The following is a 230,686-nucleotide window of genomic DNA, read 5'->3' as shown; positions in this document are numbered from 1 at the left end:
CGAAAGTAAGTAACCTTACGCTCACTACTACTTTCGCGGATACTTCCCTGGACATGATCCTTGGTGTTATCAGCGAAACATATAATCTCAAAAAAGAACAAAACGGAAATATTATCACACTGAAATAACCATGCCTCCAAGACGCTATTACTCATTATTGTTACTATTATTACTGTTACCCATAGCCAGTTTCGCGCAACAAATTCTAAACCGTACCATGGATGTGGATATACGGAACAAAACGCTCGCAATGGCTTTACAGCAGATAGGCCAGAAAGGAAATTTTACTTTTTCGTATATCAGTAACAGTATCCCACAGGATAGTCTAGTCACTATCACAGAAAAAGGAAAAACGGTCCGGCAAATATTAGATAAACTCTTGGATGGGAACTTTCAATATAAGGAATACGGTAATTACCTAATCCTGCAAGTCAAGCCACCAGGGCAGTTCTTCTATGTCTCGGGGTTTGTCTCGGATCGGACAACAGGACAACGCATTCCGAATGCAACTGTCTACGAACGACATCAACTCATTTCTACTTTTACGAATAACGAAGGTTATTACAGGCTGCGGTTAAGGGATAAATATCCCGCCGCAGCCATCAGCGTTTCTAAGGACCTCTACTCAGATACCTCCCTGTTGCTGCTGGCTAGCAACGATCAGACGGTCAATGTATCCATATCTCCCTATACTAAACTACTACCAACAGTAGAGATCACTGGGCATTCGCAAGTAGAAAAAACATGGTTTGGTAAATTTCTGCTCTCTTCCAAACTGCGCGACCAAAGTGAGAATCTCCGCCATTTCTTCGCGGATAAGCCTTACCAGGTGTCGCTGCTGCCCGGATTGGGCACTCATGGCCGTATGGGCGGACAAGTAGAAAATAAATTTTCACTGAATATCCTGGGTGGCTATACTGCGGGCGTAGATGGCGTGGAACTGGCCGGCGCATTTAATATCGTGAAAAATGATGTGCATAATGTGCAGGTAGCCGGACTACTCAATATGACCGGCGGTAAGATGATTGGGTTTCAGTTTGCTGGATTGCACAACAATGTACTGGATTCTATGCGCGGCGTACAGGTGGCCGGTATTTCGAATAATATTATCGGGTCCCAGAAAGGAGTGCAGTTAAGCGGCGCAGTACAACGTGTAGAAAAAAATATGACAGGCGCTCAGGTGGCGGGACTAATCAATAGCACCTACGGAAAAGTAGACGGGGCACAGGTTTCAGGCGCATTTAATTTTGCGATGGATTCTATGCATGGGTTCCAGGTAGCAGGATTGCTCAATACGGCGGAGGATGTGCATGGCGTGCAGGTAGCTAGCGTTGGCAATGTGGATGGTGGCAACATGCGCGGATTACAGTTAGGCGGCATTTTCAACACGGCCCAACATGTGGAAGGAACACAAATCGCTGCCATCTTCAACAAAGCGAAATACCTGGAAGGCGTGCAAATTGGCTTTATCAATATTGCGGATAGCAGTACGGGTTATACGATAGGACTCATCAATATCGTTAAGAAAGGCTACCACAAAGCGTCTGTTTACAGTAATGATTTATTGCCCATCAATGTTTCGTGGAAAAGTGGCAGTGCGAAATTATACAGCATCCTGACAGGAGGATTGGATTTCAATCAACAGGATCGTTCCTTTATCATTGGATATGGTATTGGGCGTGAAATGCTGATGCACCAGCATTATAGCGTTACCGCAGAGTTTTATGGAATAAATTATCATTTTGCCGGCAGTGATGAGCATTTTGTGATATACAGATTCGCAGGCGCATTTCAGTATAAACCGAAGAAAGGAATTACCGTTTTTGCCGGGCCTGTCATCTCAACCGGATTCCGGAGTGTACAGGAAGGGGTAAAAGCAACAGCAGAAAAATTACCCGGACAAAATTATCCTGGATTTGGCGATATAGATTCCCGCGCCTGGCTGGGCTGGCAGTTGGGGATTACCATCTTCTGATTTTTTTTGCAAAGTGGTAGGGGTATGTATTTAGTAGCGTGTCGTATTTACGAACGACTAATAAATACAGTAATGAAAACAATTTTTTTATCCCTGCTGCTTGCAATTGTAATGGTGAAAACGCAGGCCCAGAATAGCTCTTACGCACCGGCACATCTTAGTTTGGTATATCCATTATCTACCAATGGAAAGAACGCTGCCGACTATACGAATCGTTTTTCATTAAACATATTAGGCGATGTATCCCGCTCTGAGACTGGGATTTGCATTGCCGGTTTCTCCAATGTAATTAAGGATCAGGCGCATGGCGTACAGATTGCTGGTTTCTCCAATCATATCGGAAACACCAATAAGGCTGTGACAATCGCTGGTTTTTCGAATATTATTCATCAACGGGCTGATGGAGTGGTGTTATCCGGCTTCGGAAATTTTGTTAAAGAAGACATGATGGGAGTGCAAGTAGCGGGATTCATGAATACTGCAGCCAATTTAGGCGGGACGCAGGTTGCAGGATTTATGAACAAAGCAGACAATGCAGAATTTCAGGTGGCCGGATTCATCAATATCGCGAAGAAGGTGAAAGGGGTACAGGTAGCGGGTTTTATGAATATTGCAGATAGCTGTGAATATCCCATCGGACTGATTAACCTTGTTAAAAACGGAGAAAAGCAAGTATCATTGACCATAGATGAATCTGCTACCGCGATTGCCAGCTTTAAATCCGGCAGCAAGCACCTCTACGGTATACTGGGGGCCGGTTATAATTTAAAGAGTCCACAACACTTATATGCCTTACAAGCCGGGATGGGCTGGCATCTCCCGTTACTCTCACACTTACGCCTAAACGTAGAAGGTACACAAACTGTACTAACAGATTTCAAAAAAGGACTATACAGCAAATGGACCATGGGCGGTTACCTAGCTTATCGCTTCGGTGATCGCATAGAATTGTTTGCCGGCCCCAATATGAACTGGGTAAGCATCCGGGATGGTGTGGGCGCTGATCTCATTAGCCATTACATCTGGACAAAAGACAGGGCAAACAATAAATTTGATGGCATGTTCGCTGGCATGTTGGCGGGTGTGCAGGTCCGTTTATAAAGCAGGAAACCGTAACGCTGTGGGTCCTCACAGCGTTACGGTTTGTTCATTATTGCAAAGGGATACGCAGGATATCTGCATCCAGGAAAGCCGGAACAAAAGCAGTATTGCCTACCAATACAAAATCAGCAGGACCATTGATCAGCGGGGCTTTCACCGTAGTAATATGACCGCTAGCAATATCCAGCAGGAGTAAAACTCCTTTCTTTTCAAACGATACCCAATCAGAAATCACCAACTGCTTTTTGTTGGCAGTCATCTCCAAACCATCATAAAATCCTTTGCGATCGCTTAAAGGAACGAAAGTATCTGGTTGTTTTTTTAGATCGATATAACCAATCAATCCATCCTGTGTTTTTAGACTACCGAAACCGCAGGCGTAGAGTCGGTCGCTGGTTGGGTCATAAGTCAGGCCATTGGCGCCTCTTACCTCCTCTTTCAATTTTAATTCTTCAAAACTTCCACCATTGTCTAGATGAACCGTATAGATTTTATTGATGTCGGAAGAAGAGACGAAAAGCGTATGATCGTCTTTCTTTGTGAGGTCGTTTAGTAGAACGGTACCAGTGGCGGAGAAATCGAGTGTAAAGACTTGTTTGCCTGTGGAGACATCAAACCCTTTGATCTTATCCACGTCCGCAACATAGAGGGTGTGTGCTACGATAGCGGTGCCTTTAGGAGCATCTAGCCCTGTGGCGAATGCAGTACCATTTCCTTTTTTATCCATTTTCCAGATGATGCCATTACCATCTTTAGCAGAGGGATTGCCGCCTTCGCCGAGGTCGGTGATGAAGAAACCTTGCTGAAAGGGAATAATACTTTCAGGGGTTTTCATAAACTGGCTGCTATTCAGCTTTTGAGCGGAAGTTGTTTGGGTGCAAACAGCGCCTGCAAGCAGCAGGAATGCATTGATGATGTAGTGTTTCATTGCCTTACAATTTGTGACAACAAAACTACAGCAGAGGGATACTTTAGGAATAATAGAAACCGATCAAAAAATGGCAATTTCAGTTCATAGCCGCGACGGCAGTTTTAGGCTTCCTGGAAATGCCTGGCGTTTCCCCATAATATGCTTTATAACATTTGATGAAATAGGATGTCTGCTCAAACCCGCATTCATCTGATATTTCATTGATATTCTTATCGGACTGTTGCAGCAAGTAGTGTGCATGTTTCAGTTTCTCATCATTGATCCACTTTTTCGGAGGGGCGTTATAGATACGGGAGAATTCCCTTTTGAAAGTAGAGAGGCTCAGGCCGCAAAGGCTGGCGTATTCCTGTAAACTCAATGGTTTCAGCAGATTGGCCTTAATAGTCAGTATCATATGTTCACTGGACTGGCAGAACATATGTTGAAAATATGCCAATATATGTCGGCGATATTCGCCGGAAAGCAAGAGCAGTAGTACTTCTCGAATCTTCAGTTCCAGCAACTGGGACGTATTTTCGTGCGGGCGTTCTATATATTCCAGGATGGTATTCCGCACTTTAATCACCTGATCATCACAAGGCATCACCATGGGAGCGGGCAATATATTTTTAGGAATATCTATTCCAGCATCATCAGTGAGAAAGGAGCGCAGGAGGTTGTCGTCTATATGCATTACGAGTGACTGATAGGGCTCCTGTTCATCTGGCGTGAGATTGGACAAGTAGTAGGTGCCTCTTTTTAGCAGGATAATATCTCCTGGATGTGCGCTGATATCCTCTGTGGGAAGGTGAATTTCCTTGGAACCTTTGATCTGAAAAACTAAAGTATGGGCGGTGAGAAAACCTTCTGACCTTCTCGATTGTTCTACTTGTTTGTAAGACGCGATGACGGATTTGCCTGAGTAATTGACTTTTATGAGGGAAGAGCTTTTGATCTGCTCTAACGCTTGCGGATACCTTGGTAGCATGTTACGCTGTATTAACTTGCCGGATTTATGGCATTGTATTTGGATATGATCAAGATAAAACAAATAATCATTAATAAATCTACAAATAATCTGCTATATGAAAAAATGGTTATACTCCTTGTTGGCGCTGGTTTTGTTAACTGCAGCAAGCTGCACAAAAACAACCAATGAAATTATTCCTAATACCACTATTATAGTGGATGTGTTGCCTACGGACTGGAAGTTTGACTCCTCTACAGGAACGTATTACATTTCCATCACTACACCGGAAATCAACAGCAGTTCTAATCAATCGCATGGCATTTTAGTAGCGATGTCTAGGAATCAAACATTATTTGAGGCATTGCCAGAGGTATTTAACAATACTTCTTTTACCTACATCTATCAGCCTGGAACAGTACTCATTGAAGCGCAGGGCGTAAATGGAGCAGCTATACAGTTGCCTACCACTAATCTTCGTTTCAAGATTACTATCATTCCGGCCAACACCAGCAATTAAAGTTTAACCTAAACACATATACGAGGCTTGCTGCTTGTGCAGCAGGCCTTTTTTAATGCTTACCGTTCATATAATTAACAGCTACTTAATAGGGACGGTCCCGTTTAATTTCCTATTTTCAGCCACCATTGCAGGAAAGGCTCTGTAGTAGTCTTGCCGCGGTGAACATGAAAACTAAAGGAAAATGGATACCAGAAGAGATTTTATCAGAAAGGCAGCCCTTTTATCCGGAGCTGCCGGCGTATGGGGCGCAATGCCCGGTTCTATACAACGTGCGATGGCGATTGACCCTAAGCCTGGCACCACCTGGCTGGATGCAGAACATGTAGTGATCCTCATGCAGGAAAACCGCTCTTTTGACCACTGCTATGGCTCCCTGCAAGGAGTGCGTGGGTATAATGACCCTAGAGCGATTACCCTCCCCAACAAGAATTTGGTTTGGCTACAGAGCAATCATGCTGGCCAGACTTACGCACCTTTCCGACTGAATATTAAGGATACGAAAGCCACCTGGATGTCTAGTCTACCGCACTCTTGGAGTAATCAGGTAGATGCCCGCAATAACGGTAAATACGATAAATGGCTGTTGGTGAAACAGAGCGGTAACCGCGATTGGGCGCCAATGCCTTTAACCATGGGCTTCTACGATAGAAGAGATATTCCTTTTTACTATTCACTGGCGGATGCCTTTACCGTATGTGATCAGAACTTCTGTTCCTCTTTAACGGGTACTACGCCTAATCGCCTGTATTTATGGACAGGTACGCTTCGCAGTGAGCAGAAAGACGGTTCGCAGGCTAATGTGTGGAATGAAGATGTAGATTATGGCCGCGAAGCCCAGTGGACTACCTTCCCTGAAAGAATGCAGGATGCAGGTGTATCCTGGCGTATCTATCAGAATGAAATCAGTGCCGCAGGACTTGAAGGCGAGAAAGATGGACTGCTGGCCAATTTCACGGACAATCCCATTGAGTGGTTTTCTGCTTATAATGTACGCTTTGCCAAAGGGCATATGGCATATCTGCAATCGCAACTGAAGCAGTTGCCGGAAGAAATTGCTGCAAAGAAAAAAGTGTTGGCCGGACTGAATGCAGATACAGATGCCTATCAGAAACTGGAGAAAGCGATTGCCCGCAGTGAAAAGCATTTGGAACAAGTGAAAAAAGACGCGGAAAAATATACACCAGCAAACTTTGCTAAACTCTCCGCACGGGATCAAGAATTACATCAACGTGCATTTACCACCAATAGTACAGATCGGGATTACCATGAGCTGGAAACCTTGGAGTATAAGGATGGCGATGAGGTAAGGAAAGTATCAGTGCCTAAAGGAGATATTCTCCATCAGTTTAGAGAAGATGTTAACAATGGTAAGTTACCAACAGTATCTTATCTCGTGGCACCGGGTGAATTCTCCGACCATCCTGGATCTCCGTGGTATGGCGCTTGGTATGTATCTGAAGTATTGGATATCCTAACGAAGAAAGAAGAGGTTTGGAAGAAGACCATTTTCGTTTTATGTTATGATGAGAATGATGGTTATTTCGACCACGTTCCTCCATTCACCGCTCCGCATAAACCTGGTACCGGTAAGGTTTCTGAAGGAATCGATACGGCTATCGAATATGCATCACTGGAAGAAGAAGAGAAGAAAGACTACATAGGAAAAGAATATCACAGAGAAAGTCCAATAGGCTTGGGATACCGTGTACCGTTGGTGATTGCATCGCCATGGAGTCGTGGTGGCTTTGTGAACTCCGAAGTTTGTGATCATACCTCCATCATTCAGTTCTTGGAGAATTTCCTGCAACATAAGACTGGCAAGACTATTAAAGAAACCAATATTTCCACTTGGCGGAGAACGGTTTGTGGAGATCTTAGTTCCGTATTCCGTCCGTACAACGGAGAGAAAGTAAACTTGCCATTTGAGGTGCGTAATGAAGTGATGGAAGGCATCTACAATGCGAAGTTTAAGAAGTTGCCAGATAACTTCAAAGCCTTGACAGCGGAAGAAATTGGTGTTATTAATCAAAACCCTGCTGGGTCTAACTGGATGCCACAACAAGAGAAAGGCACTAGACCTTCCTCTGCGCTGCCGTACCAATTGTATACCCATGGTAAACTGAGTGCTGATAAGCGTTCTTTCGAGATCAGTTTTGCAGCAGGGAATGAAGTATTTGGAAAAAAATCCGCAGGCGCACCTTTCAATGTATATGCGCCGGGTAATTATATCCAAGCAGATACCAATACTATGGGGCCTTTACGCGCATGGTCTTATGGTGTGAAGGCAGGAGATCGCATTGCAGATGCTTGGCCTTTGCAGGAGTTTGAAAACAGTAACTATCATCTGCGACTGTATGGCCCGAATGGTTTTTACCGTGAGTTCCAGGGGAATGCCGCCGATCCAGCCATCACATTGGAATGTGAATATGAGCGCAGTAAAATCAATCGCAATAAACTAACAGGTAATATTGCCCTGCAAATCAACAACCATAGTGGTACGCCGGTGACCATTATCGCTAAGGATATGGCTTATGGTAGAAAAGAGATGAAGCTGACAGTTGCAGCGAAAGGGAAATCTATATTACTAATGGATGTATCGCGGAGTGGACAGTGGTATGATTTCAGTGTAGCCGTGGTAGGTAGTAATACTTTCTCGCAACGTTTTGCGGGTAGGGTAGAAACGGGTAAAGATAGTATCAGCGATCCTTTTATGGGAAGAGTGAGCTAAATGCAAAATGCTACTGCTGTCGACCCTGCCCATTGGGCAGGGTCGACGAAAAAACACAAAAATGGATGGACGTTGCAGACGTCCATCCATTTTTTTATTACAACCTCTTTTCTTGTTTATTAAAAAAATTATATATTTATATAATAACCCTTTTCTCCGTTGTAATCGATCATAGCAAAAGTTTCTGATTCTCTTTTATTAACCAAAAACCGAACAATGGGAAAATTATCTACCATTTTGCATTCGATTGCATTTTGTGCTGGTAGCCTAGCATCGCAAGCAGCGATGGCACAATCCGGCACCAAGGTGATTCCGGTATCGGAGGATACCTATGTTAACAGTAGCACCACAGACGACGCCCGTAATGCCAATTACGGATCATCCACACAATTGCGCTTTCGATATTCGCAGGCGAGTGCAGGATCTGTCTACAACCTTATTACCTATCTCAAATTCAATCTAAAAGGATTGGACCTGCCAGCGGGAACCGTGATTGACTCCGCCACGCTGCAAGGAACGATTTACTATTCACAGACGGGTACAGGGCATATGTGGCATGTACTGCCAGTAGCCAACAATACCTGGACGGAAACCACTGTCACCTGGAATAACCAACCAGGGATTGGTCCGGATACATTGAGCGTAGTAGCCAAGCCAGCTACTGCTATCTCAGATTCTACGCCCTATACGGCCCTCTGGCGTGGATTGAGCAACAGGGTACAAACTGCTCTTAAAGGAGATTCGTTGGTATCCTTTGCTATTTATACTCGTTTAAATTCAGGCGCGAATACCACTATGTATTCTAGGGAATGGACAGTGCCCATGCAGCGTCCGCAACTGACCATTTATTATCACCAGGATACCACTGTGGTAACGCCTCCACCGGCACGCCAAGTGGAAACCCGTAAGCATAACCTGAATATCATCTACTTCCTGCCTACGGATGTGGATACGGTAGCTGGCTATCGGCAACGCCTAAACGGTATTATGCTACAGACGCAGGATTTTTACCGTAAGTGGATGAACTATTACGGCTATACGGATGAAACCTTTGGCTTGCGTAAAGACTCCGATGGACTGGTGAAAATCAGTATCCTACGAGGTTTGTATGATAAAACACATTATCCATATGATGGCGGTGGCACCCTCATCATCCCGGAAGTGAATGCTTTCTTTGCCGCAAATCCTGGGGAGAAAAACAGTACGCATACATTGGTGATATTACCACAAGATGGCTACAATCCATTCTATGGCTTAGGCAATGGTTGGTGCTTTGCACTCGATAATCCAAATATCGATACGAGCTATTTCGCTACTGGCGGTACTTCTGCGTATATCGGTGGATTGGTGCATGAGTTGGGCCATGGCCTGAACCTGCCACACGATAAAGAAAAAATATCTGAAAAGAATGATCCATCCAAGGGAACTTCACTAATGGGTAGTGGAAACCAAACTTACGGTCGTGCTCCAACCTTCATGACTGCGGGCGAATGCGCGGTGCTGCATACTTGTGAGGTTTTCAGAACAGAGGATGTTATTACTGATTTGTATGGTGGCGGGAATGCGAACTTTACGAATTTCCATTCCAACTACAGCAATGGAAATATCAATTTGTCGGGCAAATTCACTACTACAAAGGCTGTCAGCTCCATCGTGATATACAATGATCAAGATGATGATGGTGCGAACTACGACCAACTGGCATGGGTGGGTACTAAAATAGGTGCTGATAGTTTCCAGGTATCGATGCCGGTAGCAGAGTTCTGGAAGAAGTACAGTACTTATACCTTGCGCATTAAATTCGTATTTGCGAATGGTTCTTCAAAAGATATCGTATATCCTTATCGTTTTGAAAATAATATTCCAGTGATAGATATCAATTTCGGCCCTGGTAACAGACCGGATGGTATTACGCCTATAGCGGATACGTATATACGAAATGGTAGTTACGCTAATACCAATTTTGGTAACGATTCTTCTTTAAGCGTGAAACCTGACCCTAACACCAGTTATAAAAGGGAAACTTTCCTGAAATTCCGATTGAGTGATTATGCGGGTAATTTAGCTAATGTAGACACGGTTCGGTTGAGTCTGAAAGTGCGTGGCGTAAATACGAATGGCGGTAAAACGAATCTTGTCGTGAAATGGGCCGCTAAGACGAATTGGGATAATACGGATGCTAACAGCCTGACTTGGAATAAATGGGCCGCAGATGGCACTTATATTGATTCCTTGAATGCAGGGTTCTACTACGGCGGCAACTGGATGACCTGGAATATTAGTAAAGATACCTTGCTAAAACGTATCCGTAGCGGTGATTCGCTGTTAGTATTCCATGTGTATGGTGTTTTCACCGGTACAGATGCCAGCACTTCCGATATTACCTTCTTTGCAAATGAATCCGCCAATGCGGGCGATAGGCCATCCTTGTCATTATTGGAAAACAGTGCCTTGCAGCCATTGGCAGCGCCAGCTTCCATGTACAAGCAGGCTACCACTACCAATATGAAACTGGCCGATGGATTACAGGTGTATCCTAACCCTGTCGCCTCTACGCTGAATGTAAACGCGGTAGCTGGCGGTGGTGCTATCATCAGCAACAGCCATGGTGTTTATGTACGTAGAGTGATGCTGACGAAGGGCAATAGTAATAGTATTTCGGTGGCAGACCTGCCTGCGGGCATCTATTATCTGCAATCAGAGAAAGGCAATTATGCGCCAGTGAAATTTGTTATCGCGAGATAGGATTTTTAATGCAAATGAAAAAGGCGTTGCTACAGCAGCAACGCCTTTTTTTGATTGTAGATGGTGTGTGTTGTTTTAGTTAGGTTGCACTGGAATCTCTTGCAATCATTTTTGTGTGCATAGAATAAGTTTTATCCCGACTGTAAAGGAAGAGGCAACTGCCATTGCGGATGCGTTCAATTACTTTGCGGTGAATACTTTCTGGGATGGCAGGACAGCCAAGGCTTCTGCCAATATATCCTTGAGATTTGATGAGTGATTCATTCACATAAGCGGCGCTGTGCATCACAATGCCACGAGACATAGCATTATCATTGATCCCGGCTTCCTCTCCCTGCAAACGCAGGGATAAACCGTGTTCTCCATTATAGGAATCTCCGGTTACATAGAAACCAAGACTGCTCATAAAGCTGTTGGGACGATTGGAGAAAGAACTGGCACTTACTGTACCGGAGTTTCTGCCATGAGACACCAATGTATTGAACAAGAGCATTTTGTTCTGTAAGTCGATGACAAAGAGTCGTTTTTTAGTGGAAGGTAAGCTGAAGTCAATAATAGAAAGTACTTGTTCATTCTTGATTTTTCCTTCATCGCTTAGCTTATTATAACCTTGCATAGCATAGTCGAATGCTTCGCGAGAAAGCCCTAGTGTATCAAGCCCTAATTCATCATATAAGCTAACTTCTTCTACCTGGAGAGAATCCTGCGCTGGTTGACCGGAGGATACATGGTTGGTGGTAATTATATTTTTACCAGTGGTACTAAAAGAAGTAATAAGGAATGCAAAAGCACAAACTGTAACTGCAAAAACCAACGGTTTTATCACTTGCTTCTTATTCAATTTCACGCCGTAGTTGTTTTAGTCTATTTAAAATTTACATTGATCGTTTAACGGATTTTTAAAAATCGAGTAAAACGAATTTACCGATTTTATCACGGAGAAACGATACTGAAATACAGCTTCAGTCTGCTTGTAATGTTATTTTAACAGTTATTTGACATAGTATGATAAATTGTATATATCTTAAATTTAAAGACAAGGATTGTAAATAGGCGGACAATATCAGTAAATCGCATACAGGCCTGGCGTTTATCTTTGTTTAATCGTTTCGTAATTGAGAAAAGCAGCCATAAAAAATATCAGGCCGGTACTGAAAATACCGGCCTGTTTTATTAAATTTTCGTTGATTCAAATCCTTCACTTTATATGAGAACATTTTTTGTTTCCCTTTTGTGCTTATGCCTGCTGCGCACCCTATCGGTGGAAGCGGAGTCCCCGGTAACTGAATTGATACAGCGAGTGGATGCAGACGTTAATGGATTGAATAAGGTGTACATCTTTCGGAACAGCCCTGAATACTTCAACCGCATGGGAATTTACTATAATGATGTGCTGAAGGAGCTGCAGAAGATTGATTTTAAATCATTGTCGGTGGGAGAGCAGGTAGACTACATTCTCTTGCAACGTAATATTCGCCAAGAGCTAGGTACCTTGCAAACTAACGCCCACCTCTACACGCAGATAAAACCACTTATTCCCTTTGCCGATGATATCATGACCTTGCAGATCAAACGCAGGCGTGGAGAGAAACCGGATGCCCAACAAGTAGCCATTGTATTGGGGAAAGTGCAATCCGGGCTAGAAGCGGCTTTAGCAGGAGCAGATAAGCAAACCGGTTACAGTGCGGTCGCGTATCGGAAAGCGGCAGAGGTGGTAAACGAGTTACAGAAAGGATTACAGAACGTATATGATTTTTACTATGGCTATGATCCGCAGTTCACTTGGTGGGTGAAAGATCCCTATCGCAAGACGGATAGTTTGCTCGCTAAGTACAGTGATCAACTAGATAATGTGTTGGCCGACAAAGCCGATAAATCCCTTGATGCTTCCGGCATCAAAGGAACGCCGATTGGTAAAGAGGCGTTGGAAGAACTCCTACAGTTTGAAATGATTCCTTATGCGCCGGAAGACCTGGTGGCAATTGCTAATAAAGAATTTGCCTGGTGCGATACAGAAATGAAGAAAGCCGCCGCAGCAATGGGCTATGGCAGCGATTGGAAGAAAGCCCTGGAAAAAATCAAAGAAAATCATGTGGCCCCTGGCGATCAGCCTGCACTTATCAACAGGCTGGCAAATGAAGCCATTCGTTATGTAGAAGAGCGGAACTTAGTCACCATTCCTGAGTTGGCTAAGGAAAGCTGGCGCATGTACATGCTGACCAAAGAACAGCAACGTTTTGCACCTTTTTTCCTGGGCGGTCCTTCGATACTTATCGCCTATCCGACGATGGATATGGATGAAGCTGCCAAGGAAATGAGTCTGCGTAGCAATAACTACGGATTTGCACATGCTACGGTATTCCATGAATTAATACCGGGTCATAACCTGCAAGGCTATATGAACCAGCGCTACAAGCTCTATCGGCAGGAATTTAATACGCCATTCTCCGTAGAGGGGTGGGCGTTATACTGGGAAATGTTGCTCTGGGATAAAGGTTTTCATGCCACCCCAGAAGAAAAGGTAGGCGCGCTCTTCTGGCGTATGCATCGATGTGCACGGATTATTTTCTCCCTGAATTATCATCTAGGCAAATGGACGCCACAGCAATGTATCGACTTCCTGGTAGACAGGGTAGGGCATGAACGTTTCAGTGCGGAGTCTGAAGTTCGCCGATCTTTCACCGGCGGCTACGGACCACTCTACCAAATTGCTTATATGATGGGCGGCTTACAGTTGCGCGCACTGCACAAAGAAATGGTAGACAGTGGTAAAATGACCGAACTTGCTTTCCATGATACCTTCCTGCATGAAGGTGCTATCCCTATCGAAATGTTTCGGGCGATTATTACGAAACAGGTGCTCAGTCCGGATTACAAATCACAATGGCGATTTGCAGATCATCTGATTAAATAGCTTAATTTTAGAAAAAACGGACCATGCCTGAATTACCGGACCTCGAAGTCTTTCAGCAAAATCTATCTAAAGTATTGCTGAAGAAGAAGCTACAGGAGATTGAAGTTCCTGTGGCGAAGAAGCTTAATGTCACATTGCCGGCGCTTAAAAAAGCATTAGTAGGACAAACTTTGACGGATATACGCCGATCGGGGAAAGAACTACATTTTATCTTTGGAAAAACGCATGTTCTTGGCATGCACATGATGCTGCATGGAAAATTATACTTACTCAAACCCGGAGAAGAGCAAAAATTTACCATTGCCTTATTGCATTTCTCTGGTGGTCATACTTTGGCCCTTACGGATTTTCAACGTGCGGCAGCTATCACCTTGGACCCACCGGAAAAAGAAGCCCCAGATGCCTTTTCTAAGGACTTCAACGCCGAATGGCTAACAGCAGCTTTAGCCAAAAAGAAAACCACCATCAAGAAATTTCTAACAGATCAAAAACAAGTATTGGGAATCGGCAATGCCTATGCGGATGAAATCCTTTACACGGCACGTGTCTCCCCATTTTCCATCTGTAGTAAAATACCGGAGAAAAAGGTAGCGGATGTAGCGAATGCCGTAAAGAAAGTATTAAAAGACGCCATTACAAAGATCAATAAAACCCATCCGGGCATTATTGCTGGCGAAGTAAGGGATTTTATGCAGGTGCATGTGCCGAAGAAGGAAAAGAGCCCAGGAGGGTATCCTATAAAGCATTTGGATAAGGGTGGACGTACGTATTTCACAGATGAGCAGGAATTGTACAAATAACTTTAAATTATCTTGACAGAGTTATTATCTTTACTCCCAATACATGTGAAATATATCCCAAATACTATGAGTATAGAACGTCGTAATTTTTTACGTAATGCCGGACTTGCTACGGGTCTGCTATTTTTTCAAAAGCCCCTTTCCTCTTTCGCCTCCATCACTGAGAATGCCGTTATTGTTGGGGGAGATGCCACCAAACTGCTGGTGCGCCATACCAATGATATGCAGGGCAGTATGCCTGATTTCTTGGCAAAAAGCAATAAGGGTTTATTATTGGATGCTGGTAGTTTCCTGGGCAAAACGGGGAGCCTTAGTACAGATCTGAAAATGATCCAGGAAATGAACAGCAAAGGGTACCAGGCTGTGGGTATCGGGGAGAATGAGTTGGCCGCAGGTCAGGATTATCTGGCCGCATTGTTGGGGGAGATGAAATTCCCACTGGTCAACTGTAATTATGAATTTTCAGATGTTCGTTTGCAAAAAGGCATCCGTAAATATGTTATCGTATATGCGGGACCGTATAAAATCGGTATTACCGGCGTAGGCGCGGAAGTAAAAGGTATCCGCGGCGTACAGGTAAAAGATCCCGTGGCGGCAGCCACTGCGATGGCAGCACAGTTAAAGCATAAAATGGACTGCGACTACGTAATTTGTCTCTCTCATCTTGGTTATGACCGCAATCTAGATGTGTTGAGTAATAAAAGCATGGTTTCCAACACCACTCATATCAATTTTGTCATTGGCGGCGGTATACAGGGAGTTGTTCCCCGTGCCTTTGTGGTCAAGAATAAGGATAAACAGGAAGCAATACTGCACCAGGGCCTGAGCAATAATGATGCTTACGGTCACCTGGAGATTGTCTTTAATGAAAGCAGGCAGCATATCGCAATGGACCCCCGCATGATCTGGGCTTAAATATTAGTAGCAACTGTTGCTTCCTGGCTGTGGGAAGCAACAGTTGTATGTGAACGCGTGTCTCCCGAAACATAAATATCCCCGGCAATCTTCTCCACCAATGTCTTTGGAAAAAATTTAGGTAACCAAGCATTCAGCTTGTTGGTAAACCCTGGAATAATCTCTGCTTTCCCGCTGAATAAGCCACGGACGGCAATTTTGGCCACCGCTTCTGGCGTCATATTGAATCTGTCTGCAATCGCACGCGTACGTGTACCCATGCCTGCACGGTTCACAAAATCAGTATCTGTACTACCCGGACTCAACGCACTCACGGAAATGCCTGTACGACGTAGTTCATATCGCAGGCTCCTCGTAAAAGACAAGGCGAAAGCCTTGGTGGCAGCATATATATTCAGATAGGGAACCGGTTGATAGGCCGTTGTACTCACTACATTCAATAGGTAAGCCTTCGGAAACCTGCGCAAGACGGGAATGTATGCATGTGAAAGACCCACTTGCGCACGTATATTCACATCGATGATATTGAAGGAATCGGATAATGGGATATGCTCGAAAGCCCCGTTCAGTCCATATCCTGCGTTATTGACAACTACAGTCAACTGATCGTGGTATGGCGTTGTAAATTGTACAACCTTTTGCAGGGCGTCCGGTTCAGACAAATCCTGGTGCAGCGCATGCACATGCACCCGATGCGTGGAAGCAATAGTAGTGGCGGTATTTTCCAGCGCCTGTTCGTCCAGGTCCACTAGAAGCAGATGGTAATTTTTTTCAGCGAGTGCTGCTGCAATGGCTTTACCAATGCCTTTTGCGGCACCTGTAACAAGAGCGTATGACATGGTGAAAATTGTTTAGTTGGATGATTTTATCAATTCTTCCTGGGGAGTCTTCACAGCAGCCCATTGCGGCTTTCCGCCATATAAGCTGGCAAGTTTATGATAGAATGGCGTAGGGCTAGCCGTATGTTTGGGCTGATAGGCACCCGTGATGATCGGGATGTACATCACTCTGCGGCGACTAGCTTCTCCATTATTGGGCGATTGTTGCACGCGATGCCATAACCTACCATCATGGATAGTCAGATCTCCTGCCTGAATGTTGAAACCCACTTCCTTTTTATCCGGATGATGATCAATGAAATATTTCTTTCTGAACAAGAGTCGGAATAAACTCTGTTTATGCGTGCCCGGTAGTACGCGCAATCCACCGTTATCAATGGGGCAGTTATCTAGATGGAGACCTACGTTCAACATCGGCATAATGCGGCTACCCAGGAATAGATCACGGGGACTATCCGTATGCCAGCCTAGTTGGCGGAACTGGCTGTGATCCGAATTAACGTAATGATTCACGACAAGACCGTCTTTTTCATTTTCTCCAATGCGGCCATCATAGGGGCCGAGTAGTGAAATCAATGATTGGAGGCGGGGATCGCGGAGAAATTCGCGCAATACATTGCTGTATTGAGAGGCAAATGCAATACGTTGGATCAACGGGCTCCCGTCGATATCCGTACCGAATTTCAAGGGGACGCCATTAATTTTCTGGATGTCATTGCGCAGGAGCAGGCGTTGTACTTGGTTCACCGCTTCCAGCAATTGGTGAAGGGTGTCCTGGTCAATGAAATTTTTGAATTGAATGAAACCATGTTGTTGGAACCATGCAAGGTGTTCGTTTGTGACCGTCTTTTCCAGACGGAACACTGGTTGGTGATTCGTTTTCATGACGAATTAATTTGTTGGGTGAACAAAAAGATTAAGGCAGTGAAGCGGCATTTGGTGGGATTACCGCGGAGTAGTGGGGGAGCATTAACAACAACAATCGCCAGGACGTAATGAGATCGTCTTGTAATTCGCCTGTTGGCGAAGGCCCTGGAATGTGAATGTTGTTAAGTGTTTCATGGTAATTTGTTTTTAATAGTCTACCATTCTTGTAGACAAATGTACAGAATTTTTTAATTGGCAAAAAAATATTTTTGCTGTTACTGAGAAAGGAGTGCATTATAATCGCCAATTGTATCAATATCAATACTTCCTTGGGGGAAATCGATGGTTTTTACTTGGTCTTTATACTGCTGGAGTAATTTGCGTGCGCCCTCCTGGCCTTGTAGGGCTTGTAATGCCGGGAAGAATGCTTCCTGGAAGCATACAGGGGTACCGATAATGTTATTATAAGCACAGGCAACAATAGGGGAAGGGGTAGCCAGCATACGATGGAGTAAGCGGGAGTCGATGAATGGCTGATCGCATACTAAAAGGAAAACGCAACTAACGTTCTTGTATGTACGTAGTACATACTGTAATCCAGTAGCGATGCTACTTCCCAAGCCTTCCGCCCAGTTTTCATTGATCACGGTATTAATATGCAGATGGGCGATATGCGGTTGTATGGTGGCCGCATTGGCACCTAGTACTACTGTCACCGGACCTATATTGCTACTAAGGGCAGTATTGATAACACGTTCTAGCAATGTTTGCTGCTCCAATTGGAGTAGTTGTTTAGGTTGACCTAATCGCTGAGATGCGCCGGCAGCAAGGATAATAATACCTGTCATATCAGAGATGCTGAGTGGTGATAATTTGCGCTCTCCTGCTGTGGATAGCGCCGTTTTTGTCGCGCAGGGATTGCCCGCTGGTAGCTGGTCCTGCCATCACCCGTTTTATTTCACTGGCGATGCTAAGGGCAATTTCTTCTGGAGTGGCCGCGGCAAGATCCAGTCCTGCTGGACCGTATATCCGTTCCCGTTGTATAGCCGTGATGTTATCTGATTCCTCCAGCATCCGCTGTAATTTCTTTGCTGGGCCTAGTACACCGATATAAGGCAACGGAAATTGCACCAGTTGTTGCAGTATTTTCAGGTCATAATTGTAGTTATGCGTCATCAATATAGCGGCCGAATAGGCGTCTGGAACCAGGTAATCCAAGGCATTTTCCGCTTTTGCCACATGGATACGCGTATGGGGAAAACGTGTCGCAGTAGCGTAATTGGGTCTACCATCCAGCAAATGCACATGCCATCCCATCACCTGGGCAATGCGGGCAAGCGGTTGTGCGTCGTTGCCAGCACCTGCAATAATTAATTGCGTAGCAGGAGTGATGTAGGATAATAAAGCAGTATGTTGTTGATCTGGAGAGACGTATGTTTTTATGATGCTAGTGCGCTGATGAAAAGCTTGTTTTATATCCTGTAGGATCGCTTGCTGTAGCATTTCTCCGGGAATATGACCGATAGAATCATTAGCGCGGCAGAGCATGCGCGTGCCTGGTTGTACTGCTTTTCGCTGTTCTTTATTGAATAGCGTAATTAGTATGGATTCCTGACGAGCGTTGATGAGTTGCTGAATTAGTTGCAAAGGATTGTTGATATCCTCAGGTGTAATGGGCTCTAGTAGGATATGTATAATCCCATTGCAGCCTAGTCCTACGCCCAATTGCGCATCGTCTTCATCGGTGGTATCATAGGTGACCAGCATGGGTTGCTGTTGCATGATGACCAACTGGGCTTTGCGTAGCGCGTCTCCTTCGAGGCATCCGCCGCTGATAGCGCCTGTAAGCGTACCGTTTTCCGTTACCAGCATTCTGGCGCCCGGTTGGCGGTAGGCAGAGCCATCCACATGCACTACTGTAGCCAGCGCCGTGCGGAGGCCCTGTTGTTGCGCGATGTCATACGCCTTCACAATATCTTCCAGCTCTTTTATCATAACATTAAATCAGCTTATCCGGAGTGATAGGCAGATCCCGCACCCTTTTGCCAGTGGCATTATAAACCGCATTGGAAACAGCCGCAGCAAAGCCAATCAGCGCAATTTCGCCCATTCCTTTGGAGCCCATCGGGTTGATGTAAGGATCTTTTTTATTGATGAATAGAATATCTGTTGGTGGTGTATCAGCGTGTACAGGTACGTGATAGTCGCCAAAGTTATTATTGGCGAATCTGCCGAAACGATGATCCAGTAAGGCTTCTTCCGTAAGCGCCATACCAATGCCGCCTACTACGCCGCCTATCATCTGACTGGTAGCGGTTTTCGTATTGACGATGGTACCGCTGTCGGCCACAGATACCACATGTTTTATTCTCACAACGCCTGTAGATGCGTGCACCTGTACTTTCGCGAAATGCACAGAAAAGGAATACATCGAGTATTTCTTTCTTTCATCGCCGGCTTTGGAAGTAGTGGTCACCTGTAATACAGGCGTGTTGGACTTTTGCAGGATGTCAGCTAATGAGATCTCCATTTTACCGGCGTCGCCGGCGGTGATGAGGTAACCGTTTTCGAATTTGGAGTTTTCTGGCGTACTATTTTTGAAGGCAGGAATATGTGCCACTGCCAGTTCCAGCAGTTTCGCTTTTAGTTCTTGGCAAACGTCGTGTACTGCGCTTCCAACGGTGGATACAGTAGCGGAGCCTCCTTGTTCAGGTGCATCTGGAAAAGTAGATTCACCTAGTTGAAATTTGATATTGTTGGTGGAGATGCCAGTCGCATCGGCTGCAATTTGTACCATCGCAGTAGCGGTACCGGGGCCAATATCTGTAGTGGCGCTTTGTACCACCAAAGAACCATCTGGCTTAAAGATAGCGCCGGCGCTGGCTTTCCCGCGATGAGCGCCAAATACTCCTGTGCTGACGCCATAACCGACGAACCAATCGCCTTCTTTGAGGGCACGTGGTGTGGCAGGTCTGTTGGTCCAGCCTATTTTTGCTGCTCCCATTTCATAAGCTTCCCGCAGGTAGTTACTAGAGAAAGGAAGATTTTTTTCAGGATCAGTTTCCGCATAGTTTTTTACCCGAAGTGCGAGCGGGTCCATGCCTAGTTTGTAGGAAAGCTCATCTAGGGCCGATTCTAGAGCGAAAGCGCCAGTGGCTTCACCGGGGCCACGCATCCAGATGGGCGTGCATACATTGATAGGCACTATTTTATAGCGTGTATTCACATTCGGACAAGCATACATAAAGCGACTCATACTTGTAATCGCCTCTGTGAAATCTTCGTACGTAGAAGTAGTGGCAATCGCCTCGTGGGTGATGCCTACTAGTTGTCCGTCTGGTGTAGCACCGATACCGATTTTCTGATCCGCCGCTGGGCGATGGCCTACCATGGTGAACATCTGATCTCTACTGATTACCAGTTTCACAGGTTTGCCAACTTTCTTTGCTGCAATGATAGTAGCAATTTCGTGTGGCCATATCCGTAGTGCCATACCGAAACCGCCGCCTACAAAAGGAGAGTGGACCACAATATTCTGATCGGGGATCTGAAATATTTCGCGCAGGGCTACTTGACTGGCTTTTACTCCTTGTGTTTTGGACCAGATGGTCAGGTTGTCTGGGCCATCCCATTTAGCGATGATGCCTGCCAGTTCCATTGGATTATGTACTTCAATGGGAGTGCTGTAGCTGGCTTCCACTTGTACCGGTGCTGTTTTCCAGGCATCGGTTGTACCGCGTACATAATCTTTCATGCGGTCTGTCTGATAAGCGGCTTTATTGTTGGCGCGCATATCTGTTTGATGTACTTCTTGCTCGTATTGTACCTTCACCAGGGAAGCAGCGTATACGGCTCTTTCCATGGTATTGGCCACTACTATAGCCACGGGTTGGCCATTGGCATAAACGCGATCATCAGCGAAGATGCGGAGCTGGCGTCGGGCTTTGCCATCGGGTTGTTTGAAACCTGGAGCGGGTGGGGTATTCAGGTGCGATACCACGTCCAATACGCCTGGAGCGCGGAGGGCTGCTTTCGTATCTATGTCTTTGATGCGGCCATTGGCGATGGTACTACAAACTAAACAAGCATGCTGTAGATCGTCCATATGATTATCCGCGAAGTATTTAGCGCCGCCGGTCACTTTCAGCTTGCCGTCCACGCGGTCCAGCGGTTTGCCTACATTTTTATCCTGTCTCATACCGATGCTGCTTTTAATAGTGCAGTGACAATACTATTAGGCGCCATCTGCAGTTTGAAGGAATTGTGTTCATATGCCTTAGCATTTTCCATTGCTACGTTGGCGGCTGCACGAAAATTTTCTTCCGTTGCAGTTTTGCCGATGAGGGATTTTTCCGCAGCGGTGAGTCGCCATGGTTTATGTGCCACCCCGCCCATGGCGAGCCTGGCAGATTTAATGACATTCCCCTCTAGTTCCAATGCGGCTGCTACGGATACCAGTGCAAACGCATAGGAGGCGCGATCTCTGACCTTCAGGTAGTAAATATTTTTCGTGTAGGGATTATTGGGAACTTCCACAGCGGTGATCAGTTCACCTTTGCCGAGGGTATTATCTTTTTCAGGCGTATCGCCGGGAAGGCGGTGGAAATCTGCGAAAGGAATTTTTCTGTCTCCTTTCGGGCCGGTTACCAATACTACTGCATCGAGAGCTACGAGTGCCACGCACATATCGCTGGGATGTACCGCGATACATTTATCGCTGGCGCCGAAAATAGCATGCATGCGGTTAATGCCACCGATAGCGCCGCATCCGGAGCCAGGTTGGCGTTTATTACATGGCATGGCAGTATCGTAGAAGTAAGAGCAGCGGGTGCGTTGCATCATGTTACCGCCTACCGTAGCCATATTGCGCAATTGCTGGGAGGCCCCTGCTAGCAATGCCTGCGAGAGCAGTGGGAACTGTGCTTTCACTTGACTATCGGCGGCTACGGTACTGTTGAGTGCGAGTGCGCCGATATGCAATTTATCTTTACTGAGCTGAATATCTTTCAGTGGGAGATTATTGATGTCTACCAGTTTTTCTGGTTGCATCACACCGTTTTTCATGAGGTCCAGAAGGTTGGTGCCACCGGCAATGAAGCGGGCATTGTCATCTTTGGAAACGGCGTCTATGGCTGCTTTAGGGCTTCCTGCCCTTACGAATGAAAATGGATTCATACCTGTTGCCCTCCCTGTTTTACTTCCATCACTGCGCTGACGATATTGTCGTAAGCGCCACAGCGACAGATATTACCACTCATGAATTCGCGTATTTCTTCCGGGGAGTTGGCATGTCCTTCCCGGATGCAGGCCACTGCCGACATGATTTGTCCGGGTGTGCAATAACCGCACTGGAAGCCATCATGCTTGATGAAAGCCTGTTGCATAGGATGTAATTCTTCTCCGTTTGCCAGGCCTTCTATGGTAGTGATTTTCTTCCCTTCTTGCATGACTGCGAGGGTCAGGCAGGAATTAACCCGCATCCCGTTGACATGAACGGTGCAAGCGCCGCATTGGCCATGGTCGCAGCCTTTCTTGGTGCCGGTAAGGGCTAGTTGTTCCCGAAGAAGATCCAGTAGGGTAGTCCGTGGTTCTACGGATAGCTGGTGTTTTTTCCCATTGATCTCCATACTCACGGGTACTTTTTCAAAGAGTGCGGCGATGGCTTCATCTTTTTCCGCTGCTTTGAGTACGATAGGAGGAGTCAGTGCAAGCGCCATCATAGCGGAGGACTGCTTGAGGAAACCGCGGCGGGTTTCATGGAGTGGTTTGTGTGTTGGTTGTTTTTCGCTGTGGTCTTGTGACATACACAAGTATTTTGTACCCGCGAAAATTAGCTAAAAAAAACGGTTATTTCCGCATTTTTTGAAGAGCGGAAACAACCGTTAGTAAAAGGTTTTGTGGTTATCAGTAGCCTGCCTCGCGGAGGTGTTGCAGCCACTGCTGCCCGAATTCATTGGAAGGTTCCAGTTGCAGCAGCTTTTCAAAGGAGGCTTTGGACTCCTTGAACTGATCCATATGGTAGAAGAGAATAGCTCTGTTTAGGTGTACATATGGATTGCTTGGTGCGATCAGCATGGCTTCGTCGTAGGCTTCCATTGCTTCCGGATACTTTTCTTGTAGCATGAGAACGGAGCCTTTGTTCATCAGCAAACTAGGATCGTTGGGCGCTTGTTCCAGGCCTTTGTTGGCATATTGGAGGGCTGCTTCCAGTCGCATTTCCACGCTTTTACGGATATCCGCATTTTCGCCATTGTCTTCCATAAACTGGATAGAATGCGTCACTGATTCCATGAGGGTCACTACTTGCTGTCCATACCAGGTCGCGCTTTTCTCTACTTCCTGTGTGAAAGGAATCGCATCGAGGTCTAGTTCCTCTGTCACTTCTGGTGCAGTAGGCATCCACTGACGAGCTGGTTCATACCACCATTCGCAGAATTCGCCCAGTTCTCCGCCGTGAGGGATATCTTCCACGTAAGGGAGGCCTTCTTGTGGAATAGCATTTTTGCTGAGGATAATCTGGAAAATAGTTTGCAGGTCCTGCTTCTGGATTGGAATACCATCTTGTTCTGCCTGCATCACCATATACGGCAATAGCAGGTACCACAGGCTCAACAGATCGATGAAATCCTGTTTGGCAGCATATTCCACGATGGTCAGTGCCAGGTGGAAGAAGCCCATTGGTTCAGGAGCTGCAGCATCTTTGCCCGTAATAGTGCCGTTTGCCGCCATCGAAGACCACAGCAGGGAACCTGCATCGCAATACAACAGGTATTGTTGGGTGGTATGGTCAAAGTTAGCATATCCTGCTACTGGATTGGACGTAGCGTCCCATTCCTTACCAGGATTGGCATAGATGAAGCTGAATTTCTGATCTCCTGCTAGTTGATCAAAGTAGCGCTGGTGCTGGAGGTAAGCAGGATGAGCAGTGATCGGAAAAGTATATACGTAGTGATGTTTAATCAGTGTATCCATTACCCGGAAATGGGTAAAGCCAGTATCAAAGCTATCTTGGAGCTGATACAGGTTGAAGAAGAGGCTTCTGTAGTCAGCCTGGGTATCCTGACTGTTGTCGAGGCAGAGAATGGATAACTCTACCAGTGATTCAATTTCGTGCATCGCCATAGTTACTGCATTATTTTGCAGCAAAACTAGGGTATTTCCACCTTTTCTGTAGTGAGGAGAAGAATAAGCCTACGGCAGACACGTGTCTGCCGTAGGCTAAAAATTTATTTCAACAATGTGTTTCTAACGTACTTATAGCTGTTGGTGATACTTTGGAAAGGTTCCGTAACAATTCTGTCCTGTTCCACATACAAGTGTTTCACGCCTGCTGCTGGCGCTTTGGCCAGAATGCGTTTGAAGTCCACCGCGCCGGTGCCTACATCCGCAAAGGAAGCCATAGACAGCAGTTCCATTGCTTTTTTGTTTGCATTTTCGGGAGACACAAGTACCTCTTGTTTGGCTTTGTCAATATCTTTTACGTGCAGTGCAAAGAATCTACCAGGCGCTTGTGCAAATAATTTCACGGGATCAAAACCGGATTTGATGGCCCAGAAGCAATCGAGCTCAAAGAAAACGGAGGATTTGTCCGTGTTTTTCAACATCACCTCATAGCCTGTACCAGTAGCATCTGTCAGCGGTTTGAACTCCCAGAAGTGGTTGTGGTAGGCCACATGCAGTCCTGATTTCTTACAGTATTCAGCCGCCTTATTCAGTTGATCAGAAACAAATTTGTAGTAATCAGCCGTAGCGGGTGCATCCCATTCGGGGAAAGGCAATGCAGGCACCACGAAATATTTCTGACCTAGTTCTGCTGCGTATTCTACTTGTGCTTTCAGCTCATCGTCTTTTTCATTTCCTTTCGTGAGGAAGTGATTGAGGCCATAATGGCCACTAGGAGAAACGATGTTCAGGCTTTTCAGCAGTGCTTTCAGTTCTTTCACTGGGAGACCCCAGAATTTACCAGGATCGCCAGGCTGATAGCCGTAATAAGTTTCTACTTCCTGGTAGCCGATTTTAGCAATACGGGTGAGTGTTTCCTTTGCATTTTTGTCCAACTGATCGCGCATGGTATACAGTTGGATGCCTATCTTTTTAGGCAGGCCATTCTCTTTAGCGAAAGCGGAAAGTCCGCCGGGTAACATCATTCCAGCCGCGATCATACTCGCCTGCTGAAGAAAAGAACGTCTTGAAGTACTCATATGAAGAACATTAAAACTAACGTGGAGATATGTCGGGATGAAAATAATAAAACGAAATTGATTGCAATGAAAAATTATTGCATGGAGCAATAAATTATGAACATATTGCGTATTTATACAATGTAAAATCACCTACAACAAGCGCATGAAAAATCTGTTTTTATCATCTTGTATCTTGTTACTGCTGTCTGCTTGCAGTAAGTCGTCTTCCAATTCCAGCAATAGCGGGCCTCAATTGGTTTTTAAGTTTCATTTTGATTCCACGCAAGTGCGATTGGGAAATACGGGTCAACCGGTAGCTATTCCTGCGGGCAATGCCGGGCAGCACCCTATATTTCGGAAGATGAGTTCTCATTACTTGGAGTTGGCGCCAACCGCCACTACCATGCTGGGCAAGGGTGCTATCTTGTACCGTGCGCCTGAAACTACTGCTGGCGGTGAATCTGCGATAGATTTTAATAAATCCACCGCAGTGGGAGAAGGGGAAACTTTCTTTAGTATGCCGTTGAACCAGGTTCCTGCTGGTAGTTATGAGTGGTTGCGCTTATCCTTGGCTTTTCAGCAATATGACGTGAGCTTTCATGTGGATACGGTGATTAGTGGATTCCCTATTAAGGGCGATTATACCGGTACTGTAGCCTCTTTTATTGGTTTTAATACGTATCTGCAAGATTACTTGGTGAAAACGAAAACCGTTACTGTAAATGGCAATCGTAAGCAAGGATATTGGGCGTTTGAATCTGCGTTGGCAGGGCAGGCCAATGTGGTATCTGGGCAGGCGCCAGCAGGTGCTACCACCGTGGTGAATCCGTTGTTCGCTACTTCGCCCGTACCGGCTGGGTCTTGTGTGGTGACCGCTGCATTTGCGCCAGGGAAGTTGGTGATCACTGGTCAGGAGCAAAAGGATATAGTCGTAACCGTTAGTTTGTCTGTGAATAAGAGTTTTGAATGGGTAGACGATAACCAGGATGGAAAATGGGAACCTTTGAGTGGAGAGAAAGTGGTGGATATGGGCATTCGCGGCATGATTCCTCGTATAGTCAACTGATAAATGAACACCATTGCCTATTCCCTGCTGCAGCGGAACTGCAGTAGGGAATAGTACATTCATCTTCACTTAAATCAGTGACGGATGAAGTTTTTTTCCCGACGCAAGCCCACCACGAATGCTGAAAAGAAAAAGAAATCACTGCTCAGGGAATGGATAGATGCAATTGTTTTTGCAGTTGTTGTGGCCACCCTTATCAGAACCTTTCTATTTGAAGCATTTGTTATCCCCACTCCCTCCATGGAGCAGACGTTATTAGTGAACGATTATATTTTTGTTAGTAAAGTTAGTTATGGTCCAAGAATTCCCATTACCCCATTGGCCATTCCTTTTACGAATTCAACACTGCCTTTTTTAACTGGTGTAAAGCCATACTCCACTGCGGTACAATGGCCTTATATGCGACTCCCAGGCTTTGGTAAACCCAAGCGATACGATGTCATTGTTTTTAATCTTCCTGCGGGAGATACTGTGGTGACGGATAAACATGGAGAAGAGTTGAATGCATACCAGGTGGGTTCCATTGATGGTTATCCTCCTCCAGATATACGCCCAGTAGATAAAAGAGCTACTTGGATCAAACGTTGTATAGGATTGCCTGGAGATACCGTTACTATTAAGAATGGTGAGGTATCTGTAAATGGACAGTTACAAATCTTGCCGCCTGAATCGGAAATGAAATACATTATCACGGATAATACCTGTAAAACTTTGCCCTCCTCCTTGCGTAAGGAATTGCGGATTGACAGTAATTTTTACCAGTATTATCGGGATTCTACCAAAACTAGATATAACCTAACAGTTGTAGCCCGTGAAAAATTGCGGAAGCTGGGTTATCAAGTGGAATTGGATTCCGCTACAGAAAAGGATAAAAGGATGTATCCTTATGATACGATGTATGCCTGGAACCGGGATAATTTCGGCCCTATTTATGTGCCAAAGAAAGGTGATGTGGTGCAGTTGACCAGGGAAAACATCGGGCTATATATACGGATTATCGGCACTTATGAGGGCAATAAGCTGGATACGACGAATGGTAGGATATTGATAAATGGCGTGCCCGCGTCTTCCTATACCTTTAAAATGAATTATTACTGGATGATGGGAGATAACAGGCATTATTCTGATGACTCCCGTTATTGGGGATTTCTGCCGGAAAATCATATTGTGGGTAAGGCTACCATGGTGTGGCTAAGCGTAGGTTCCGGCAATATAAGATGGCGAAGGATGTTTCATTTTATTAATTAGAAGCTGTATTAGAAGAATGGATTGACGTCTGCGGTGTCAATCCATTCTTCTGATTTTTTTCGTCGTCCCTGCCCAGCGGGCAGGGACGACAGGCAGAAAAGTTTTTCCCTATTTATTGCTTTCGCGCACGTGCTGTAATAGTCCGTCAAGTGCTTGTCTGTTCAAGAGTTTACCTTTTACCACTACTGCATTTATTTTTTGTGTATTGGTGATATCCTCTAGTGGGTTGGCATTCAGTAAAAGAATGTCGGCCTTTTTTCCGGTAGCGATAGCGCCATAATTTGTTTTATGCAGGAATGCAGGAGAATTGATGACAGAAGCCTGTAGGGCCTGTAAAGGCGTGATATGGCCAAATTGTACCATCAGTGCCAGTTCCTGGTGCAAACCAATTCCCGGATAGTCGTACGAGTTAAGATAACCCGCATCTGTACCTGCCATAATTTTCACGCCCGCTTTTTCCAGCAATGGCAGAATAGCAGCAGTTTTAGCAAAAACTTCTTTACGCCATGCGATAGCAGCACTATCATCTTGCATGGTGCGGTTTACACGCCATTCATAAGTACCTTGGATACCTTTACCAATGTATTGTAGGTAAGGATCGTGTTTATGATCATCTTTATCCAGGTAAGCGAGCAGGTGAGGGAGTGTAAGCGTTGGCGTTACTGCGGTACCGCGGGCAGCCATCATCCTGTATGTTTTCATGGCTGCGGCAGTATCGAAGTGCGACATGATATACTTATTGATATCGCGTCCTTTCAATTCGCCTTTTGCAATCATCTGGGATAAGGCGGCTTCATCTTTCACGCCTGCTTTCCACGCATATCCAAGATGTTCCACTGCGCTCAATCCTGCTGCTGTAACCTGGTCCATTGTGAGTGTATATGGAATATGGGCAGACACGGCCCATCCGCGTTTGCGGGCTTCCCGCAACGCTTCGAGATACAGATCGTTTTTGAGAGTATTGTCTGTAACTTTTATGAAATCTACTTTAATGCGTTGAAGTGAGTCCAACGCTTTCTGTAATTCCGCACTGGTACCTATTTCTAGGTCGTTTAACCAGATGGATTTATATCCTTCCAGTTTAGGACCCGAGGTGAAAATAGTGGGTCCTTGTAGGGTACCATTGTTCACTTCTCCTCTCCATTTAATTACCAGGTCGCTGATATCAGCGGAGCAATCACGCACCGTGGTGATACCATGCGCCAGGTAGAGGGGGAGGAAGTTTTTATTTTCATTTGCGAGGGTATCGCCGCCACCGAAGTGCATATGCATGTCCCATAACCCGGGCATCGCGTATTTGCCCGCAGCATCATAAGTTTCGCTGGCTTTGAATTTATTCGCTTTGTTATCGTCTGTGACAGCGATAATACTATCATGGCGCACCACGATAGCTTGACCGGCTTTGATTTTCCCAGTGGCCACATCGATTACCTTCGCATTGCGGATAATCAGGTCGGCTTGTTGGCTGAAAGCGCTGAAGCTGCCCATCATAGCGATAGAGGCCAGCAGAATTTTTTTCATCATTGTAGGCTGCGTTGTTTTATGTTGATGATAAATGCGGTCAGGATGAATGCGCCCCCCAGGAGGCATACGGCTATCCAGCCACCTTCACCCCATGCTATGGCACCTAATAGGGAGCCCATTGAGCCGCCGGCAAAGGAACTGGAAATATATACGGTATTGAGTCGGCTACGCGCTTCCGGGCGCAGGGCAAATACTTTCGATTGGTTAGAGATATGCGTTACCTGCATCCCTACATCCAATAGAATGACACCTGCAATGAGCCCTATCAGCGAAGCCGCAGAGAATCCCATGATAATATACGCTCCTAATGCGGCAATGATCCCTAGTCGGATGGTAAATTGTGGCCCTTTTGTATCTGTAGATTTTCCTGCAATTGGCGCTGCGAGTGCACCACAAGCCCCGATCACACCAAATAAACCTACTACATCACTTTTGAAGAAGAAAGGACTTCCTTCCAGGAGGAATACCAGGGTTGTCCAGAATACGCTGAATGCCCCGAACATACAGAAGCCCGTGAAAGCTGCTTGTCGCAGTGCAGGTAATTCCCTGATTAAAGTAACCAATGATTTCATCAAGCTACCATAGCTCCCCATAAAAGAAGGAGGATTTTTAGGCAATTTTGCCGCTAGGATCAGCATTAATATCACCATGGATACGCCACCTATGATAAACACGGCTCTCCAGCCTAGATGGGCGCCAATAAAGCCGCTGAGGGTGCGGGATAAGAGGATACCGATCAGCAATCCACTCATGACTTTACCTACAATACGGCCTCTTGACTCCTCTGGGGCCAGCGTAGCGGCCATGGGCAGTAATAGTTGTGGTACTGCGGAGAAGAATCCGATGAGGAAACTAGCTGCGATCATCATCGCGAAATTGGCCGCAGCGGCGGCGAGGAACATACATATAGCAGCACCTGCGATCTTTATCAGGATGAGTTTTCGTCTTTCTGTTTTATCGCCTAAAGGAACGATAAATAATAAGCCCAAGGTATATCCTACCTGGGTAATAGTAGCAATGATACTTACTTGGCCAGAAGTTAGACCAAAGGTCTCTGCAATTTGTACCAGCAGGGGTTGGTTATAGTAAATATTGGCCACTACCAATCCACACGTAATGGCCATCAGCATTACAAGTCCCTGGCTGAGCGCCGTGGTAGGGGCTTTTATACGTTTGTCCATTAATACATTTTCCATCATACCTACAAAGGTAACAGGAGCTTAGGGCGGAAAATGGTACTCATTATAACATTGCGGGTACTTTTTATTTTTTGCGGCGGAACTCCAGGGGCGTTTGTTCCGTGTATTTTCGGAAGAAGCGGGAGAAGTAGGAGCTGTCTTTAAAGCCCAGTGAATACGCGATTTCGCGGATGTCCATGGTGGTGAGGGAGAGCATGCGTTTTGCTTCGAGGAGTATGCGTTCGCGGATATATTCCCCTGCGGTACGACCTGTTTCCCGGCTACATACCTGGTTTAGATAACTGGGAGTGATATGGAGTTTGTCGGCATAAAATTGCACCCCTGCTTCTTGGGTATAATGTCTTTCCAGCATCTGCAAAAATTTGTTTATCAGGTGATTGCTGGTGCTGTGGCTAATTTCAGGATGTGCGGCCGTATACCATCGTTGGAGGAGGAATAGTACCACCTGTAAACGATGATGTAAAATACTGCTGTGAAGGAGCTGGTGTTGGGCCATTTCCTCATGCATGAGATGCAGCTCGTGTTGTAATTGTTTTAGTTGTGTAGGGGTGAGTTGTAGTACAGGAATCGTATTGGGTGTGAAGAAGGGCCACAGCGGTCCTTTCTGAGCGAGGAAAGCAGGAGAAAACATCACCTGGTAGCCATGCGTATCTGCGGAGATATCCCATTGATGGGCTTGGCCTGGTGCGAGGAAAAAGATACTGCGATGCTGTACGGTGTAGTCTTCAAAATCGATGGTATGTGTGCCCGATCCTTTTTCTATCAGCAGCAGCATGTAGAAGTCATGCTTATGCGGTTCCGCTATCACTGTGGTGTTGATAGGCGCATGATGAATGATTTTGAAATCTTCCGCTCTATAGGGAAGATCAAATATCTTTTCTATACCAAAAACGGGCAATTTCATACGCTATAAAGGTAGTACAATGATTTGTGCAAATTATAGGTGAAAGTGACTAATTTTGTGCTTGTTATGCCACTCGTGAACCATTCAGATTATGAGGCGCCCATTTTTATGCGCAATCGTCATTTACTGACGATTTATCCCACCTTGTTTAGGAAAATAGCCCCTGCAGCTTATAGAAGAGAACGTATACCCACCGCCGACAACGATTTCCTGGACCTGGATTTCAGTGAAAAAGGAAATGACAAGGTGGTGATCATCTTGCATGGATTGGAAGGGGATGCTTCCCGGAAGTATGTATTGGGAATGGTACACGTATTCAATGCCGCAGGATATGATACCGTTTCCATGAATTTCCGTGGTTGTAGTGGGGAGCCTAATCAGGCATTGCGTTTTTATCATAGTGGCGAGACAGGTGACTTGGACATTGTTGTCCGTTATATCACTTCCTTGAAACGCTATTCCTCCATACATCTGGTAGGATTTTCCCTTGGAGGGAATGTTACACTGAAATATGTGGGAGAGCAGGGAGATCAGATTAATCCGTTGGTTCGTTCTGCGGTGGCTATCTCTGTGCCTTGTGACTTGGCCAGCAGTTCACTGGAATTAGCTAAAGGGCATAACAGCATTTACATGAACCGGTTTATCCGCAGTTTAGGGCAGAAGCTGAAAGATAAGCAGTTGCGGTATCCGGAGGCGATTGATCTCACCGATTATCATAAAATTCGCAATTTCAGACAGTTCGATGATCGCTATACCGCGCCTATGCATGGTTTTAAAGATGCGGTGACCTATTGGAGGGAATGTAGTTCCCTGCATTACTTGAAAAATATAAGTATTCCTGCCTTACTCATCAATGCGCAGGATGATCCCTTTTTAAGTAAGGAGTGTTTCCCGTATGATATCGCCGCTGCACATCCTCATTTGTATTTGGAAACTCCTCGTACAGGCGGACATGTAGGCTTTCTGGGCTTTAAAGATCCCGTATATTGGTCTGAGAAACGCGCATTGGCATTTACCGCTGGTATTTGTTGATGGTGTAAAAAATACATTTAATAGGGATCGTGTCTCCCAAACCTATTCAACTGCAAGCGTTTGTTAAAAACAGCTTGTAGTTTTAACAGTTTTTTATAATTTACGTCCAGCCTTTAGCATCTATTTCTTATTACTATGGAGCGTATGCCATCCGAAGAGGAAGTGTTATACAGGATGCGTGATGGAGATGAATCTGCCTTTTCAAGTATTTATCGGCACTATCACCCTGGTTTGTATGTTTACTTGTTACGATTCTGTAAGGTCCCGTCGTTGGCGGAAGATCTAGTGCATGACGTGTTTCTAAAGGTTTGGGAAATACGTGAAAGAATTAACCCCCAGTTATCATTTAGCAGCTATCTGTACAGGATAGCTAGAAACCATGTATTAAAAACAATTCATAAGCTGGCAGATGACCATGCCCTCCGGACGCAATTGTTTATGCAATTGCAGGAGCGGGAGCACAGCAATGAAACCGATGTACTGTCGAAGGAATATAACCGTTTGTTCCAGGAAGCATTTGCCGGGCTAACGGCACAGCGTCAGAATGTGTTCCGCCTATGCAGGCAGGAAGGCAAGAGCTATGACGAAGCAGCGGCTATATTAGGCATTTCCAGGAATGCCGTCAAAAAGCATATGGTCATGAGTATGCGGTTCATTCAGGACTATATTTATCGTCATGGGGATATATTGATTGCCTCTTTTATGGTGGCGACTCTCATGCGCTAAAAAAATATTTTTAACAGGGGGTACCCTGTTTCTTCATTTCCGGATATTATAAACAGTGGCACTGCTAAAATGTGCCGAACACGTTAAATACGTTATGCATCACCCTGCATCTTATTATCAGCAACTTTTAACCAGATACCTGGATGGGAATTGTACGCCTGCAGAAGTCGAAGAACTGCTAGCATGGCTCAACACCCCCGAGGCGCGGCGTGCTGCGCTGACAACGATGCAGGAGGATTTTGAACGGAGTATGTCCACTCCCGTTAGTGTGCCGGAGGCGATGAGTAATCGCGTGGAAACGAGGTTGCTACAGGAAATAAGTAAAAATAAAGTGGTGCCTATGTATCAGCGGCGCCGCAATAAGTGGTTAGCGGCTGCTGCTGCCATGACTGCGCTGGTGGTATCAGCGGGATACTTCATAAAACATCATCGTGTGCAATCGGCTGCTGTGCAGCCTATCGTGCATGTAACAGATATTAAGCCGGGATCAGATAAGGCTATCCTGACCCTGGCCGATGGAACCCAGGTGACGCTGGATAGTGCAGGCCATCAGGTAATAGCACAGGGAGGTACACAGATTAAACAAAAGAATGGTCAGTTGCAATATGTGGCTGGCACCAATACTACACAGGCTGTAACTTATAATATGCTGCGTGTACCCCGCGGCGGACAATTCAAAGTAGTATTACCTGATGGCACTACCGTTTGGCTGAACGCCGCTTCTAGTTTGCGCTATCCTACCGCCTTTACGGGTAGTAACCGCATCGTGGAAATAGAAGGGCAGGCTTATTTTGAGGTAGCACAAAACAGTAATAAGCCCTTCATTGTACAGGCGGGAAAAACGACCATACAGGTGCTGGGTACCGGTTTTGATATTATGTCTTATCCCGATGAAAAAGAGCAGCGCACAACGTTGGTAGATGGCGCAGTGAAAGTGATCAGTGGAAAGACGGAAAAAATACTGAAGCCGGGGCAGCAGGTTGCTCTGGATAATGAAACCGGAGTTGCTACTGTACAAGATGCGGATGTACAGGGCGTTATCGCCTGGAAAACCGGCTTCTTTGAATTTGATAATGTGAGTCTGGCTACAGTGCTGCGTCAATTAGGACGCTGGTATGATCTGGACATCGACAATAGGTTTTTGCATAATAACAGCAGATTGGGAGGACGTATCAGCAGAAACCTTCCACTGTCAGAAATATTACCCATGCTGAAAAGTGCGGGAGCGGATTTTCATTTGAATGGACGAACGCTAACTGTGACTGCAGCAGAAAAATAGATATTACGAGATATAGAAATTATTAACTAAAACAACCAAAAAAAGGACAGCGTATAACCTAGGCCGTTATTCCACGTCGGCGATACCACGTTCACTATTAGTAACTGAAACAAAGAAAGCAAACACACAATGACAACCGAAACTAGCTAACAGTTTCCTTGTCCAAAAAAAACCGGAAGCGCTCGCAACACTCCCGGCAACATTTGGGCAGGTGAACTGAACAGAATCCCTTATCGAATCATATTCGTCAATTCCCAAACACTACAAAAGTATGCAATTTAACTTTAGTGGTATAGTTTCCTGCACCCGGAAATTTATATCTACAAAAACGTTCTGCGTTATGAAATTGACTGCCTTTTTGCTGCTTGCAGCATGCTTACATATTAGCGCAAAAGGATTGTCGCAGCAGATCACCCTCACGGAAAAAGGCGCCCCCCTGAAGAAAGTGCTCAGAGAGGTTGCCCGCCAAGCAGGAATATCTGTTGTATATGATGAAACTCAACTGGCTGCCACTAATCCAGTTACGATGTCCGTAAGAAATGTGACTGTCCAGGCAGCCTTGGATAAAGCCCTCGAAGGACAGCCATTATCCTATAAAGTGGATGGCTCCCGTATCACCTTGATAAAGTTGCCGCCTCCTGCCAATCTTTCCCAGGATTCCTCCTTTAATGTTAGTGGGAGAATACTGGATGAAAAAGGAGATCCCATTATCGGCGCTACCATCCGTATCCATGGGACCAGCACAGGCACCACTACAGATATCTCCGGGAAATTTTCCATTAAAGTACCTGGGCCCAAATCCCAGTTGGCTTTTTCTTTTATCGGCTATACTCAGCAGGTATTACAGGCGTCGACTAGTCCGATGACTGTAAAACTCGCCCTTGCTGCTACCTCTCTGACGGAAACGGTAGTCGTAGGTTATGGTATCCAGAAGAAAAGTGTTGTTACTGGATCTATCTCTTCTATCAAGTCCGCTGAATTTGAAAATCAGCCTGTAACCCGCGTTGAGCAAGTGTTACAAGGTCGTACCTCCGGTGTAACCGTAGTAGCGGCTTCCGGCCAGCCAGGTTCCGCTTCGGCTGTTCGTATCCGCGGTAATACCAGCTTCAATAACAACGATCCCCTCTGGGTAGTAGACGGCGTGGTAGTAGATAACGGTGGTATCAGTTACCTGAACCAGTCTGATATCGAATCCATTGAAGTACTGAAAGATGCGGCTTCTGCTGCGATCTACGGTACTCGCGCAGCTAATGGCGTTATCCTGGTAACCACCAAAAAAGGAAAAGCAGGCAAACTGTCTGTTAGCTATAATGGTTACCTCGGTACTTCCGCGCCTGCACGTAAGCTGAAAATGCTGAATGCCATGGAATACGCTACCCTCCGCAACGAGGCCCTCGTCGCCGACGGTAAAGCGCCTTTATATGCAGACCCTAAATCACTCGGTCAGGGTACTGATTGGCAGGCGCAGATCTTCAATAACCACGCTGCTCGCCAAAATCATGAAATAAGTTTGAGCGGCGGTAACGATAAATCTACTTTCTATACTTCCTTTGGTTTTATGAAACAGGAGGGTATCGTTGCTTCTGATATTTCTAACTATCAGCGTGCATCTTTCCGTACCAATTCTGCACATAAAATTGCTAAATGGCTGACTTTCGGTGAGAATATTGGCTATTCCTACGAGAAAACACTGAGTCTCGGTAATACGAACAGTGAGTTTGGCGGTCCGCTCAGCTCTGCTATCAACCTGGATCCTACCACTCCTGTGGTAGAAACAGATCCTGCAAAAGCTAACGCTGCTCCCTATACGAATAATGGTGGCGTAGGTATCTGGAGAGATGCCAACGGTAACCCTTATGGTATTTCTGGTGTAGTAGGACAAGAGATCACCAACCCATTGGCTTATATCAAATCAAGACTGGGTAACTACAACTGGGCACATAACCTGGTAGGTAATGCATACCTGGAAATGGAGCCTATCAAAGGTTTGAAAGTGCGCTCTAGTCTGGGTGGTAAGATTGCCTTCTACGGATCAGAAACATTTAGTCCTATTTCCTACCTGAACTCTTCTACTACTAACCCTCGTACTAACTTCGCGAGAGATCAGAATAACAGCCTTGCTTGGAACCTGGAGAATACGATCTCTTATTCCCGATTGATCGATGGTCACGACTTCACCATCCTCATTGGTCAGGGTGCTTACATGGACGGTCATACCGCCAATACCAACGTTGTCTATTACGATATCCCGGCAACTAATTTCAAGGATGCATCCCTCAACTATAACACCGCACAGGCCAATCGCCTGGCAAGTGGTAAAGACGGACAAGAACACCGAGTTTCCTCTCTCTTTGCTCGTTTGAACTATAACTATCGTGAGAAATATCTCTTCACCGCTATCGTGCGTAGAGATGGTTCTAGCAGATTTGGTCCTGAATTCAAATATGGTACTTTCCCTTCCGTATCTGGTGGTTGGGTACCTTCAAAAGAAATCTTCTGGCCTGAAAATAAAGTGGTTGACTTCCTGAAAATCCGTGGTGGATACGGAACAGTAGGTAATGACAACATTACAGACAATGGCTTCCTCTCCACTATTGGCGATGGTAGAAACTATACCCTCGGTTCAGATGGTAAAATCTGGGTGGGTAATAGCCCGAACGCCCCTGCCAATCCTGGTTTACATTGGGAAGAAACCCGTCAATCCAACATCGGTTTTGAAATGGCTTTCCTGCAACATTTCAACTTTGTGTTCGACTGGTTCAACAAGAAAACAGTAGGTATCCTGATGAATCCACGTGTACCTACTTACACCGGCGCATTCGGTAACCCTCCTGCCAACGTAGCAGATAACCAGAACCGAGGTATCGACCTGGAACTGGGCTATCATGGCAACATAGGCGCGGTGAAACTGAATGTAAACGCCAATGCTGCTTATGTGAAAAACACGGTGCTATACCTGGGCCCAGGTGTAAACTATATCACTACCAGCCAGCAAACTTTCCAAAGCAGTACTTATCCAATCACCCGTACAATCCTGGGTGAGGCGTTCAATGCCTTCTATGGCTTCAAAACAAACGGTATCTTCCAAACACAGGCAGATATAGATAACTACAAAGATGCGAAAGGAAATAAAATTCAGCCGAACGCCAAACCTGGTGATTTCCGTTGGGTAGATACCAATGGCGATGGCCAGATCACTGACGCAGACCGCCAGATCCTCGGTAATCCTACACCTACTTGGACCTACGGTATGAATATCTCTGCCACTTATAAAAACTTCGACCTGGCCCTGTTTGCACAAGGTGCTGGTGGAAATAAAATCTTCCAGGGACTCCGTCGTCTGGATATCTTGAACGCCAACTACCAGGTGAAAGCGCTGGGCCGCTGGACGGGTCCTGGTACTACAAACGACTATCCCCGCCTGATTGATTCAGATCCTAATCGCAACTTCTCCAATCCTTCTGATTTCTACCTGGAAGACGGCAGCTATGTACGTCTGAAAGTACTGCAGTTGGGATATACATTGTCTAACCAGATTATCAAACGCATCGGTGCCCAACGTGTACGGATATACGTAACTGGCGAAAACCTGTTTACGTTTACAAAATATACTGGCTTTGATCCGGAAATCGGTGGAACCATTTCCAGCATCGACCGTGGTATTTATCCACAGGCACGTTCTTACATGGTGGGACTGAATGTTACTTTCTGATAATTAAAACACCCGATGAGATGAAAAGAAATTTCTTTAAATATATCATGGCAGCAGCGGGAGGTTTTATCCTTCTTGCCGCATGCAGCAAGAGTTTTATCACCGTTGATCCAAAAGGAACTGCGGTAGAAAGCAATTACTACCGCAATCAGGCCGAAGCCTTTAACGGATTGATCTCGGTATACGATGTAGTAGGATGGCAAGGTAGCATGTACATTACCAAAGTAGGTATGGCCGATGCTGCCAGCGACGACCATTACGCTGGTGGTGGTGGCGCTACAGACGTAGCCGGATTACAGGTAATGTCCAACTACACGGTGGATGCAGCACAAGGACCTTCTGCAGAACTCTGGCAGAAAGGGTTTGCAGGCGTATTCCGCGCCAACCTGCTGCTCACAAAGTTGCCAGGCGCCACGATGGATGATAACCTAAAAAAACGCTATGCAGCAGAATGTAAACTGCTGCGCGCACACTTCTATTTTGATCTGATCAGATTATTTAAAAATGTTCCGCTCATCACGAAGCCACTGGCTAGCAGTGAAACCTATTCCGTGGTGCAGGCAGCGCCTGCGGATGTGTGGGCACAGATTGTAAAAGATCTCCAAGATGCGATTGCAGAGGGGCAACTGCCGGATAAAGTGGCTGGTGCAGAATTAGGTCGTGTTACAAAAGGGACTGCACACGCCTTGCTAGGTAAGGTATATCTCTGGCAACAGAAATATACAGAAGCCGCTGCTGAACTGGCAGAAGTAAATGGTGCTGATCCAGCAAGTGGAAGTGCTAAGTATGGTTATAGCCTGCTGAAAAACTTCGGCGATCTCTGGAAATCTGATAACGCTTCCAAATTCAACAGTGAATCTATTTTCGAGATTTCCTTCACTTCTTTGAGTGGCGGTACTTGGAACTGTGTTTCCTGTACAGAAGGAAACGTATTGAACATCATGGTAGGCCCACGTGGTTATAAACCTACTGCTGGCGCTCCTGATTATTATTCCGGTTGGAGCTTCCTGCCGGTTACACAGGACCTCTATGACCTGATGCATTACGATCCTCGCTTTAAATACACCATTGCAGACCTGGACAGCCTGGAAAAGAATGGTATCGCGAGATACGACAAAGGATATATGAACACTGGCTATTTCCTGGAGAAATTCGCTGCACGTACTTCTAATATCACTAAAGGTGGTGGTAACACAGAGCTGAACTTCGGACAAAATATGTACGAAATCCGCCTGGCAGATACTTACCTGATGGAAGCGGAAGCCCTGATTAAAGCAGGACAAGGGGGAGACGCGGGTTCACGCGCCTACAAACTGCTCAATGCAGTACGTGGCCGTGTAAAACTGCCTGAGATCTCCGCTACTTTCGATAACATCATGAAAGAAAGAAGAATGGAGCTAGCTGGGGAAGGCCAACGTTGGTTCGACCTGGTAAGAACCGGACTGGCGCCAACAGTGCTGGGAGCTAAAGGTTTCAAAGCCAACAGGAATGAAATCCTTCCTATTCCATTACAGGAATTGGAAAATACCAAGCTGGAACAGAATAAAGAATATGGTGGCACTAAATAATGTTGCCTGTTATCTTAAAATCGTATATCCATGAACGTTATAAATAGAAATATTTTTGCTACCGCGATGCTGGGTATGGCTTACCTGTCTGCCTGCACGCCGGAAAAAAGCAATAAAAAGCTGGATGCTATTCCTACTGCTTCCTTTACCGTGGCGCCAGTTGCCAATAACGGTAACCGTTTTGTAGTCACCAATACTACTCCAGGCGCATTCCTGTATACCTGGACAACCCCTGTAGGCGGCGCTTCCAGGCTAGCTTCCGATACTTTTACCTTCGGGCGCAAAGGGGACTATGATATCAAACTAGTAGCTTATAGCCAAGGCGGTTCCTCTACCACTACGAATAAAGTAACCGTAGCCAATAACCTGCCGCCAACCTTGGTACTCCAAGGGGCCGACTTAACCGCTCCAGGTGCAAATGCTTTTTGGAAGGTACTCAAAACGCCTGGTACGGCTACTGCGATCAACTTCTCCAATACAGGTGTGAATTTCGCTAGCACAGATACCAGTAATGGCGCTATCTACCAGAAAATAAAAATCAATTCCATGCGTGATTACTATGTGAATGTTTATGCACATGGTAATGGAATGGTAGGCGATTCTGCTTGGTTGGATGTATATCTTTCCAACAGTGAACCACTGACCAACTGGGATTATACCACTAATCTCTATGTATCATTGAATACACGAAAAGGCTGTGGTAACGCGGCTTTCAGCGGTAACCTCAATACCATTGCTTGCTTTGGCCCTGGTGCTGGTAAAAATGGCTTCATCACTTTCGGTTCTTCCGGTGATTACTACTTGGTGATCAAAGCGGGTTCCCGCGGTGGCGGCCCTAGTGGCAGTAACCTGGGTGCTGGCGGTGTTACAGTGGATAGTGTGAGTCTCTGGGAACAGATCAGATAATTTTATATCTTGAAAGGAGTAGTTACAGCGATGGCTGTAATTACTCCTTAGTACCTAAATAGTTGTTGTTATGAAACTGATTCCCAGCTTGTGCCTCCCACTGCTGCTGGCCGGGCATGCATGCCTGGCAAACAGCGATACCACTGCTCCCAAACCTATTGTAGATAAACACTGGACCTTCGAAAAAACGCCGGTATGGTCGGATGAATTCAACTATAAAGGATTGCCAGATTCCACTAAATGGGGATATGATATTGGCGGCAGAGGATGGGGAAATAATGAGCTGCAATATTATACGAATCAGGGTAATGCCATTGTAGAAAATGGTATGCTACGCATTATTGCAAAGAAGGAAACAAAAGAGAATCGGGAGTATACGTCTGCAAGGCTCGTCAGTAAAGGGAAAGGAGATTTCCTTTATGGCCGTTTTGAAATCAGGGCGAAGCTCCCTGCTGGCCGAGGTACCTGGCCTGCCATCTGGATGTTGCCCACCGACTGGGCCTACGGCGGATGGCCTAATTCCGGCGAAATAGATATCATGGAACATGTGGGATACGATCCTGGAAATGTGCATGTGAGTACCCATACCAAAGCGTATTATTTCAAAATCAATACGCAGAAAACAAGTATTACAAAGGTTGACAGCATCTACACGGCTTTTCATACTTATCGCCTGGATTGGACACCAGCCACTTTACGCGCTTACATTGATGATCAACAAGTATTCGAAATGCGCAATGAAGGAACCGGATTTACCGTGTGGCCGTTCGATAAAAGATTTCATCTACTGCTGAATATAGCGGTGGGCGGCGATTGGGGCGGACAGAAAGGAATAGACGATAGCATATTCCCTACCACCATGCTGGTAGATTATGTGCGTGTATACCGTATGATCGAGCAACCTTAATATCCACGAAATATGAAAACAAACAAGTATCTCCTTATATATTTTTTATCCCTGCTGCTGGTGGGAAACGTGTCGGCCCAAAAAAATAAACCCGCCATGGAGGCCTGGATTACTAATCCGGATCGCTCTGCATTGCTACAGCAGCAGCCATCGGTTGGTTTTGGTACTGCAAACAACGGTAGTCCTGTCATTACAGTAAATACAAAAGAAAAGTACCAAAGTATTGATGGTTTTGGTTTTACACTCACCGGTGGAAGCGCTACGCATATTCACCAAATGCCCGCTGCTGCACAGGATGCGTTGTTAAAGGAGCTTTTCCTGACAAAAGAAGCGGGGATTGGTATCAGTTATTTGCGGGTAAGTATTGGGGCGTCGGATCTGAGTGCGGAAGTCTTTACATATGATGATATTGCGGGAGACACGAGTCTGCAACACTTCTCGCTTTCCAAAGAAGCAGTGGACCTCATTCCTGTGTTGAAACGCATCCTCCAGTTAAATCCTCGTATTAAAATCCTGGGTTCCCCCTGGACAGCGCCCGCTTGGATGAAAACGAACAACTCGTTTATTGGTGGCAGTCTGAAACCAGAATACTACCGCACCTATGCACAATATTTTGTAAAATATATCCATGCCATGAAAGCGGCGGGTATTCCTATCGATGCTATCACTATACAGAATGAGCCTTTACATGGCGGCAATAATCCAAGTATGGTAATGCAGGCTGGCGAACAAGCCGCATTTATCAAAACCGCACTGGGACCAGCTTTTAAAGCAGCGGGTTTAAAAACAAAGATCATTCTCTACGATCATAACTGTGATAAACCGGAATATCCAATGAGTATCCTCGCGGATAAAGCGGCCTATCCTTATGTGGATGGATCTGCGTTTCACCTCTATGGTGGCACTATTGATGCCATGTCTAAAGTGCATGCTGCTTACCCAGCTAAGCATTTGTATTTCACGGAGCAATGGTCAGATGGGAAAGGGGATTTCGGTAAAGAACTAACGGGCAACACTACACGTTTAACGGTATGGGCTATACGCAATTGGAGCAGGAATGTGCTGCAATGGAACCTTGCCTCCAATCCCACACTGACGCCACATACAGACAAAGGTGGTTGTGGCCAATGCCTCGGCGCCGTTACCATTGATGGCAGTAACATTACGCGTAATTCCTCCTACTATGTAATCGGCCACGCTGCTAAGTTTGTAGCACCTGGGTCCGTTCGGGTGGCGTCTACCATTATTGCAAATCTGGATAATGTAGCATTCATCACCCCTTCCGGCAAAAAAGTATTGATCGTAGTAAACAATAACCCACAGGCACAGGAGTTTCAGGTAAACGACAACGGAAAACTGGCAGTAGCTAAGCTGGAGAGTCATGCCGTTGGTACCTATGTCTGGTAAACATATTTCAATAGATGAAAAGAATCATTACAAGTGCAATGCTGCTGGCCTTTAGCTTTAACAGTTACAGCCAACAACAAAAAATTACCGTTTATACAACGGCTGCAAATACAGACCTGCGGCTATCCCAGACAGGAACGTTGGCGTTCAAATCCATGCCGCAACCGCTGGAAACAGAGCCTTGCGTATTTGTAGATCCGAAGGTAAGCTTCCAAACCTTCACTGGTATTGGTGGCGCGCTGACAGATGCTTCCGCGGAAACATTCGCCAAACTGCCAAAAGCAAAGCAGGAAGAATTCCTACAAGCGTATTATAGTATATCTAACGGTATCGGTTATACGTTTGCACGTACCAATATCCAAAGTTGTGATTTCTCTAGCGATACTTATACTTACATCGAGGAACACGACAGTACCCTAAAAACCTTTAACATCAAACATGACTTGCAGTATAAAATACCTTTCATCAAAGCCGCTACACAGGCTGCAGGAGGGAAGCTGCCGTTGTTTATCAGTCCTTGGAGCCCGCCGGCATGGATGAAAGATAACAACGATATGCTGCATGGCGGTCATTTACTCCGCAAATATTACCAGGCATGGGCCAATCATTACATCAAATTTATCCGGGCTTATGAATCATTAGGCGTTCCTGTATGGGGCCTCAGTGTACAGAATGAACCGATGGCCAAACAAAAATGGGAATCTTGCATCTTCACCGCAGAAGAAGAACGCGATTTCATCAAAGGCTACCTGGGACCTACATTAGCAAAAGCAGGTATGTCCACTAAAAAATTACTGGCCTGGGATCATAACCGCGATCTCTTGTATCAGCGCGCCAGCACCTTGTTACAAGACAAAGAAACCGCTAAATACATCTGGGGTATTGGTTACCACTGGTACGAAACCTGGACTGGCAGCGATATGCAATTCCAGAACGAACGACTAGTCCAGCAAGCTTTCCCTCATATCAACCTCGTATTCACCGAAGGTTGCGTGGAGAAATTTGATTTCAATCGCCTGCATGATTGGGCGATCGGCGAACGTTACGGCTATTCCCTGGTGAATGATTTCAACAGTGGCACCGTTGCTTGGACCGACTGGAACGTACTCCTGGACGAGAACGGCGGCCCTAATCACGTGGGTAATTTCTGTTTCGCACCGGTGCATGCAGATACCAGAAGCGGAGAGTTGATTTATACCAATGCCTACTACTACCTGGGCCATTTCTCAAAATTCATTCGTCCGGGTGCTAAGAGGATTGTGAGTTCCAGTAGTCGCTCACCATTACAAACGACCGCCTTCCGCAACGCGGACGGCAAACTGGCGGTGGTGGTGCTGAATATGAGCGATCAAGAAATCCCTTATCACCTGTGGATAGCAGGTAAAGCGGCGGCCACTACTAGTCAGCCACATTCCATCAGTACGTTAATCATAGAATAGGCTAATATATAAGCATTTCATAACGAGTAGATGACTATATAAAGCCCTCCGTTTCGTCCGGAGGGCTTTTTGTATATTTGTAGTTATGGATATATTGAATTCTATAACCGCTTTTCAGTCTTCCCCTGAACTACGGGAGAAGCTCTACGAATACAGTGTGGTAAAGACTTTCAAAGAAGGGGATGTAATCCTAAATGAACAGTCGAATATCCGCGCTATTCCCATTGTTACGAAAGGGAGTATGCGGGTCATGCGCACGGACGATGATGGCAGGGAAATACTCTTGTATTATATCCGGGCAGGAGAAAGCTGCATCATGTCGTTTCTGGGAGGCATGCACCAAGAAGAAAGCAAGGTAAAAGCTGTAGTAGAAGAGGAAGCAGAGATTTATTTCCTTCCGATTGAAAAAGTGGGCCTATTCATCAAAGAATACCCTGAATGGTTGGATTACATTTTCCGTTTATATCATAAGCGCTTTGAAGAGCTGTTGGAAGTGGTGAACGCAGTGGCATTCCGCAAAGCGGATGAGCGCCTTTTGCAGCTATTGCAGAAAAAAGCGGAACTTACTGGCAGCAAGAAGCTCTTAGTAACGCACGAGCAGTTGGCCAATGAGCTGGGAACCGCCAGGGCTGTTGTGTCTAGGTTGTTGAAGCAATTGGAAGAAAATCAGGTCCTGAAACTGGGCAGAAATAAGATTGAGCTTATGTAACAAATGTCACAGTACAAGAAAATTTAATATAGGACCTTTGCTATATCAAAACTGGACATAACTATGCAAGTAGAACAAATTTATACCGGATGTTTAGCCCAAGGCGCTTATTATATTAGCTCTGCCGGAGAGGCAGCCATCATAGACCCATTGAGAGATACTGCTCCTTATTTGCAGCGTGCTGACAAAGATGGAGTTAAGATAAAATATATCTTCGAAACGCATTTTCATGCGGACTTCGTATCCGGTCACCTGGACCTTCAGCAGCAAACTGGTGCTCCTATCGTTTACGGACCAGGTGCCGATCCTGCCTTCGATGCGATTATTGCTACAGACGGTCAGGAATTCAAAATCGGTGATGTTACCATCAAAGTACTACATACACCTGGCCATACGCTGGAAAGCGTGACCTACCTGCTAAAAGATGAAACAGGAAAAGACTACGCTATTTTCAGTGGAGATACCCTGTTCCTTGGGGATGTAGGCCGCCCAGACCTGGCACAGAAAAAGGATGATATTACCAAAGAAGATCTTGCCGGTATGTTGTACGACAGTCTGAACAACAAAATTATGCCCCTCGCAGACGATGTAATCGTATATCCTGCGCACGGTGCTGGTTCTGCCTGCGGTAAGAATATGATGAAAGAAACAGTGGATACATTGGGCAACCAAAAGAAGCTCAATTATGCCCTGAATCAGCCCAATAAAGCGGCGTTCATCACAGCCGTGACGGATGGCCTGCTGCCACCGCCGGATTATTTCCCTGCCAACGTATTGATGAACAAGCAAGGGTATAAAAGTCTGGATGAAGTAATGGAACGCGGACTCATGGCCCTCACACCGGAAGCCTTTGAAATCGCTGCCAACGAAACCCGTGCCTTGATCTTGGATACCCGCGATAATGCGGCATTTACAGCAGGGTTTGTACCTAGGTCAGTGAATATCGGCCTCCGTGGCGATTTCGCACCGTGGGTAGGCGCGCTCGTAGGCGATGTTGCACAGCCATTGCTGTTGGTAAGTGAGCCTGGAACAGAATCAGAAGTGATAGAAAGATTGAGTCGCGTAGGTTTTGATAACGTAATCGGATATCTCGAAGGTGGATTTGAAAGTTGGAGAGACACGGGTAAAACTGTCGATACCATCCATCGCATCAGCGCAGATACATTTGCCACTAATCACAAAGAAGATGCAACGGTCATAGATATACGAAAAGCGTCTGAATATAGCGCAGAACACGTCAAAGATGCCTATAGCAGACCGCTTGCAGATATCAGCACTTGGCTGAAAGAAGTGGGCGATAAAAATGAACATTTCTATATTCACTGTGCTGGCGGTTACAGAAGCAGCATTGCTGCTAGTATCTTGCAAATGCATGGTTACCGGAACTTCTCTGAAATAGCCGGTGGATTTAACGCTATTGCTAAAACAACTGTACCTGTTACAGACTTCGTATGCCAATCAAGAACATTTAAAAATTAATAATGGAACAACTGAGCGCAATGCTCCGTCAGCCCTGGCCATGGTATGTGGCTGGACCGCTGATTGGGTTAAATGTACCTTTACTTTTAATTATCGGTAACAAAACATTTGGTATCTCTTCATCACTGCGACATGTATGCGCGGCATGCATGCCGGCGAGGATACCATTTTTCAACTATAACTGGAAACAGGAGAAATGGAACTTAGTTTTTGCTTTAGGCATATTACTAGGGGGATTTATAGCGATGGAATTCCTGAGAGATAGTACAGCCGTAACTGTACATCCTCACCTGGTAAATGAATTAGCAGGTTATGGCATTCATGATTACTCTTCGTTGATACCCAAAGACCTCTTTACTTGGTCGCAACTATTAACGCCTAGAGGATTGATTATGATGGTGGGTGGCGGATTCCTCGTAGGGTTCGGAACCCGTTATGCTGGCGGATGTACAAGTGGCCATGCGATCATGGGGCTCTCCTCACTGCAATGGCCTTCCCTGGTAGCCACCTGTTGCTTTATGGTAGGCGGTTTCATCATGGCCAATTTAATTTTACCCATTATCTTATCAATTTAATTATTGCTATGCTGAAATATTTAATGGCAGGAATTGCCTTCGGAATAATATTAGTCAAGGCTGAACTGGTGAGCTGGTTCAGGATACAGGAGATGTTCAGACTGCAATCGTTTCACTTGTATGGGATCATTGGAAGTGCTGTACTGACAGGAATGATATCTATTTGGATTATTAAAAAGTTCGGTATCCGAACAATAAGTGGTGAAAAAATTAATATCCCAGATAAGAAATTTAATAAAGGAAATATCTATGGTGGATTAATATTTGGTTTAGGATGGGCACTTACGGGCGCATGCCCCGGGCCGTTATTGGCGCAGGCTGGCGGCGGAGCCACTGTCATAGCGGTTACTTTACTGAGTGCTGTAGCTGGGACATGGGTATATGGCCGGTTTAGAGAGCAACTGCCGCACTAATACAAAGGAACCGTCCTCCACTGGGGACGGTTTTTTTATGGCCTGCGTTTGATCCTGTCGAACTCAGGCCATTCAGTTTTAAAAAACGCTAACCTTTTTTGGGCTTCTACTGTTATTCCCTCGATATGTATTCCCCTATTTTTATCACCCTCAAAAATGGATGTTATGCCTTACTCTCCGATGTTAATCAAACCCTTTAAGGAAGAACTGACAGATATTGGTGTACAGGAACTGCTCACCGCTGCAGATGTAGACAAAGCAATGGGCCAGGATGGTACTACCCTGGTGGTTATCAACAGCGTTTGCGGTTGCGCCGCCGGTATTGCGCGTCCTGCTGTACGTAGACTCATTGAAGATGACTCCGTGAAAAAACCAGACCGTATCGTATCTGTTTTTGCAGGCCAGGACCTGGAAGCAACGGCACGATTCAGGGGCTATATTCCTGATATTCCACCTTCCTCACCTAGCTTCGCTTTTTTTAAAGATAAAGAACTGGTTTATTTCATTCCGAAGTACAGAATTGAAAGCAGAGACGCCCAATCCGTTGCGATGGACCTGCAATCTGTTTGCGAAGAATTCGCGATATAAGCATTTATACAAAAAGGTAATATCAAAAGTTAAATGAAAGCAGAAATCTCCTGCCTGTCGCCCCTGCCCAGCGGACAGGGGCGACAAAAAAAGCAAATGGAGTGATGTCGCAGACATCACTCCATTTGCTTTTTTAATACAGCTTGTTTTATTTCACTGCCAATACAGGCTTGACTTTCTCTACAATAATTTCTTTATTCACCCGAAGCGTAACTGTTTGTCGTACATCCGTAGCGGAGGAAGCGAGTTGTATGGTATATATACCGGGAGACACGATCCATGCGGACTTACTTTCATCAAACCAAGCCAGGTCCTGCGCGGTAATCCCTAGTTGCAAATTTTCCTTTTCCCCTGGTTGTAACAATTTGGTTTTTGCAAAAGCCTTCAATTCTTTTACCGGCCTTCCCGCTTTGATAACCGGCGGCTGTACATATAACTGTACTATCTCCTTACCAGCTTTTTTTCCACTATTCGTTACCGTTATACTCACTTTTACAGGTGCTACATAAGTAGGGCTGCTCAAACGTGCCTGGCTATACGAAAAAATAGTATAGGATAAACCATGACCAAAAGGATATGCTACTGGTATGTTTTTCGTGCTGTAATAACGGTATCCCACGTAGATATCTTCTGTGTAAGTAATCTCCGAAGGCTTGCCCATCAAGGGATTGGCGCCGGTATTATCTGCGCCTGGAATTTCTTTCCCAGGGAAATTATCTGCGGAAGGCACATCTTCGTAGCGAAGCGGGAAAGTGGCCGCCAGTTTCCCGGAAGGATTGACATTACCACTGAGTACATCTGCCATGCAGCTTCCACCTTCTTGTCCGGGTTGCCAGGCGAGGAGTATAGCATCTGCCATATCGCGCCAGTTGGCCGTTTCGATAACGCCGTCTATATTCAGGATAACGATTACTTTCTTCTGCTGTGCATGAAAAGCGCGACTGATACTTTCTATTAGCGTGAGTTCATCTTTTCTTACATTGAAATCCTGGATCTTCCTATCGGCGCCTTCGCCTGCATTGCGCCCCAGTGTGATAACTGCGGCGTCCATGTATTTAGCGAGTCTACTGATCGTTTCTGTATCTAGTTGTAATTCAGGAATCGCAGGAGGGGTACCGAAAAGAGAAAAGGTCTTAGGTTGTTGCGCTAACTGGCTGCTGATATATTTGCTGTATTCTGTTTGTAATCCGGCGTCCAATACAAAGCCGCCTTGCAGCATTGCTTTGTCCAGGTCCGTTACATAAGCTTTGAAAACGCCTCCACTGCCGGTTCCACCAGCAATAATCCGATAAGAGGTAACGCCGAATAAAGCGATTTTTCCAGGAGCTGCTATTGGCAATGCATTTTCATTTTTCAACAATACCATGCTCTCTGCTCCTGCCTTGCGGGCTAAAGCTGCGCTGGCAGCCAGATCTGGCTTATCGGTGTAAGGGTATTTTTTGAAGGTAGGCGATTGTAATACCAACTGTAGTATGCCCGCCACATTTTCATCCAATACCTGCATCGGAACAGTACCTTGTTTAACCGCTGCCAGCAAAGCATCCGACTGAGCGGCATATCCTGGCATCAACAAGTTGTTATAGGCGAGCATTTGTTTGGCAGGGTCTTTACCGCCATACCAATCCGTCATGACAATCCCTTTAAATTTCCATTCATCGCGCAATACGCCTTTCAGTAAACCGGGATATTGCGATACATAATTGCCGTTGATATAATTATAGGAAGACATGATGGTCCACGGTTTGGCAATTTTTACTGCCAACTGAAAACCACGCAGATAGATTTCTCGGAGGGCGCGTTCACTCACATGTGTATTCATCTGCATGCGATTGAACTCCTGATTATTGGCGGCAAAGTGTTTGACAGAAACCCCTACACCAGCGGATTGTACGCCACGAATCATAGCGGCAGAAACAAGTCCGGAGAGAACGGGATCTTCCGAATAATATTCAAAATTACGTCCCCCCAAGGGATTACGTTGTATGTTCATGCCAGGGGCCAGCAGTACATCTATGCCATATTCGAGGGCTTCATGGCCCATCGCTGTACCTACCTGCGTTACTAGCGCAGTATCCCAGGAGGAAGCCATCAAAGTGGCTACAGGAAAGGCGGTAGCATAATAGGTGCGCGTGGTGTCATGATGCCTGACAGGAGATATGCGTACACCGGCAGGGCCATCTGTAAAGGTGAGCGAAGGAATGCCCAATCTCGGAATGGCATGTGTTCTACCTGAAGCGCCAGGCACCTTTTCCGGCACTGCATCATCTGCAGGATAGCCAGGCGGTAAAATCCCCGGTGGCAGACCCTCTATATGGAGGCCCATGCCGGTAACAATACTGACCTTCTCTTCTACGGTCATGGCCGCGATCACCCGTGGAATACTTTGTTTGTCTGTAAGTCTGATATAATTGCGATCCTGTGCCATCGTATTTACTGCAAAAGTTAGCAGCATAGGGATGGACATGCATGGGAGTAACTTGTGTAGCATAGGGAACGTGATCTTCTTCCCTAATATACTTTTTTAAAATCAAATTTTCTAGTTCTTAATCAGATTTGGCAGTGGCAGTCCTTTCATGGCTGCGATCACATTTTCAGCCGCCAAACGAGACATGGCATTGCGTGTACCGATAGTGGCAGAACCGATATGCGGTAAAATAGCGACAGTAGGTAAACTCAACAACGGACTATCAGCACTCATGGGTTCCGGATTAGTTACATCCAAACCCGCTCCCCAAATAAGTCCTTCTTGTATGGCTTCATACAAATCTGTTTCGTTGTGAATGGCGCCCCTGGCGGTATTGATGAATATCGCACTAGGCTTCATTTTACGAAAAGTTTCTTTGGTAAAGGTGCCCCTGGTTTCCGCTGTCAGTGCCGTATGTACGCTGAGCACATCGCTCTGTGCTAGTAATTCATCGAAAGAAACATAACGTGCACCCAGTTCCTTTTCTGCTACCAGGTTACGACGGCGATTATTGTAAATCAACGGCATATCAAAAGCACGGGCACGTTTGGCGAGCACCGAACCAATCTGCCCCAATCCCCAGATGCCTAACGTCTTGCCTTCTAGGTCAATACCCAGATTGGCAGTAGGATCGGAGAATCCCCATTCCCGTTGTAAGATGCGTTGGTGCATAAAGAAAGCCTTTCTTGCCACTGCTTGCATCAGCAGGAAAGCTATATCAGCGGTGGATTTGCTGGGAATACCCGGTACATTTGTAACAGGAATACCTAGTTCTCGGGCTGCCGCCACATCGATGTTGTCATATCCGGCAGACATGAGCGCGATCAGTTTCAAGTGGGTACATTTCTCTAAAAATGGCCTTGACATGGCTTTTCCGCCGGCATAGTACAATACGTCATAATCCTGTAGTAGGGCCGCTAGTTCATCTGGCGATAGATTCCTTTTCTCTTTCCATTCAGTAACGTTGATGCCTGCACGCTCCAGCAGGATACGGCCATCCGTTGGCAATACTCTCGTTGCAAAAACCTTCATAGCAAATATTATTGGTGGCAGTGGAATGTGCAACAAAGATAGTGCCTCCCCAGTTTACTAGGGAGGCAAAGAAAATAAAAGCATTTTATACCTTTGATACCTAACAGTGAATCAATGAGAAAGCATCTTCTAACCGTCATACTGCTGATGGTAACCGCAGTATCCTCGTATGCTGCCGATTTTCCTGGCGTTCGCGCATTGGCCGCCCGTAGGGTACCATGGCTGGAAAAATCCTTAACCCTACAGCAAATCCCTGCTGAAAAAGGGAAAGAGGTATTTGAACTCCGTACTTCTGGAAACAAACTGATTATCAGGGCATCCACCACCAGTGCGGCGGCGGAAGGACTCAACTGGTACCTGAAATATTATTGTAATAGATCGATGTCGCATATGGGAGACAACTTGTCGCCGGTAAGCCCATTGCCCACTATTACTGCGCCCGTGCGGATTTTCACGGAAATGCCGGTGCGCTATGCACTGAATTACTGTACTATCAGCTATACGATGAGCTTTTATAGTTGGGCGGATTGGCAGCATGAGTTAGACTGGATGGCCTTGAACGGCGTGAATGTTATGCTGGCCACTGTTGGTACAGAAGCCATATGGCAGCGTACTTTACAGCAATTGGGCTATACGCCGGAAGAGGCGCGCGCTTTTATTGCGGGGCCTGGATTCACTGCTTGGTGGCTCATGGGCAACCTCGAAGGATGGGGCGGACCTGTTAGCCAGCAAATGATTGACCAACAGGAACAATTGCAACATAAGATCCTTGGGCGAATGAAAGAACTAGGCATAGCGCCGGTTTTACAAGGATTTTATGGTATGATTCCCGTTAATATGAAGGAAAAGCTGCATTTGGAGAAGGTAGTGCCGCAAGGGAAATGGGCCGGTGGATTCCAGCGTCCTGATTTTTTGCTGCCGCAAGACAGCCAGTACACGAAGATTGCCAGTATCTACTATAATGAGATGAAACGCACTTACGGCAAGGATATCCAATACTTAGCCGGCGATCCATTTCATGAAGGAGGGAATGCTAAAGGGGTGGATGTGACTGCAGCCGCCAAGGGGATACAAGATGCGATGCTACAGGCATTTCCTGGCGTAACCTGGGTATTGCAAGGCTGGCAGAATAACCCGAAATCGGCACTCCTAGCCGGACTGGATAAATCCAAGGTACTGGTACAGGAACTGTTTGGTGAAAATACCGCCAATTGGGAATCTCGTAAAGGTTATGAGAACACGCCTTTCATTTGGTGCACCGTGACCAATTTTGGCGAAAAACTGGGATTATATGGCAAATTGCAACGTTTTGCCGATGAGGTATATAGGGCTGCTAACAGTCCTTATAAAGACCTAATGCGCGGAGCGGGTATCATGCCGGAAGGTATCCACAACAATCCGGTTATTTATCAATTAGTGCTGGAACTGCCTTGGCACCAGGAACATGTTTCCGTGAAAGATTGGATTACTGCATATGTGCGTTCCCGTTATGGCACGGAGAATGCGACCGCTGAAGCGGCCTGGCAACAATTCCTAGCCACTTGTTACAGTAGCTTTGATAAATACCAGGAAGGTCCTACGGAGTCCATTATGACCGCCAGACCTACCGCTGATGTAGATCGTCCGGTTTCCACCTGGGGTACCCGACATAGAAATTATGATACCGCCGTATTCCGCCAGGCAGTAACGCAATTCCTCGCAGCCGCGCCTGCACTGAAGAAAAGTGAAACTTATCAGATTGATGCAATTGATTTTCAAAGACAGGTGAATTCCAATAATGGAGAATACCTGTATACGCAAATAATAGCTGCCTGGAAGAACAAGGATAGCGCTACTTTTCGTAGGAGCTCAAACCAATTCATGACGTTAATGAATAAGCAGGATAGCTTGTTGTCTACCAATAAACATTTTCGACTGGATACTTGGCTGAAGGCCGCTATGGCGATGGGTTCCACGCTGGCAGAAAAATCCCTGCTGAAAAAGAATGCTAAAGTACAGCTCACTTATTGGGGCCCGAATAATCCTGATACCGACCTTCATGAATACGCCAATAAAGAATGGGGCGGACTCATACGCGAACTCTATATCCCACGTTGGATAAAATTTATCAACTCCCTTAATCTTCAGAAAGATAAACCACAGCAAGCGATCGACTTCTTCACCATGGAGAAGAAGTGGACGGAAGAGTAGCATGAAGGCATTATGCGCCTTCCTGTCGTCCCTGCCCATCGGGCAGAGACGACGAAAAAGAAAAAACCGGAATATACGTCATGCAGTGACGTATATTCCGGTTTTTTTTGGATCGCAGGTAAGTGGGTATTTAATACCACAAAAATTTCAATGAAAGAGGAATATTTGCAACAATACTTATATTGCTTTGTTGTAATATGGTAGGAGAGGTGAAGGCATGGAATTTGGAAAAATGAAGATAAGGTGTCACGATAAACTGTCTGTATTGTATGAATAAATTTATGACTAACCTGATCGGCTATATTAAAACAGATCGTTGGATACTGGTAAGTATCTGCATCCTTGCAGTACTGCGACTTTCATGCATATGGCTAATGGGCTTAATGCCACAGGATGCCTACTATTATTTTTATGGCCAACATCCTGCTTTATCTTACTTCGATCATCCACCGGCAGTAGCCTGGATGACGAGAATATTCACTACTCTTTTTGGCCGACATGCATTTGCCATCAAGCTAGGAGATACTGTTATTACAATGTTAACCGTTTTGGCTTTTTATGTGCTGTCGAAAAAGTTTCTCAGTTTGCATAAAAGTTGGAATGCATTGTTACTCTTGTATTCCACATTCATGGTGACCATCTTATCGTTGGTGACTACGCCGGATGTACCATTAATGTTATTTTGGACGATCTCATTGATTTGTTTGTATAATGCCGTGTTTGAAGAAAAACCACATTGGTGGATCTGGACAGGCTTAGCTATGGGACTGGCATTCGACAGTAAGTACACCGCAGTGTTTTTGCCTATGGGCACAGTTTTATTTTTACTGCTGTCTAATCGCAATCGGCGTTGGCTAATTTCGCCGTGGTTTTATGGAGCGGTAGTAGTCTTTGTACTGGCTGTCTCCCCGGTAATTATCTGGAATGTTGGGAATAATTTCGCATCTTTTCGTTTTCAATCCTCCGAAAGGGCGCATGATATTGAAGTGAACTGGCTAGATGTGTTGGGTGTAATCGGACATCAATCGGCCGTATTATTACCAGTATTATTTTTCGGGATATGCTATTACCTGTGGAAAGCGTTGCGACGCTACGGACTACGCTGGTGGCGGGTTCCGGACAGGGAATTATGGTTGTTATGTTTCTTTCTTCCTTTGTTTTTGGGATTTTTTTTAATCTCACCTCTATATTGGGTAAAACTAAACTGGATGATGCCTGCGTATATAACAGGGATCATGTGGGTCAGCATATGGTTAGGAAAACGATATCTGCGCTGGCAGTATATCATTTCACTAGTGGTACATCTGGCGTTGGCAGTTGAAATACTGTTTTACCCGGTGCCGGTGAAGTCGGATGATACCTGGGCAGGATGGGAAGGATTAGGTGAACAAATGCAACAAATCGCTTCAAATTATCCAGGTGATTTTATTTTCTCCGCAGATGACTATAAAACAAGCGCCATCCTTAACTTTTACCTGGGTCGCATGGTTTATTCGCAGGAGATTATTGGCAGAAGAGCGCTGGAATTTGATTTTGTTGGCACAAATCTACAAGCATTAAAAGGCAGAAATGCCCTTTTTATAAACTCGCTTACTGATGTGAACGACGACAAAGAGGAATTGGCCGCTGTGAAAGAGCTGAAACCGTTCTTCAGTAGTATAGAGCAAATACCACCCATCGTGGTCAAACGAAACGGCAAAGTTATCAGGAAGTTCCTGGTGTTTAGATGTTTGAATTATCAACCGCCTGAACATTATTATTAAACTTTTATTGATGATGGCCGTCATAGATTATATTGATGAGAATCATCCGTTTAATGTATTAAATCATTTTTTATAGATGTAGCGTACTGTAGTTTTGTTTTACAGTTAACATCTATCTAAAGTTAAACGGATGTCAGTCTTTACTGGTATCTCGTCACCGCTGCTAGCAGCGGTGACATTTTTTAGAGCAGCAATCAAAACGACCCAATATGTACACCGAATCTTCCATCAACTCGATTCAACAAAGATTTTGTGAAGGTTTTCTTTTTTTCCCGTTCAAGCAGTTGAAGAAATCGGGTAATCATATTTATAAGCAATATAAATCGCAGTCAGGCATACGCCAGGTGTTGGAAGAGAATAAGGGAGCGATAGATTTTCACATATTTTTTGCGCAACAGTTGCGGGAGAAAATCTCTAGAGTGGCCATCCCTAACGGTATTTCGTTGATGCGTCAAGTGGAAGATCTGTTCGAAGGAAATGGGAGAAATGAGCAAACCACTGCCGCTGTATTCACTGCCTTCACCGAAATGTTGACTACTTATTACAGCGAATTATCTAACTATCAGTCGGTAGTCTTATTGCGTCAGCAGGAATCTTTGAAGCCAATGACTAAAAGAACCCCTGATTGTGCCAATGCCGCCGATGTTTTCAGTACAGAATGGCCCCGGATGATCAAGCAGTTTATCAATAATGGTAATGCCGTAGTGAAATTCCTGCAGGAAAATCTGGAAACAAATAATACTTATCATCACCTTCCTGCAGATTGTACCCAACAGGAAGTAGAAGATGTCATCGTTAGTATCCAGGCATTCAATGCCATCCAATATCAATTGATTTCCCTGTTAAAACAATGGAACCAACGACAGCAGCAACATAACCGACAGGTCTATCTAAATTAGTATGCAACATTTGGAGAATAGCATTCACGTAAAGGCGGAACAGGACAGGATTTGTCGCTCGTGGCTTACAGTAGTAGAAGAGCTGAGAGAAGAGAATGCCCTGTTAATCCGCTTGCTGGCTGCGGCACTATCCAGGACTGTAACCCAGGAGTTTGTAGAAACCGCCGAAAAATACCAGGCCCGTTTCCTTATCGTAGAAGAAGGACTCCTGCTTTTACGTCATGAAATTGGAGAAGTCCGCGAATGGCTGAAAAAACAGACAGCCGTAAAAGTCCCGTTTTCATTCCACGAACTACAACGGGATGTAGATAAAACAGAACAAGACTTTGTTGCCCTGCGCGCCCACTTCCTGCAATTTGCAGGAATGAATCAGTAATGCTTAACTGATAATAGCAGCCAGCTTTTCCCTGTCTGTGATGATAATATCTCCTTCTTTTAATTGAATCAACGACTCATTACGGAAATCTCCTAATGTTCTAATCAACGATTCTTTCGCTACACCCGCCATAGCGGCCAGGTTATCTCGACTAATATGCAACGTATAGTCGTTACCGGAGTCATTGAATTTTTTGTCGAGCAACAATATTGCTTCCGCTACTTTCTTCCGCAGCGAATTATAAGCAATACCAATCAGTTGTTGTTCTCTTTCAGCCGTATTTTTAGCTAATAGTTGTACAAATTTCCGCATCACTGGCGGATGTTGATTGATGAGCAATTCAAAATCCTGTTGAGGAATCAATAGGAGGGAGGTATCGTCCATCGCTTCTGCATCTTCTTGGTAGGCGCTTTCCTGTAACATGGCTTGGTATCCGAAGAAATCTCCTTCATTATACAATCCGATAATCAGTTCTTTGCCTTCCTCATTACGTTTGGAAGTTTTTACTTTTCCCTGCGTGATGTAGTAGAGAAATTGTGGCTTATTGCCTGCGGAATAAATTTGTTGTTTCTTTTTATAATGTGCAACAGGTTTGTTGTTTTTGAGCGAATCGAGTAATTCTTTTTCCGTGAGATGACGTAATACCTGCGTAGTATTACTTTGCTTATCCTGGCGCAGCTCAGCGGATCTTTTCAGGCGGGAAGCTACTGCATTGAGGAGTTCCGTGCCTTCGAAAGGCTTGGTAATATAGTCATCGGCGCCTTGTTCCATGCCTCTACGCTGTTCATTCCTGTCTGTTCGGGCGGTAATGAAAATGAATGGAGTACGTTGTAGTGTTTCATTCTTATGCAGCAGGTGGAGGACGCCAAAACCATCCAGTACCGGCATCATGATATCACAGATGATGAGATCTGGTTTATGTTCCAACGCCATGGCCACACCTTCTTTCCCATTGGATGCCGTTAACACCTGGTAGTTGGCCAATTCAAGAATCTCGGACATATTGTCGAGGATTTCCCGGTTGTCTTCAATCAATAAAATTTTCTCCATATGCTTATATTTCGACGCAGGGAATAGTTACTATAAACTCCGTACCCTCATCCAGAATGGATTTGCAGGTAATGGAGCCGCCCATGATCTCCGTATACCGCGAAACGATATGCAAGCCCAATCCGGTCCCTTGGATATGGGATGCGTTTCTTCCCCGGAAAAACCGGTCGAACAGGTGCAGTTGATCTTCTTTAGAAATGCCTATTCCTTTGTCTTTCACAGACAGTTGCAGGTATTGATAATTACGCTCGCTTCTTACTGAAATGATGGCGCCATCCGGCGAAAATTTGATCGCATTGGATACCAAGTTCATCACAATATGTTTTAGTAAACCCGCATCCAGACTAACAGTTGGCGTGCCGTGATGCGCATAGTATACATGTTGTGAAGGCTTCCGGAGTCCTTGCATTTCGCTGATGACCGTGCCTATTAATTTGCTCGGTTCAAAGGTACTATTCCGGAGTTGAATTTTTCCTTCCTCAATTTTACCTAAAGAGAGAAAATCATTCAACAAGTCTGTTAATAAATTAACAGCAGAAACAATCCTTTGAATATGTTTATCTCTTTTCGGTTGATCCTCGGTTTGCTGATATTGCGCAATCAGGTAAACGCTGGAAAGAATGGTGCTTAGTGGCGTCCTGAATTCATGGGATGCCAGCGATACGAAGCGGGATTTCAATTCATTCAAATCTTTCTCTTTTATGAGCGCTTTCCGCAAATCCGCCTCGGCTTTTTTTCGCTCAGAGATATCTATCGCGATGCCTACATATCCTGTAATCTGACTGGCATCCCTGATAGCGGAAATCGTGAGCGATACCGGCAGTTTGGAGCCATCGCGGCGTATGTAGTTCCATTCGTATTCATTAGGGAGATTGCGCCTCGCTTTGATGGTCAGTGTTTCCAGGCCTGGTTCTACAGTTTGTTGTAGTTGAAGGGAGAATTCCACTGCACGGTTTTCCAGTTCTTCCGGATCATGAAAGAGCAGGGGAGATTCGATTTCAATTAGGTCCACGGCCCGATAACCGAGGAGACGCTCCGCAGTTGGATTAAACCAGCGGATAAATCCTTCTGGACTAAAAACGATAATAATGGCATCCGCATTATTCCAAATGCTGCTAAGAAAGCTATTCATGCGCTGCAAGGCATTGTCTTTAGCTTCATCCTCGCGGATACGGTTTTTCAATTGTTCGATAGTGTCAGTTAGCTCTCTCGTGCGTGCTGCCAACAGTTGCTCAAATGCGGCAGTATCAGATACATTCACATTAACGCCTTGCTCCTTGTTGCTGATTGTCATTTGAATAGGATGATGCGTTTTATAAATTTAACGATTCGCGATACTTTGTGTATCTTACAGTTAACATATTTCGATGAAACTCAATGTGATCATAACAGGTACTACCGGAATGGTCGGTGAAGGTGTTCTTCACGAATGCCTACAGCACCCGGATATTGCCTCAGTACTGGTCATTAATCGCAAGACTTGCGGCATTTTGCATCCCAAACTAATAGAAATTATCCACCACAATTTCTTTGATATTTCTGCCATCACGCCACAGTTAAGAGGATTTAACGCATGTTACTTTTGTGTAGGTGTATCCTCTATCGGCATGAGAGAAGAAATATATAAACACTTTACCTACGACCTGACAATGTACCTGGCAAGTGTATTGTCCGTAGAAAATCCTGATATGACTTTCTGCTACGTTTCAGGAGCCGGAACAGATAATACTGGTAAGAGCCGTCGGATGTGGGCGCGCGTGAAAGGCCAAACTGAAAACGACCTGATGCAGTTGCCCTTTAAAGCAGTATATAATTTTCGCCCGGCATACATTCAACCGATGAAAGGTTCTTCCAATACCCATAAATTCTACTACGCTTTTGCATGGTTATACCCTCTATGGCAAATGTTATTTCGTAACTATGTTTGTACGCTGGGGGAACTGGGTGAAGCGATGATCCGTGTCTCCCAAAACGGCTACCAGTCGCATATTCTCGAATCAAGGGACATTGTAAAAGTGATTAAAAACAATTTTTCAACTGTTGGCTGAAAAATAAAAATCCCGCTGATTCAGCGGGATTTTTTTGATATGTATGGTGTAAAAACAGGTGCTATTGGAATAAATTGACCCGAAGGTTCAGCTCCATAGAGCCATTGGAATAGGTGCGTAATCCCGCCGTTTGTGTAGTGTACAGGAATTGAATATGCAGGTAAGGAATATAGGCAAAGCCAGCTCCCAGTGTGAAATTACCGGTGGAATGGTAGATGGCAGTGGCATCTGCCCAATTATGCAGCAAACCTGCTCTTGCGCCGATATCAAGAATCCCATCGCCACCATAGATATTACGATAAAACACTTTAGGCTCCACGCTGGTGATTTGCTCCCCAGCGTCAAACCTATATCCAGCGCCTATGATGAACTTCTCGGTTCCGTAAGTCCTGCTTTCTACTTTGTTTCTAGCAAAACTGAATACATTCGGTAAGGCTGCCTGAAATACCCAATGTTTGTCGGTATAGGATACGCCAAAATCCGACTCAAAATAGTTATCCCGGCGGTTGTAAGCACCTATAGACGGATCGTTCGGGTCTGCATTCATATCCTTGGTATTCAGGTGCTTTCCATAGAATACAGCGGAAATACCAAAATTCAGAAATTGCCTGTCTTGCCCTAACGGGAGATGATAGGCATAAGTGGCGGCTACCCGCGTATTTTGCAGCAACCCGGCGGCATCATTGTATACCTGCAAACCAGCGCCTACGCGATATCCCACATAACCGTCTGCGGTTAATAGTTTGGTCTGGGGACTGCCAGGCATATCTGACCATTGCTTGCGATAGGCGAGGTTTACATGCAGGCCGCTATCCAGTCCAGCAAAGGACGGATTAGACATATAGGGATTCAGGAAGTATTGTATTCCTAGTGGATCTACCACAGCATTGGAGTTTCCAAAGCTTTGGGCCTCGGCAAACTGACTACTGGCAGAAAAGAGTGCGACGGTGAAGCATATCCGTGCGAATATTTTGTTGGCATGCATGCGGAACCTCATCATATATAGGTATGGATGGTGTATTCTTAAAACATGCAAATATAATATAATGTATTGCTATTTTATATATGTGGGAAGAAATTTGTTCACAACGGGATAAAAAAAGGGCCGGGAGCGGAGTGAACCTAATACCGCTGCCCGGCCCTACAACTATAGGATTGTGTACGTGTGTCTACTATTGCATTACTTCAGACATGCCCTGCATACCTGCTCCCATGTTCTTGCGTTTGAACAAGCCCACATCCATCTTACCAAAACGGTAAGCTACTGTTAGGCGGAACATCTGCGGGTCACGCAAACGGCTGTACGTTTGTGTGAAATAAGGGCTTTCTGAATACTGTTCGCTGATCCTGCTTCTGAAGATATCGCTTGCTGCCAATGTCACAGAAAGGGCATTGGTTTTCAGGAAACTCTTCTTGATAGCAGCATCTACGCCCCACAGCGCTTTGATATAACCCTGAGAAGCATTCATAGACTGCTGCATAGGAGGGCCGTCCTGGCGCTGCTCTTTGTTGACAGGCAGGTTGGTTTTAGACTGATAAGTACCAGAGAGCTGCAGCTCGAATTTCGCAGGCAGCTTGAAGTTGTTATTCAGTTTACCAAACCAGCTCCATAAGGCATCCTGAGATGCTCCCAGTGTAGTGGTGTTAATCTTGGAATTATAAATATTCACGTTAGCTGAAAGGTTCCACCATTTAGCAAGATTGGTGGTGGCAGTCAGTTCCGCACCAGCAGCATAGCTGGAATTGGCGTTGATATAAGTATTGAGCAGCAGACTATCGCCAGTAGCTGGGTTCAGCTCTTTCTGGAGGTACCTAGTAATCAGATTATTGGTGTACTTGTAATACAGGGTAGCCATGAAAGTACTGTTGTTCTTGAACGTTTTCAGGTAAGAAAACTCGAAGGACTGTGTAAACTCAGGCACCAGGTTCGGATTACCTTTGGTGATATTCAGACGGTCGGTAGAATCAGTATATGGTATCAGTTGCATGAAGTTAGGCCTGTTGATACGGCGGGTATAACTTGCTTGCAATTCCTGGTTGTTTTTCAGCTTCTCTGTCAGGAACACAGAAGGGAACAGACTTGCAGGATAATTATTGCTGAATTTCTGATTCTTTCCGAGGATTTCTCCATCATAATTGCTGCTTTCCAGGCGTAATCCCACCTTATAGCCAAATTTGCCGATCTGGTCGGAAACGCTGGCGTAAGCGGCATATACGTTATCGTTGTTTTTGTAATGGATGCTGGTAGCAGGTACCACTACAAAATCTCCGGTGGTTGGGTCCTGGAAGGAGTTCAGGGTATTGGTATTAATTGTTTTTCTAGAGAAACGCAGACCAGTTTCCAGTTTCATGGTTTTGGTCAGCGGGTCTACGAAGTCGGTTTGAGCAGTGAGGAAGCTGATATCGCCGCCACCATTGATTTTCTGTACTTCTTTACCACCGATCTGGGAGGTATTACCTTTCAGATAATTGGTGGTATACAGCGCGTCATTATCGGAAGAACCTCCGAAGTAATTGACATCCACGGTCCACTCTTCTCCTTCCTTCGGAAACAGTTGTTTCATACCCAATACCAGCCCGTTGGCATTGAATTGAAAACGTGTATCAGAAATACGGTTACTGAAATTGCTCACAGTGCCAGCAGAGAACAGGCTATCGGTACGGGTGTCAATTACTTCTCCAGGTTTCATCTGACCGTGTACTTTGATACCAGCAATGGACAAAGTAGTACGGTTAGTCATGAAGTAGTCTACTCCCAGTTTTCCGAATATGAATCCACCATTGGTTCTATTGCTATTATCCTGGTGAATGTAGGAAGGAGTAGCACCATTACCGAAATTATTTCTGTCGGTGAAACCGGTACTTCTGCTTTTCATTTGATTGCCCATGGCACTGGCACTCACGTTGAATTTACCTTGACGCAGGTTGAAATCGGCGCCACCATTGAGTGCACCACGTTTGTCAACACCTGCACGCAAGTTACCATTGTAACCAGTTTTGCGGTTTTTCTTCAACACGAGGTTCAGGATACCAGCGTTACCACCAGATGCATCGTATTTTGCAGAAGGGTTAGTGATCACTTCTACGCTTTCGATAGCGTCAGCAGGAACTTGGTCCAGGGTCAAGGTAGTAGGGCGACCGTCGATATAGAGCTGAGGACTTGAATTTCTAACGGTAACGTTACCATCGATGTCTACATTCACAGAAGGAACGTTTTTCATTACGTCTACAGCAGTACCGCCGGCGCTAGTCAGATTTTTCTCTACGTTGAACACTTTCTTGTCAACATCGAGTTGCATCAGTGGTTTTGAACCGGCTACAGTTACGCCTTTTAACTGGCTTACATCTACTTCCAGCTTGAGATTTCCCAGATCTTTATCCAATGGAGGGAAAGTTACCGGGCGCTCAATTGTTTTGAAGCCGGTAACACTAATTTTAAGTTTTAAACCGCGGCGCAGAGGAACGTCGTCCAAACTAAATTCACCATTAACTTTGGTTAAAGCTCCTTTTACCAATACATCCTTTGGTTTTTTGGTGAGTGAATCCACCTTAGATTGGAGGATGATAACAGAAGCATAGGGAACTGGTTTACCATCGTTGTCTAGGATCTTACCATACAGATGTCCGGTCATGCCGCCAGGCATGGCTCCACCGCCACGCGCACCAGCAGGGGCTTGGGCCTGGGCACCCACAAGAGTTAACAATAAAAAGGTAATTAACAGATATAACTTTTGCATAATAAAGGGAATTATGAGAATGCAAAAGTATTGCGGGTTTTTATTGTTTTAAAGTAAATGCGACCATCTTTGGAAAAAATGCTACGAAAGTTATGTTTTGTGACGTGAATGCATGCTTTTTAGAATCCCGTCTTTCCGGTAAGTGCTTGCAAGGGTTCCCGATAAGTATCACCCACCGGTAACTCCAATTCATCCAGGAATACACTGTTTTTGCGGATAGCTGTAATGCAGGACACGGCTACAATATAGGATTTATGCACGCGCAGAAATCTGTTGACCGGCAATTGTTCTTCCATGGATTTTATACTCATTCGTGTTACTATGGGCTTGGTGCCATTCTTCAGATGAATACGTACATAGTCTTTCAGTCCTTCTATCCAGATGATATCATCAAATACCACTTTGAACAGACTGTAATCCACATTTACAAAGAAGAATTCCGGTTGTAGTTCTCTACTGGATTTGTTGCCAGATTTTAAGAGGAAAAGTTCGTAGGCTTTATTGCATGCCCTTACAAAACGCTCTAGGGGAACAGGTTTTACAAGATAATCTGTTACATCCAGGTTGAACCCTTCCAAGGCATATTTTTCATAGGCAGTAATCAGTATGACCATAGGTTTACTGGCCATAGATTGCAGGAACTGCAAACCGGTGAGTCCTGGCATCTGAATATCCAGGAAAATGAGATCTACGGGTTGTTTTTGCAGTACTTCTATCGCTTCGAAGGCATTGTTACATTTGGCTACCAACTGGAGGTAAGGGACTTTGGAAATATTATCTTCCAGTAAATCAAGTGCCAGTGGTTCATCGTCTACGGCAATACATTTCAGCATCAGTGCAGATTTAGTTGCAATAATACAGAAAACCATCCATCCTGTTTATGGATGTCCAGTTTGTGCTGCTGGTCGTACAATAGATTGAGTCGGCGACTCACATTGGCCAATCCGATGCCGCTCGTTTTATCTTTGACTTCCATCGGAATATTATTGTATTTATTCTTTACCGTGAAGTACAGCACCTTTTCTTTCACTTCCAACTGGATATCTATCATGGCATCCATAATCATACCTGTACCATGTTTGAAGGCATTTTCCACGAAGGGGATGAGCAGCATGGGTTCTATTTCATATCCTGTTTCCGGCGCATCCAACTGCGAAACGATGGTAACATTTTTACCAAAACGCTGCTGTTGCAGGTCTATATAGCTTTGGAGGTATTCTGATTCCTTGACCAGCGGCACTTTCTGTTCATCGGTTTCGTAGAGCATATAGCGCATCAGGCTAGAAAGCTTTATGAGGGAAGGTTCCAGGGCATCGGATTTCTTGCGTGCCAGGGCCACCATGTTGTTCAGTACATTGAACATGAAATGCGGACTTACCTGCGACCGTAATAGTGACAATTCCGTTTGGAGGTTTTCTTTTACTTTTTCAGACGCCAGTCGCTCGTTGAGGAGACGGTCCTTGATCATCTGGTAGGCTGTACTCGAGGATAATACGAAGAAGGAGGTGAAAAATGTAAAGAGGATAGCTGGCTTGATATCTATTTTATGGGCTTTCAGAAAGACCATCTCAAATGCGTAGCGCATACTGTACAGTGCCAGTAGCACCGTAAGCAAAGAGGCTGCATACTCCAGGTATCTTTTCTTATAAACAAAAGTGGGTATATAAATGAGGGCATTCAAATAGAAAAATCCTACTAGTGCCGTATAATATACATAGCTAAAAACCGACCAGGCATCGTGATCGGGAGAGTGTTTCCGTTCGGGGTCCTGGTAGGAAGGTTTCAGCAAGTACGGCAACGAGTACAGCAGCACCCATGCAAATACATGTAGCGCTACTACTGCCCATTTATTTTTATACCACCCTTGTTTCATCCCCTGAAAGTAGTATTATTCTTCTTGTCGAGGGTATGATTGCGACCAACTCCGAAAAATATACGACGAATACCTATTCGGGTTGTTCTCCCGCAACTAGTCGCTGTATTCTGTGCTGGCTAGTAATAATATTTGCTTTCAGATCGCTGAGAATGGAATATAAACCGAAATATGTACGATTGATATATAAAGAATGGCTGGAGCCCCGGGCTACTTTGGATTCCCGGACTTCTTTCATATTGTATAGTTCATCCATGTAAGCATATATCTCATTAAAATAAGTTTCATTGCCGAAATCAAACGTTTCTAGTGTGAAAGGCAATGTCATGAGATCGATCATATGCTGAAACAGTTCCGAGAAGAAAGCCACTTCTTTAGGGCTGTCTGTAGGATGGATCATTTCTAAGTTGGTATAAATCTGGTGTCGGCGATCCGTGTCTTTCAATACTTCTTTATCTACCAACAGGAAATAGTTGGTATAGAAATCTTCTGGAATCACCTTTACGCAACCGAAATCGAATATCGCCACTGTACCATTCGCTTGCATCAAGAAGTTGCCTGGATGCGGATCTGCATGTACTTGTTTGAGCGCATGTACCTGGAATTGGTAGAAATCCCAAAGTGCCTGCCCGATTTTATTACGAATTTCCTGACTGGGATTGGTTTGCAGGAATTCCTTCAGGTGCATACCATTGAGCCAATCCATGGTAATAATCCGTTCGGAGGAATATTCCGGATAGTAGCCAGGGAAAAGGAGTCCTGGGATATGGGCGCAGGCGGCAGATAAAGCCATCGAGCGCTCTAATTCCAGTTTATAATCGGTTTCTTCCAGCAGTTTGGTTTCTATCTCTTCAAAATATTTATCCATATCTGCTTCCTTCATGCCTACAATCCTGATGGCAAAGGGTTTCACGATACGGAGGTCCGATTTCACGCTGTTGGCAACGCCAGGGTACTGGATTTTAACTGCCAGTTCTTTCCCGTTTTTCACGGCTTTATGTACCTGTCCGATACTCGCTGCATTGGAAGCATGTAAATCAAAGCGGTCAAAAAGTTGGGTAGGCGATTTTCCTAATGTTTTAACGAAAGTATTCACCACCAGTGGCCCAGATAGCGGAGGCGCGCTATATTGGGACATGGCAAATTTTTCTGTGTAGGCTTTCGGGAGCATTCCCTTGTCCATACTGAGCATTTGCGCCACTTTCAACGCACTGCCTTTGAGATTACTGAGGGTATTGTATATATCCGCCGCATTATCTTGGTGGAGTTCTTCTTTTGTAACAGAAGGGTCCATGAGTTTGCGGGTATAGTGTTTAATATAATTCGTACCCACTTTCAGGCCGGTAGTCACGAATTTGCCTGCGCGTTCTACCTTCCCGGTGGGAATGTTGTTTTGTTCTTTCATCACTATCTTTTCATGAACAGAAATTTCCCGAAATCGAGAATACTATCGAGTGTATTGGTGCCTATGAGTTGGAAGCTAAGATGGACGGCCTTTTCAATGGCGGCATCGGTCAGTTCGAAGTTAACGCTAGTATCTTCCAGCCAGTATTTCAGTACAAATAAGGCCTGTACCCAGAAGCCGTGTACATACTGGTCAGAAACATATTTTCTTTCTTTTATTTCGGAAGACACGTAGCCCTCCTTGATGAGCGCTGCCGCAAATTCATAGAATGCGGTCTTAAAAGTGTGTAGCTTCTTCCTGTAAACTAATGGAATGTGAAAAATATCTTTCTGTAAGAGGAAATAACTACGGTCGTCCCGCAATTTGGATACCCACAGAAAATAGAAGGAGAGCAACTTTTCCTGGGCGTTGTACTGGTGATAGGTTTCATCTGCCCGTAACTGGCTGACCGTTTCCTCAAATACCGACAGCCAAATATCCTGTTCTACTGCTTCCAATGAGCTATAGAACTCATAAAAAGAACTCTCCGGCATATCCAGTTTCTTGCACAACATATATACAGACACTGGTTCTTTGCCGTTTTCCAGCAGATACAATTTATATGCGTTACGTATACTATTCTTGTCCATAGATTGGCAATTTTGGGTTACATAACAAATTTACGTCACTTTGTAATACAAAGTGAATTTTTTTACGGCTGGATATGTTAAATCTGGAAAGAATTATTTTTCTTGAATTTTGCTCACCATCCAAATGATAACGAGGCCGCAAATGGCCATGATACTGAAGGAGATACGTAAGCTGGAGGCTTGCGCTACAAAGCCCACCAGGGGTGGCACTACTAGGAATCCTAAATATCCGATAGTAGAGATAGACGCGATGGTTTGACCGCTGTTGGTATTTTTGGATTTTCCAGCGAGACTAAATACCAACGGCACCACACAGGCTACACCCAGGCCGGCGCAGATGAACCCTAGTATGGCGGTTACAGGATGCGGGAAAATGATCGCGGTGGCCAAGCCTACTAATATTAAAATGCCGCTATATCGCAGGATGGTTTTAATACCGGTACGTTGTACGAGCTTGTCTCCGAATAATCGTCCTAAAGTCATGGCAGTCATATAAATCCAGAATGCGGTAGCTGCTTCCGCTTTGGTGCCGCCCACTACTTTCTCATAATAGATGCTGCTCCAGTCGTACATTGTATTTTCGGTGGCCATACAAGCGAAGCAGATAAAGGAAAATTTCAGGAGGGATTTATCAGGTAAGGAAAATGCAGGCTTCTTTTCCATGCTGGGAACAGGCGTATCCGGATAGCTATTCGGATAGTAAATCAATGTAAACACCAACAGGAGCAGACTGATACCAAACAGGTGCCAACTGGGCGCCACATTGTATTTGATCATCAGGAATCCTATTCCAGCGCCGGTTACGCCGGCAATACTCCAAATACCATGAAACGTAGTGATGATGGATTGTGGAAAGAGGCGCTGTACCAGCACGGACTGCGCATTCATACTCAGATTGAGTAGGTTTCTGGCAGATCCGAAACAAAGCAATACCAGGGCCAATTGCCAGATACTAGACGTGAATCCAGGCATACTGAGGATAAGGTTAAAGAACAGCGCACCAAACACCATGATTTTTCTACTGCTGAACTTCCCTAGTAATTGCTGCGTGATAGGCATGGTACACATCAACCCGATGGGAAGGGCCAGCAGCACTAATCCTAACTGTGCCTCATTGAGTCCCAGTTGATGCTGTATGGAAGGAATCCTGGAAGCCCAGGAGGAGTAACCTAGTCCTGATATAAAAAAGAATACGGAAGTGGCAATCCGGTATTGTTTGGCATTGGTTTCTTTCTGCAGATCGATAAACATCCTACGCGTGCGGGCCTTTTATGGCCAGGCCGCAAAATTAGCCAGAAAAAAATCCTTTTTTCGGGAAATCCTGTGGCCTGGAATAGCTAATATTAACTGTTTCAGTTAGAATAAGTTAGACACGAGTTCCACTGATTTCTTGGTGGCTTCAAAATCATCAAAGAAAGTAGAGATAATGATTTCATCAGTGCCGTAATCTGCTGCCAGGGCCTCGATGCGGGCTTTCATCTGTGCAGGTGTGCCATAGATCATGCGCTGGCGATTATAATTGATACGCGCCTGTTGCGCAGCGGAATATTCAAATTGAATAATATCCTCATAATCAGGATAGGAGCCTCTTGCGCCGGATTCGATATGAAGCATCCTAAAATCCATCTCTGTGAGCCAACGTTGAATTGTGGTTTCATCTTCGGAGCAAAAGCCGAAAATGCCCACATTTACGCGTGGTTCGGGCAATAATTCAGATGGTTTGAAATGGCGTCGGTATTCTTTCACGGCTTCAGGGCCTCCATTGGGATTGATGAAGTGGGCGAAGGAAAGGGCCATTCCCAAATGTGCCGCAAAATAGCCGCTGCCGCCACTAGAGCTCAATATCCAGAGTTCCGGAACTGTTTCTGCCTGCGGAATAGCGATAATATTTTCATGCGGGGATTCGCCCGTTTGATGATCTGTGAGGAACGCGCGCAGGTCTTTCAGTTGTTGCATGAATTCCTGTTCGCTGAAGGTATTAGAAGGATTGAGCAAGGTGGCAGTGGGCCTGTCGCCGCCAGGGGCGCGGCCAATCCCCAAGTCGATGCGGCCAGGGTAAATCGTTTCCAGCATGCGGAAATTCTCCGCTACTTTCAGTGCGCTGTGATTAGGCAGCATAATACCACCTGAGCCTACCCGGATGTTGTTGGCTTCACCTGCCAGGTATGCTAGCAATACTTCCGGTGTTGAGCCTGCTATTTTAGGAAAATTATGGTGTTCGGATACCCAGAAACGAGAGTATCCCAGTTCGTCGGCGAGTTTTACCAACTCGGCAGTCCGGCGGATGGCCTCTCTCGGCGTGCTGTTACGTGCAATAATAGATTGATCGAGTATACCCAGTCTGATTTTCTTCATTTTTTCTGTCGATTTGTGTGGATACAAATTTACCCAGTAATCGCAGATAAGGGGAAGGAGAAGATATTGGTAATGCTTATAGTGGTATAGATTGCGTATATGGGATAGGATCGCCTAAAAACGTAAAGTAACAACAGCAACTGCCCGAAGCTGCTGTTGCTACAAATTCCGGTTCATCAGTGCTGATTATCGGCAAACTGGAACTTTACGTCTGTTAACAGATTTACGAGCAGTTCGAATTTCTTTTGATATTCCTCCGTAATGCTGTAATCGGGAGTAAATAGATGTCCGCGTACTGCCGGAACAGAGTAAGGTAATACCCATGCTCTCAGTGCTTTGGCAACTGCGTCCATCGTATTGATGCCCTGCATGGCATGCCCACCTTCCGCCCAACATACCATACCTACTACTTTATTGGTCAGATAAGGTACTTTTTCTTTGGAACTGATTTCAATCCAGTCCAGGCAGTTTTTCATGGCGCCTGTCATGCTACCATGATATAAGGGAGTAAGCCATATATGCAGATCCGCATCGCGGAAGATATTCGTCATTTCTCTGGCCGCTTCCGGTACTTGCTGGAGGCCGGCGGTATCAAAAAATGGAACAGCCGCTTCCGCCAGGTTGAAAACAGTAGTTTCCATTCCTTTCCCTTCCAAGAGATGACGCAAACAAGCGATGATGGCATAGGACGTGCTCGTTGGTTTCTTTTCCAGCGATCCATTGAATAATAATACTTTCATGATGGCAGTATTAAATTTTTAATGCGCGACAAAGTTAGTAGTTTTGTGAATAAACCAAATAAATACTTTGTTTATTATGAGAAATAATTTGCCGGATAATGAACAGGCGGTGTGGATATTGAAGACCAGGGGCCCATTGCCGCTGCACGCACTAGCGGAAGCATTACAGGTAACCACGGAGGGTGCGCGGTTCCAGTTACAGAAACTGGCTGCCGACGGGCTCGTACAGGCTACAACAGCCGTAAAAGGACGTGGCAGACCCCAGCAAATTTGGTCACTCACCGAAAAAAGTGAATCAAGATTTCCTGATACACACGCTGAACTCACCGTCCGACTCATCAGCTCCATTCGTGAAACACTAGGAGAGGATGCATTAAACGCGGTCATCTTGTCTCAACAAAAAAACAGCATACGTAAATATAACACGGAATTAAAACAATTCCCTGAACTGCCAGAGAAACTCCAAGAACTAGCAGCCCTGCGTGATAAAGAAGGATACATGGCTAGCTGTACAAAGGAGGGCGACAGCTTCCTGTTGATAGAAAACCATTGTCCTATTTGTGCTGCGGCAAAATTGTGTCAGGGTTTCTGTAAAGCAGAATTGGAAACATTCCGCGCTGTACTGGGAAAAGACGTGAAAGTACAACGGGAAGATCACATCGTAGCAGGCGCTCGTCGCTGTGCCTATCGCATTACCCCGCGAACAATATAGTCAGCTTGCTGGTTGATTAGTATGGTCAAAATCTTTACTAATGCAATCACGTATCGCCTCACTTGCAGACCTGGAAAAAAAAGGGAAGAATATCTCCCGTCTGCCATTTTCCATCCGCATTCTGCTGGAAAATGTGCTTCGTAACCACGACAAGTTTGCCATCACAGATGAACATGTAGACACCCTTGTCAACTGGACTCCTGAACCTATTGACAAAGAAATTCCTTTCAAACCGGCCCGCGTATTAATGCAGGATTTCACCGGTGTGCCGGCGGTGGTAGACATTGCCTCCATCCGTGCGGAAGTAATCCGCCGTGGAAAAGATGGTAAACGCATTAATCCGCTCATTCCTGTAGACCTGGTAGTAGATCACTCTGTACAGGTCGATTTCTTTGGTACCGGCTACTCCTATACGAAAAACGTTGCCTACGAATATGAACGCAATACGGAACGTTATCAACTGCTGAAATGGGCGCAACAAGCCTTCGGCAATTTTACCGTAGTGCCTCCAGGCATGGGTATATGTCACCAAGTAAACCTGGAATACCTAGCCCATGGCGTAGTGGAACGAGATGGCTGGATATTTCCGGATACCCTTGTAGGTACAGATTCCCATACCCCTATGGTCAATGGTATCGGCGTATTGGGTTGGGGCGTGGGTGGTATTGAAGCGGAAGCCGCTTTATTAGGACAACCGCTTTACTTTACTTGTCCGGAAGTGATAGGGCTTCGCCTTATCGGCCGCCTCTCAGAAGGCGTTACGGCAACAGATATGGTGCTTGCCATTACTGAAATGCTCCGTAAATATGGCGTGGTAAATAAATTCGTGGAAGTATTTGGGGATGGGCTGGATCATTTGTCGGTGCCCGACAGAGCCACTATTTCTAATATGTCGCCGGAATTTGGATGTACCGCGACTTATTTCCCGATAGATGACCAAACCATTCGCTACATGCGCCGTACTAATCGCCCAGAAGAGGTGATCAATCGTGTGGAATCCTATTGTAAGGAAAATATGCTTTGGCGCACCGGTAAGGAAGATATTACTTATTCGGATATCTTGGAACTGGATCTATCCAAGGTAGAATCTGCGGTGGCAGGGCCTAAACGGCCGCAGGACCGCATTCCTGTAAAAAATGTACATGCCCGCTTCCAAGAGCTAATGGATAAGGAGTTCAAACGCATGTATACGCCTGAAGGCAAACGCCGGGATACCGCTTGGCTATCGGAAGGAGGCTCTGGTACTACTTTTACTTACGAAATACAGAAACCTACAGAAGACGTGGAAGTAGAGCAAGATAGTATGCAATCCGTGCGTATCAAGTTAAAGAACCAAGAATATGTGTTGAGCGATGGGGCAGTGGTAATAGCAGCGATCACCAGTTGTACCAATACCTCTAATCCCAGTGTAATGATAGGCGCAGGATTAGTAGCAGCAAAGGCTGTAGCGCGGGGTCTCACCGTGAAGCCCTGGGTGAAAACGAGTCTCGCCCCTGGTTCCAGAGTGGTGACAGAATACCTCCAACGTTCCGGTTTACTCACTGATCTGGAGGCGTTGCGTTTTCACGTAGTGGGATATGGTTGCACTTCGTGTATTGGTAACAGTGGTCCGTTGCCGCCGCCCATTGCAGAAGCAGTGGATAAAGGCAATCTGATTGTAGCGTCTGCGCTTTCCGGCAATCGTAATTTCGAAGCGAGGGTACATCCACAAGTAAAAATGAATTTCCTTGCATCTCCGATGTTAGTAGTTGCGTATGCCCTGGCAGGCCGTATAGATACCGATCTACTAACAGAACCACTGAGCTACGACCCTAACGGAGAACCCGTATTTCTGCGTGAAATTTGGCCTACACAAGAGGAAATCAATGCAGCCATGGAAAAGGCCGTATTGCAGTCAGATTTTGAGGAAACGTATAAAGTTATTTTCGATGGCGATGAACAGTGGAGAGGTTTACTGGCCCCTTCCGGCGAAAACTACCACTGGAGCCAGAACTCCACCTATATACGAGAAGCACCTTTCTTTGAAAATCTACCGGATGTACCGGAAGCTGTTCAAGATATTGAAGGCGCGCGGATCTTGCTAAAATTAGGTGATTCCGTCACGACGGATCATATATCTCCCGCAGGTTCATTTAAAGCTGATAGTCCCGCTGGTAAATACCTGATTGATCATGGAATAGATCCTCGCTTGTTCAACTCCTATGGCTCTCGCAGAGGGAATCATGAAGTGATGATACGGGGTACGTTTGCCAATGTGCGCATCAAGAATGAATTATCGCCGAAAGAAGGCGGCTTTACCACCGTAATTCCTTCCGGCATGGTGATGTCTATTTTTGATGCAAGTGTGCAATATGCCAGTCATAAAGTGCCCTTGTTGATACTGGCTGGGAAGGAGTATGGTAGCGGCTCTTCGCGCGATTGGGCTGCGAAGGGGACTAATCTGTTGGGCGTGAAAGCAGTACTGGCAGAAAGTTTTGAGCGTATACACCGGAGTAACCTGGTAGGTATGGGTGTGTTGCCACTGGAATACATCAATGGGCAGACGGCCTCTTTGTTGGGCCTTACTGGTACTGAATTATATTCCATTCACGGCATTAAAGACGGGCTAGAACCTGGTAAGCTGCTGACCGTAACAGCAGTGCCGGCAGAGGGAAATAACATTGTATTTAATGTAAAATGCCGCCTTGACTCAGCTATCGAAATAGCTTATTACAGCAATGGCGGCATTTTACAATATGTATTAAGGGATTTCCTCAAGAAGGCTTAATTAGCCTTTGAAATCCTGAATGCGCTTGCGGTCGCCCACAAGCCATACCACGTCTTCCCATTCAAAAGTAGTGTCGGAGGAGGGGTTGAGCATTTTTTCTCCTCCTCTGGCAATGCCTACTACCAGGGCTTGTGTTTTTTCACGAATGCCTGATGTACGGAGGGTTTTGCCGGTAAGTCCGTTATTTTCATCTACCACAATGCTTATCAGGGAGATGCTATCTTCACCATCTGCTTCTCTCTTCTCAGTGTTGATACTGGAGCTAGCCACTTTGGAAAATTCCTCCAGTTGACTATCTGTACCAATCACTGTGATCTTATCATAAGGAAAGAGTTTTTCTGATCTGGCAGGTGTATAAATCGTGAAATCGCCTCGACGGATGGCTCCGATATTGATGCCATATTTCTCTCTCAGTTGCAATGCTTCTAATGGAATATCGATCAGCGTACTCCATGGATCGATCTCAATTTCACTCACTTGTGCATCCCAAGGGAGACTCACCAGCTTCTTGGAGTTCTCTGCTTCTGCGGCTTCTCTCGCATGCAGGTTGGTGAGGAATCGGCTTTCAATACGGTTATAGAATTTCTGTAACTGACTTCTTACCACTACTAGTACTACCAGCATACCCAGGATAGTGCCCAACAGCGCGGGCAGCAGTGGGAAGAACTGATTGATAAAGAAACCTACCACTAATACCGCTACCACACTGCGTGTTAACTCAGCTACTACTAGTGGTCCGCGGTTGTATTTGGAATCAAGCCACAGCGATTTATAAGCGATACTCTGAATTTTTTGTACCACCATGGCCCAGATGAATGGCGCCATAGCCATCATACCGATGATAACTGTCGTCATTCTAGCCCAGAAAGGACTGGCGAATTGCTTCATCAAGAATGGGCCGAGGTAGATTTTACAGATCATCGTAATAGCGATCATCAGTACCGCGTTAAGAATGATGACGCGAACGTATGAACGGAGTACTTTTTTCCAGTCGCTTTCCCCTTGGAGTGTCTGAGAGCTAGCGCTGTATCGGTTAAGGGCGGTGATCCATTTTGCAGGAAGTACTTTCTCCAGCCAGTTATAAAAAGGCATAGAGAATTTAATCATGTATGGCGTAGTAAAGGTGGTAATGGCAGACGTGCCTACGGCTACCGGGAAAAGGAAATCGCTGGTAACGCCGAGGGTCATACCCAGCGTAGCGATAATAAATGCAAACTCGCCTACTTGCGCCATGCTCATACCTACTTGCACCGCCTGTTTCAGTGGCTGACCGGAGAGTAGCGCTCCCAGTGTGGTGCTGATACATTTACCGAAGATGGTTAGCAATGTTATCCAGAGTACGGGCCATTTATAAGCGATGATCATTTCCGGATTAATCAGCATACCTACTGATACAAAGAAGATAGCGCCGAAAAGATCTTTCACAGGTTGGATGAGATGTTCTACTTTTTCCGCTTTAGTAGTTTCAGCAATAATGGAGCCCATGATAAATGCACCTAGCTCAGCGGAGAAGCCTACTTTGGTAGCGAGGATCACCATACCGAAGCATAGTGCGATACTGATCACCAGTAATGTTTCCTCATTGATATACCTTTCCATTTTTTTTAGGAAAGTAGGCAGAAGGAAGATGCCTGCGAGGAACCAGAGGGCGAGGAAGAAGAGGAGTTTCAGTACGGTAAAAATCATGTCTACCCCTTCAAACTGTTTACTCACCGCCATGGTGGAGAGTAACACCATCATGAGGATCACAACAATATCCTCGATGACTAGTACGCCGAAAACGATTTTTGTAAATGATTTCTTTTTGATACCCAGTTCTTCAAAGGCCCGGATAATAATGGTAGTAGAAGAACTGGCCAACAGGCCGCCGAGAAACATACTATCCATGAAAGACCAGCCCATCCACTGCCCGACAAAAAAGCCTGCAACAGTGATACAAGCTATTTCTGTGAAGGCCGTGATGGCAGCGGTGCCTCCTACCCGCATCAATTTTTTGAAACTAAATTCGAGGCCAAGGGAAAACAGGAGGAAGATAACACCTATCTCGGACCATGTTTTAATACCATGGGTATCTCCGATCGAGGGGAATAATTTGAAGTTAGGACTCACTATGAATCCCGCAATTATATAACCCAGCACCATAGGTTGTTTAAGCCGCCGGAATAACAGCGTGATAATTCCAGCGGCGCCTAATATCAAGGCCAGGTCAATAATTAACTGAGGTACATGCATACAGAAAAGGTGGTTTAATTACGCGTGAACATTCATTGTGCCAGCACGAAACGTGCTATGGTATTGATCAAAGGCCGGTTTAACGATTCTTTGTCTGCTCGCTAATATATCGCTTTTTTTCGAGTATGCTTCCTCCTGTCTTGGATTTAACTACCTTTTGTAGCGTAATTCCAGTACCCCGTTTTTGTATTTCTTTAAATGAGCCAACTCAAAATGATGGAGGTGTTGCTCACCGCCGAATAAAGGAATTCCTGTACCCAGTGTCAGTGGAAATTGTGCAATATGCATTTCATCAATGAGGTCTGCTTCCAACATAGCAGCATTGATCTGACTACCGCCAATTAGCCAGATATCCTTACCTGGTTTGGCTTTCAAGTCTTTTACAAATTTTACAATGTCGCCATCCACGAAATGAACATACGGGGCAATAGTAATGTTTGCATTCCTGGTGAAAATGTAATTGGTTAAATCTACATAGGGGAATGGATCTGCCAATTGTAGTACATGTTTGTACGTTTGGTTTCCCATGAGCGTAACGTCCACACCTTCCAAGAATTCAGCATAACCATAATCGGTATCTTCTTCGTTTGGAAAGTTGAGTAACCAATCGATATTGCCATCTTTAGTAGCAATATATCCATCAAGCGTGACGGCAATGTAGAGCTTTAATTTGCGCATCTTATTTGGATTTTAGGCCGACAAGAGTACAGCTAATTTTAGTTTAAAACAAAAGATAATCTCCTTATCATTCTGCTATAAAGATTTCCCTAATTTTGCATATGCTTTTGAAAAAATTAGTCACCGCATTCAGGGATGCCATTCGAACATTCATAGCAAATGACCCACTGCGTTTAGCGGGATCCACCGCGTTTTTCACCACATTTGCCCTGCCTGCGATACTGGTAATATTGATACAATTGCTCAGATTGATTTTTCGGTTACCGCATTCCGGTAGGCGCTTATTTGATCAGCTCAGTGGTGTGATAGGTATCGAAACTACCAACATGGTGCGGGATACTTTGCAGGCTATTCGAGGTATTGCGCAGAATGAAATCATCACCGCACTTGGGTTTTTATTTCTATTATTTGTAGCTACTACATTGTTTAAAGTAATCAGTAGTTCTTTGAATCAGTTGTGGAATGTGCGCGTAGTACACAAAGAAAATTTCTGGCACATTTTACTCGCCCGATTAAAGGGCTTGATGGTGATTTGTTTTATTGGCGTTATTTTCCTGATAGACCTGGTAGCCAGTGCTGCACAGCGTTTCATCGGTGATATCATTGGAAGTTTTCTGCCTGTACTCAGTGGATATTTCAACAGTGCATTGAACTATGGTATCTCTGTGGTAACAGTAACCTTATGGTTTTCGATGGTATTTTATTTTTTACCGGCAGGTCGTCCTACCAAAAAAATACTGTTTACTGGTGCATTTGTAACCAGCATTCTCTTTAATATTGGTAAGCTGGTATTGCGGTGGGCATTGAATTACAGCAGTATTAACAATATCTATGGCGCATCTGCATCTACTGTTTTGTTGCTGCTGTTTGTATTTTATACCGCCATGATATTTTATTTCGGCGCTGCTTTTACACAAGCATGGGCGCATGTAAATGGCGAAAGCATTATCCCTCGCAGGTATGCTGCCAATTACACATTGACGGTGATCGACAAATAATAATTATTCAATAACGGTCTGGAAATCCTTATTCAGCACTATTTTGCCTTCGGTTTGTGCCCCATCAGCTTGTACTAAGCCTTTGATTTTACCAGTTTTTCCTTTAGTAATGAGGTCTGTGATTTGTTTGTCGGATAATTTTTTGCCGAAAAGTTCGAATGGTACTTTAAAGCCGCAAATGTTGAAATTGCTGCAACCGTAGGCAGTATTCCCTTTCTTCAGCGGATGGGATTTACATTTCGGGCATTGCAGTTCCTGTACTTCTGGTGCGGGCTTTTTAGGTGCGCGGGGTTTCTTTGTTTTTTCTTCTTCCGGCGGCGCATCTGGGGCTACTGTAATCACCTTGTAAGAGTTGGTTTTAACCTCTTTAGTGAGGTCTACTACCATTTGGATCAGTTCCTGTTTAAACGTTTCCATGGCGTATTCTCCCTTCTCTATCAGGCGAAGTTTGCGTTCCCATTGGCCGGTAAGTTCTGGACTTTTGAGAATCTCCGTTTGTATCGTATCGATGAGGTCCATGCCAGTTTGTGTGGCATAGATATTTTTTTTCTTTTTGTCGATGTACTTCCTTTTGAACAGTGTTTCGATAATCGCAGCGCGGGTAGAAGGGCGCCCGATGCCGTTGTCTTTTAGGAGGTCCCTCATTTCCTCATCTTCCACTTGTTTGCCGGCTGTTTCCATCGCGCGGAGCAGGGTCGCTTCCGTATAGGCTTTAGGAGGAGTGGTTTTCCCTTTGTGCACGCGTGGTTCATGTGGACCTGATTCTCCCACTGTAAATTCAGGGATAATTTTCTCTCCTTCTTCCTCTTCGTCTTTCTGGATATCGTTGGCGTAGACTTCCTTCCAGCCTGGTTCCAGGATTTGTTTACCGGTGGCTTTGAATTCCACCTGTCCTACTTTTCCCAGTACGGTAGTATTGGAAATTTTACATTCCGGGTAGAAGGCAGCGATAAAGCGGCGTGCAACGAGATCGTATATACGTTTTTCCTCCAGCGGTAAACCTTGTGGGTATACGCCTGTAGGAATAATCGCATGGTGATCCGTTACCTTCTTATCATCGAAGACTGTTTTCAGTTTAGGAATAGGATTGGCCAAGATGGGCGCTGTAAGGGCCGCATAAGGCGTCATATCCTGGAGAATGCCTGGAATTTTAGGATGCAGATCCTCAGAGAGGTAGGTGGTATCTACTCTTGGGTAGGTCACCAATTTTTTCTCATAGAGACTCTGGATATATTTCAGTGTATCATCTGCAGAGAAAGCAAATTTTTTGTTGGCATCTACCTGTAGGGCTGTGAGGTCGTATAGGCGAGGATTTCCTTCCTTCCCATCTTTTCGTTCGAAGCTGGTTACTTCGAAGAGATGTTCTTTCAGATAGGCGAGCCCTTTATTGGCTTTCTCAATATTTTTCAGTCGTTCAATGGTGGCTGTGAATTCCGTTTCTCTATAGATCGTTTTGAGTTCCCAGTATTCTTCAGAAACGAAGGCATTGATCTCTTTTTGCCGGGCCACGATCATGGCGAGGGTAGGTGTTTGTACTCGTCCGATGGAGAGTACTACTTTTCCTACTGCAAATTTCTTGGTAAACAGGCGGGTGGCGTTCATACCCAGCAGCCAATCGCCGATGGCGCGTGCGCTGCCGGCGGCATAGAGATTATTGTATTGCTCACTGTCTTTCAGGTGCTGAAAGCCGTTGCGTATAGCCTCTTCCGTTAGGGATGAAATCCATAATCGTTTTATGGGGGCGGTACAGCGGGCTTTCAGCAATACCCATCGTTGGATCAATTCACCTTCCTGGCCAGCATCACCACAGTTAATCACTTCTTCACATTGTTGCACCAGTTGTTCGATGACTTTAAACTGTTTCTCTACGCCACTATTTTCGATGAGTTTAATACCGAAGCTAGGAGGGATCATGGGTAGATCTTCCAGTCGCCAATATTTCCACTGTTCATAGTAATCATGTGGTTCTTTGAGCGTACAGAAATGCCCGAATGTCCAAGTTACCTGGAATCCGTTTCCTTCATAATATCCATCTTTTCTTTGCTTCGCGCCTATGACGGTGGCGATGTCGCGGGCTACGCTGGGCTTTTCTGCAATACAAACCTTCATACCTGAATTAAAGTTCGAAGATAAGGAAAGCCTGAAAATTATTGTGCGAGGTATCCAGTTTGAGATGCATTCAGCATTGTAGCTTTTACAGGAGCATTAGAGAGCTGGTCGGCGCCGGCATCGAGGGGAGCCTTGCGGGGCTGGCCATCCATATCCGTGGAAACGCCTGGTATAGCTTGTTTGCAGGCTCCTATAGCAGGACTACCCGTTTGCAGGTGCCAAATACCGTTATTATTTTTAGCTAGTTTAGGATCTGCCATACGAGCGCCAGCAGCGGGCATGTCGCCATTGTCGCGTACTTGGTAGAGGAGGTTGCCAGACCATACCGCGCCGGGAAATGTACCCCGGATATCGGCTGCTTTGTCGCCGCCTTGGATGATATTATAGGCAATGGTAACAGCGGTAGCGCCAAGACCATCCTTGCGTTCTGACATGAGGATATTCGCGCGATTATTAACCAGTGTATTGAAAGCAATCAGTACAGAATCGGGCCTATCGTGGCAGGTGAGGAGGGAACCGGTGGCCACTTCGCCGTCGCCGTTTCCAATATTGATACCAATTTCACAGTTTTCGAAATAATTGCTGTGAATATTGTGATGGTCGCCGAATATGCGAAGGCCGGGAGTTTGTGTAAAATAGTTGCCATATACTTGGCAGTAGTTACCATGGCGGAGTGTGAATTGTGCTTTACAGTTGCGGATGGTATTATAGCGAAGTGTTACCGCGGAGGATTTTACGGAGATCAGTTCATTTTCTCCCGCGCAGGCCTCAAAAACATTGTATTCCACGATACTGTTGCTACTGCTCATACTGAAGCCACTGAGTCCGAATTGTAATGCTTCCGCACCGTTTCCTTTCTGCGGTTGGAAGTCGTTGAAGTAGTTATGATGGATCCACAGTCTTTCTGCGATTTGGCTACCTTGGCCACGAACGGCAATGAATCTCCCCATACTATTCTTATGCTGGAAGGTATTATAATCCACTTGATGATCGCTACCAGCGAGAACGAGGTATTCGCCATCTCCGGTTGTTTTGAAGAGGTTGTGGGTGAATCTACAGAAACTAGTACCTGGATTTGTTTTAGTATGATTGGATTTATGGGTGAATTTAAACCATTTGATATCCACGTATTTAGCTGGAGCTACCAGCATAAAGCCGCCGTTGCCGGTGATTTCAGCGCCGGCGGGGGAAGCAGACCGAATAACGATATGAGCAGCATCTGTACCGCTGCAGTTGATGGTGAGGTCTGTGTTCGTGGTATAAACGCCATCTGCCAGGATAATTTCATCGCCGGGATGTGCTTTAGTGACGGCAGATTGTAAGGCATCGATGGAATTTACGCGGATGGTTTCTGCCAATGTAGGTATAGTAGTGCAGGTGGCAAAGGCGAATGCGATAGCAGCAATTTTTCTCATGTGGAAAGAATTAAATACAGTGAATGCTGCTAAAATAAACATTATTGCAAACGATTGCAAAAATGACTCAAAAAAATATATTTCTGGCTGAAATTAATTTCTCAGCATATGTTTCCATTTGTTTTCGAGGATGTTGCGAAGGTTATCGCATAAATCTGTGAAGGAATTGGGTTTGGTCATGAAGAATTGAGCGCCGAGGTCCATGGCATCATTAAAATCCTCTCTTAAGGTGGAAGTAGAGAGCATGATGATTTGGGTTAGTTTGAGGTGAGCGATTTTTTTGAGTGCGGTGAGGCATTCTTTTCCGTTCATGACTGGCATATTGATATCCAGGAAAATAAAATCGGGAGTGGAGATGCTATTGTTTTGTAATTGGGTGATCGCTTCTACACCGCTTTCGAAAGTAAGCGCGAGGCTCTCAGGAGCCACTTCCTGAAGGGCGTCACAGAACAGTTGTCTGTCGTCTGCATCATCATCTATCATCAGAATCGTGCGCTTAATCATATTTGTGTTTTTGAATGAGGACCGGTTTTCTTTATCGTATGGTTTTTTCAAAGGTACCTTAATCAAGGTATCGGTCTGATAAAGATAATCATTTGATCCGTTAAAATCCATATTATTTCTGTAGCGATATAGCAGTGAAAAGATTCGCTGTACATCATGCAGAGATGTGAGTGCAAGATACCTCGCTGATATTTTATAAGCGATGATACAGATGTTTTTAACATTTTTTTATTCATTCAAACTAATTATGAATTACCTTTGCGCGCAACTGACTGTAGCTCCATCTCATGCGAAGAAAACTCATCACGATATTGTTGTTGCTCACCTGGTTTTGCCAGTTGTCGGGTCGCTATTTCGTGATGTTAGAATTTTATGTCAGTCAGCAGTACATTGCTGCCAACCTTTGTGAAAACCGTGATAAGCCTAAGTTGCATTGTAATGGTAAATGTCATCTGCGTAAGCAATTAAGTGCAGAAGAAAAGCGTAGCGAAGAAAATCCGGAGCGTAGAGCGGAGCATAAAAGTGAAGTATTTCATGCTGGTAATCATCTTGATATTACCTTCCAGGCAGCTACTTTTCATGAACAGCAACATTTTAAAATACCTATCACTATTGGATCTCCTGTAGATCAGCCTACTGCTGTATTTCACCCACCTGCCATGGCATAAGTGTATCTCATTTTTTGATCGTTTTATTTTTTTTGATGACAACTATTGTTGTGACATCCATTTTATGTCCATACAGTAGCTTGTTTGAATGCTTATTCCTTTTTTCTGCCGGCCTTGCATCGGCGGGAGGGAAGGCTATTGCTTACACTTAACCTTATCATGCCATGAAAGTTAAATTCGTTTTCATTTATATACTTGTTATTTCCGCTATTGTGTTCCAGGCTTGTTCTCGTAAAGATGATGTAGTGCCTACCGGTGGAGGAGAGATGTCGACCTTATCTATACAATTTGATAATATCGTTGGCGCCAAGAAACTACAATTGAATACAGGAGCCTATGTAAATGCTAGTGGAGAAACCTTTAATATATCGTTGTTGCAGTATTATATCAGCAATATTAAACTGCAAGATGCATCTGGGAAAACGTTTGTGGTACCGCAGGACAGCAGTTATTTTCTTGTGAAGGAAGGGGATGGCGCATCACAGTTTGCCAAAGTACGTGTGCCAACAGGCGATTATTACACCCTCAGTTTTGTGCTGGGCGTAGATAGTTTGCGTAATACCATGGATATTAGCAAACGTACCGGTGTGCTGGATCCGGCCACAGGTATGGATAATGGCATGTATTGGAGTTGGAACAGCGGGTATATTTTCTTTAAGCTAGAAGGAACTTCCGATGCTGTGCCTGCGGATCCTTCTGGTCAGCATAAATTCCGTTATCACATTGGTGGTTTTGGTGGCTACAGTGCGCCTACCATCAATAATATAAAAACCGTCACCATTGATTTGCGCAATGGTGGTATTCCCCGTGTGCGCGCAGGGCGGCAAGCCAATGTACACCTGATGGTGGATGTGCTGAAAGTATTTGATGGAAATACGCGTGTGAGTCTGGCGAAAAATTCTACCGTCATGTTTAGTGATTTTTCCACGCTTGTTGCGAATAATTATGTAAACATGTTTTTCCATGACCATACAGAAAACTAATGGCTATGTATCGTAAACACTTAATAATACTGCTTTGTGTGAATGTTATCTTGTTCGCTTGCAGTAGAAAAAATGATACGCCATCGTTATTTGCCGGCTTTAAAGCGCCGGCAAATTTTCCGACCACTGCGTATGATATAGTGAAGAATCCTGTTACAAAAGAGGGTTTTGAATTGGGTAGGAAATTATTTTATGAACCACGGATGTCGCGGAATAATACTATTTCTTGTGGCGATTGCCATTTGCAGACATCTGCGTTTACCCATCACGGGCATGATGTGAGTCATGGTATTGATGATCGTTTGGGTAGCAGGAATGCGCCTCCTATCATGAATTTGGCCTGGCATCCGGCATTCATGCTGGATGGTGGCATCTTCGATCTGGACTTGCAGCCAATAGCGCCGATTATTAATCCGGTGGAAATGGATGAGACCATGGATAATGTCTTGCGGAAGCTGAGAGGGATTCCTGCCTATCCGGAGTTGTTTCGTAAGGCGTTCGGCACGCCGGAAATAACGACGGCCCGTCTCACGAAGGCGCTGTCACAGTTTATGGTGATGGTGGTCAGCAGTAATTCGAAGTACGACCGGGTGATGCGGGGAGAGGGTATGCAATTCACGACTGCAGAAAGTGCCGGCTACAAGATATTTCAACAGCAATGTAATAGTTGTCATAAGGAGCCACTGTTCAGTGATTTCACGTATCGCAACAATGGTATCGGAGCAGGTCCTAATAATGATTTAGGGAGATATGATATCACATTGAATGCAGCAGATAAATACAAATTCAAGGTGCCTAGTTTGCGCAATCTTGGTTTTACGGCTCCTTATATGCATGATGGCCGGTTTTATACATTAGGAGGCGTGTTGGATCATTATACCAATGAAATACAGGACATGCCAACGCTGGATCCATTGCTGAAAGGGGGGCTACGATTGTCAGCTACGGATAAAGAATATCTGTTGGCATTCCTACAGACGCTAAATGATACCACTTTCATCACTGACAGAAGATTTTCGGAGCAACCTTAAGGGGCATGCTAACGGTGTGGTGTTGCATCCGTTTCATCACCGATCGAAGATTCTCATTGCACCTTAAGGGACACGCTAAAGGCGCGATGTAGTATCACTTTTTTACTGACTGAAGATTTTGGAAGTAATTATTAAAGGTCAGTTTATAGACGTAATGTATCATCCCGTTTATAAATAACCGAAGATTTTTCGAAACAACTTTTAAAGTATCATGAAGAAGATAACAATAACATTTCTGCTATTTGTACTAACGATAGCGGGCACACGTGCCTGTGATATCTGTGGCTGTGGTGTGGGTAGTTATTACCTCGGTATTCTGCCTGATTTCAGCAAACGCTTTGTAGGGCTGCGCTATCAGTACAAAACGCTACAATCTCATCTCGGGCCCAATGGCACTACTTCTTACCTGACTACTGCTGAAACTTATCAGACGGCGGAATTATGGGGAGGTTGGAATATAGGTAAACGTTTCCGGGTATTGGGGTTTGTACCGATGAATTTTAATAGTAAAAGTAATCAGGGAATAGTACAGCGACAATCTGGCCTCGGTGATATCGCAGTGATCGGATTTTATAATCTCCTGGATAAGCAGCAAACAGTACTGAACAGTAAATTATTGGTACAATCGCTCTGGGTGGGGGCAGGTATCAAGGGGCCAACAGGGCGTTATGAACAGGCTGCCAAGCAAGCAGGGGGCGAATCTCCCAATAATTACCAACTGGGTACAGGTAGTACAGATTTTACTTTTAATGTGATGTATGATGTACGATTGATGGATGCTGGTATCAATGCGAATCTCAGTTATAAGTTGAATACGGCCAATAGTTATGATTATCAATATGGCAACAAGTTCACGGCGAATGTATTGGCCTATTATAAATTCAGATTGGCCAATAAACTTGTATTGGCGCCTGATGCAGGTGTCATGTATGAAACGGCGGCTAAGGATTTGGATGCTGGTATGCGGATGGATATTTCTGGAGGGCATACGCTTATGGGCACTGTTGGAGCGGAGGTGACATTAGGTAAAATCAGTATCGGAGGAAATTTTCAGCCTGTAATGAATCAATCGCTGGCTGAAATGAGGGTGAAAGCAGGCAATAGGATGATGGTGCACGCTACGGTGTTGTTTTAAATTTACTTTATTCAGTATATTTAATCCATGAATAAAGCCCGTATTGAAGCCTTTAGCGATGGTGTGTTTGCCATCATCATCACCATCATGGTATTGGAAATTAAAGTTCCGCATGGAGCGGCATGGTCAGATTTGTGTCAGCAATACCCGATATTTCTCAGCTATATCCTGAGCTTTATGTATGTTGGAATATACTGGGGTAATCATCATCACTTGTTGCATACCGTGAAACGCGTGACCTCCACTATTATGTGGGCCAATATGCACCTGTTGTTTTGGTTATCATTGGTGCCTTTCGTGACTGGCTGGATGGGAGAAAATCATTTTGCACCGCATACTGTCGCCACATATGCCATAGTAATGATCTTGTGTGGAACTGCCTTTTCTATTTTGCAAATCGCTATCAAAAAAGCCAATCCCGATGAAGGAAGGTTGGGATTGGCTTTGGCCAAATTGCGTACGAAAGCCTATTTGTCTGTAGTAGGTTATTTGATTGCAATTGCGCTGGCGTTTGTAAACACAGTATTCTCCGGTATTATACTTTTACTAGTGGCAGTGATGTGGTTTCTCCCGTCTAAGGCGGTGGAAGAAGCCCTGCTGGAAGAACAGAACGATTAGGATTATAACGCAGTGTGATTATATCCGCGTATCATCCACTTTTCTTTATGGAGGTATTGACAAATGCGAGTTATGGCAGGAATACATGCTATGACATGGGCTCGTATTGTCAGGCAGGATCATAGTAACGATAACGGTAATACGAAGTATGGCATAGTTGCAGACTATGGCATCAATTTCATGTTGTAATGTTATCGTAGTGATTACAGTGGTAATATGATAACGCTGGCATAGTTGCAGACTATGGCATCAATTTCATGTTGTAATGTTATCGTAGTGATTACAGTCGTAACATGATAACGCTGGCATAGTTGCAGACTATGACATCAATTTTATACTGTAATGTGATAATAGTAACAAAAGCGGTAATGTGAACAAGGGCATGGTTAGATGCGTCGACATAGGCTTTGTAAAGTTACATTTTATCATAGTAGCTATAATGGCAATACCAGTAAAGGAACGGTGGTATTCCATGCCAATCGTTGTGTAATACTTTTTTGGAAGAAAGATAAGATGCTATTGTTTTTACGATGAATGGTGATAATCAAATCTGCCTGATGTTGGTGTGCGAATGTATTAATTGCGGTAGCCACATTCTTGTCTGAATCGTAGTGATATTCTACGTTATACTTATCCAGCAAATCATGCATGAGTTGAATTTCCTCCCTCAACTCTGTAGAATATTTCTCGTTGCGAGCTAGATTTATGACTAGTATTTGTCCTTGGAGGAGGTCCAAGACGCGGATCAGATGGTTCTTTCCTGCCTCCTTAAAGGTGGATAGATCAATGGCTAGTACAATTTTTTTAGGAATGGTGATCGGAGCATCCACGGGGATCAGCATCAGTGGTAGATTGATTTGCCCCATTGTGCGGATGGCCGTACTACCTACCAATACTTTTTCCAGATTGGATTTACCTTTCATACCCATTACCGTCAAACGTACCTCTTCGCTTTTACTGATCTCATCTAGCACTTCGTTGATAGGAAGATTGGTGCTGATACTACGTATGGTAGTGGTATCATTAGTAATTACACTGAGCTTGGTTTGCCAGTCTTGCAATAATTTTTCACTTTCTGCCTGAAGATCCGGAACGCTCATCGCTACTACGGGCTGGTTGGCAAGTGCAGTTGGATGAATAAAATAACTGTTGAGTAAGATCAGTTGTTGGGTATTGTAATATTTGGCCAAGAAGCAGGCATACTCGGCTGCATGAAAGGCTGTGTCAGAGAAGTCGGTTAGAACCAGAATAGTTTGCATAAGATTAGATATTAACTATATTGAAAGAACAATCGAACATCATTATGGTTTTTATAAAGCGGGAAGAGAAATGCTGCGTCAAGTGAAATACTACCGCTGTAGTGTGTTTTTAAAAGACAGTCATTGTAGTGACTGCTATAAAACGTATATTAAGATATAAAAAATAATCTCATGCGCGCAATAATAATTTATCAACCAGGAGGGCCCTCTGTATTGCAGTTGAAAGAAAGAGACCAACCTACAGCAGGTGCTGGTGAAGTATTGATAAAAGTGCATGCTGCCGGTGTGAACCGTCCGGATATAGCGCAACGTAAGGGAAATTATGCGGCCCCTCCGGGAGCGCCGATTGAAATACCCGGACTAGAAGTGGCAGGGGAGATAGTAGCTATTGGTGAAGGTGCAACCCGATGGAAAGAAGGTGATAAAGTATGTGCATTGGTGGCTGGAGGCGGTTATGCAGAATATGTAGTAGCGCCTGCTGGGCAGTGTTTGCCTGTACCCGCAGGGTGGGATTTCATACAGGCATGTACGTTACCGGAAACCGTATTCACTGTTTGGCATAATGTATTCCAGCGAGGGCACTTGCAGCCAGGAGAACATTTATTGGTGCATGGCGGCAGCAGTGGAATTGGGATTACTGCTATTCAACTGGCAGTGGCAACAGGCGCCAAAGCCTATGCCACTGCGGGAACAGATGTTAAATGTGCGGCTGTTATGGCGCTAGGAGCTACTGTTTGCGTGAACTACAGAACCACTGATTTCGTAGAGCGATTGAGGGGAGAGGGAATTGATGTGATATTAGATATGGTCGGAGGGGATTATATTCCTAAGAATATCAATTTGTTGAGAGAAGAGGGAAGACTAGTGTTTATTAATGTTATGCGAGGACATAAAGAAATGCTGGATGCCCTAGCAGTCATGCAGAAAAGACTGACTATCACAGGAAGTACATTACGTGGTCGCGATCTGAAATTCAAAGCGGCACTGGCTGCAGAAGTAGAAAAGCAGGTATGGCCCTTTATTGAGCAAGGAAAGTTCAAATCAGTGATATACAAGGTGTTTCCGCTAGCAGATGCGGCTGCGGCCCATCAACTGATGGAAAGCAGTGAACATGTGGGGAAAATTGTACTACAAGTAATATAATTAGCTGTCGTAGTTGGAGATATCTATCAATTTACGTATATCCAGGATTTCAATTTTACGTCCTTGGGTATTGATGATCGCCGCTTCTTTGAACTCTTTCAGGAATCTTACCACGTTTTCCTTGGCAGTGCCAACAATGCTGGCCAGATCAGTACGGGAAATATTGATATTCACTGCCTCACCCGGTACATTATCATCCTTGTATTTTTCTCTTAATACGATGAGGGCAATAGCAAGCCTCTCTTTTACAGATCGTTGCGCAAATACAGAAATAGTATTACTAAGAACGGCAAATTCATGGCTGAGCGCCTTCAGGAGACGTTGGGTAAGAATCGGTGATTGTGCCAATGCCGCCAGAAAATCTTCTTTTGGAACGAAATCCAGGACGCAATCTTCTAGCGCAGCGGCAGAATCTGGGTACCTGCCGTCTCCCAAAATGGCATGATAGCCAATTATTTCTCCCGTATTAGCAACATATATAATCTGTTCTTTACCATCTTTATCGGCCTTATATTTCTTTATTTTACCATGTTTAATGAAATATATTCCGGCGGGAATTCCGCCCTCTTTAAAGATGATTTCACCCTTCTCAAACGCTTGCTCCTGCTGGTTTTGGCATAGGAGATCATACTCTTCATCTGGAAGATGCTGAAAGATGGATTGCGACTTAAAATTCCATTTATCTATCGGAAAAATACCCATTAAACTCATACACACTATTTACCTAACCCTGAAAAAATTGATATTTATCAACGCAACAGGTTGAATGCAAAGTTAACTTTGCAGGATGGAATTATCAACAGAGGCAGGAATTAGTGAAAGATTGGTGAAACCGAATTGTTTTTTAAATGATGGAGCATTCGATTGGCTCTATCCTGAACGGATGCAACGATTGTCCAGACGTCACTGGACGCCCGTGGGCGTAGCTAAAGCAGCCGCCAGATTCCTGGCAAATGCGCCAGGGAAAAGAATCTTGGACATTGGCAGCGGTGTGGGAAAATTCTGCTTGGTAGGCGGACATTTCTACCCGGATGCCTTTTTTTATGGGGTAGAACAAAGAGAAGAATTACATCAGATCGCCCTGGAAGCCAGAGATATGACGGGAAAATTTAATGTGGACTTCATCCATGGAAATTTTACCCATCTTGATATGGACGATTTTGATAATTTCTATTTTTACAACTCCTTCTTTGAAAATCTGGATCATAACGACAGAATTGATCACGAAATAGCCTATTCTCCGAGCTTATACGTCTATTATTGCAAGTATCTGTATAGATTGCTCGATGCAAGACCTTCAGGCACCCGCCTGGTTACGTTCCACAGCCTGGGAGATGAAATTCCTCCCGCTTACCACCTCGTGGAATCCTCTATAGATACCCTGTTGAAAATGTACATAAAAAAGTAATTGATAAGCGATAAATATAAGCATGATGAAAGCAGAAGGAAATATTGTCCCGATGGTAATGAATCAGATTAAGAAAGGTGAAAGCTACGCAGAAGTAGAATCAATCATTCAGAATGCTGTAAGTACTCTGTCTGAACCAAACAAACTGGCATCCCTGGAAAAATTGCATGCCGAATTGGATGCACTGAATCCGCTGGACTTTAACAGCATGGAATGGAATGCCTGCCGTTACGCGAGAATGTATCTCCGCACACAGATGGCAGAAGCTATCTAAGTTTAGAAAAGAGTATTTTTATTGAAAATCTTATGCCTGACCAGGCAGTAATTAAGGCCTTCCCATTCGGAAGGCTTTAATTTTTCCGGAAATCCGTAGGCCGGGAATGCGTAAATTCCTGAAACGCATCGCTGAAAGAACTAATGGATGTATAACCCACCGCATAAGCAATATCACTCACCGGCCGCGATGTTTTCAAAATCATCTCTATCGCCTTCACCATGCGCAGTGTTTTCAAAAACTGTAAAAAGGATATATGTAAGGAAGACTGAAACAAGCGAGACATAGACCGCTGGCTGAGATTAAAGTGCTTACTCACACTTTCTAGGGTCAATCGTTCACCTATATTTTTCTCCAGAAACTTAATTATGTATTGCATCTGTTCATCATCTGTGGTAGGCAAGATGATCGGCAATGCCTTATTATTCAACTGTGGCAGCAGTTTCTTCAAGGATACCAGGAATTCGAAATTATAATCTTTCCGCGTTACATGATACCCATCCCAGCGCTCGGTATAATTAATCATCTGTATCAACAGTTCACTAGCAGGATAAATACCAAGCTGACTGTAAAAAGGATCTGCATCATCGTCATGGGAATAAAAATAGAGGGAACGTAATACCGTAGCGGAATAACCAATCCGCAATATATGTGGCATGCCCTGCGGCACCCAGAAGAAATGCCGGGCTGGTATCACATATGTCTTATAATCTATCGTAATATAGGCTATTCCACCTTCTACATAACTCAACTGGCCTTTATTGTGCGTATGCAGTGGAATCAGCTTTTCCGACTTCTCATGCATAATAAATACAGCATTTCGCTGCTTGTTAATCTCTGGTAAGGAGGCAATTAGTCCCATTATTCAACATTTTAACCTGCAACAAAGGTAAAAATATTAATTGGCCGGAATGATGAAAAGATTGACTATTTATCTGAACTGACATATAGTATCCTGTTCTAATTTTGCGGCAGGATATTGATGAGAGATATCTAGTTTTTATGAATTACAGACATCGGATTATTGCCACAGGTATGATTTTGGCAATGCATTCATTACGCATTTACGCGCAAGACAACGCAACGGCGGTAAATGATACCCTGAACATAACGTTGCCAGAAGCCTGGCAAAAAGCGGAAGCCTACAGCCGTACAATTGCCATCAAAAAGAAATCTACGGACATCGCCGGAGAAGAAATCAAAGATGCGAAGATGGAAAGATTCCCAGAAGTGGGCGTCATGGGAAGCGCGGAAAAAGCCACCAATATCCCCATCTACGGAAATGGTATCTTTTCAAAACCTACAGATCAGCATGAAGTGATTCATAATCTCTACAAAGTTGCTGCTGATTTCTATCTCAACATTTACAACGGGAATAAATTAAACCTGAAAATTGAGGAGGATAAAGTATTACATCAGTTGACTTCTATTCGCCAGGAAGAAGCGGTTTCACAGATTAGGTACCAAACTGCTGCTTTATTCTTAGAATTAGAACAGGCACAGATCTTCCGGGATTTGATATTGAAAGATATTGCAGACCAAGAGAAACAATTGCAGGAAATAAAAACGTTTCATCGCAATGGTACCGTGCTGAAAAGCGATGTATTGCGCGTGGAATTGGATCTCTCCAAACGTAAACTGACACTGGTGAAAATCGAGAATGATATTCTCATCGCCAATCAAAAATTGAATATCATATTAGGAGAGCCAGACGACAGGCCCGTACATCCGAATTACGCTGTGATGGCAGAGAACAGCGTGTCTTACAATGATTACCTGGCAGCAGCCCTCCATCATTCTTACCAATATCATATATCAGAACAACAGACTGAGATTAGTCGCCTACACCTGGAACAGGTACGTGCCAATGTACGTCCGAAGGTAGGATTGTATGGAGACTTCTGGTATTCCAATCCGCAGATATTCCTTTATCCATACAATCCCAGTTGGTATTCCGTGGGTATTGGCGGGGTAAAAGTATCGTTTCCTATTTCTTCTCTGTATCATAATGTTCATAAGGTAAGTGCTGCAAAACTGGAGTACGAGAAGGAAGAAGAAGCACACAAGGATACAGAAGATAAAGTGCGTCAGCAGGTAAAAGAAGCATTTCTGCGGTATAAGGAATCGCTGGTACAGATTGATGTAGCCACCACCAATGTAACACGTGCAGAAGAAAATGCCCGTATCATAAAGAGTGCATATTTTCATCAGGCATCCCTGGTTACAGATCTCCTGGATGCAGATGTACAACTGTTGCAAACCCGCTTTGAGCTGGCCGCAGCGAAGATTCTCTCCCAAAATAAATACTACTTACTCCAGCATATCACAGGTACGCTATAATTAAAATGAAAAAGAAAAATTTAGTCACAGACAGGCTGATCACCAGGATCACAGGCTGGATGGCCGGTATTATTGTAGTTGCACTGGCCATATGGGGACTGCAAACTATCCGTTCCTGGTATCTGTACGAACAAACGAACGATGCCCAGGTACAGGAATATGTAAACCCTGTTATAGCAAGGGCTGGCGGGTTTATTGTTGCCGTAAAATTTGAAGAAAACCAATCCGTGAAGAAAGGGGATACCCTCCTGGTGATAGACAACCGGGAATATACCCTGCAATCAGATCAAACGGAGGCGTCTATACGAAAAGCAGAGGCACAACTGCACGTGCTGGAAAGTAATATCCATACATTGGAGAAAACAGCCAGTGCGTCTCACTCTCAGATTGATGGCGCGAAAGCTCGCGTATGGAAGCAGGAGTTGGAATACAAGCGTTACAAGGAAATGTATGACGATGAAGCTGCTACCAAACAACAATTGGAAAATGTGCAGGCTACATTGGATGTGAATAACAGTGATTATGAATCAGCTAAAGATAACTTCGAGGCCGCTACTTCTCGTATTGAAGATGCTCGTGCAGAGAAAGCGGTCGTAGAAGCGGAGATTACTAGACTCCGATCTTTATTAGACCGTCATAACCTGGATGTAGAATACACGGTAGTGAGAGCGGCTTACGACGGTCGTATGGGGCGTAGGACAGTGGAACCCGGACAAATGATTGACGCCGGAGAAACCCTAGCCTATATCGTAAATAATGAAACAGATAAGTGGATAGTAGCCAATTATAAGGAAACACAAGTAGCGAGTATGCGTATAGGCGATACGGTTAATATCGTTGCAGATGCATATCCCGATGAACATTTCAAAGGGACTGTTATCTCCCTATCGCCAGCTACTGGTTCCAGTTTCTCCCTGCTGCCTCCGGACAACTCTACCGGTAACTATGTGAAAATTGTACAACGTATACCGGTGCGTATACGGGTGGATGGTGAAAGAAAAGATATTGATCGTCTCAAAGTAGGGATGAATGTGAATGTCTATCTGCCTAAAAAACAACATCATGGATAATTCCATTCCCATATTCCGCAAGTGGACGCCGGAATGGCTGATCAAAATCATGCTGTTTCTGCTGATACTGCCATCAATCGTCATATTCTTTCTACCCATGGCCAATATCAATGCGGCAGCAGGATATTATGGCGGAGAGCCGGCGGATATACAGTTTGCAGTGGCATTATTCTATGCAGGATATGTTGGTTTTTATAGCCTTGAACGCAGGTTTTTCGTGTATATGGCCGCAAAGGAGTACTTCGTTGTATTTACATTTTTGCAGATACTAACCTGTTATATCTGTTATCGCACCAACGACCTGAATATTTTTCTGCCGATACGTTTTATCCAGGGGATGCTGTTCGCGTGTACCGTGAATCTCTCTTTATCATTGATGTTTACCCGATTGAGAAGTGAACGTGCTAGGGAGATTAGTTTTTCCGTATTCTTCGGATTCCTGTTGTGTGCGGTGCCTTTCAATAACCTGGTGACAGCGGATCTGATTGATGCGGTTGATTTCAATGCGGTATATAAGGCGGCTATATTTGCGTACATGCCGTGTTTGTGTTTGCTGTTGCTGACGATGAATGGGGTGAGACTCAATGTACGTTTTCCGCTGTATAACCTCGACTGGCAGAGTTTTTCGCTTTATAGTATCATGCTCTGTTTATTCGGTTATATCATGATTTATGGGCAGGAATATTACTGGTTGGAGGATCAACGTATACGCAATAGCGTTATAGCGATAGGGGTTGTTTTATTGATTTATATAGTGAGACAAAAACATATGCGGCGGCCATATGTACACTTGAAAATATTTCGGTATCGGAATTTCAAGGTAGGCCTGTTGGTGCTTTTTATCATGTATATCTGTCGTTTTGCCTCTGGGATTACGAACACCTTTTATGCGGTGGTATTGAAGTTTGACCCCATGCATGTATCTTATATGAATGTGTTCAACATCATTGGGCTTGTAGTGGGTGTGATTATCGCATGCTGCATAATTTTGCAGAAGAAACATATCCGGTATATATGGGTGCCAGGATTCCTGTTGTTACTAGGGTTTCATGTACGTATGTATTTCCTGTTTGATGTGCAGGCAAACGAGTTCAACTATTATTTGCCATTATTGGCGCAAGGTATTGGTGTGGGCCTGATAATGGTACCTACCATAGTATATGCTATTTCTTCTGTTCCAACTGCTGTGGGGGCTTCGGCGTCGGCGGTGTGTCTGGCAGTGCGTTATTTAGGCTTTTGTGTAAGTATTGGATTAATTAATTTCTTTGAGTTATTCGGAAAGAGCAGGCATTACAACGCATTCCAGGATCATCTTACCAAATTAGACCCGGTAGTCAGGCAGACGCTGCGTATGCAAGCGCATAAATTGGAAGCAAAGGGAATGGTAGCTGGAAAAGCAATGCGGGCCTCGGACAAACTGCTGGTGAATGCTGTGAATACACAGGGCCAGATACGTTTTGCCATGGATTATTATGAATTGATGTCGTGTTTAATTGTTTTAACGCTGGTACTGATACTATTGTTTCCGTACCTGAACCGAACAGCAGTTTATCTGAGATCCCGCAGGCTTTCTCCTGCTTAATTATTGTTTAATCATACATGTGTTAATAATCGTCCACGTAACCGGTCGTCCCATTTTTGGGACGACCGCTTTATTTTTTATAAACTTAATCCTCCATCTATTCGTATAACCGTTCCTGTTACAAAGTTATTTCCTGCTAAGAACAAGATACCGTTGGCAACTTCATCGGGCTGGCCTACTCTTCCTGCCGGTGTTTGCGCGGCATACTCATTGAAGGCGGCCTGTTTATCTGCTTGGGGAAGGAAATCCCACCAAGGGGTATCAATAACGCCTGGAGAAACTGCGTTGATGCGTACAGGTTTGATCTCCTTAGCGATAGCTGGTATCATCAGTTCCAGGCTACCATTGATAGCTGCCAGTCCGGAAGTGCCTGGGAGTCCAAGGATACTTGAAACAGCGGTTACGATGGTGATACTACCATTCTTACTGATATGTGGCAATGCTGCCTGAACGGTGTGGAGTTGTGGCCAGAATTTACCTTCAAATCCTTCCAATAAATCCGTTAATGGTAAGGTAGAGAACTGACCGGCACCTTTACCGCCGCTGAGGGTAACCACCAGATGATCGATAGGGCCTTGTTCCTGGAAGAATTGGTCTAATGCTGCACGGTCACTGCTATCTACCGCTACGGTTTTAATACCAGGTACGGAGTCCGCAGCTTGCGCTAATTTCTCTTTAGAACGACCGGTAATGGTAACTTGAGCTTTAGCGTGGTGGAGTTGTCTAGCGGCAGCAAGGCCAACACCGGTAGATCCGCCTGCTACGATTACTTTTTTTCCTTCGAAATTTCCTGACATAATTGTTGTTTTTTGTGATACAAAGTTGGGGCAGAATGATCGATTGATTATTATCCTGATTATGCAAAGAATTAACTGAATTATGCATTTTTCAATAATCATTTGCGAGTGAAAATTTTCTTCAAAAAAAGTGGTAGAAAATTGTTGGCTTTTAATATTTTCCTATCTTTGGAATCCTCTCCCTTTTACATATTAGATCATGCCAGAGATCTAAAATTTTAATCCAAGCTTTTAATGATAAAACGTAATGTTTTATTATATCTATTAACGTGTATAATCTGTTAATCCCATGTTACAGGACTTTTTTAAAAAGTACGAATCGATACTTATATGGTATATTATGACATTAGTAGGAAGTATGTTACCTATTATACTTCGTTTTGTGACCAGCCTTGACTTGGATATTGGTCGATATGATATAAAAGATTTTCTTTTTGCAGGTTTGGCGATCAATTTGAACAACTTTAATCTAATTACTAGCGAGAAAGTGGAAGCAAAGATTATTTTTTCAACTATTTCGGCTTTTGCTATTGTAGTATTGGCCTTTTTGTTGGGTGTTTTCATCGGTACTGAAGTTGTAAAACCCGCCCCTGCTTTTATATGGTTAAGTTTTATTGCTGTAATCTGTTTCCTTGGTAGTGCTTATTTGAGTTATGAAGCAAACAAAATTATTTATAAATCATAAAAAATATAATGTTATATGAATGGCTTAATAGTTTTTGCAAACATTCTGGGTGTATTAGGTTGTATTGTGACCTTCGGGGGCGGCATATATATGAGAATGGATGACAACAAAAGAAAGAAGAAAAAGGCGCTGGAGCAAATGTCTGTTCATGGAAGGCTGCCTGATTCAGATGAAAACATCATTCAAAGGAATGAGTGAGAGCCCTGAAGGAGGCAGAAGAAGAATTTGAAAATTATAAAATCAAAGCTGAATTTATTTCTATTGTTAAATAACCTAAAAACATACTAAAATGGAGAGACGAAATTATCAGGTATCTCTTGAAGCAATAAGGAATGCTAATAGGGAACTTATATTAAATGGTTTAGATCCAGCTATCAAAGAGAATGAAGATTATAATAAAAATGGCTTCATTACTATTAAAACTATTGTTGACGGAATTGTAACAACAAAAGAACTTAGTAAAGAGGAGATAAAGAATGCTTATGCTAAAGCCCTGAAGGAATATGAAGAGGAATTATAACCCTATCTATGCGAAAATTGTAGAAGATGATAACGATGTAGTGGGGCATATTGCATATTCACTCTACAAGAGAAGTAAAATTGAATATATCGAGAATCAGCACCAGAGCGGTAGAACCCTTACTGACGCGGATTTAATCCCATTCAACGATGTTTCTTCTTCTAGCAGATCTATTGATCATTATAAAACCAAAGGAGAGCAAGTATTTCGAAATTTTATTGACACTGTTCTTGGCGAAGAGCTTGCGATTCAAAAAGATCAGGTGATACAAGAACAAACCGATTTACTAAAAAGTATAGTAAAACCCCTTAGAACTTCATTTTTGATGAATGTTTTAGCTGGTGTAGTTGCATCGTTTGTCTTTGGGCTTATTCTTGCCATTGTGTTTTTTATCAAGAATTTTGGTGATTTTAGTTTCAATATAAGCTTTGGGCATAAAAACTCACAGGAAAATATAAGTCAACAGAAGTGAACTTTCATGTACAACGTCCTGCTTAACCTAAAGGTCAAACCTGGTACAGGAGTGATCTTTAGGTTGTATTAAGAGACATTCTTCCTAAACCCCAACGGCGTCTGCCCCGTTTGTTCCCGGAAGAAACGATTAAACCCAGCAGGGTCACTGAAATCAAGGCGATGAGATATCTCTGCAATGGTATTATCCGTAAATCGCAACAGTGCCTTGGCTTCCTGCACTAACATCGTACTGATAGCATATGAAGCCGTATGACCCGTTACTTCCCGAACAGTTCTGTTCAAGTGATTAGGCGTAACGCCTAGCAAAGCCGCATAATCCGCCACTTTGCGTTTGCTCAAATAATGCTGACTGACCAATTTTCTGTACCTGGGCACCAGATAGGCAGCGCGTGTATCCGTTGAGGTAACATGTAACTCCTGGCGGATATACGATCTTTTGATAGCGAGTAGCAACAAATAGAAATATAGCTTGATCGCCATGTTCCTACCAGGTTTCAACTGATGCAGTTCTGTATCAATCTGCTGTACATGTGCCGTCACTTCCGTGATCTCTTCCGCATTTAGCTGAATGAACAACTGCCCCTCTATACTGAAAAAAGGGAATTCTTCCTGGAACTTGTCCGGTGAGATGAGCGTCTCCAGGAAATCCGCTTCAAATAAAGCGTAATAACCGAATGTTCCCGGCTGGATATTACATTTGGCAAACACTTGCCCCGGATACGTGAAACTGATAGTCCCCGGTTGATGCCGGAACTCTTCTACTCCCAGCCGTACATCCACACCACCAGCCAGGGTAATACTCATCCGATAGAAATCCGATTTTAGCGGCCCTACGGCACTAACCAACCCCTCGCTGGAATATATCTCGAAACCCTTGATCTTATTAGCTTCTGGCAGATTGTTATAGCCGAAAGCGGAAAGGTTATCCGTATCCCGGTGCAGGTGCCGGAAATCCTGTAAGTGATAAGTGGGAATCTTTTCTTGGGTTAATAGACGTTTAGCCATGATGAAAAAGGATGATACTGTAAAGATACATTCCAGGAGAATATACTTAACTTTAAGAAAACCCTTATCATGGAAAAAGTCGCCATTATAGGTTCCCGCCGCGTTCCCTTTGTTAAGTCGTTTACACATTACCTCCGAACTTCCAACCAGGATATGCTAACGGCCTGCTTACAGGAGATTGTGAGTCAATACGGCCTCTCTGGAGAACGACTAGGAGATGTGGCACTGGGAGCTATCATGAACCGGTCTACCGACTGGAACTTCGCGCGAGAATGTGTTCTAGGCAGTGGCCTGGATCCACATACGCCTGCGTATAATGTGATAAGGGCCTGTAGCACCAGTTTGGATGCGGCGGTACAACTAGGGCTGCGCATCAAGGCCGGTCAAATCGAGGTAGGGATTGCAGGAGGCAGCGATACGAATAGTGATCTCCCGATATTATTCAGTAAACAATTCAGTTGGAAAATGGTCGCCTTACGAGGGGCCCGCAGCTTGGGCGAAAGATTGAAAATACTGGCCTCTTTTCGTATACGCGACTTATCCCCACTGTATCCTAGTATTGTGGAACCCCGTACCGGCTTGTCTATGGGCCAACATACGGAGTTAATGGTGAAAGAATGGGGGATCAGTCGGGAAGCCCAAGATGAATTGGCCTACCATAGTCATATGAATGCGGAAAAAGCTTACCAAGATGGCTTCTTCAAAGATCTTGTTTTCCCTTTCAAAGGCGTGGTGAAAGACACGATCATTCGCCCAGATACAACGCCCGAAAAACTCGCTAAACTAAAACCCGCTTTTGATACCTCCGGGAAAGGTAGCCTGACCGCAGGGAATAGCACCCTTTATTCAGATGGAGCCGCAGCAGTACTGCTGGCGGCTGAATCATATGCGCAAAGTCGTAACCTGCCGATATTAGCATATCTGGAAGATGCGGAGTCCGCAGCCGTGGATTATGTACATGGAGAAGGATTGTTGATGGCGCCTACCTATGCGGTAGCGCGACTCCTAAAAAGAAATAACCTGCGGCTACAGGACTTTGACCTATATGAAATCCATGAAGCCTTCTGTGGACAAGTATTATGTACTTTAAAAGCTTGGGAAGATCCAGCGTATTGTAAAAAACTAGGGTATGATGCACCACTTGGCAGTATTGATCGCTCGAAACTGAATATCCGGGGTGGTAGCGTGGCCATTGGGCATCCATTTGGGGCCACTGGCGCGAGGATACTGGGACAGACTGCAAAAATGTTGCAGGAAAGAGGCGGCGGAAGAGCGTTGGTATCTATTTGTACCGCCGGCGGCATGGGTATGGTGGCAATTGTACAACGCTAAGATAAATTTGTATCATCTTCTGGGAAGACTGCGACAGCTTTTACACGCAGAAGCTATTAATTTGGAACCCTGTACCTATAAAGTACGACACCGTTATGAAATTCCATTATTTCCTATTGCTATTCATCTTGCTCGTGGGAGGCTCGTTTCCGCTGCATGCCCAATGGTCCGGGAATCTCCCTAAGAATTTTGCCGACATTACCCATGATACCATCATCATTGGATATGGACATACCTATACTTATACCGTAGATACGAAGGAAAAGGAAGGACTGGTATTTACGGGGGTAGATGCTAATGGCTTTATTCGGCAACTAGAGGAGAGAGATAAGTACAGTAAGTTTCAATTGCTCGACTCCAATCATCTGCGTCAATACTGGCGGGGAGGAGCTGTGAGTAATTATTACCTGCAATGGAAGGAAAGAGCCCTTACCGGAAAATTGGAGGTGCCGCGTAACCTCATGAAAGCAAATTCACTGGAAGACCTGCATCTCTCCTTTACTGCTGGCCAACGTACACCAGATGCTACCGTAATATTTGAGATACCCGCATCACTGAAATTCAATGCCGATAGTGTCCAGGTAAATGTGATCGGAAGGGGAAAGATGCTGCTCAGTCAATTGGCGACTACCTCCTCTGGTAGGAGTGGAAAAGGATACCCTTATCCATTCATCGGAGAGGGAAACGTTATTCATCAAAAGAAAACAACCCAGATAGTGTTGCATCACCTTGATTTGCGTGCTAATAATGGTGTGGATGTGGAACTTTATCTAACGGGAGTGCATACACTGGATTCAACAAAAGGGATTGAAATAGGCGCCTGGTATATTACTAAAGAGCCTAAGCGGCTCGAAGGCGGCCTCGCAAAGGAGTTGATAATATTTGAAAATGGGCTCATTGCATTTAAGAGAATACCGCTAAAAATGGAAAGGTATTCAAGCGATATGCACAACTATACCAGTGCTGCATTTGAGTGGGATTGCCCAGACAAGGTGCGTATTCTGCAATCTTTGGATGACGGTAAAACCTGGACGGACGCCAAGGCAGAAATAAATGGAAAGTATGGCGTCGTTAAAAACCTCAAACCACATCGATTTTACAGCTTCCGATTGGTTACTTCAACCATTTCATCATGGAGTGTTCGCATGTATACAGGGATGCTCGATGTAAAGCAATGTGGCGTCAGTGGAAAGGAGCAGGAGGATCAAACGGATTCCATCAATGCAGCTATTCTTAAATTGAATAAAATGGGAGGAGGTACATTACTGTTTTCTCCTGGCACTTATAACGTACGTACCATTCAGTTGCAATCCAATGTATACTTGTATGTCGCCCAAGGTGCTGTGATAAAAGCGTTGAAAGGAGGAGACGCGCCAGAAACCACCTGGTTCTCCGATAGAGCCTATCGCTCTGGACTTTCCCCTACTGATAAAGGACCTTATGAAGATCCTGAAAATTACCTCACCAAGCAGGATGTAGGCCATCATTATTTTCAGAACGCTATGTTTAGAGGAGAGCGATTGGACAATATTAAGATTATCGGCAACGGTACCATTACCGGCAATGGCAATCTGGTAACCAGTGATAAGGTGATGAATAATGCGCCTGATAACAGAAGCGATAAGATGTTCTCCTTGAAACTATGCACCAACGTGGAAATTGGAGGTATTTACAATCCACAAGATTTATGGTATGATGAAAAGAAGGATGAACCTTATTACATCGGGAAACATGGGGACCCCAATTATAGTATAGACAACATGTTGCAGATAGATCGAGGAGGACATTTCGTTTTATTGGCCACTGGCACGGATTCTATCTATGTACACGATACTTATTTTGGAAAAGATCATCAAGGATCTGCAAGAGATATTTACGATTTCATGGGTTGCAATGAGGTAACGGTAACGAATATATTTTCTCGGGTGAGTTCGGATGATATTGTGAAACCGGGATCGGATTGTTCGCTTGGTTTTACGCGTCCGTCAAAGGGTTTCAAGGTGCGGAATATCATTGGTGATACGAATTGTAATCTCTTCCAAATCGGGTCAGAAACCGCAGACGATATTTCAGATATCTGTGTGGATAATATCTACGTGTTGGGGGCCAACAAAGCAGGGTTTTCCATCTCTACCAATGATGGTGCACATATCCATGATATTCATCTCAACTGTGGTCATACGGGGCCATTACATCATCGGTCGAAGATGTTGCGGGCAGCGGCACCTTTCTTTATTTCGATCTCCAATCGTGCGCGCATATTGGGCGCTACGGCAGAGAAATTTCAGTTTACCGAAAACGGTCGGGTGCATGATGAGCTGTTGATTACAAATGTGAATATTGGGAAAGTAGAACGTATCACGATCAATGGTATTGATATTAGTGAGACATATGGTGGTAGTGCCTTCAGCGGTACCCGCTGGAAATCGTATGATGGTAGTCAACGTAGATTTTCCGCTATAGTGGCAGGTTACAGTTTGCCGGAGAAAATAGGTTTCACCTTGCCAGACGGGCGTAGTACAGGTTATATCAACGAAATTTCCTTCAAAGATGTCCATTTCCTGGGGAAAGGGGGCAATCCATTATCAGATACCGCGCAAGTCCCAGTGGAGCTGGGGGTGGGGCAATACAACGCCGCAGATCTGAAGATCCAGCCGGGGTATGGCATCTGGGCGAGGCACGTCCAACAGTTGAAAATAGATAGCTGTAGTTTTCGTTTTGAGCAACCAGATCATCGCTATGCCATATTCCTGGATGATGTACAACAGGCGAAGATCATGGATGTTAAACTGATGAAGGTTCCTGCGCTCTTGGAGGGCATCAAAAGCAGGAATACAACAGGTATCCAGCTTTCAAATATTTCCACATTCTGAAAAAAATGATCTAATTTTCGGGCTGTCACTGTTGGGAAAGAAAAAATGTCAGTATGAATGAATTGCAACCACAGCTAAGGACGGTCAATGTAACCCGCTATATCACACCATTGCGGGAAGGCGGTTCTATGCCGGCTATTGCCGAAGCGGACGACGGATTTATGTATGCCCTGAAATTCAGGGGCGCCGGCCAAGGAGTAAAATCCCTGATAGCAGAATTATTAGGTGGGGAGATCGCCAGAGCCTTGGGCCTCCGTATTCCCGAATTAGTATTTGCGAATTTGGACGAATCTTTTGGTCGAACCGAAGGGGATGAAGAAATACAAGATTTGTTGAAATCGAGCGTAGGACTCAATCTTGCCCTACATTTCCTGTCGGGCGCCATTACCTACGATCCTGCGGTAACAACAATAGCACCCTTGTTAGCCTCTCAAATCGTATGGCTGGATGGACTCCTGACAAATGTGGACCGTACGCCCCGGAATACCAATATGCTCTGGTGGCGAAATGAATTGTGGCTGATCGATAACGGTGCCTCCTTGTATTTTCACCATTCCTGGCAGAACTGGCAGGAGCAGGCGGTACGGCCTTTTGCACAGATTGCTAACCATGTACTGTTGCCACAAGCCACGGAACTGGATACAGTAAATAAAGCATTTCGCGCTATCCTCACACCAGCGCGCATACGTGGAATCGTGAACCTCATCCCAGACGTTTGGGTTACCAACGGGGATTGGGAAGAAACACCAGATCAAGTACGCGAAGTCTACTACGAATTTTTAACGACCAGGATTACATCATCAGATATCTTTGTAAAAGCAGCGCAAGATGCAAGAGAAACACTTGTTTGAATATGAATATGCGGTCATCCGCATTGTGCCCAGGGTGGAACGGGAAGAATTTCTCAATGTAGGAGTGATTCTTTACTGCAGGCAGAAACGTTTCCTGCATGCATTGGTAGAGCTGAATGTAGAAAGACTGCAATGTTTTGCACCTGCCACGGAATTGGAGTTAGTGAAAGAATACCTCAGCGCTTTTACACAGATTTGTACAGGTGCTCCATCAGGTGGACCTATAGCCAAGGGAGACGCCGCTGCACGATTCCGCTGGCTGACCGCTAATCGCAGTACCATTCTCCAAACATCTAGGGTACATCCGGGTATGACAGCCGATCCGGCAGTTACACTGGAACATCTCTTAGACCAACTGGTGAAATAAATGAAACTTTATCGACCTAAATCATAACGAACAGTGAAACGATTAAAATCCTTTGCCGTGCTCTTGTTGGTGGCGTATAACGTCCACGCACAAACGCAATGTCCCATAATTCCCATGCCACAAAAAGCGGTGGTGGCAAAAGGGTCTTACCATCTCCCGGCAACTATCGATGTAATTACGGATCAACCGGAAATAAAAAATACGGCTGATTTCCTCAGTAGAGAACTTGCTGCTTTCAGGCTACCAGTAGAAGTGGCCGGCAAACAGGCTATCCACCTGCAAATTGCTGCACTGAAGGATAAAAATCCAGAAGCGTATGTATTGCAAATCAGCAAAACCGGCATCCTGATTAAAGGGAACACCGCGGAAGGGGTTTTCAATGGCGCTATTTCGCTTTTACAGTTGATTCAAAATGAAGGTGCAGACCTGAAATACTGGACCATCACAGATGCGCCCAAATATGCCTGGAGAGGCTATATGCTGGATGAATCCCGCCACTTCTTCGGAAAGGAAAAGGTGAAATCCCTGCTCAACTGGATGGCTTACTACAAATTGAATCGCTTCCACTGGCACTTGACAGATGAGCCAGGATGGCGTATTCAAATCAATCAATATCCTAAATTGACTACAGTAGGTGGCATCGGCAACTACACCGATCCACAAGCCCCTGCGAAATACTACACTCAAGCAGATATCCGCGAAGTGGTGGAATATGCCCGTCAACGATTCATCGAGGTAATTCCGGAAATCGATATGCCAGGACATGCCACTGCGGCCAATAAGGCCTATCCAGAATTCAGCGGCGGTGGCTCTAAAGGGCATCCTGAGTTTACTTTCAATCCAGGTAAAGAAGGAACGTATACTTATCTCTCCAATATCCTCCATGAAGTGAATCAACTGTTTCCATACGGTATGATTCACCTAGGCGGCGATGAAGTGAGCTATGGCAACGAAAAATGGCATACCGATAGCAGCATTCAAGCACTGATGCAACGGGAACACCTGTCTACGCTGAAAGATGCAGAGCTGTATTTTATGCGCCGGATGTCTGATTCCGTATACAGCATGCATAGCAAGATGCTGGCCTGGGATGAAATGGCGGAAATCTCACTGCCGCGCGATAAAACTATCATCTTCTGGTGGCGCCACGACAAACCAGCTACCCTGGAAATGGCCTTACAGAAAGGTTATACAACGGTTATATGTCCACGATTGCCACTGTACTTCGATTTCGTACAGGATAGTACGCATCGTCATGGTCGCAGATGGAATAAGTTGTTAAACAGTATAGAGAATGTCTATACTTTCTCTCCGGAAAAATACCTCCCCGCAAATGCTGATCCTGCCCTGATTGCGGGTATGCAAGCTAATTTGTGGACAGAAACGGTGCCTAGTGTAGAGCGACTGGATTATCTTACTTTCCCAAGAATATGTGCGCTGGCAGAAATCTGCTGGACACCTACTGCCCAAAAAAATACAGCCGATTTTATGAAGCGCCTGAAGCCGCAGTTGGAGCTGTTTAAAGCAGCAGGATTGTATTACTATGATCCGTTTACACCTAGTTTCCATCCGGAGCCAATTCCGAAGAAAAAGACCGTAAGCGATTATAAGGACTAATGCGAATTTTTTCACGCAAAGGCGCAAAGGAAATAAGTTTTCCTTTGTGCCTTTTGCGTGAGAAATGCTGCATCCTATCCGCTTTTCATTATTTTGTGGGCATGAATCGTTTGAGGCTATTTACTGCCAAAGGTGACGCTTCCTGGCTGCAATGATAAAAAAAATAGGGCATCAGCAAACGCTGATGCCCGGTCATTTGGGGCTAACCGATCATGCATTATTTTTAGGTCTTCGCTTTTTCGTAGCTACCTTTGACATTCCCTTCTCGGTAATCTACCTGTATTACTTGCGGAGACGTGTATAATTTTACAGGGATATGTATAAGGTATTGATTGGCGGCAATCTCCTCTACTGTCAGGCTTACACCTTTATTATCGAGAAATGCTGCTTTTTCCAGTACCATTCCCTTTGGCGTATTAACGCGCAGCAATCCACTCACTGGCACATTAAACACGACCATATTCAGTTGATTGCTACCTTTCTTTTTAGTGTAATATCCCCAGTCTTCTTTTTTCATGCCGGCATAATCACAATCCCAGATCACATTGCCGTATTTGCTCATCCATGCACCAATCGTATTGGCGATGTTCAGTTCCTGCGGACGGAAAGTCCCCTCTCCAGAAGGCCCGAAGTTCAGCAAAAAGTTACCACCCATAGAAGTAGTATGCACCAACATTTCCAGGAGCTCCAGCGGTGATTTCACATGACTGATCGTCCAATCTTTATGATATCCCCATTGGTTTTCTGGAATGGTCATGCAGGCTTCCCAGTCCCATTTGGTAACGGCGAGGTCAGTAACGGGATCGGGTAAACGACGTTCGTAACCGGACTCGTAGTCGCCCATCAATTGCCCATTGGAATCCTTATGACGTTTGCCAAAGTCATCTGCGCGGAGGCGACTATTTACAATCACTCCCGGACGCACTTCTTTCAGCATTTTCTCTACTTCGTAAGTCCATTTACCATTCAGTTTTACGGAATTATCCCAAGTACCATCAAACCAGAAAGCTTTAACGGTAGGGTAATTGGTGGCCAGCTCTTTCAACTGGTTGTAGGCGAATGTCAGGTAACGACTCATCGCTACACTATCTTCTGGTGTTTTGATATCGTATCTCCAGTCCGGATGATGCCAGTCGAGCACGGAGTAGTAGAAATTTACATCTATACCTTCTGCATTGTAGGCTTCCACCAGTTGTTTGATGATATCCTTTTTATAAGGACTATTAGCCACTGTGAAATCCGTATACTGGCTAGGCCAGAGGCAGAAGCCTTCATGGTGCTTGGTGGTGATAGTCATGTATTTCACGCCCATCTTCTTAGCCATTTTGGCCCATGCTTTCGCATCGAATTTCGCAGGATTGAACTGGTACATCAAGGAATCCCATACAGGCGTGGGAATTCTGGCACTAGATTTCAGAAATTCCGCGGCATAGTTATATGTTTTACCATTCCATACCCCGCCAGGGATGGCATAAAGCCCCCAGTGGATGAACTGTCCAAATCGGTTGCTACGCCATTTATTCATGGCCTCATCCGATCTTTTGCCGGTGTATTGCGCGCCATACTTTAAGGGGATGGCGCGTTTGGTAGTGTCTTGTGCGCCTGCCTGGAAAACTGCTCCCAGCAAGGCGGCGGCGATAATTAGTTTTTTCATGGTCCGTATAAAAGTATAATTTACCATCCTGGATTCTGTAATAATGTACTGCTTTTATTTACCTCGTCAAAAGGCAGTGGCGCGAAATACATTTTTGGATACAGGAATACTGCGTTGAGCGCAGTAATCGCCTGGTAAGTAAAGGTATTGTCTTGCTGTTTGGTGACCATCATACCCTGGATAGGTCTGTTTTCGGTCACTTCTGCTGTTTTCCAACGACGGGTATCATAGTACCAGTGGCCTTCGTAGGCAAATTCCACTTCATATTCATTGCGGATAACGCCACGCATCGCCTCTTTAGACATACCTGCATCCAGGCCGTACATATTGTCGGCGCCAGCTTGAACGCCGCCCCGTCTGCGGATACTCTTAACAATGTCATAAACTTCCTGGGTAGGACCGTTCAATTCATTCATGGCTTCTGCATAACCCATTAGTATTTCGGTATAACGGATAACAGGATAGACCCTTTGTGTATTGGTATATCTACCGGTACTGTCATTACACATTTTACGGCTATAATAACCGGTTTTGGTAGAATAGGCTTGCAAACCATCTGCAGAGAGGGTTCCCTGCCAGGTTTTGTAAATATCCACTGGGTCCATTTTTTTGGTGCTGTTATTGAAAACAGTTGCCTGATTGTAGATGATGGTATTATAGAACCTTGGATCTCTGTTGTTGTAAGGGAATTTAGGATCATAACCGGAGCCAGGAGCGCTGGTAGCTTTACCATTGGCCATACCGAAGGCATCTACGAGGTTCTGACTAGGAGTGCTCCATCCGGAACCGCCACGAGAGTTAGGGAACCAGGCGCCTTCCAGGTTAGTATTGTATCCCATCATGTACGGCATGATATACTCTGAGTTCTTACGCAGCAGGAATAATTTCCAGAAGCTGTACCCAGCCCTTGCACCTGGCGTAGACTCTGTTTCGAAGAGGGAATAGATATTAGAATTCATCACTGCCTTACAAGCATCTGCTGCTTTCTGCCAGAGCGTTGCATCGTAGGTAGGGCTATAGCAGATGAGTGGTTGCTGCTGAGGGTCCTTGGTAATAGGATTACCGTTGTAGAGTGGACTGGCTGCAGTTACTAGCATGCGCGCTTTCAGGGCCATACACATACCTTTCGTGATGCGGCCATAGTCGGCTGCAGGTTGGTCCATCGCAGTAGGCAAATCAGCCCCTGCTTTGTCGCATTCCGCTGCGATATAGTCTATACACTCCTTGTAGCTATTACGCTTATAATCGATGGGTGTGGATAGGTCAGCGTAGATCGTGTCTCCCACCATCATCACTCCTCCGAAATACCTTACTAGTTGGGCATAATACCAGGCGCGCAGGTACCGGGCTTCTGCGGAAGTCCTGATCTGCATCGCAGGAGAAAGCGGAGAGCCTTTCACCTTTTTCATGTATTGATTGGCAGCCCTGATTTTTTGATAATAGGTCTTGTAATAGTTGGTGGTGAAATAGTTTCTCGCCGTGGAAGCACCAGTGATAAAGCTGGCTTGTGGATCGCTGTAATAGGAGACAGAGTGAGACGTCATATCCTCCATACAAGCATAGTCATTCCCCAGGGCGGAAGTGATCAGCGTATACCGGTTATGGATCAAGTCCATACCGGTATAAGCATATAAGTCAGTGAGAAAACTCAGTGTTTTGGCACTGTCCGAAAATACCAACTGTTCGGTCAAACTTTCCGTTTGGCGCTTGTCGAGGAAGCTGTCGGACTTTTTACAGGCTACCATCATGGCGGTTACCAGGCTTCCTGCTACGATATATTTTATTAGTTGTTTAATCATTTGTCTGGATTTTACGATACAACAATGCTTATTACAATCCTACCTGTAATCCGATGTTATATATTCTCTGTTGTGGATATTCCCCAATGCTGGATGACATGGCAGATTCCGGGTCAATGGCTACTGGCAGTTTGTTATACACCAGGGCCAAATTGTAACCGTTAAAGTACATGCGGATATTCTTTACCAGCTTGTGTTTCAGCAAGGAGGTAGGAATGGCATATCCGATTTCAACGTTTTTCCATCTCACATAATCCCCTCTTCTGTACCAGTAGGTGGAAGACTGCGGACTACCTTGTCCATCGGCCAGTGCTGGGTAAGTAACATCCGTTGTCCATGGTGTCCATCTACCGAGGTTGAAAGGCACTGATTGTCTTTCCGGACGACTATAAGCCAATGAACCACGTTGGATATTGATCACATAATCAAAGGAACCCTGAAACAAAGTACTGAAGTCAAAACCCTTGTAGGAGAACCCGAAGCTCAGACCAGAAATATATCTCGGCTGATTCACACCCATCGCTAGTTTATCGTTATCATCGATGATACCGTCGCCATTGAGGTCTGCGAATTTCAATGCGCCTGGGAAGATGTTCTGCATAGGTACACTGGTAATCAGTTTAGGACTGTTGAATACATCTTCCACATCCTGGAACATACCAATGTATTTATAGCCGAATGCCTGCCCGATGGATTTACCTGTTTGCGACATCCATGGGTATTTCGCCATAGGCTCATCGCGATAGAGGATTTTGTTTTTAGCAAAGCTGATCTGACCTTTTACGAAGTACTGGATCTTGTGAGAGCGGTTGTTGTATTCTACCTCAATCTCATATCCTTTGTTGCTCACGCGTCCGAGGTTTAATGGTGGAAGACCAACACCAACGGGCTGTGGCACTGTACCACGGGTAGAAAGGATATCATAACGATAGTTATCAAAATAATCCGCTACGATACCGATTTTACCATCAAACATTTTGATATCCACACCGATATCGGCTTTACGTTCTTTTTCCCAGGTTACCTGGTCGTTACCAAGATCGCCTTCTACGGTACCATTATAGCTTACAGGTAATTCACCGAAATTGTATCCTTTGCCGGCAGCGTAAATTTGCTCATACAGGTATTTGTAAGCACCGATTTTATCACTACCTACGAGGCCGTAAGATCCACGGAGTTTAAAGGCGTCAATGAATTTGATATTATCCTTGAAGAAACTTTCTTCACTGATATTCCAACCCAGGCCAATAGCAGGGAAGAGACCATATTTTTTGCTGCTGGCAAAACGATCAGACCCGTTATAACCCGCGTTGATATCCACCAGGTATTTCAGTTTGTAGTTATAACCGATACGACCAGTGATACCGCGGAAATTCGCAGGGATACCGGCCACAACAGCGTCAGAGCCATTCCATGCATTGGTGGTATTGGTATTCTGGTTGAACAGCAGTAATCCGGATACGTTATGACCACCGAAGCTTCTACCGTAGTTCAAAGAACCTTGTAGATTCAGCTTACGGGCACTCCCACGATATCCACCGGAAGAGCTGAGTTTGCCCATTCTGTACAGGTTGTTCACCACTGGTTTATAAGCTTGTGCTACTGCATCATAGTAGTAAAACAGGATTTCATTATTGGCACGAGTGAGACTGCGAACAAAATTATAATCACTCGCCAGCGATACCAGCACGTTTGCAGATAATCCTTTCGTAATGAAATCCAGTTTTTGGGTAGCAGAAGTAACAACGTTGAAGTCGTTTTCATAGCTGCGGTTATAACCGCCGTATTGCAATACCCCTATAGGATTGGGTTTGGTACCGGTACTCAGGGTACCTCCAAGGGAGCCATTCTGATTGTATATCGGATAACCGAAGGAGGAAAGTTCTCCGTTCCAGAGATACTGGAAAGTAGTACCACCGCCGTTAAAAGGTTTGTCGTTTGGTTCGTTGATCGTACCGAATCTTCCGGATAGGTCTACACGAATATGCAGATCTTTTGTAGGATCGATATCGATGTTAGAGCGGAAGTTATAACGGTTGTAAAAATAGTTACTGTTATAGCCTTCGTTAGAACTGAAGTTTTTGAAGATACCTCCCTGTGTGATGTAGCCCAGAGAGATAAAGTATTTGATATAATCCGAACCACCGCTGATATCGAAGTTGGTTCTGTTCTGCATGCTATACTTACGCATCAATTCTCCCCACCAGTCCACGTTTGGATGCATATAGGGGTCGCTGTTGTCCTTGTAGTAATCCAAGTTGTTGCCTGCGAAGAAAGTAGGATATTTCACAGCGGGGTCGCGCATGTTGGTGGTTTCATATTCCCGGAGCAGGCTCAGGGTTGTATAACCATCATTCATTTTCGGCGGACGTGTAGGTTTCAGGAAACCAGTTTCATTACGCACTGTCAACTGTGGCTTACCGGACTTACCACGGCGAGTAGTGATCACCATTACACCGTTTGCTCCGCGGATACCATAAACAGCGGTGGTAGACGCGTCTTTCAAAATAGAAATACTTTCAATCTCATTCGGGTCCAACTGGCTTACTTGGTCGTAAGAGAATTCGATATCATCCACAATGATCAACGGATTGTTCGCAGAGTTGTTATCAGTAGTGTTATAAGAACTGATACCACGAATCTGGAATGCCGCACCGTCTTTACCAGGTTGACCGCCACGTTGTTGTGTGAACAAGCCAGGGAGGCGTCCGGCCAGTGCGTTCTGCAAACTGGCAGAAGGACTTTGACGGATCTGCGCACCAGAGATAGCGCTCACCGCACCGGTAACAGTAGGCTTTTTAGGCGTACCATAACCGATAACCACCACATCTTCCATCCCTTTCACATCCGGTTGCAGTACAATCTTACCATTGGCTTCTGCTGCTGGTAATTCGCGTTTGAGGTATCCTACATAAGAGAATATCAGGATACCGGCTTTACCTTTCAGGGTGAGAGAATAACGTCCTTTTTCATCTGTGGCCACACCGTTTGTAGGGAAGTCTTTCTCAAAAACGGATACGCCTATCAGCGGTTGCGCTCCTTCTGAAACGGTACCGTTTACGGTGGTACCAGTTACTGGTTTCTGGGCAATGGCTGGTAGCGCCATGTACAGCAGAAAGCAGCAGCAAAGGAGATGATATAATAATTTTTTCATTGTTAGCCTTGTTTAATGTTACCAGTTAGGATTTTGACGCATGTTAGGATTGGCCACCAGTTCCTTGTAAGGAATAGGGAAGAGGAACATGCGATCAGCAAGGAATTTGGTAGGTGTTACTTCTACTACTTTATAATTGAGGGTAGCATCTGGATTTTTGGTGATCTGCATACCGTGCAGGGATGTGTTCAACACTTTGTCTGCCATTTTCCAACGGCGGATATCCCAGAATCGTTGTTCTTCGAAAGCCATTTCCACACGGCGTTCATGACGTATACGCGCGCGCATCTGGTCTTGTGTTAATCCTACCGGGAGCGTATAGGGATTGAGTTTAGCACGTTTACGGATTTGCTCTACCGCATCGTATACCTCTTTAGACGGGCCACTGGCTTCATTGAGCGCTTCGGCGTAGTTTAAAAGTATCTCTGCATAACGAAAGATCGGGAAGCAGTGATCAGAGCTGGCGTAGCTGCTGGTGGTACCAGAAGTAGTGAGGAACTTACGCATGTAGTAACCTGTGCGTGTTTCACCGCTATTGGCCTTTCCAAAACCTGCCGGGCGGTCTATCCCACCGTCAAACGTTTCAATATTTCTTCCTAACCATGACATATTATTATGGAAGATGGTATAGTAAAACCTTGGGTCACGGTTGATATAAGGAGTGGCAGCATTGTACCCGGAACCAGCATCACCAATCATTTTTCCATTCGCCATTTCAAATTCATCTGCCAGTTCCTGCGTAGGGTTGGTTTTACCTCTGTCTCCACGTTTGGAACCCACAGGGCCGTTATTCAGCTCTACCAGGTAACCCTGTCCTGTCATATACGCCAGGATGGTTTCGCTATTCTTACGCTTGAGATAAGGATCATCGTAAGCAGTAGTGAGTGCATAAGCTTTGGTATCCATGAGGTCTTTGGCTGCTTGGGCCGCTGCTTGCCATTTTTCTATGTTGTTGTTAGGATTGTTGAGCGGACTAGCAGCATACAGCAATACCCTGGATTTCAATGCCATGGCGGCACCGCTGGTCAGGCGACCGAAATAAGCGGTAGCATAACTTGCTGGCAGGTATTTGCGAGCTGTATCAATTTCGGTTACAATGTATTTTACACATTCGTCATAACTGTTACGGCTATATGATAAATTGGAATTGATATCAAATACTTTGTCGCCCACAATAGGAACGCCGCCCCATCTTTTAATCAGCTCGAAGTAGGCCACCGCACGGAGGAGTCGCGCTTCGTTCTTCCATTGGTCCATTAATCCGGGTGTTTTCAGCGGCACCTGGTCTATTTTTGACAGAAAGAGATTTACTTTCTGAATGAGGCCATAGTTCTGATCCCACTTGTTGTCTGGGAGGTTGAAGGGCGTCCATTGACCATTGGAGAAGTATTGTACTGGATCTGTTGCGTTGCTGGGAACGGCATCATCTGTACCAGCATCCAGGATATTATCACCTATGCGATTGAAGCCGGAAGGAAGATCAGCATAACTATTGTAGAGATATCTTTCTGCGTAAACGCCCAGTGAATCCAGCTTGTCGAAAATCAAGTCTTCATTCACAAATTCCAACGGCTCTTTTTCGATCACATTTTTCTGGCAGGCTGTAATGCCAATACAAGCCAGCACGGGGAGTAATATGGTATATTTTCTCATTGTTATTAGCGTTTTGTATTACAGTCCAAGCGTGATACCGCCATTGATGGCACGTACATTACCAAATGGCGCGTTAATAGATTCCGGATCATACCTGTCAATATTTTTGATCGTGAGCAGGTTGTATGCGTTTACGAACAGGCGTAGCTTGGTGATTTTACTGTTGGGCAGTAACATGCTTTTGAAGTCATAACCCAGTTCCACATTTTTCAGGCGGAGATAATTTGAATTACGCACCCAGAAGCTAGAAACCTGGTTGTTATTGATATTGGCGCCAAGTGTCAGGCGTGGGAATTCCGCATTGGTGTGGGTGGGTGTCCAACGATCTAGGTGTGCTTCTTGTACATTGGCATCGCCGTTATAGAAAGGCATGATGGCGGTTGGATTGATCCAGACAACCCTGTTTGCCGCGCCTTGTATTAGGAGTTTGCAATCGAATCCTTTATAAGAGAAGCCGCCGCCAACGCCGTAGTTAATCAATGGCTTGGTAGTACCGATCGGCGCTCTGTCCAGGTCGTTGATCACACCGTCTCCATTGAGGTCTTTGTATTTGATATCTCCGGCAGATGGCGTATAGCCTTGCAGGTTAGCTGTTTTGTTGAAGTCGTCACCCGCTTGATAGAATCCGTCGGCAATCAATCCGAAGAGCTGACCCACAGGTTGCCCTGTGCGATAGAGCCATGGGTAAGGATAATTCTGATCTCCGGTATGTAATACTTTGCTGGCTGAAACGGATACGTTGCCATCCAGATAGTATTTGAAAGCCTGTTTGGTAGCAGGACTATAATGCACAGTAGCTTCTACACCAGTATAGCGGTTGATGCCGATGTTTTCTAGGGGATAGGTTTGCCCAAAGATACCGGTATTCTGACCTCTGATCTGCAAGAGATCAGATAGTCTATTCCGATATACGTCTACTACAACAGACAGTTGATCATGCAACAGCGCCGCTTCCAGGCCGATATCGAATTTTACACCTTTTTCCCAGGTATAGTTGGGGTTAGCTACTTGTGTTCTCGCTGCGCCACTAACACTGGAAGCGGTTTCTCCAACATTATAACCATTTGCATCAGTCGAGAAGTTGGTCAGGTATGGGTAGTAGTTGTCTGGATCACCCCAGGCAGTTTGTCCGGCAGAAACGCGCAGTTTCAGGCGACTAAACAACTCACTACTGAAGAAATTCTCATTGCTGATCACCCATGCGAGCCCGGCGGAAGGCAGGAAGGCACCGCGTTTACCAGGTTGGTACCTGTTCAATAAACTATATACAAGGCCCAGTTCTGCGAAGTAAGTTTTCTTCCAATCGTAGGTAGCATTCAGGCCAGCATTAGTATAAACGGAATTGAGCTGATAGAAGCTAGCAATGCTGTTATCCTTATTGAAGGTGGCCAGGAGATTGAGACTATGATCATTCCACTGATGATCATATCCGGCCATTACATTGATATAATTCTGTCGGAATTGATCGGGAACGAGCGCTGTACCGGTTCCAACAATGCCATCCGCTCCGTATTGGATATAGCTTCCGGCAGGAGCACCAATAGTGGTATCTGGTGCATACACGGCATATGATTTACCGCGGGGTACAATCTCGTTATAATAGTTGTTCATGGACAGTTGTCCTTTCACCCACAATCCTTTCACATAATCATCCAGTTTGTAGGTAAGGGCCATGTCTGCGCTGATGCGGCGTTGGGTGGTCATCAGGTAACCTGCGCCTACTGCATCTGCCATTGGGTTTTTGCGATACAGGTTGGTACCGCCCCAGGTGCCGTTTGGATTGGTAATCGGAAAGGCTAATGGCGGAGTGGCCAATATATTTGAATACACGTATGCCGAGCCTCCTCCAGGTGCATAGGCGGTAGAAATGGAACCGAATACGTTTAATGCCAATTCAATATCCTTGTTGAAAGAAACGGAAGCATTGGTACGGATGCTGTAACGTTTGTAATCGTTATTGGTATTGTAACTGTTTTGCGGAGAGGTGTTAAATACGCCGCCTTGTGCAAAATGTTCCAGGGAAGCATAGTAATGATAAGCGCGGGCAGTACCTGCCAGGTCAATACTATAGTGTTGTTGACTAGAAGATTTGCGCATCACCTCATTCATCCAATTTACATCTGGTTGTGCGTATGGATCGTTGGTGTGATTTTTCCAAGCATCCAGCATCGCAGGCGTATAGCGAGGAATACTGCCAGGGGAAGTATTCTGCTGTGCTTCGTTATACAAGGTAGCGTAACCATATGCATTCAGAAACTTATCCCGATAAATTGGTTCCAGAGAACCGTATTGGGCAGACGCGTTTACTTCAAATGCTTTACGTCCTCTATCGCGGGTAGTGATGAGCACTACACCATTGTTGGAACGCTGCCCGAACATTGCGGTGGCGAGGGCATCTTTCAATACGGTAACGCTTTCTATGTCGGCAGGATTAAACCCGGTATAGTTTCTAACCACGCCGTCAATCACGATGAGAGGCGTTTTACCGCGCAAGGTGAGGGTAGCGGCATCCACACCACCGATGGCATTATACTGGGTGGTATACAGTCCGGCCAATCTTCCGGTGAGGGCATTGGTAACATCGCCTGTGAGGGTGGTATTGACATCATTGGTATATACAGCACTGGTTGCTGACACCATGTTGCCACGAGTGGACGTTCTGTTCCAGAGATATGTTTTCTGACCAAACCAGGAGCTATCCTTGGCAGGGAGGATATTCTTTACCAGGGAATCCTGTGGTAAAGCCATTGCAGGAACGCCCATTCCAGCAGTGGTAATAACGGCAAGGCACCAACGAACAATTCGTGGAGACGGTGCAGTATGCCTTTTATAGGAATTATGCTTCATTGTAATGTGTTTAGGGAACAGGAATGTGGTTTATCGCAGGGTACCGCGCACCAGGCCATTAGGGAATAGCGTGGAGTGAACATCCACGTATAATGGATCGGAACGCAGTGCGCGCAATGGTTCCCCGGTAATGGACATGCTCTGTTGCACGCCATAGTCGGCCGCCGTGGAGGCCAGCTTCAACAGGGTTACGCCAGTAGGCGTATGAATATGTGCTTCCTTCAATACATCCCCGGTAGGTATGTTTTTGACATCGATTGCATACCAAGCCATGTTATCATCTGTCAGGCGGAGTGAGAATTTTGCGGCAGCGGAATTATTGGCGGCGGGTACTACCTGGCTGCCATCCATATTTACATCCAGGGAGAGAATAACTTTTTTATCTAGCTGTCCACGTACAATGCCTGCTGGATTAGCCTTGGAAACGATCTGCATATAGGCGGATGTTTTAATCAGACTATCTGCGATGGCTTTAGGCATGGGCATATTGCCACTCATTTTTTTGCCGTTAAAGTTGCCGGTGAGGGAGAGCAGGGCAGTAGTGTTGTTTTGAACGGGGCCGCCAATGCGGATGTCTACGCTCTCAGGTGCAATACCTCCAGGAAGGGAGTCGAAATAAATGTCGTAATACAGTTGGTAATCGTCGCGGAGGTAGAGGAGTGCATAAGCGCTAGCTCCATTACCTGGTGTTGCAGGGACCACATTGGTACCTTTCATTTGAATATTCCACATCTTCAACACAAACTGATTCGATTCAGGATCTTTTTTACAGCCTACAAGCATGTAAACTGAAATCATCAGCATGCAGAAAAGGAATACAGGATTCTGACGCATGTTTTAAAGGATTTAAAATAGTAAGGCAATAGCAGGGTAAGCAACTATCAACGGTGGATAGTCGCCTCGCAGCTTTTCATTATTCACTTGGAAAATATTAGTAATGTGTCTACATGATTACTGTTGATGGTTGATAAATAAGCCTACGGAAATACAGTTTTAGTTTGCGATTTTTTGGTTCGTTTCTGTTGCGGTAAAAATAGCTTTCTCCCAGGATCTAATACGGGTCATATCTCTCTATTATACCCGTATTTTGTTTCAAAACTACCGGGTAAATGGTTTCAAGTGAAATGATATGTATAAAAATATAATGTTTAATACATTGGTTATTTTTCCATTGACTGTCCATTGCGCCCGTATTCTGAAGGGAGCTGGTTGAATTCCTTTTTAAACCATTTTCGGAAGTAGTCTACATCCGAAAACCCGACCATGTATGCCACTTCATTGACGTTATATTGCTGACTCGCCAATAATCGGGCGGCCTGTTGTAAGCGGATACTTCGGATAAATTCAATCGTGGTTTGGTTGGTGAGTGCCTTTAATTTTCGGTATAAAGTAATGCGACTCATATTAACAGCGGCCGCCAGTTCCTCTACATTTAAACTAGGCTCGGCGATGTTTTCTTCTATATAAGTGATAACGGTTTTCAGGAATACATCATCCGGACCCGTAACAGGAATACTTTCCGGAGGAAGCGTCGCCACCTGGCTATAGCGTTCTCGCAGTAGTCGGCGGGACTCCAGCAGGTTCTGTACCCTGGCGGTGAGCAGTGCAATACTAAATGGCTTGGTGATATAGTCATCTGCCCCGGTTTCATAACCCTCCCGTATAAACGATACTGTACTTCTGGCAGATAACAGGATAATGGGGATATGACTAGTACGATTGTCATTTTTCAGGGCATGGCATAGCTCTACGCCGTTCATGCCGGGCATCATCACATCGCTGATGATAATATCCGGGAGACACGAAGTCGCCAGGTCAAGACCGGTTTGCCCATCTGCGGCCAGATGCAACTGGTAATGATGATTGAACATCTCCGCCAGGTAATGCAATACATCTTTATTATCTTCCACAATCAGCATCACGGGCTTGTCACTCTCTTCGGTATCCAGTGGCTGTTCGAATTCCTGGTCTACCACACTATTGCCCAGCGCTCCTGCATGGCGGGTAGTGGTCATTTCTTCTGGTTGGAGGTGCTGGTTGCCGGCAGGAATGCGGATACTGAAACAAGTATATCCTGGCGTATCGGCAGTGGCCTGCCTACTCTGTAGCTGGATTGTTCCATGGTGCAAGGTCACTAGGCCACGTACAAAGGCCAACCCAATCCCCGTTCCACCGGTTTGTAGATTATTGAAGTCATAATGATTGAACTGTCCGAATATTTTTTCAAAATGACTTTCCGGTATCCCAATGCCATTGTCAATTACTTGCAATAGCAACTGGTTGCCCTCATAGGACAAAGCTAATGTCACCTCTCCGCCCGACTGTGTAAACTTCAACGCATTGGAAAGGAGGTTGAAAAGAATCTTTTCAAATTTATCCTTGTCGAACCAAACCATCATGATGTCCAGGGAGGAAGTCAGGTGGAGGGCAATATTTCTCTTCGCAGCCAGACTTTCAAAGGCCCCTGTCACTTCCTGGCAAAAACTAACGATATCCGCCAGCTCGGCCTGTAGTGGAATCCCACCCTCCTCCAATCGACGGAAATCCAGCAACTGATCCATGAGTCGCATCAGTCGCTCTCCATTTTGTTGGATGAGGAGTAGTTGTCGGCGCTCGTTATTGCCGAGCAAGGTATTCTGGAGTAATTTTTCCACTGGCGCCATGATGAGTGTCAGCGGTGTTTTGATATCATGGGAGATATTCGTGAAGAAGTTCATTTTGTTTTTCGCCAATTCCCTGTCTTTTTCCCGATATTCTTGCTGTTTCATGATTTCATGTTTCAGCAGGGTAGTACGCAGCGAGTAATAATAGTACCAAAGCAGGATGCCCACAATCAGCAGCACATAGAACAAGTATGCGTACCAAGTTTTCCAGAAAGGAGGTAAAACGCGTATATGCAAGCACGTAGGTTGTTCACTCCAAACGCCGTCATTATTGGCTGCTTTCACTTTAAAGATATAGTTGCCTGGGTCCAAGTTGGTGAAGGTGGCTGCCGTTTGATGGCCTACATAATGCCATTTGTTATCGCTGTGCAGTCCTTCCATCAAATAGGCGAACTGGTTAGAACTCGGGTTGATATAATTCAGCGCGCCAAAATGCAGGGTGAAATAAGCCTGGTCATGCGTCAGCGTAATTTTGTCTGTATAAGTGATGGAGGTGGTCAGCGGGGATTTCTCGTCGGCCACGTTCACAGGGATATTCTTAATCAACATGCCGGTGAGAATGACCTGTGGGCCGGCAGTATTATTAAACATGGTTTTTGGACTGAAACGCACAATACCATTGATGCCGCCAAACATGATATCCCCGTTCGCGGTTTTCACGGCGGGGTTCAGGTATTCTGTAGCGCCCGCCCAATTGCCTGCGCCGTAGTTGGTTACCGTGATTTTGCGCATGCCATCCACAGCGTGAGGGTCTTGCACCACTTTCATGATATTATCTTGCCCGCTGATCCACAGGTTACCGGCATCGTCTTCCACAATACCGCGGATAATGATATCCGCCAAACCTGTTTCTGTATCGAGGGATTGCAGCATACTGGAGATGCCGTCTACATACATCAAACCATTATCATGCGTGCCCACCCAAATCTTTCCATGATGATCCGCTCGTATGCAATGCACGTTTTCAGGAGGATTGTAGGTTTGTACCCAACGGTCATTCAATTGGACAAAGTGGCGACTCCCAAAAGGTAGATAGCATAATCCCGTAGTGGTGCCGATCCATAACGTGGCATGCGTGTCTTCATACAAACAATTTATTTCTCCTGCCATCAAACTGTTGGGATTATCATTATCATGCAGGAATGCCTGACAGCGCAGGTTTTTATCTAAGAAGAACAAACCGCTCTCCGTACCAATCCACCAGCCATTCTGCCCTTTCTCCATCGCGAAGCAGGCATGATTGCTTTTTCCTTCCGGATCGCGCTCACTCCGCAATGGTATGCGTGTAAACGTAGCCGTAGGAATATGAAACAAGTACAGTCCCTCCAGGCTGCCTACTAATAAATGCTCCTCATCCTTTATCAGTAAAGACTTGATAATTTCTTTGTTGGCATTCTCCGTAGGTGCGGGAACGTGATAGTATTTAAAAGTATGCGCCTGACGGTCGTAATAGTTGATGCCGGCAGATGTAGCGATCCATAGATTATGCTTACTATCTTCCGCAATCGCCATCGCGATACGACTATTCATCCCAATCCCGTCTTTCATTAGCCAGGAAATATAATTCATATCGCTGCCAGGATGTACCTGACTGATACCGCCCCAGTAAGTCCCTATCCAAACGGTGCCTGCTTTGTCCTGGAGGATGGAGCATACAGAATTATAACTCAGTGAAGAAGGATCATATTTATCATTCGTATAGTGAGCTACCACTTTCCGATTGCGTAAAATATACAAACCTTTGCGCGTGCCTACCCAGCATTCATTTCCTATGAATTTCACTGCTTTCACCATTTCATTGGCCACATTATTTTCAGGATCGGCCGCATGGTAATGAATGGCAGTACCGGTAACGGTATCCATCATAAAGAGGCCCTGGCCCTGTGTTCCCACCCATACTTCATTGTTGTGAAGGGTGATACAATGAATAGTGGAATTTATCTGTAACGCAGGAGGAACGGGCAATAGTCTTCCGGTTCCCGGTTGATAATGAAAGAGGGCAGCGCCGTAACCAATCCAGAGATTACCGTTTTTATCTTCTGCGAAAGCCCTAGGAATGACACTACTTCTGTTGAAACTGTCCGGGGGCAGTGGAACATGTACTAATTGTTCTTTATCCGACTGATAGGCAAAGCAGCGGCGTAAAGCGCCCACCCATATACGATTGTGACTATCTTTATAAATCGCACTAACATCTTGGATATCTGGTTCACCGCTGGCCATGCGAAAGACTTCCATGCGGGTATCATAAATATTCAAACCGTTGGCAGTACCAACAAGGATATTCCCTTTATCATCTTCTGCTAAAGCATTTACGAAATTGCTACTGATACTTCCTCGCGTGTATTTATTATTGCGAAAGATTTTTATTTCATCGTCGCTGTATCTGCAAAGGCCGTTCTCAGTGCCTATCCAAATGAAACCTTTACTATCCTGTAATATACAGTTGACGGTACTCTGAGGTAAGCCCTGGGCAATACCCAGGCGGGTGAAATGTAAGGGATTTTCCTGTGCAAGCATACTACAACACATCAGCAACAGCAACAGGCAACAGGTAAGGTATTTTACCGGCAGGGATTTTCCTACACACAACATAGCACTTCTAAATATTTGGTTGACACTACAGGTAATGTTGAAGTTAAGGTGGTGCGATGAAAATAGTGAATCCTAGATAAGATAGTATAGGGAAAGGTTAAAATATTGCCGGAAATAGACGCCTGGGGCTGGTTATAAGACATAAATGTAAAAAATACGCATCTAGAGAAAATTAAATTGTTAATTGACATGTTCTTAATACTGTGTCTGATTGTGGACATTATTTATGCTTTATCTTTGTCCTCCCAAAACTATCTGCAATGAAAACGGAGATCAATTACCTGCTTGTTGACGCGAATGAAGATCGTCGTGTACAGTATTACTATGCACTGGATTTATTGGGTAATCGTAAGGCAGTTGTTTGTCTGCCGACGTTGGAAAAAGCACTGGAGTATTTGCAATCCCATCCCGATTTCCGTCCATCATATATCTTCGCCAATACCATCAATTCCCAAACAGAGAAAATATACTTTAACACACAAGTACAGATTCTGCCAGAAATGTCAGATACAACCGTGGTGTTTAGTCAATATGATGAGATGTATTTTACCAGCGACGATTACAAAGTAGTTACGCTCATCAATCAGTTGAAAGCCAAGCTGCAACAGGTGCACCAGGCGGGACAAAAGAGAAGAACGCTGGTAGCTCCTCATCGCGGCTAGTTACAATTTGATAACATACAGGTAACACTAAAAATATTTCTTTGTGCATTCTGTTATCTAATTCTACTTCTCCACCATGATGCTGCGTATAAACGCAGGATAAGCCATAGAATGGGTGAGCGGGAGATGACTATGCTGTAACATATTGCTAAGGAATTCGGCATAGTCTGCAGGGTTCGCATCACCATACCATTCGGCTGCGAAGGTATACCATGTTTGTCCCTCTACTTCCAATTTCGTGTATTCTAGTTGGCAGCCGTATGTAGTGTGCGCCAATAGGTCATAGAGTTCATAAGTGGCATCTTCTTTCCTTACCACCTTCACGACTATACGTTGTTTTAGCATTCTTACCCTGAAATAGCTGCTGCTATTATCGATGCCATTCAGAATTTTGTCTGGTATTTGTTTGCCGATTAGTTTCTCCCAGCTTTCGAGGAGTCCCGCATTGGTACGGGAGATTTGCACCGCTTTAGGACTACTAGCGCGGCGTTTAAGTTCCATATTGCCTTCGCGTAACTTAATGCTGCGATGGTTGTTTTCTGGGAGGTAGAAGTAAATATCCGTGCGAGGGGGAGCATCTTTTAGGTTCCTACCGTGACTGGCAAACCAGTGTTGGATACCGGTGTCAGGGGAGGTGAAGAACCAGCGTAGTTCCTGGCTGCGATAGATGGTCTTAAGCTGAAATACCCGACGCACGCGCCGAGACAACTGTTTCCACCATGGCGGACGATATGTTGCAAGTGATTGCATTACTGATAAGTTAAGGAAAATTTTGCTGTGAAAAAATAGTAAAGTAACTTTACAAAGTTAATAGAACAAATATGATCACCAAAAAGGACCAGGAAGTAGCCCTAGCATTGCGGCAGTTGGTAACAGCGATGAACAAGCGTCTGCGTAAGCAAATCAGTAATCCGGAGCATTTGTCGATTGCCGAGCTGAACGTAGTGGGTATGCTGATGCAGCAAAAGGAGATGTTGCCATCTGAGCTAGGCGCCCACCTGCATATATCTTCTCAGTTTATGTCGCAGGTACTGAAGCGCCTGCTTGACCTGGGATATATTTCCCGGCGTATATCTCCAGAGGATAAACGTAAGAACCTGATCTCGCTGACCAAAGCGGGCGTACAGAAGGTGGAACATACCCGTAAAGAAAGGGAAGAATGGCTGGCAGCGCAAATAGCGGAGATTTTTACAGCGAAAGAAAAAGATACCATTAAATCCACTTTAGCATTGTTAAAGCGCCTCGAAGAGAGAATACCCATTACCCAATCAAAAATATAAAAATGGAAAAGTCAGTGTTACTGCTCATGGATTTACAGGAGCGGATGTTGGAGAATTATGCAGATGCGGCTACGCTGTTGAAGCAGGTTCGTGTAGCGTTGGATGGAGCCAGGAAAGCAGGTGTACCCGTGATTTTTGTACGCCTGGCCTTTGAGGAAGGATATCCAGAAGTGGGGGATAAAAACAAATTTTTCAGCGGCTTAAAGCAAACGGGTTATTTTCTGCCTTCGGATGATAAAAGAGCTATCAGTAAGGAGATAACGCCGTTGCCAGGAGAACCGGTGATTAACAAGAAACGCTATAGCGCATTTGCAGGAAGCCCCCTGGAGGTAATCCTACGTAGTATGCAGGTGGATCGAATTGTGATGTCGGGGATTTCCAGTAGCGGTATTGTACTCAGTACTTTCTTGGCTGCCGCCGATATGGATTTCAATATGACGGTGCTACAGGATTGTTGCCAAGACAGAGATCCGGAAATGCACCAGTTTTTGTTTGATAAAATATATGGTCGTCGGGGAGTGGTACAAAATGCCGAAGACTGGGTGAAATCCCTCTGATGAAATTTTATTTCTCGCAAAGGGCGCAAAGTAGCAAAGGAAGATGTGTTGCTACATTGCGCCATTTTTATTTTATGTTAGGTTTCCTACTTAATGGTTTGTTCCCTTAGTTATTAATATATGTATTTTAAATGATGTGTTAACTGTCCTGAATATGATTATAACGGTCATGGATAGTGGTTTGGTTAATAACTGAACCATATGAATTTTTTATTGTTGTAGTTGCTATCGCTTACCATGAATGTATGTAGAGGTGAGTGCTGTAAGCTAGTTGAATGTTGAGGTACCCTGTTCCTGTTTCCCCTTGCCACCATTGTATTTACCGCGACAACCAGGATCTCTATGATGAAATGCTACTCTGCTATTTACTGCTGTCTTTTTTTGCTTGCCCTTTTATTAACTGCCCAAAAAGGAAATGCGCAGTCCTGTACCGGCTCTCTTGGCGATCCTATCTTTAAGGAAACTTTTGGAGATGCAGGTACTACGGTGAAGCCTACACTCGGTCCTCCATTAGCTCCAGGTATTACTACTTATACCTACTATAGTCCGCAAACGGTGAATCGACCTGTGGGGCCGTATCCTGGCCAGTATACCATCAGTAACACTACCAGAGGGTATAACAATACATATTTTGTGGATCGACCGGATCATACAACCGGTACTGGTACTGGATTTTGTATGGTGGTGGATGCGAATGCCACTCCGGATAAATTCTATGAACGTACCATCACCGGACTTTGTGCCGGTACTACCTTTGAGTTTTCCGCCTGGATCATGAATATCAACCCGCAGGGAGGCGTATCGCAACCTAGTCTGCGTTTCGATATCGTAGACGCCAATAATCCCAATGGCGCTCCTATTATCTCCGTTTCCACAGGTAATGTGCCTTATCAGTCGCCGGGCACCTGGGTGCGGCAAGCAGGCGTATTCCAGATGCCTAGTACTACCAGTTCTGTTATATTACGCATCTTCAGTAATACCCCCAGTAGCAATGGTAATGACCTAGCACTGGATGATATTGCCTTTGCCGCTTGCGGTCCTCCTATCACGTTTACACAAGGAGCAGGTACCATCTGTTACGGTGGTACAGGCACTTTAAATGTGCAGTTGCCTGTTGGTAGTTACTCTAATTATTACTTCCAGTTGCAGAACCGTTTACTTGGAACCACCGATTGGACCAATGTGGGCGGCGTAGTGAATAATGGCGCTAGTAACACCAGAACCTTTACTATCCCCAATGCCCAAGGAGGATATGAATATCGTGTACTCGCTGCCGGTGGTACGGCCGAAATCAATAGTGCTAATTGCCGGGTCACTTCCAGTCCCGTAGAACTGAAAGTAATTGATTTTGTTTCCAGTATTGCTGGTACAACACCTATCTGTTACAATACCTCCACCAATCTCACAGCTAATATCTCCCCGAATGGTACCGGTAACCCCACTACCGGATTCTCTTACTTGTGGGAATCCAGCCCGAATGGAACCAGTAACTGGACCACTGTTACCGGGCAAACCGGCGCCACTATGAATACCGGTGCACTCACGAGCAATATGTATTATCGTGTAACCGCTACCGTATCTGGATGTAGTGGTAGAGGCGTATCACAAGTATTTCCAGTTACGGTATATCCGCAGATTACCGCTTCGGTGCCTGCACAACCTTCTTTATGTGCCGGTACGGCCACTTATCGCCAACCTTATGCTATTACTACCGGAACAGCCAATCGCTATACAGTTACCAGTACAGATATGCCAGGCTTTTCCACCATTACCAATGGGGTGCTGGGCAGTTCTCCGCTGAATGTGGTTATTCCGGGCAATTTGGCCCCAGGCACCTATCACCTGAATTTTACTTTTAGTAATAGTACCACTGGCTGTACTTCTCCTGTATATCCCCAAACGGTAGTAATTGTAGCACCGCCCACGATACCCAATGCAGGCAACGATACGACGATCTGTAACAGCACTACCATGAACCTGGCGGGCAACACGCCTACTTCTGGTACCGGTACTTGGACGCAGGAGTCTGGGCCCACGAATGTCGTTTTCAGTGATGTACATAATCCCGGTACACAGATTTCCGGCTTAGCGCCAGGCACTTACCGTTTCCTGTGGACCATTGGCAATAGTGTTTGTCCTGCTGCTTCCAAAGAGGTGGTGGTGACGGTGCAAGCGCCTCCTACTACAGCCAATGCGGGGCCAGACCAGGTACAATATAATACCGGTGTATTCGTCCTACAGGGGAATACACCTACGGTGGGCACGGGCGTCTGGACGGTGATCAGTGGCAATGCTACTTTGGCGAATCCTGCGAATCCTAGTACCAATGCAACCATCGCACCAAATACTTCCGCTACACTGGTGTGGACGGTGAGTAATGGGGTATGTCCGCCGAGTAGAGATACCGCGGTGATTCAATATATCAGTGCTGCTGATATCCAGATTTTCAAAACCATTCCAGAGAATGGACCTTACATCGCGGGGCAAGACTTTATATACCGCATCGTTGCGATCAATGCAGGCCCGAGTAACGCCACTGCTGTACATATCACAGATCCTCTACCGGCCTCTTTTATTGCATCTAATGTAGCCGTTACCGTTACAGGCGCTACGAATTTGATTAGCAATAACTCCACCCTGACGAATATAGACGTAACAGCAGATATTCCTACCGGCGGTGCTACGGTGACAATAGTTGTTACCGGTAAGCTGTCGTCTGCCTTAAACGGCAATATCACCAATACAGCAACTGCTGTGTCTCCGAATGTACCCGACTCCAATGGGGCCACTAGTACTATAACGGTACCGGTTATACGTAGACCTTATATCAATACGGTGAAACAAGCACCTGCTATGGCTGTTGCCGGCGGCCTAATACAGTTTAGCCTGGTATCAAATAATACCGGTTTGGGTGATGCGGTGAATACAGTGATAACAGATGCTATTTCCTCCAAGGTAACCGCCGTCAATTGGACAGCCGCTGCTACCGGAAAAGCGACGATTGTCAGTGGTGCAACGGGCAGTGGAAATAATTTGAGTATAACTGCCAGTATGCCTGCGGGAGACACGGGCAAAATATATATCAGTATCTCCGGCACCGTAGCGGCGGGGGCTACAGGGAATATACTCAATCAAGCTTCCGCTTTGCCTGCTGAGCCAGCATCTACTCCATTACCTTCCAATACCACTACTACCGTTATCAGTAGTACGCCAGGCTTGGTGATCCTGAAAACCCACCTGGACCAGATTATCCTGACAGCAGGATTGCCAGTGGATTATACCGTTCTGCTGACGAATAATGGCCCTAGTAATGCCCTAGGTACAGTGATCACGGATAATATTCCGGCCGCGGTACTCAATCCCACCTGGACAACAGAAGTGCAGGGCGCAGCGGCGGTTACCAGTGGCGCTACTGGTGCTGGCAATAACCTCAGCGTGACAGCGAATATACCAGCAGGAGCATCCAATGCCGTGATTGTACACATAAAAGGTACTATCAGTCCAGATTTCAGCGGGGTATTAACGAATATGGCTACCGCCACTCCGGCAGAACCTAATGTGCCGCCAGTATCTTCTACTGATCAGGCGACGGTCAATCCTGTAGTGAACTTTACGGCGGTGAAGAATGGCCCGGCTACAGCCGCAGCAGGTAGTACAATTACTTATACCGTAGATGTGACCAATGAAGGGCCTTCCAATTCTAAACATACTATTATCAGCGACCTGGTATCACCCTCATTGTTTAATGTGAGCTGGACAGCTAGTGTAACCAGTGGCACAGGTACCATTAATAGTGGCGCTACTGGCACTGGCAATAGCGTATCCCTGGATGCGAATATAAATGCCGGCGCTACTGTTCGGGTGCTGATAACAGGAACGATACAACCACAGTTACTGGTACCTATTCATAACACCGCCACTGTAACGCCATCAGAGCCTAATAGCACAACGGTGACAAGTAATGAAGTGATTACTACTATAAATGCACAGGCTACGCTGCATATAACTAAAATGTCTGTCGATACGGCGAGTGCTGGTGGAAGTATTGTATATGGCTTGATCGTTACGAATAGTGGCCCGAGCAATGCACGTGGACTCACCATCACAGATATCGTACCTCCGCAGGTTCAAAATGTTACCTGGACTGCCGTTGCCAACGGCAATGCTACGTTGTTATCCGGCGCTTCCGGCTCCGGCAATTCCGTTACTGTAACTGCTGATCTTGGCGCAGGTAGTAGTAATAATATATCCATTGCCGTTAGTGGTACTATTGCTTCTAATTTCGCTGGGAACCTCACCAACAATGCGCAGGTGAAACCATCCGAACCTGGAAGCACCGGCGATACAGCCACCAAAACAACGGTGGTCAACCGTTTACCTAAACTGAGCATTACCAAAAGTTCGGTGGATAGAATCGTCGCAGGGGATAGTCTGACCTATACCATTACTGTCAACAATATCGGGCAGGCAGATGCCTTGGGAACAGTGATTACAGATACCGTTCCTGCTAGTTTGCAGGGCTCCTACTGGACCAGCACCGCTACCGGTAGTGCAGCTATTCTGAGTGGTGGTTCCGGCACAGGAAGAATAGTTAAGATCACAGCCAATATTCCAGCCGGTGCTACCAATGGTGTGGTGGTAACCATTAAAGCCAAGACAGATCCCGGAGTGGATACTACGCTTATCAATAACGCTACCGCCACGCCTGCAGAAGCAGTACCACCGGTATCTGCTTCCAAAACAGTGCGGGTGCGAAAAATTCCAGTAGTAAGTATCTCTAAATCTGGTCCTACACAATTGGATGCAGGAGAACAAATCGTGTATACTTTATTGGTGACCAATACGGGTTTCTCGAATGCCAATAACCTGCTGATCAGTGATGCGATTCCTGTACAGGTGCAGCATGCAACCTGGCAGGCAACCGCCAATGGTAGCGCGCAAGTACTGAATAATGGTACTGGTGCGGGTAATAACCTCGGTATTACGGTGAATATTCCTGCGGGTCAGGGTAATAGTGTCTCTGTGGTTATAACAGGTAAAGTAGATCCTAGTTTCTCCGGCTCCTTCACGAATGGGGCTACAGCCATCCCATCGGAAACCGGAGCATTACCTGCCAATTCCAACCAGGTGACTACCACCATCACTCAACGACCTAATCTTAGCCTACTGAAGGCCGGACCTGTAACTATCAATGCCGGCGAGGTGGTAACCTATACCATTACAGCTACCAATATGGGGCCTTCTGATGCCACCAATACTACTATTACGGATGCGGTATCTAGTGTACTGACCAACGTCAACTGGACGGCTACAACCAATGGCAATGCCACTATCACTTCCGGTGCATCCGGAACAGGCAATAATGTTAATCTGGTAGGTAGTATCAAGGCTGGCTCCGGCAATAGTATTGCCATCACCATCACAGGTACTGTTCCTGCTGCAACGGCGCCCACCAGCTTCCAGAATTGGGCTATTGCTACGCCTTCAGAACCAGGTATACCAGCGATTAATTCAGATACGGTAACGACTACACTGGTGCGCAAACCAGGTCTTATGATTACAAAAGCTGCTCCTGCCAAAGTATATGCTGGTGACAAGATTTTGTATGGCATGCGTATCCTGAACGTGGGCCCATCTGACGCAATAGGGGCCAGCATCCTGGATACGATTCCAGGAACGGCGGTAGTAAGCCAGTGGGGAGCCATCGCAGGAGGTACCGCACAAATTAATTCCGGCGCCATCGGCACAGGAAATATTATTAACATCAATGCAAACATTCCTGCCGGGGAAAGCAATTATATTCTTGTGGTGGCAGAGGCAAAAGTGCAATCTGATTTCACCGGACAGATTGTAAATACCGCCAGGGTAGTTCCTGCCGAACCTGGCGCCACAACAGGCGTGTCTACCATTACTACAACGGTAACGCCTTATGCTGTGCTGGAAATTAGAAAAGCAGGACCAGCCAATATTGTAGCGGGAAGCAATATCACCTATACCGTGGAAGTCTTGAATCACGGCCCAAGTAGTACACGAGGGGTGAGCATTACCGATAATATCCCTACAGGCATCATCAATGCAACATGGACGGCTACGGCCACTGGTGGCGCAACGATTACATCTGGTAATACCGGTACCGGTAACATCGCTTTAGTGGCGGATATACCGGATTCTCTTCCAGCAAAAATTACCATTGTTGTGAATGGGAAAGTAGATCCTGCATTTACAGGAAGTACTATTGTCAATACAGCAAAAGCGCTGAATCCAGCAGGAATCCTGCCAATAGGAGATAGTACATCTGTTACCACTACTGTCAGCAGGCAGGCTGATTTACAAATTGTCAAAACCGGCCCGGCCAATCAGTCGGCAGGCGAACCTGTGCAGTATACGCTCCGCATCACCAATCTGGGCCCTTCTAATGCCACAGGGGTGTATATTACGGATCTCATACCATCTGGGATTTTATCGGCTACTTGGACCGCCACCGCCACTGGCAACGTGGCAAACATGAACCCGACAACCGGCATCGGTAATGTGGATCTCACTGCGGATATCCCAGCCAATGGAAGTGCTGTTACAGTGGTAATAAATGGTATTACTTCTCCTGCGCTCCTCAATGGTATGACGATTAGCAATACTGCTAATGTCTCCTTCCAGCCAGGAGTGCCTATTACAGATCCAGTGTTGTCTAATAATTCCAGCACCGTTTCTGCTAATGTTGATAATGATCCAATTATTAGAATTGCTAAATCCGGCCCGGCTACCGCCAATGTAGGCGATACGATTACCTACCAAGTAGTGGTTATCAATGGCGGCGCTGGAAATATTACCGGTGCGCTTATCACGGATAATGTACCGAGTGATATCGTCGTATATAGTTGGACCGCCACCGCTACGGGTACAGCCGCCATTACCGGCGCTCTTTCAGGGACTACCAATACTGTTACCACCACCGGTAATATTCCTGTGGGAGCAAGCAATTCCCTGGTAGTGACCATTAAAGGGGTAGTGAGTAATACAGTGGCCGCACAGGTAACAAATACTGCAACGGTAGTAGCTGGCGCCAATAAACAAAGTTCTGTTACTACCACGATCAATAATAATGCGGATGTAAGCATCATCAAGAGTGGCCCTGCTAGCGCGATTGCCGGTAATGGTATTACTTATACCCTCACGGTAGCCAACCGTGGTCCACGTGATGCAAATACCATCGAGATCCAGGATGTAATTCCTGCTGCCATTACTGACGTCACCTGGTCGGCGGTAGCCACCGGCAACGCCACTATCATGGGTAGTGCGCGAGTAGACAGCAGTGGCAATACGATTGATATGCCTGCTAGCATTGCTGCGGGTGCATCCAATTATATCACCTTTACGATTACTGGTACTATTGCAGGCGGTACGACAGCCAACGCGATTGTGAATACTGCCAACGTACTGGTAACAGGCGTTACAGATATTAACCCATCTAATAATACCAGTTCCGTCACCACCATGATTGGAAAACGATATGGGGTAACGATTCACAAAGGAGGTCCAGTTGCGGCGGTAGCAGGAAACAGCATCACCTATTCCATCGTGGTAGGTAATGATGGGCCAAGCGATGTAACCGGACTGAATATATCAGATATCATTCCGCCGGTTATTCAAAATCCTTCCTGGTCAGTATTGCTACAAGGCGCTGCTGCTGTTACCGGTCCGTTTAGTGGCAATGGAAATGTAAATACCACCGCCAATATTCCAGCAGGCCGTGATAACCTGGTGGTTATTGGCGTAACAGGAACCATTGATCCGTCAGCATCTGGAAATATTACAAACATAGCAGCGGCAACAGATACCAGCGTATCCGTGAGGGATACAGTAGTTACACAGATCACCCGCAACACGCAGTTGGATGTACGAAAAACTGGACCATCCAAAGTAACTGCTGGTGTAAGTATGACTTACACGATTCGTGTAACCAACAATGGCCCAAGTAACGCAAGAGGAGTCATCATAACAGATACGATAGATAGTCGCCTCACCAATATCAGTTGGCAAGTGACGGGAGGAAATGGGGCTGTTGTAAATAGCGGTGCTACTGGTACTTCTCCGCAGATCTCAGTGAATGCAGACATACCTGCTGGAGGTGGCGCTTATGTCATGATCCTGGTAACGGGAACAGTAGCGCCTTCGGCTACAGGCACAATTATCAACACCGCCACGGCCACTCCGGCAGACAATAATAATGTCCCTGCTGTGAGTCCTCCAGTTACTACGCTCATTGTTAGCAAACCGCTGTTGGATATCCGTAAGAGTGGTCCATCCTATAATGCTGCCGGCGCGCCGGTCAACTACTTGCTCATGATCACCAACAACGGTGCGAGCAATGCCACAGGGGCGCTTATACAGGATGTAATCCCTACAAGCATTACACAGGTTACTTGGAAAGCCAGCAGCAGCAATGGTAGTACGATTGTTACGGATAGTAGTGGCACTAGCAATAATGTTCAGTTGAAAGCAAATATTCCGCCGCAAGGAAATATACTCGTGAATATAATGGGTGTAATAGATCCTGCTTATGTCGGTACTATTACCAATACCGCGATCGTACAACCTGCGGAACTAGGTGTACTTGCTGATACCAGCACCATCCAAACAGTGGTAACGCAAACGCCTGGTGTAGAAATCCTGAAAATGGGCCCATCACAATTACAATCTGGTCAGCCTATCACGTATACGATTACGGCACTGAATGCAGGTCCAAGTAATGCTACCAATGCCGTGATCCGGGATATTGTACCAGCGGCTATTCAGCAAGTGACCTGGTCTGCTACGGCGCAAGGCGCTGCCAGCATTGTTGGGGCTAGCACTGGTACCGGCAATACTGTACAGTTGACAGCGAATATCCCGCCAGGTGCCAGCAATAGTATTACAGTTATTATCAATGGTAACACCAGTTCTTCCTTCAGGGATACGCTCCGTAATATGGCGACCATCACACCATCAGAAACCGGTGTGCCAGATTCCTCTACAGTGGTGCAAACAATTGTAAGAGGCTTACCGGTATTAACTATCAGTAAAACAGGACCGTCTAAGGCATCCGCCGGAGATAGCCTGACTTATAATATCAAAGTGCAGAATACAAGTCTGAGTGATGCTGTTAACTTCCAGGTTTCAGATGCGGTGCCTGCGGCCATTACTAATGTAACATGGACTGCCACAGCCAGCGGTAAAGCGAGTATCACCAGCGCTACTTCTGGAACAGGCAATGCTGTCAGCCTGACTGGCAATCTGCCGACAGGCGCAGGCAATATCATAAATATTGCAGTGAAAGGTATCATAGCACCTACTGTTGATACAGGCAGTAATATTACGAATACGGCCATCGTGACGCCTGCCGAAATCGGTACTACCCCGCAATCTTCCAGTATATCTACCCATGTTTTGGGTAATTCGGGCACTAACCAGGTGCAATTGAATATCACCAAAACTGGCCCTGCTACCCTGGTGAGAGGCAAGCAGGCTACCTATGTGATCAATGTGGTGAATACGGGTGCAAAAACAGCCAGCAATGTCATCATCACAGACGCTGTACCAAGCGTCCTGACCAATGTAACCTGGACTACCACTACGAAACATACTGCGAGTGTATCCCAGGGTACTACAGGTAGTGGTAATGCCGTAAATGTGATAGCTACTATCCCAGGTGTAGATACCAGCAGTATACAAATTGTGGTCACAGGAACGGTAAGACAAGATGCTCCCGCAGGTACTGTTACCAATGTGGCAAATCTAACATTGAATGGCGCGCAGCAACCTTCCAATACGGTACAGAGTATAATTGGCAGCCAGGCGGATCTTTCCATACAGAAAACCGGCAGTGAGCAGGTATATGTGGGTCAGACCATCACCTACGATTTGCTGGTAGTGAATATGGGCCCATCATCTGCTGATGGCGCGAAAGTACAAGATGTACTGCCAACAGGTCTGCTGCAACCGGTGATCAATATCTTGTCCACTTCCAACGGGGCAGCGAATATAGTACCGTCCATCGTAAATGGTACTGCTACTATTGCGATCAATACTTTCCCGGTACAAGGTGCTGTGACATTACGCATTACAGGAACCGCCAGCGCACCAGGTACACTCCGTAACACTGCCACTGTGAATACCCCTGCGGGTTTGACGGATCCAGACAGTTCCAATAATACCAGCAATACAATTGTTACTACTGTGTTGGCGAAAGCGCAATTGGATGTGAATAAATCTGTCAATCCTGGTCCTTACAAACCAGGTCAGCAGATCACTTATTCTCTGTCTGTAACCAACCATGGACAAGCGGGTGTAAACCCAGTTGTAGTAACGGATTCATTGCCACCTGCCAGTGTGCTGGGTACGCCAATATTTGGCAACCCTCCACGTGGTACAGTAAGTCTCAGTAATGGTGTGATCACCTGGAATATAGGATTACTGAATGCGGGTGAAACATTGACCTGGAGCTATACCGCAACGATTACTGGTATGGCAGTCATCAGGAATGTGGCTATTATCACTGGTCCACCGGATGTCACGATTCCGGATACTTCGGTGGTGACGATTACTAGCGCCAGGTTTGCAAACATGAAAGTAACCAAACAGTTGAATACCATTCCGCCGCTGAAAGTAGGACAGGTACTGCAATTCACAGTTACGGCCACCAACCAAGGGCCAGATACAGCTACCAATGTGATCATGACAGATCACTTGGAAAGTGAACTGGGCGTACCGTTGACATTCACGCCAAGTGTAGGCTCCGCTGTATACGATGCGGCTAGTGGAAATATCATCTGGACTATTCCTGCAATGCCGAGCGGACAATCGGCCACCCTGCAGTTTACCTTGAAGTTGGTAAATGGGGGAGACGTGGGCAATACAGCTACCGTCAGCGCTACTGAATTAGATGTGGACCTCTCTGATAATACTAGCACCATCACTAGAGTGCCTATCACCGGTGATGATATTTTCATCCCGAATGTAGTTACTCCAAATGGCGATGGTAAAAATGATTTCTGGGTGATTGAAGGGTTGCAACGCTATCCAGGATCTGCGGTATTTATTTATAACAGGTGGGGTAATCAGGTGTACCAGAACAAGAATTATGATAATAAATGGAATGGAGATGGCCTGAATGAAGGTACCTACTATTACATCCTGAAGCTGAATAGTCCAACGCAGGGAATCCGCGAATACAAAGGCTGGATAGAACTGCTACGATAAAAATTACTTATTGACATAAAAATTTTCCTATGGGATTTAATTTTAAAAAGGAATATGGATTAGTGCTGAGCATGTTGCTGGTGTTACTGTTTCCTCGCCAGGTGGTGGCCCAGCAAAATCTACAGTTTAGTCAATATGTATTTAATATGCTGTCCGTAAATCCGGCATATGCAGGGTATAAAGAAGATCTCTTTGCAAACGCCATTTACCGTAAGCAATGGGTGAGTTTCCCCGGAGGGCCGCAAACAGGCGGTGTTTCCGTAGATGGTGCCCTCACTTCCTCGCGGGATGCAAGGGTGGGCCTTGGGATGCAGATCCTATATGATAAACTAGGGCCACAGGATGCAACCTCTATCTATGGTATGTACTCCTACCGGATTCCTGTCAATGAAGACGGTGATAAAAGGCTTTGTTTGGGTATAGGCGCTGGCGTTACACAATATGCGATTGATGGATCAGCCTTAGTATACAATGACGCTAACGACCCCGCTATTCCCATGGGCCGTGCTTCTACCTGGATTCCAGATGCCCGTTTCGGGGTGTACTATTATACTCCCACCTGGTATGTTGGCGCTTCTGTGATGGACTTGTTTTCCCTTTATACGGATGCTTCCCGCTACTATTGGAAAGGCTATCAATATAAAACCATCCGCAAAACCCAGCACATGTATGTAAATGCAGGGCTTATGCTGAACCTCTCCGACAACCTGAAGTTGAAACCTTCTGTGCTCTGGAAAGAGGATTTCAAAGGCCCCTCCAATTTTGATTTCACCGCCTTACTGCTCATCGCTGATCGTTTATGGGTAGGCGGTTCCTATCGTACTGGCATCAAAATATGGAATAAATCCGCACTGAGCAACGATCTGGAACAACTGGATGCCGCCAGTGCCATGGTGCAGTTTAATGTGACACAACAACTGCGCATAGGTTATGCTTATGATCTTACGATCAATAAAATGGCTTCCTATCAAAGTGGATCTCATGAACTATCGATCGGCTACTTGTTTACAGGCAAACGAACCAGGGTAACAAGTCCCCGCTATTTCTAATGCTGCATGATGCTATAAACATTGACTATGAGAAGGATTTTAATTTTACTCTCCCTGTTTTTTATGAGCCAAATAGCCGGGGCACAGGAACAAAAAACTTTGCTGGCGCAGGCAGACATATTGTATGATAAATTCGAATACGCCCGTGCAGCATCGATGTATAAACGTATCGCAGAGAAGAAAAAAGACAAAACACCAACGGCAGTGCTGGCGAGGCTGGCAGATTGTTACAGTGCAACAGATGATTATAAAGATGCGGTGGAATGGTACGGCAAATTGCTCACCCACAGCGATGCACCGGCAGAGAGCCGATTTTACTACGCCGATGCTTTGAAAAGTTTGGGTCGTTATGAAGAAGCAAAAGCTGCCTATCAACAATATGCACAAGCTAATCCCAATGCTCCTGGCGTACAGGTGCGAATCGCAGGTTGTGATTCCGCAGTGAACTGGATGCAGCATCCACTAGATATAAGTATTCACAATGAAGCGCGGTTGAACAGTAGTCACTCTGATTGGGGGGCTACACGTTTTCCAGGAGGAGTAGTATTTATGTCTGATACCCTACTAAAAGACAGATTGAAACCAGGCAGTAGATTTAATCGTAATGATTACGGACGTACGAGAAGAGCTTTTTACAACCTCTATAGCGCGGATACCAGTAATAACGGAGCGGTGTACCTCGATGATTTTTCGCCTGCGTTGAACCATTCCCGTTACCATGTTGGCCCTATCGCATTTGATAAATCTTTCAACACAGGTTATGTAACGCTCACAGATCCGGATAAAAAGATCCCCGTCGTAAAAATGAAAAAACCATGTAAGATAACTTATGGTTATCGCCGGTTGGAACTTTATACAACCACGAAAGATGCTAATCATCAATGGACAGCGCCGCAGCCGTTCCCATACAATAAACCGGGAGAGTATTCACTGGGGCATGCGGCCTTAAGTCCGGATGATAATATCCTGTATTTCGCATCCGATATGCCAGGCGGACAAGGTGGTACAGATATTTGGTATTGTGAAAGACAAGCGGACGGCAAATGGAGTGCGCCTGTTAATTGTGGCCCATCTATCAATACCGCGGATGATGAGGAATTTCCTACCATTGGCCCTGAAGGTACTTTGTATTTCAGCAGTACTGGCTGGCCAGGCATGGGGGGATTTGATATGTTCCGAAGCACCGGTAGTAAATCGCAATGGAGTGCCCCGCAAAACCTGCGCTATCCCTATAATTCCCCAGGTGATGACTTTTACTTTACTACCTACACAGATGGCGGCGGTTATTTTGCATCCAATAGGCCAGGAGGATTTGGGGGAGACGACATCTACTCCGTCCATGAGATGCCGCTCTTATATAGGCCAGAAACCCCTGGATTAACTATTCCTTTCGTTGGAAAGGTATGCACGCCACTCCGAGGACAGTGTGTCTACCTATACAACAAACAACGCGATATGGGCTGGTGCTTCAGTGGCGATACGGATAGGAATATTCAACTGACGCTGGAAAAAGAAACCGATTATGTTATCCGCATCCATGAAAATGGAAGACGCGTGGATTCTCTCACGTTCACTACACGCGGTATGAAAGATGGGGAAACCGTCTTTAAAGATATTTGCATAGAAAAGCAACTCCATACGGGCGATAAGTTCATCCTGCAAAACCTGAACTACGATTATAACAAATGGAATATACGCCCGGATGCCGCACTGATATTGGATTCCCTGGCGAATACCCTGCGGGCGCATCCCAGTATGCGCGTGCGCTTGGTAGCGTATACGGATAGTAGGGGTAGTGCTGCCTATAACCTACAGTTATCGCGTAAGCGGGCCGCAGCAGCGGTACAATATCTCATTTCGCAAGGCATAGACAAAAGAAGGATCAGCTCAGCAGGGGGAGGAGATATGCATCTGTTGAACCACTGTAAGAAAGGGGTGAAATGCACAGATGCAGAACATGAAGTGAACCGCAGAACAGAAGTCGAGATTTTACACGAATAAACTGACATTAATTAAGCGACATACAGTGAATAACCCCTTCAGACAACTATTAGCAGAACTATGCAGACAGGCCCCTTCCGGGGCTTGTTTTTTTTATGGATGAAATTATCATGATTTTAATGCGGGCAGATATTATCTTTGGTTCTCTGGAAAGCTGAACAAATGAAAAAGAAATTACTTGCGTTGCTATTATTGGCAGCAGGATGCATGGTTGATGCCTCCGCACAGAAAAGACCGAATGTCATCTTCGTATTGACGGATGATATGGGATACAGCGATCTAAGCTGTTATGGGAATCCGCTGATTCGTACGCCATTCTTGGACAAGATAGCTACCAAAGGCGTGAAAGCTACTGGATACATGGTGTCTTCACCTACCTGTACCCCTTCTAGGGTATCCTTGATGACAGGGCGTTATCCAACCCGCTCTGGACTGAACTTTCCAATCCCTCCCGGTTATAAAATCGGGTTGCCAGATGAGGATGTCACCATTGCGGAAATGTTGAAAGGAGTAGGCTATAACACATGCATGATAGGAAAATGGCATATGGGAGACATACATCCCTATAACTTGCCCAATGCCCAAGGATTTGACCATTATTTCGGGATGCTCTATAGCCACGATTATAGACCTCCATATGTAGCTACAGATACCACTATTAAAATCTTCCGCGACCGGACGCCTGAAATCTATCGCCCGCAGGATACTTCCCTGACAGGCTTGTACACCCAGGAAGCGATTAAATACATCCGTACACAGAAGAAGGACAAGCCTTTCTTCCTGTACCTGGCGCATAATATGCCACATTTGCCAGTAGATGCCTCCGGTAAATTTAAAGGAAATTCCAAGGGTGGTCTATACGGAGATGTGATTGAAGAGATTGACGCTAATCTGGCCCTGCTTTGGGATGCCCTGGAAAAGCAAGGTTTGGCGGATAATACCATCTTTATTTTCAGCAGCGACAACGGCCCTTGGATCGATTTTCCAGACCGTATGTCCAAAGACGGGCATACTAAGCCATGGCATGTAGGTAGCCAAGGAATATTCCGTGGTCACAAAGGAGATACTTATGAAGGTGGTCATCGGGTGCCTTTCATCATCTATTGGAAAAATCATACGCCAGTAGGAAAAGAAATTCCAGATGCATTCACCAGTATGGATGTGCTGCCAACCCTCGCCAAATGGACTGGTGCGCCATTGCCAAAAGGTAGAAAAATTGACGGCGAGGCTGTAGATAGTCTGCTGACGGGTAAAATCGCGCATTATAACCATTCTCCGATTTATTATGTCAACTATGGCGTAGCGGAAGCAATTCGGGTGGGTGATTGGAAATTCCGTCGTGGTGGCGCGCAGGGCACACCGAAAGTTTCGGAGTTGTTTAATCTGAAAGAAGATGTAAGAGAAAAAAACAACTTGGCAGAGCAATATCCAGAAAAAGTGAAAGAGCTGGAAGCCTTGCTGGATAAATATGACGGGAATACCCCTAACTAAGAAAAGTTTTAAATAAATTCAACAAAAAGGTCGCATTTGCGACCTTTTTGTTGATGACTAGATAACCTAAACGACTAAACGTATTCCATAGTAAACCCTTGCCAATTAACCGTTTACTATTGCCGCTAGTGGAACACGTGTCTCCCTATAACAAAAAAAATTGCAGATTGAGTCTGTCACAAAACCAACCAGCAAATTATACATGAAACCTATCGTATTATTAGCAACAGCCCTATGTTCGTCTGTATCCCTGTTTGCACAACAAGATTATAACATCCAGGGAAAAGTACCTGCCTCATTGAACGGCGCAAAAATTTTCCTTTATGACGGGGAAGGGACACACCTGAAAGGGGCGCCAATTGACTCTACTATTGCCAGCAAAGGTGGATTTACATTTAAAGGACGTACTATCGATCCCGCTATTTTGACATTATTTTTCCGTAGCCCAGATGTTGCCAAACCTTACATCCTTGGCGCAAAATCATTGTTCGTTGGTCCAGGCGATAAGGTGAAAATAGATATGCAGGCAGACTCGGTTTACTGGAAAACCATACGGCAATCACCAGTTACTGGCAGTGAAGTCAATAAGGATTATGAAAGTCTGCGTGCACTGTTAGAACCCATTGAAACGCCTTTGGATTCTATACGTGTACTAACCACAAAACGAGCAGAAGGAGCGCCACTGGATAGCTCTCTGATAAGTCAGAGAGGTCAGTTGATTCGTAAATATATGGTGCAACAGGATGCCGTGAAAACGAAATTCATGCAAACGCATCCGAACAGCTTTGTTTCCATATACCTGTTGAGCATACAGACAGAACGTCGTATTACAGACCTGGCGCCAGCTCAGCAATTATTTAACTCATTTTCTTCGGCATTGAAAGCCTCCGAGCTAGGGAAAAAGGTAGCCGAGAATATCGCGAAATCAGCCCAATTTTTACCTGGTCAAGTAGCCCCGGATTTCTCCGCAGCTAAACCTGATGGCAGTACGATGAAACTTTCTGATCTGAGAGGTAAATATGTATTGGTCGACTTCTGGGCAAGCTGGTGTGGACCTTGCAGAGCAGAAAATCCGAATGTGGTGAAAGCTTATGAAACCTTCAAAGGAAAAGGATTTGATATCCTGGGCGTATCACTCGACAAACCCGATGCAAAAGCTAAATGGGAAGAAGCTATCGCGAAAGACGGCCTGGTATGGCATCATGTAAGTGAGCTGAAAGGATGGGAAGGAGATATTCCTAAATTGTATTTCGTCAGAAGTATCCCTACCAATTTCCTGTTGGATCCTTCAGGAAAAATTATAGACTCCAACCTGCGAGGAGAGAGACTCCAGCAAGTGTTGAAGACACTGTTAGAAAATAAATAAAGATAGGCCGCCACCGCGGCCTTTTTTTATGTCAGTGCATCGTGAAAGATAATGCCCAGCGAGTGGCGATTCCCGCTATGGACCGGGCTTACGCCATGTTTCATATTCACTTTGTAGAAGCCTTGCATACCTTTAACAGGTCGGTAATTGGTAGCGAATATGAGCATATCCCCCCGACGAGGTTGTAGTACATTGGCTTTGGATTGCGCTCTAGGTATCTGTTCTGTAATAACAAACTCGCCTCCAGTATAATCTTCCCCAGGTTCATCCAGCATGAACACCATTTGCATGGGGAAGAATATGTCTCCATATAAATCTTGATGGAGTGTATTAAATCCTTCTTTGCCATATTTCAAAATAAGCACCGTAGGCAATAGTTGGTTATTGGTAGCGCAACGAGCGCGCATTTCCGCATGCGTATCCGGAAAACGGGTATCCTGTTTCAACTGTTGCATCCAGTTGTTGGCAACCGGTAAAATTTTTTCGTATACTTGTTCCCGTAGTTGCGTGATGATATGAGGCAATGGATAACGGAAATATTTATATTCTCCTAGCCCGAACCGGTATCTAGCCATGGTAATGGTTTTGCGATACAATGCCGGGTGATCGTAATTTTGACGAAGCTCTGCACATTCGGATGCACTGAGCACTTGGGGAACGATTACATATCCCCGTTCCATGAGATTTTTTGTAATATCTTCCCAGGGCAGTTCTGCGATATTTGCTTTCATGATGTAAAGGTAGATCGCGGTGCCAGGGCAGAAAACCCGATTCTTGCGATTTGGGTATGATCCTAAATGACTATATTTGAAAAATATCTAAAATTGAATTAACCCATGCAATATTTGTTGATCCTCGCGCTGCATCTTTTCATGCCTAATGTGAATGTAAATCCTCCTACATGTAGTGATACGCTACAATTTGAACGTGTAAAATTAGATGGCGTTGGTTGTATGATGACTGGTGGCGCAGGAGATCAGTCGCTTACTGTGGCCAGCATTGATTTTGATAAAAAAGATACGATCTTGCTGACGGCTGTTATCTATCGTAATAACGCGGTGTATAAAAAATTGGAAGGCTATAGCTATGCTGATTTTTTGGATGATAATACCCTCATTGCAGTGGACCCTGATGGCCACCCGTGGAGATATCATCTCGCTACACAACAACGAGAGAAATATATCACAGATCTGCCGATTGAGAATATATCGGGGCCTGATTTGAATGTACGCAAATGGAAAGGCGCATTAGGCCTAATGGTGCGTATGGACTCAGCGGTTTTATTCCAGGGAGTGCAAGAGCAGCATGCAAAGAAAATATTACAACTGCAACAGTTGCAAGGGTTGAATAAAGATTTTAACGCCATTGTATCTTTTGATGTTTATGGAGACAAGATCCTGACTGTCCTGAAAAGCAATGATGAGGGAGAAGATAAAACCCACTTTGAAGTATGTTACTGGGATGGTAGCAAGGCTTCCTCTCTGTACCACTTCACCGCCATTGGTGATGGCGATGCGATGCCGGTAGCACGATTTGCGGGGGCAGATCAATATTTCCTCAGTTTTAATGAAATGTGGGGACGTATTCAGTTGAATAGCATCCAGGAGAAAAAAGTAGGTCCTTTGTTTTGCACAGATAGTGCCCTCGTCAAAAATATGGCTTATCAAAATGGACAACTGTACTGTGAGCTGATGACAACAATAATACCACCCACAGAACAAACGATGGCTGCATTAGTGCGAGCCACCTTTTCCAGGGTGAATATCCATAAGGTATTGAACAAATTTGATATCAAACGAAGCAAGTAGCTTCGGCTACCGGGCGCCCGTCAGTTTACTATTGACCAGGTTTTCCAGGTGTACTTTCGTTTCTGGCCATTCCTCATCGATGATACTATAGCAGGCACTGCTACGCTTGCCATCATGGCGAATGGCCACATTCCGGAATATGCCTTCGAATTTAGCGCCTAGTCGCTCAATTGCTTTTCTAGACCGAATATTTTTTTCTCCGGCGATAAATGCCACCCGTATAGTTTTCAAGTCTTCAAAGCAATAGTTTAGTAGCAGCAATTTGCACTCTTCATTGTATCCGGTACCCCAATATATGGGCAGGTACCAAGTCCAGCCTATTTCCAATGTTCTGTTGATCGGGTCTAGTTTCAAAAGCCGGGTAGTACCAATGGTTTGGCCAGTTTGTTTGTCTACAATGCTGAAAGGATATTGCGTTTGCTGCGCGCGCGCTTGAATGGCTTCCTGCAGGGCAGTACGAATATCGGATGCTGTTCCTTGGATGGGCAGGTAGGTCCAGATGCGTTCATCCAGGCTACTGGCCACAATCTGGTCTATTTCCTGTTCTACGAGGGGAACTAGCAGTATTCTTCGACTTTCCAAAATAACGGGGTGTCTTATCCAATTTCTCATAAGTTTCTAACAATAGTATTTTCAAATTATTAATAATTTCGGGCCTCTTAAGACTTATTTTTTATCTTTGTCCTTTGTGAAAAGAGTAATTGCATATATCATATTGGCAGTTTTCCTGGTAAACAATACGAACCTGGATCAGTTGCTGAAGTTGCCAACCCTGGTTATTCACTTCCAGGAGCATCATCGGCTGAATCCAGATCTGAGTATATCAGACTTCCTTTGTATGCATTACATGACCGAAGATGACAAAGATGATGATGCTGACAGGGATATGCAATTGCCCTACAAAACCGTAGATGTGCATGCGCTACAGCATATATATGTACCCCTGGCCAGAACCATAACTGTAAAACTACAGCAGGAAAGTTATGTCATCCCTGTAAAAAATCCTGTGCTGAAGGCCTGTTATCTTCCTGAACCAGCCTTATCTTCCTTATTCCGTCCTCCCCAGGCTTAAAACATTTCATAATACCATTTAGTTATTCATCTGAAACACAGATGAAAGGAATTTGTTTTGCCAATTTGAATTAATGAATTTTAGGATATGCTAAACAAGATTATTAGCTTTTCTGTAAAGAACAAGCTAATTGTAGGGCTATTCGTACTTGCACTCATCAGTTGGGGCGGATATGAAGTTACGCGCCTGCCTATAGATGCAGTACCAGATATTACAGATAACCAGGTACAAGTTATCACCGTGTCTCCAGCATTGGGAGCTCCGGATGTAGAACGACTCATTACCTTCCCCATAGAACAGGCCTGTAGTAATATTCCCGGCCTGAAGCAGATCCGCAGCTTCTCCCGCTTTGGGCTGAGTCTTGTGACCATCGTATTTAACGATGCCACCGATGTCTATTGGGCTCGGCAACAGATTGCAGAGCGATTACAGCAAGTAACCAGGGAAATCCCCGCTGGTGTAGGCGCTCCGGAAATGGCCCCAGTGACCACCGGACTTGGTGAAATTTATCAATATGTATTACGCCCCAAACCTGGCTATGAGGCTAAATATGGCCCGATGGAGCTACGTACCCTGCAAGACTGGATTGTACGTCGTCAGTTGTTGGGAACCCCCGGCGTGGCCGATGTCAGTAGTTTCGGTGGACTATTAAAACAGTATGAAATTGCGGTGAGACCCGGACAGCTCAAAGCCAATAATGTCACTATTGCAGAAGTGTTTGACGCCCTGGAAAAAAATAATGAAAATACCGGCGGCGCTTATATTGAAAAAGGACCAACGGTATTGTATATACGTAGTGAAGGGTTGACCAAAAGTATTGCCGATATCGAAAAGATTGTGGTCAAAACCTTGTCCAATGGCATGCCAGTGCTCATTAGAGATGTGGCCACTGTGCAACTGGGTGCAGCCACCCGCTATGGCGCTATGTGCTATAACGATAAAGGAGAAGTAGCCGGAGCGGTAGTTATGATGCTGAAAGGAGAGAACTCTTCTGCAGTGATCAAGCGCGTAAAAGAGAAAGTAGCACAGATACAGCAATCACTACCGGAAGGCGTCATTATAGATCCATTCCTGGATCGTACCAAAATGGTGAATAATGCCATCAGCACGGTGGAAACGAACCTGATAGAAGGAGCGTTGATTGTGGTGTTTGTACTGGTATTTTTCTTGGGGAATCTGCGGGCCGGTTTGATCGTGTCTTCCGTAATCCCCTTGTCAATGCTGTTTGCCATTACGCTCATGAATATGTTCGGGGTAGGTGGTAACCTAATGAGTTTGGGCGCGATTGATTTCGGATTAATCGTGGATGGTACGGTGATCATTGTAGAAGCCATCCTGCACCGATTTACGCATTCGGAGAAGTTCCGAACACTGATGCAGATTGATCAACCTACCATGGATGAGGAAGTGAATACGAGCGCCGGACAGATGATCAAATCCGCTGTATTCAGCCAGATCATCATCCTCATTGTTTATATCCCTATTTTGTCCTTACAGGGTATTGAAGGGAAGATGTTCAAACCAATGGCGCTCACCGTAGGTTTCGCCATATTGGGTGCATTCCTGCTCTCCATTACTTATGTACCGATGATGAGCGCACTGTTTCTTAGCAAGAAAATCAGTCATAAGCCAAGTATAGCCGACAGGATGATGACCTGGCTGGAAAGTCGTTATCAGCCACTATTGGCGAAGGTGATGTATTATCCTAAAACCATTATTGCCAGTGTATTAGTATTGTTTGCTATCGCGGTATTTATCTTAGGAAAAATGGGCGGTGAATTTATTCCCCAACTGGAAGAAGGCGATTTTGCTGTTGATACGCGATTGCTCACCGGTAGTAACTTACACACCACCATTGCCGCAACACAGAAGGCTTCCTCCATATTGTTGAAGAAGTTTCCGGAAGTACAGCAAGTGGTGACCAAAATCGGTAGCGCGGAAATACCTACAGATCCGATGCCATTAGAGGCTTGTGATATGATGGTGATCCTGAAACCCAAGAAGGAATGGACTTCAGCGGGATCTTTCCCTGAACTGTCGGAGAAAATGACGAAAGAATTGTCGGCCATACCTGGTATTAGTGTAGGTTTTCAGTTCCCGGTACAGATGCGTTTCAATGAGCTAATGACTGGAGCAAGACAGGATGTTGTTTGTAAGATCTATGGGGAAGACCTGGATACGCTGGCCCACTACGCCAACAAGTTGGGAGAAGTGATTAAAACGGTCCCTGGGGCCACCAACCTGTATGTAGAAACCGTAACTGGGATGCCACAGTTGGTGATTACCTACGACCGTGATGCGATGGCGCAATATGGCCTGAATGTTAGTGATATCAACCGGGTAGTGAATACCGCATTCGCCGGACAAACAACCGGATTGGTATATGAAGGAGAGAAGAGATTTGATATGGTGGTACGCCTGGCCAATGATGCCCGTCAGGATATCAGCGATGTACAAAATCTGCTCATACCTACCAAAACCGGTAACCAGATACCCTTGCACCAGGTGGCCAAAGTAGAAGAGATAGAAGGCCCTAACCAAATTCAACGCGAAAACACCCGCAGAAGAATCATTATAGGTTTCAACGTAAACGGAAGAGATGTGCAGTCGATCGTGAAAGAGTTGCAACAAAAAGTAGCGACCAAAATGAAGCTGCCACCGAATTATACCATGGTATACGGTGGTTCTTTTGAGAACCTGACCGCCGCGAAACAGCGACTTTCCATCGTAGTGCCGATAGCGTTATTCATGATATTCATGCTCCTTTATTTTGCCTTTAACTCCATCAAGCAAGGATTGTTGATTTATACGGCTATTCCATTATCAGCGATTGGTGGTATCCTAGCCTTATGGATACGTGGTATGCCTTTCAGTATATCCGCTGGCGTGGGATTCATTGCCTTGTTTGGAGTGGCCGTATTGAATGGTATCCTCCTGGTAACGGAGTTCAATCGCCTGCGAAGTGAAGGCTGGACAGACATGAAGCAGATTGTATTGTATGCCACCAAAAGCAAGCTACGAGCGGTGTTGATGACGGCCTTGGTACCTTCGCTGGGTTTTATCCCGATGGCAATCAGTAAAGGGGCAGGGGCGGAAGTACAGAAGCCGCTGGCCACTGTAGTAATAGGAGGCTTAATGATATCTACCATGCTGACATTATTCGTGCTGCCGGTATTTTATATCCTGTTTGATAAAGGATTTAAATTTTTCCGTAACAAACAGGTAATAACGGTAACGGCTATATTAATTTTATCTTTCCCCTTAGCCTCTCATGCGCAGGAGAAAGTGTCTTTGGATACCGCCCTGCACCGTGCGTTACAGCATAACTTGCACGTGCAGGCTGCAAGAGTGGGAGAGCAGTATTATCAGACTTTGAAGAAAAGTAACCTGGATATTGACAAAACCAATATTGGATTTGAATATGGGAAGATAAACAGTATTGCCAACGACAATCGTTTCACTGTTTCCCAGGGCGTGCAATTTCCGACTGTTTATCAGCGGCAAAGAAATGTCAACCTGGCAAATATTGCCATCAGCAAAGTCAATACACAGTTAAGGGAACAAGATATCAAGGTCGCAGTAAAACAATTATATTATGAATTGCTGGTGATGCAACGTCGGGAGCAATTGCTGGTAGAAGCGGATAGTATGTACAGTGTTTTCCTGCAAAAGGCTTCGTTGCGTTTTAAAGTAGGCGATACCGATATCTTGGAAAAATCAACCGCTGAAAACCAGCGTCAGCAGATCGCTAACCAGTTGGCGGTATTAAGAACAGATTATGGGGTGGCACTCAATCAGTTTCGTATCCTGCTGAATGAACAGCAAACCGTGGTACCGGAGCATGATAGTATCGTATATAGATTACCGTTATTACCTGATACCAGTGCGGTGGATAATACGCCTACAATTGCCATGCAGCATTCCTTGGTTAATAAGAGTAAAGAGGAATATAAGCTGGAAAAGAGTCGCCTGTTGCCTACATTGAACCTGGGTTATTATAACATGAGCATCATTGGTTTGCAGCCGATCGGTAACCAGGAAGTATACTTTGGCGGGGCTGATCGCTTTTCTTCTGTGAGTGTAGGCGTGGGCGTGCCTATTTTTGCCACTGGGCAACGTGCTCGTATTCGGGCGTCCAATGTATATATGTTGCAGCAGCAACGGGAGCTGGAAGCCACTAGGCAAGTGATGGGAACGGCGCTAGAGAATGCCCTGGAGTTGTATAAACGTCATGTATCACTGTTACAGAACTATGAACAAGTGACACTACGTAATGCGCAACTAGTTATCAATGCTGCCAATAAACGCATGGTAAGCGGTGAAATAGGTTACCTGGAATGGGTGATACTGATCAACCAAGCACTAGACATGCGTAGCAGCTATTATAATACCATCGAGCAGTTGAATAATGCTGCCTTTACCGTAGAAAAATTGAGCGGAAATATTTAAAAAACAGCCGTCGGATGAAAAAGACTATCATAATACTATATACATGTAATGCGCTCCTGATGGCCTGCAACAGCAAACCACAGGAAGCAAAAGCGCCGGCAACAGTGGCCGCCGCAACTGATACGGTTACCAATACTGTAGAACTGACGCCTGCGCAATTGAAGAATGGAGATATTCAAACAGGTACCGTTACAGAGAAAACAATGCATTCATTGCTGCGTGTAAACGGTGTGGTGGATGTACCTCCGCAGAATGTGGTATCCGTAAGTATGCCCCTAGGTGGTTATCTCAAAACCATGAAACTGTTGCCAGGTATGCCTATCACGAAGGGGCAGGTGCTGGCTACGTTGGAAGATCCGCAGTACATCCAGTTACAGCAGGATTACTTGATGGCTAAAAGTAAACTGCGCTACCTAGAAGCGGATTACCTGCGCCAGAAGGAGCTGAATGAATCCAAAGCCAACAGCGATAAAGTGTACCAGCAGGCAAAAAGTGAGTATGAAGGACAACGGGTAACCGCCAGCGCCCTGCGGGAGAAGCTCCAACTGATCAACATCAACCCGGATAAACTCAGCGATGCGAACATCACGAAATCTGCCAGCATTTATTCGCCTATTTCCGGGTTTATTACCAAAGTGAATGTGAACACAGGGAGGTATGTAAGTCCTACGGAAGTGCTATTTGAGCTGATCAATCCGGCTGACCTGCATCTCAGCCTGACTGTATTCCAGAAAGACTTGCAATACTTATCTGAAGACCAGCAGATTGTTTGCTATGCGGTGAATAACCCTTCAGAGAAGTACACTGCTAGTATCCATCTGATCACGAGGAATGTGGATGAGAGTCGTAGTAGTGAGGTGCACTGTCATTTCGATAAGTACGATAAGAAATTAGTGCCAGGGATGTTTATGAATGCGGAGATAGAGCTGAATAATGTGCATACGCCAGCGGTGCCAGAAGGAGCGGTGGTGAAATGGCAGAATAAAAATTATGTATTTCTGGTAGATGATAAGCACAAATTTACCATGACACCCGTAGAAATAGGTACTACCTATGACGGCTATACGGAAATCAAAACGGATTTATCTGGTAAAACGTTGGTGACCAAGAATGCATATACGTTGCTGATGCAGTTGAAGAATTCAGGAGAAGAGGAATAAGAAGCCTACGCCCTGTCGTCCTTGCCCAGCGGGCAGGGGTGATGTAAATCAAAAAATGGAGGTAAAACGCTCCTGCCTGTTGTCCCTGCCCAGTGGGCAGGGACAACAAAAAAAATAAAAAAATGCCGGGGCGTCACAGACGTCCCGGCATTTTTTTGGGAGATAACTACTTCACCGCCATGATAGAATACATCATGGGGAGTTTGCCTTCTAGTCCTTTGATCTGCCACTTGCCTCGGAACACCTCCACTGTGTTGGAGAAGCAGTTATACGGAGAATAATCGAACTCGTGGAAGAAGGAGATATGTAGTCCGGCCCTGATGAGGGCGTTCAGTATTTCAGAGATAGGATGATTCCAGCCATATTCTTTACCATAAATGGGCGCGTTTCTATCTGCATAAGAACCTTGTTGATCTGTTTCAATCACGCCGGTATTAAAGTAACCATATTCGATCGATTGAAAGTCGTCTCCATACATCCAAATCATCGGATGAAAATCTGCCATATAGAATCTACCGCCTGGTTTGAGATAATGCGCTACGATGGTAGCCCATTTATCCAGATCGGGGAGCCAGCCGATAGTGCCGTAGGATGTAAAGACGATATCAAAATGGCTGTGTAGATGTGTTTTCAGATCATATACGTTGCTGCAGATGAAATGAGCGGGGATTTCCACTTCTTTAGCCAATTTTTGGGCATGGTGGATCGCATTGTCAGAGAGGTCCACTCCCGTAACGATAGCGCCTTCACGGGCCCAGGAAAGCGTATCCATACCGAAGTGGCATTGGAGGTGCAGGAGAGATTTATCTTTGACAGCGCTGAGTTCTGTCAGTTCTATTTTGTTGAGTGTGGTAGCTCCTGCTTTAAAAGCGGGTACATTATAAAATTCGGAATCCAAATGTAAAGTGGTCCATTGATTCCAGAGCGATTTATTGGCGTCGAAATACTGTTTAATATCTTCCATGGGTTACGATTTTGTTGCTGATACTTTTTTATCAATTCCTGCGCAGTCATTTTCCCTGTATGCCGCTACTAGAAAAGCTTTATTAAATTTAAGTTACGATTGAATAGTGTCGACTGCGTTATGTTTTTATAAATCCTATTTTCAATTTTCAGGTGTACTAAAGTTACGTAATTCCACCATAGTAAAACCTATGGAACAGATATCCTTTTTCTCTAAACCCAAAATTGAATAATGAAAAACAAACATCTCAAAGCGCTTGCACTGCCAGTATTGGCAGCATTCTTTAGTGCAAGTTGTTCCAAAGAATCCAAGCAGGACGCACTGCAGCAAATCACTGGTAATAAGGCACAGATTGCCTCTACCACACCGGGAGTAGATAGCGCTAATATCTCTTTGAACTGGAGTCAGGGATTGCAGCCTATACAAGGATTTGGCGCCTTCGCCGGACGTGTTACCCCTTTCTTTGAATCTGCCAACAGAGACACGATCATGTCTTTACTGTGGGGCAGCGCCGGTCTTCAGTTGAATATTATTCGGGGTGAAATTATGTACACCTATCCGTTCGACAAATCCACTGGCATCGTAACGATCAAGCCTGCAGGAACCGATATTAGCATCGTTCCTGGGTCTGCGGCTTACAATGCCCTTACTGATGACCAAAAAGCACAGATCTCTCAATTATGGGTGTTGAAAACCGTTAAGCAACGTTATCAGACGCCTATTGCGTTTGCCTCTGCCTGGACGCCGCCGCTCTATATGAAAACCAATACCAGCAGTGTAAGTGGACAAAACTTTAATAGTTTGAACTATAGCTGCTGCTCTACCGATTTCGCTAATTACATTGCGGGATTTGTGAAAGGTTATAAGAATGAAGGCGTTGACCTGTGGGGCGTTTCCCCTACCAATGAGCCAGAAAATGTATTCTCTAGCTGGCCGGCTTCCTATTGGACTTCTTCACATCTCGGTCAATTTGTGTCCAATAACCTGCGTCCTGCATTGAATGCGCAGGGATTCAACAATGTAAAAATTATCGCCTCTGAAAATGCTGCATGGGGCACAGCCAACAGCTTCCTGTCTGCTATGGATAGAAGTAATGTGGACATCCTCGCAGGCCATGGCTATGTAGAACAGGGCGATTTAATCCTGGGGAAACATGGATTTAATCAAAATCCAACCACCTGGAACTACGCTACTGGTAATAAACCAACATGGGTAACAGAAGCTTCGGATGATGGTGGTACCTATGATGCCAGCATGACAGAAGGTTTGAAACTCGCCACCAGCATGCACAAATTCTTGGTGAATTGTAGTGTGAATACTTATATCTACTGGCTGGGTATGCTGGCGTTCCAAAATAATGAGGCGCTGATCTGCACTAAGAGCGATGGTACCTTGGAGTTCCCTAAAACATACGATGTATTGGGTAACTATTCCAGATACATTAAACCAGGCTATTTCCGCTTTGGATCTAGTGTTTCCAATAATAGCAATGTGCTCGTGTCTTCCTATAAAAATCCAACGACAGGCGCATTCAGCATCGTAGTGACTAACACTGGATCTGTACCTGTTAACCTTGCAATGGCATTGTCAGGCTTCACTTCCTCTACTATTACTGGTTATGTAACTTCCGCTGCTAGCAACGACCACTGGGCCGCTACGGCGCCAATTGCAGCCAACAGCAATGGTAGCTTCACCGCACAGGTGCCTGCCACCAGCGTGGTGACCTTCACTGGTACTGCTAATTAATCTTCATCCCTTGTGAATAGTAAGCCCGTTGCAACTGCAACGGGCTTTTTTATTGGTAAGGACTACGAATGGCGGAAATATTTCTATATTTGTTTCCAATACTGTAGAGATAGCGGTCATGAGCTAATCATCAAATTATCAACCAGGCCATTAATTAGTATGAAGAACCTGTATCGACCATGTACTGTCATTGTTGCCTATATTATTATGCTATGTTTGTATACTGGCTGTAAGGAGGGAACAAGGCCCCAAAAGAAAGCTGTAAGAAATATTACAAATAGGCAGGATGCTGCATTTATTCCATTAATTCTCTCTCATGATACGAGTTCAAAACCGGTCATGATGGAAAGGGTAGCCGCTGTCCTGGCTGCATTCGAAAAAGAAAATAATAAAGAGGAAGACCCGTACTACAATTATTTCAGAGGTTACCAGTTTGAACAGAAAAGGGAGTTAGATAGTGCATTGTATTATTACAAGCAGATGGCGCTCTCTCCGGCGGATTCGCCATTGGTTAGTCTGAAGGATTTTTCTGTCTTGGATCTTTCCATTGCTGCCAATAATATCACGAAGGCAGACCAGGCTTCACAGATCCTGGAGGCCATTAAAAGGGCAGAACGGAACAATAGTATATTCCGGTATCGGCTATACGATTTGATGGCGAGGTCCTACTATAACAATGATAAAATTGGCAAAGCCATACTTTATACCCGGTTATATTTTAAACATAATCCTTTTAACCAGCATCCAATCATTCGTCAGCGCTATTACGATATCTCCTTTATGCTAGCTGCTAAGCAGTTGGATCAGGAGTCCATGCAACATTACCTGGACAGTGCCCGTCAACTGGCGATCCAGATTGAGGATAGTATGGCATTAGTACGGACATTCGACTATGAGGCCCAGATATATGCCATTAAGGGAGATCTTTCAAAGGCAACAGCCTGTGAGAAGATTTTTTTTAACTATATGAAGGACCATGACCGACTAAATACATTTGTCTTTAATAACCTTGCTACCAGCTTTGTACGAAATAATCAGCCTGACTCAGCGATTTACTATTATAATGCCTGCATCGCCTGGGCAGTTGAGCATAAAAAGTCGACCAATCTTATTAATATTTATGAAGGACTAACGGAGTCCTACCGGAAAAAAGGAGATTATAAGAATGCACTGGTAGCTTTCAAAAACTCCTATGAAACATATGTAAGAAATAACGATTCGATAGAAGCCGCTAAGATCGAAGAGCTGCATACCCGCTACCAGACAGAGAAAAAGGATCAGGCCATAACGACACTCAAAACAGAGAATGCGTTAAATGAAAAAATCATCTCTCAGCAACGCTGGATATTTTTCGTCATATGTACCTTATTAATAGTGGGCGTATTTTTTATATATACCATCTACCGGCAACGCCTACTCCGAGAAAAAAATGAAAAACTTCTGATAGATAACAAACGCCTACTGTTGGAACAAAAAACCCGGCAGCAGCAACTGAACCCGCATTTTATTTACAATGCAGTGGCCAATCTACAAGGACTTATCAGTAGCGATCGCAAACAGGAGGCTAATGCTTACCTCGTTTCTTTTTCGAGGTTGATGCGGCATATTTTGGAACTAAACCGGCAAGATTTTATTTTGTTGGAAGAAGAAATTACTGCGCTTGAAAATTATATTCGACTACAGCAGATGCGCTTTACTGGGATGTTTGACTACCGCATCGATGCGAATGAATTAGAAATTTCGGATATATTAATTCCTCCCATGCTGATACAACCTTTCGTAGAAAACGCCATTGAGCATGGGTTTAAAACCATTGACTATAAAGGGTTCCTGCTGATTACTTTTCAACAGGTGGCCAAACAACTGGTCATTACCATTGATGATAACGGTGTGGGCATTAAAGCAAATATGCACCAGCATAGCGAAAAGAAATCATTATCGCAGATCATCGTACAAGAACGATTGGATTTACTCTTTAATAAAGAACAGCAACTGGCATATTTTTCGTGTAGCCCCAAACAGGATAGCAACGGATTTGTTGTAATCGTCACCATTCCCCTAATAATAGCTTAAAAAATAGATAGATGACTGTTTATATTCTTGAAGACGAAACCAATATTCAGAAACATATTATAGCGTTGGTAGACCAGCTACCTTATTTACAGTTGGTAGGGTATGCGGCGGATATTGTGAAGGCAGAGAAAGAAATCCCCCAACTGAAGCCTGAGCTGATATTGGCAGATATACAACTGAAAGATGATACCTGCTTTACCCTTTTTAACCGTATCGATGTATCCGGCTCTCAGGTTATTTTCATCACAGCCTATAACGAGTATGCTATTCAAGCCCTCAACCTGGGCGCCTGTGGCTATTTGCTGAAGCCACTGGATACAGAACAGTTTAACGACACTGTTGACCGTTGTTTTAAGAAAACGGAGCAACATAAATTTAACCAGTATCAATTAGAAATTGCTGCCACCCATTATAGGGGGAGTGCCCGCCCTAAGCGGATTGCATTAAAGAGTACCGCCTTTACACAGGTCATCAACATAGAAGATATTGTGTATTGCAGCAGTGATAAGGGATATACCACCTTCTGGATAAATGATGGCACTTCCATCCTGGTATCTAAAGTATTGAAAGAATATGAGGCCGTATTACCAACAGATACCTTCCTGCGTTGCCATCAGTCGTACCTGGTCAATGGTCAATTTGTAAGCAAATACTTCAAAGATGGCTACCTAGAAATGACTACGGGCGACAAAATCCCCGTGTCGGAGCGAAAAAAAGAGGCGGTAGCCAGTTTCTTGGAACGCATGTAAACGCGGATATTTCCCCTTTTTCTGCAAATAATGACCGATTCCCCGCAAATATTAATCAGCTTTTATACCAATTCCTGGGTGCTTTAATTTTAGGTCGTAAAGGGATAAGCCCTGTAATTAACCATATACGAGTGACCTAATGAAATGCATGAGGAGACATAATGCACCCCAAGGTCAGCCGAGATATATGTAGCATGTTCTAAAAAAAACATATATGAAAAAGCTGGAAAAATTAAATGAAAAGAAGGTGGAGAGCCTGGAAACCATCAAAGGTGGTTTAATGGCACTGCAACCTGAATTTGACCTGTCCGATGGTCAGGAAAAAACCACTTACAATGAGCCTTGCTGGAATGGAAAGCATTGGGTTACTGATTGCAGACAAGATCCAAAGTAATCACTGATTTGTTAACTAATTAGAATTAAGAAAACCATGAAAAAATTCCAAAAATTAAACGAAAAGAAAATTGCGTCCCTGGAAACCGTTAAAGGTGGATTAATGGCGTTGCAACCTGAGTTCTCAATGGAAGACTCCGGAGAATCAACTGGAACCACTACGCATACTCCTTCACAAGTGGGAGACGTGTATTTTTGTGATCACAAGAAAGACACTAAAAAATAGCGTCAGCAGTCAGTTAACCTGTTAAGTTAACCTTCAACTGGTACTGAACAAATAACTAGAGGCTGTCCTGCGATGAGGACAGTCTCTTTTGTTAACTGCCTTAATAGTTACCATCATCCATTGTTGACCCATCTCTTTCTTGCAGTTGATGGGCAACAAAATAGCATTATTGATGAACCGGAAAATTCTGATTTTAAGCCAGGCATTCCTGGAAAGCAGCACAGATAACGTGTGTCAGTGGCTGGACTATTACCAGGTTCCTTTCCTGCGATTAAACGGAGAGGATTTATTCCAATGGGAAAGCCTGGATGCGATTCCCCAAAATGAAGACATCGCTGCTGTGTGGTACAGGAGAAAATTATCTGAGTTCCCTTCTACATACAGTCTCAAAGAAGAACATGCGCCTACCAGCTATACCTTAAGAAGATTTTTAATAGATGAATTTAATGGGTTGTATGGTTTATTATTCCACACCATTGACCGACAAAAATGGCTGAATGACCCCATCATAGAGGATAACCTGAATAAACTGCATGTGTTGATGTTGGCCAAGGAATACGGTTTACAAATTCCATTTACAGAGGTAGTTACCAGGAAATCTACTGTGGTAGCACTACTGCAGCAATATCCTGCATTGATTGTGAAGCCCCTGGGAGAATGTATTTTGGTGGAAGATGAAAACGGCACAAAGTTCAAAATGTTGACGCAAGTGATAAATGTGTCTAACCTACAACGCATGCCAGATCAGTTTTTTCCATCTATGGTGCAGGAGAAAGTGGAGAAAAAGTATGAAGTACGGGCCTTTTACCTGGATGGCACTTTTTACAGTATGGCGATCTTCTCCCAAAATAATAATAAAACAAAAGACGATTTCCGCAACTACGATGACGAAAGGCCCAACAGAACGGTGCCTTATCAACTTCCTGCAGTTGTAGAAGAAAAGCTCAGGAAGGTCATGCAGGAACTGCGTTTCGGGACAGGGTCCATTGATTTAATGGTGGACAGACATGGTACCTATTATTTTTTAGAAGTAAATCCGGCAGGTCAATTTGGGATGGTGTCTTTCCCCTGCAACTATTACCTGGAAAAGAAAATGGCACAAGTACTCAGTAAGGCATATTTGTATGAAAAAGAAATTCACCAGTAAACTGAAAGAAAAGAAAATATTACCACTGCCCTTGTATTACCTGGAGGAAGCAGATGCTGATAGTGGCCGATATGTGATTAAGATGGAGAAAGCGAGTAAGATCAATGCACCCGCTTATGAACTGCACAATTTTTATAAGGCTATTTCAAAATTTTGAAGATGGAATATTTAAATATGTATGCAAACTGCCAGTTGGTACATGGGGCGAATATGTCGCTGCTCTGTGATTTGCAGGTGCACAAATTTTATCATCTTCCCAATGATACTTTTGAAGTATTGCAATATTTGAAACAACATTCCATACAGGATTGTATCGCCCATTTCGGAGAAGATAACAAGGAAGCTATTGATAGCTATATCAATTTTGTGGTGAAAAAAGAGATGGGTTTTATAGATGATCGTTTGTTGGAACAACTGATCCCTATTGACTTTCAGTGGGATCGTTTTACACCTATTACCAATGTGATCCTGGAGTATAATGAACAGTTGAATTATAACAATAAATTCATGCGTGATTTATTTGATTTGAATGTGCAAGCACTTGAAATCAGATGTTATCATCATCTACCTATCAATCATCTCCTTCCGCTACTGGAAATGTTCAATGATAAAACATTGAGAGTGATTAAGCTGATACTGCCCTATGATGGCAGTATCAGCCTTAATGACCTGGATGTTGTCGTGAAGAAAAATCCCCGCGTGAAAGCAATATGGCTGCATGATGCTCCTGAACAAAAGGTGGAGAAGGTTTTCAATGATACGGTAGCCGTTGTATCTCTTGCCAGGCAGATTAACTCCTGCATGGCTTGTGGGGAAATTAGCAGCAGCTATTTCCAGTCGAATATGGAGTTGTTCTCCGAAAGCCAACATCACAATACCTGTCTTAATCGTAAACTGTCCATTGACATACATGGCTATATCCGGAATTGTCCTTCTATGGAGGCGCATTTCGGACATATGGAAGAAGTGGAATTATCACTTGTACTGCAAGACCCATCATTGAAAAAGCATTGGAATATTCGGAAAGATGACATCCAAACCTGCAAGGATTGTGAATTCCGGCATGTATGTACGGATTGTAGGGCCTATCTGGAAGAACCTGATAATATCTACTCCAAGCCGTTGAAATGTGGATATGACCCCTATAAAAATGAATGGGATGAGTGGTCTAGGAATCCCCTAAAACAGGCGACAATAGACCATTATGAACTGAGATCATTGGTGAAATAGTATGCGTTTAAAGTTATTCCCAAATTATAGACAGCCGGATGGAAAAGATTGCGGCCCAACCTGTATAAAGATTATCAGCAAGCATTATGGTAAACTGGTAGATTTACAGGCTGTCCGCGAGCTCGCTGAAACCACCAGGGAGGGCAGTTCCCTGTTGGGGCTTTCCAATGCGTCGGAAGCGCTGGGGTTCAGATCCCTGGCGGTGAAAATTGATTTTAATACACTCGTAGAGGATGTACCGCTTCCCTGCATTTGTCACTGGGGGAACCAGCATTTTGTGGTAGTGTATGAAATCAAAGGAAAGGGAGAGCATACCACCGTTCATGTTTCTGATCCTGCATTTGGGTTGTTGCAATATAAAAAAAAGGAATTCGTTGCAGGATGGATGGGTGAAGGCAAACTGGAAACGGATGAAGAGGGCATTGCCTTAGTATTGGAACCTACGCCAGCTTTTCATGAAAATGAATTCAATGAAAAAACAGATAGAAAAAGTTTCGCATTTTTATCTAAATATTTATACCGACACAAAACCCTCCTGCTACAGTTGTCCATCGGATTGTTGGCTGGTAGCGTGTTGTCTTTGATACTGCCATTTCTGACCCAGAGCGTGGTTGATGTAGGCATTCAAAATCATGACTTTAACTTTATCTACCTGGTATTATTAGCCCAGGTAATGCTGTTTGCTGGTAAATTGGCGATAGAAGTCATCAGGGGATGGATCTTATTACATCTTTCTACCCGCATCAATATTTCTATTGTATCCGATTTTTTCATCAAGCTGATGAAATTACCTATCAGCTTCTTTGATACCAGGATGACCGGCGATATTATGCAACGCATCGGGGATCATCAGCGAATAGAACAACTACTCACCAATTCTTCTCTGAGTACACTTTTTTCGCTTTTTAACCTAGTCATCTTTAGTGTAATACTGTTGCTGTATGATTATCGTTTGTTCCTCATTTACTTACTGGGTGCGGTATTGGCAGTGACCTGGATTTCTTTTTTCCTGAAGAAACGCAGGGAGCTGGATTACAAACGCTTTTCCCAAGTAACCCAAGAGCAAAGTAAAGTGATTGAGTTAGTGAATGGGATGCAGGAAATCAAAATGCATAATGCAGAGAAGCAAAAGCGCTGGGGATGGGAGTTTATGCAAGTGAAGTTGTTCAAAATTCAGATCCGGTCACTTACCTTGGAACAGTGGCAGTCGGTTGGAGGAAATTTTATCAACCAGATGAAAGATATCGTGGTAAGTTTCCTGGCGGCCAAACTGGTGCTGGATGGTAAACTCACGCTTGGGATGATGCTCTCTGTGCAATATATCATCGGTCAGTTGAACGGCCCCTTAATGCAACTGATTGAGTTTATCAGGCATACGCAAGATGCCAGGATAGCCATGGAACGTTTAGGGGAGATACATGATAAGGCAGATGAAGAGCCCCTCCAAGAAACGTTGGTAAAAGACATTCCAGAACAGGATATCGAAATTAATAATGTGTCTTTTCGCTATACAGGCGCTAGTACGCCTGTTTTTGAACAACTAAGTCTGCGTATTCCCTATCAGAAAACGACCGCTATTGTAGGGGCAAGTGGAAGTGGTAAAACCACTCTGTTGAAACTACTCATGAAATTTTACGAACCAGGGGAGGGGGAAATAAAGATTGGAAATGTACCGTTGAAGCATATTTCGCCCAGGTACTGGCGGGAGCATTGTGGGGTGGTGATGCAGGAAGGCTATGTGTTTAATGATACCATCGCTGGGAATATAGCCATAGGAGAGGATGATATCGATAAACAAAAACTCAGGCGGGCAGTGGAAATTGCCAATATCAAAGAATTTATTGAAAGCCTGCCATTAAGCTATAATACCAAGATCGGCAACGAAGGACTGGGTATCAGCGGTGGTCAAAAACAGCGATTGTTCATTGCCAGGGCGGTGTATAAATCCCCGCAATATATCCTGTTTGATGAGGCTACGAGCGCATTGGATGCGAATAATGAGAAAGTAATCATGCATAATTTGGAACAGTTTTTCAAAGGTAAAACAGCCATTGTTATAGCACACCGACTCTCCACGGTAAAACATGCAGATAAAATTATAGTCTTGGATAAAGGGAAGGTGGTGGAAGAAGGAAGTCATGAAGAACTGGTGGCGCGGAGAAGAGAGTATTATCGGTTAGTAAAAAATCAATTGGAGCTTGGAAACTAAAAAGGATATACTGGATACCCTGGAACTCCGCTCAGAAGCGGTACAGGACATCATGTCGGAGCCTCCTCACTGGATGGTACGTTGGGGCAATACCGTTATATTCCTCCTACTGCTGTTGATACTCCTCATGAGCTACCTCATCAAATATCCAGTGTTTGTTCCGTCAACCGTAGTGATATCTTCCGAAAATCCGCCAGAGAAATTGGAAGTAAGGGTCAATTCAAAAGTAGAAGAGATCTTTGTGCAAGACCAGCAACAAGTTTCAAAGCAGCAGCTATTAATGGTGCTGCAATCTACCGCAGATTACAAAGATGTGCTGCATTTGAGAGCGATCATGGATACAGTTACCACTGGAAGTTTGGAACATTTCCCTCTCCATGAAACAGCAGGATTTAAACTCGGAGAAATCCAGGCCGATTATAACGCCTTTGCCAAAGCCTTGACAGATGCGCAACTGAATGAACGCCTGCAACCTTATTCGCCCGAATATGTAGCCGCAGAACAAAGTTTGGCCACTTCCAGGAGTAGGATACAAACGTTGCAGCAACAAAAGAAACTAGAAATTGCCAAGCTGGAGTTGTCCCAAAAAGAATTTGATCGTTATCAGCAATTGTTTGGAGAAAAAGTAGTGTCGGCGGCTGAAATGGACCAGGCAAGAATGAAACTGTTACAGGCGCAGCAAAATGTGGAAAACGTGAATATTTCCATTTCCCAGTTACAAGAAAGTATCAGCGGTATCATGAAAATGCGCAGTGGGGCCACCATCAATGCGCAGAAAGATAATATCAATTTCAATGCCCAGGCAGGGCAACTATTTGAACAACTCCGCAAATCCCTCAATGCCTGGGAACAAAATTACCTGCTGCTCTCCTCTATTGATGGTTCCGTCAGCTTCCAACAATTCCTTGGGAAGAACCAGTTTGTGAAACAAGGAGAGGTCCTCTTTTCCATCATGCCCAAAGAAAGAGATCTGCTAATGGGGCGTTTGCAGGTCCCCTCTGTAAATTCAGGAAAAGTGAAATGCGGACAGAAAGTACTGGTGAAGCTAGATAATTACCCTTACCAGGAATTTGGTATGGTAGAAGGAACGGTCCGTAATATGGCTAGTGCGCCGGATAAAAATGGCAATTATTACGTGTATATCCTCTTGCCCAAAGGCTTGCAAACATCCTTTCATAAAAAACTGCCATTCGATAGAGAGCTGAGAGGAAATGCAGAAATAGTTACGCAAGACTTAAGACTCATAGAACGCGTGTTTTATCAATTGCGTAAACTACTAGGTTATCAGTATTAAATAAAAAACCCCGGAAAACTGCGGCTTTCCGGGGTAGGTATAAAGAATGGTTATTTACCTATTTCTTCTCTTCAGCAAAACTAATAGCGTAACCTCCCCCAGGAGCGCAGTATTGGGAGAGTTTTGATTTATTCGTTACCGTTACCTTACGGATCGTATATGCTTGTGGGTTAGTTTTATAATGGGCGTCTTTAGCATCGGCATAAATGGTGGCCGCGTACTTTTTGCCAGGTTCCAGGAAATTCAGGGAAATCGTGGAAGTGCGACTATTCTCGCCTTGTACGCTTCCTATAAACCACTGACCAGTACCTTTTGCTTTACGAGCCACCGTGATATATTGACCAGGCTCCGCTTCCAGGTATTTGCTATCGTCCCAATCTACGGCTACATCTTTAATGAACTGGAATGCATCTTTAAAACGCATGTAATTTTCAGGAATATCGGCCGCCATTTGTAATGGGCTGTACATGGTCAGGTACAGGGCCAGTTGATTGGCGAGGGTGCTGTTTACATGAGAATGGTTATCTGGATTCATTTTGCTGATATCCATTTCGAAGATACCAGGCGTATAGTCCATCGGGCCGCCTACCAGTCTGGTGAAAGGCAGGATAGTCACGTGATTAGGCTTATTACCGCCGAAAGCCTGGTATTCCGTGCCTCTGGCGGATTCGTTGCCGATCATGTTAGGGTACGTACGTGCGATACCAGTAGGGCGTACAGCTTCGTGTGCATTTACCATGATATGGTATTGTGCTGCTTTTTCAATGGCGTACTGATAGTGGTTCAATATCCATTGGCTATAGTGATGTTCGCCGCGAGGGAGCATATTGCCCACGTAGCCGCTTTTTACCGCATCATAACCATTGGCGCGCATAAATTTGTAGGCAGTATCCATATGACGCTCGTAATTTCTAACGGAACCAGATGTTTCATGGTGCATGATGATTTTCACACCTTTAGCCGCAGCATAAGCTTGGAGGGCTTTTACATCAAAATCAGGATAAGGTGTTACGAAGTCAAACACATAATCTTTAGAGTTGCCGAACCAGTCTTCCCAGCCTATGTTCCAGCCTTCTACCAGCACTGCACCGAAGCCATTTTCTGCTGCGAAATCGATATACCTTTTCACATTGGCATTGTTGGCGCCGTGTTTGCCGTTAGGTACCGCTTTGCTGTAATCGGTAACGCCGAGTTGTACGGTAGGGAACTGGTCAGTATATGCCCAGGTACTTTTTCCGGTAATCATTTCCCACCATACGCCTATATATTTAACGGGCTTAATCCAGTTGGTATTGGCAATTTTCGTAGGCTCGTTGAGGTTATATGTCATTTTGCTGGCGAGGATATCACGGGCATCGTCACTAACGATGATGGTGCGCCATGGAGAGTTGCAAGGAGCCTGCATATGGCCTTTATCACCAGTAGCATCTGGTGTGAGCCATGATTGGAAGATCATGTTTTTATCGTCCAGGTTCAGGTGCATGCAGGAGTAGTTAATCAATGCTGCTTCGTGCAGATTGATGTAGATGCCCTCTGCTGTTTTCATCATGAGAGACGTTTGTACACCAGTAGGCGAGAAGGTAGTTTGAGATACGTTAGGGGTAACGGCTTTGGCCATTAGTCCGCGTATTTCTGAGAGTTTGGAAGTGGTGTAATCATATTCTTGGGTATCATAATCGCCGGGAATCCAGAAAGCGGTATGGTCGCCGGTCATGGCGAACTGCGTTTTCTCTTCTTTAATGACGAAGTATGTCAGGTTTTTCTGAGCAGGGAATTCGTAACGAAATCCGAGGCCATCGTTGAAGAGACGGAACCGAACAATGATTTGACGATTGGTCGCCTCTTGGTTCAGCGTAATGGCCATCTCATTATAATGATTACGAATCGTTTTTACTTCTCCCCAAACCGGGTTCCAACTCTCATCGAAGGTGCTGCGATGGGTATCGGCCACTACAAAACCATGAAGGAGCGATTGTTTGTCATCTTTTAATTCCAGGCCAAGGGTACTTTCCTTTACCACTGGTTTGCCTTTGTAAGTCAACTGATAGGTGGGAGTCCCATCTTTCAATAGACTGAAAGTCATCATAAATTTTTCATCGGGAGATTTCAATTCCTGCGCATAGGCATAGCAGTAAGTTATCAGCCACGTGGAAATCAGTAAAAGGTACTTCTTCATATTGATACTTTAATATTTGTCGTCGCAAACCTGAAAACTACTATAACCAGGCGTTTTGTTCGTTGTTGTGTGTATAAGGAAAGACGGCGTTTGTATAAGAAATCTGGACTTTGGTATTTACGGTCAAAAAAGCTAGTGAAATCAGCCCTATAAGGGCAAAAATGATAATTTTTGCAAACGATTGCAAGAATTAGAAAAATTTGTTATTTTAGAGTAGAAGTTATGTTCACCTATGAAGACAGTCCTGCGCTACCGGTTGCAGGGAAGGCCTTGTTAATCAGATGATTTACTGTATTTAAAACCGCAAAACCCTCTTCCATATGAGATTTGTTTTTTACCCACTTCGTAATTTTCACAAAAAGTTACTGCTCTTTTCATTAGTTATCCTGTCTGTATTGCACCTACATGCTGCTACTGTTAATGTTTCTTCCTTATCGGCGTTACAAACGGCCATCAACAGTGCTGTAGCGGGGGATGTGATTATTTTGGCCAATGGCGTATATACAGCCAGTGCGGCTATTAATATCAACAAGCAGGGTACTGCTACACAGCCAATTACTATTCAGGCGCAGACCATCGGTGGCGTGGAGATCAACGGCACTGCCGGGATTACCATCACTGGTTCAGCGAAGTACATTGTTATCAAAGGGTTTAAATTCACTTTCAATGCGAATTTGGCTACCATGGCCAGTACTACCAGTTTTTGCCGCTGGACGCGCAATGTTTTTGAAACCCCCGGCGATGGCGAGAACCTGTTGCTCAACGGCAATGATCATGAAGTAGATTATAATACTTTCCAGCATAAGAATGCCATGGGGAGATTTATTGCTGTCAGAGGTAGTGGCAGCCAGATTGCACAGCGGCTGCATATCCACCATAATTACTTCTATGATCAGGCCGTCCAAACCGCTAATGGCGCGGAAACAGTGCAGTTTGGCCTCAGTGGTTATAGCATGTCTTCTTCCAACAGTTTGTTTGAATATAATTTGTTTGAAAATTGTGCGGGGGAGAATGAACTGCTTTCTGTGAAGTCGTCTGCAGTAACGATCCGTTACAATACTATCCGCAATTGCCCTGCACAGTTTACCCTGCGTCATGGAAATTTCTGCGTGGTGTATGGCAACTATTTTATCAATACGCCAGGCATCCGCATTTTCGGCGATGATCACAAAGTATTCAGCAACCATTTTGAAAATTGTAATCCTGCCATCAATATTGGTAATGGCGATGGAGAGGTAGCAAACGGAGATTTGCTGACGGTGCATGACCGGCCGGACCGTTGTCTCATCGCATTTAACACCCTGGTGAATAATACCACCAATTATGTACAGTCGGGCCGCACAAACGGATTAGGCGCTACTTTCACCACTTTTGCCAATAATATTATCCAGGGCGGCGGGCCGGCAGCTTCTATTGCTGGGCCTTATACAGATGCCACCTGGACAGGCAACATCATCTATGGTACCAATGGGGCTGGCGCAATGCCTTCTGCTGGATATATTACTGTAAACCCAATGTTGGCAAGGGATGCAACGGGTAGCTTCCACTTGCAAAGTGGTAGTCCTGCTATTGATGCTGCCGTAGGCACTTATGCCGGCATTGTTGCTGATATGGATGGACAGCCTCGCTCGGGTACCTTGGATGTGGGCGCGGATGAAGTTTCCGCAGCACCGGTGATCGCGCGTCTCCTCCAACCTACTATGGTAGGTGTAAACGGGGCCGATCCGGTTGATTGCGTACCAGTGATAGCCAGTGCAGACGATGGCAACGTGCCTGCGAATGTGCTAGACGGAGATTTCAACACGCGTTGGTCTGCTAGTGGAAACCCACAATGGATACAGTTTTGTTTAGGTGATACGATGAAGGTCACAGGTGTGAAAATCGCTTTCTTTAATGGCAACCTGCGCAAGTCTACCTTTGATATTAAAGTAGGATATGATACCAGCAACCTATCTACCGCGGCTACTGGCCTGGTGAGCTCTGGTACTTCTACCGCCTTTGAAACATTCAATCTAGCCGTACCTGTAACGGGAAGGTATGTACGAATAGTCGGCCATGGTAATAACCTAAATTTATGGAACAGTTATACGGAAGTACAAATCCTTACCGGTACTGCATTAGCGGCTGCTAAAGCCGCACCTACTGCGGAAACGGTGTTGGAGGTTTATCCGAATCCAGCTTCCAGTCAAGCTACTGCTACATTTGAGCTGAAGCAGCCTACGGTGATTTCCCTGGTGCTGTACGATTATTCTGGCAAAGTGATCAAGAATATAGCAGCCGGACGCGTGTCTGCCGGCAGGCATACTTATCCGCTCTCACTCGATAAACTGAGTGGAAGTACTTATGTGTTGCAGCTCAATTGCAATGGACGCATCATCAGTAAAAAGATTAACCGCCTGTAACCTCATTAAAGGAACATAACTTCTAGGGCCGACTATATGGTTGGCCCTATTTTTTTGCTAGCTTTATGGCTATGGTTTTAACGATTAGTGAATTTATTAGTGAGGTACAACGATTGGGCGGAATACCTAATGCGAATACAGATCAATTGCGGGAGCAATTGGAAGAGCTGTTTGATATAGAAGGATATGAAGATTATTGGAAAGACACCATACAAGACTTAGATCTGCCATATGCGGTAGAAGTCTTTACTAGACTGGAACAAACAGGATATTTCAAATATACTTCACCGGAGCTAAAAGACTTGGTCTTGCTTTATCACATCGTCTGGTTCAATGAGGAAGGTTTATATAACGATAGTCTCCATGGCCCTGAGTCCATCCTGTTGATAGATCGCCGATTTATTTTCTTGGATAGTGAGTATCTCTGTGAACCCGGAGGGTTTCAATTTTTCCTGATCAATCTGAAACTCGCTACAGATGAGATGGGCGTGCCATTGGTGTATGAAGAAAGATGTGAGCAGGATGCTGAAGGGAAATATATTTACCGCATGTCTGTAAACGGGAGGCACTACACGTTTCATCTCGATAGCGAAAACTTCGCACATGCAGCCCTTAAAACCATACTCATCTTCAATAGAGAATTGGAATTGCAACAGCTTCCGGAACGACTGTATCCCATATCCGTAGGCACGGATGGCGCTGTGATGTTATTAACCCCGGAGCAGCAACAGTTGGTGGCTGGCCTGATTCCTGATGTGCAAAATAAACCACTGCCTCTTGAAGAGTGGTGTAAGGTATTTAAGGTGCCTTTCTATGGCGATGATCCAGAGTCGTATCACGTATAATTTCTTACCAACTATAATACACACTAAAATTCCCCGTCTCATTATTTGACAGTCCATTCACTATAGGATTCGTGGTTTTCTGACCAAGAGAAAATCCCCAATGCATATAAGTACCTGTGAGCGCTATATCCAGGTGTGGTAACACTTTATTACGGGAGTAAGGACGTAGGTTGTCTGCTTGTTCAGTGGGATAGGGGACGGAAGTAAATAAGCCGCCATTGACGAAGGAATTGTGGAAATTGGCGGCAATACTAGGTCGAATAGTAGTGTACAGTTGCCAGGGCTTGTGATCGTGTCTCCCATTACTATACTGCTGAAAAAAGCCATCATAATAGGGTTTCATCCAACCGATACGGATATTGGAATAGAGGCCCAGGCCATCTAGCATAGTACCAAGGAAACCCTGCGCACCTCCACTGATCTGCATATGTGGCCCCAAATCCAAGATCTCCTTTTCTACGATAAAATTCAAATTGATCAGGACATCCGTTTTCAATTGGTATCCCCAACCAGCGGGTTTACGATATCCCAAAATACTGTGTAAGAATGTCTGCGTTTCCTTTGCCATGGCGGGTGGCCCCATGACTCCCATGACGAGTTCCGTTTGCAGGTTATATTTCTTAACAGGATTAGAAGAATGAAGAGAATGGGTGAGATACAAGCCCCCGGAGTAATAGTAGTCGGCGGGGTCTGGAATGGGCCAGGTAAGGTAGGTTGGTGTAAACATGACCTGCATAAAGCTATAGCCATAAGTATTTACAGCTTCAGTACCAGCCTTTGGCATCCATATATCCAGGATAGATCGGCTAGGCTTATCCTTTAGGTAAAACAAATCGAAGCGAGTACCATTCGTATAGGCCTGATCGTTATTGAAATGAATGACGTTGATGAAGTCGTTGTCTTCATACAATCTAAACATTCGCTTGTATTCCTGCTTCTCCTGGGCCATTGCGGGAAAGGCCAATCCCAGCAAAATACACCATTGAATAATTGTCTTCATGCCAATCGCCGTTACAGCATGTTAAATTAGTAATTAACAGCAAGGTGCAAAAATAAAGGTTGTCTTTATTGGATGCCCAGGCGTTTCTTTACCTCCATAGGATGGAATCCTGATTTGCGGAAAGGATGGGCTTCTGTATTGAAGACATAATTGTCGGGATTAATAGCATCATTGCCGCCAAACAGTAAATAGTAGTACTTCATCGTTTCAGCAAAGAAGAAGGTAGGGAGCTCATTGTTTTGCTTTTTCGTACGTACGTCTGCGATAGAGGAGAAAGCAATATCGGTTTTGCAGTATTTAATCATGTCCTGGTAGTATTGCTGGCCCATGGCTAAGTATTTAGACTGGCCAGTGAAATAATGTAAATACCAGGCCGACTCAATGATTTCTGGATTTAGATCATACACTGGATTAAAAGGCAATCCCTTTCTATAATCATATTCCATAGGCTCCAAGCCGTATTTATGCCATAAGCCGTTCCAGGCATCTTGGAAAACGGCTGCCCTAGCGGTATCGCCGGCAAGACAGAGCAGTCCTGCCCAGAAAGCATCGTAGAGGGTAACGGTGGTGGCTGTACGCTCTCCGGTATCCATATTGACGCGACCATACCAAATGCCGGTGGCAGTATGATCTGGCATATAGCGGTTGATAGCAATGATGCTCCTGTCCCAGATAGGCTTCAGATCCGGATCTTTGAAGAGTAACCAAGTTTTCAGGATGTATTCATAATAGGAATCAACACCAGCCCCGATGAAGCTGTTGCGGTTAATCCATTCTCCTGTTTCGTTATTGATTTCTTCCCCTACCAGATCTATGGTAGAGCGCTTGTTCCAGAGATAGAGATTCGCTTTTTTAGCTGCCTGGTAATACTTGGGATCTTTGGTGTAATAACTGAGGATACCCATTTCGAACAAATAAGAGCCGGCTTCGGCAGTATTCACTTTGGAACCCTTTACCGCGCCGGTTTTCAGGTTTACCCAGTAGTAGGGGATGCCAGTGGGCGACTTAAACGCTTTTAACAGGCGATCGCCGAAATCTTTTGTTTGTCGTAAGACACGGGGATCTCGCGTAAATTGGTACATGCATAGCAACCCGCCTAATACACGTATATTCACCTCAAAGGTTTTGACATAGATATCTTTATCAAAGCTGACGCTATCTCGGATATATTGTTCCACCTCTTTAGCATATTTGTCCAAATGCATTACCCGCATTGTGCTATAGGCATCTATGGGCGAAATGTGGAGCGATTCCTTATACCAATCCGAAGAGGTTTTAGTCAACGGTTGTAGCACATCATGGCCCCAAGCATAGGTGCGATACGCTTCCCATGATCGGACGAATTCATTTTTTACATCTTCCGCAGTGGGCGTGGTAGTTTGTGCTGTACTGGTAATAGCCAGCAGGCAAGGAATTATTGTTGTGAGGATAAATTGTTTCATCATGTTAGGGGAGCGGGAACTATGAAATTGAAGATAGGAAATATCCAAGATTATTACCTGAAAATTACCAGCCATTATTACTTTGTAGTGTATTTTGGGGTTTTGAAGGATGATTTGGGGACATTGGTGAATCGGGTGCAAACGTTTCCCTTGACGGAAGGTAGTTTTGGGTTAAACAAAACATTTAGGATGAACATCACAACGATATTAAAGAAAGATTTGCCCAGAGCGATTATCAGGCGACTTTACTGGGTACCTGTGCCATTTGTCTTTGCTTTCTGGACATGGATTTCCCAGCGTGCTACTCCCTTTTTACAGGGCCGCATCCCGGAATCTTATTGGGTGATTTTGCAGCGAACTTCCTTTGTAAGCGTATTTTATATACTGGTAAGTATGCGTGCGTTTTTCACTACGGAGAAAATTGTATTGGTGCAGAACGGGCGATCCCGGTGGAATGGGAAAAATATTGTTGCGCTTATTTTTCTGATCGCCTATCCGGTACTGCTTTTGATCATCTGGTCCTGGTATTCTACGGAGATTCTATTTATAGAAGTTTACTTGCTGCAGGGGGCTTATATGATGATGGCTGCTTCCGCCATAGTAGGGAGTTTGTCTGCCACCATTAAAAAATGGCATAATGCCAAGCACCGTTTGCTGGAATTGCAGCGCAACAATGCAGTAATGGAGAAGGAGCTGCTGCAAGCCAGAACCAGTCCGCATTTTCTGTTCAATACTATCAATAATATTGATGCGTTAATCGGCAGGGATCCCGAAAAGGCCTCCTTGTATCTCAATAAACTCTCCCATATTTTACGTTTTATGTTATATGAATCCGGTGCGGATAGGGTACCGCTAGGCATAGAACTGAACTATATCGAGGAATACGTCAATTTACAACGTATCCGCTCTGTTAATCAGGATTTCGTTCGCATTCATATCGCGGGAGATTCCAGCCGCTGGCTGATTGCTCCTATGATCTTTATTCCTATCATTGAAAATGCTTTCAAACATGTGTCTACCAAACTGACGAATGACGCCATTACCCTCGATTTTTCCGTGGAAGGGAACCAGATTATCTTTAATTGTAAAAACCTGTTTCAACCTGGGAAACCATCTGCTGATGAAGGTGGTCTGGGACTAGGGCTGGTACAACAACGATTAGAACTGATGTACCCTGGAAAGTATAGCATGAACACGGAGGTGATAGAGAACAATTATCAAGTGTATTTAAAAATTGACCTCGATGCAGCTTGAATGTATCATTATTGAAGATGAACCATTGGCGTTGGAAAAGACGGCCGGGTTTGTTGAGAAAGTTCCCTACCTTAAACTTGTAGGGACTTTCCATAGTAGTATGGATGCTTTGCAATACCTGAAACAACATAAGACGGATCTTATTTTTCTGGATATTGAAATGGAAGGACTCACTGGAATTGAACTGTTATGGTCGCTGCAACAGCCTCCTGCCGTGATTATTACCTCTGCATTTGAAAAATATGCTTTAAAGGGATATGAGCTGAATGTGGTAGACTATCTACTAAAACCCTTTGATTTCCCCCGTTTCCTCCAGGCGGTGGATAAAGTGGTTGCTAGAGATAACGCCAACGCACGTACGGAAAGAAGTTTCTTTATGGTGCAGAATTCTTGGCGCAGCCAGAAAGTCTTTTATCAGGATGTTCTCTACATAGAAGGTGTGCGGGAATATCGCTGTATCTATACCCCTAAAGAAAAAATTCTTACCCTTCATACTTTTATTGAATTAGAGCAGATGCTGGACCCGGCGCGTATCTGCCGTATTCATAAATCGTGGATGGTGAACATCGAAAAGGTGGAGTTCATTGAAAAGGGACAAGTGAAAATTGGCGATAAACTAATCCCTGTGAGTGATACCTTCAAATCCAGGTTTTACAAAATCATGGGACTGAACGACTCCGGAGAGAGCGGGAAAAATTCTTAACCTTGTACCAGGACTGGCGGCCAGATCAATGGTACCTTACTCCGCTATAATGGGAAGTCCGCCGGCATAGTATTTCAGCTCTATAATGCCATTGGGGATATTTTTTGAATTCCATGCGCTATGGATAGCCAGCGCGGCGCCCATGGCAGTGGCTTGCGCCATGGAAGCGGCAAATACTTCTACTCCTGTAAACAGCTTGGCCAGCATATTCATGTATATCTGGTTTTTGCCAAACCCGCCATCTACAAAAATTCTTTTCACGTTTTCATCGTTCATGACCAGTCGCGTAGCCTGATATTGCCGTGTAGCCAGGTCAAATAGCAGTTGATGATAGGCGGTGGTATCCGTGCTGAAGCTGTTCAGGTCTCTTTCTTCGAATTTACCGGCAGGTTTCAGTGGAATGCTGGGGTCATATTCCATATGTCGATATCTTAAAGCTGCCTGTCCGAAATGTGCGGCAATGCGTTTAACCTGTTGTTCGTGTTCATATCCGGCGAATAATCGGGAGGCCTTTACGGGGTTGCCCTGGAAGGTCATATAGCAAAGGCAGTCTTGTTGCAGTTCTTCCGCTGTTAATGGCGTATGATTAAATGGATTGAGACTAATACACCAGGTGCCTGTGCTTAGCAGTATAAATGGCTCATGAAAACATACCAAATAAGGAATCAAGGCCGCGGAGCTATCATGCAGCCCGGTGCCTATCTGGTAAGTGTTTCCTGGGAATAGTGGCGGCAATACCTGTGATGCAGGCATGATAGGCGCCAGTTTTTCGTATATACCTTCCTGATATACCCAATGATGGTATTTGTTTTCCTCAAAGTTCCAAAGATTGGTATGACAGCCAATGCTAGTGATATCAGCGGCTGGAACGCCCGTCAGCAGATAACTCATGTATTGTGGCAAATGCAGGGCATAGCGGGTAGCGCGGAAGATATCTGGTTGTTGATATTTGAGGCGATACAGTTGCATGCCGGAATTAAGACTGCCGAGTACGGGAGATGCGGTCTGCACCGAAAACAGACCTGGCTCACCATATTGGCGGTAGAAGGTCTGTTGTAGTGCAGCAGGATATGGCTTAAGATAGTTGTAAAGGGGTGTTAGTGGGCGACCGTCTTCATCAATATACACGAAGCTAGCGCCGTAGGTAGAAAAGTTAATTGCTTTTACATCTACTGTTTTTTTGCGGAATACTTCCCGCAGCGAGTCGAATACAGAGAGGCGGAGACTTTCCAAATTTTCACAAGGATCGCCGTCTTCATCTGTTGTTTCGTTGAATCGGGCGGTACGTTCAAAAATGAGTTGGTACTGTTCATCGAAGAGGAACAATTTTTTGTTGGTTTTACCAACATCAAAGATTACTATGACCGGTGTCTTTTTCATGCCTGGTAAAAAGTTTGGGGCCAACGCATGAATGGCTGAACTATTTGGGTTTTCTTATAATCCTGTTGCGATAGATACGGCGCCGCGTTCTTTGATAAGGTTTTTCCTTATCTCGCAAGAACGGAATACGCTCAGTGGCATGATTGCGCCGCCATCGCGAAGGCGGGCTTCGGCCACTAGTGGGCGTACATCGGTACGATATGCTTGTTGCAATATTTCCTGCGCGCGTACTACATCATTCAATTTCTGGGCTTCTGCCAGTTGTCTGCGATCCACCAATAATGCCTGGGCATATGCCAGCATGATGGCTTCTACAGACTGCATCAGGTCTTCCAGTGGATCTTTCACATTATGGGAGGCATCTATCATCCAGCCCAGGTCTGTGGCATGTTCCATTCCCTTGTTATCCATACCGTCTATTAGTTCATTGAAGATGAGGAATAGTTGATATGGTTTGATGCTGCCCACGGTGAGGTCATCATCGCCGTATTTGGAGTCATTGAAGTGAAAGCCACCCAATTTACCTTCCATCAGCAAAAGCGAAATGATCTGCTCGATGTTGGCATTGGGGAGATGGTGGCCTAAATCTACCAATGTGTAGGCTTTAGGACCTAGTTTATTGGCGTATAACAGGCTTTGTCCCCAATCACCCACTGTAGTGGAATAGAAATTGGGTTCGAAGGCTTTATATTCTACGAACATTTTCCAGTTCTCCGGGAGGGCATTGTAAATCTCCTGGAGACCGGAAAGTGTGTTCTGGAAGGCTTTGCGGAAATTGAGTTGCCCTGGAAAACAGGAGCCGTCTGCCAACCATACCGTGAGGGAAGTGGAGCCTAATGCTATACCGTGTTGTATGACTTCGATGTTATGGTCGATGGCTTGTTGCCGTGTGGCGCCGTCTACATGTTGCAAAGAACCGAATTTATAACTCAGTGGCTGCCCTGGTTGATCCTGGAAAGTGTTGGAGTTCATCGCATCGAAGCTAAGGCCGTATTGGGCCGCTAAAGCCCTGATATTGGCAGGATTGGATGGGATGTCCCAAGGAATATGTAAGGAAATAGCGCCACTGGAGCGGTTGAGAGCATGCAGCAATCCGATGTCCATGATTTTTTCTTCCAGGTTGCGGGGTTCGCCGCCACCAGCAAACCGGGCGAAGCGGGTACCACCGGTACCTAATGCCCAACTGGGAATGGCTACCTGGAAAGCTCTTAACTTTTCAATGATAGACTCGGTATTGGCCACTGTACTGGCAATGTAGGCGAATGCTTTGTTATGAGCTGCCAGCAGTGGTTCATTGTACGCTGCAATCAGGTATTTTTCTATTTCCATAACCGGGATTTTTCAGGTCATATAAAATACTTCATTTATCGGAGATATCGCAACTGGATTATTCACAAGGCGTTTGTTATCTCACAAAAGCCATCGCTACACCGCCATCCACGTTCAACACGTTACCCGTTGCTTTGTTCAGCAATCCGCTGACAAAAACAAAACAAGCATTGGCGATATCTTCCGGCAGTATAATTTCATTGAGTAATGTTCTGCTGGCATAGAATGCAGGTAGCTCTTCCACTTTGACGCCATATGCTTTGGCACGTCCTGCCGCCCAGGCGCCTTCCCAGATTTTACTATCGGAGATAACGGCATCCGGGTTGACAACGTTGACGCGTATACGATCGGGACCTAGTTCGGCAGCATTGAGGCGACTCAAATGCAACTGTGCAGCTTTAGCAGAGCCATAGGCGGCATTATTAGGACCTGATACCAATGCATTTTTGCTGACAATATTTAGGATGTCTCCACCGATCTGTTGTTTGCGCATCACCGCTACTCCTCCCTGTGTCACCAGGAACTGTCCTTTCACCAGTACATCATACAGCAGATCCCAATCGGCCTCTGTATGTTCATCCAGTGGTTTGGAAATGGAAAGCCCTGCACAATTGACCACGATATCCACCCCGCCGAATGTCAGTGCGGCATGACTGAAAATCGCATCTACATTTTCCTTGCGGGTCACATCCAGCGGGAAAGCAGTATATCCATCTCGTCCGAATTGTATATTGAATGCTGTTGTTGCATTTTCAAGTCGGGTAGCATCATTGTCGCAGATAACAACTGCGGCTCCTTCTGCTGCGAATTTCTGTGCAATCGCCTTGCCGATACCGCCAGCGCTGCCTGTTACTAGGGCAATACGGCCGGAAAGAGGCTTCGGCTTTGGCATACGTTGCAGCTTTGCTTCTTCCAGCAGCCAGTATTCGATGTCGAAGGCTTCTTGTCGCGGTAGCGCAATATAGGAGGAGATTGCCTCTGCTCCTCGCATCACGTTTATCGCATTGATATAAAACTCAGCGGCTACGCGAGCAGTCTGTTTATCCTTTGCAAAAGTGAACATACCTACTCCCGGCCAGAGTATCACTATTGGGTTAGGGTCCCTCATAGCGGGACTGTTCGGGTGTTTGCAGGCATTGTAATATTCTTCATATAGCTTCCGGTAGGCGTCAAACTGTGGTTGTAGTTGCAGTTTGATTTCCGCCGGATGCGTGAGGTCCGCGGTAGCAGCGAGGTCCAGTACTAGCGGACTTATTTTAGTACGCAAAAAATGGTCTGGGCAACTGGTGCCCATAGGGGCTAATCTTGGCAGGTCTTGTGAATTAATGAATTGCAATACCCTTTCATCATCTGTAAAGTGACCAATCATGCGGTGATGGCCAGAGCAGGCGCCACGCAGAATAGGAGCGAGGGCCGCTGCTTGCTTCGTTCTATCAACGGGTGATAGGGCATCTATTTTCTTACCCCCAAAAACAGGGCGCTTCACCCCCTCATGTTCTTGGATATAAGCCGCACAGCGTTCAATCACTTCCAGGGTATTGATATAGCTTTCGTAGGCGGTATCTCCCCAGGTGAATAGGCCATGGGAGCCCAACATAATGCCTCTGATGCCAGGATTTTCCTCCAGGCATTGCTGTAATTGCAGGCCCAGGTCAAACCCCGGACGTTGCCATTCCACCCATCCGATGGTACCGTTAAACAATTCGGTGGTGATGGCTCTTCCATCTTTGGATGCAGCAATTGCAATTGCTGCATCCGGATGGAGATGGTCTATATGTTTGAAGGGTAAAAAGGCATGGAGTGTTGTATCAATGGAAGGCGCTTTGGACTGAAGGTCGTAGATACAGTGGTTCAGCAGTTCCACCATATCGTCTTCCATTTGTTTTCCTTTATAGATATTTTTTAGCTGATGGAGCTTTTCGAGGTATAATGCAGCCAGGCCGCTTTTTTTGAGGGTGCCGAGATCTCCGCCGGAACCTTTCACCCACATCACTTCTGTTGCTCTATTGGTGAGGGGATCGAGGGCAGTGGCCTTGCAAGAGGTATTGCCACCTCCGTAGTTGGTAAGGCGCAAGTCTGCACCAAGCAGGTTGGAACGATAGATGAGTAGGGCTACTTCATCACCCGCCATGGATGCGGCTTTTTCTGCATCCCACAGGTAACTAACATGTTTAAATCGGGTGATCGTGTCGTTATTAATAGACATAATTGCTTTTAATTTTTTCGCTATATCATTTAACCAGGGAATTACCATAACCCACTAGCATAACAGAGATGATAATGGTGGTGATTCCAATCAGGATGGTAGTAAGTGTTTTTTTGCTAACGCCTTTCCATTCTCTCAGTGCGAAGCCCCACATACTGGAGATGAGAATAATAAAAGCCATGTGCAGTATCCAGGAGCTGGGCGCGTTTTCTAGTTTGCTTTCGCCCATGCCATAGAAGAAGAACTGTAAGAACCAAGTAGTACCCGCAATGGCGGCAAACAAATAATTATAGACCAGTGGTGTACTACGGTTGACATAATCTCCAAAACTGCGGTTGCGGGTATTGAGAATCATGCACCAAACCAAGTTGGTGGTGAGTCCTCCTAGCATGATGATGACAAAAATGACATTGTTACGGAATAGCGGATTGGCTTGATTTTGCACAGCGGCGCGGCCCATCGGCTCCCCGGCGGCAATGGCAAAACTCATACAGGCGCTAAGGATACCGGAGATAATGGCAACAGCTAGCCCTTTTTTTAGATCAAATTCTTTAATATGTTCTTGCTTTTTATCTTCTGGAAGGTCTTTCTCTTTGTACATGCCGGCACGCCCGCAGATGGCAATGCCAATCAAGCAAACCACCACACCAAGTAGAATAAAATAACCACTGGTGTGGTGGAGCATTTTTGAAAAATTGTCTGGACTATCAGTAAAAAATTCCCGATAAATGGGTGGTATCAATGCTCCAAAGGCAGAACAAAAACCGAGGGCTACCGCCATACCCAGGCTCATGCCCAGGTAACGCATGCTCAAACCAAAGGTCAAACCACCAATACCCCATAATACGCCGAGAAAATAGGTCCAGAAAAGGGTGATTCCGTCTGTACTTCTTATGATTTCAATAAAGGATGGTACTGTTAGCCATGCAGCTACGAATGGTATGATAAGCCAGGAGAAAATACCACCAGTAATCCAGTAGCTTTCCCAGCTCCAGCCTTTTACTTTTTTATAGGGAATATAAAAACTACCGCTGGCAAACCCGCCAATGAAATGGAAAATAATACCAAGTATTGCTTGCATGGTGGAATTTTAAGGCTAAAGTTGTTTATACTTCTTTTACTAAAATTAAACAATGCCCCTGGGTCAACTGTCATGTACTGTCATGTTCCGACTACGGGATTTCAGTTTATTCGTTATATTGTTGTACAAACAGATAAATTCCACACAACGGTGATAAAACAACACCCGATATTCAAGTATTTATATATTGATGATTTTTCGGTCACGCCCAAATACTTCCAGTTGGCCAACTCCATCATTAAATCCATCGCTGACGGAAAACTGCAGCAGGATGATATTATGCCCTCCATCAACGAAGTAAGTAGCGTATTCGATATCTCCCGGGATACTGCAGAAAAAGCATATAAATACCTGAAAGGAATAGGCATATTGGGCTCGGTGCCAGGGAAGGGGTATTTTATCAAACATACCAACATCGGCAGGCAGATCAAAATATTACTGCTATTCAACAAACTCAGCGAACACAAGAAAATTATTTATGATTCCTTCGCGGCCAAACTAGGGGAACAGGCGAGCATCGATTTTTATATTTATAACAGCGATTTCGCACTATTTCGCAGATTGCTCTCCCAAAATCTGGACGCCTATACGCATGTGGTCATCCTGCCGCATTTCCGCGAAAGCTGGGAGCATGTAGATGAAGTTGTCAACCTGATTCCGAAAGAGAAATTAATCCTCCTGGATAAAAAACTGAAAGGAGTGACAGGTACCTACGGCGCTGTGTTTGAGAACTTTCAAAATGATATTTATTCTGTATTGGAACAGGCCAAAGATCGATTACAAAAATACCAGACCATAAAAATCATCTTCCCAGATCATAGCTATTATCCAGAAGAAATTCACAAAGGATTTCTGCAATTCTGCCAGAACTATGCCTTCCATTATAAGGTAGTTCGGGATATTGAAAAGGAGAATATTGAAAAAGGAGATGTGTATATCAATATCCGCGAAAGTGATTTAGTCACGTTAATAGAAAAAATCATTTCCCTGGACCTGGTGATTGGCAAGGATGTGGGCATCATTTCGTACAATGAAACACCTTTGAAAAAAGTAATACTCAACGGGCTGACTACCATCTCTACCGACTTTAAATTCATGGGAGACACGGCCGCTCAGCTCATCTTGGATAACTCTTCGGCACAAGTGGAAGTACCGTTCTATCTGACCATCCGCCAATCTCTGTGAAAAAATGGAGGCACGATTAATCCGTGTCTCCCTAACATACCTCGATAACGGCTATACGAATATGGAAGTATACCTGCATAGTATTGTTAAATAAGCAATGAGGGGTGTATTGCCATTAGTGTTTTGTAAAGCTGATATACTGTACAAACCGTGGTAATATATCCCTGTTGGCAGTGGCGCAATGTGGTAAAGTATGCTGCCACAGCAATACATCTCCTTTCTTGCCTGGAATCTTCACAGCGCCAGGATGTTGCCTGATAGCCAGTTGTGCTTCGGTGAAATCCGGAAACTGTGCGATGTAATCTTCATACTGATGATGAAAACCCGGCACCACTTTCAATGGGCCGCGGCTTTCAGGGACATCTTCCAGGTAAATCAATCCTTGTATGTAAAGCGATAATGGTTGCAGTGGATCTATATCCCAATGTATATTTTCATGCCTGAATTTCCAGGTATCCGTTTCTGGTGGATTGTAGCTCACTTTGTCTGTGTTGGCAATAAGCTGATGGGTCCCATATAGCTCGGCGAATAGCTGTTTTAATGGGGGATGATTTCTTATAGCGGCAAGCGCCGGATGTTGATATACTTGCAACATTAATCCATGCCAGTTAGGATCATTCGGGTACCAGGTCTCTTGGCGTTGTTTATCAATACGCATGGTATCACAAATAACAGCAACTACATCATCACACAATTGATCCGGTAAAAGTCCGCTGATACGGAGATAGCCATTGGTTTGCCAGAATGCTTTTTGCTCCTCCGAAAGTAAAACAGCAGTGACCTGCGCTTTTTCGGTACCTCCAGTTATCCATGCCTCATATTTTGCAGCAGCTTCCTCTAGAAAATCAGCCCCTTTTAACTCCAATAGCCAATCCCTGAAATGTTGCTCATCTTTGCATGCTGCATAAAGAAAATTGTAAGTCTCAAAAGCACCGAGTGCTGTAATGCTCATCCATCTTGTTTCATAATGGCTGAAATTTTCAAAGGCAGGTGCTGGCTGTTGGAATTTGCGCGCTAGATGCGTGGCAACCATTATCTGGGTAAAGGCGTCGAAATGATTAGGCATATCCGAAGATAGATAAATAACTGGTGTATTTATAACGTTAATGCCTATAGGAATAGCTGCTAAAAATAGCAAACGCCGCAAGAATGCGGCGTTCGGTTTTAGAATTGGCGGATTGAGAGGGGGTTAACTGTTACTTATTTTCACTTGCTTCATTATTGTTCGTTTTATCGTTATTCTTTTTGGCAACGTCTTCGAGGAGTCGGAGGCCCAACAGTCCGGAGATAGGGCCATTTGCGCCTTCTCCACCACTGATGAGTACATCCGGCATGATGCGAATATTTTGTGCACCAATTGCTTCCATTACTTTCAGTTGGGTAAAGTTGTTACCACCCATCGCTTCTACGGCGAGTTTATAAGACTCTGCACTAGCCTGACCAGTAGCGAGGATTTTTTCGGCTTCTGCTCTACCGGTGAGGGAGATTTTCTCCGCTTCGGCTTTCGCGATCCACTCGGTACGTTCTGCTTCTGCTTTCGCCAGCAGTCTTACTTTCTCAGCTTCACCGGCAGCCATTAACTTCATTCTGTCACTCTCTGCATTTGCTTGCAGGCGTACGCTGTTGGCATCACCGGTAGCTTTTTTCACGGAAGCATCGGCTAATCTTTCAGCGATCCATACACCTTGGTCGGCCTTCACGATTTCTTTCTGCATTTCAGCGATGGCAGTTTCTTTTTCCAGTTTCTGACGAGTTTCCTGTGCCAGTCTTTCCGTATCATAGGTCACTTTTTGTTCCTCTGCGATCTTACGGTCGGTCAGTGTTTTCATCAGTGTTTCAGGCGGAACGATATCTCCGATGAGGGTATCTACTCCAAAAACGTTGTATTGATCCAATACATGACCGATGTGCTCTTTGGCAGAGGTCTGTCTTTCTTTACGACTGGTCAGGAAGCTGATCACATCAGCGCCTTGGGCGGAGTTACGGAAGTAGTTACCAATGGTAGGTTCGAGTACCTGTGTTACCAGGTTGCTCATATTACCAAAGCGGGCGATTACTTTAGGTGCTTCGTTGGTAGGAATATGAATGATCTGGGATACATCCAAGTTGAAGGTAAAACCGTCTTTACTGCGTACAGTGATAGTAGACAGGTTTTTATCCAATTGGTGCGCTTCACTTCTGGCAGATGCCCAGTTCAATACCAGGTTGGTAGTTGGTACCAGTTCCACTTTCATGATGTAGGGATTGACAGGATATTTACCTGGGCCCAGTGGTTCTGCCCATACGCCTTTCTGGCCTTTGGCTACGATGTTGCCATGTTTAAACTCTGCGCCGCTAATGTCTACGCCGTCGCTACCTACATAGGAGATCACTACCCCTACGTGTCCGATGGCGATTTCAGTCATTTTTACCAGTTCAATTTTCGCAAACCAAGGGTGGATAAAGTAAGTACCAGCCAGTACTACTTGTTCCTGTAACCCTTTGTAGCCGCCATTTCCCAGGAAGGTGTCCACATCTTGGAAGTTGTTGTGGTTTTCAATGGTACGACCTGCGATAGCACCAGCTTCCAGGGCTTTACCTTCCATGGTGGTAACAATACCTACTGCGTTTTCAGGAACGGTTACGGTATCTGTTATTTCCACTTCAAAGAGGAAGGTATTGATACGATAAGAACCTGGGGTGATGATGCCTGTCTGTCTACCTTTACGGCCTCCATTTTGTAAGAATGCTACTGCATCTTGGAATCCATCACAGGGTACTTTTCGGGCAAGTATTGCGCCTGTTTCCAGCTCGGCGCCATCTTTGGCGAGTACGAGCCCGATTTTTCCCGTGGGTATAATGGTGAAAGGCTGGAAGGTAATACTGTACTGCCATATCCATTTCCAGAAATAGATACCAGGAGCCAGTGTCTGGCCTTGAAAACCGGCTTCTCCGTTGGTGGCTATGATGCGGCCTTCGGGAAGCTCCTGTTTTCCAAGGAGTACGAATTTTTTGGTAACAAGACCAATACGGTCTTCAGGTACGATTACAACGCCAAAGCATATACGAAGTATTACTTTGTAAAGTACAAGGCATAGTACGGGCACGCCGATGAGCAACGCCCACGTCAAAGCGGATGCATTTTCCATTATTAGGGATTTAGAATGTGTGTGTTGAAATATGTGTATACAGATGGTTGTATAGTAGCGTTTTCATTTCAGGGGGCCCTAGAAATTTCGATGGCGCTATATATCCAAAAGGTATGCCAGAACTGTTATTAGCAGAAAGGAGGAGAAGTGTTGAAGTTGGTCAGGATGTAGGCTGTCAAAAATGTAATGCCTGAATTATCGGATTCCATTGAGTGTGTGAATTACGCAGTAAAAGTGGTGATTTTTTTAATATAAACAAAAATATTTTCACCAGCTTATCTAGTGGGTTAACAGGAAGATTGATTATTAATCCCGCTACTGGAGGCAGCAACACTACTTTTAGCAGTGTCGCTGCGTGGTATAAATCTCAGCTACTTTCCTGTATTCGGTGCATTGAGGGCATCAATCGCTTTCACCAGCTCGGCTTCATCTACCGTGCTTCCAGGAATATACTTATTTACAGTGGCAACCGCTGCTGGGTCCTTGTCTAAAACAGATAATATATTCTTCTTTTTTAACTGTATCCTCGTGGCTTTACTGTCTTGTACTAAGTAGTAAGTATATTTCTTTTTGTACTCGTTGTAAGGCTTGCCTGTTTGTACCATACCTTTATCGGTATAGTCTGCACGGGTATAAGTGATCCCAATATCTTTGAGTAGGATATATTTACCTTCGGTAGACAACTGCTCCACAAATTTCATGGCGCCCTCTAAGTAAGCGCGCACAAAGGCGTGCACTTCATTACCTTTTTTGAAATGCATCGCTTGTACATTGTTAGTTTCCGGAATGTATGCTTTACCATCGCCTCCTTTGATAATGACTTCATTCTTTTGTAAATCCATATTGGCCTGATAAATCACTGATTTCTTAACAGGTTCGTTGTCTATGGAGTCTAACCACATATATCCCCAGTCTTCAAATAGATAAGGAGTACCAACAGTTCCTTCTGGAGTGGAGAAGCTATTGGCAGTGAAAATAGAGCGACTACGCATGAAGTTATCTATCGCATTTGACATTTGATTGGTGCGGAAATAGCTGGAGGAGTCCTGTGCTGAAGACTGGATGCGGGCTATTGCTAACAAACAGCAAATTAGGGTCACGATTTTCATAAACATGGTTTTCCCTAATTTAAATATTTTTAAGGGAAATAACTGCGGACATGCCTCAGTTAAAATAATTAGTTATGATTCCTATTTATCAAGGTGTGGTGATTTCTCTTTTATTGTTCATTGCCAAAATGGATGATATGGTGGTATGCGGAAATACATACCACCGTATTACATTTTTGTTAGGCAGTAGTGGCAATAGCTGCTTGTTCTGCTTCTGATATGGCTTTCAGCGTTTTGGTAACAGCGTCTGGTGTGACGGATATACTATCTATACCCTGACTGATCAACATTTTCGTGAACTCTGGAAAATCAGAAGGTCCTTGTCCGCAGATGCCTACTTTCACGTGATTTTCTTTCGCTACACGGATTAACCTGGAAATCATACGTTGTACTGCTGGATTCATTTCATTGTACAACGCCGCCACAATGCTGGAATCCCTGTCCAGTCCCAATGTCAACTGGGTGAGATCATTCGATCCGATGGAGAAGCCGTCTATATGGGCAGCAAATTCTTCTGCCATAATAATGTTGGATGGTAATTCCGCCATGAGATATACTTCCAAGCCATTCTTGCCGCGCTTCAATCCAAATTCTTCCATTACTTCTAGTACTTTAAGCAGCTCTTCTACCGTACGGCAGAATGGAATCATGACTACAACGTTACTTAATCCCATCGTATCGCGCACTTTACTGATAGCAGCGCATTCCAGTTGGAAGGCTGGTTTGTATTCTGCAGAATAATATCTGCTAGCACCTCTCCATCCAATCATCGGATTTTCTTCTTTCGGCTCAAAATATTTTCCACCCAACAGGTTGAAATATTCATTGCTCTTGAAATCAGAGAAACGCACGATTACTTTTTCTGGATAGCAAGAAGCGGCGATTTTACCAACACCATAAGCCAATTGATTAATGAAGTAATCCGCTTCATTTTTATGGCCTTGTATGAGCTGGGTGATTTTTTTAGTGAGATCCGCATCTTTCAGTTCTCTGTGTCTCAATAATGCCAGGGGATGCGCTTTGATATAATTGTTAATGATAAATTCTTCTCTGGCTAACCCTACGCCTCTATTAGGCAGATGCGTGTATTGGAATGCCATACCTGGTGTACCTACATTCAGCATCAGTTGTGTATTCACAGTAGGTAGCTCGTGTAAGTCTAATGCCTCTTCTATGAATGGCAAGATACCTTCGTATACTACGCCTTCTGTTCCTTCTGCACAGCTCACCGTAATAGATTGTCCGGAGGTGAGTTTGTCTGTAGCATCGCCGCAGCCTACAATAGCCGGAATACCCATTTCTCTGGCTACAATTGCAGCATGACAGGTGCGTCCCCCTTTATTGGTGACAATCGCGGAAGCCATTTTCATGATTGGTTCCCAGTCTGGGTCTGTCATGTCTGTTACCAGTACATCGCCGGGTTGGAAGCCAAGACCAGCATTCAGCCTATTATCCAGGGAGAAGAGGATGTTTACATGACCGGCGGCAATTTTATCGCCTACCGCTATCCCTTTCAGCAGTGGTTCTCTCTTGGCGGCTGCTTCTCCGAAGCTATAGGAGATAATTTTGCTGTGGTCCTTGCGAGAGTGAATGGTTTCTGGTCTTGCCTGAACGATATACAATTCATTGGTCAATCCATCTAGCGCCCATTCTATGTCCATTGGGCACCATTGCCCTTTTTTCTCTGTGTAATATTTTTCTATACAGCTCACCCATTCTGCCAACTGCATGATTTGTGCATCGGTGAGGCAGAATTGATGCTGGGCTTGTTTTTCAACGGGAATAATTTTGGTGCGTTCATCGCTGCTTTCACCATAGACCATTTTCTTTTCTTTGTGGCCCAGTTTCTTTTCCACGATAGGCGTGTATCCGGAGCCGATCAGTGGTTTATACACGATGAACTCATCTGGGGAAATAGCACCTTGTACTACCATTTCTCCGAGGCCCCAGGAGCCATTTATCAATACTACGTCCTTGAAGCCGGACTCTGTATCCAGTGAGAAAGCTACGCCAGAAGCGCCGAGATCGGAACGTACCATTTTCTGCACGCATACGGAAAGGCCTATACTAAAATGATCATACCCGAAAGTAGAACGGTAGCTAATAGCACGGTCGGTGAACAAACTGGCGAAACAGTTGCGCACAGCGTCTATTAGGGCTACTGGTCCGCGTACGTTCAGGAAAGTTTCCTGTTGTCCTGCGAAAGAGGCATCTGGCAAATCTTCTGCTGTAGCGGAACTACGCACGGCAACATCCGTTTGTTCTTGGCCGTACTGTCTGGATAAGTCCTGGTAGGCGGCAATGATCTCGCGACTCAACTGATGCGGAAACCGGGTGCTGCTGATTGCCTGACGGATACGCATACCGGCTCTGCGCAGACTGGTAATATCTTCGAAGTCTATATTATCGATCTGTTCTTTGATATAAGATTCCAGCCCGCTATGGTGGAGGAAATCGTAGTATGCGCGGGTCGTGATGGCAAATCCAGTAGGGATTTTCACGCCTGCCTCTGTTAAACTAGAGATCATTTCACCGAGTGAAGCTGATTTACCGCCTACTAAGGCAATGGAATCCAGACTCACTTCTTCCAGGGGTAATATGATATGTTCTTGCATGATAGTACGTTTTGTAGCATGAAGGTATTCCGCTCAGTTGGTAAGATTGATGATGTTCGTTCGACACCGAAAACAAAACGGAATTGAGGCCAGGAATCCGATTTTTTTTCAGCATTTGTACCCGGATACCTATTTTTGAGGAAAATCAGACATGGCTTTTATTCCCGATATGCTGGATATGTGTATAATGGACATACTTCAACAGGATGCGCGGACGACCAATAAAGAGATCGCCGCCAAACTGGGGAAGTCGGTCACTGCCATATTCGAACGGGTGAAGCGCCTGGAAGCGGAAGGTTATATTCTGGGATATATTGCGGTATTGAACCGGAATAAGCTGGGAAGTGCACTGGTAGCCTATACCAGTGTTACCCTGGAAATGCATGGCCATGAAAGACTGATGGCCTTTGAGCAAAGCATGGATGGATTCTCAGAGGTCTTGGAATGCTATAAAATGAGTGGTCAGTTTGATTATTTGTTAAGAATCGTTGTGCCCGATATGGAGGCTTACGACGCGTTTTACTCCAATAAACTCTCCAAGCTGGATAATATCCGGAAAATTCGCAGTCTATTCGTTTTATCAGAGTCCAAGCATGATAAGGGACTCCATCTGAAAACGGATTTCATCAACAAAATAGAACATCGTACGAAGTAATCAGGCCAGTGTAGTTTGGCCGTAGCGGAGGCGCAGTGTATCTAGCATATGGCGGTCTAGGGTGTAGATCAGTGGCACCCCTGTAGCTAGTTCTCGCTGCAATATTTCTTCAGGGCTCAGGTTGTCCAGGAACATCACTAGGGCGCGTAAACTGTTGCCATGGGCTACGATCAGCACGTTTTCGGCTGCTTCCAGGTGTGGGAAAATGGTATGAATGAAATAGGGGATGGTGCGGTCGAAGGTATCTTTGAGACTTTCTCCTCCTGGCGGGCGTACATCAAAAGAGCGGCGCCAGATATGTACTTGCTCATCGCCATATTGGGCAGCGGTGTCTGCTTTATTCAGGCCTTCCAAATCGCCATAGGAACGCTCGTTCAGGGCTTTATCTTCCACCACGGGAATGCCAGCCTCACCACATTCCTGCAATACAATATCGAGGGTATGTTGTGCCCGTATTAGCACAGAGGTAAAGGCAATATCGATGCGTTCTCCTCGCAGTTCAATGCCTGCTGCTTTGGCTTCCTCTTTTCCTTTTTCAGTGATATCGATGTCTTTCCAGCCTGTGAAGCGGTTTTCCAGGTTCCATTGCGATTGTCCGTGTCGGATTAAAAACAGTTTTACACTCATAACTCTATTTTTTAGTAATTACAGATGGAACAAAGTTTTGTTTTACAAACAATATCTGTGGTTACAACCAGTGCCAGGTGCGGAACTTCATCCCCTGCCGTCATCCAATGCTGGCTGAAAAAAGCTCCTTCCGATGACGCCTGAAAAATAACGCCTTCCAATGCTGGCTGAAAAAAGCCTTCCGATGACGCCTGAAAAATAACGCCTTCCAATGCTGGCTGAAAAAAGCTCCTTCCGATGACGTCTGAAAAATAACGCCTTCCAATGCTGGCTGAAAAAAGCTCCTTCCAATGACAGCAGAAAAAAAGCTTCTTCCAATGCTGGCTGAAAAAAAAGCTCCTTCCGATGATGCCTGAAACGAAAGGTTCCCGCCCGCCCGTAGGGCGGGCGGGAACGAAAAAAAACGCTAAGCTTGTAGTGCCTTATTCCTCTTCACTATCAAATAGCAAATAAATAAGAAAAACACCCAGATGGGAATCAACGCTACCGGCATTTTCAGCCCCGTCATCCACATCAAAATCAATATACCCACCAGGAATATCAAGCAGATATAATTCGACAACGGATATAAGAAAGAAGGAAATTTGGTAGAGAGCCCCGCGTCTCTCTTATTCTTCTTAAACTGTAGATGAACAACAGTTATCATCAACCAGTTAATGATCAATGTGGATACCACCAACGACATCAATACTTCCAACGCTTTCTCCGGCATCAGTTTATTCACAATGATACAGATGGCAGCAAAGAGGCCCGATACAATGATAGCCTGCACCGGTACACTGTTCTTATTCAGTTTGGAAAGGAATTTAGGGGCATTGCCTTGCTCCGCCAATCCGTATAACATGCGACTGTTACTATATACGCAACTGTTGTAAACAGAAAGTGCAGCCGTCAGTACGATGAGGTTCAGCGCATTTGCAATCAGACTGGTGAAGTTGATTGTAATGTCGAAGAGTGTGTACTGAAAGCCTTTGAGACTTTCAAACACTGTTACGAACGGACTACTTTTAGTGGTAATATCTTTCCATGGCGACAATGCAAAGAGGATCACCAAAGCGCCTACATAGAATATGAGGATACGGTAAATCACCTGATTGGTTGCTTTAGGGATGGTTTTCTCTGGTTTATCCGCTTCTGCGGCCGTGATACCGATCAATTCCAATCCCCCGAAGGAAAACATGATAAGCGAGATGGCGGCCAAGAGTCCCTGGTATCCGCCTTTTCCGTCTGACTGTAGGAGTCCTTTAGGGAAAAATCCGCCATTATTCCACAGATTGGCCACAGTAGCCTGAGAGCCACCAGTGCCACTGAAAAGGAGATAGGTACCAAAAAGAATCATGGCAATAATAGCCACTACTTTTATGATAGAGAACCAGAATTCAGCTTCTCCGTAAACCTTTACAGAGCTGAGATTAAGGGCATTGATAGCTACAAAGAAGAAACAACTGGATGCCCAGAGGGGAATTTCTGGCCACCAGAATTGCACATACAGCCCGATGGCTGTCAGTTCGGACATACTTACCAGGATATAGAGAATCCAGTAATTCCATCCAGAGGCAAAGCCTGGAAAGGAGCCCCAGTATTTATAGGCGAAGTGGCTGAAGCTTCCGGATACCGGTTCTTCCACTACCATTTCTCCCAGTTGACGCATAATAAAGAAAGCGATAACGCCGGCAAGTGCATAACCGAGGATAACAGAAGGTCCTGCCAGTACGGCCGCAGGGCCTATGCCCAGGAATAAGCCAGTACCAATAGCTCCACCAAGGGCTATTAGCTGGATATGCCTGTTTTGCAGCCCTCTTTTAAGGTGCTGCGAATCGTCTTTTTGTGCCATAGTTGATTTCAAGTTGATTGCTATAGGTAGGTTGCAAGATGTGTAATTTTAACTAATTCCTTCGGAAAAAATTGCTGCCGCTCATGTATCGGGCTATGATAAGTGTATTTCGAACGTTAAATTAGCGAGGCATAAATAGCAGCATACCATGACTTTTATGAAAAGATCAGCCTGTGCGGCCCTGTTGGGAGCAGCACTGATGCACATGGCTGTAACAGTGAACGCACAGCAAAAACAACCCAATATCATCTTCATCCTCGCAGATGATCTGGGATATGGGGATCTCAGTTCCTACGGACAGCAAAAATTCAGCACTCCTAATATTGACCAACTGTCGAAAGAAGGAAAGCGCTTTACCCAGTTCTACGCGGGCACTTCCGTATGTGCGCCTTCCCGCTGTTCTTTCATCTCCGGCAAACATACAGGTCATACTTTCGTAAGGGGAAATAAAGAAATCAAACCCGAAGGGCAGCAACCCATCGCGGATTCTGTTGTCACTTTAGCAGAGGTGCTGAAGAAAGCTGGTTATAAAACGGGCGCCTTCGGCAAGTGGGGACTGGGGCCTGTTGGCTCTGAAGGCGATCCTATAAATCAGGGTATGGACCAGTTTTATGGGTATAACTGTCAGATGGAATCCCATCGTTATTATCCTACACATCTGTGGAATAATGATCAGCGTGTGGAACTCACTGCCAATGGTCAGTTGGAGCATACCGCCCAATATGCCCCTGAAATGATCCAGGAGCAGGCGCTAAAATTTATGGAATCCAACAAAAATCAGCCATTTTTCCTCTATTTGGCGTATACCTTACCACATGCGGAGCTGATAGCACCAGAAGACAGCATCCTAGCTCGTTTTAAAGGTAGCTTTCCAGAAAAGCCGTATAAAGGCGCTATTTACGGGCCAGAACCCAAAGCGAATGGTTATGTCTCCCAGCAATATCCACATGCCACCTTCGCTGCTATGGTTACTAGGTTAGATATGTATGTAGGACAGGTCATGGCGAAACTAAAGCAATTGGGTTTGGATGATAATACCTTAGTCATCTTTACGAGTGATAACGGTCCGCACGCGGAAGGCGGGGCAGATCCTGCCTTTTTCAATAGCGGCGGAAATCTGCGCGGTATTAAAAGAGACCTCTATGAAGGAGGTATCCGTGTGCCTTTCATCGCTAGATGGCAGGGCAAAATCAAAGCAGGTACTGTGAGCAACTTTGCCGGTGCATTCTGGGACATGATGCCTACTTTCGCTGATCTGGCGGCAGTAAAGGCGCCTGCTAATATCGATGGGATCTCGATTGTACCAGAATTGACAGGTAAAGGGAAACAAATACAACATCCATTCCTGTACTGGGAATTCCATGAAAATGGCGGGCGACAAGCAGTGCGCCGTGGCAACTGGAAAGCCGTAAAGATGCATGTTACCGCTAATCCTGCTCCTGCTCTTGAACTATATGACCTCTCGAAAGATCCGTCTGAACAGCATAATGTGGCCGCTGCACATCCTGATATCGCGCAACAAATGCAGGCGATCATGGATAAAGAACATGTGGAATCACCTATATTTCCATTGCTGAAAAAATAGTAGCATCATTCAAGATAATTAAAGTGCTGATCAAAAAAATTTGGGCAGCCCTTTTCGTTTCTACCAATTATTTTACAGATAATTGCACCGTTAACCTGTGAATAAATACAGTCCAACTAAAAACATGATTAATCCTATTATGAAATTTTTACTATTAACCTTGTCCTTGCTGGCAGCAATTCCTGTATTCTCGCAAGTAGCCGATTCCGTTGTTGTCAGAGATACGAGAAACGTACAAGAACCGCCAGAGTACTTCCGGAACATTGTTCATTTTGATTTTAAATTAAGGGATGTGATAGGTGTGCCTCGCCCGGCAGGATCTTTTACACAAGGATCTGGTATGATGACCTTTGCACCCTGGGGCGATAGTACCGGTAACAATGTGCACCAGCTTAACTTTAACAATGATGGTATTTATTACAGACAGGGTGCGCAGGGAAGCGGTGCCTGGCAGGCATGGAGAAAAGTATTGACTAGCCAAGGTATCCAAGTAATTTATGGTCATCTAAATTTAAATTATGATGACACACCGCTTTCATTTACTACGGATAAATCTACCAGTTGGCAGTATATTGCTTACAATAGTGGAGGCACCAGAAAAGCTTGGGTAGGAATGGATACCGATAATAATTTTAATATCACGAAAGAAAATGGAGGTATTATCGTTTTAAAAGGAGCTGGAGTTGGTATAGGTACTGCCAGTATTGGTTCCTGCGCTTTAGCGGTTGAAGGCACTATCGGCGCTCGAAAAGTTAAAGTGACCGCAGGCCCATGGCCGGATTTCGTTTTCGAAGAAAACTATCCACTACCTTCTTTAGCAGAGCTATCCACTTATCTGAAAACGAATAAACACCTTCCAGGAATTCCTTCTGCTGCGGAGGTGAAGAATGATGGCCTCGACCTGGGAGATATGAACGCTAAATTATTACAGAAAGTAGAAGAGCTCTCCTTGTATATCATTCAGCAAAATGAAAAACTGGAAAAGATTACAAAAGAATTGGAAATACTGAAGTCTAAAATAAAATAATCTACGTTAATGCAAAAGAGCCCGCATCCATTGCGGGCTCTTTTGCATTAACGTAGATGTATATACGCTTATTTAATTCATCTGCTTGTGATACACGATCGTATCTGACGCCAATACGGGCAATCGATATCCTCCAGTGTCAATTTTAAGTCCGGTAATCTCCTGTGTCAATTGCTGTACAGTAGTGGCGCTTATCTTTAATTTATTCACATACAACTGCTGTAGCTTTTTATTTTGTTTTAGGGAGACAAGAGCTGCATCGGTAACCGCCGTTTCACCCAGGTTCAGGTACATCAATTGCCGACAGTTGTTCAGTTGCCGCAGTTGGTCGCCTTTGATAGGTGTGCCTTTCAGCGTTAATCGGGTGAGTTGCTGCAATTGCCCCAATGTTTCCAGCGATTGATCTGAAATCTGAGTGTCAGAGAGATCTAGCCATATCAACTGCGTTTTCAGTGGCAGTAGAAGATGGATATCCTTATCGCCGAATGTGGGCGCAGTAAAGGCAGATACAGACAAGTAGTTACTGTTTGCACCCACTGGCAATACTTTCAACCCCTTTGCTGTTAATGCAGCAATGGCACTTTCAGCAGCAGCCGCCACTGTTGTCTGCGGAACTGTTTCCAATTGATCAATGGCTTTCGCCGGCTGCATTGCGGCCAATACTGCCTGTATGCGTGTATTCTTCGGGATATCTTTTACTTTTTTCCCTGCAGGCGCGCCGTTGGCGATCCACCAGTACAACAGTTCTGTTTCTGCCGGCGATAAGGAAGGTTTCCCTTTCGGCGGCATACGGTGTTCATCCTCTTCAGCGAGTAATAGTCGTTTATAGATTTCACTTTCTTCTGGTAGACTATCCTTCAATACTGGGCCATTCTCACCTCCTTTACGTATCAGGGCAAGGGATTCCAGTTGTAAACCTCCTTTCAGTTTTTGCTGACTATGACAGTTGACACAGCGTGTATTCAACACCGGTTGTACCAGATCTTCGTATACCCGTGCATCGCTGATGTCTTTAAAAGCTGGAGTAGCCTTATTGGTGGGCTGATGGACAAACTTGCTCAGTGCTGGAGGTAAGGCGGCTGTGAGGTAATTATCTCCATGCGTGAGACTACCTCCGTAATGTCCTGTTATAGTTATCAATGATAACATTACGAAGCTGTAAATCAGTATCAGTAGATGTTTGCGTCGCAGTATTCTCCAGCATATCCAAAATATGCCGCTACTAACGGCAACGGTTATACCAAGATAAAAATGGGTGTTCAATAAACTTTCTTCATAGCCTCCATCCTTGGAGAGCAGGTAGCCCGTGATGCAACTGGTAACAGCCGAAAGAAATGCTAGTAGTAGCAGTGAAGGAACGGCGGCTTGTAACGACTGCCACCTGGCTCGTCTACTAAGGAGCAGCAAGATGATGGCGGCCACGAGTATACCTATCGGCAGATGTACCAACACAGGGTGCATACGCCCAGAGAAGCCTGTCCAGCTACCACTATTGTCCAATAAAATCATGTTCGTTTTTTATTATTTACCGTATCGCTGGCGCAACTGCTGCAGCATGTACACATTAATATCCCATTGGTTGGCCACTGGTTGGCGTGTATACGGCAACGTTGGTAGATAATCGGCTGGCCCGAACTCTGTTAGCATGGTCAATGGTTTACCTGCTTCCTGGTGATATTTCACCACCTGATCCCACCAAGTGAAATGTTGTTTAACGGTATTGGCCCATTCCGGCGCCCTCGGATCATTGACCTGTGGCCCTTCTGGGTGGCCTACGCGCGTATGAATATGGCTGGTACGCGCAAGCGCTGCTGCCACTGCCTCTGGCTGATCTTGTAAGAGAGATTCATGTACATTACACCAGTGAGAGATATCCAGCGTAAGGCGTAGATCCGGTTTCGCCGCGATGAACTGCTTGGCAATATGCGCAGCAAAGAGCATCCTGCTGCGATGTGTTTCATGATATATTGGAATGCCGCTATCCCGATGATAACGCGAGGTTATATCGATCAGTGCTGCGTTCTGTTCGAAGGTAAAGTAGTCGCGCCCACTATGACAATTGATATACAAGGGCCGAATTTCGTTTTTAGCGGTAGCTGCACGGAGGTTGGTCTCAAACTCAGTTGCATGTTTTTCATAGTTATTACTGCTACCGGCACAGAGATATCCAACAGAGAGGTGGTTATCCTTCAGCGCCCGATACAATTCCTTTTGTGTGGCCGCATCGGAAGACCACCAGACTTCAATGCCATCATATCCTGCTTGTTTGGCGACTGCGCAAAAATCAGCGATGCTGCCCGGAAAACCCCAGTTGGTGGCCATAATGGTGAGCTGGAAACCACTTTTGGACGCTGATTTTGCAAAGGCAAAATCTGGAAGCGTAGGCAGGCAAAAAGCCGCACTGAGAATCGATGTCTGCTTTAAAAAATTTCTTCTTTCTATGTTCATGTGGGAGATACTATCTTTAACTTAATATGGGTGTGATAACTTTTCCGCCGGTATCCGTTAGGCGGAAAGGGCGCCCTTGGAATTGGTAAGTGAGTTTTTCATGATCAAAACCGAGTTGTTGCAAGATGGTAGCATGAATATCATTGATGGCTACTTTCCCTTTGATAGCGGAATAGCCAATTTCATCGGTTTCTCCATAGCTACAGCCTTTCTTGATGCCCGCGCCAGCCATCCACATGGTAAAGGCTTCTACGTGATGATCACGGCCAAGGAAAGGCATTTCTTTGCCGTCCCTGTTCTCTTGCATTGGCGTACGACCAAACTCTCCACCCCATACTACCAATGTTTCATCTAGTAGCCCTCTTTGCTTCAGATCCTGCAACAGCGCTGTGATAGGGCGGTCTATCTCTCTGCATTTATTTCGGAAGCCATAGTCAATGGCCAGATTTTCATCGGTACCATGACTATCCCAGCCCCAATCATATAACTGTACAAACCGAACACCTTTCTCTACCAGTTTCCTTGCCAGCAAACAGTTGTTGGCAAAGGATTCTTTGCCTGGTTGTGTGCCATACATTTCATGGATATAATCAGGTTCGTTATTGATGTTCATGACTTCCGGAACAGCGATTTGCATCTTATATGCCAGCTCATATTGGGAAATGCGGGCCAGGGTTTCCGGGTCTCCATATGCCGTATATTCTTCCTCGTTAATCTGGTTGATGGCGTCTATAGAGGCTTTGCGCAGGTCGCGGTCCATGCCATCTGGATCGGAGAGGAAGAGCACAGGTTCTCCTTTTGTTCTGCATTGGACACCCTGGTACACAGAAGGGAGGAAACCGCTACCCCAAACACTCTTGCCGGCATCCGGTGTTTTACCGCCAGAAGTCAATACCACAAAGCCAGGAAGGTTACTGTTTTCCGTTCCTAGTCCATATGTTACCCAGGAGCCTGTACTTGGGCGCCCAAGGCGCGCGCTGCCAGTTTGCATTAAAAGTTGGGCAGGACCATGATTGAATTGGTCTGTCTGCACGGCTTTTAAAAATGCTACATCATCTGCCATGGAAGTGAAGTGTGGCAAATGATCGGAGATCCAAGCGCCAGAAGCGCCATGTTGTTTGAATACCGCCTGCGGCCCTAGCATCTTTGGTACGCCACGTATAAACGCAAATTTCTTTCCTTCCAATAAGGACGGCGGACATAGCTGATTATGCAGCTTTGCCAACGCTGGTTTATAATCGAATAGTTCTAACTGGGAGGGCGCTCCGGCCATATGGAGATAAATTACACTCTTGGCTTTTCCTGGGAAATGCGGCGCTTTGGGGGCCATAGGATCGCCGGCAACTGTTTGGGAAGGGCTACTGGAGCCACAGCTAGAAAGGAAAGACCCCAGCGCCAAAGCGCCTAATCCAGTCACACAGTCCATCAGGAAATGCCTGCGAGTAGTATAACGGAGATGTTCCCTATTGGCTTCATCTATCAGTTTTTTATATCTGGACATACTCTGCGTTTATCAGGATTTGTTAAGAAATTCATCCAGGTTCATCAAGGCATTGGCTACAGTGGCTAATGCCGCGGTGGTGGCAGTGTCATTGTTCCCGGTGCTGCATTGTAGCATCTTGCAAGCCGCAGCCGGATTTTTTTGAAACCTGGTGAGCGCATTGTTATAGAGCGATAGTAATATTTTCAGTTTGTTATCGCTGATAGGTTTGAATAAAGCACGTTCATAACCCCAACGAATACACGTAGCGGGATCATTTCCCTGTACATGCATCTGCTTCGCTAATGCGATGGCCGTTTCCACATATACAGGGTCATTGAGAGTAACCAATGCTTGTAAAGGTGTGTTGGTGCGTATTCTGCGCTGCATACAAACTTCCCGACTACTGCCATCGAAGGAAAGCATAGAAGGGTAGGGACTGGTACGCTTTTGATACACATATAATGCACGTCTATATTGATTGCCATCTTCTGCTTTCTTCCAATAGGCGCCACTCCACACGGTTTGCCAAATATTATCCGGTTGATATGGCATCACACTTGGACCATGCAATGCGGGATTGAATAAGCCACTTACTAGCAATGCTTGATCTCTCACTTCTTCGGCGGTAAGCCTGAAATGTGGTCCCCTGGCTAGAAAGCGATTGGCAGGATCTTTTTCCAGTAGCTTAGGCGTTGTTACGGAAGACTGCCGGTACGCGGCACTCAATACCATTTCACGTAGTAACGGTTTGATATGCCATTTATAGCCATGCATAAACTGATAGGCCAAATAATCCAGCAATTCCGGGTGAGAAGGTGGGAAGCCCTGGGTGCCGAAGTCTTCCAATGTTTCCACAATACCAATTCCAAATAATTGCTCCCACAGTCGGTTGACCATTACCCTGGCGGTTAGTGGATTTTGATCGGAAGTCATCCACAAGGCCAGTCCGAGGCGGTTCCTCGGTGCATTGGCTGGGAATGGATTGAGAGAGTGCGGTACATCGGGCGTCACTACTTTTCCAGGCACCATCCAGTTGCCTCGTTCAAAGACATGCGTAGTGCGCTGCATGGACACTGGATTCTCCACCATCACCGGCACATCATCTGGCTGCATGTTGACAATCGTCATCAACTTATCATTGATCTGCTGATAGCCGGGAGTGCCTTTACCTGGCAGGTCTTCTCTAAAAGCGAACCACTCTACACTGCATACGCTGGCATCTTTTGGGATACTTGCATTGCGGAAAATGAGCAATAGATCATGTACGCCATTGGTAGGCGGAATAGGAATATTAGCTGCGAGTCGACCTTTAGTGGGTTGCAAGGAATAGGAGAGGAGTTTTTGCCCGGAAAGACTGTCCAGTCGTATTTCTAATTGTCCACCATGACTGTCGGTCCAATAGTTCATTAGCAGGTGCGTTTTACCGCTGAGATCCTGCTTCGGTAACCTGCAACTGCCGCCGGAGCGGATTCCAAGGTATTTTGTATCCTGTAATGCGCCGTTGATATATTGATCGCAGTCGTGTGCATGGCGTTTAGGTTCCAGCACTTGCATGAATGCTTGCACATCTGCCACTTGGCTGGCATTGCCATGTGTGGCTACCCAATTGGAAACTTCCTGGACTTGTGCTGTACTAACGCTGTCGTACAAACGCAGTTTAGGATGTTCCATATGGGTATCTTCATCGCGGGTATTATTGAGGAAAGCCAATAATTTGTAATAGTCTTCAAACCGGAAGGGATCATAAGGATGACTATGGCATTGTACACAGGCGATGGTTACACCCTGGAAAACATCCATGGTAGTGCTTACGCGGTCCATCACGGCAGCGGTGCGGAATTCTTCATCCTGTGTACCACCTTCGTCGTTGGTCATGGTATTGCGGTTGAAGGCGGTAGCAATCATTTCCGCTTTCCCAGGATGTGGCAGCAAGTCGCCGGCTAGTTGCTGGATCGCGAAGCTGTCGTACGGGAGATCACGATTAAATGCATCGATTACCCAATCTCGGTAACGCCATATTTTACGGCCATCATCTCGTTCGTAACCTTTGGTATCTGAATAGCGGGCGAGGTCCAGCCACATGGCAGCCCAGCGTTCCCCGAAGTGAGGGGATTGCAGCAGAGTGTCTACTAATTTTTCATAGGCAGCAGGACTGTTGTCTGCCGCAAAAGCTTTCGCCATTTCCGGTGTAGGCGGTAATCCGGTGAGGTCAAAACTGACGCGCCGTAGCAGGGTCATTTTATCTGCTTCAGGAGAAGAGGATAATCCTTCTTCCTTCAATTTCTTTTGGATATAGAAATCAATCGCATGGGTAGCATCGGGAACAGTGGGTGCTTTGGGAGGAATATAAGCCCAATGTTCGCCCCATTCTGCGCCGGATTTCACCCAGCGGGTGAGTAGGTCTATTTCTTCTTGGGAGAGTGGAGTGCCTTTCTGTGGCATGCGCTCTTTAGGATCTTTGCATGTCAATCGACGGATGAATTCACTCTTTTCCGGATGTCCGGGAATGATGGCGGGTTTGCCGGATTTGGTGATGCCGAGGGCTTCTTCTCGAAATAAAACGCTGAATCCTCCATTTTGCTTTACACCGCCATGGCAACTGATGCAATGCTTGTTGAGGATAGGTTTTATTTCCGTACTAAAATCAGGTTTTCGCGCACTGTTACAGGCAGCCAGGATGCCGCCGATAGCTATGGCGATGGAGAGGTTCACTGTCGTTCTCCGCGTGGAATTGGTACCCATTTACTATTTTGATTGACTGGTATAAATGTAGGATGGATGGGCTACATTTTCCCTAGATGATCTGCTGGTAATGATGGATTATATTATGATCCTGCTTTCCTTTCGCGGTATTGGTTGGGGGATAGCCCCATGATTTTAGTGAATAGTCGTGAGAAGTAGTAAGGATCTTCCATACCTAGTCTGCCCGCAATTTCTTTGATACGTAAACTTGTAAAGAGCAGGTATTGACAAGCCTCTTGTATCTTCAACTGATTGAAATACTCAATAGGAGAGAACCCGGTGCCAGCTTTGAAAACCGCTGAAAAATGCGACTGGGAAAGGTTTACAGCGGCAGCCATTTCTTGCAGCGATAACATGGTATCAATATGTTGGCGCATGAACTCGATGGATTCATCAACGGAGCTGTGTTGTGGAGACGTGTTGTGATCTGCATGGGGATAGATACACGTAGCGAGGAAGGACCAGAAATGCATATTCGCATATTTCAGATTTTCCAGTTTAAAACCTTTTTCTAGTTGGTCGTAGCTGCGATCAAATAAGGCGGTCCGTTGAGTGGACCAGCTTAGAAAGGTGCGATATCCTTGCCATTCGCGGGTAGCGGTTTCCAGTAGGCCATCGGCGCTGCTGCCGAGGAAGTGCGCCCAGTAAATAGTCCATGGATCTTTTACATCTGCACTGTATTCATGTGGGATTTTTCGAGGAATGAGGAAACAATGTCCTGGTTGGATCTGGAAGGTTTCATGGGCTACGGTGATGCTGCCTTTGCCCTCCTTGCAATAAATCAGGATATGTTGCTCCGCCCCTTGTAAACGCCGCATATGGTGGAATCTGGCTTTGGGATAATACCCGATATCAGTGATATACAAGGGCGCCAGTACCGGATCTTCGGTGCATTGCATGGATAACAGGTTGCGGGGCAGAACTATCATGCGCTGCCCCTGGAAGCCTTCTTTCTTCCTGATCATAACGGTGGTTTCTTTGAAAGTAAGAAAATCCATCGTTGCAGGTGAAAAAATGGGATGAACGGAAGCGGTTTATTTCTTCTTTTTGAGCACCGTAACACTGAACTTCACGGGCAGTAATGGAACATCCTGTTTGTTGGTGGGTAGGGTACTGATTTTTTCTACTACATCGTAGCCTTCAGTGATTTCTCCGAATACGGTGTAATCGCCATCCAGTCGAGGTATGCCGCCTTCGGTTTTGTATACTTCCCGATGGGCAGCAGGAATCTTGATATGTTTTTTCGCTTCTACGGAGTCCAGTTGTGCGTCTGTGTATTTCTTGCCTACTGTGAAGTAAATTTGGTTGAAATAGGATGCTTTTGCGGGGTTGTCATCTCTGCCGGCGCCTAGTGTACCGCGTTTGTGAAAGAGGTCTGGTTTTATTTCTGCGGGGAAACGAGGGGCTCCTAGCTCTGGATGTTGTTTTTCTCTCAGCAAGATAGAATCATCCAGCTCGCCGCCTTGTATGACAAAATTTTTGATCACCCGATTAAAATGTGCATGGGTATAGGTTCCCTTTTTGACTTCTGCTAGGAACATATCCCGATGCTTAGGCGTTTCATCGTACAGCATGACGGTGAAATTGCCGTAATTGGTAGTGAACTTCACGCGTACAGACTGTGCCTGTACGAGGTGGCCGGACAGTAGCAGCAATAGTAGATAGATACCCTTTTTCATAGCAGTTATTTGGTTCAAGTTATTGAAATTTGATAAGATAGTATACAAGCGGGAGCAGAATAATTATTCGCAGCCATTACAAAAATGAAGCACCTTGTTCTTGCTGTCTGAAGCGTTTTTTTTATTTTTTATCGTGTGAAAAAATTATTAAGTTAGTGTAAACACCAGTTTTTAACCCTTTTTCGTGTATAGCTTTACGTTATGAACCTGTACACCAGTTTGCCAATAATAATGTTTCCATGATATACTCAAAATTTCCATTTTATCTATTGCTGGCGGTAACCCTGGTGTCTTGCAGCAAAAAAGGAACTACCGACCTCACTCGCAAAGATAACCTTGCCGTCACTCCAGGAACAGAAGCCAATACCGTTACTTATACGGACGAAAGCGTTTTCGTGAACAGTTTGTCTGCCTATGGCTATAAAACACCAGACCAGCTCAATCTTAATCGAGTGGCTGCTACCAGTGGGTACAATACGGTATATGGATTTAATATTCCTGCTGCCAATCAGGTAACAGGATTTAAATGGAATGATGGAGATGAAGCTACCAATGAATGGCGTCCGCAGGGGATCACCGGTTTTACTTGGGCAGGCAAGAAATTTTTATTGGTAACATGGTATGGGGTAGACCCGAGTACCATTGCCGGTGTAAATAATCAGCATAAAGGCGTGCGTGTCTCCCTGGTCGATATTACCAACATGAACAATATAACGTATAGGCATATACTGTTGGTACAGAATAAAGGAAACATGACTAATTCCGCGCTGTATAAGGCTTCTAACAGCTATAACCAGTTGGATGCATTCTGTCCGGTAACGATTCATGCAGGTGGGGTAGCGTGCTATGCTGGTAAAATATATGTAGCAGATACCAATTTAGGTATGCGTGTTTTTGATCTATCGAAATTTATTGCTGCTACGGGAGACACGGCTGAAACTAGCTGTGGAGCCACCTCCAATGGAGATTTGAAAGCATTTAATTACGCTTATATCTTGCCACAAACAGGTTATTATAAAATCACCAATGCCAAGCCTTTCTCTGCTATTGAATTAGGAGAAGGAGCTACTGCTGCTGATAAATATCTCTGGACTTGTCAGTATATCACATCCAGTGAAACCCCTACGCCGCAGGTGTTTGGCTTTCCATTGGATGCTACTGGCGCTATCACTACGGCCACGCAACCACTGGTTGTTACACCGATAGATAATACTAACGGGAACGTATATAACATGCAAGGTGTGTTCCGGGCAGGTACCAAAACTTTCATGACCACTACTGGCAACAGTACTTATGAAGGTTCTACTGCAAGGCTTGTTCGTTATATCGATGGCGCTACCGCTGGCGTACGTTACCGCTGGCCACATGGCGCGGAAGATTTGTACAGAGACGAAGCCACTGGCTACCTCTGGAACCTGACAGAATATGAAACGTCCAAATACGGCCAAGATAATCGGGTCGTGTTTGCCGTGCGATTGGCAGATTACAACTAGACACTTATCCTACCTTCCCTATAATTTTCCCACGAGGTTGTTATGAGCAAATCGATAAAAATTCTTTGCGATTTTGCTCCTACGTGTGCGTTGCGAGCAAATTCATTCGCATAACAACCTCGTTTTTTACTAACTTGTATCTCCATAAATTATTCTATGATGCGATACCTGTTACAACTATGCCTTTGTATGGCCGTTAGCTTGTCTGCAATGGCTCAAAAAGAAAAAAACGAACTGCATTTCACCAGTAGCCAGGCACAAAGGATTACTGTTTACAAAGGCACTGTATTCGTGAATGGAAACAAGGCATTTATCTTCCCAGAAGACAATATCAACTATCCCAGCAAAAGAAACCGCCTGATTGAAGACGGTAAATCTGTGTTCCTCTTCCTGGATGTGGCCATGAAAACAGGCTCCAACAGGTTATATGTATTCAATATTGATCATTCCCTCGCAGATACCCTCCTGACGGCTGTTAGCTCAGATGTAAAAGATTGGGACCATGACGGTAACATGGAATTTGGTGGGGCAGAACAGGTTACTCCATATGTGCCTTTCACGGATAAAGGCGCTGATTCCGCCTATTATGTCCCTTCCCGCTTCTATGAAATCCGTAAAGGAAAGATCATCTATGATGCGGAGCTGACAGAGAAAACAGACATCAAAGCGAATGGCGTCTTCCTAACAGAACCTTATGATGCCAACGGGAAAACAAAACTAATCAAGCGGAAGAAACGGGGTTAATGAATTGATTATCAATATAAGAGGCCGTTCGGAAGAACGGCCTCTGCTGTTTTAAGTCTGGGTAAAACTTCAAAATTGCTATAACTTTACGTATCATTTTGCAAGTAACTGCGTACATATGAAAGTATTGATAGTAGAGGATAACCGAGAGCTGTCCAGCGGTATAGCGGATTACCTGACAGGAGAAAAATACATCTGTGAGCCGGCTTACGATTTTGAAACTGCCAGTGAAAAACTGGCACTGTTTACCTATGATTGTATCCTGGTGGATATCATGCTTCCAGATGGAAACGGGTTGGAATTGCTGAAGCAGATACGGAGAGATGATATCCGCAGTGGCATTCTCATTATCTCCGCTAAAGACGCCCTGGATGATAAGGTCAAAGGACTGGATGAAGGTGCAGATGATTATGTGATCAAACCTTTTCATATGTCGGAGTTGCACGCCCGACTGCGAGCCATTTACAGGAGAAAGAAACTCGAAGGCCCCAGTAACCTGGTCAGCTTTAATGAAATAGAACTCAATACCGATACAGTAGAAGCAAAGGTTAACCAGCAGGTGTTGGATGTTACCCGTAAGGAATTTGACTTGCTGCTGTACTTTATCGTCAATAAAAATCGCGTACTTTCGAAACAGGCCATCGCAGCCCATTTATGGGGAGATTATACCGATAATCTCGCCAATTTCGATTTTGTATACCAGCACGTTAAGAATTTAAGGAAGAAGATCAGCACGGCGGAAGGCACAGATTACATTGAAACGGTATACGGACTGGGCTACAAGTTTAATACGTCCAAGCAATGAAGTTAATCAATAAAATCACCATCTGGTTCTTGGGAGTGATCTTACTGGTAACGCCTGTTACCATGTTCATTTCCCGGAATAATATAAAGAAACACCTCGATCAGGCGGAGATTTCCCGCATGACAGCGGTGAATGATCACGTGTATAAACAGTTGTTGGCCGGAGGGAAACCAGATCACTATACCCACGGACGTCCTATTGAAGTAAGTTTGTACCAAGGCGAAATGCCCCAACAGAAGGTGCAGGTAAGAAAGGAGAATCTGGCAGAAGATGATATGGTGAAGAAAGAATGTCGGATTTCCGTTGATTCCTATTATCCCATTGGGAACCAGATATATAAAATTTCTTCTTATAACTTCGTACTGAACTCCCAGGAAATCTTCGACGGCATGTTGTACACCGTTGCTTGGAAGATGCTGATGATGGTGCTAGGAGTGGGATTAACCGCCAGGTTCCTTTCCAGGATTATCCTCCAGCCTTTCTACAGGGCCATGAAAGCGATCAAGCATTTCGATTTGAAGCGCGGAGATAGTAAGCTGCAATTGCCACATACGACTACCAAAGAGTTCCAGGAACTAAATGCATTTTTACAGAAGATGACAGACAAGGCTGCCGCAGATTACGCTGCTGTCAAGGAGTTTAGTGAAAATGCCTCCCACGAACTACAAACGCCACTGGCCATCGTGCGCAGTAAGCTGGACCTCCTCAGTCAAACGGAAATCGACGATCGGCAGGCATCCCTCATCGGCGATATGCAATCGGCCATTGAAAGACTTTCTCATATCAACCGTAGTCTCGTCTTGCTAACAAAACTGGAAAACCAGGAATATAAAACCGAAGAGGACATTAAGTTCTGCACAGTGACCAAACAGGTGATGGCTACCTACGAAGACTGGATAAAGATGAAAGACATCCGTTTACGTAGCAACCTCGATAAAAATGTATCGCTACAAATACATCCAGTACTGGCGGAAATACTGATTGGTAATTTACTCAGCAATGCCATTCGGTATAATAATACAGGGGGACAGATACGCATAGACCTCACCCGTCAATGGCTGCGTATCAGCAATACCGGGCATCCGCCAGATTTACCTACCGCCGATATGTTCCGCAGATTTAAGAAAGGAAACCAATGTAATGAAAGCACTGGCCTCGGTTTGGCCATCGTAAAACAGATCTGTGATGTAAATGACTTTTCTGTGACGTACCAATTTGAGCAAGGCTGGCATGAGGTAATGGTGAAGTTTCATCAGTCGGAATCCCCTACAGTAGCAGATTCAGGAGATAACTCTCGGGAAGGGCAACTGGCAGTTTCTGGTTAAAGCGCCGAGAAAAATTTCAATTTTGTAGTAAAATTCAAATTTACTTCAAAATGTGACGATCACTTTGCAGTTGAATTCTAATCAGACTTACCGGCTGTAAAAATCTAATCACATGTGGAGTAAGAAACTATTGCTGTTGGCGCTGTTTTCCTTTCTGATGAACGAATACCTATGCGCTCAACAGGTCTTTACCCTTCAGCAGGCTATCGATACCGCTATTGCCAATTATGGAACTATTAAGGCCAAAGCCAGTTATACCGCTGCCGCAAATGAGCAGGTAAAACAGGCACGCCGCGACTATCTGCCCAATGTTAATTTATCTGCCCAACAGGACTATGGTACCATTAATGGACAGAATGGTCCCCTGTATGGCTTCGGCGGCCTTGCTGCCTCTTCTTCCGGCGTACCACTGGACCACCAGAATTGGAACGCTGCCTTCGGCGCATTATATCTCACGAATATAAACTGGGACTTCTTTGCCTTCGGACGTGCAAAGGAGAAAATAAAAACCGCAATGGCGGCTGCTACTCAGAACGATAAAGATTGGCATCAGGAAATTTTCAGACACAAAATTAAAGTGGCAGCCGCTTATTTAAACCTCGTAGCCGCACAACAGCTTACCCGTTCCTATCAAGAGAATATGGACCGTGCCGACACGGTGCGCAAGCTGGTGCGTGTACGCGTACTCAATCACCTGATCGCAGGCGTGGATTCCTCTCAGGCGAATGCAGAGTATTCCAGCGCCCGCATCACCTGGACTAAAGCGAAAGATGCAGAACAAGAGCAAGGCAATCAACTGGCGCAACTGCTGGGCATCCCTCCCCGCAACTTTACCGTGGATACTGAATTCGTAAAAAGAATACCGAATCTCGCAGAGGTACAGTTATCGGAAGATAATCACCCCGTATTACAATGGTACAAAAGCAGGATCGCCTTAAGCGATGAACAGGCGAAGTACATCAAAACCTTCTATTACCCGGCATTCTCAGTAGTAGGCGTATTGCAGACAAGAGGTTCTGGATTTGGCAGTAACTATGGCGTAGATCAACATAACTTCAGCCAAGGTTATTGGGATGGCGTGAACCCAACACGTACCAACTATCTGTTGGGCGTTGGCGTTACCTGGAATATTACACAGCCGCTGCGCATCTCCCGCCAAGTGAAGGCGCAACAGCAAATCAGTAAAGGACTACAATATGAATACGAACTGGCAGACCAACAAATAAAAGCACAACTGCAACTCTCTGATACCAAATTACAGAATGCCCTGGATAATTTCCGAGAAGTGCCTGTGCAGGTAAAAGCCGCTTCAGATGCATATCTACAGAAATCAGTACTCTATAAGAACGGACTGACCAACTTGGTAGATCTCACACAAGCTGCCTATGCACTGACACGCGCGCAAACAGACAGGGATATCGCATTTGTAAATGTTTGGCAGGCCTTGTTGTTGAAAGCTGCTGCTGCCGGCGATTTCAATGTGTTTACCTACTAACGCTATCGTATAAACGGAAACCATGCTAGTATTATCTAAGAACAATTTATTATGAACCTGATTAGTTTTGCGCTTAAGAAACCTATTACTATTTTGGTACTGGTAGCCGGCCTATTCTTCTTTGGGATTAAGGCGGTCAACAGTATCAAGATAGATATCTTTCCTAAACTGGATCTACCCGTGCTGTACGTTTCCCATCCATTCGGCGGTTATACTCCCGCGCAGATGGAAACGTATTTCGCTAAACAATATATCAACATCTTTCTCTTCGTAAACGGTGTTAAAAGTATTGAAACCAAAAATATCCAAGGGCTTACCCTGATGAAGATTAACTTCTATCCCGGTACCAATATGGCGCAGGCTGCAGCGGAGGTCAGCGCGTTTTCCAACAGGATACAAGCAATTTTCCCTCCTGGTTCCAATCCGCCTTTTATCATTCGCTTCGATGCCTCTACACTGCCAGTAGGACAACTCGTTCTCAGCAGTGATAAACGCAATAACAACGAATTACTCGACCTAGCGAACGTGTATGTACGTTCTACGTTTACGTCCATACCCGGACTGGTAGCCTCTCCGCCATTCGGAGGTAACGTGCGTACCATTGTTATCAAAGCAGACCCGGAATTACTGCGTCAGCATAACATGACCACCGATCAGTTGGTGGAAGCAATGCGCCTGAACAACCAAACAACTCCTTCTGGTAACGTACGCATCGGAGATAAAAACTATATCACCCCTGCCAATACCACAATCAAAACAGTAAAAGATTTTGAAAATATTCCCCTCTTCAAAGGTGATGTTAAAAACCTCTATCTGCGCGATGTGGCTACCGTAGAAGATGCGGCGGATATTACTTCCGGTTATGCATTGGTGAATGGTCGCCGTTCAGTGTATCTTAGTGTGGCGAAAAGTGCGGATGCTTCTACATGGGAAGTGGTACAGCGACTAAAAGCCGCCTTGCCTAAAATACAGGCACAGTTACCCGAAGATGTAAAATTATCCTACGAGTTTGATCAATCGACCTACGTTATCAACTCCGTAAAAAGTTTATTATCCGAAGGTATTATTGGGGCTATCCTCACCGGTTTGATGGTATTGCTCTTCCTGGGAGATGCCAGGGGGGCGGCGATTGTAATCTTGACGATACCTACCTCCATTATATCTGCGGTGCTCTTCCTTTCCATAACAGGACAAACCATCAATATCATGACCTTGAGTGGTCTTGCCCTGGCGATTGGTATCCTGGTAGATGAAAGTACGGTAACGATAGAAAATATACACCAGCATTTGGATATGGGTAAACCGAAGGCCCTGGCTATCTGGGATGCCTGTCAGGAAATCGCATTTCCGAAATTACTGATCCTCTTCTGTATCCTGGCGGTATTTGCACCTGCCTTTACCATGGGAGGGATTCCTGGCTCCTTGTTCTTGCCGCTGGCATTGGCGATTGGCTTTAGCATGGTGATTTCCTATCTCCTGGCACAGACCTTTGTACCGGTGATGGCCAACTGGATGATGAAAGGTAAACATCACAAAAAAGCGGATGGTAAACTGCTGACCGATGCAGAAGAATATGAAGCTGCTGGTTTACCAAAAGGAAGTGAAAAGAATACCTGGGATCAGAAAGAAATCCTGGTGAAACATGCCGACAGCAATCGGGATGGAAAAATCAGTCGCTTTGAAAAATTGCGGCAGCGTTACCTTCGCTTCCTGGATAGAATGATGCCTTACCGCCGCCCGATTGTAATTGGTTATTTGGTGGTAGTGGGTGCCATTGCAGTATTGATGTTTAGTGGTATAGGAAGAGATGTACTACCGAAAGTAAACAGTGGGCAATTCCAAGTGAGAATGCGCCTGCCAGATGGTACTCGTATTGAAAATACAGAAGCGGCTACTATAAAGCTGACGGATGCTATCAATGGAATAGTAGGAAAAGAACATGTATCTATCACCTCCGCATATGTGGGGATGCACCCGCAGCAGTTTTCCGTCAGTCCTATCTTCCTTTGGATGGCAGGGCCTCACGAAGCGGTGTTGCAAGTGGCTTTGCATGAAGATTACAAAGTAAACCTCGATGAGCTGAAAGATAAGATCAGGCATAAGATGGCAGAAATCAATCCGCAAATGAAATTGTCGTTTGAACCGATTGAGTTGACAGATAAGATTTTGAGCCAAGGTTCACCTACACCCGTAGAGGTAAGGTTTTCTGGTCGTGATAAGAAAATGAATGAGCTGTATGCCCAGAAAATGGTGACGGAACTGAAGAAGATTGCTTATCTGAGAGATGTGCAGATCGGCCAATCTATTCACTATCCGGCTGTAAATGTGGAAATTGATCGTGTACGTGCTGCACAGTTAGGTGTAGATATGACAGATGTTTCCCGCTCTCTCATTGCTTCCACTTCTTCTTCCCGTTATACAGAGAAAAATATCTGGGTAGATGAAAAAGGAGGAAACAGCTACAGCGTACAAGTACAGATACCGGAGAGTAAGATGGCTAGTAAAGAAGATATGAGTGAGATACCATTGCTTCGGAATGCCGGGCGTCCTGTATTAGGGGATGTGGCCAACCTGACGGATGCTATTACTTACGGCGAAACCGATAACCTTGGCGCTATGCCGATGCTAACGGTAACGGCTAACCTGAATGAGAAAGATCTGGGGTATGCTGCCGAGGATGTGAAAAAAGCGATCGCTAATTTGGGCACATTGCCACGTGGTTTAAATGTGGAAATGATTGGGTTGAGTACTACGCTGAAAGATACATTGGATAGTCTACAAAGCGGATTGTTGGTAGCTATCGTGGTAATTTTCCTGATGCTGGCAGCCAACTTCCAGTCGTTCCGCGTATCAGCGGTAGTACTGGCAACAGTACCTGCGGTATTATTAGGTTCACTGGTATTGCTGATGTTATGTCATTCTACTTTGAACTTGCAGTCATACATGGGGATGATTATGTCGGTAGGGGTATCTATTTCCAATGCGGTATTATTGATCACCAATGCGGAGCAGTTGCGTAAATCAAATGGGGATGCGCTGTTGTCGGCTAGAGAGGCTGCGGCATTGCGTTTGCGTCCGATCTTGATGACCGCCCTGGCCATGGTGGTAGGTATGATTCCAATGGCAAGCGGACTCGGAGAAGCGGGGGATCAGTCGTCCCCGCTGGGAAGGGCCGTAGTGGGAGGTTTGATTGCTTCTACTTTTGCAGCGCTCTTCATACTGCCATTGGCCTTTGCATGGGGACAAGGACGTGCCACTACGCAAAGTGTTTCGTTGCATCCTAGAGATGAAGAAAGTATTCACTATATTCCTGAAGACGATAAATAAATTATAAAATTTCTATAAATCGAATCATATGAACAGCGGTTTGCGCAAATTTTTTCCTTTCATGTCAGCCATAGTGCTCACAGCAGGACTATATAGCTGCGGGACTTCCGATGCTAAGGATGAAAAAGCTGCTGCTGCGGAAGCGGCACCTGCTCTGCAGGCATTTAATTTGCAAAAAGGAAATCTTTCCTCCAATATAAAAATTCCTGGTGAGCTGATCGCCTTTCAACAGGTAGACCTGTATGCGAAAGTGAGCAGTTTTGTAAGAAAGCTGAATGCAGACGTGGGTACGCAGGTAAGCGAGGGGCAAGTCCTAGCTACGATGGAAGCGCCGGAGTTGAATGCACAGTTATCTGGTGCAGAATCCAAGCTGAAATCCCAGGAGGCTATTTATTTGTCCAGTAAAGCGAACTATGATCGTTTATTTGAAACCAGCAAAACCCCTGGTACGGTATCACAGAACGATCTAGACATTGCTTTTGCCCGTCAGAAATCAGATTTGGCCCAACTGGATGCTGCGAAGGCGGCCCTTCGGGAAGTGGGCGATAATCGTAACTATTTGACCATCCGTGCGCCATTTTCCGGGGTAATTACTGCCCGTAATGTGAGTGCAGGTGCATATGTAGGTCCGGCAGGAAAGGGTTCTGAATTGCCTATTTTTACTTTGCAAGAGCAGAAGAAACTGAGGTTGGTAGTGAGTGTACCGGAAGCGTATACTAGTTATCTCAACAGCCAAAGCGAAGTAGCGTTTACAATACATGCGCTGAATAATCGGAAATTCTCCGGTAAGGTGATCCGTTTGGCAGGTGCGCTGGACCGTAAATTGCGCTCTCAGCATATCGAAATTGATGTGCCTAACGATGATAAACTCCTGTTGCCAGGTATGATTGCAGAGGTGAATATTCCGCTGAACAGTGCTACCAGCAATTTTGTGGTGCCTTCTACGGCTATCCTGAATTCCACTAAAGGCGTATATGTCATCAAAATACAGGATCATAAAACCAAGTGGGTACCGGTTACTACGGGACGTAATGAAGATGGCAAAACGGAAATCTTTGGTGATCTGAATGAAGGGGATACACTGATTACCGCTGCTACAGAGGAGGTACGGGATGATGTAACAGTGCCTGCGGTGAAAGTTGGTAAATAGAGATGATGTTATATAAATGAAAAAGAGTTGGATGATTTCATCCAACTCTTTTTTTATGTAGTAAGTTCTGTTAAACTAAACAATGGAAGTGGGTTATGCGGCTTCGGTGTTTTCTGATATCAGGTGAGGGACGGGGTATATTTCGTGGTATGGGTCGTATAGTAGAATATAAAATACCGTTAGTGGCCCTATGAAGAAGTGGATGCGGGGAGCCTTCCTGCTGCCATCGTTGGGTGTGTATAGATGGAATTGACCAACAGTGGGTAAATCTTCCAATTGTAGTTTTTCACTGCCTAATATTTTCCTTAATATTTCGCTCATTTGCAGATTAGGCTTATTAAGATGGAAATAATCCGATCGCTTATGATAATTTATTAAATTATTTAAAGGGATTTTGGCAATTTTCTTTACCTGGGAAAAATATAGTTTATAATCACCCAGAAGGAAATCAGGGTGATTGAAACTATATTTCTCAATGTTAAAATTTAAATAGTCATAGGCAAAGAAAGGTGTTTGGTTGGTGTTAAGGTGAGTAGAAGTGGGTTTGAATTTTCCCGGTTTATATTTAAAAGATATTTCGTCCTCATATATTTCCTTTAGTAAGTTGTTGGTAAGCTTTTCCATTTTTATTTAATTTTGAAATGAAAGATGAGTGCATAGTTTCCAACGATATGGGCTTTTCGCAGCGTTCCACAATTCCCAGCCCTTCTCTCGCTTCCAGCCAAGGTATTTCGGAATGAACATACAATGCCAGTAATCCGGCTTCCATAAAGCCATATTTCGTTAGTACTCCATCTACAAATTCTACTTGATCTTCTTCCATGTTCAAAGATTGGAGCACTTCTTTTATCGCATCAAGGATGTCCATTCCCTTAGGAATCTTCACTGGCAGCGACTTATCACTACTCCAGTATCTTCTGTATTTATTGTAGATACTACGATAAGCAGGTCCACTTACCCATGCCTCTGGTGCTTCATTGAATAATGGATGTCCGTGAAATGCTACCATATGCCAACCTTGCATATAATATAGTACTTTCTGCATCTTCCATGCTGGTATTTCAACCTTTTTGGCCGTTAAAAAATGTACCACATAGTTGGAGAATTCCAAAATGTTTACTTCTGTAGGCATTGTTAATTTTATTAGATTAAACCATATAGTTAGGAACACTGAATCTTTTACCAGCATTAAAAAAATACTGATATTCATATCCAATGATGAATACATTAATTGCAGGCAAGAAGGAGGGAGGAACGTATGCAAATAAGAAAGTCAGTGAAATATATTTATGATAACCAAACCGGCCATCACACTGACTTATCATCTCTGGCAAAGAGGAAACGAATTTAATACTAACTTTCAATCACACAAAAAAAATCTGCAAATTTTCAAAAAGTTATAAGGGTATTTTTAATCTGAAATTTATATTCTTACCTAAAACGCTTCTGCCTGTCGTTCCTGCCCGCAGGACAGAGACGACAAAAAAAGAATAGGACTTGACGTAGAGGTCAAGTCCTATTCTTTTTTTGTGCTACCTAAGCAAATCAGTGATTCCTATTTTATAACATACGGTTGAATATTTTTCAACTGATGGATATGCCTGGTAGTATGCACCACAAAAAAGCCAATCAGCTCATATCTTGTGAGATAACCCACACCAGGTATTTCAAAATCGGTGCAGGTGAGGGAGAGGTCAAGGGTTTGAGCGGCCTCTTTAATTTTCAGCCATCTGTCATGCAGATCTGTCAACAGTTCTTCTTTTTGATGGAACCTATCTGAAGGAACAATAAAATCAGGCGATTTCATCTTGATGTCAAAATTCAGGAACACTTGGCTAAGCCCTTCCAGTTTATCTTCTTGGGGCGCTCTTTTCTCTACAGTACCATAAAGGATATCGGCTGATACCGATTTCTGAATATGTTCAGCTACCTGTGCCGCTGTCCAGCTACCTTCAAAGGGAACCATATTCAGTTGGGCGGTTGTGAAAGCAGAAAGTAGCTCTTGTAACTGTGTATTTACATGGTCGATGGATGTGACCAAGGGTGTAGTTTCCATATTTTTGGTGTTTATTATGTTACAAACTTAGTGCCCTTCGCTCATTCACAAGGGGTGCATACACGCCAATCAGTAGGGGTAATTGCGACAAATATAAATTACTTTCTTTGATGCGGCCTAATATATCCCACACCGTTAGGCCTACACGAAAGTAGGGTTACCTATAGCAGGTTTTTCTCATTTATTTCATTTTTTTATTAATTTAACCAGAAGATAATAGTGAAGGAAGGCCTTTGGCCCTATGATTTAAATAGTTTTGTGCACATTTTAAAAGGTAACTCTTCAGCGATGCACCATATTACTGACGACTGTGAATTGATTAAGATGCTCGGGATGGGCAGCCAGGAAGCCTTTGTTGATCTGTACAATAAATACAAACACGGCGTATATCATAATATCACCAAGATAATCCAGGATCCTGTGCTGGCACAGGATATCATGCAGGAAGTCTTTCTAACGCTCTGGAATAAACGAAATAATATCGCCTCCATTAAAGCTATAGGTAGTTGGTTGTTTGTTATTAGTTATAATAAGTCTGTAGATCACCTCAAAAAACGGCTGAAAGAAAATAAGCTGGTGGAACTCATGGCCGATTGTCCAGAGGATATCCTCGAGGATACGCGCTCTCCGCAGGAAGAGGAGGATTATTATGAACACAGGGTCTGGCTATTGAATAATGCCATAGAGCAGTTGCCAGGTCAGAAAAAGAAAGTATTCAAGCTGTTCCGCCTGGAGGGGAAAACGCATGAAGAAATCGCTGCTATTACAGGTATTAGTATACAGTCCGTAAAAGATTACCTCAAACAAGGGACTGCCATCTTACGTAAACACCTAAACGAAAACTCCGGAAGTATCAGCGCAGAATCCCAACTGTTCTTGCTTTTCCTGGTTTCGGGATACCTGCTTCAAGGGAATCTTTCATAGAAATTTTGAATTAACATTTAGTTAACATTGGATTTTATCCCCAAATTGGGATAAGCCAGTCTTTATAACAAAGGCAGTGAATGAACGAGCTACATCATCTTATAAATAAATACTGGCAGGGGACAAGCTCCCCTGGAGAATTGCGCCGCCTTTACAGTTTATTGTCGCGCGACAATGCCGTTGGTCTGTATGAATTGCAGGTAGAATATAACGAAGTGATCGAGAGATACCAGGAAAAAATGCCGGCAGATGCAGATCAACAAGTACTGACAGGAATATTAGGAGAAATAAATAAACAAACATCCATTGTTGCTATCCAGCGTAGTCGTTTACAGTTTTGGAAGACGACCACTATTGTTGCTGCAGCCTGCGTTGCCATATTGGTTTGTGTGACCATCCCAGGAATATTACCCATGAAAAAACACACTACCGAGCATCAACAGCAATTGGTGGCTAATGAGGTAACCGTGATTCGGGCAGATAAACCCATGCACATTGAGTTGCAGGATGGTACAGGGATTTCATTGGAAAAAGGCAGCAGTCTCCAATATAGTAAACAGTTTGGTATCACAGAAAGAACTGTGCACCTGGAAGGAAATGCGGTATTCACGGTGACCAAAAATGAAACCACTCCTTTTGCAGTAGTGTCTGACGAAGTAGTGACCACCGCGCTGGGAACGAAGTTCGCCGTGACAAAAGTAACAGGACGACAGATACAAATCCAGTTGTATGAAGGGAAAGTGTCTGTGGCGCCGGTATCCGGAGACGCGGACCGTATCCTATTGGCTCCGGGTGAGTCTTTGCTGGTAGCGCCGAAAGGGTTCAAAACTAAACTGATTGTACCTACAACAACCGAGAAAAAAAATCTATCACCAATTGTCACAAAAGGGGCAAATGGTGAACTAATATTTAAAGAAGCATCACTGGAACATATATTTGACGTATTGGGCAGGAAGTTCGACAAGACTATTATTTGCAATGATTCGGATGTAGTAACCTATCGTTTTACAGGCAATTTCCCGGCGGAGGGCAGCGATTGTGAGTCGATCCTGCGCACGCTGTGCGGGCTGAATAAACTGGTGTATACAACCAAAGGAAGTACCATTTACATAAAAAAACAATAAAGTCATCCCGGAAGGTACCGGCACAGTGTTTACCAACGGCACTGCGGCGGAGCTATGCCTAAAATGAAAACAGAATTATGAAGAAAAAAATTACAGGTATCGTCAGTATCCTATTTTATCTTTTTTTCGTTCTGGTCACCACCAAAGCAAATGCGCAATCTGTATTGCTGAGGGGAACAGTAGTCGATGAAAAGAATTCCCCTGTGATAGGAGTGACGGTTATCGTAAAATCAAATGCACAAACAGTTACGGTGGCACAAACGGATACCGCCGGTATGTTTACGCTCAACAAATTATCTACCGGGGTTAAATACGATCTTTCCTTTACCTGTATTGGCTATATCGCCTATACAGAAAAGGAGTTCAGTCTTTCTGAAAAAACAAATACCCTCCTGATTCGAATGAAAGGGGACCCTGCTGTGCTCAATGAACTAGTGGTAGTAGGCTATGGTAAACAAAGGAAGATTACACTCACCGGTTCTGTTGCCTCCGTGGAAACAAAAGAGCTGAAATCTTCTGCTGTGTCCAATCTGAGCAATGCCTTGGTGGGTCGCTTACCGGGTTTGATCGCTCGCCAGTCTACAGGCGCCACTGGTCAGGACGGTTCTAAAATATGGCTGCGTGGGCAGTCTACCTACTCCAGCAGCAACAACCCGCTCATCATGATCGATGGGGTACCTAGAGACGGCTTTGAATTCATTGACCCAAATGAAATTTCCAATATCACCATTCTGAAAGATGCCTCCGCTACCGCTATTTATGGTGTACGCGGTGCAAACGGCGTTATCCTCGTTACCACCCGCAGGGGAGAAGCAGGTAAAGCCAAAATACAGGTAAACGTGGAGCAAGCAGTGAAAACCCCTATGAAACTGCCTAAATACCTGCATTCTGCGGATTACTTCCGCCTGCACAAACAAGGACTTATCAATGATGGAGCTACCACAGAAGCCTCTTTATATACGGATGATTATATCAACAGATATGACCAATCCAAGAATTGGCCCGATAGTCTGGAATACAAATACCTGTACCCAGATGTGGATTGGATGCATGAACTGTTGAAGCCAGCATCCATGCGTACAGTGGCTAATGCAAACATCTCTGGTGGTACACCCGGTTTGAAATATTTTATCTCCGGTTCCTATTTCCATGAGGATGGTATCTATAAAAGAACAGGTGATTTCCCTGGTTACAATACCCAGGACGTGGAGAACCGTTTTAATTTCCGCTCCAACCTGGATGTGAAACTTAGCCAATGGTTATCAGCAGAACTGGGACTGGCCACTATCGTGCGCAACCAGGTGATGCCAGATATCTACCAGGATGAATTCTTCACCCTTCTGAAAAAAACGCCGCCATATGTGATGCCAATGACCAACCCTAACGGGTCCATCGCACAAGTAGCGGGCTATACAAATCCTTACGGAGAACTGGCTGCGAGAGGATTCCAGAAACCGAATTCTTTCTATACCCAAGGTACAGTTGGACTCACCGGCAACCTGGATTTCATTACAAACGGCCTTTCATTCAAAACGAGATTCTCTTTTGACTCCTATAACTCAAACGGTTTTTACAGATCCCGTAAGTATTATACCTATACCTACCAGGGAAATAACAAATACCAGATATTCAATAACGGACAGGACTTCCTCAACTATGCCCTGTACAACCAGAACTATTACTACAATATCAATCCGGAGTTTTACCTGAACTATAACAAAAAGGTACAAAAGCATAACATTTCTGGTATGTTACTGTACTTGATTACTTCCAAAAATGTGAGATCTACCAATGCTACCGGTGCATTGCCTTACAGGCAGCAAGGGCTGACAGGTAGATTCTCCTACAGTTATGACGATCGTTATATCACCGAATTTGATTTCGGATATAATGGCTCTGAGAATTTTGCCAAAGGCAGAAGATTCGGGTTCTTCCCCGCTGCATCTGCTGCTTGGGTAATCAGCAGAGAAAAGTTCCTCTCCTCCGCCAACAACTGGTTAGATCTGCTTAAACTGCGTGTATCCGCAGGTAAAGTAGGTAACCAGGATCCAGGAACACGCTTTGCTTATCAGAGTAACTGGAACATCAATAGCAAAGGGTATAACTTCGGAACGAACTATGACAATACCATGCCGGGCGCAGTGGAAGCCGCTGCCGGTAATCCACAGGTAACCTGGGAAACTGCCAGGAAATACAATGGCGGTATTGATCTCTCTATTAAAAATGGATTGTTCTCTTTCACCGGCGATGTGTTTTTTGAACACAGAACAGGTATCTACCAATCATCTTCCCCAATTATCTCCGGATTCCTGGGATTGGTAACTTTCCCTAAACTCAATGGGGGTATTGTAGATAACCATGGGTTTGAGTTTGAAATAGGTCACAAAAACAGATTGTCCAAAGATCTGAACTATGAGGTAAAAGCTACTTACTCTTTCGCTCGCAACAAGATCATCAAATACCTGGAAATACCAATGCCAGACAGACCTTGGCAGCAAGTGACCGGTACACGTATCAACTCAATTTTCTCTTATGTAGCAGACGGATATTTCCAGTCTAAAGAAGATATCGCTAAAGGGCCAAACCAGTCACTCTTTGGAGTAATGCAACCAGGTGATATCCGCTATAAAGATCTCAACGGTGATGGCGTTATCAATAGCTATGACCAAACCTATCTGAATAAAGTAAGTGAGCCGGAACAAATTCTCGGTGTATCCATGTCTGTATCTTATAAAGGGATTGATTTCTCCGCCCTCTTCCAGGGTGCCTTCGGACGATATATTGATGTGGCAGGCCCCGCGATATTCGGACCGCAGAACGATTTCTCCAATATTTTATCCGACTGGAAAGATAACTACTGGACTCCTGAACGCCCAGATGCAAGATATCCACGCTTAATGGCAATCAAGAATGTGGTAAACACCCAACATTCTACCCAGTGGCTATGGAAAGCCGATTATGTGCGACTGAAAAATCTGGAAATCGGATATAATCTGCCAAAAGCATGGACCAACCCAATTGGCCTGCGTAATATCAGGGTATATGTTAACGGTAATAACCTGCTTACCTGGAGTACACTGCGATTGTTTGATCCGGAAGAAGATAACGCTTCTCCAAACTATCCACTGATGCGTACCTACAATGCAGGTCTGAGTCTCTCTTTTAAATAATGTAAATGATGTCAAGAAAAAATACAATATTCCTCTGCCTCTCTTTCACTGCGATGCTCGCATCCTGTAAAAACTACCTGGACATTGCGCCTAAGGAGTTTTATACAGAAAACGATCTGTTTGCGGATGTATCCCAAGCAGAGAAAGAAATTGCAGTACTATACAGTGATTTGAACTGGGATTACGACGGTACTGCTGATGGCTCTATTCTTTCCCTTGTATGTGATGAAGGCTATCCTACCTCCCTACAGGCGAAGGCAAGTAAGTATATCTCTGGCGGCTGGACCAGCACCAACGACGATATGCGCAACTTTGATCAGATGTATCGCGAAGTACGCATCGCATATCATTTCCTGGAAAATATTGATAAAGTACCCATCAAAAATGATAACCAGGCTAGTCAGTATAAAACCGTGATCATTCCTCGCTATAAAGGAGAAGTGAAATTCATGATCGCTTATTACTACTTCCTGTTGTTCGAGAAATATGGTGGTGTACCTATTGTAGACCATTATTACACCGTAAACCAGAACGATGCGGCGCTGAAACTCCCACGTGCTACTGTAGATAAAACGGTGGCATTTATCACGAAACTTTGTGATGAAGCTGCGGCAGCCTTACCACAGGATTATGCAGACCAAGATATTGGAAGAGTAACCAAAGGCGCTGCACTGGCGCTGAAAGCAAAAACCCTGTTGTATGCAGCCAGCCCTCTTTTTAATGGTGGTGAAATCGATAACCAGGCTGTAATGGTAGATGGCGTTTCCGTGAAGAACACGATCCTCAGTGTGACAAACCTGGATGGTACCTTGATCTTCAATACTACCTATAATAAAGAAAAATGGAAACTGGCCATTGATGCTATCAAAGCAGTAATGGACCTGGGCGTTTATGACCTGCGTGCAGATCGTGGAGAGCTGTTCTACAAACGCGATTACAAGGAAGTCATCTGGTTTAAACAAGGAGGCCCTAGCAATAACTGGGAGGCGAACACCATGCCTAACGGTACCGACTATGGCGGCACTGGTGCTATCAGTACGCCACAGGAAATGGTAGATGCTTATGAAATGAAAAATGGATTGCCAATCACGGCTCCCGGCTCCGGCTATATCGAAACCGGATATGTGGATACCCTCATGCGCGTGTTCAGGAATCGCCAGTGGCAAACAGTTAAAACCACCATCTCCAAAATGTATTTTAACAGGGACCCACGATTCTATACTGACCAATATTTCAATCAAATGCCATTATTGGGTAGAAACGTTGTCACTGAATTCACCAAAGCCATGGGCACTAACCAAGACGGCTGGGGTAAAAGTGGACAGAGTACCCGTACTGGTTATTATGTACAGAAATGGAATGATCCTACCCAGAACCTGAAAGATAGACCTAACACCAATTACAGGAACTATCCATTCATCCGTTATGCAGATGTATTGCTTTGGTACGCAGAAGCACTGAATGAATATTATGGCCCTGTAACAGATGCATATGCTGCCCTCAACCGCGTGAGAAATCGTGTTGGTATGCCAGGATTACCCCTGACTGCCACAGACAATACCCAACAAGGACTGAGAAAACGTATCCAGAATGAAAGACGTATAGAACTCGCCTATGAAGGCGCCCGATACTATGATATTCGCAGATGGCTAATTGCCACTGCCCCTGAACAAATGAAAATGACAGGTATGAATATCATGGAAGCCGGCGATAAATTCTATAATCGTATTCCATTGCTGACAGGTACTCGTATCTTCCCAGTGAATTATTATTTATCTCCTATACCTTCTTCAGAAACGGCTATTATGCCAACACTGACGCAGAATTATGGATGGGGAAGATGATGTTGCTGTTTGTATATTAAAAATGCCGGAGGCCCGCTATGTGGCTTCCGGCATTTTCTTTTAATGTATTGACAACAGCGGTGTGTAGCTGTTTTCTCCCTACATTCATCTCTTTGTGTAATGATAATAGTTGGAAGCAGTTGTTGTCTCCCTATATTCATCTCTTCGTGTAATGATCATAGTTAGAGCAACTGTTGTCTCCCTACAAAATATAATTCATAATAAATTGCACCTCTGCTCCCTGTGCCTTCGCCAGTCGGATAACTCCCTTCATGACATTAAAAGACATCAGGTAGTCGGTGTAGTCTCTGATAAGACTTAATTGCCCTGCATTGTCTCCATTTCCTTCTTGCTGGTCTCTACCTGCTCGCATAGCAAGATCTTTTAATAACGCTTTCGCATATTGCGCATTCGATTTGACTTCCAATCTACGCAGGAGGGTATAAGCCATCTCCGCACTCATTACAGGCGTGCGCATTTGGTCCGAACCATCTCCATCAAGGTCTTCTTCCTCTTCATCGGCATCCTCTTCGCAATAATCCTGGAAGTCTAGCATTTTTAACTCTTCTGGTGGAATCGTGGTATCCAACGGTATTTTGATGTCGGTATAGGATGGAGCCCCCATCGTCATCAGATTGAATAAAGCCTTCCCCGCAGTGTTTAGTTCAATTAATTGTTCCTCATTGTTCCTGATTACACGGACAACAATATTCATGTCTACGCCCATAATTGCTTAGGTTTAAATAGTATAGTGGATTATTACAATATTAATTATATGAAAATTTATAATATAATAAATGGATTCACATTTATTAAAATATCGTGCTAAGAGAAAACAGGGACTTGCATAGTAAAACCTATACCTAATTTGTATATTTGTATACAACCGTTTACCCCTTTATCCACCATGGTTTCGACCACAGAAATATTACCAGCATTGCCCCTGAGGGATTACATCCGCTGCTATTGTCTGCGGGAAATTGATACCTGTGGACAGGATCTTATCAAGCCTATTCATGCAATTGATTTTGCTACGATGACTTTCTGGCTGAGTAATACGCCATTGGATTATGATACGGTGAAAGGGCCCATAAAGTTGAACCTGAAACAGCGCCATCTCCTGGGCTTACAAACCTTTTATCAGGGATATCAGACCTATAACGGGAAATATCGTTTCCTGACCATAAACTTCAAAGGGAATGGATTCTTCCGATTGTTTCATATCCCTATGCATTACCTCAGCGATCACTTGCTACATAGTGATGATGTAATCGGCAAACAGGTGGCATTTCTCCAGGAACAATTAGAAGCTACAAACAATATCGCCGCGATCACCGCAGTGGCAGATCGCTTTTTCCTGGCGGCTTTGTCGGGGCAACAAAAACGTAACACGATAGATAATATTACTGCTGCGGTAGATATTATCGTTAACAATCCTTCATCCGTCAATGTCAAAAATCTCGCAGGACATGTAAACATGAGCCTGAGAAGCTTTGAGCAGCACTTTTCAGAGCAAGTTGGCCTCTCCCCAAAACTATATACTCGGTTAGTGCGCTTCAATAAAGCGCTATTATTAAAGTTGTCTGCTCCTCAACGAGAATGGACAGATATCGCTCACAGTCTTGGCTATTTTGACCAGATGCACCTGGTCAAAGATTTCAAGATCTTTAGCGGACATTCTCCCCGAAACTTTCTACAACAATTGCCTCCTCCACCAGAAAATTATGTGGAAAAAATCGGTTAATCCAGATTTGCGATTTTTTACTATTACAGCCCCTTTGTCCTCGGTAATTTAGCACCATAAAGCGCGGTAATGTCATCCATTGCCCATTAATAGGTGTGTTCTACTTAGCCCCAAAACGATTTTGACACCCTGCGAGAGTGCCTATCAGTTATGGCCCAGGATGAGGTAACTCAGGCAATGTGAGTCCTCCTTCTTCCATATTTTTCCTGGTAGGCACGAGGTGTCATCGCCACATGACGTTTAAATATTTTTCGGAAGTAGTTTACATCTTCATATCCACAATGCAGCGAAACCTGCTCAATCCCTTCCTGTTTGCGTTCCAACATTTCTTTAGCGGCTTCTATTCGTACCCGTTGTAAGTACTCAAATGGCGTATTGGTAGTCGCATTTTCAAACCGCCTGCAAAAGTTACGCACACTCATGCTACAGTGTGTAGCCATGGATTCCAGGGTTAACGGCTGCTGATAATTTTGTTCGATGTACTTTTGGGCAAGGGTGATCGTTTCATCCCCATGCTCATGTTGAAATTTGAAGATGGAAAATGTCCGTTGTGGAAGATCATGTACATTTATCATCAATATTTTCGACGCTGCGGTAGCTTCTTCATGTCCGCAGAATTTCTCTATCAGATAGATCATAAAGCTGGTGAAGCTGAAGGCGCCGCCACAGGAGTAAATACGCCCCTGGTCCACAATTACTTTGTCATCCTGTAATTCGATATCGGGGAAGCGTTCCCGGAATTGGGCAGCAAACAACCAGTTGGTAGTAACTTTCTTACCTTGCAATAATCCGGTTGCGGCCAACAGGAACGCACCTACGCAAATACTCGCCAGTTCCGCCCCTTGGGTATATTGTTGCTGTAGCCACCGAATCAAGGTTTGTTCTCCTGTGATCACCGCTTCAATCTTTTCGAAATACATGGCAGGAACGATGATCAAATCATACACCTCTTTAGTGGTGAGCCTCTTTTGTTGCTGCGTGCCTGCGGGCGTATAGTAAAAATGTTTTGTTTGATAATTTTGGGAGACGAAATCCACTCGGATTTCTTTTTTCAATTTGCTACCGGTTAGTAGTGGATACATCCGGGACATCCCTCTCCATATATCAGCGGGCCCTGTGACGCAGGTGGGTACCGCGTCTGCATAATTCAAAATGGCAATACGCATGCGAGCATTTGTTTGGTAAACTACTATTTAAAGGTACAGCAATTTGGCAAAAATGTCTTGTGTCATTATCTTTATTGCCATGCCTGTCAGGATGATAATCTACCTAATTTTGACATAATAGGTACCGGACTCCCTTTTGCAGGATTGAGCGGCGAATTCCTGCAAAATGTACATTGCATTTAGCTTTGTTTTAATAATGTTTTTATCAATTCTACATGCTGTAGCGTTGTTTTTGTTTTATTATAAGCAAGATATATTGTATTGGTTGTAGGGAGACAGCCTCTCCACACTTCCACTATGTCCCCTTTTTTCTTCAAGTCTTTTACTAGATAATCAGCGGCCACAGTAAGTCCGCCATTTTCACTGATAGCCTGCAGAATAGTGTTCATGTCTGGAATGATAAACCGCGGTTTAATAGCGGGTCTTTTTTTGAAGTTCGTTAGCCAGAACCTACGGATAATAGCCAGATCCGCACTATAGGCATACCAAGATTGTTGTAATAGCCAGTCTTCTACTTTATCCCAGTCTTTCTTTTTGGTGAGTTGATGAAATGCGTGAATATCGAGCGATGCGTGTCCTGCAATAACGAATGACTCCGCGAATATTGGCTCGAATTGGATATCTTTTCTATCCTCATGTTGCGTAGCGATAACAAAATCCAGCTCGCCATTACTCAGCTTCCCCAACAAATCTTTCGTCATCCCGAATGTCACGGTCAACTCTGCGGGTAGTTTTGAAAGCCTTTTCAGCGACACGGAATGGAATAACTCTTTAACGGTACCCAAACGAATCAGCGGTAGTTGCTGCTTCATACAAAGTGCAGTAAATGAAACCTCCAGGTTTTCCAATTTTTCCAGTGGCTCCACTAACTGAGTGTAGAACAGTTTGCCATATTCAGTAGGTATCAGCCTGGGTTTCCGTTCAAATAGTTGTTTACCTATGTGGGCTTCCAATGCAGCTAAATGTTGACTGACATTAGGCTGTGAAATGAACAATGCCTTGGATGCCGCCGTCAACGAACCTGTTTGATATACTGCTTTAAATGTCCTGTACCATTCCAGATTTATCATGAATTAAAGGTATAAATATTTTTATGAAGAAGATAAATTGTGCTATTTTATTTTATGGTAATCAGAGTGGACTTTTGCATGAAAAAATTACATGCACAATCATTTGATATTGCCAACTGAAGTGACCACAGCACTGGAGTTTATCCAATCCATCCAAATCCCCGATGTCGAAAATGAAATACTCGCGGGCCGAAAGTTTTATGAAGCATTTATTCCTATGGCAGGTGAGGCAGACCAGATATTTGCCGTCGAAGATGTAACGGTGCCATCACCAGATGGAGATATAAATATTCGTGTTTATCGGCCGTCTGATGAGCCGCTACTGCCGGCTGTTTTGTATTTCCATGGCGGATGGTTTAATGCAGGCAGCCTCGAAACCCATGACCGACCATTGCGAACACTGACCAGATTATCGCAATGCATTGTCATTGCTGTGGATTATCGGCTGGCCCCTGAATATCCCTTCCCTCATGGCCTAAATGATTGCTGCCATATACTCAAGTGGATGACGGAGCAATCCAATATGCTAGGAATCGATACCCATCGCATTTCTGTAATGGGGGATAGTGCCGGAGGCGCAGTGGCTACGGTTGTGGCTAGGAGAGCAGTGCGGGAAATGAATATTTCTATCCGCTGCCAGGTCTTGATTTACCCAGTTACGGATTCCTCCCTCAGCACTGTGTCCTGGAAACAATTCGCAGAGGGGCCCAATTTAACCCTTGAAGGCGCCCTAATAGCGTGGAACCAATATACACCAGATGCTACCTCCCGAAACCATCCGGATGCGGCGCCGCTATTAGCAGATGATATTGCCGGATTGCCGCCAGCATTGATCATCATAGCGGAATATGATCCATTGAGAGATGAGGCCATACAGTATGCGAGGAAATTGAAGGAAGCAGGAGTGGAGGTCAAATTATCCGAGTATAAAGGCATGGTCCATGGCTTTTTCCAGATGGGAGGAATAATTCCCCAGGGAATAGATGCAATCAACGAAGCTGCCCTTTACATTAAGAAAAATATTTCACTGCTATGAGAAAGATTGCCTATGTAGGGGCTTTGGAAATGATAGGAGTGATTACAACCGAATTTGGAGTAATTGGTAATTACCAAATGATAAAAAAGCAGTATTGGAGGCGTGTGTTATAGGATATCTGCAGAATTTTTATTAAATTCATCAAACTATCATCTGAACGCTCAGAAACCTATATACATCCTTAACCCACAACCCTAAATTAGAATCTGTTATGAATCCTGATACTATGGTCCTGATACTGGGCATATGCATGACTATCTTAGGCCTGGCACTCCGAGTGTATGTGAGTAGAAATCGTTTTTACAGACGCGGTGTAGCCGGACTACAAGAGTTTAGCTCATATAGAAAATCAGTGGCTATTCCTGCATTTGAGAGATTGGTTAAGATTGTTGGCACACTGCTGATGATAGGTGGATTGTTTTTATGCTTTCTTGTTTGGTTTAATGCAAAGGAAGCAGCATCACATCGTGCTGCCAATAATGCGGATACCTCAGTAGTGACCTCAGCTCCAAAGCATAAAAAGCATAAAAGTTATTAATGAGTAAAATACTCGACATATATGCTTGCCTTATCCATCAACTAAGAGCTATGCCTTATTCCAATGAACCAAATCATAGGGATAGTAAGGACTGTCTTTATAGGAAGAATCGTCGAGATGCATGATTTTAGTGATGGCACCCGCTTCCCAGCACCAGTAGCCAGTATAGGCAAGATCGGCTTTGTGATTATCATACCAAGGATCATCTTTGTGGAGACCATACCAATTTTCGAGATATTGCTTCATGGCCACCTCGGCATCCGCTTTATTCATACTGGTGAGATCCAGTAATGATTGATATTGGGAAGGAGAGATCAATCCATCTGGTTGTTGACGTTGTTCATTAGGTTTTCTGGCGTTAATGATAAACCAAAGAATACCATCCGGTTTCCAGAATGGATAGTCGGAACCTTTATCAGACTGTTCGATATAGTGAACGATTCCATTAAATTTGTCGTCCGGAATCTGTAGTAAATAACCAATTGAAACCATTTCAAGCATATCGGCATATGCGGAGTCTTTCTCCCATCCATTGGCGTACCAGGTAGCAGCCGTAATGAATATATCGTAACACTGTTCAATAGGCTGGCCCATAGAATATGCAGTGAAAAACTTAAGCAGATAATCATACGACATAGACCAATCATGATAAGGCTCTGCTTTCCCTTGCAGGAGCAGCGTATCCCTAGTTTTTCTATCCATCACAATATTTTCGTCTCTTAACTTGAGTGCCGCCTCAAAATATTTGCTGTTTTTGAGTGGAGCCCTTTGATTAGGAGAACGTCCTTCTTCTTTTGTAGTTGATCCGCCGAACAATTTGTTTAATAAACCCATTATGAAAATATTTTGAAGATATAAATCAGAACCACCCCGCTATTGTCTTACCCAATCCACTCCCAAGAATCCCGCCAATAGCACCTCCCAATAGCCCTCCAACAACCGTTCCAACTCCTGGACAAATCGCTGTACCTATTATGGCGCCCAGTTCTGCCCCGGCCCAACCTCCTGCAATGGCCCCCGCTGCACCACCTACGGCTTTTTGCGTTTCTTTTCCGAAATGCCCTTCTTGCTGGTAAGTATTGTAAACATTAACTCCCTCCAACACAATACCCACTACGATTAATCCTCTTCCCGCTACCTTACCGGCTACACTCAATACTTTTGATCGGGAAACAGCCTGCGAAACCTTAAAAAGACCTTCATTAGCACCTGTAGCTAATTTACTATTTCTTACCGCCTGAGAGAAATTTGAATTTGCCAACGCCGTAATAGGACGTGAATTACGGACAGACGACCGCACTCCATTAATTAGGTTACTGGCCCGGCTCGATTTAATTTCTAGTGTCTCTTTTTGGCCGCGGGTTTGCTTATAACCCCGATCATCCATGGTTTCTGAATGCATGGTGCCATCCTGTTTCACCTTGATCATTTCGCGATTGAGCGTACCCATATCATTGGCTTGCGACATAGCTGCTCTATCTGCCGGATTAATACCGCCATTGTCTATATGGGCCTTTGTCCAACGCCTGCTAGTTTCACGACCATAGGTTTTGGTATTCTCTAACGTAGCGCCGTTATATTTGGCGTCTGTTAGTTTGTAGGTACCATCTTTGGCATAAGCGCCATCAATCCCTGGAGAAGTAGGTTTATCAATATTTATAACCGGATGTTCGGAACGTACATCTCTCCAGCCTTCCTGCCGATGATATACATTATCCTTCATCTCTCCGTAGTTACCACCCCTTCTGTAGTCACGGTCACTGTTTTCTCTTACGAGACTAAGTTTGCCATTCTCTACATCGTAAATGGTTCCTCGTTGTACATAGTCCAATGAATTGTCATAGCTTCCAAAAGCCCAGGAACCAGCGCCAAGGCCGGTTACGCCATCAGCAATGGGGCCAAGTGCACCACCACCGGATGGCGCATTGAAATCTACTTTTACTTTGCCTCCTTGCTTACACAATAAGCACGCATCTTCAAATACAAGCTTATACCCATTCACTTTCACTCCCTGATTACACTTATCCCAGTAAATGGGTTGAGGCTGACAACTGCCTCCAGATGCAGAACACCTACCCATCGGTAAGATATTCTCCCCTGGAATCATGTCCATTTCACTTGCCAGGTTTTCGCCGTAAATCTTGGTATTATTATGATGGGTCACTTTCAGACGGGATGGGGAACTCCCTTTATCACAAGTGAGCCAACTGTTATCTGGAATGTATTTTTTTGTTCCCATATTGCTGGATATTTACGCGGTAGGCTCCGCAGCAACATTGAAATGCTTTTTTAGTTCATCAGCCCTGACAGCATCAATTCTTTCCAGTACATGTGCGGAGGCAACAGAATACCAGTCAGAAACTTTGGTCTCTAAATACATCTCACCCGCCAATAGCCAATGATGTTTATCAAATTGAAATTGCTCTTCCATCAACACGTCCAATTGTGCATTTACATTAAACACACCTGTGAGATCCTTCAGCATACGAGCAAACATCTTGCGATCAAATTTGCGCTCATCTAGTTTTCCTTTAGTCTCCAATTGACAACTATATTGCCCAATGCCATATTCTTCTGTCCACGTGGCATCCACTGATAGCGGTAGGTCTACCTGTCCGAAAAAGCCCTTGAGCAATAGATCCTGCTGGTGTGTTCCCTGCTGGCCGTTAAAGTTGTCCTGGAAGAAAAAACGCCAGGCGCTATAACCATCCAATGATTGCAAGAATCGGGTTTTATCTTTCAGTAGGGCATCTGTTTCAGCGATCAGCTCTTCCAGTCCTTCTTTCATGTGTTTATATTTCCTACGGAGATGACTAACATACGAGCCTTCCCATTTCTCACGAATCTCGAATAGGTTGCGTATGTCTTTCAGTCGCCCAGCTTCATCCAACACTATTTTCAGCGGCGATTGCAAAATCTCCATATCCATAGCCCATTCATGGATGAGTGCCGTGCCCTCTATTTGTTGCGCAAGTAGCTGATATTCGTAGATCGTGTCTCCACTATCTTCACCTATCATCTTCATTCGTACCACTTTTTGCTGCACGAATTCCATCAACCGCCCGCCAACAATGGTTCTATTGGCGGAAGTCAGATGATATAATGCCTCATCACCAAGTTTAGGTTTGTATATGTTTAGCATTGATTGATCTCGATTTCGCTAGCTACAAATTCTCCTTTGGCGCCGCCGTGTGCATGGAATTTTTCGCTTGCTGTGAGGGTAATCTCTTTGGAATCCAGTTTATATACACCTGCAGCCGAACTGATATTCACATCTTTTGCGGTGGATGTTAAACTGATATCCTCTGTATCTGCGGTACCGCTGATGCTCTTCTTCGCGCTGATGGTAACGGTGCCATCGCCACCGCCTTGTTCGCCAGGCTGCGCATTGATGGTCACACTGTTGCTGGCATTCAGTACGAAGTCGGTAGTATTAATCACCATTTTCTGTGGCGCATTCAAGGTTACAGTACCATCTCCATGCATGATCAACACGTTACCACTTGGGTCTTTTACAGTAACGCTACCTTTATTATCATCCAAGGTAACGGTAGAACCGCTGCGGGTAGTCAAACTTTTTACGCCATTGGAAGCTCCGCCACCACCGCCGGTTTTGCCATGAAACACACTTCCCAGCACCAATGGTCTCGCGGTATTACCTTCCTCGAAAGCTACCAATACCTGGTCGCCTTTTTCAGGAATGAAAGTGAAGCCTCTATTTTTGCTGACTTTATCAGAGCTACCAGCGTCCGGTGTTACTACGCGCAGCCACTCGGAAGCATCATTGCAGTTGCAATCCCATTTGAACTTCACTTTAACACGACCTTGTCCTTTCGGGTCTGCATTGTCCTCTACGAGGGCGAGTTGCATGTCTGCAAAAGGTTTGTCATATTCGCGAACAGGAATTTTTTCTGCATCGGCAGTGATGCCTTCAAATGTATGATAGTAGTGTCCTACGCCATCGATATGGTGATAGATTCCGGTAATCAGGAAACGCCCAAGTTGTTGTACACTGAAGCTCAGCACATCTTTCACGCTCATACTTACATCCACGATCTTCCCGATCCCTACCTGTGGATTATCCCCTGTGGCGGTGATCTGTAACAGATCCGCGATATTGGCTTTATCTTCATTGTCCACGTAAGTGTCCATATCTTTTTTAGTATCGATACGTACACTAGTGGGTTGAGAATATACTTTACTGTATAGTTCATTGGATGCATTCACCGCATGGGCCAGATCTGGTTGTCCGGATGCTGCGGCTTTGGCTTCTGCTTTAAACAATTCATCTTCGGCAGGTTTGTAGGCAAACTTGCGACTCTTCAGGGGTGCCACTTGCATCGCATATTGGAGACTGTTCACATCGCGTCCATACACCAGTTTAACTTCTTCCAACTTATCGGGCTTTCCGAAGTGGAGTTTGGAACCGTCGTAGAAGAACCATTCATGGTATTCCGCAGACAGCCGATTGATAAAATCGTAGTCGCTTTCGCGATACTGGATCATATAATCGATCGGCTCTTTCCTGGATGGATTTAGCGTTAGGTTTAATTCATTAGCAGGAGCATCTTCCGTCGCTTTTCGGATAATGCCACTCAAATCTTTATTGAGAAAAGAGCCCAAATCTGGCCCCCGGTCAATCAGAATACTCGGACTATAACCGCTGATGATAAGGGTACCATGATAGCCGTGGCTTTGCGACAGCTCTACGCGTGTCACTTTTCCCACGAATAGCTGTTCTTTTCCCAGTTCATTGCCGAATTGAACAGTAATGCTTTTTCCCATGAATCCGCGGGATTTTTCCAGGGAGATCATGCCGGGCGCACCTTGTTCATCGTGGTTGAAGCGCAGCTCAAAATAATGGTGCGCATTAAAGCGCTGTTCCAGGGTAAACACCGAAAAATGCAAGATCGGTGTACCTTCAATGTTAATTGTTACGTTCAGTTTCCCTTCCATAGGTTAACCTGTTTACAATGTTGAATCAGCCTTTGATAGGCCATTTTGCATAATATGCCACTACTCTGTATTCGCCGCCAATGCGGGCAAACACAAAAGCAA

Annotated in this window: 176 protein-coding genes (2 of these 176 running past the window's edge); 97 read left to right on the top strand and 79 right to left on the bottom strand. The window is 44.9% G+C overall.

Annotated elements, in window-relative coordinates:
* From JO154_RS09125 to JO154_RS09115, 3 genes are all read left to right on the top strand, one after another.
* Positions 1-128, top strand: the 3' portion of a protein-coding gene (locus tag JO154_RS09125; protein ID WP_291944076.1) for a FecR domain-containing protein. Its footprint begins 847 nt before the window's first position; the window shows 128 of its 975 coding nt (coding positions 848-975); its start codon lies off the left edge, out of view; the stop codon is at positions 126-128.
* Positions 129-130: 2 nt separating this feature from the next.
* Positions 131-1,975: a hypothetical protein gene (locus JO154_RS09120; RefSeq protein ID WP_291944073.1), complete on the top strand. Its 1,845-nt coding sequence runs from the start codon at positions 131-133 to the stop codon at positions 1,973-1,975.
* A gap of 72 nt (positions 1,976-2,047) precedes the next feature.
* Positions 2,048-3,076 carry a hypothetical protein gene (locus tag JO154_RS09115; RefSeq protein ID WP_291944070.1) on the top strand — a complete coding sequence of 343 codons (1,029 nt, stop codon included), beginning with the start codon at positions 2,048-2,050 and terminating at the stop codon, positions 3,074-3,076.
* Positions 3,077-3,125: 49 nt separating this feature from the next.
* Here the strand turns inward: JO154_RS09115 and JO154_RS09110 are convergent, their stop codons facing one another.
* Positions 3,126-4,004, bottom strand: coding sequence for a hypothetical protein (locus JO154_RS09110; RefSeq protein ID WP_291944067.1), 879 nt, complete (start codon positions 4,002-4,004; stop codon positions 3,126-3,128).
* Positions 4,005-4,083: 79 nt separating this feature from the next.
* Complete coding sequence (locus tag JO154_RS09105; protein WP_291944065.1) at positions 4,084-4,974, bottom strand: helix-turn-helix transcriptional regulator; 891 nt, start codon at positions 4,972-4,974, stop codon at positions 4,084-4,086.
* A 97-nt stretch (positions 4,975-5,071) separates the two neighbouring features.
* Here JO154_RS09105 and JO154_RS09100 point away from each other — a divergent pair, with 97 nt between their 5' ends.
* From JO154_RS09100 to JO154_RS09090, 3 genes are all read left to right on the top strand, one after another.
* Positions 5,072-5,473 (top strand): hypothetical protein, encoded by a 402-nt coding sequence (locus JO154_RS09100; protein ID WP_291944061.1) that lies wholly within the window; start codon positions 5,072-5,074, stop codon positions 5,471-5,473.
* Between the two features lie 184 nt (positions 5,474-5,657).
* The gene (locus JO154_RS09095) at positions 5,658-8,204 is read left to right on the top strand and encodes a phosphocholine-specific phospholipase C (protein ID WP_291944058.1); all 2,547 of its coding nucleotides are present in this window, start codon (positions 5,658-5,660) and stop codon (positions 8,202-8,204) included.
* Between the two features lie 216 nt (positions 8,205-8,420).
* Positions 8,421-10,949 carry a DNRLRE domain-containing protein gene (locus JO154_RS09090; RefSeq protein ID WP_291944056.1) on the top strand — a complete coding sequence of 843 codons (2,529 nt, stop codon included), beginning with the start codon at positions 8,421-8,423 and terminating at the stop codon, positions 10,947-10,949.
* 79 nt (positions 10,950-11,028) lie between these two features.
* Here JO154_RS09090 and JO154_RS09085 read toward each other — a convergent pair whose 3' ends face one another.
* Positions 11,029-11,796: a murein L,D-transpeptidase catalytic domain family protein gene (locus JO154_RS09085; protein ID WP_291944054.1), complete on the bottom strand. Its 768-nt coding sequence runs from the start codon at positions 11,794-11,796 to the stop codon at positions 11,029-11,031.
* Between the two features lie 360 nt (positions 11,797-12,156).
* Here JO154_RS09085 and JO154_RS09080 point away from each other — a divergent pair, with 360 nt between their 5' ends.
* The 3 genes from JO154_RS09080 to JO154_RS09070 all read left to right on the top strand — a co-directional run bounded on the left by JO154_RS09080 (position 12,157) and on the right by JO154_RS09070 (position 15,578).
* Positions 12,157-13,863: a DUF885 family protein gene (locus JO154_RS09080; protein ID WP_291944052.1), complete on the top strand. Its 1,707-nt coding sequence runs from the start codon at positions 12,157-12,159 to the stop codon at positions 13,861-13,863.
* A 23-nt stretch (positions 13,864-13,886) separates the two neighbouring features.
* Positions 13,887-14,663, top strand: coding sequence for a DNA-formamidopyrimidine glycosylase family protein (locus JO154_RS09075; protein ID WP_291944050.1), 777 nt, complete (start codon positions 13,887-13,889; stop codon positions 14,661-14,663).
* Positions 14,664-14,729: 66 nt separating this feature from the next.
* Entirely contained in the window at positions 14,730-15,578 is an 849-nt protein-coding gene (locus tag JO154_RS09070) for a hypothetical protein (RefSeq protein WP_291944047.1), read from the top strand.
* Here the strand turns inward: JO154_RS09070 and JO154_RS09065 are convergent.
* The 9 genes from JO154_RS09065 to JO154_RS09025 form a co-directional block, all read right to left on the bottom strand.
* The gene (locus JO154_RS09065) at positions 15,575-16,417 is read right to left on the bottom strand and encodes an SDR family oxidoreductase (RefSeq protein WP_291944045.1); all 843 of its coding nucleotides are present in this window, start codon (positions 16,415-16,417) and stop codon (positions 15,575-15,577) included. The two genes, JO154_RS09070 and JO154_RS09065, sit on opposite strands and share 4 nt — an antisense overlap.
* A gap of 12 nt (positions 16,418-16,429) precedes the next feature.
* Positions 16,430-17,302 (bottom strand): phytanoyl-CoA dioxygenase family protein, encoded by an 873-nt coding sequence (locus JO154_RS09060; RefSeq protein WP_291944043.1) that lies wholly within the window; start codon positions 17,300-17,302, stop codon positions 16,430-16,432.
* A 257-nt stretch (positions 17,303-17,559) separates the two neighbouring features.
* Positions 17,560-18,132: a nucleotidyltransferase family protein gene (locus JO154_RS09055; RefSeq protein ID WP_291944040.1), complete on the bottom strand. Its 573-nt coding sequence runs from the start codon at positions 18,130-18,132 to the stop codon at positions 17,560-17,562.
* 1 nt (position 18,133) lies between these two features.
* Positions 18,134-19,279 (bottom strand): XdhC family protein, encoded by a 1,146-nt coding sequence (locus JO154_RS09050; protein WP_291944037.1) that lies wholly within the window; start codon positions 19,277-19,279, stop codon positions 18,134-18,136.
* 4 nt (positions 19,280-19,283) lie between these two features.
* Positions 19,284-21,482 (bottom strand): xanthine dehydrogenase family protein molybdopterin-binding subunit, encoded by a 2,199-nt coding sequence (locus JO154_RS09045; protein WP_291944034.1) that lies wholly within the window; start codon positions 21,480-21,482, stop codon positions 19,284-19,286.
* Complete coding sequence (locus tag JO154_RS09040) at positions 21,479-22,459, bottom strand: xanthine dehydrogenase family protein subunit M (protein WP_291944032.1); 981 nt, start codon at positions 22,457-22,459, stop codon at positions 21,479-21,481. The genes JO154_RS09045 and JO154_RS09040 overlap by 4 nt, the downstream gene beginning before the upstream one ends.
* Positions 22,456-23,088: a 2Fe-2S iron-sulfur cluster-binding protein gene (locus JO154_RS09035; RefSeq protein WP_291944031.1), complete on the bottom strand. Its 633-nt coding sequence runs from the start codon at positions 23,086-23,088 to the stop codon at positions 22,456-22,458. The genes JO154_RS09040 and JO154_RS09035 overlap by 4 nt, the downstream gene beginning before the upstream one ends.
* Before the next feature lie 100 nt (positions 23,089-23,188).
* Positions 23,189-24,406, bottom strand: coding sequence for a tetratricopeptide repeat protein (locus JO154_RS09030; RefSeq protein ID WP_291944028.1), 1,218 nt, complete (start codon positions 24,404-24,406; stop codon positions 23,189-23,191).
* 104 nt (positions 24,407-24,510) lie between these two features.
* A complete protein-coding gene (locus JO154_RS09025) occupies positions 24,511-25,485 on the bottom strand; it encodes a sugar phosphate isomerase/epimerase (RefSeq protein ID WP_291944027.1) in 975 nt (324 codons plus the stop codon).
* A gap of 145 nt (positions 25,486-25,630) precedes the next feature.
* Here JO154_RS09025 and JO154_RS09020 point away from each other — a divergent pair, with 145 nt between their 5' ends.
* Positions 25,631-26,533, top strand: a complete 903-nt coding sequence (locus tag JO154_RS09020) for a hypothetical protein (RefSeq protein ID WP_291944024.1) — start codon at positions 25,631-25,633, stop codon at positions 26,531-26,533.
* 84 nt (positions 26,534-26,617) lie between these two features.
* Positions 26,618-27,781 (top strand): signal peptidase I, encoded by a 1,164-nt coding sequence (gene lepB / locus JO154_RS09015; protein ID WP_291944022.1) that lies wholly within the window; start codon positions 26,618-26,620, stop codon positions 27,779-27,781.
* Positions 27,782-27,889: 108 nt separating this feature from the next.
* Here lepB and JO154_RS09010 read toward each other — a convergent pair whose 3' ends face one another.
* From JO154_RS09010 to JO154_RS09000, 3 genes are all read right to left on the bottom strand, one after another.
* A complete protein-coding gene (locus tag JO154_RS09010; RefSeq protein ID WP_291944020.1) occupies positions 27,890-29,305 on the bottom strand; it encodes an amidohydrolase family protein in 1,416 nt (471 codons plus the stop codon).
* Positions 29,302-30,486 carry an MFS transporter gene (locus JO154_RS09005; RefSeq protein WP_291944018.1) on the bottom strand — a complete coding sequence of 395 codons (1,185 nt, stop codon included), beginning with the start codon at positions 30,484-30,486 and terminating at the stop codon, positions 29,302-29,304. The genes JO154_RS09010 and JO154_RS09005 overlap by 4 nt, the downstream gene beginning before the upstream one ends.
* Positions 30,487-30,568: 82 nt before the next feature.
* The gene (locus JO154_RS09000; protein ID WP_291944017.1) at positions 30,569-31,408 is read right to left on the bottom strand and encodes a helix-turn-helix domain-containing protein; all 840 of its coding nucleotides are present in this window, start codon (positions 31,406-31,408) and stop codon (positions 30,569-30,571) included.
* A 66-nt stretch (positions 31,409-31,474) separates the two neighbouring features.
* Here JO154_RS09000 and JO154_RS08995 point away from each other — a divergent pair, with 66 nt between their 5' ends.
* From JO154_RS08995 to JO154_RS08930, 14 genes are all read left to right on the top strand, one after another.
* Positions 31,475-32,440 carry an alpha/beta fold hydrolase gene (locus tag JO154_RS08995; RefSeq protein ID WP_291944015.1) on the top strand — a complete coding sequence of 322 codons (966 nt, stop codon included), beginning with the start codon at positions 31,475-31,477 and terminating at the stop codon, positions 32,438-32,440.
* Positions 32,441-32,575: 135 nt separating this feature from the next.
* A complete protein-coding gene (locus tag JO154_RS08990) occupies positions 32,576-33,166 on the top strand; it encodes a sigma-70 family RNA polymerase sigma factor (protein ID WP_291944012.1) in 591 nt (196 codons plus the stop codon).
* A 94-nt stretch (positions 33,167-33,260) separates the two neighbouring features.
* A complete protein-coding gene (locus tag JO154_RS08985) occupies positions 33,261-34,445 on the top strand; it encodes a FecR domain-containing protein (RefSeq protein ID WP_291944010.1) in 1,185 nt (394 codons plus the stop codon).
* Between the two features lie 340 nt (positions 34,446-34,785).
* Positions 34,786-38,157, top strand: coding sequence for a TonB-dependent receptor (locus JO154_RS08980; protein WP_291944006.1), 3,372 nt, complete (start codon positions 34,786-34,788; stop codon positions 38,155-38,157).
* Positions 38,158-38,177: 20 nt separating this feature from the next.
* Positions 38,178-39,725, top strand: a complete 1,548-nt coding sequence (locus JO154_RS08975) for a RagB/SusD family nutrient uptake outer membrane protein (RefSeq protein WP_291944002.1) — start codon at positions 38,178-38,180, stop codon at positions 39,723-39,725.
* 30 nt (positions 39,726-39,755) lie between these two features.
* Positions 39,756-40,631 (top strand): hypothetical protein, encoded by an 876-nt coding sequence (locus JO154_RS08970; protein WP_291943999.1) that lies wholly within the window; start codon positions 39,756-39,758, stop codon positions 40,629-40,631.
* A 70-nt stretch (positions 40,632-40,701) separates the two neighbouring features.
* A complete protein-coding gene (locus JO154_RS08965) occupies positions 40,702-41,538 on the top strand; it encodes a glycoside hydrolase family 16 protein (protein ID WP_291943996.1) in 837 nt (278 codons plus the stop codon).
* Between the two features lie 12 nt (positions 41,539-41,550).
* Positions 41,551-42,945, top strand: a complete 1,395-nt coding sequence (locus tag JO154_RS08960) for a glycoside hydrolase family 30 beta sandwich domain-containing protein (protein ID WP_291943993.1) — start codon at positions 41,551-41,553, stop codon at positions 42,943-42,945.
* Between the two features lie 14 nt (positions 42,946-42,959).
* Complete coding sequence (locus JO154_RS08955; RefSeq protein ID WP_291943990.1) at positions 42,960-44,384, top strand: glycoside hydrolase family 30 protein; 1,425 nt, start codon at positions 42,960-42,962, stop codon at positions 44,382-44,384.
* Between the two features lie 85 nt (positions 44,385-44,469).
* On the top strand, positions 44,470-45,093 hold the full coding sequence (locus JO154_RS08950; RefSeq protein WP_291943987.1) for a Crp/Fnr family transcriptional regulator: 624 nt from the start codon (positions 44,470-44,472) through the stop codon (positions 45,091-45,093).
* Positions 45,094-45,156: 63 nt separating this feature from the next.
* Positions 45,157-46,572 carry an MBL fold metallo-hydrolase gene (locus JO154_RS08945; RefSeq protein WP_291943984.1) on the top strand — a complete coding sequence of 472 codons (1,416 nt, stop codon included), beginning with the start codon at positions 45,157-45,159 and terminating at the stop codon, positions 46,570-46,572.
* A 2-nt stretch (positions 46,573-46,574) separates the two neighbouring features.
* On the top strand, positions 46,575-47,147 hold the full coding sequence (locus JO154_RS08940) for a YeeE/YedE thiosulfate transporter family protein (protein WP_291943981.1): 573 nt from the start codon (positions 46,575-46,577) through the stop codon (positions 47,145-47,147).
* Positions 47,148-47,155: 8 nt separating this feature from the next.
* Positions 47,156-47,560: a DUF6691 family protein gene (locus JO154_RS08935; RefSeq protein ID WP_291943979.1), complete on the top strand. Its 405-nt coding sequence runs from the start codon at positions 47,156-47,158 to the stop codon at positions 47,558-47,560.
* 165 nt (positions 47,561-47,725) lie between these two features.
* A complete protein-coding gene (locus JO154_RS08930; RefSeq protein WP_291943976.1) occupies positions 47,726-48,148 on the top strand; it encodes a BrxA/BrxB family bacilliredoxin in 423 nt (140 codons plus the stop codon).
* 148 nt (positions 48,149-48,296) lie between these two features.
* On the opposite strand, the gene JO154_RS08925 is transcribed toward JO154_RS08930, so the two are convergent.
* Positions 48,297-50,636, bottom strand: a complete 2,340-nt coding sequence (locus JO154_RS08925) for a glycoside hydrolase family 3 C-terminal domain-containing protein (RefSeq protein ID WP_291943973.1) — start codon at positions 50,634-50,636, stop codon at positions 48,297-48,299.
* 48 nt (positions 50,637-50,684) lie between these two features.
* Positions 50,685-51,644 carry a D-glycerate dehydrogenase gene (locus JO154_RS08920; protein WP_291943970.1) on the bottom strand — a complete coding sequence of 320 codons (960 nt, stop codon included), beginning with the start codon at positions 51,642-51,644 and terminating at the stop codon, positions 50,685-50,687.
* Between the two features lie 114 nt (positions 51,645-51,758).
* Here JO154_RS08920 and JO154_RS08915 point away from each other — a divergent pair, with 114 nt between their 5' ends.
* The 4 genes from JO154_RS08915 (at position 51,759) to JO154_RS08900 (ending at position 56,872) form a co-directional block, all read left to right on the top strand.
* Entirely contained in the window at positions 51,759-53,834 is a 2,076-nt protein-coding gene (locus tag JO154_RS08915) for an alpha-N-acetylglucosaminidase (protein ID WP_291943967.1), read from the top strand.
* 269 nt (positions 53,835-54,103) lie between these two features.
* On the top strand, positions 54,104-55,597 hold the full coding sequence (locus JO154_RS08910) for a glycosyltransferase family 39 protein (RefSeq protein ID WP_291943964.1): 1,494 nt from the start codon (positions 54,104-54,106) through the stop codon (positions 55,595-55,597).
* Between the two features lie 209 nt (positions 55,598-55,806).
* Positions 55,807-56,496: a hypothetical protein gene (locus tag JO154_RS08905; RefSeq protein WP_291943961.1), complete on the top strand. Its 690-nt coding sequence runs from the start codon at positions 55,807-55,809 to the stop codon at positions 56,494-56,496.
* 1 nt (position 56,497) lies between these two features.
* A complete protein-coding gene (locus JO154_RS08900) occupies positions 56,498-56,872 on the top strand; it encodes a hypothetical protein (RefSeq protein ID WP_291943958.1) in 375 nt (124 codons plus the stop codon).
* Between the two features lie 3 nt (positions 56,873-56,875).
* On the opposite strand, the gene JO154_RS08895 is transcribed toward JO154_RS08900, so the two are convergent.
* Positions 56,876-57,922 carry a response regulator gene (locus JO154_RS08895; RefSeq protein WP_291943955.1) on the bottom strand — a complete coding sequence of 349 codons (1,047 nt, stop codon included), beginning with the start codon at positions 57,920-57,922 and terminating at the stop codon, positions 56,876-56,878.
* Between the two features lie 4 nt (positions 57,923-57,926).
* Complete coding sequence (locus tag JO154_RS08890) at positions 57,927-59,216, bottom strand: PAS domain-containing sensor histidine kinase (protein WP_291943951.1); 1,290 nt, start codon at positions 59,214-59,216, stop codon at positions 57,927-57,929.
* 73 nt (positions 59,217-59,289) lie between these two features.
* Between JO154_RS08890 and JO154_RS08885 the strand changes: the two genes are divergently transcribed.
* A complete protein-coding gene (locus JO154_RS08885) occupies positions 59,290-59,970 on the top strand; it encodes an epimerase (RefSeq protein ID WP_291943949.1) in 681 nt (226 codons plus the stop codon).
* Between the two features lie 61 nt (positions 59,971-60,031).
* On the opposite strand, the gene JO154_RS08880 is transcribed toward JO154_RS08885, so the two are convergent.
* The 9 genes from JO154_RS08880 to JO154_RS08840 all read right to left on the bottom strand — a co-directional run bounded on the left by JO154_RS08880 (position 60,032) and on the right by JO154_RS08840 (position 70,709).
* Positions 60,032-60,970, bottom strand: coding sequence for a PorP/SprF family type IX secretion system membrane protein (locus JO154_RS08880; protein ID WP_291943946.1), 939 nt, complete (start codon positions 60,968-60,970; stop codon positions 60,032-60,034).
* A gap of 172 nt (positions 60,971-61,142) precedes the next feature.
* Positions 61,143-63,707, bottom strand: coding sequence for an outer membrane beta-barrel protein (locus JO154_RS08875; RefSeq protein WP_291943944.1), 2,565 nt, complete (start codon positions 63,705-63,707; stop codon positions 61,143-61,145).
* Positions 63,708-63,826: 119 nt separating this feature from the next.
* Complete coding sequence (locus tag JO154_RS08870; protein ID WP_291943942.1) at positions 63,827-64,540, bottom strand: LytTR family DNA-binding domain-containing protein; 714 nt, start codon at positions 64,538-64,540, stop codon at positions 63,827-63,829.
* The gene (locus JO154_RS08865; protein WP_291943939.1) at positions 64,540-65,580 is read right to left on the bottom strand and encodes a histidine kinase; all 1,041 of its coding nucleotides are present in this window, start codon (positions 65,578-65,580) and stop codon (positions 64,540-64,542) included. Before JO154_RS08865 ends, JO154_RS08870 begins: the two co-directional genes overlap by 1 nt.
* A gap of 73 nt (positions 65,581-65,653) precedes the next feature.
* The gene (locus JO154_RS08860) at positions 65,654-66,985 is read right to left on the bottom strand and encodes an AarF/ABC1/UbiB kinase family protein (protein ID WP_291943936.1); all 1,332 of its coding nucleotides are present in this window, start codon (positions 66,983-66,985) and stop codon (positions 65,654-65,656) included.
* Between the two features lie 2 nt (positions 66,986-66,987).
* Positions 66,988-67,614, bottom strand: a complete 627-nt coding sequence (locus tag JO154_RS08855) for a TetR family transcriptional regulator C-terminal domain-containing protein (RefSeq protein WP_291943933.1) — start codon at positions 67,612-67,614, stop codon at positions 66,988-66,990.
* Between the two features lie 93 nt (positions 67,615-67,707).
* Positions 67,708-68,865 carry an MFS transporter gene (locus JO154_RS08850; RefSeq protein ID WP_291943930.1) on the bottom strand — a complete coding sequence of 386 codons (1,158 nt, stop codon included), beginning with the start codon at positions 68,863-68,865 and terminating at the stop codon, positions 67,708-67,710.
* A 105-nt stretch (positions 68,866-68,970) separates the two neighbouring features.
* On the bottom strand, positions 68,971-69,969 hold the full coding sequence (locus JO154_RS08845; protein WP_291943928.1) for an LLM class flavin-dependent oxidoreductase: 999 nt from the start codon (positions 69,967-69,969) through the stop codon (positions 68,971-68,973).
* 176 nt (positions 69,970-70,145) lie between these two features.
* Complete coding sequence (locus JO154_RS08840) at positions 70,146-70,709, bottom strand: NAD(P)H-dependent oxidoreductase (RefSeq protein ID WP_291943925.1); 564 nt, start codon at positions 70,707-70,709, stop codon at positions 70,146-70,148.
* Positions 70,710-70,785: 76 nt separating this feature from the next.
* Here JO154_RS08840 and JO154_RS08835 point away from each other — a divergent pair, with 76 nt between their 5' ends.
* Together JO154_RS08835 and acnA are read left to right on the top strand one after the other, a co-directional pair.
* Positions 70,786-71,421 carry a metalloregulator ArsR/SmtB family transcription factor gene (locus JO154_RS08835; RefSeq protein ID WP_291943922.1) on the top strand — a complete coding sequence of 212 codons (636 nt, stop codon included), beginning with the start codon at positions 70,786-70,788 and terminating at the stop codon, positions 71,419-71,421.
* 40 nt (positions 71,422-71,461) lie between these two features.
* A complete protein-coding gene (gene acnA / locus JO154_RS08830; protein WP_291943920.1) occupies positions 71,462-74,188 on the top strand; it encodes an aconitate hydratase AcnA in 2,727 nt (908 codons plus the stop codon).
* Here the strand turns inward: acnA and JO154_RS08825 are convergent, their stop codons facing one another.
* Both JO154_RS08825 and JO154_RS08820 read right to left on the bottom strand, forming a co-directional pair.
* Positions 74,189-76,420 carry a cation:proton antiporter gene (locus tag JO154_RS08825; RefSeq protein WP_291943918.1) on the bottom strand — a complete coding sequence of 744 codons (2,232 nt, stop codon included), beginning with the start codon at positions 76,418-76,420 and terminating at the stop codon, positions 74,189-74,191.
* A 150-nt stretch (positions 76,421-76,570) separates the two neighbouring features.
* Entirely contained in the window at positions 76,571-77,098 is a 528-nt protein-coding gene (locus JO154_RS08820; RefSeq protein WP_291943916.1) for a dihydrofolate reductase family protein, read from the bottom strand.
* A gap of 107 nt (positions 77,099-77,205) precedes the next feature.
* On the opposite strand from JO154_RS08820, the gene JO154_RS08815 reads away from it, so the two are divergent.
* Positions 77,206-78,096 carry a YihY/virulence factor BrkB family protein gene (locus tag JO154_RS08815; protein ID WP_291943914.1) on the top strand — a complete coding sequence of 297 codons (891 nt, stop codon included), beginning with the start codon at positions 77,206-77,208 and terminating at the stop codon, positions 78,094-78,096.
* A gap of 3 nt (positions 78,097-78,099) precedes the next feature.
* On the opposite strand, the gene JO154_RS08810 is transcribed toward JO154_RS08815, so the two are convergent.
* From JO154_RS08810 to JO154_RS08800, 3 genes are all read right to left on the bottom strand, one after another.
* Positions 78,100-80,205, bottom strand: a complete 2,106-nt coding sequence (locus tag JO154_RS08810; protein ID WP_291943912.1) for a type IA DNA topoisomerase — start codon at positions 80,203-80,205, stop codon at positions 78,100-78,102.
* A 38-nt stretch (positions 80,206-80,243) separates the two neighbouring features.
* Positions 80,244-81,620 (bottom strand): polysaccharide lyase 6 family protein, encoded by a 1,377-nt coding sequence (locus JO154_RS08805; RefSeq protein ID WP_291943910.1) that lies wholly within the window; start codon positions 81,618-81,620, stop codon positions 80,244-80,246.
* Positions 81,621-81,713: 93 nt separating this feature from the next.
* Positions 81,714-82,124, bottom strand: a complete 411-nt coding sequence (locus JO154_RS08800) for a response regulator (protein WP_291943908.1) — start codon at positions 82,122-82,124, stop codon at positions 81,714-81,716.
* Between the two features lie 287 nt (positions 82,125-82,411).
* Between JO154_RS08800 and JO154_RS08795 the strand changes: the two genes are divergently transcribed.
* The 5 genes from JO154_RS08795 (at position 82,412) to JO154_RS08775 (ending at position 86,559) form a co-directional block, all read left to right on the top strand.
* A complete protein-coding gene (locus tag JO154_RS08795; RefSeq protein WP_291943906.1) occupies positions 82,412-82,792 on the top strand; it encodes a hypothetical protein in 381 nt (126 codons plus the stop codon).
* Between the two features lie 164 nt (positions 82,793-82,956).
* Positions 82,957-83,775: an MbnP family protein gene (locus JO154_RS08790; RefSeq protein WP_291943904.1), complete on the top strand. Its 819-nt coding sequence runs from the start codon at positions 82,957-82,959 to the stop codon at positions 83,773-83,775.
* Positions 83,776-83,780: 5 nt separating this feature from the next.
* The gene (locus JO154_RS08785) at positions 83,781-84,806 is read left to right on the top strand and encodes a cytochrome c peroxidase (RefSeq protein WP_291943901.1); all 1,026 of its coding nucleotides are present in this window, start codon (positions 83,781-83,783) and stop codon (positions 84,804-84,806) included.
* 211 nt (positions 84,807-85,017) lie between these two features.
* Positions 85,018-85,941 (top strand): transporter, encoded by a 924-nt coding sequence (locus JO154_RS08780; RefSeq protein WP_291943897.1) that lies wholly within the window; start codon positions 85,018-85,020, stop codon positions 85,939-85,941.
* 27 nt (positions 85,942-85,968) lie between these two features.
* Complete coding sequence (locus JO154_RS08775) at positions 85,969-86,559, top strand: TMEM175 family protein (RefSeq protein ID WP_291943895.1); 591 nt, start codon at positions 85,969-85,971, stop codon at positions 86,557-86,559.
* A gap of 434 nt (positions 86,560-86,993) precedes the next feature.
* Here the strand turns inward: JO154_RS08775 and JO154_RS08770 are convergent, their stop codons facing one another.
* Positions 86,994-87,818, bottom strand: coding sequence for a universal stress protein (locus JO154_RS08770; RefSeq protein WP_291943893.1), 825 nt, complete (start codon positions 87,816-87,818; stop codon positions 86,994-86,996).
* 171 nt (positions 87,819-87,989) lie between these two features.
* Between JO154_RS08770 and JO154_RS08765 the strand changes: the two genes are divergently transcribed.
* Complete coding sequence (locus JO154_RS08765; protein WP_291943890.1) at positions 87,990-88,961, top strand: NAD(P)H-quinone oxidoreductase; 972 nt, start codon at positions 87,990-87,992, stop codon at positions 88,959-88,961.
* On the opposite strand, the gene JO154_RS08760 is transcribed toward JO154_RS08765, so the two are convergent.
* Complete coding sequence (locus JO154_RS08760; RefSeq protein WP_291943888.1) at positions 88,962-89,672, bottom strand: Crp/Fnr family transcriptional regulator; 711 nt, start codon at positions 89,670-89,672, stop codon at positions 88,962-88,964.
* A 76-nt stretch (positions 89,673-89,748) separates the two neighbouring features.
* Between JO154_RS08760 and JO154_RS08755 the strand changes: the two genes are divergently transcribed.
* A complete protein-coding gene (locus JO154_RS08755; RefSeq protein WP_291943886.1) occupies positions 89,749-90,369 on the top strand; it encodes a class I SAM-dependent methyltransferase in 621 nt (206 codons plus the stop codon).
* Between the two features lie 22 nt (positions 90,370-90,391).
* On the top strand, positions 90,392-90,643 hold the full coding sequence (locus tag JO154_RS08750; protein WP_291943884.1) for a hypothetical protein: 252 nt from the start codon (positions 90,392-90,394) through the stop codon (positions 90,641-90,643).
* A gap of 76 nt (positions 90,644-90,719) precedes the next feature.
* Here JO154_RS08750 and JO154_RS08745 read toward each other — a convergent pair whose 3' ends face one another.
* Positions 90,720-91,505: an AraC family transcriptional regulator gene (locus JO154_RS08745; protein ID WP_291943882.1), complete on the bottom strand. Its 786-nt coding sequence runs from the start codon at positions 91,503-91,505 to the stop codon at positions 90,720-90,722.
* Positions 91,506-91,645: 140 nt separating this feature from the next.
* On the opposite strand from JO154_RS08745, the gene JO154_RS08740 reads away from it, so the two are divergent.
* Genes JO154_RS08740 through JO154_RS08730 form a run of 3 tightly spaced genes read left to right on the top strand, consistent with a single transcriptional unit; the run spans position 91,646 to position 95,635 of the window.
* Positions 91,646-92,983 (top strand): TolC family protein, encoded by a 1,338-nt coding sequence (locus tag JO154_RS08740; RefSeq protein WP_291943880.1) that lies wholly within the window; start codon positions 91,646-91,648, stop codon positions 92,981-92,983.
* Between the two features lie 5 nt (positions 92,984-92,988).
* Entirely contained in the window at positions 92,989-94,053 is a 1,065-nt protein-coding gene (locus tag JO154_RS08735) for an HlyD family secretion protein (protein WP_291943878.1), read from the top strand.
* Positions 94,046-95,635, top strand: a complete 1,590-nt coding sequence (locus JO154_RS08730) for a beta-carotene 15,15'-monooxygenase (RefSeq protein ID WP_291943876.1) — start codon at positions 94,046-94,048, stop codon at positions 95,633-95,635. Before JO154_RS08735 ends, JO154_RS08730 begins: the two co-directional genes overlap by 8 nt.
* Before the next feature lie 77 nt (positions 95,636-95,712).
* Here the strand turns inward: JO154_RS08730 and JO154_RS08725 are convergent, their stop codons facing one another.
* The gene (locus JO154_RS08725) at positions 95,713-96,432 is read right to left on the bottom strand and encodes an SDR family oxidoreductase (RefSeq protein WP_291943873.1); all 720 of its coding nucleotides are present in this window, start codon (positions 96,430-96,432) and stop codon (positions 95,713-95,715) included.
* Between the two features lie 340 nt (positions 96,433-96,772).
* On the opposite strand from JO154_RS08725, the gene JO154_RS08720 reads away from it, so the two are divergent.
* The 4 genes from JO154_RS08720 (at position 96,773) to JO154_RS08705 (ending at position 98,109) form a co-directional block, all read left to right on the top strand.
* Positions 96,773-97,117 carry a hypothetical protein gene (locus tag JO154_RS08720; RefSeq protein WP_291943870.1) on the top strand — a complete coding sequence of 115 codons (345 nt, stop codon included), beginning with the start codon at positions 96,773-96,775 and terminating at the stop codon, positions 97,115-97,117.
* A gap of 15 nt (positions 97,118-97,132) precedes the next feature.
* Positions 97,133-97,315 (top strand): hypothetical protein, encoded by a 183-nt coding sequence (locus JO154_RS08715; RefSeq protein ID WP_291943866.1) that lies wholly within the window; start codon positions 97,133-97,135, stop codon positions 97,313-97,315.
* Between the two features lie 91 nt (positions 97,316-97,406).
* The gene (locus tag JO154_RS08710) at positions 97,407-97,637 is read left to right on the top strand and encodes a hypothetical protein (protein ID WP_291943863.1); all 231 of its coding nucleotides are present in this window, start codon (positions 97,407-97,409) and stop codon (positions 97,635-97,637) included.
* Positions 97,621-98,109: a hypothetical protein gene (locus tag JO154_RS08705; RefSeq protein WP_291943860.1), complete on the top strand. Its 489-nt coding sequence runs from the start codon at positions 97,621-97,623 to the stop codon at positions 98,107-98,109. The genes JO154_RS08710 and JO154_RS08705 overlap by 17 nt, the downstream gene beginning before the upstream one ends.
* A gap of 68 nt (positions 98,110-98,177) precedes the next feature.
* Here the strand turns inward: JO154_RS08705 and JO154_RS08700 are convergent, their stop codons facing one another.
* Positions 98,178-99,116: a helix-turn-helix domain-containing protein gene (locus JO154_RS08700; RefSeq protein WP_291943856.1), complete on the bottom strand. Its 939-nt coding sequence runs from the start codon at positions 99,114-99,116 to the stop codon at positions 98,178-98,180.
* Between the two features lie 69 nt (positions 99,117-99,185).
* Here JO154_RS08700 and JO154_RS08695 point away from each other — a divergent pair, with 69 nt between their 5' ends.
* From JO154_RS08695 to JO154_RS08675, 5 genes are all read left to right on the top strand, one after another.
* Complete coding sequence (locus tag JO154_RS08695) at positions 99,186-100,448, top strand: acetyl-CoA C-acetyltransferase (RefSeq protein ID WP_291943854.1); 1,263 nt, start codon at positions 99,186-99,188, stop codon at positions 100,446-100,448.
* 95 nt (positions 100,449-100,543) lie between these two features.
* The gene (locus tag JO154_RS08690; RefSeq protein WP_291943851.1) at positions 100,544-103,321 is read left to right on the top strand and encodes an endopygalactorunase; all 2,778 of its coding nucleotides are present in this window, start codon (positions 100,544-100,546) and stop codon (positions 103,319-103,321) included.
* A gap of 53 nt (positions 103,322-103,374) precedes the next feature.
* Positions 103,375-104,172 carry a HipA family kinase gene (locus tag JO154_RS08685; RefSeq protein WP_291943849.1) on the top strand — a complete coding sequence of 266 codons (798 nt, stop codon included), beginning with the start codon at positions 103,375-103,377 and terminating at the stop codon, positions 104,170-104,172.
* Complete coding sequence (locus JO154_RS08680) at positions 104,150-104,539, top strand: DUF3037 domain-containing protein (RefSeq protein WP_291943846.1); 390 nt, start codon at positions 104,150-104,152, stop codon at positions 104,537-104,539. Before JO154_RS08685 ends, JO154_RS08680 begins: the two co-directional genes overlap by 23 nt.
* A 33-nt stretch (positions 104,540-104,572) precedes the next feature.
* The gene (locus tag JO154_RS08675; RefSeq protein WP_291943844.1) at positions 104,573-106,156 is read left to right on the top strand and encodes a beta-N-acetylhexosaminidase; all 1,584 of its coding nucleotides are present in this window, start codon (positions 104,573-104,575) and stop codon (positions 106,154-106,156) included.
* A 223-nt stretch (positions 106,157-106,379) separates the two neighbouring features.
* On the opposite strand, the gene JO154_RS08670 is transcribed toward JO154_RS08675, so the two are convergent.
* The 7 genes from JO154_RS08670 to JO154_RS08640 form a co-directional block, all read right to left on the bottom strand.
* Positions 106,380-107,810, bottom strand: coding sequence for an alpha-L-fucosidase (locus JO154_RS08670; RefSeq protein ID WP_291943841.1), 1,431 nt, complete (start codon positions 107,808-107,810; stop codon positions 106,380-106,382).
* 20 nt (positions 107,811-107,830) lie between these two features.
* Positions 107,831-109,609 (bottom strand): RagB/SusD family nutrient uptake outer membrane protein, encoded by a 1,779-nt coding sequence (locus tag JO154_RS08665; RefSeq protein ID WP_291943838.1) that lies wholly within the window; start codon positions 109,607-109,609, stop codon positions 107,831-107,833.
* A gap of 31 nt (positions 109,610-109,640) precedes the next feature.
* Positions 109,641-112,763, bottom strand: a complete 3,123-nt coding sequence (locus JO154_RS08660; protein WP_291943835.1) for a TonB-dependent receptor — start codon at positions 112,761-112,763, stop codon at positions 109,641-109,643.
* Positions 112,764-112,781: 18 nt separating this feature from the next.
* Entirely contained in the window at positions 112,782-114,416 is a 1,635-nt protein-coding gene (locus JO154_RS08655; protein ID WP_291943833.1) for a RagB/SusD family nutrient uptake outer membrane protein, read from the bottom strand.
* Between the two features lie 18 nt (positions 114,417-114,434).
* Complete coding sequence (locus JO154_RS08650; protein WP_291943829.1) at positions 114,435-117,263, bottom strand: SusC/RagA family TonB-linked outer membrane protein; 2,829 nt, start codon at positions 117,261-117,263, stop codon at positions 114,435-114,437.
* A gap of 30 nt (positions 117,264-117,293) precedes the next feature.
* Positions 117,294-118,097, bottom strand: a complete 804-nt coding sequence (locus JO154_RS08645) for a CHRD domain-containing protein (RefSeq protein WP_291943826.1) — start codon at positions 118,095-118,097, stop codon at positions 117,294-117,296.
* A 326-nt stretch (positions 118,098-118,423) separates the two neighbouring features.
* Complete coding sequence (locus JO154_RS08640) at positions 118,424-122,521, bottom strand: hybrid sensor histidine kinase/response regulator transcription factor (protein ID WP_291943822.1); 4,098 nt, start codon at positions 122,519-122,521, stop codon at positions 118,424-118,426.
* A gap of 260 nt (positions 122,522-122,781) precedes the next feature.
* On the opposite strand from JO154_RS08640, the gene JO154_RS08635 reads away from it, so the two are divergent.
* The gene (locus JO154_RS08635) at positions 122,782-123,183 is read left to right on the top strand and encodes a hypothetical protein (protein WP_291943819.1); all 402 of its coding nucleotides are present in this window, start codon (positions 122,782-122,784) and stop codon (positions 123,181-123,183) included.
* 63 nt (positions 123,184-123,246) lie between these two features.
* Here JO154_RS08635 and JO154_RS08630 read toward each other — a convergent pair whose 3' ends face one another.
* Positions 123,247-123,933, bottom strand: coding sequence for a hypothetical protein (locus JO154_RS08630; protein WP_291943817.1), 687 nt, complete (start codon positions 123,931-123,933; stop codon positions 123,247-123,249).
* Positions 123,934-124,004: 71 nt separating this feature from the next.
* Between JO154_RS08630 and JO154_RS08625 the strand changes: the two genes are divergently transcribed.
* From JO154_RS08625 to JO154_RS08595, 7 genes are all read left to right on the top strand, one after another.
* Positions 124,005-124,463 carry a MarR family transcriptional regulator gene (locus tag JO154_RS08625; RefSeq protein ID WP_291943814.1) on the top strand — a complete coding sequence of 153 codons (459 nt, stop codon included), beginning with the start codon at positions 124,005-124,007 and terminating at the stop codon, positions 124,461-124,463.
* A 2-nt stretch (positions 124,464-124,465) separates the two neighbouring features.
* Entirely contained in the window at positions 124,466-125,020 is a 555-nt protein-coding gene (locus JO154_RS08620) for a cysteine hydrolase (RefSeq protein ID WP_291943811.1), read from the top strand.
* 342 nt (positions 125,021-125,362) lie between these two features.
* Positions 125,363-136,255 (top strand): gliding motility-associated C-terminal domain-containing protein, encoded by a 10,893-nt coding sequence (locus tag JO154_RS08615; RefSeq protein ID WP_291943809.1) that lies wholly within the window; start codon positions 125,363-125,365, stop codon positions 136,253-136,255.
* A gap of 29 nt (positions 136,256-136,284) precedes the next feature.
* Entirely contained in the window at positions 136,285-137,304 is a 1,020-nt protein-coding gene (locus JO154_RS08610; RefSeq protein WP_291943807.1) for a type IX secretion system membrane protein PorP/SprF, read from the top strand.
* Positions 137,305-137,331: 27 nt separating this feature from the next.
* Positions 137,332-139,305 (top strand): OmpA family protein, encoded by a 1,974-nt coding sequence (locus JO154_RS08605; RefSeq protein ID WP_291943804.1) that lies wholly within the window; start codon positions 137,332-137,334, stop codon positions 139,303-139,305.
* Between the two features lie 162 nt (positions 139,306-139,467).
* Positions 139,468-140,796, top strand: coding sequence for a sulfatase-like hydrolase/transferase (locus tag JO154_RS08600; RefSeq protein WP_291943799.1), 1,329 nt, complete (start codon positions 139,468-139,470; stop codon positions 140,794-140,796).
* 202 nt (positions 140,797-140,998) lie between these two features.
* Entirely contained in the window at positions 140,999-142,162 is a 1,164-nt protein-coding gene (locus JO154_RS08595; RefSeq protein ID WP_291943797.1) for a TlpA disulfide reductase family protein, read from the top strand.
* A gap of 26 nt (positions 142,163-142,188) precedes the next feature.
* On the opposite strand, the gene JO154_RS08590 is transcribed toward JO154_RS08595, so the two are convergent.
* Positions 142,189-142,893, bottom strand: a complete 705-nt coding sequence (locus JO154_RS08590; protein WP_291943795.1) for a 2OG-Fe(II) oxygenase — start codon at positions 142,891-142,893, stop codon at positions 142,189-142,191.
* Positions 142,894-142,998: 105 nt separating this feature from the next.
* Here JO154_RS08590 and JO154_RS08585 point away from each other — a divergent pair, with 105 nt between their 5' ends.
* Positions 142,999-143,970, top strand: coding sequence for a hypothetical protein (locus JO154_RS08585; RefSeq protein WP_291943792.1), 972 nt, complete (start codon positions 142,999-143,001; stop codon positions 143,968-143,970).
* Positions 143,971-143,976: 6 nt separating this feature from the next.
* Here the strand turns inward: JO154_RS08585 and JO154_RS08580 are convergent, their stop codons facing one another.
* Positions 143,977-144,582, bottom strand: a complete 606-nt coding sequence (locus tag JO154_RS08580; RefSeq protein WP_291943790.1) for a GNAT family protein — start codon at positions 144,580-144,582, stop codon at positions 143,977-143,979.
* Between the two features lie 76 nt (positions 144,583-144,658).
* Between JO154_RS08580 and JO154_RS08575 the strand changes: the two genes are divergently transcribed.
* From JO154_RS08575 to JO154_RS08565, 3 genes are all read left to right on the top strand, one after another.
* A complete protein-coding gene (locus tag JO154_RS08575; protein WP_291943787.1) occupies positions 144,659-145,042 on the top strand; it encodes a hypothetical protein in 384 nt (127 codons plus the stop codon).
* A gap of 87 nt (positions 145,043-145,129) precedes the next feature.
* Complete coding sequence (locus tag JO154_RS08570) at positions 145,130-149,491, top strand: CusA/CzcA family heavy metal efflux RND transporter (protein ID WP_291943784.1); 4,362 nt, start codon at positions 145,130-145,132, stop codon at positions 149,489-149,491.
* A gap of 14 nt (positions 149,492-149,505) precedes the next feature.
* Complete coding sequence (locus tag JO154_RS08565) at positions 149,506-150,651, top strand: efflux RND transporter periplasmic adaptor subunit (RefSeq protein WP_291943781.1); 1,146 nt, start codon at positions 149,506-149,508, stop codon at positions 150,649-150,651.
* A 166-nt stretch (positions 150,652-150,817) separates the two neighbouring features.
* Here the strand turns inward: JO154_RS08565 and JO154_RS08560 are convergent, their stop codons facing one another.
* Positions 150,818-151,615: a bifunctional 2-polyprenyl-6-hydroxyphenol methylase/3-demethylubiquinol 3-O-methyltransferase UbiG gene (locus tag JO154_RS08560; RefSeq protein WP_291943778.1), complete on the bottom strand. Its 798-nt coding sequence runs from the start codon at positions 151,613-151,615 to the stop codon at positions 150,818-150,820.
* A 231-nt stretch (positions 151,616-151,846) separates the two neighbouring features.
* Here JO154_RS08560 and JO154_RS08555 point away from each other — a divergent pair, with 231 nt between their 5' ends.
* The 10 genes from JO154_RS08555 (at position 151,847) to JO154_RS08510 (ending at position 162,682) form a co-directional block, all read left to right on the top strand.
* Positions 151,847-153,361, top strand: coding sequence for a glycoside hydrolase (locus tag JO154_RS08555; protein WP_291943775.1), 1,515 nt, complete (start codon positions 151,847-151,849; stop codon positions 153,359-153,361).
* Between the two features lie 339 nt (positions 153,362-153,700).
* Complete coding sequence (locus JO154_RS08550) at positions 153,701-155,434, top strand: histidine kinase (RefSeq protein WP_291943772.1); 1,734 nt, start codon at positions 153,701-153,703, stop codon at positions 155,432-155,434.
* Positions 155,435-155,445: 11 nt separating this feature from the next.
* Positions 155,446-156,183: a LytTR family DNA-binding domain-containing protein gene (locus JO154_RS08545; protein WP_291943770.1), complete on the top strand. Its 738-nt coding sequence runs from the start codon at positions 155,446-155,448 to the stop codon at positions 156,181-156,183.
* A gap of 214 nt (positions 156,184-156,397) precedes the next feature.
* Complete coding sequence (locus tag JO154_RS08540; RefSeq protein WP_291943768.1) at positions 156,398-156,577, top strand: hypothetical protein; 180 nt, start codon at positions 156,398-156,400, stop codon at positions 156,575-156,577.
* A 36-nt stretch (positions 156,578-156,613) separates the two neighbouring features.
* Positions 156,614-156,802, top strand: a complete 189-nt coding sequence (locus JO154_RS08535) for a hypothetical protein (protein WP_291943766.1) — start codon at positions 156,614-156,616, stop codon at positions 156,800-156,802.
* Positions 156,803-156,974: 172 nt separating this feature from the next.
* On the top strand, positions 156,975-157,949 hold the full coding sequence (gwsG, locus tag JO154_RS08530; RefSeq protein WP_291943764.1) for a grasp-with-spasm system ATP-grasp peptide maturase: 975 nt from the start codon (positions 156,975-156,977) through the stop codon (positions 157,947-157,949).
* Positions 157,927-158,106: a hypothetical protein gene (locus JO154_RS08525; protein WP_291943761.1), complete on the top strand. Its 180-nt coding sequence runs from the start codon at positions 157,927-157,929 to the stop codon at positions 158,104-158,106. Before gwsG ends, JO154_RS08525 begins: the two co-directional genes overlap by 23 nt.
* 2 nt (positions 158,107-158,108) lie before the next feature.
* Positions 158,109-159,179, top strand: coding sequence for a grasp-with-spasm system SPASM domain peptide maturase (gwsS, locus tag JO154_RS08520; protein ID WP_291943759.1), 1,071 nt, complete (start codon positions 158,109-158,111; stop codon positions 159,177-159,179).
* A 1-nt stretch (position 159,180) separates the two neighbouring features.
* Positions 159,181-161,388: a peptidase domain-containing ABC transporter gene (locus tag JO154_RS08515; RefSeq protein ID WP_291943756.1), complete on the top strand. Its 2,208-nt coding sequence runs from the start codon at positions 159,181-159,183 to the stop codon at positions 161,386-161,388.
* Complete coding sequence (locus JO154_RS08510; RefSeq protein WP_291943753.1) at positions 161,378-162,682, top strand: HlyD family efflux transporter periplasmic adaptor subunit; 1,305 nt, start codon at positions 161,378-161,380, stop codon at positions 162,680-162,682. Before JO154_RS08515 ends, JO154_RS08510 begins: the two co-directional genes overlap by 11 nt.
* Positions 162,683-162,740: 58 nt before the next feature.
* Here JO154_RS08510 and JO154_RS08505 read toward each other — a convergent pair whose 3' ends face one another.
* The gene (locus JO154_RS08505; RefSeq protein ID WP_291943750.1) at positions 162,741-164,858 is read right to left on the bottom strand and encodes a glycoside hydrolase family 97 protein; all 2,118 of its coding nucleotides are present in this window, start codon (positions 164,856-164,858) and stop codon (positions 162,741-162,743) included.
* Positions 164,859-165,178: 320 nt separating this feature from the next.
* Between JO154_RS08505 and JO154_RS08500 the strand changes: the two genes are divergently transcribed.
* Together JO154_RS08500 and JO154_RS08495 are read left to right on the top strand one after the other, a co-directional pair.
* Positions 165,179-167,260, top strand: coding sequence for a chondroitinase-B domain-containing protein (locus tag JO154_RS08500; RefSeq protein ID WP_291943747.1), 2,082 nt, complete (start codon positions 165,179-165,181; stop codon positions 167,258-167,260).
* 65 nt (positions 167,261-167,325) lie between these two features.
* Positions 167,326-168,105 carry a hypothetical protein gene (locus tag JO154_RS08495; protein WP_291943743.1) on the top strand — a complete coding sequence of 260 codons (780 nt, stop codon included), beginning with the start codon at positions 167,326-167,328 and terminating at the stop codon, positions 168,103-168,105.
* A 4-nt stretch (positions 168,106-168,109) separates the two neighbouring features.
* Here the strand turns inward: JO154_RS08495 and JO154_RS08490 are convergent, their stop codons facing one another.
* Together JO154_RS08490 and JO154_RS08485 are read right to left on the bottom strand one after the other, a co-directional pair.
* Entirely contained in the window at positions 168,110-169,105 is a 996-nt protein-coding gene (locus JO154_RS08490) for a lipid A-modifier LpxR family protein (RefSeq protein WP_291943740.1), read from the bottom strand.
* 65 nt (positions 169,106-169,170) lie between these two features.
* On the bottom strand, positions 169,171-170,550 hold the full coding sequence (locus tag JO154_RS08485) for a glycoside hydrolase family 47 protein (RefSeq protein ID WP_291943738.1): 1,380 nt from the start codon (positions 170,548-170,550) through the stop codon (positions 169,171-169,173).
* Between the two features lie 18 nt (positions 170,551-170,568).
* Between JO154_RS08485 and JO154_RS08480 the strand changes: the two genes are divergently transcribed.
* Both JO154_RS08480 and JO154_RS08475 read left to right on the top strand, forming a co-directional pair.
* A complete protein-coding gene (locus JO154_RS08480; protein ID WP_291943735.1) occupies positions 170,569-171,801 on the top strand; it encodes a histidine kinase in 1,233 nt (410 codons plus the stop codon).
* Positions 171,791-172,504: a LytTR family DNA-binding domain-containing protein gene (locus JO154_RS08475; protein ID WP_291943732.1), complete on the top strand. Its 714-nt coding sequence runs from the start codon at positions 171,791-171,793 to the stop codon at positions 172,502-172,504. The genes JO154_RS08480 and JO154_RS08475 overlap by 11 nt, the downstream gene beginning before the upstream one ends.
* A 36-nt stretch (positions 172,505-172,540) precedes the next feature.
* Here JO154_RS08475 and JO154_RS08470 read toward each other — a convergent pair whose 3' ends face one another.
* The 4 genes from JO154_RS08470 to rhaT form a co-directional block, all read right to left on the bottom strand.
* The gene (locus tag JO154_RS08470) at positions 172,541-173,884 is read right to left on the bottom strand and encodes an FGGY family carbohydrate kinase (protein ID WP_291943730.1); all 1,344 of its coding nucleotides are present in this window, start codon (positions 173,882-173,884) and stop codon (positions 172,541-172,543) included.
* A 54-nt stretch (positions 173,885-173,938) separates the two neighbouring features.
* Positions 173,939-175,213 carry a sugar isomerase gene (locus tag JO154_RS08465; RefSeq protein ID WP_291943727.1) on the bottom strand — a complete coding sequence of 425 codons (1,275 nt, stop codon included), beginning with the start codon at positions 175,211-175,213 and terminating at the stop codon, positions 173,939-173,941.
* Between the two features lie 76 nt (positions 175,214-175,289).
* Entirely contained in the window at positions 175,290-177,419 is a 2,130-nt protein-coding gene (locus JO154_RS08460) for a bifunctional aldolase/short-chain dehydrogenase (protein WP_291943725.1), read from the bottom strand.
* Between the two features lie 25 nt (positions 177,420-177,444).
* Positions 177,445-178,500 (bottom strand): L-rhamnose/proton symporter RhaT, encoded by a 1,056-nt coding sequence (rhaT, locus tag JO154_RS08455; protein WP_291943723.1) that lies wholly within the window; start codon positions 178,498-178,500, stop codon positions 177,445-177,447.
* Positions 178,501-178,650: 150 nt separating this feature from the next.
* On the opposite strand from rhaT, the gene JO154_RS08450 reads away from it, so the two are divergent.
* Positions 178,651-179,685, top strand: a complete 1,035-nt coding sequence (locus JO154_RS08450) for a GntR family transcriptional regulator (protein ID WP_291943721.1) — start codon at positions 178,651-178,653, stop codon at positions 179,683-179,685.
* A gap of 115 nt (positions 179,686-179,800) precedes the next feature.
* Here JO154_RS08450 and JO154_RS08445 read toward each other — a convergent pair whose 3' ends face one another.
* The 4 genes from JO154_RS08445 to ppsA form a co-directional block, all read right to left on the bottom strand.
* Positions 179,801-180,751: a phytanoyl-CoA dioxygenase family protein gene (locus JO154_RS08445; protein WP_291943719.1), complete on the bottom strand. Its 951-nt coding sequence runs from the start codon at positions 180,749-180,751 to the stop codon at positions 179,801-179,803.
* A 130-nt stretch (positions 180,752-180,881) separates the two neighbouring features.
* Entirely contained in the window at positions 180,882-182,813 is a 1,932-nt protein-coding gene (locus JO154_RS08440) for an SPFH domain-containing protein (protein WP_291943716.1), read from the bottom strand.
* A 371-nt stretch (positions 182,814-183,184) separates the two neighbouring features.
* Positions 183,185-183,922 (bottom strand): hypothetical protein, encoded by a 738-nt coding sequence (locus JO154_RS08435; protein ID WP_291943714.1) that lies wholly within the window; start codon positions 183,920-183,922, stop codon positions 183,185-183,187.
* A 179-nt stretch (positions 183,923-184,101) separates the two neighbouring features.
* Entirely contained in the window at positions 184,102-186,537 is a 2,436-nt protein-coding gene (gene ppsA / locus JO154_RS08430; RefSeq protein ID WP_291943712.1) for a phosphoenolpyruvate synthase, read from the bottom strand.
* 151 nt (positions 186,538-186,688) lie between these two features.
* On the opposite strand from ppsA, the gene JO154_RS08425 reads away from it, so the two are divergent.
* The gene (locus JO154_RS08425) at positions 186,689-187,192 is read left to right on the top strand and encodes an Lrp/AsnC family transcriptional regulator (protein ID WP_291943711.1); all 504 of its coding nucleotides are present in this window, start codon (positions 186,689-186,691) and stop codon (positions 187,190-187,192) included.
* Here the strand turns inward: JO154_RS08425 and JO154_RS08420 are convergent, their stop codons facing one another.
* Both JO154_RS08420 and JO154_RS08415 read right to left on the bottom strand, forming a co-directional pair.
* Positions 187,193-187,819 carry a 2,3-bisphosphoglycerate-dependent phosphoglycerate mutase gene (locus tag JO154_RS08420; RefSeq protein WP_291943709.1) on the bottom strand — a complete coding sequence of 209 codons (627 nt, stop codon included), beginning with the start codon at positions 187,817-187,819 and terminating at the stop codon, positions 187,193-187,195.
* Positions 187,820-188,225: 406 nt separating this feature from the next.
* Positions 188,226-189,653, bottom strand: coding sequence for an amino acid permease (locus tag JO154_RS08415; protein ID WP_291943708.1), 1,428 nt, complete (start codon positions 189,651-189,653; stop codon positions 188,226-188,228).
* Between the two features lie 157 nt (positions 189,654-189,810).
* Between JO154_RS08415 and JO154_RS08410 the strand changes: the two genes are divergently transcribed.
* Both JO154_RS08410 and JO154_RS08405 read left to right on the top strand, forming a co-directional pair.
* Positions 189,811-191,238: an arylsulfatase gene (locus tag JO154_RS08410; RefSeq protein WP_291943705.1), complete on the top strand. Its 1,428-nt coding sequence runs from the start codon at positions 189,811-189,813 to the stop codon at positions 191,236-191,238.
* A gap of 139 nt (positions 191,239-191,377) precedes the next feature.
* Positions 191,378-192,265, top strand: coding sequence for a hypothetical protein (locus JO154_RS08405; protein ID WP_291943702.1), 888 nt, complete (start codon positions 191,378-191,380; stop codon positions 192,263-192,265).
* A gap of 72 nt (positions 192,266-192,337) precedes the next feature.
* Here the strand turns inward: JO154_RS08405 and JO154_RS08400 are convergent, their stop codons facing one another.
* From JO154_RS08400 to JO154_RS08375, 6 genes are all read right to left on the bottom strand, one after another.
* Positions 192,338-193,774, bottom strand: a complete 1,437-nt coding sequence (locus tag JO154_RS08400; protein ID WP_291943700.1) for a c-type cytochrome domain-containing protein — start codon at positions 193,772-193,774, stop codon at positions 192,338-192,340.
* Between the two features lie 12 nt (positions 193,775-193,786).
* A complete protein-coding gene (locus tag JO154_RS08395; protein ID WP_291943698.1) occupies positions 193,787-194,713 on the bottom strand; it encodes a sugar phosphate isomerase/epimerase in 927 nt (308 codons plus the stop codon).
* A 16-nt stretch (positions 194,714-194,729) separates the two neighbouring features.
* Positions 194,730-196,214 (bottom strand): DUF1501 domain-containing protein, encoded by a 1,485-nt coding sequence (locus tag JO154_RS08390; RefSeq protein ID WP_291943696.1) that lies wholly within the window; start codon positions 196,212-196,214, stop codon positions 194,730-194,732.
* 12 nt (positions 196,215-196,226) lie between these two features.
* Positions 196,227-198,938: a DUF1553 domain-containing protein gene (locus JO154_RS08385; RefSeq protein WP_291943694.1), complete on the bottom strand. Its 2,712-nt coding sequence runs from the start codon at positions 198,936-198,938 to the stop codon at positions 196,227-196,229.
* A gap of 83 nt (positions 198,939-199,021) precedes the next feature.
* Entirely contained in the window at positions 199,022-199,936 is a 915-nt protein-coding gene (locus tag JO154_RS08380) for an AraC family transcriptional regulator (RefSeq protein WP_291943691.1), read from the bottom strand.
* A gap of 36 nt (positions 199,937-199,972) precedes the next feature.
* Positions 199,973-200,617, bottom strand: coding sequence for a peptidylprolyl isomerase (locus tag JO154_RS08375; protein ID WP_291943689.1), 645 nt, complete (start codon positions 200,615-200,617; stop codon positions 199,973-199,975).
* A gap of 239 nt (positions 200,618-200,856) precedes the next feature.
* Between JO154_RS08375 and JO154_RS08370 the strand changes: the two genes are divergently transcribed.
* The 7 genes from JO154_RS08370 (at position 200,857) to JO154_RS08340 (ending at position 210,956) form a co-directional block, all read left to right on the top strand.
* The gene (locus JO154_RS08370) at positions 200,857-202,110 is read left to right on the top strand and encodes a hypothetical protein (protein WP_291943687.1); all 1,254 of its coding nucleotides are present in this window, start codon (positions 200,857-200,859) and stop codon (positions 202,108-202,110) included.
* 156 nt (positions 202,111-202,266) lie between these two features.
* Positions 202,267-202,854, top strand: coding sequence for a hypothetical protein (locus JO154_RS08365; RefSeq protein ID WP_291943684.1), 588 nt, complete (start codon positions 202,267-202,269; stop codon positions 202,852-202,854).
* Between the two features lie 118 nt (positions 202,855-202,972).
* The gene (locus JO154_RS08360; protein ID WP_291943682.1) at positions 202,973-203,659 is read left to right on the top strand and encodes a response regulator transcription factor; all 687 of its coding nucleotides are present in this window, start codon (positions 202,973-202,975) and stop codon (positions 203,657-203,659) included.
* Complete coding sequence (locus JO154_RS08355) at positions 203,656-204,984, top strand: HAMP domain-containing sensor histidine kinase (protein ID WP_291943680.1); 1,329 nt, start codon at positions 203,656-203,658, stop codon at positions 204,982-204,984. Before JO154_RS08360 ends, JO154_RS08355 begins: the two co-directional genes overlap by 4 nt.
* Before the next feature lie 112 nt (positions 204,985-205,096).
* Positions 205,097-206,479, top strand: coding sequence for a TolC family protein (locus tag JO154_RS08350; RefSeq protein ID WP_291943678.1), 1,383 nt, complete (start codon positions 205,097-205,099; stop codon positions 206,477-206,479).
* Between the two features lie 51 nt (positions 206,480-206,530).
* Positions 206,531-209,806, top strand: a complete 3,276-nt coding sequence (locus tag JO154_RS08345; protein ID WP_291943675.1) for an efflux RND transporter permease subunit — start codon at positions 206,531-206,533, stop codon at positions 209,804-209,806.
* A 61-nt stretch (positions 209,807-209,867) separates the two neighbouring features.
* A complete protein-coding gene (locus JO154_RS08340) occupies positions 209,868-210,956 on the top strand; it encodes an efflux RND transporter periplasmic adaptor subunit (protein ID WP_291943673.1) in 1,089 nt (362 codons plus the stop codon).
* Between the two features lie 93 nt (positions 210,957-211,049).
* On the opposite strand, the gene JO154_RS08335 is transcribed toward JO154_RS08340, so the two are convergent.
* The 3 genes from JO154_RS08335 to JO154_RS08325 form a co-directional block, all read right to left on the bottom strand.
* Positions 211,050-211,277, bottom strand: coding sequence for a hypothetical protein (locus JO154_RS08335; protein WP_291943669.1), 228 nt, complete (start codon positions 211,275-211,277; stop codon positions 211,050-211,052).
* 262 nt (positions 211,278-211,539) lie between these two features.
* Positions 211,540-212,088 carry a type II toxin-antitoxin system antitoxin SocA domain-containing protein gene (locus tag JO154_RS08330; RefSeq protein ID WP_291943667.1) on the bottom strand — a complete coding sequence of 183 codons (549 nt, stop codon included), beginning with the start codon at positions 212,086-212,088 and terminating at the stop codon, positions 211,540-211,542.
* 423 nt (positions 212,089-212,511) lie between these two features.
* The gene (locus JO154_RS08325; RefSeq protein ID WP_291943665.1) at positions 212,512-213,012 is read right to left on the bottom strand and encodes a DinB family protein; all 501 of its coding nucleotides are present in this window, start codon (positions 213,010-213,012) and stop codon (positions 212,512-212,514) included.
* A gap of 288 nt (positions 213,013-213,300) precedes the next feature.
* Between JO154_RS08325 and JO154_RS08320 the strand changes: the two genes are divergently transcribed.
* The 4 genes from JO154_RS08320 to JO154_RS08305 all read left to right on the top strand — a co-directional run bounded on the left by JO154_RS08320 (position 213,301) and on the right by JO154_RS08305 (position 220,074).
* Positions 213,301-213,936, top strand: a complete 636-nt coding sequence (locus JO154_RS08320; RefSeq protein WP_291943663.1) for a sigma-70 family RNA polymerase sigma factor — start codon at positions 213,301-213,303, stop codon at positions 213,934-213,936.
* An 80-nt stretch (positions 213,937-214,016) separates the two neighbouring features.
* A complete protein-coding gene (locus tag JO154_RS08315; RefSeq protein WP_291943660.1) occupies positions 214,017-215,060 on the top strand; it encodes a FecR domain-containing protein in 1,044 nt (347 codons plus the stop codon).
* Between the two features lie 77 nt (positions 215,061-215,137).
* Entirely contained in the window at positions 215,138-218,230 is a 3,093-nt protein-coding gene (locus JO154_RS08310; RefSeq protein ID WP_291943657.1) for a TonB-dependent receptor, read from the top strand.
* A 5-nt stretch (positions 218,231-218,235) separates the two neighbouring features.
* On the top strand, positions 218,236-220,074 hold the full coding sequence (locus JO154_RS08305) for a RagB/SusD family nutrient uptake outer membrane protein (protein ID WP_291943655.1): 1,839 nt from the start codon (positions 218,236-218,238) through the stop codon (positions 220,072-220,074).
* Positions 220,075-220,276: 202 nt separating this feature from the next.
* Here JO154_RS08305 and JO154_RS08300 read toward each other — a convergent pair whose 3' ends face one another.
* Complete coding sequence (locus tag JO154_RS08300) at positions 220,277-220,801, bottom strand: hypothetical protein (RefSeq protein ID WP_291943652.1); 525 nt, start codon at positions 220,799-220,801, stop codon at positions 220,277-220,279.
* Between the two features lie 180 nt (positions 220,802-220,981).
* Between JO154_RS08300 and JO154_RS08295 the strand changes: the two genes are divergently transcribed.
* Positions 220,982-221,818: an AraC family transcriptional regulator gene (locus tag JO154_RS08295; RefSeq protein ID WP_291943650.1), complete on the top strand. Its 837-nt coding sequence runs from the start codon at positions 220,982-220,984 to the stop codon at positions 221,816-221,818.
* A 170-nt stretch (positions 221,819-221,988) separates the two neighbouring features.
* On the opposite strand, the gene JO154_RS08290 is transcribed toward JO154_RS08295, so the two are convergent.
* Complete coding sequence (locus JO154_RS08290) at positions 221,989-222,984, bottom strand: helix-turn-helix domain-containing protein (RefSeq protein WP_291943647.1); 996 nt, start codon at positions 222,982-222,984, stop codon at positions 221,989-221,991.
* Positions 222,985-223,163: 179 nt separating this feature from the next.
* Complete coding sequence (locus JO154_RS08285) at positions 223,164-224,054, bottom strand: LysR family transcriptional regulator (protein ID WP_291943645.1); 891 nt, start codon at positions 224,052-224,054, stop codon at positions 223,164-223,166.
* A 91-nt stretch (positions 224,055-224,145) separates the two neighbouring features.
* Between JO154_RS08285 and JO154_RS08280 the strand changes: the two genes are divergently transcribed.
* Both JO154_RS08280 and JO154_RS08275 read left to right on the top strand, forming a co-directional pair.
* Positions 224,146-225,090, top strand: coding sequence for an alpha/beta hydrolase (locus JO154_RS08280; RefSeq protein ID WP_291943643.1), 945 nt, complete (start codon positions 224,146-224,148; stop codon positions 225,088-225,090).
* 226 nt (positions 225,091-225,316) lie between these two features.
* Positions 225,317-225,628, top strand: coding sequence for a molybdenum ABC transporter permease (locus JO154_RS08275; RefSeq protein ID WP_291943640.1), 312 nt, complete (start codon positions 225,317-225,319; stop codon positions 225,626-225,628).
* Positions 225,629-225,676: 48 nt separating this feature from the next.
* Here JO154_RS08275 and JO154_RS08270 read toward each other — a convergent pair whose 3' ends face one another.
* The 5 genes in view from JO154_RS08270 to JO154_RS08250 are tightly spaced (at most 25 nt apart) and all read right to left on the bottom strand, a layout consistent with a single transcriptional unit that may run on beyond the window.
* Entirely contained in the window at positions 225,677-226,462 is a 786-nt protein-coding gene (locus tag JO154_RS08270) for a PoNe immunity protein domain-containing protein (RefSeq protein WP_291943637.1), read from the bottom strand.
* 25 nt (positions 226,463-226,487) lie between these two features.
* Entirely contained in the window at positions 226,488-227,867 is a 1,380-nt protein-coding gene (locus tag JO154_RS08265; protein ID WP_291943634.1) for a PAAR-like protein, read from the bottom strand.
* Positions 227,868-227,879: 12 nt separating this feature from the next.
* On the bottom strand, positions 227,880-228,770 hold the full coding sequence (locus JO154_RS08260) for a hypothetical protein (protein WP_291943631.1): 891 nt from the start codon (positions 228,768-228,770) through the stop codon (positions 227,880-227,882).
* Positions 228,764-230,584 (bottom strand): phage baseplate assembly protein V, encoded by a 1,821-nt coding sequence (locus JO154_RS08255; RefSeq protein ID WP_291943629.1) that lies wholly within the window; start codon positions 230,582-230,584, stop codon positions 228,764-228,766. The genes JO154_RS08260 and JO154_RS08255 overlap by 7 nt, the downstream gene beginning before the upstream one ends.
* Before the next feature lie 25 nt (positions 230,585-230,609).
* Positions 230,610-230,686 carry the final stretch of a hypothetical protein gene (locus tag JO154_RS08250; RefSeq protein ID WP_291943627.1) on the bottom strand. Its footprint extends 550 nt past the window's final position, so 77 of the gene's 627 nt are visible here — the last part of the coding sequence; its start codon lies off the right edge, out of view — the gene reads right to left on this strand; its stop codon occupies positions 230,610-230,612.

The organism is Chitinophaga sp. (genome assembly GCF_019236475.1).
Lineage (GTDB): Bacteria > Bacteroidota > Bacteroidia > Chitinophagales > Chitinophagaceae > Chitinophaga.
Note: the sequence above shows the minus strand (reverse complement) of the source record. Positions and strands in the feature narration are given on the sequence as shown.

Bases quoted from the DNA above. Each gene is read 5' to 3' on its own strand.
- JO154_RS08470 (WP_291943730.1), bottom strand. From the start codon at position 173,884: ATGAAAAAGACACCGGTCATAGTAATCTTTGATGTTGGTAAAACCAAC.
- JO154_RS08840 (WP_291943925.1), bottom strand. From the start codon at position 70,709: ATGAAAGTATTATTATTCAATGGATCGCTGGAAAAGAAACCAACGAGC.
- JO154_RS08355 (WP_291943680.1), top strand. From the start codon at position 203,656: ATGAAGTTAATCAATAAAATCACCATCTGGTTCTTGGGAGTGATCTTA.
- JO154_RS08925 (WP_291943973.1), bottom strand. From the start codon at position 50,636: ATGCTACACAAGTTACTCCCATGCATGTCCATCCCTATGCTGCTAACT.
- JO154_RS08745 (WP_291943882.1), bottom strand. From the start codon at position 91,505: ATGGGACTAATTGCCTCCTTACCAGAGATTAACAAGCAGCGAAATGCT.
- JO154_RS09035 (WP_291944031.1), bottom strand. From the start codon at position 23,088: ATGTCACAAGACCACAGCGAAAAACAACCAACACACAAACCACTCCAT.
- JO154_RS09075 (WP_291944050.1), top strand. From the start codon at position 13,887: ATGCCTGAATTACCGGACCTCGAAGTCTTTCAGCAAAATCTATCTAAA.
- JO154_RS09095 (WP_291944058.1), top strand. From the start codon at position 5,658: ATGGATACCAGAAGAGATTTTATCAGAAAGGCAGCCCTTTTATCCGGA.
- JO154_RS08390 (WP_291943696.1), bottom strand. From the start codon at position 196,214: ATGTCCAGATATAAAAAACTGATAGATGAAGCCAATAGGGAACATCTC.
- JO154_RS08625 (WP_291943814.1), top strand. From the start codon at position 124,005: ATGATCACCAAAAAGGACCAGGAAGTAGCCCTAGCATTGCGGCAGTTG.
- JO154_RS08410 (WP_291943705.1), top strand. From the start codon at position 189,811: ATGAAAAGATCAGCCTGTGCGGCCCTGTTGGGAGCAGCACTGATGCAC.
- JO154_RS08775 (WP_291943895.1), top strand. From the start codon at position 85,969: ATGAATAAAGCCCGTATTGAAGCCTTTAGCGATGGTGTGTTTGCCATC.
- JO154_RS08320 (WP_291943663.1), top strand. From the start codon at position 213,301: ATGCACCATATTACTGACGACTGTGAATTGATTAAGATGCTCGGGATG.
- JO154_RS08695 (WP_291943854.1), top strand. From the start codon at position 99,186: ATGGAAAAAGTCGCCATTATAGGTTCCCGCCGCGTTCCCTTTGTTAAG.
- JO154_RS08275 (WP_291943640.1), top strand. From the start codon at position 225,317: ATGGTCCTGATACTGGGCATATGCATGACTATCTTAGGCCTGGCACTC.
- JO154_RS08405 (WP_291943702.1), top strand. From the start codon at position 191,378: ATGAAATTTTTACTATTAACCTTGTCCTTGCTGGCAGCAATTCCTGTA.
- JO154_RS09045 (WP_291944034.1), bottom strand. From the start codon at position 21,482: ATGAGACAGGATAAAAATGTAGGCAAACCGCTGGACCGCGTGGACGGC.
- JO154_RS08900 (WP_291943958.1), top strand. From the start codon at position 56,498: ATGCAACATTTGGAGAATAGCATTCACGTAAAGGCGGAACAGGACAGG.
- JO154_RS08315 (WP_291943660.1), top strand. From the start codon at position 214,017: ATGAACGAGCTACATCATCTTATAAATAAATACTGGCAGGGGACAAGC.
- JO154_RS08370 (WP_291943687.1), top strand. From the start codon at position 200,857: ATGATATACTCAAAATTTCCATTTTATCTATTGCTGGCGGTAACCCTG.
- JO154_RS08385 (WP_291943694.1), bottom strand. From the start codon at position 198,938: ATGGGTACCAATTCCACGCGGAGAACGACAGTGAACCTCTCCATCGCC.
- JO154_RS08860 (WP_291943936.1), bottom strand. From the start codon at position 66,985: ATGAAAGAACAAAACAACATTCCCACCGGGAAGGTAGAACGCGCAGGC.
- JO154_RS09050 (WP_291944037.1), bottom strand. From the start codon at position 19,279: ATGATAAAAGAGCTGGAAGATATTGTGAAGGCGTATGACATCGCGCAA.
- JO154_RS09030 (WP_291944028.1), bottom strand. From the start codon at position 24,406: ATGGCGATGCACGAAATTGAATCACTGGTAGAGTTATCCATTCTCTGC.
- JO154_RS08480 (WP_291943735.1), top strand. From the start codon at position 170,569: ATGAAATTGAAGATAGGAAATATCCAAGATTATTACCTGAAAATTACC.
- JO154_RS08870 (WP_291943942.1), bottom strand. From the start codon at position 64,540: ATGCTGAAATGTATTGCCGTAGACGATGAACCACTGGCACTTGATTTA.
- JO154_RS08360 (WP_291943682.1), top strand. From the start codon at position 202,973: ATGAAAGTATTGATAGTAGAGGATAACCGAGAGCTGTCCAGCGGTATA.
- JO154_RS08335 (WP_291943669.1), bottom strand. From the start codon at position 211,277: ATGAGCGAAATATTAAGGAAAATATTAGGCAGTGAAAAACTACAATTG.
- JO154_RS08570 (WP_291943784.1), top strand. From the start codon at position 145,130: ATGCTAAACAAGATTATTAGCTTTTCTGTAAAGAACAAGCTAATTGTA.
- JO154_RS09055 (WP_291944040.1), bottom strand. From the start codon at position 18,132: ATGACAGGTATTATTATCCTTGCTGCCGGCGCATCTCAGCGATTAGGT.
- JO154_RS08800 (WP_291943908.1), bottom strand. From the start codon at position 82,124: ATGATTAAGCGCACGATTCTGATGATAGATGATGATGCAGACGACAGA.
- JO154_RS08610 (WP_291943807.1), top strand. From the start codon at position 136,285: ATGGGATTTAATTTTAAAAAGGAATATGGATTAGTGCTGAGCATGTTG.
- JO154_RS08285 (WP_291943645.1), bottom strand. From the start codon at position 224,054: ATGATAAATCTGGAATGGTACAGGACATTTAAAGCAGTATATCAAACA.
- JO154_RS08705 (WP_291943860.1), top strand. From the start codon at position 97,621: ATGAAGAGGAATTATAACCCTATCTATGCGAAAATTGTAGAAGATGAT.
- JO154_RS08700 (WP_291943856.1), bottom strand. From the start codon at position 99,116: ATGGCTAAACGTCTATTAACCCAAGAAAAGATTCCCACTTATCACTTA.
- JO154_RS08445 (WP_291943719.1), bottom strand. From the start codon at position 180,751: ATGCCTAATCATTTCGACGCCTTTACCCAGATAATGGTTGCCACGCAT.
- JO154_RS08310 (WP_291943657.1), top strand. From the start codon at position 215,138: ATGAAGAAAAAAATTACAGGTATCGTCAGTATCCTATTTTATCTTTTT.
- JO154_RS08810 (WP_291943912.1), bottom strand. From the start codon at position 80,205: ATGAAGGTTTGTATTGCAGAAAAGCCCAGCGTAGCCCGCGACATCGCC.
- JO154_RS08620 (WP_291943811.1), top strand. From the start codon at position 124,466: ATGGAAAAGTCAGTGTTACTGCTCATGGATTTACAGGAGCGGATGTTG.
- JO154_RS08975 (WP_291944002.1), top strand. From the start codon at position 38,178: ATGAAAAGAAATTTCTTTAAATATATCATGGCAGCAGCGGGAGGTTTT.
- JO154_RS08760 (WP_291943888.1), bottom strand. From the start codon at position 89,672: ATGAGTTTAATGGGTATTTTTCCGATAGATAAATGGAATTTTAAGTCG.
- JO154_RS08940 (WP_291943981.1), top strand. From the start codon at position 46,575: ATGGAACAACTGAGCGCAATGCTCCGTCAGCCCTGGCCATGGTATGTG.
- JO154_RS08670 (WP_291943841.1), bottom strand. From the start codon at position 107,810: ATGAAAAAACTAATTATCGCCGCCGCCTTGCTGGGAGCAGTTTTCCAG.
- ppsA (WP_291943712.1), bottom strand. From the start codon at position 186,537: ATGCAAGAACATATCATATTACCCCTGGAAGAAGTGAGTCTGGATTCC.
- JO154_RS08270 (WP_291943637.1), bottom strand. From the start codon at position 226,462: ATGGGTTTATTAAACAAATTGTTCGGCGGATCAACTACAAAAGAAGAA.
- JO154_RS08660 (WP_291943835.1), bottom strand. From the start codon at position 112,763: ATGAAAAAATTATTATATCATCTCCTTTGCTGCTGCTTTCTGCTGTAC.
- JO154_RS08595 (WP_291943797.1), top strand. From the start codon at position 140,999: ATGAAACCTATCGTATTATTAGCAACAGCCCTATGTTCGTCTGTATCC.
- JO154_RS08910 (WP_291943964.1), top strand. From the start codon at position 54,104: ATGAATAAATTTATGACTAACCTGATCGGCTATATTAAAACAGATCGT.
- JO154_RS08485 (WP_291943738.1), bottom strand. From the start codon at position 170,550: ATGATGAAACAATTTATCCTCACAACAATAATTCCTTGCCTGCTGGCT.
- JO154_RS08255 (WP_291943629.1), bottom strand. From the start codon at position 230,584: ATGGAAGGGAAACTGAACGTAACAATTAACATTGAAGGTACACCGATC.
- JO154_RS09105 (WP_291944065.1), bottom strand. From the start codon at position 4,974: ATGCTACCAAGGTATCCGCAAGCGTTAGAGCAGATCAAAAGCTCTTCC.
- JO154_RS08930 (WP_291943976.1), top strand. From the start codon at position 47,726: ATGCCTTACTCTCCGATGTTAATCAAACCCTTTAAGGAAGAACTGACA.
- JO154_RS08765 (WP_291943890.1), top strand. From the start codon at position 87,990: ATGCGCGCAATAATAATTTATCAACCAGGAGGGCCCTCTGTATTGCAG.
- JO154_RS08535 (WP_291943766.1), top strand. From the start codon at position 156,614: ATGAAAAAATTCCAAAAATTAAACGAAAAGAAAATTGCGTCCCTGGAA.
- JO154_RS08590 (WP_291943795.1), bottom strand. From the start codon at position 142,893: ATGAAAGCAAATATCGCAGAACTGCCCTGGGAAGATATTACAAAAAAT.
- JO154_RS08260 (WP_291943631.1), bottom strand. From the start codon at position 228,770: ATGCTAAACATATACAAACCTAAACTTGGTGATGAGGCATTATATCAT.
- JO154_RS08950 (WP_291943987.1), top strand. From the start codon at position 44,470: ATGGATATATTGAATTCTATAACCGCTTTTCAGTCTTCCCCTGAACTA.
- JO154_RS09110 (WP_291944067.1), bottom strand. From the start codon at position 4,004: ATGAAACACTACATCATCAATGCATTCCTGCTGCTTGCAGGCGCTGTT.
- rhaT (WP_291943723.1), bottom strand. From the start codon at position 178,500: ATGCAAGCAATACTTGGTATTATTTTCCATTTCATTGGCGGGTTTGCC.
- JO154_RS09100 (WP_291944061.1), top strand. From the start codon at position 5,072: ATGAAAAAATGGTTATACTCCTTGTTGGCGCTGGTTTTGTTAACTGCA.
- JO154_RS08865 (WP_291943939.1), bottom strand. From the start codon at position 65,580: ATGAAACAAGGGTGGTATAAAAATAAATGGGCAGTAGTAGCGCTACAT.
- JO154_RS08715 (WP_291943866.1), top strand. From the start codon at position 97,133: ATGAATGGCTTAATAGTTTTTGCAAACATTCTGGGTGTATTAGGTTGT.
- JO154_RS08395 (WP_291943698.1), bottom strand. From the start codon at position 194,713: ATGAACATAGAAAGAAGAAATTTTTTAAAGCAGACATCGATTCTCAGT.
- JO154_RS08340 (WP_291943673.1), top strand. From the start codon at position 209,868: ATGTCAGCCATAGTGCTCACAGCAGGACTATATAGCTGCGGGACTTCC.
- JO154_RS08580 (WP_291943790.1), bottom strand. From the start codon at position 144,582: ATGAGAAATTGGATAAGACACCCCGTTATTTTGGAAAGTCGAAGAATA.
- JO154_RS08785 (WP_291943901.1), top strand. From the start codon at position 83,781: ATGTATCGTAAACACTTAATAATACTGCTTTGTGTGAATGTTATCTTG.
- JO154_RS08555 (WP_291943775.1), top strand. From the start codon at position 151,847: ATGAAAAACAAACATCTCAAAGCGCTTGCACTGCCAGTATTGGCAGCA.
- JO154_RS09020 (WP_291944024.1), top strand. From the start codon at position 25,631: ATGAAAAATCTGTTTTTATCATCTTGTATCTTGTTACTGCTGTCTGCT.
- JO154_RS08280 (WP_291943643.1), top strand. From the start codon at position 224,146: ATGCACAATCATTTGATATTGCCAACTGAAGTGACCACAGCACTGGAG.
- acnA (WP_291943920.1), top strand. From the start codon at position 71,462: ATGCAATCACGTATCGCCTCACTTGCAGACCTGGAAAAAAAAGGGAAG.
- JO154_RS08825 (WP_291943918.1), bottom strand. From the start codon at position 76,420: ATGCATGTACCTCAGTTAATTATTGACCTGGCCTTGATATTAGGCGCC.
- lepB (WP_291944022.1), top strand. From the start codon at position 26,618: ATGAAGTTTTTTTCCCGACGCAAGCCCACCACGAATGCTGAAAAGAAA.
- JO154_RS08970 (WP_291943999.1), top strand. From the start codon at position 39,756: ATGAACGTTATAAATAGAAATATTTTTGCTACCGCGATGCTGGGTATG.
- JO154_RS08350 (WP_291943678.1), top strand. From the start codon at position 205,097: ATGTGGAGTAAGAAACTATTGCTGTTGGCGCTGTTTTCCTTTCTGATG.
- JO154_RS08795 (WP_291943906.1), top strand. From the start codon at position 82,412: ATGCGAAGAAAACTCATCACGATATTGTTGTTGCTCACCTGGTTTTGC.
- JO154_RS08465 (WP_291943727.1), bottom strand. From the start codon at position 175,213: ATGGAAATAGAAAAATACCTGATTGCAGCGTACAATGAACCACTGCTG.
- JO154_RS08880 (WP_291943946.1), bottom strand. From the start codon at position 60,970: ATGATGAGGTTCCGCATGCATGCCAACAAAATATTCGCACGGATATGC.
- JO154_RS08665 (WP_291943838.1), bottom strand. From the start codon at position 109,609: ATGATTAAACAACTAATAAAATATATCGTAGCAGGAAGCCTGGTAACC.
- JO154_RS08915 (WP_291943967.1), top strand. From the start codon at position 51,759: ATGAGAAAGCATCTTCTAACCGTCATACTGCTGATGGTAACCGCAGTA.
- JO154_RS09080 (WP_291944052.1), top strand. From the start codon at position 12,157: ATGAGAACATTTTTTGTTTCCCTTTTGTGCTTATGCCTGCTGCGCACC.
- JO154_RS08645 (WP_291943826.1), bottom strand. From the start codon at position 118,097: ATGCGTCAGAATCCTGTATTCCTTTTCTGCATGCTGATGATTTCAGTT.
- JO154_RS08460 (WP_291943725.1), bottom strand. From the start codon at position 177,419: ATGTCTATTAATAACGACACGATCACCCGATTTAAACATGTTAGTTAC.
- JO154_RS08495 (WP_291943743.1), top strand. From the start codon at position 167,326: ATGGCTATGGTTTTAACGATTAGTGAATTTATTAGTGAGGTACAACGA.
- JO154_RS09025 (WP_291944027.1), bottom strand. From the start codon at position 25,485: ATGAGTACTTCAAGACGTTCTTTTCTTCAGCAGGCGAGTATGATCGCG.
- JO154_RS09040 (WP_291944032.1), bottom strand. From the start codon at position 22,459: ATGAATCCATTTTCATTCGTAAGGGCAGGAAGCCCTAAAGCAGCCATA.
- JO154_RS08885 (WP_291943949.1), top strand. From the start codon at position 59,290: ATGAAACTCAATGTGATCATAACAGGTACTACCGGAATGGTCGGTGAA.
- JO154_RS08615 (WP_291943809.1), top strand. From the start codon at position 125,363: ATGATGAAATGCTACTCTGCTATTTACTGCTGTCTTTTTTTGCTTGCC.
- JO154_RS08585 (WP_291943792.1), top strand. From the start codon at position 142,999: ATGCAATATTTGTTGATCCTCGCGCTGCATCTTTTCATGCCTAATGTG.
- JO154_RS08425 (WP_291943711.1), top strand. From the start codon at position 186,689: ATGGCTTTTATTCCCGATATGCTGGATATGTGTATAATGGACATACTT.
- JO154_RS09065 (WP_291944045.1), bottom strand. From the start codon at position 16,417: ATGTCATACGCTCTTGTTACAGGTGCCGCAAAAGGCATTGGTAAAGCC.
- JO154_RS09115 (WP_291944070.1), top strand. From the start codon at position 2,048: ATGAAAACAATTTTTTTATCCCTGCTGCTTGCAATTGTAATGGTGAAA.
- JO154_RS08290 (WP_291943647.1), bottom strand. From the start codon at position 222,984: ATGCGTATTGCCATTTTGAATTATGCAGACGCGGTACCCACCTGCGTC.
- JO154_RS08330 (WP_291943667.1), bottom strand. From the start codon at position 212,088: ATGCCTACAGAAGTAAACATTTTGGAATTCTCCAACTATGTGGTACAT.
- JO154_RS08725 (WP_291943873.1), bottom strand. From the start codon at position 96,432: ATGTCAGGAAATTTCGAAGGAAAAAAAGTAATCGTAGCAGGCGGATCT.
- JO154_RS09005 (WP_291944018.1), bottom strand. From the start codon at position 30,486: ATGGACAAACGTATAAAAGCCCCTACCACGGCGCTCAGCCAGGGACTT.
- JO154_RS09010 (WP_291944020.1), bottom strand. From the start codon at position 29,305: ATGATGAAAAAAATTCTGCTGGCCTCTATCGCTATGATGGGCAGCTTC.
- JO154_RS08980 (WP_291944006.1), top strand. From the start codon at position 34,786: ATGAAATTGACTGCCTTTTTGCTGCTTGCAGCATGCTTACATATTAGC.
- JO154_RS08770 (WP_291943893.1), bottom strand. From the start codon at position 87,818: ATGCAAACTATTCTGGTTCTAACCGACTTCTCTGACACAGCCTTTCAT.
- JO154_RS08440 (WP_291943716.1), bottom strand. From the start codon at position 182,813: ATGGAAAATGCATCCGCTTTGACGTGGGCGTTGCTCATCGGCGTGCCC.
- JO154_RS08400 (WP_291943700.1), bottom strand. From the start codon at position 193,774: ATGATTTTATTGGACAATAGTGGTAGCTGGACAGGCTTCTCTGGGCGT.
- JO154_RS08690 (WP_291943851.1), top strand. From the start codon at position 100,544: ATGAAATTCCATTATTTCCTATTGCTATTCATCTTGCTCGTGGGAGGC.
- JO154_RS08945 (WP_291943984.1), top strand. From the start codon at position 45,157: ATGCAAGTAGAACAAATTTATACCGGATGTTTAGCCCAAGGCGCTTAT.
- JO154_RS08650 (WP_291943829.1), bottom strand. From the start codon at position 117,263: ATGAAGCATAATTCCTATAAAAGGCATACTGCACCGTCTCCACGAATT.
- JO154_RS08820 (WP_291943916.1), bottom strand. From the start codon at position 77,098: ATGCGCAAATTAAAGCTCTACATTGCCGTCACGCTTGATGGATATATT.
- JO154_RS08895 (WP_291943955.1), bottom strand. From the start codon at position 57,922: ATGGAGAAAATTTTATTGATTGAAGACAACCGGGAAATCCTCGACAAT.
- JO154_RS08805 (WP_291943910.1), bottom strand. From the start codon at position 81,620: ATGAGAAAAATTGCTGCTATCGCATTCGCCTTTGCCACCTGCACTACT.
- JO154_RS08845 (WP_291943928.1), bottom strand. From the start codon at position 69,969: ATGAAGAAAATCAGACTGGGTATACTCGATCAATCTATTATTGCACGT.
- JO154_RS08735 (WP_291943878.1), top strand. From the start codon at position 92,989: ATGAAAAAGAAAAATTTAGTCACAGACAGGCTGATCACCAGGATCACA.
- JO154_RS08560 (WP_291943778.1), bottom strand. From the start codon at position 151,615: ATGGAAGATATTAAACAGTATTTCGACGCCAATAAATCGCTCTGGAAT.
- JO154_RS08565 (WP_291943781.1), top strand. From the start codon at position 149,506: ATGAAAAAGACTATCATAATACTATATACATGTAATGCGCTCCTGATG.
- JO154_RS08490 (WP_291943740.1), bottom strand. From the start codon at position 169,105: ATGAAGACAATTATTCAATGGTGTATTTTGCTGGGATTGGCCTTTCCC.
- JO154_RS08655 (WP_291943833.1), bottom strand. From the start codon at position 114,416: ATGAGAAAATATACCATATTACTCCCCGTGCTGGCTTGTATTGGCATT.
- JO154_RS08730 (WP_291943876.1), top strand. From the start codon at position 94,046: ATGGATAATTCCATTCCCATATTCCGCAAGTGGACGCCGGAATGGCTG.
- JO154_RS08790 (WP_291943904.1), top strand. From the start codon at position 82,957: ATGAAAGTTAAATTCGTTTTCATTTATATACTTGTTATTTCCGCTATT.
- JO154_RS08850 (WP_291943930.1), bottom strand. From the start codon at position 68,865: ATGTTTATCGATCTGCAGAAAGAAACCAATGCCAAACAATACCGGATT.
- JO154_RS08515 (WP_291943756.1), top strand. From the start codon at position 159,181: ATGCGTTTAAAGTTATTCCCAAATTATAGACAGCCGGATGGAAAAGAT.
- JO154_RS08525 (WP_291943761.1), top strand. From the start codon at position 157,927: ATGAAAAAGAAATTCACCAGTAAACTGAAAGAAAAGAAAATATTACCA.
- JO154_RS08365 (WP_291943684.1), top strand. From the start codon at position 202,267: ATGATGCGATACCTGTTACAACTATGCCTTTGTATGGCCGTTAGCTTG.
- JO154_RS08680 (WP_291943846.1), top strand. From the start codon at position 104,150: ATGCAAGAGAAACACTTGTTTGAATATGAATATGCGGTCATCCGCATT.
- JO154_RS08545 (WP_291943770.1), top strand. From the start codon at position 155,446: ATGACTGTTTATATTCTTGAAGACGAAACCAATATTCAGAAACATATT.
- JO154_RS08750 (WP_291943884.1), top strand. From the start codon at position 90,392: ATGATGAAAGCAGAAGGAAATATTGTCCCGATGGTAATGAATCAGATT.
- JO154_RS08710 (WP_291943863.1), top strand. From the start codon at position 97,407: ATGGAGAGACGAAATTATCAGGTATCTCTTGAAGCAATAAGGAATGCT.
- JO154_RS08685 (WP_291943849.1), top strand. From the start codon at position 103,375: ATGAATGAATTGCAACCACAGCTAAGGACGGTCAATGTAACCCGCTAT.
- JO154_RS09070 (WP_291944047.1), top strand. From the start codon at position 14,730: ATGAGTATAGAACGTCGTAATTTTTTACGTAATGCCGGACTTGCTACG.
- JO154_RS09120 (WP_291944073.1), top strand. From the start codon at position 131: ATGCCTCCAAGACGCTATTACTCATTATTGTTACTATTATTACTGTTA.
- JO154_RS08420 (WP_291943709.1), bottom strand. From the start codon at position 187,819: ATGAGTGTAAAACTGTTTTTAATCCGACACGGACAATCGCAATGGAAC.
- JO154_RS08955 (WP_291943990.1), top strand. From the start codon at position 42,960: ATGAAAAGAATCATTACAAGTGCAATGCTGCTGGCCTTTAGCTTTAAC.
- JO154_RS08305 (WP_291943655.1), top strand. From the start codon at position 218,236: ATGATGTCAAGAAAAAATACAATATTCCTCTGCCTCTCTTTCACTGCG.
- JO154_RS08995 (WP_291944015.1), top strand. From the start codon at position 31,475: ATGCCACTCGTGAACCATTCAGATTATGAGGCGCCCATTTTTATGCGC.
- JO154_RS08300 (WP_291943652.1), bottom strand. From the start codon at position 220,801: ATGGGCGTAGACATGAATATTGTTGTCCGTGTAATCAGGAACAATGAG.
- JO154_RS08550 (WP_291943772.1), top strand. From the start codon at position 153,701: ATGATGGAAAGGGTAGCCGCTGTCCTGGCTGCATTCGAAAAAGAAAAT.
- JO154_RS09090 (WP_291944056.1), top strand. From the start codon at position 8,421: ATGGGAAAATTATCTACCATTTTGCATTCGATTGCATTTTGTGCTGGT.
- JO154_RS08375 (WP_291943689.1), bottom strand. From the start codon at position 200,617: ATGAAAAAGGGTATCTATCTACTATTGCTGCTACTGTCCGGCCACCTC.
- JO154_RS08630 (WP_291943817.1), bottom strand. From the start codon at position 123,933: ATGCAATCACTTGCAACATATCGTCCGCCATGGTGGAAACAGTTGTCT.
- JO154_RS08890 (WP_291943951.1), bottom strand. From the start codon at position 59,216: ATGACAATCAGCAACAAGGAGCAAGGCGTTAATGTGAATGTATCTGAT.
- JO154_RS08635 (WP_291943819.1), top strand. From the start codon at position 122,782: ATGAAAACGGAGATCAATTACCTGCTTGTTGACGCGAATGAAGATCGT.
- JO154_RS08905 (WP_291943961.1), top strand. From the start codon at position 55,807: ATGTACACCGAATCTTCCATCAACTCGATTCAACAAAGATTTTGTGAA.
- JO154_RS08435 (WP_291943714.1), bottom strand. From the start codon at position 183,922: ATGAAAATCGTGACCCTAATTTGCTGTTTGTTAGCAATAGCCCGCATC.
- JO154_RS08985 (WP_291944010.1), top strand. From the start codon at position 33,261: ATGCATCACCCTGCATCTTATTATCAGCAACTTTTAACCAGATACCTG.
- JO154_RS08500 (WP_291943747.1), top strand. From the start codon at position 165,179: ATGAGATTTGTTTTTTACCCACTTCGTAATTTTCACAAAAAGTTACTG.
- JO154_RS08505 (WP_291943750.1), bottom strand. From the start codon at position 164,858: ATGAAGAAGTACCTTTTACTGATTTCCACGTGGCTGATAACTTACTGC.
- JO154_RS09060 (WP_291944043.1), bottom strand. From the start codon at position 17,302: ATGAAAACGAATCACCAACCAGTGTTCCGTCTGGAAAAGACGGTCACA.
- JO154_RS08415 (WP_291943708.1), bottom strand. From the start codon at position 189,653: ATGGCACAAAAAGACGATTCGCAGCACCTTAAAAGAGGGCTGCAAAAC.
- gwsG (WP_291943764.1), top strand. From the start codon at position 156,975: ATGAACCGGAAAATTCTGATTTTAAGCCAGGCATTCCTGGAAAGCAGC.
- JO154_RS08475 (WP_291943732.1), top strand. From the start codon at position 171,791: ATGCAGCTTGAATGTATCATTATTGAAGATGAACCATTGGCGTTGGAA.
- JO154_RS08345 (WP_291943675.1), top strand. From the start codon at position 206,531: ATGAACCTGATTAGTTTTGCGCTTAAGAAACCTATTACTATTTTGGTA.
- JO154_RS08605 (WP_291943804.1), top strand. From the start codon at position 137,332: ATGAGAAGGATTTTAATTTTACTCTCCCTGTTTTTTATGAGCCAAATA.
- JO154_RS08855 (WP_291943933.1), bottom strand. From the start codon at position 67,614: ATGGACAAGAATAGTATACGTAACGCATATAAATTGTATCTGCTGGAA.
- JO154_RS08380 (WP_291943691.1), bottom strand. From the start codon at position 199,936: ATGGATTTTCTTACTTTCAAAGAAACCACCGTTATGATCAGGAAGAAA.
- JO154_RS08265 (WP_291943634.1), bottom strand. From the start codon at position 227,867: ATGGGAACAAAAAAATACATTCCAGATAACAGTTGGCTCACTTGTGAT.
- JO154_RS08990 (WP_291944012.1), top strand. From the start codon at position 32,576: ATGGAGCGTATGCCATCCGAAGAGGAAGTGTTATACAGGATGCGTGAT.
- JO154_RS08540 (WP_291943768.1), top strand. From the start codon at position 156,398: ATGAAAAAGCTGGAAAAATTAAATGAAAAGAAGGTGGAGAGCCTGGAA.
- JO154_RS08835 (WP_291943922.1), top strand. From the start codon at position 70,786: ATGAGAAATAATTTGCCGGATAATGAACAGGCGGTGTGGATATTGAAG.
- JO154_RS08935 (WP_291943979.1), top strand. From the start codon at position 47,156: ATGCTGAAATATTTAATGGCAGGAATTGCCTTCGGAATAATATTAGTC.
- JO154_RS08960 (WP_291943993.1), top strand. From the start codon at position 41,551: ATGAAAACAAACAAGTATCTCCTTATATATTTTTTATCCCTGCTGCTG.
- JO154_RS08295 (WP_291943650.1), top strand. From the start codon at position 220,982: ATGGTTTCGACCACAGAAATATTACCAGCATTGCCCCTGAGGGATTAC.
- JO154_RS08780 (WP_291943897.1), top strand. From the start codon at position 85,018: ATGAAGAAGATAACAATAACATTTCTGCTATTTGTACTAACGATAGCG.
- JO154_RS09000 (WP_291944017.1), bottom strand. From the start codon at position 31,408: ATGAAATTGCCCGTTTTTGGTATAGAAAAGATATTTGATCTTCCCTAT.
- JO154_RS08600 (WP_291943799.1), top strand. From the start codon at position 139,468: ATGAAAAAGAAATTACTTGCGTTGCTATTATTGGCAGCAGGATGCATG.
- JO154_RS08920 (WP_291943970.1), bottom strand. From the start codon at position 51,644: ATGAAGGTTTTTGCAACGAGAGTATTGCCAACGGATGGCCGTATCCTG.
- gwsS (WP_291943759.1), top strand. From the start codon at position 158,109: ATGGAATATTTAAATATGTATGCAAACTGCCAGTTGGTACATGGGGCG.
- JO154_RS08755 (WP_291943886.1), top strand. From the start codon at position 89,749: ATGGAATTATCAACAGAGGCAGGAATTAGTGAAAGATTGGTGAAACCG.
- JO154_RS08720 (WP_291943870.1), top strand. From the start codon at position 96,773: ATGACATTAGTAGGAAGTATGTTACCTATTATACTTCGTTTTGTGACC.
- JO154_RS08965 (WP_291943996.1), top strand. From the start codon at position 40,702: ATGAAACTGATTCCCAGCTTGTGCCTCCCACTGCTGCTGGCCGGGCAT.
- JO154_RS08740 (WP_291943880.1), top strand. From the start codon at position 91,646: ATGAATTACAGACATCGGATTATTGCCACAGGTATGATTTTGGCAATG.
- JO154_RS08640 (WP_291943822.1), bottom strand. From the start codon at position 122,521: ATGTTGTGTGTAGGAAAATCCCTGCCGGTAAAATACCTTACCTGTTGC.
- JO154_RS08875 (WP_291943944.1), bottom strand. From the start codon at position 63,707: ATGCAAAAGTTATATCTGTTAATTACCTTTTTATTGTTAACTCTTGTG.
- JO154_RS08325 (WP_291943665.1), bottom strand. From the start codon at position 213,012: ATGGAAACTACACCCTTGGTCACATCCATCGACCATGTAAATACACAG.